We start from the raw sequence: 187246 nt of genomic DNA on the forward strand, positions 1-187246 counted from the left end.
GGGCCCGGGGCTGTGGCGCGCGCTCGCGGAAGTGGCCGGCGGCGCGGCTCGCCGTAGCCGTTGGCGGTGCACTGGACGTGGGCGCGAGCCGCCCAGCCGCCCCGCGTCACCCGTAGGAGACGTTCGCGCAGGGGTCGTCGTCGGCCGAGCGGGCGGCGGCGCTGACGCTGGTCGGGAGCGGGCCGGGTGCCGCCGACGAGGTGGTGGTGCCGGAGTCGCCGCCGTTGCCGGCCGCGTAGTCCTTGCCGAGGACCAGGCTGACGCCGGCCCGGCCGGTCGACTCGACGGTGGCGCCGGGGAAGAGCGCCGCGACGCTCTGCGCCGCCGACTTCTCGCCCGGGCCGTACTCGACGACCGTGGTGGCGTGGTTCTGCGAGGACGCGTTGCCGGTGGTGGTGACGACGAACTTGGACGCCTTGAGCGTGCCGGCCGCCTTGGCGGTCAGCCCCCCCGTGGTCGTCCCGTTGTAGACGGCGACCCTGGTGCCCGCGCCCTTGACCGTGCCGGGGTCCACCGTTTCGGCCGGGGTGGGGGCGGCCTGGCTGGTGGCCGAGGCGGCGGGCGCCGGGCTCTTGCTGCCGCCGCTGGCGTCCTCGCCGTCCAGCGTCCGGTCCGCCCGCAGGGCGGCGAACAGTTCCTCGGTGTCGGGGTGCACCAGCGCGACCCGGGGGCCGTCGTACTTCCACGGCGTGGTGATGAACTTGATGTTGTGCAGGTCGATGCTCTTCATCGACAGTGCGAAGGACATCAGGCTCGCGGCCGAACCCAGGCCCTTGTCGACCACCAGCGACTTGGTCGCCGCGTCGGCCAGCGGGAGCAGCGTGGTCGGGTCCATGCCCTTGCTCTTGACGCTCTTGATCAGCGAGGAGAGGAAGGCCTGCTGACGCTTCATCCGGCCGATGTCCGAGCCGTCGCCGACGCCGTGCCGCAGCCGGACGTAGTCGAGCGCCTGTTGGCCGGCCACCGTCTGCTCGCCCTTGGCGAAGATCTGCTTGCCCTTGTGGCCGAGGTTCGGGTCCAGGTCGCCCTCGTAGATGGCGTTCGGCATGCAGACCGGGACGCCGCCGATGGCGGCGGTCATCGTGGCGAAACCCTCGAAGTTGACCACGATGGTGTGGTCGACCCGGAGGTTGGTCAGCTTCTCGATGGCGTTCTGGGTGCAGGCCGGGTTGCCCTGGTCGGTGTCGCCGACCGCGAAGGCGGAGTTGAACATGACGTTGGTCTGCGGCTTGGTCCAGGTGCCGTTCGGCAGTTTGCACGGCGGGATGCTGACCAGCGCGTCACGCGGGATCGAGATGCCGACGGCGTGCTTGTGGTCGGCGTAGACGTGCAGCAGGATCGTGGTGTCGGAGCGCGCGCCGATGTCGCCGCCGCCGCCGAGGTTCTTGTTGTCGCCGCCGCGCGAGTCGGAGCCGATCAGCAGCACGTTGACCGGGGTGTTGCCGCTGGCGTCGGCCGTGGCCGCCGCCGGGCGGTCCTTGCTCAGGCCGTCGCTGGCGAAGGTGCTGATGTTGCCGTTCAGCTTCCAGTAGATCGCCCCGCCGGTGGCGGCGATCACGGCGAGCGTGGAGACCGTCGCCCAGACCACGATCTTCTTGCGGTTCTTCTTCTTTCCCCGTCCGGCCGCCGCCTTGGCTGCGACCCGGCCGCCCCCGGCGGCCTCGGGGGCGGGGGCGGGGCCCCGGCCCTGCTGCGCCCGTCGGGCGTCGGCCCGGCCGCCCGGCCTGGGGCCGTCGGGCTGCGCGGCAGGTGCGGGCCGTCCGGTACGGGCTGCCCGGCCGGGCTCCGCGACGTACGAGGCGGCCGCGTGGTGCGAGGCGTCGTCGCGGTACGGAGCGTCCTCGCGGTACTGGGCGTCGTCGCGCCACCATCCGGCGTCGTGGTCCGACGGCCCCGGCCTCTGGCCTGACATACGTACACCCTTCACCAGCCGACAGGGACAACAGCTATCGGCATCGCGCCGCGCGCAGAAGCCAACGCCCCAGACCCCGTGAACGTGCCGCACCGTCCACCTGGGACGACCGGTTCCTCGTACCGACGCGTAGAGCTTCTGCGGAGCATATAAAGCGAACAATGCGGAGTCACTGCCCGGGCTCCTTGTTGCACTTTTCTCCAAGGACCCGGGGCTGCCGTCCTCCGGCGGGCCCGTCCGGTCTCCTGCCCGGGCCGACCGCCCCGATAAGACCGACCGGCACATGGAGGGTGGGAGAAGATGGGGGTCCCCCCGGCCGGAGGCTGGGGGAGGGTCGAGGGCCGAGTCCGGGCGGTGCCGACGAAGGAGCCATGGCGGAGCCCTGGCGACTGAGGAGAAGCCGTCTGGGCGAGAGCCATCGGCCCGCGACGCCGCCCTCCATGTGCCGGTCGGTCTAAGTTGTAGGATGACCGGGCAAGTGGTTGTAGGATGACCGGGTCGACCCAGGAAGGAGCCCGCCATGAGCAGCAGTACGAACACCGGCCTGCAGGCCCCTGGGCGGCGCTCACTGGTCGACGCGACCATCGAGCAGCTGCGCGAGCAGCTCGGCGCCGGGGTCTGGCCCGTGGGCGGGCGGATTCCGACCGAGCACGAGCTCGCCGAGCGCCTCCAGGTCGGGCGGAACACCGTGCGCGAGGCGATCCGGGTGCTGGTGCACGCCGGGATGCTGGTGTCGCGGCAGGGCGAGGGGACGTTCGTCCGGAGCACCAGCGACCCGGCCTCGGTGCTGCGCGGTGTGCAGCGCTCCGGCGTGCGGGACGTCCTGGAGGTCCGGGCCGCGCTGGAGGCCGAGGCGGCCCGGCTGGCCGCCGTCCGGCACACCCCCGAGGACATCGCCCGGATGCGGGCCGCACTGGCCCGCGAGGCGGAGATCATCGCCGCCCAGCCCGACCGGACCGGCCGCGAGGCCACCGTCGAGCACGACCTGGAGTTCCACACGGCCGTGGTCGAGGCCGCCCACAACCCCGCACTGACCGAGGTCTACCGGTACTTCGGCGCCTCCGTCCGCGAGTCGATGCGGACGGCGTTCGGCGACCACGAGATGCCCGAGGTCGTCGTCGGCACCCACGAGGCCCTGGTCGACGCCATCGAGAGCGGCGACCCCGAGCGGGCCGAGGCCGCGTGTCGTGAGCTGCTCGCGGAGCCGACGGCGGCCGTGGAGCAGCTGCTCGCCACCATCGCGGCGCGGAAGTAACCCGGCCTCGTCCGCCGCGCCCGCCCGTTCACCGCACTTTTCGATACACCCGCTCGGAGCGAACCACATCATGACGATCACCCGTGCCCATCAGCCGGTCGTCGCCCCATCAGTCCGTACCCGCACCACGCTCGCCCACCCCACGCTGCTGCTGGTCGGCATCGTGCTGGTCGCACTGAACATGCGGGCCTGCCTGGCGGCCATCTCGCCGATGGTCGGCGAGGTCCAGCGGACCTTCGGGCTGTCGGCCACCGCCAGCGGCATGATCACCACCGTCCCGGTGCTGTTCCAGGGCTTGGGCGCGCCGCTCACCCCCCGGCTGACCCGGCGCTTCGGCGCGGAGCGGGTGGTGCTCGGCGCGGTGCTGCTGCTCGGCGCGGGTGTGCTGCTGCGGGTGCTGCCCTCGGTGGCCGCGCTGTACGCGGGCTGCATGGTCATCGGCGTCGCGATCGCCATCCTGAACGTGTCGATGCCCGGCCTGGTCAAGCGCGAGTTCCCGGACCGGGCCGCGACCATGACGGGTGTCTACTCGACCACCATGCTGGTCGGCGCGACGCTGGCGGCGGGCGTCTCGGTGCCGTTGGAGAAGGTACTCGGCGGCGGCTGGCAGGCCTCGCTGGGCGCCTGGTCGCTGCTGGCCGTGGTCGCCGCCGTGGCCTGGCTGCCGCAGGTGCTGAAGTCCGGCCAGGAGAAGGCGGCGGTGGCCGCCGCACCGGCCGGGCGCCCGGTCGAGGGCATCTGGCGCTCCCCGCTGGCCTGGCAGATCAGCCTCTTCATGGGCATCTCCTCGCTGCTCGTCTACACCCTGGTCGCCTGGATGCCGACGATCCTGGTCGACCACGGGATGGACCGGGGCAAGGCCGGCCTGGTCTTCGCGTTCTTCAACCTGGTGCAGGTCGCCGGGGCCTTCCTGATCCCGCTGGCCGCCGGACGGATGACCCGTCAGCGCGGCCTGGCCGTCACCATGGTCGCGCTGAACGCCGCCGGGATCACCGTGCTGCTGCTCGCCCCCGTCTCCGGGGCCTGGGTCGCCGCCGCCGTGCTCGGCGTCGCCCAGGGCGGGTCGCTCGGCCTGGCGCTGGCGTTCATCGTGCTGCGCAGCGGCAGTGCGGCCGGCGCGGCCCAGCTCGGCGGGATGAGCCAGGCCGTCGGTTACCTGGTGGCGGCGGCCGGCCCGGTCGGCGCGGGCGCACTTCACCAGGCCACCGGCGGCTGGAACCTCCCGCTCACCCTGCTGCTCGCCTTCTCCGGCGTCGCCGCCGTGGCCGGCTGGGGCGCGGGGCGCAACCGGACGGTCTGAGCGGGCTCCCCAGGGCCGGCCCCGACCCGTCGGAGCCGGCCGGGCGGGCGTCGTGGTCGGCCAAGCGGACGTCGCGGTCGGCCCGGCGGGCGTCGCGGTCGGCCGGGCAGGCTTCGCGGTCGGCCCGGCGGGCGTCGCGGTCGGCTGTGCACGTCGGAACCGGCCCGGCACGTCGGGGTCGAATTCGATCGTTAAATAGTAAGAACTGCGCGGCAGTTGCTGCTACCTTCCGTCACGTGACCAAGCTGAACCAGATCATCGCCGTGGAGAAGGGCGTCAAGTCCAAGTCGTTCCAGGACCTGACCCAGGCGCACCAGGATCTCCAGAAGCCCGCCCTGCTGGCCGGGATCTCCCGGACGTACCAGCCCAAGGACGAAGAGGGCGAGCAGCTGCCGCCCGAGTCCACCCGGGTGCAGGTGAAGGCCGAGGACGTCCTGCGCAGCACCGCCGCGACGCTGACCCGGCTGTTCGACGTCACCGCCACCAAGGACTGGGCGAACCGCAGCGCCTGCGCGGACGTGGTGGTGGACGGTACCGTCCTGCTGGCCCAGGTGCCGGTGCCGTACCTGCTGTTCCTGGAGAAGCAGCTCACCGACCTGCACACCTTCGTCCGGAAGCTGCCGGTGCTGGACGCCGCCGAGTCCTGGAACCTGGACCCGTCGACGGACTCGTGGAAGACCGACGCGGTGCGCACCATCCGCACCAAGAAGGTGCCGCGCAACCACGTGAAGGCCGAGGCCACCGAGAAGCACCCGGCCCAGGTCGAGGTCTACTACGAGGACATCCCGGTCGGGTACTGGACCACCGTGAAGTTCTCCGGCTCGCTGCCGGCCCGCCGGGTGAACGAGCTGCTGGAGCGGGTCGAGAAGCTCCAGCAGGGCGTCAAGTTCGCCCGCGAGGAGGCCAACGGCACCGAGGTCACCGACCAGCGGGTCGGCGACGCCGTGTTCGGCTACCTGTTCAGGTAGCCCCGAAATCGCCCCCCGCATGCTGCGGTGGGGTGCGCTGAAGAGCGCAAGCTGAAACTGATGTTGAAGCTGACCACGGGACCACAGTGGGGGTTCGAGTCCCTCCCCCGGCACCTTTCGGGCCGGGGTAGCCCAAGCCTGGCAGAGGCAGTCCCATGAATCTCAGACTCTCGCTCCAGTCTCAGTATTCGCCACCGAACACCGGATCGAACGAGTGGGGACGATCATCGATGGGTGCGGGTTCAAATCCTGCCTGTGCCGCTTCCATGGCACGGTAGTTCAACGGTAGAACACCTCGATCTGAGAATGATCCGCACTCTTAAACGTGCCGGTGTGAGCAATTGGGTGGCACCTCAGGGGCCCGGGAGATGGCTATCGCTCCCGGGCCCCGTCACGTGCGCCTGCCGGCGGCCCGGTCCTGCGGCCGCCCCACCCCCGTACCGTCAGTCCTCGGCCACCGTGGTGAAGCCGGCCAGCCGGACGGAGGCAAAGACGGTGGCGGCGAGGGTGACCAGGATCAGCAGCGGGACGGCCACCCGGACGGCGACCGTCGCGTCGATCGCGCCGTCCGCCGCGACGGACTTCGCCAGCGACAGACCCCACTGCTGGATGCTCAGCGTCTTGGCGCCCTTGACGAAGTTGCCGACCAGGCTCTCCCAGACCAGCGCGTACGCCAGCCCCGCCACCACGGCGTGCCGGGTGACCACGCCGAGCAGCAGGAAGACCGCGCTGTAGGCGGCCCCGGCCACCAGCGTGCCGACAGTGAAGGCGACCGCGAGGTTGTCCTTCGTCCCGTACAGGACCAGGCCGGCCAGCAGGGTCGGGACGGCGGCGAAGACCCAGGTGGTGACGACCGCGACGGCCAGCTTGGTGGTGATGATCTTCCAGCGCGGCAGCGGCTTCGCCAGCAGGTAGACGATCGAGCCGTCGTCGATCTCGGTGGCGATCACGCCCGTGCCGACCACCAGCCCCAGGATCGGGACCAGCGTGCCGAGCGCGAGCTGGCCGAGGATGTTGACGGTGAGGTCGTGCCGGTCGGCGTGGGAGAACCGGCCGATGACGGAGATCGCGAGCAGCAGCACGGGGACGATCAGCAGCAGGATGCCGCGGCGGCGCCCCAGCAGGCCGCGTACGGTCAGCCTGGCGACGGTCACCAGGAAGAGGGGTTGCAGCACGGTGTTGGTCCCTTCCGGGGGAGTTCAGGAAGCGACGAGGTAGGAGAAGACGCTCTCCAGGGACTCGTCGGCCGGGGAGACGGTGTAGAGCCGGATGCCCGCCTCCTTGGCGACCTTCGGCAGCAGGGTGGTGAAGCCCTGGAAGTTGATCGCCTGGATGCGCAGCGCCCGCTCCTGCCAGTCGAGCTCGATCGCGGCCGTCGACCCGTCCGCGATCAGCGCGGCGGCGAGCCGCCGGTCGTCGCTGGAACGGACCAGGTAGCGGTGCGGGCGGTCGGTCATCAGGCGGCGGATCTTGCGGAAGTCGCCGGAGGCGGCGTGCCGCCCCGCGACGACGACCTCGATGTGCCGGGCGAGCTGCTCGACCTCCTCCAGGATGTGCGAGGAGAAGAGCACCGTCCGGCCGTCGGCCCCGAACTGCCGCAGCAGCTCCATCAGGTGCAGCCGCTGACGCGGGTCCATGCCGTTGAACGGCTCGTCCAGCAGCAGCACGGACGGGTCGTGGACCAGGGCCGAGGCCATCTTGACCCGCTGCTTCATGCCCTTGGAGTACGTTCCGGTCCGGCGCTCCTGGGCGTACTCCATCTCGACCAGCCGGAGCGCCCGGATCGCCGCCGCGCCGGGGTCGGCGAGGCCGTGCAGCTCGGCGTTGGCGAGAACGAACTCCCACCCCGTCAGGTAGTCGTACATCGACTCCCGCTCGGGGACGAGACCGATGGCGCGGTAGACCTCCTGGTTGCGCCAGATCGGCGCGCCGTCCAGGGTGACCGTGCCGGCCGACGGGGCGAGGAAGCCGCTCATCAGGTGGATCAGCGTGGACTTGCCCGCGCCGTTCGGCCCGAGCAGGCCGGTGACCCCCGGGCCGATGCTCATCGTCACGTCGTTGACGGCGACGACGTTGCCGAACCAGCGGGAGACCTTGTCGATGGTGATGACAGCCATGACGAACCCTCAGATCTTCCGGTAGCGGCGGTCGACGAGCCAGTAGCAGGCCGCGGTGACGGCGAGGATCTCGACCGCGAAGGCCACGGCGCCGAACGCGCCCGGGGCGTGCGTCACCCTCGGGTCGGTGACCAGGCCGAAGAGCTGGTTGACGAAGCCGTCCACCAGCATCGACGGCGAGATCACCGCCGCCCAGTTCGCGGAGGCGGGCGGATCGCCGTGCAGGCCGCCGCTGAGGCCGAAGACGATGCCCGCCAGGATGCCGCTGACCACCAGCACGCCCATGATCGCGGCGACCCCGAAGCCCCGGCGCGGCGTGCTCGCCGCGATCAGCAGGCCGATCGCCGAGTACAGCGCCGCGTACAGCAGGGCGGCGACCAGCCCGATCAGGAAGTGCCCGGTGTTGTGGGCCAGGCCCTGCCCCGCCAGGATCGAGCCCAGGTAGAGCACCAGCAGCGGCGCGACCATGACGAGCATCATGGCGGTGACCATCGCCGCGAACTTCGCCCGGACGTAGTCACCCCGGGTGATCGGACGGGAGAAGTAGAGCGGGACGGTGTTGTGCCGCAGGTCGCGGGAGAGCAGCACCGGCGCCTGGGCGGCCAGGAAGATCTCCACCAGCAGCCCGACGGTGTTCAGGAACTGCGGGTAGTCCGTGGGCAGTTCGGTGCCGCCCTTGATGATCGCGATGACGACGATCATCGCGGCGACCAGCACCGGCAGCCCGAGCATCAGCATCGGCAGCACCTTGGACTTGCCCGACCGGCCGAGGCCGTAGGCGGCCCGCAGGCTCTGGACGTAGAGCGAGCGGGTGGCGTACGAGCGGCCGAGCCGCGGGCCCGTGTAGGAGCGGTAGCCGATGTTGTGGATCACGCCGGAGTCGGGCGCGATGCCGCTGGGCGCGGTGCCGAGCGGCGCGGTGCCGAGCGGCGCGGACGGCGCGGCGGGCGCCGTGGCCGCCGTGGGCGCGACCGGCGCGGCGGGCCGGGCGTCGGCGGGTGTCGGGCTCTCAGGAGGCAGGGACGGCTGCGACATCTGCGGCACCTCCGGTCGGAGCCTCGTCGGTGAAGATCTCGGCGACCCGGTGCCGGCGCTGCTCCAGCCGCACCAGCCCGAGGCCCAGGTCCGCGACGGTGTCGCGGACCACGTCGTACGTCTCGTCGTCCCGTATCTCGACCAGCAGCACCCTGGAGCTGTCGGGGCGCACCGACAGCCCGGCGGCGGTGAGCCGCTCGCGGACGGCCGTGTCGGCGTCGAGGTCGTGGTCGTCGGGGTGGTCGGTGACCTCCACCGCGAGCAGCTGGGTGACCTCGGTGAACGAGGCGGTGGAGGAGGAGCGCAGCAGACGGCCGCCGTCGATGACGACCAGGTGGTCGCAGGTGCGTTCCAACTCGCCGAGCAGGTGGGTGGTGACCAGCACCGAGATGCCGAAGTCGGTGTACACCCGGCGGATCAGCGCGAGCATGTCGTCGCGGCCCACCGGGTCCAGGCCGTTGGTGGGCTCGTCCAGCAGCACCAGTTTCGGGTCGTGGACCAGCGCCTGGGCCAGTTTGACCCGCTGCTTCATGCCGGTGGAGTACCCGCCCATCGGGCGGTACCGCTCCTCGTACAGGCCGACATGGCGCAGCGTGTCGGCCGTCCGCTCCCGGGCGGCGGCGGCCGGCAGGCCGGCCATCCGGGCCATGTGCACGACGAACTCGGTCGCGGAGACGTCGGGCGGGAGGCAGTCGTGCTCCGGCATGTAGCCGACCAGCTCGCGGATGGCCTCGCCCTCGGTGGCGATGTCCAGGCCGAGGACCTGGCCGGTGCCGGACGTGGCCGGAGCCAGCCCGAGCAGGATCTTGATCAGCGTGGACTTGCCCGCACCGTTCGATCCCACCAGGCCGACCACCCCCGACTGCACCTCAACGGTGAGTTGGTCGAGGGCGGTTACCCGAGGGAATTTCTTGGTGAGGCCGTCCGTCTTGATGACAGTGGACACGGTCACAACCTAGCCCTCGGCGCCGCTCCGCGACATGAGCTGGGATGACGAAGCGTCTCTGCTCCTTTGGGATGAGAGAAACGGACCGATCCCCTAGGGGACCGGCCCGTCACCCGGAATCCGTTGGCGGGCCGACCGCGCGCCGTCAGGCGAGCAGCTCGTCCTGAAGGATCATCACCTGACGGAAGGCCTGCAACGGCACACCCCTCGGGTTGGTCATCACGATCTCCGCCGCGATGTCGCCATCGACCAGGTACGCCACCCGGCCCTCCGGCTCCGCCTTCGGGCCCACCTTGGCCGTGGTGAAGGCGACGGCCGCCCCCTCGACCGTCTGGTCGAGCGGCGTCGTGGGCGGCTCCAGGCCGGGGACGGCCTTGAGATCACCGGAGGGCATCTGGGCCCGGAAGTTCAGGGCGTCGTCCCTGGAGCCGAAGTGCAGCAGCCAGATCTCGGTCCGGGTGCCGTCCTGGGCCGTCCAGACACGCTTGGCGGCGGCGCGGCAGGCGTCCTCGGCCAGCAGGTTCTTGAAGGACTCGGTGCTCTTGTCGGCGGCGGCGTAGTCCGTGCACCGCACCCAGTCGGCACCGGCCGTACCCGCCGGGGCTGTGGCGCTCGGCGCAGCGGACGCGGATCCGGAGGCGGACGCCGACGCCGACGCCGAAGCGGACGCCGAGGCCGAGGACGGGGAGGGGGACGGGGAGGCGGGCTTGGACGGCACCGGCGTGGCGCCGCCCTCGACCGTCGCGCCCTTCGGCACGGGCACCAGCAGCTGCCGCAGGTCCGCGTAGTGGCGCTGGCCGGAGGTCAGGTCGTCGGGCTTGGGCTTGCCCGACGGCAGTGGCGGCAGGGTCAGCTGGGGGAACACGTACCGACCGTCGTTCGGCGTCGCCAGCCCGGGGATCTCGGTACGGGCGGGCAGGGTCACCGCCCACCCCGCCGCCCCGCCCGAGAGCAGCAGGACCAGCGCGGCGGCACTCCACCGCAGCACCGTCCGGCCCCGGGGGCCGCGCGCCTTCTCCGGCCGCGCGTCCTCGACGAGGTCGACGGGAACGGCGGGCTCGTCCGGGGCCGTCGGCTCGGCCGGAGCGGTCGGCTCGGTCGGAGCACCGGGCTCGGTCGGCTCGACAGGAGCGGCGGTCTCGGTGGTCTCGGTGGGCTCGGTGGAGACGGTCGGAGCAGCGGGCTCGGCAGGAGCCGTCGGCTCGGTAGCGGCGGTCGGGTCGGTCATGTGGATGCTCCCGGGAGGGCCAGCCGGTCGAGCTGCTGGTTGAAGATGGTCACGGCCTGGTCCTTGGGCAGCGGGGCGACGCCCTCCACCCGCATCTCCACCCGGAGATCACCCACGGCGGCCGAGCAGATCAGCCGGTCGATCTTCACGCCGGGCTCGGCGAACGGCAGGTAGCAGTGCGCGTCGGCGTGCCCCGGGACGTCCGGGCCGATCCGGAACAGGCCGGAATCCGAACTCAGGACGCCCACCCAGGTGTTGTCGGCCTTGACCGCGTCCTGGTGGTACTGGAGCAGCCACATGGTCACGGTGAAGTCCTGGCCCGGGGCGACGTAGCTGCGGATCCCGGCGCCCTTGAGCTGGTACTGCTGCCAGTCCTTGCGGATGGCGTCCTGCATCTTCTGCGGCAGGCTGCGGATGTCGTCCTCGATCCAGGCCGTCCGCTGGTCCGCCGTCAGCTCGGTGTCGTTGCCGTACGCGCCGGAGTCAGGCCCGAGGGAGTACCCGGCGGGCATCGGGACCAGCAGGTCCCGCATCGAGCCGAAGTGGGTGCCGTTGGACTTCGCGCCGTACGACGGCCCGGCCGGGGCGGTGGCCGTCGCGGCCGGCGCCGGAGCGGCGACCGGAGCCGGGTCGTCGTACTCGGTCTTGAGGATGCCGACGCCGATGCCGACGCCGAGCAGCGCGGCCGCGACCACGGCCGCGCCGATGCGCAGGGCCGGACCGGCCTTGCGGCGCGGCGCCGCAGCGGCCTCGGTCTCGGTCTCGGCCTCGGCCTCGGCCTCGACGGTCGTAGCAAGCTCAGGAGCCGGTGCGAGCGCGGCCGGGGCCTGCGGCACGGGCTCGGGCTCGGGGGTCTGGTGGTCCGTCACGGTCGTCTCGCTCATACCAGCCGCTCCCACTGACGCTCGGCGATGTCCTTGACGTCATCGGCGTTGACCTGGTTGGGAGAGTGGACGGTGATCCACATCAGCACGTCGCCGCGCCGGGCGACGGCCCTCCCGGAGTAGTACTGCTCGTGGGTGTCGGAGTAGGTGTTCGGTGTCGTGGGCGCGTCGTAGACACCGTTCACCGTCCCGGGCAGCGGGTGCGCGGTCGTGCTCGGGGTGCCCGGCACCGAGGAGATCGCCGTCGACACGTGGGCCGCGTCGTACTGGACGAGCTCGACCCGGTAGATCGTGTCGTTCTTCTTCCAGGCGACGATCGCGTCGCGGCGGAAGCCGTTGCGCAGCATCTGCCGGAAGCGGGTGTCCGCGGAGCTGTAGGTCATCGCGACATCGCCGGCGCTGGCCCAGCCGGAGGCGTCGCCGAAATCGTCGTTCATGTCGTCGGCGTCGACGGGCTTGCTGATCAGCAGCTTGCGCAGGTCGCCGTCGATGCTGAGCGGCTGGGGCCCGGCGTCGACCGAGCCCTTCCCGTCGAGCACGGTGGCGGTGTACTTCGGCGCGCTCACCCGGAGCGACGGCAGCGGCGTCTGCGCGCGGCCGGCCTGGATCGCGTAGCCGACACCGCCGCCGAGCAGCGGGCCCAGCAGTACGGCCGCGACCAGCAGCCGGACGGTCCGGGGACGGCGCGGCACGGCCGGCCCGACGGGGTCAACCGGGTCGACGGGCCCGGCGGCCTCGGTCGGCTCGGCGGGCTCTGACAACTCTGACGGCTCCGCAGACTCCGCGGGCTCGGTGGTCACGGGGTGCTCCTGCACGGGTTCGGCTTCGGACGCCGCGGGTGCGGGTGCGGATCCGGGGGACGGGACCGGCTCATGGGCCGGCTGCTGCTCAGCCACCGTTGGCCAGCCGCTCGCGCTGACGCTTCATCGCGTCGTTCAGCAGGGCCTTGTCCGGGTTGCCCTTCACGAGCACCCGCACCTCGTACTCGATGTCGCCGACGTACGAGACGCCGATCATCTCGCCGAGCCAGCCGTCACTGTCGGGCTTGACCATGATGCCCTGGGCGTCGCCGTCACCGTCGATGTCGAAGGAGTCGCCCGACTTGAAGCTCATGCCCTTGGCGAACTCCTTCGCCATCCGCCCCGACTTGAAGCGCAGCAGCCGTGCGGTGACGTCCTGCTGGCCGTCGGCACTGCGGTAGTGGCGGGAGGCCGCGTCGTTCTGGTAGCCGTACGAGTCGAGGATGTGCCCCATGTCGGAGGCGTTCTTGAAGTCGGCGGTCACGTCGTCCGTGCTCAACGTGACGCCGTCCGGGGAGCCGTAGGACTCGCCACCGGCGGGTATCGGGAGCAGGAAGTAACGGATGTCGCCGCCGTGCGTGTCACCGTCGACGGTGCCGTGCACGGTGCTGCTCGGCGCGGGGGCGGGTGCGGGAGCCGCGCTCGGCAGTGCCGACGGGGTGGGGCTCGGCGTGGGCGTGGCACTGGGCGTGGCCGGCGCGTTGTGCGGCGCGGAGGCCAGCACGACCGAGCGCGGGCTCCGGTCCGGCTTGCCGACGGCGACGGTGACGGCCGCGCTGGTCGCGGTGACGGCGAGCAGCCCGGCCGCGGCGAGCGCGACACCCACAGCGCGCGGCAGCCTGCGGGTCGCGACCGCTGCCTCGTGCGGCTCGACCACCTCGTGCGCCTCGTGCGCCTCGTGCGTCACGGCCCCCGGAGGAGGCGGCACGTCCTCGGGAATGCTTTCGGGAATGCTTTCGGGCACGGACAAGGGGCTCCCCCAGATGAACGGATCAGGACCGCGTACGGCGCTCGTTCCGGACTACCCCCGTCCGCCCCGAGAAGACCACGACCACGTGTCTCAGCTGGAATTATGAGAGAACCTCAAGCCCGCCACCAACACGATTGCCTACGACAGTCCACACATTGCCCGACCAACCGGACACGTCGTGATCGAACCGCAACGAGGGCGGCCGCCGGGCGGAGCGCCCCACGGCGAAGGGCGGCCCCGGAACTCCGTACCCGGGTACGGAGTGGGCCGCCCTTCGCCTGCGGGTGGTGTCCCGCGGTCGCGGTCGTACCGCCTCAGCCCAGCTGTGCCAGGCCCTCGGTGGCGATCCGCTCGAAGACGTCGAGATCGTTCGCGAAGATCGAGTCGGGAACGGGCCAGTGGATGACGATCTCGGTGATGCCCAGCTCCCGGTAGGAGCCCGCCCAGTCGACGAAGGCATCCAGCGAGGCCAGCGGCTTCTCCGCCGTCGACCCCTGCAGCAGCACCTTCTCCAGGTCGGCCACATCCCGCCCCTGTGCCTCGCAGGCGGCCCCGAGCTTGGCCAGCTGCGCCGCGATCACGGCCGGCGCCTGCTCGACCGGCACGTCGGCCGGGCCGCGCGGATCCCCGTACGTGACCCAGCCCTGCCCGTACTCGGCAGCCAGCCGCAGCCCGCGCGGGCCGGTGGCAGCGACGTAGAACGGCACCCGCGGCGTCTGCACGCAGCCGGGGATGTTCCGCGCCTCGACGGCGGAGTAGAAGGCACCCCGCTCGGTCGTGGAGTCCTGGGTCAGCAACTTGTCGAGCAGCGGCACGAACTCCGCGAAGCGGTCCGCCCGTTCCTTCGGCGACCACTCCTCCTGGCCCATCGCCGTGGCATCGAACCCGGTCCCCCCGGCCCCGATCCCGACCGTCACCCGCCCGCCCGAGATCTCGTCGAGCGAGATCAGGTCCTTCGCCAGCGTGACCGGATGACGGAAGTTCGGCGAGGTGACGAGCGTGCCGAGCCGGATCCGCTCGGTCGCCGTCGCGGCAGCCGTCAACGTCGGCACCGCCCCGAACCACGGCTCGTCCCGGAACGACCGCCAGGAGAGGTGGTCATAGGTGTACGCGGCATGGAACCCGAGGTCCTCGGCCCGCCGCCAGATCTTCTGTCCCTCGTTCCACCGGTGGATGGGGAGGATCACGGTACTCAAGCGCATACCTCAGACCCTACGTGTCCGGAACCCGCTGGATCAGGTAGCGGGCCACCGGCCATTCACGGATCAAGATCGCCAATCTCTCCGCCTTCAGAGCCCTACGCGGGGCTGAGGATGGCACTAGGATCGTGCCCCGATGATGGACACCGACGACCCGTGGCTCTTCCATTTCACCCACGTGGACAACCTCGCTGGGGTGCTAACAGCTGGACTGATCGCTGACAGCGACAAGCCCGCTGGCGTAGTCGAGTGTGCCGATCTGAGCATCAAGGAGCGTCGGCGCCATCTGAAGGTGCCGCTTGACCCCGGCGGAGTGGTGGCCGACTACGCACCCTTCTACTTCGCTCCCCGATCACCCATGCTCTTCCGCATCCACAAGGGAGGAGTAGCGAGCTACCCGCGAGGCCAGACTGAGCTGGCGTACCTGGTCACCCGGCTCTCGCAGGTCCAGGCACACGGGCTCCCCTGGGTAGCCACTGACCGAAACGCGGCTGTGGCCACAGCGCAGTACACCGACCAGGCCTCTGACTTGGCCACGCACATCGACTGGGAGGTCATGGCCGCCCACATGTGGGCGAACACTCCCACCGACGGCTCTCGCAGGGAGCGTCGGATGGCAGAACTCCTTGTGCACGGCTGCCTTCCATGGACTGCGGTGGTTGGGATCGGAACCCATTCATCAACGGTCGAGGCCGCCGTCCAGGTGCTGCTACAGGGCCAGCCGCACCAACCGAGAGTTGATGTCAGACCCACCTGGTACTTCTGAAGCAGACAGCTCGGCAACGCTCACGCCATCAGGGATGATGGACAGTGAAGGGAGGCGAACACCATGATCCACGAAACCAATGGCAACCTGCTCCGCGATGACGCCCATGCCTTGGTCAACACGGTCAACACCGTGGGTGTCATGGGCAAGGGACTCGCCCTCCAGTTCAAGCGAGCCTTCCCCGACATGTTCGCCACCTATGCGTCGGCGTGCCGGGCTGGGCAAGTGCAACCCGGTGTTGTGTTCCCAATTGGGCTCCCAGACGGGCGCTGGGTGCTCAATTTTCCGACTAAGCGCCATTGGCGCCAGCCTTCACGCTTGGATGATATTCAGTCCGGACTGGATGATCTAGTCCGGGTGATTGCGGAGCTGAAGCTCCAGAGTGTGGCTGTACCCCCGCTAGGTTGCGGCAACGGCGGCCTTCCCTGGTCACAGGTGCGTTCGCTGATCATGGAGAAGCTAGGCGGCCTGGACATTGACGTGCGCCTCTACGGCCCTGGAACCCCGGCTCCTGAGGACATGCCTATCGCGACCAGTGCTCCCGAGCTAACCCGGCCCCGGGCTAGGTTTATGGCCGCCGCCTCCCGATATATCGCCAGCGCCTGGGAGGCTGGAATCACCGAGGAGCCCAAGGCATCCCTGCTGGAATTCCACAAGATCGCATACCTGCTGCAGAGTGCCGGCCTTAACCTCGGCCTGAATTTTGAAGCAGGCCACTATGGGCCATTCTCGAATAACCTGAACCAAGCGATCGCCTCCCTGGAGGGGCATCAACTGATCGGCTTCGGCGATGGCACGGGAGGTGCTCGCGCTGATCTGCGATTCCGGCCGGGCGCTGCCGAGGCTGCTGAAACGGCGATCGAGGGCGACGCAGCCTTTGAGCGGGCCTGGCAACAACTCAGCCATGCCATGCTCGGCTACGAATACCCCGAAGGCATGGAGCTCCTGGCCAGCGTTCACTACTTGGCAACCAAGACCGCGCATCCCAAAGACCCGGAGTCCGTGGCGCACGAGCTTGCAGCCTGGAGCCCGCGCAAGCGGCGACTCTTCCCTGCGTCCGATGCTGCTGCAGCCTGGGCCAGGCTAGATGAGGCCAAACTCCTGATCCCCAGCTCATAACTCATGCGATGTCCCAACTCGTGGGCCAGTGAGTATGGTCATCGCCAGTTGGCATGTCGGCGGCAGATGGTCGAGTGGATCGGTCGGCGACTCGCCTTGATCGACGGGCGTTGTTGCAGGTCAGCATGTGATAGGTGAAAAAGGATTGACAGAGGTGACGCGCGTGCCGGGCCGCAGGCGCTCGGTGGCGGTCGCCGCAGCCGTCAGGGTCGGCACCGCCCCGAACCACGGCTCGTCCCGGACCGCCAGGAGAGGTGGTCATAGGTGTACGCGGCATGGAACCCGAGGTCGGCGGGGTCGAGGCGTGGGGAAACCCGTTGTCGCTGCTCGCACGGGCTCTTGTAGCCTGACCCCGCCATAAGGGCGATTGTCAGACTTTTAAGATCTGGGGGACCGGTGCACCACCGCCGTCTCGTTGCGACCGCTGCGGTTCTCTCCGCCGGGTTCGCCTTCCTGCCGGGCCAGGCGTACGCCGCCGACCCGGCCCCGAACGCCGTACCGGCTCCCGTCCGGAGCGGGTGGGAACTGCCCGGCGCCAAGACGTTCACCAGCCCGGCGAGCAACTCGTACCGGGTGCAGGGCAGGGCCGCGGCAGCCGCCCTGCCCGCCGCCGTGCCGTCCACCGGCCGGACCGTCTACGTCCTCACCCGCACCGGCTGCACCACGGACACCGGGACGGGCACCCAGGCGGCGCCGTTCTGCTCCCTGCAGCACGGCGTGAACGCGGCCGTCTCCGGCGACACCGTCCACGTCGACGGGAAGGACGAGGGGAGCAGCCCGCCGCGCACCGCGGAGAACGTCATCATCCGGACCTCCGGGCTGACCATCACCGGCGGAACCAACGCCCCGCAGATCGACGGGGACAACACGGGCTCCACCAAGCCCGGGCTCACCCTGGACGGCGTCAGCGATGTGACGATCAGTCATCTCGTGATCCTGACCGGCGGCGTGCCGGCCGCACTGGCCGTCAAGGGGTCCAGCCGGATCACCCTCGACTCCGTCAACATAGGCGCGTACGGCACCGCCGTGGCCATCGACGGCGCGTCCGACACCGTCGCCGTCACCCGGTCGCACGTCGGCCTGTTCAACGCCGGTGCCACGGCGATCTCGGTGGCCGCCGGGGCGAAGAACGTCACGCTGGCCGGCAACCTGATCGGCGCCTCGGGCTACAACAGCCTCGGGACGCCCGAGCAGCAGATCGGCGGCATCACCGCGACCGGGGTGCAGGGCCTGAACATCACCGGCAACACCGTCCAGCGCGGCTGCCTCCCCGGGATCAGCGTCGACGGCACCTCGACCACCGTGTCGATCCAGAACAACCTGCTGGTCGAGACGGCCGCCGCAGCCGCCTGCGACTCCGGCCAGCCCGCCGTGACGGTCTCCGCCGAGTCCGCCCCGGCGACCACCACCGACGACAACGACTTCTACTCCGCGGTCGCCAACGGCGCCGGGCCCTACCGCTGGGCCGGCACCGCGTACCCGACCGTCGCCGCCTTCCAGGCCGCGCAGACCCAGGCCGGACAGACCCAGGGCGCGCACGACACCGTCGAGACGGTCGCCCCGCAGGCGGTCAACAGCGGCTCGGACTGGGGCGTCGCCTACGCCCTGCAGACCGGCTCCGCGGCGATCGGCACCGCCAACCAGTCCGCGCCCGGCGCCCTGGCCACCGACTACTTCGGCCACGGCCCGATGGCCGACCGGGGCGCGGTGAAGTTCCAGAGCAACAACCCCGGCTTCGCGATGGCGCTGACCGCGAAGAACAGCAGCGCGTTCGGCATCTCGCTGAACCTGGACGTGACCACCCTGCCGGTCGCCCAGGACATCTACCTCCAGTGGGGCGACGGCACCGTCGACGTCCTCAACTTCTACGGCGACAAGCCGGTGAAGACGACGGCGGGCCACATCTACAAGAAGCTCGGCGACTACACGATCACCGTCACCGACTACGAGAAGACCGGCAACACCATCGCCAACACGGTGAAGGTCTCCACCCTCGGCTCGCAGTACACCGCGTACGGCCCGAAGCGGCTGCTGGACAGCCGGGACGGCACGGGCCTCGCGGCCGCCGGCCGGGTCCCGGCGAACGGGACGGTCCAGCTCAAGGTCGGCGGTGCGGGCGGCATCCCGGCGAACGCGACCGCCGCGGTGCTGAACCTGACCGTGACCGGCCCGGCCGCCGACGGCTACATCACGGCGTACCCGGAGGGCGGCCCGCGGCCGGCCACCTCCAACGTCAACTACCGGGCCGGGCAGACCGTACCGAACCTGGTGATGGTGCCGATCGGCACCAACGGCTACGTCGACCTGTACAACGGCGGCAAGGGCACCACCGACCTGGTCGCCGACATCACCGGCTACTTCACCCCGACGGCCGCGGCCGGCTTCGCCCCCGTCGGCCCGAGCCGGCTGGTCGACACCCGCTACGGCACCGGCGCCCCGCAGGGCCAGATTCCCGGCCGCGGCTCCATCGCGGCGCAGATCTCCGGCGCCGCCCCCGGCCTGCCGGGCGGCGGCATCTCCGCGGTCGCGCTGAACGTCACCGTCACCAACCCGGGCGGGAACGGCTACCTGACCGTCTACCCGAGCGGGCAGGCCATGCCCACCGCGTCCAACCTGAACTTCACCGCCGGGCAGACCATCGCCAACTCGGTCGTCGTCCCGGTGGGCGCGGACGGCAGGATCCGGCTGTTCAACGGCGCCTGGGCCGGAGCCGACGTGGTCATCGACGTGGTCGGCTACTACAGCACCTCCGAGACGGGCGCGTTCGTACCGGTCGACCCGAAGCGGCTGCTCGACACCCGCGACCCGGCGACCTGGAGCGGCGGCCCGCTGAAGGGCCGCTACTACGCCTACCTGCCGATGACCACGCGCACCGACATCTCGGCGTTCGTCTTCAACACCACCGTCACCGACACCGGTGCCGACGGCTACCTGGCCGCGGCCTCCGACCCGAACACCGTCGCCGACTACAAGAGCGGACACCCGTATCAGGTGTACGTGCCGAACACCTCGGCACTGAACTGGCGGCGCGGCACCACCGTGCCGAACCTGGTGCAGGTCACGCCGGGCCTGGGCGTCATCGACTTCTTCAACCAGAGCGACAGCACCATGGACCTGGTCGTCGACCTCTTCGGCTACTACCAGAACGACTGACGTCCACTCGGTCCGCGTTCCGGTCGATGACCGACGCGATGACCGACGCGGACAGGCGATGACACGGAGAGGTGCCCGGCTTGCGGCCTGCAAGCCGGGCACCTCTCTCGCGTCGGCCTCCGGCCCAACCGCCTCCAACGCGTCCGCACCTACTCCCGACAGGCGCGACGGGGCGGGTCATTGTTGGACGCTCTCCAGGGTCAAGGTCGAGTCGGTCACCGAGCAGGCCGCCAAGGCGTCGGCGGAGTTGCTCAAGCAGGCCGGACTGCACGGCCACACGTACGCGGTCGACGCCACCGTCGCCGAGATGACGCTCCGTCAGCCAGTACCGGTGGCGATGCTCACCTCGGATGTCGACGGCATGGCCAGACTCTGCGGCAATCGCGTCCGGCTCATCGCGGTCTGAGCCACCGCGACTGGACCACCGGGCCGAGGGCGGACACCGCGTGGGGCTACCGTCTCACCCGCAGAACACCGCGGTCTGCGCCGGCCCCAGTACGCTGCTTTTCGGGTTGGGCTGCTGGTGCTGCAAGTCCTTGGCCAGGTCGAACACGTTGCCGACCAGGATGAACTGCCGGGAGCCGTCCGCGGCCGTCAGCGAGATGCTGGTGTAGCCGGGGCCGCCGCCGTCGGTCTCCCATGCCGGGACCTTCCTCCCGTCGGAGCACGTCGCTTCCCACCGTTGCACGCCCAGCGCGTAGCCGTCCGCGTCCGGCACCTGCGGGACAGTCTCCAACTCGCGCTGCTCGGCGGGGTGCAGGAGTCGGCCGCCGAACAGGGCGCGGTCGAACCGGGCCAAGTCGTCGAGGGTGGAGATCATGGCGCCCGCCGCCCAGTCGTAGGACGGGCTGAACCGCGTCACGTCCTGGCCTGCGAGGTCGTAGCCGTGCAGGTGGCGGCCGTGGATCTGCGGATCGGTGAGCGGGAACGACGTCCGGGTCAAGCCGAGCGGGAGCAGGATGCGGCTCCGGATCTGGGCGGCAACACTCTGCCCGGTCACCGCCTCGATGACCAGACCGGCCAGGAGGTAGTTGGTGTTCGAGTACGCCCACCTCTCGCCCGGTGCGAACAGCGGTGGGTGTGCGACGGCGGCTGCGACCACCTGCCTCGGGGTGTACACGTAGTCCCGGTCGTGCTGCTCCAGGTACGGCGCGAAGAAGGCCGGTTCGGTCGTCGGGTCGTAGATGCCGCTGGTCTGGTCCAGCAACTGCCGCACCGTGATCCCGGACCCGTCGTTCCCCGACCCCTGGACGACACCGGGCAGCCACTTCTCCACGCTGTCGTCCAGGCTCAACCGGTGCTCACCCACCAGTTGCAGCGCCACGGCCGCGACGAACGACTTCGTGTTGCTCGCGATCCGGAACCTGTCGTCCGGACTCGCCGGCTGCCGCGTCCGCACGTCGGCGAAGCCCGCCGCGGCAGACGCCGCCACCTCGCCCTGCCGTACATAGGCGATGGAACCAAGGTACCCGTCCGCGACGGCCTGCGCGGTCGCGGCCCGCACGATGCTCTGCCCGTGTGCGGGCTCCGCCGCCGACACGCCCGCCGACGCTCCTGCCGACACGCCCGCCGAGCCCAGCACGGTGCAGAGCACCACCACCATGGTCGAGACGATCCGGTATTTCCTCGTCATTTTGGAACCCCGTCTGCGGCGCGAATGGACACCCTCAGGCTTCCATCCGGTGCCAGGCATCGCCATCGTGCCAGCTCCCCGTTCCACCCTGGGGGCAGTCCCAGCACGGACGGTGCGCGCAGGTCGGACTCCCGACGGTGCCTCAGGAGCCGGTCGGGCAACGGTCGGGGGCGGGTAGGGGGCCGCTCAGGGGCCGGTCAGGGTGATACCCGATGCCCGGGGCGGCGGCCGGCCGACAGAGTGGTCACAGGAGTTCGGCCCACCACTGTGACGAGAGCTGGAGCAAGCCCATGAACACGCTCGTACGACGCATCGCGACCCTCGGACTGGCCGGGGCGGCCCTGGCCGCGGGTGCGGCGGGCACGGGTGTCCCGGCCTTCGCGGCCGGCCCGGCCGCCGCCGTCGTGGGCCCGGCCGGGGCCGGGGCCGGGGCCGGGCTTGCTCCGCTGGACCCGGCGGCGCTCGACGCCGCCCTCGCGACCAGGCCGGGCGACGCGGCGGCCGGGGCGGTCGCCCGGGTGGGCGAGCCCGGGCAGCTGTGGCGGGGCGCGACCGTGGACGCGGTCACCGGGAAGCCGATAGCGCCCGACGCGCACTTCCACATCGGCAGCATCTCCAAGACCTTCGAGACCGTGGTCGTCCTGCAGTTGGCGGCGGAGCACCGGATCGACCTCGACGCGTCGGTCCAGTCCTACCTGCCGGGCCTGCTGCCGGGCTCCTTCGATCCGATCACCGTCCGGCAGCTGCTCGACATGACCAGCGGCCTCCCGGACGTCGGCGCGGACGCCCCGCAGCAGACGGTGGACGAGGAGATCGCGAACCGGTACGAGTACCGGTCCTTCGACCAGATCATCGAGTCCACCCTGCGGCCCGAGGGGCGGCCCTGGCCCGGGCCGAGGTTCACGCCCGGCACCAAGCAGGAGTACAACTCGCTGGGCTTCCGGATCGCCGGACGGCTGATCGAGCAGCTCACCGGGAAGTCGTTCAAGGACGAGGTCACCGCGCGCGTGCTGGCCCCGCTGCACCTGGACCGGACCTCGGTACCCGAGGACGACCCCCGGATGCCCCGCCCGTACCTGCACGGCTACCTCACCGACAGCAGGGGCACCGTGGTCGACGTCAGCGAGCAGGGCGGCGACCCGTCCAACATGATCTCCACCACCGCGGACCTGGACCACTTCGTCACCGGGCTGTTCAGCGGTCGGCTGCTGCCCGCCGCGCAGCTCGACGAGATGTTCACGATCCCGCGGGACAGCGCCGGGAAGCCGCTGCCGCTGAACTCCGGCACCTCCGAGTGCGTGACCGGCGTGGCCTGCTACGGCGCCGGCCTGATGGCGACGCCGCTGCCGAACGGCGCCATGCTGTGGGGCAAGTCCGGCCACGACGACGGCTACTCGAACGGCATGTTCGCCACCCGCGACCTGTCGCTGCGCGGCATCTACTCGGTCTCGACCACCACCTGGGCCTTCGGCAGCGCACCGGCCCTGGCCAACCGCCTGCTGGGCGCCGCCCTCGCCCCGGCGAAGCACTGACCCCGCGCCACCCGCTCACGGCCCGGCCCGGGACGACCCGGGCCGGGCCGGTCTGGTCAGATGAACGGACCGTCCAGCACCTCGTAGCCGCCCCAGGCCCCGATGGCGTACTGCTTCGAGTACGGCCCCGGCCGCCCCACCTGCTCGGGCCACCACTCGTCCGGCCCCGGGTCGAGGTCCAGGAGGCACCGCTCGGCCGTGCAGTCCAGGTTCAGGCCGTCGGAGAGGACGAAGTACGTGTACTCCCGGCTGCACGGGAACTGGTACTCGTAGACACCGCCGAGCGTGATCCGGACCAGGCGCCAGTCGTTACCGGCGGTCGCGTCCATCGCCTGGATGTCGAAGACCGCGCTCCAGCCGGGGCCCGTTCCCCCGGGGCGGGGCAGTTCCAGCCGGATCCCGGTGATCACGCCGTCCTCGAAGTGCGAGAACCTCGCCAGGAATTCGCCGGCACCGCCGCCGGAGAGTGGTGAAACGGTCATCGCGCGTCCAATCGGAGACTGTCCGTCCGGGCGGGTGACGCGGACCTGCGCAGGCAGACTCGATCGCCATACCATTCTTCCCCCGTGACTCATGCGCCCCCGACCGTAGCCCAGGCGGGCGGTCCAGGGAATGCCGGTCACGGCAGCGGAATCGGAAAGGCGCTCGGCGCACCGCAATTCCCGGCATTCCGAGCGGCTCCGACGATGCGCGTCACCAGGCCGGGGGAAGGGCACCGGGCCCGGCTGCGGCACGGCGACCCGCCGCCGCACGAAAGGCCCGGCCTCCGGTGGTGCCGCCGGACACCGGACCGTGGGGAATTCCCTCACCGACGGGACCGGTCACCGCACCGGTCCGCCGGTCGTGGCCGCGCCGCCACCCGCATCACCGGCCGCGCCGCCGACTTCGCTGCCGGCCGGCTCAGCGCGTCCCGGCGCCGGTGCGGAGCGCGTCCTCCCCGGACCGGGGAGCCCGCAGCCGGCGGTCGGCGGGCACCGGGCCGAGGGTGGCTTCGAGGATGAGACCGCAGGAGAGCAGCGGGAAGAGCCGCTGCACGGCCCGGAGCACCAGGTTCGCCCCGGCGACCAGCGGGACGGCGGCCCTCGGCGCCCGGGCCCGGAACAGGTGCGGGTCGTAGTAGTACGGGCGGACGGTGATGTCGTGCAGCGGGGCGCGCCCGGACAGCGTGCTCAATGTCCGGAAGGAGTACACCTGGAGGTGGTCCGGGTGGCAGCTCTCACGGCCCAGCAGGGCCAGCAGCAGGTTGACCACCGAGGTGGTGTTCGGGGTGGTCGCCACGAACCGGGTGCCGGGGGTGAGCTCGGCGAGCCGGGAGATCCACCCCAGGGTGTCCTGGGTGTGTTCGACCAGCTCCCCGGCCACGATCAGTTCGGGCTTGAAGTCCTCGACGATGTGGTCGAGTTGTTCGACGGTGCCGTAGACGATCGAGGTGTCGCAGGCCGTCCGGACGGTGCCCTGGGCCCGGACCTTCTCGGACGCGTCCACCCCGAGGCAGTCGGCGGCGACGGCGGCGATCTCGGCGTGCAGCCAACGCCAGGAGGTGTCGTGCTCGTTGTCGACCTCGGTCTCGTCGTACGCCCCGAGGTCCAACACCCTTCGGCCACGGCTCAGTTCACCCACCCGCTGGTAACGGTCGACCGGGCGCGGCACCCGCAGCCGGGCGAGCGGCCCGGGGTCGGCCGCCCCCGGGGTGGCGGCGAGCGTGCAGAGCTGATCCGCCGTGAGTGACCGGCCTGAACGTGCCATCGGATCCTTCGATTCTTCGGGGGTGCGAGCCGCGCGACCGGACCGGGGGAAAACAACGCGCTGCATTCCCAACGAAGAACCCGGCAATCGGTCACCCCCCTCCGGACGGAATGCCCCGCCGGCCGACCCGTGACTGCTCGGTGTCCGAACCCTTCGCCAGCACAAGGACATTGGCGGCCAGCAGCAGCGCCACGGCCCAGCACCCGGCCAGATAGGCGTTCTCGACGGCCGGCACGGCCTCCTCGTCGGCGGCGGAGCAGAGCAGGAAGACAAGTCCGCCCACGATCCACCCGGCGCCCTGCGACCACTGCCGGCGCAGGGCCAGCAACGGCTGTCCGAGCACCATCGCGAACAGGTACCCCAGCGTGCCGAGGCCCAGCAGCAGGAAGTCACGGCGGCCCAGCAGCTCCGGCGCCGACAGCAGCCGGACGGCCGCGTACGGACCGGCGAGCACGACGCAGACCAGTGCGCCGACCCCGATCACCGCCACGACCCGGCAGGCGGAGCGCACTTGGGCGACCCAGGCCTGCCGTTCGCCGAGCGTCACGGTGCGCGACAGCGCGGCCAGCAGCGGCACCTGCATGGCGGCCACCGCCATGACCGGGATCCGGACGATGATCGAGGCGCAGAGCAGGGCGGGCACCGCCCGGGAGTCCGCCGGGTCGAGCAACCTGGCGGCGATCACCGGCGCGTTCGGCAGCAGCTGGGTGAGCAGCGTCGAACACATCAACACCGGCAGCCCGGAACGCAGTTCGGCTGGTCTCGGCGCGCCGCCGGGTCGGCAGCAGCGCCGCAGCGCCGGGCCGACGGCCATCACCGACAGCGCCGGCGCTGCGACCAGCACCAGGGCGAAGGCGAGCGGCGAGCGGATCTGGCCGAGCCAGAGCGCCCCGGCGGCCGCCACCCGCAGCAGCGCGTCCAGCCACATCTGGGTGCAGTAGTCCCGGAACCGCCCGTGCCCGGCGAGCACCCCGCGCGCCACGTGCGCCACCGCCAGCCCCGCGCAGCCGGCGCCGAGCGCCAGCACCATGCCGCGGTCCCCGGAGAACAGCAGGCCGGCCAGCGGACGGGCGGCGGCGGCGAGCAGCACCAGCAGCGCACCCAGCAGCCCGCCGGCCACCCGCATCCCCCTAAGCAGCACCGGCAGCCCGCCGTCACCGAGCGCGATCCGGGCCGCCACCGCCCGGCTGGCCTCCTGCTCCAGCGGGATGAACAGCCCGGCCCCGACCGAGAAGACCAGCGCCCAGACCAGCGAGAACTTGGCCATCGCCGCGCCGTCCAACACCTTTCCGGCCAGCGCCAGATGCAGGTACGACGCCCCGGCGAGGGCGGCCGCCCCCGCGCCGACGGCCAGGGTCCCCGAGGGCGGCAGGGCGACACGCAGTGGTGACTTCACGAAACCGGAACTATACATAACGTGACCGGGGGCGGGCGGGCGCTCGCCGCTCACACCGGGCGGATAGCCTGTCGGATCGTCAGTGACGATCCGGTCACGCACCAGCAGGGGGAGCAGCGCGATGTCATCTCGCCGATTGATCACGGCCGTTGTGCTGGCCACGGCCGCGTTCGGGCTCACCGCCTGCCAGCCGACCAGCGCCTCCACCAGTACCTCCACCAACGCCGCGGCCCCGTCGGCCCCGGCTTCGGCCCCGGCGCCACTGCCGGCCGCGCCGAGCGGCACCGCCGCCGCGCCGACGGACAACTCCTCGCAGGCCGTCGACAACGGCGGCCCGGACATGAGTTGCGGCACGCCGACGCCCTCCGCCGGGCACCGGATCGTGCTGCCGGTCCGGCGCCCGACCCAGGACACCCTGGACGCCAAGGCCGTCACCTTCGTCTGCGACCCGAACGACGGCCACTACCAGGGCACCGGCGCCGCGAAGTCGTACCTGTTCGCCCCGACGGTCAAGGCGCAGCTGGCACTCGGCGCCGACCAGTTCAAGACCGTCATCCTGGGCGACCTGTGGACGCACATCGGGGACTGCCTGGCCGGCGGCTCGACCGTGCAGCCGCCGCTCAGCTGCTCCGCCTACCCGGCGTACGACATCACCCTGGACGCCTCGGGCAAGATCAACGCGATCAAGGAGATCTGGCACTCCTGAACCCGGGCCGACCGGGGAGCGGCGGCGCGGGTGCGGTGCGCGAAGATGGACCGGTGACCACCACCCCTCACCGCTCCGCCCCGCACCGCACCCGCCTGATCGCCACCGACCTGGACGGCACCCTGCTCGGCGGCAACGGCACCCTCTCCGCACGGACCGCCGCAGCGCTCGCGGCCGCCGAGGCGGCGGGCATCCAGGTGGTGTTCGTCACCGGCCGGCCGCCGCGCTGGATGCAGCAGCTCAGCGCGCACATCGGCGGACACGGGGTGGCGATCTGCTCCAACGGCGGAGCGGTCGTCGACGTCCGGCGCGGTGAGCTGCTGGAGACCTTCCCGCTGGGCGGCGACGCCGTACGGGAGCTGGTCGGCACGCTGCGGACCGCGCTGCCCGGCATCGCCTTCGCGTTCGAGTGCCCGAGCGGGTGGGCCCGCGAGCCCGGGTACGAGCTGCGGATGTGGGGGGACGACAAGGAGCACGCGGTCGCACCCGCCGAGGAGCTGCTGACCGGCGGCCGGGTGGACGGCCTCTTCAAGGTGCTCGCCAAGCACCCCACCCTCTCCCCGGACACCTTCCTCACCGAGGCCCGCCAGGCCGCCGGCCACCTCGCCGAGATCACCCGCTCCGCCCCGATACCGATGGTGGAGATCAGCGCGGCCGGGGTCACCAAGGCCAGCACGCTGGAGACCTGGTGCCGCGAGCAGGGCATCGACCGGACCGAGGTGGTGGCCTTCGGCGACATGCCGAACGACCTGGAGATGCTCGCCTGGGCCGGCACCTCCTACGCCGTCGCCAACGCCCACCCCGACGTCCTGGCCGCCGTCACCCGGCACACCCTCAGCAACGAGGACGACGGCGTCGCCGCCGTCCTCGAAGAACTCCTCAGCCACCTCTCCTGAGCCCCCTCGGGGGCGCGTGGGGGTACCTCCCGGCCGAAGGCTGGGGGAGAACTACGCGAACAACCACCCACCCCGGTGGAGCCCCCCGCAAAAGCGCAGCCCCCCACCCCCGGAGGCCCTCAAAGCGTCGCAGACCACCGCACGCAGGTCCCCTTCCCGTAAGGCCCCGGTTCGTGCCACGCGTCGCCCCCGAGGGTCTCCGCGCGGCGGGTGAGATTGCGCAGACCACTGCGGCGGCCGCCGTCGGGGATGCCGACGCCGTCGTCGGTGACGGTCAGCAGGACGCCGGGGCGGCCGGCCCGGTCCAGGGCTTCGGGGTCGCCGGAGACGGGGTGGCCCGCCGGGTCCAGGTGGACGGTGGCGTCGACCTCGACGCCGACCCGGGAGGCGCGGGCGTGCCGGGCCGTGTTGGAGAGTATCTCGCGCAGCGCCGCGAGGAGTTGGCGTCCGGTCTTCTCCCCCACCAGGCTCTCGACCGGCCCCATGAAGGTCACCGAGGGCTTGAAGCCGAGCGCGGCCGCCGCCTGGCTGCCTTCCCGCAGGATGCGGGTCCGCAGGGTGTCCGGTTCGTTGCCGTGGTCGTCGTGCTGGAGGGCGTAGATGGTGGTGCGGACCTCCTGGATGGTGGCGTCCAGCTCGTCGACGGCCTGGCCGATCCGGTCCTGCACCTCGGGGACGACCGCCCGCCGGGCGGCGGTCTCCAGCATCATGCCGGTGGCGAACAGCCGCTGGATGACCAGGTCGTGCAGGTCGCGGGCGATCCGGTCGCGGTCCTGGAAGACGGCCAGCCGCTGCTGGTCCCGCTGGCCCTCGGCGAGCCGCAGGGCGAGGGCGGACTGTGAGGCGAAGGTCTGGGCGAGCTCCTTCTCGGACTCGGTGAACGGCGGCGCGCCCCGGCTGCGCCAGACGCAGAGCCCGCCGAGCACCCGCCCGGCGGCGACCATCGGGACGGCCATCGAGGCACCGAAGTTCCGCGCCAGCCGCAGTACCACCGCCGGGTCGGTGGACATGTCGTCGCGGTAGACGCTCTCACCGGCGAGCAGTCGGGCGGCGAAGCCGACGGCCGGCAGCAGCTCGCCGCTGAGGAACTCGGCGGCCTCGCCGGAGGCGTGGGCGACCCGCATCTGCCCGTCGCCGGTGGGCAGCAGGATCATGCCGAGCGCGGCGTCCGCGAGCTGCCGGACCTGTTCGGCGGCGACCAGCAGGGCGACCTGGGCCTCGTCGGTGGAGAGCAGCGCGGTGGTGACGGCGGAGGCCCCGGCGATCCAGCGTTCGCGGCGCAGCCCCTCCTCGTAGAGCCGGGAGTTCTCGATGGCGACCCCGGCGGCGGCCGCGAGGGCGTGCACGACCTGGGCGTCCTCGGGGGTGAAGGCGCCGCTGGTGCTCTGCTTCTCGGTCAGGTAGAGGTTCCCGAAGACCTCGTCGCGGACCCGGATCGGCTCGCCGAGGAAGGACTTCATCGGCGGGTGGTGCGGCGGGAAGCCGGTGGAGCGCGGGTCGGCGGCGATGTCCTCCAGCCGGAGCGGCTCGGGGCGGTCGATGAGCACGCCGAGGATGCCGCGCCCGGCGGGCAGTTCGCCGATCGCCCCGGCGGTCTCGTCGTCCACGCCGACGTGGATGAAGTCGGAGAGCCCGTCGGCGTGCGGGGAGATCACGCCGAGGGCCGCGTACTTGGCGTCGACCAGCTCGGCGGCGGCGGAGGCGATCCGCTGGAGGGTGGCGTGCAGGTCGAGCCCGGCGCCGACGGAGACCACCGCTTCGAGCAGCCGCTGCATCCGGTCGGTGACGGCGGCGGCGGACTGCAGGCGTTCGGAGACCTCGGTGACCAGGGTGTCCAGGCCCAGGGAGGCGATCTCGGGCACGCGGTGCGGAGCTTGGTCCGGGGGAGTCTCCATGGGATGAGCGTAGTTTGCCCGGGTTTACGCCACCGCACAGTCGGCGGTGAGCAGCGTGTCGGCCCGCTGCTCGCGCCGCCACATCTCGGCGAGCCGGCCGCCCTCGCGCCCGACCAGCTCGGACCAGCGGCCGCGCTCGGCGATCCGCCCCTGGTCGAGCACCAGCACCTCGTCCACCGAGCGGTCGTCGAGCCCGGCCAGCCGGTGCGTGATCAGCAGCGTGGTGCGGCCCGCCGTGGCGGCGAGCAGGTCGGCGGTGAGGGCGTCGGCGGTGGCCAGGTCGAGGTGCTCGGCGGGCTCGTCCAGGATCGTGACGGGGAAGTCCGCGAGCAGTGCGCGGGCCAGCGCCAGCCGCTGGCGCTGGCCGCCGGAGAGTCGGGCGCCGTGCTCGCCGACCATGGTGTCCAGGCCGTCGGGCAGGGTGTCGACCCAGCTCAGCAGGCGGGCCCGGCCGAGGGCCTCGCGGAGCCGTTGCTCGCTCGCGTCGGGCCGGGCCAGGCGGAGGTTCTCGCGCAGCGAGCTGTCGAAGACGTGGGCGTCCTGGGCGCAGAGGCCGATGGCGCGGCGGACCTCGTCGGAGGCGACCGTACGGGTGTCCACAGCCTGTGGAGAACTCCGCACGGTGCCCGCGCTCTGGTCCAGGAAGCGCAGCAGCACGTGGGCGAGGGTGGTCTTGCCGGAGCCGGACGGGCCGACCACCGCGATCCGGCGGCCCGCGACCAGGTCGAGGTCGATGCCGTGCAGCGCGTCCCGGTCCTGGCCCGGCCAGCGGGCCGTGAGGCCCCGGACGGCGATCGGCAGCGGGTCGGCGGGCAGCGCCACCGGTTCGGCGGGCTCGGCCACCGGCGGCTCGGTCTCCAGGACCTCGGCCAGCCGGGCCCGCGCGGCGCGGCTGCGCTCGCGCTGCCGTACGGCGGCGGGCATCCCGGCGACGGCCTCGAAGGCGGCCAGCGGGGTGAGCACGACCAGCGCCAGGCAGACACCGGACAGCGTGCCGTGGCTGACGCCCCGCACCCCGGCCGCCGCGCTCGCGGTCACGGTGAGCCCGGTGACCAGCGCGATCAGCCCGGCCGAGAGCGCCGCCGAGGCGGCGGACCGGGCGGCGAGCGCGGTGAGCCGGCCGTCGGCGGCGCGGGCGGCGGCGAGCCGCGCGGGCAGCGCGCCGGCCACCGTCAGCTCAGCGGTGCCGGTCAGCGTGTCGACCACCGAGACCGCCAACTCTCCTCGGGCGGGCGCCTGTTGGCGCTCCGTACGACCGGAGAGCCGGACGGCGAGGGCGGGCACGGCGGCGCCCGCCAGCAGCAGGCCGAGCGCGAGCACCGCCCCGGCGAGCGGCAGGAAAGCGGCCAGCGCGGCGGCGGAGGCGAGCGAGACGACCAGCGCGATACCGGCCGGCAGCCGCCAGCGGAGGTGGTGGTCCTGCACCGAGTCGACGTCGGAGACCAGCCGGGAGAGCAGGTCGCCCCGGCGGAAGGCGGGCAGCCCGGCCGGGGCCAGCCGCTCCAGCTTGCGGTACACGGCCGTCCGGACCCCGCCGAGCGCCCGCAGCACCGCGTCGTGCGCCACCAGCCGCTCGCCGTAGCGGAAGACGCTGCGCCCGATGCCGAAGGCCCGGACGGAGGTGACGGCCATCATCAGGTACAGCACCGGCGGCATCTGCGAGGCGTACGAGATCAGCCAGCCGGAGGTGGCCATCAGCGCGACGGCACAGCCCAGTGCGAGCGAGCCGAGCACGGTGGCGAGCAGCAGCCCCGGCTTCTCTCCCCCGGCCGGGGCGGTACCGTCCGGCTCGTCCACCGGCTCCGGAAGCCCGGCCGGGCACGGCACGGACACGGCGGCGGACACGGCGGCGGACACGGGCAGCGCTGGCCCGGCCAGGTGGTGCCGGTGGTCGGCGACGGCGAGCAGCGCCGGGCGGTGTGCGACCAGCAGGACGGTGCGCCCGGCGAGCCCGCGTACGGCGGCCAGTACGGCCTCCTCGTTGGCGCCGTCCAGGTTGGCGGTGGGCTCGTCCAGCAGCACCAGCGGGCGGTCGGCGAGCAGTGCGCGGGCCAGCGCGAGACGCTGGCGCTGGCCGGCCGAGAGGCCGGCGCCGCCCTCGCCGAGGACGGTGTCCGGCGCGGCGAACCCGGTGGCCCGGGCGGCGGCCAGCGCGGCGGCCACCTCGGAGTCGGTGGCCTCGGGACGGGCCAGCCGGACGTTCTCGGCGACGGTGCCCGCGAACAGGTGCGGGTGCTGCGGCACCCAGGCGATCTGCCGCCGCCAGCTCGCCGGATCGAGTTCGGCGAGGTCGTACGTCCGGTCGGCCGTGCGGATCCGGACGGTGCCGGCGGTCGGTTCGGTGAAGCCGAGCAGGACGGCCAGCAGGGTGGACTTGCCCGCGCCGCTCGGCCCGGTGAGCGCGGTGGTGGTGCCGGGGGCGAGGGTCAGCGAGAGGGCGTCGAGCGAAGGGGCCGGCCGGTCCGGGTGGGTGACGGTGAGCCCGCTGATCTCGACGGTGGCGCCGGTCAGGTCGGGCGCGGGGGTGCGGCCGGTGGCGGGCAGCGGGGTTTCCAGCACCTCGAAGATCTGCTCGGCGGCGCTGAGCCCCTCCACGCTGGAGTGGTAGAGCGCGCCGACCTGGCGGATCGGCAGGTAGACCTCGGGCGCCAGGAGCAGGATCAGCAGGCCGGTCTCCAGTCCGAGCGTGCCGTCGACCAGCCGGAAGCCGATCGAGACGGCGACCAGGGCGACCGAGAGGGTGGAGAGCAGCTCCAGCGCGAAGGAGGAGATGAACGCGATCCGCAGGGTGCGCAGGGTGGCGCGGCGGTACTCGTCGGTGATCCGGGCGATGGTCCTGGCCTGGGCCTTGGCGCGGTTGAAGACCTTGAGGGTGGGCAGCCCGGCGACCACGTCCAGGAAGTGGTGCGAGAGCCGGGCCAGCGTGCTCCACTGCCGGTCCATCCGGGACTGGGTGGCCCAGCCGATCAGCACCATGAAGAGCGGGATCAGCGGCAGCGTCCCGGCGATGATCGCGGCGGAGGTCCAGTCGGCGCCGACGATCCGCACCAGCACCACCACGGGCACCACCACGGCCAGCGCCAACTGCGGGAGGTAGCGGGCGAAGTAGTCGTCCAGCGCGTCGACGCCCCGGGTGGCGAGCGCGGTCAGCTCGCCCGTCCGGCGGCCGGCCAGGTAGGACGGGCCGAGCGCGGTGGCGTGGTCGAGCAGCCGGCGGCGCAGGATGGACTTGACCCGCGCCGCCGAGCGGTGCGCCGCCAGCTCGGTCAGCCAGGCGACGGCCGCCCGCCCGGCGGCGGTCGCGGCGAGCAGCAGCAGCGGGGCGCCGAGGTCGTACGAGTGCCGTTGGAAGGCCCGGACGACGATCTCGGCGATCAGGCTCGCCTGCGCGACCACCAGGGCCGCGCCGACCGCGCCGAGCAGCACCGATCCGGCGAGGAAGAGCCGGGTGGTGCGGGCGTACCGGAGGAGTCTGGGGTCGACGGGCCGCATCAGTGGTCCGCGACCGGAGCCGGGATGTGCTGGACGCCGATCCGCTTGCGGAACACCCAGTACGTCCAGCCCTGGTAGAGCAGGACGAGCGGGGTGAAGACGGCCGCCACGATCGTCATCAGCTTGAGCGTGTACGGCGCGGAGGAGGCGTTGGCGGCGGTCAGCGACCAGTCGGGGTTGAGCGTGGAGGGCATCACGTCCGGGAAGAGCGCCAGGAAGAGCATCCCGACGGCCGCCACGATCGTCAGCCCGGAGAGGCCGAACGCCCAGCCCTCCCGGCCGAGTTGGTTGGCCACCAGCGAGCCGGCCAGGGCCAGGACGGCGAGCACCAGCGCGGCCAGGCTCCAGCCGTCGCCCTGGTGGGCCTGCGTCCACACCAGGAAGACCAGCGCCGCCACCGCCGTGGCCAGGCCGAGGCGCAGCGCGAGGGCGCGGGCCCGCAGCCGGATGTCGCCGACGGTCTTGAGGGAGGCGAAGACCGCGCCGTGGAAGGTGAACAGCACCAGGGTGACCAGGCCGCCGAGGAGCGCGTACGGGCTGAACAGGTCCCAGACGGTCCCGACGTAGTTCTTGTCCTTGTCGATCGCCACGCCGTGCACGATGTTGGCGAAGGCCACGCCCCAGAGGAAGGCCGGGAGCAGCGAGGTCCAGAAGATCGCGTGCTCCCAGTTGCGCTGCCAGCGCTCCCCGCCCCGCTTGGCGCGGTACTCGAAGGCGACGCCGCGCACGATCAGGCAGACCAGGATGACCAGCAGCGGGAGGTAGAAGCCGCTGAACAGCGTGGCGTACCAGTCGGGGAAGGCCGCGAAGGTCGCGCCGCCGGCCGTCAGCAGCCAGACCTCGTTGCCGTCCCAGACCGGGCCGATGGTGTTGATCAGGACGCGGCGTTCGGCGGTGTCGCGGGCGAGCAGCTTGGTGAGCACCCCGATGCCGAAGTCGAAGCCCTCCAGGAAGAAGTAGCCGATCCACAGGACGGCGATCAGGACGAACCAGACGTCGTGGAGTTGCATGGTCGCTTCTGCTCCTCAGTAGGCGAAGGCGAGGGGCTTGTCGGCGTCCTCGTCCGAGGACGGGCCGCGCAGGGTCGGGTCCTTCGCCGGGGGCTGCTCGGCGGTGTTCGGGCCGGCCTTCGCGTACTTGACCAGCAGTCTGACCTCGATCACCGCGAGGATCGCGTAGAGCGCGGTGAAGGTGGTGAGGGCGATCACCTGGGTGGTGACGCCGACGTTCGGGGAGACCGAGTTCGCGGTGGTCATCAGGCCGAAGACGGACCAGGGCTGACGGCCCATCTCGGTGAAGACCCAGCCGAAGCTGTTGGCGATCAGCGGGAAGCCCATGGTGAGGATGCCGATCCGCCAGCTCCACTTGGTGAGCTGCGGGCTCAGCTCGCGGTTCTTCGTGAGCATCAGCTTCGGGACCTCGTCCTCGGCCGTGCGGTGCTCGGGGGCGAGGAACTTCTTCCGCCGGGTGGTCCAGAGGCCGATCAGGCAGGCCACGAAGGAGGTCATCCCGAAGCCGATCATGAGGCGGAAGCCCCAGTACGTGACGAAGATGTTCGGGATGTAGTCGGTGGGCCTGCCGCCGTACTTGGCGGCCTCGGCGGCGGCGGTGTCGTTGATGCCGGGGACGGGCGAGCTGAAGTCGCTCTTGGCCAGGAAGGACAGTATCCCGGGGATCTCCAGCTCGACCGAGTTGTGGCCCTGGTTGACGTTGCCGACCGCGAAGATCGAGAACGGGGCGGGGGACTGGGTGTCCCAGAGCGCCTCGGCGGCGGCCATCTTCATCGGCTGCTGCTCGAACATGACCTTGGCGAGGCTGTCGCCGCTGACGGCGGTGCCGAGGCCGGCGATCACGCCCAGCGCCAGGCCGACCCGGAGCGAGGTCCGCATCGAGGCGATCTTCCGGCCGTCCGGCTCGCCCTTGCGCTTGGCCTTCCAGAGGTGGAACGAGGCGATGCCGACCATGAAGGCGGCGCCGGTCAGGAAGGCGGCGGTGAGGGTGTGGAAGACGACCACCAGGGTGGTGTCCTGGAACAGCACCGCGCCGATGTCGGTCAGCTGGGCCTTGCCCGTCACCGGGTCGACCTTGTAGCCGGTGGGGTGCTGCATCCAGGAGTTCGCCGCCAGGATGAAGTACGCCGAGAGCACCGTGCCGAGGGCCACCATCCAGATGCAGGCGCAGTGGATCTTCTTGGGTAGCTTGTCCCAGCCGAAGATCCACAGCCCGATGAAGGTGGACTCGAAGAAGAACGCGATCAGCGCCTCCATCGCGAGCGGGGCTCCGAAGACGTCCCCGACGAAGCGGGAGTAGTCGGACCAGTTCATCCCGAACTGGAACTCCTGGACGATGCCGGTGACGACGCCCATCGCGATGTTGATCAGGAAGAGCTTGCCCCAGAACTTGGTGGCGTGGAAGTACTTCTCCCGGCCCGTCCGCACCCAGGCGGTCTCCAGCCCGGCGACGATCGCGGCCAGGCTGATGGTCAGCGGGACGAAGAGGAAGTGGTAGACGGTGGTGATGCCGAACTGCCATCGCGCGATGGTCTCGTGAGCGACTGCCAGCTCCACTTTCGCCCTCTCTTCCGCCGGAATCCGATCCCGGCACTTTCGTCCCAAACCCGACAGACAGCATCAATGCCACGAGAACACGCCAGAACACGGCAAGCTTGTCCGCTTGTGAACGTGAACACGTTCACAAGCTGAGTATCCACCATGCCTACAACCGCTCGAACAGCGGGGTCAAGGTAGGAATCGACCGAACGTTCAGCTGGATGATCCGCCGCGCCGGCGGCCGCTCACAAGAGCCGGACAGCCCCCTGCCCACGCCGTTCCGGCGCTTGACAGGGGGCTGTCGGACGGGAGGTCAGCTCCCGGCCCGGGTTCCGGGCTACGCGTTCACGTCACCCGATCGATCGGCGGGCCTTCGGGATCCGGACCTGGAAGGCGGCGCCCCGGCCCGGGGCGGTCTCCAGGGTGAGGGTGCCGCCGTGGGCGTGCACCAGGGCGGAGGCGATGGCGAGGCCGAGGCCGGCGCCGCCGCCGTCGTGACGGCTGCGGGAGGCGTCGACGCGGTAGAAGCGTTCGAAGACCTGGGCGGCCTGCTCCGGGGCCAGGCCCGGGCCGGAGTCGGCGACCTCCAGGAGGCAGCCGCCGTCGGCCCCCGCGAGGCCGACGCCGATCCGCACGGCGGTGCCCGTGGGGGTGTGCTTGACCGCGTTGCCGACCAGGTTGGTGACCACCTGGCGCAGCCGGGCCTCGTCGCCGAGCACCAGCGCGGGCTGCGGGGCTCCCCTGCCGTCCGGACCGGTGAGCGCGACCGGGCGGCCCGGGTCGAGGGCGGTCAGGTCGTGCAGGGCGTCGGCGGCCAGCGTCCGCAGGTCCATCGGGGCGAGGTCGAGCGGGCGTTCCTCGTCCAGCCGGGCCAGCAGCAGCAGGTCCTCGACCAGGCCGCCCATCCGGACGGCCTCGTTCTCGATCCGGTTCATCGCGCCGTCCACGTCGGCCAGCGCGCCCATCCGGTGCAGCTCCGCGAAGCCCCGGATGCTCGCCAGCGGGGTCCGCAGCTCGTGCGAGGCGTCCGCGACGAAGCGCCGCATCCGGGCCTCCGACTCGGCCCGGGCGGCGAAGGCGGCCTCGATCTGGGTGAGCATCCCGTTCAGCGTCGCCGAGAGCCGGCCGACCTCCGTCCGGGGGGCGAGTTCGGGCATCCGGTGCGAGAGCCGGCCGGCCGCGATCAGTTCGGCGTCCTGCCCGATCCGGTCCAGCGGCCGCAGGCCCGTCCGGACGGCGAAGAAGCCGAGCACCGCGATCAGCAGCAGGACGGCCCCGCCGATCGCCAGGAAGGAGGCCCGCAGCTTGCTGACGGTGGAGTCCACGTCGTCCAGCGAGACGGCGGCCAGCACGTACGCGGGGGCGGAGAAGTCGCCACCGGCCGCGATCCTGTTCACGGGCAGCACGATCACCCGCCAGCGGCCCTTGCCGTGCTCGTCGGGGAGGCCGAAGCTGGTGCCCTGGCCGGCCGTGAGCTGGGACGGGGTCAGCTCGTCCACGTCCGGCGACGGGTCGGAGTCGGAGATCGGCTGGCGCAGCACCTGCTGCACGGCGCCGCTGGCGGACAGGTACTGCACCACGAACTGGCTGGGCAGGAAGCCGCCGCGCTTGGCGCCCGGCCCCTGGCCGTACTGGCGGCCGCTCCACGGCCCGCGGTGCGACATCTGCTCGGCGAAGCGCTGCAGCTGCTGGTCGGACCGCTGCACCAGCTGCATCCGGGCGGCGCCCAGCACCACCGTGTCGCTCACCACCAGGCCGGTGGTGACCAGCACGAGCGAGAGCACCAGCAGCCGGGCCCGCAGCGACAGCCGGGACGGCGAGAACCGGGCCAGCCGGGACCGGGACGGCCGGAGCCACCGGAACAGCCCCCCGGGCACCCACCTGGGCAGCCACCGGGACAGCCGGGCGAACCGGCGCAGGCGGGCCACGGCGGGGCTCAGGACTGCGGCGGGCGGCGCAGCGCGTACCCGATGCCGCGGACGGTGTGGATCAGCTTCGGGCCGTGCGACGGACCGGAGTCGAGCTTGCGGCGCAGGTAGGAGATGTACGACTCGACGATGGAGAGGTCGCCGCCGAAGTCGTAGGCCCAGACGTGGTCGAGGATCTGGGCCTTGGAGACCACCCGGCCGACGTTCGCCATCAGGTAGTGCAGCAGCTTGAACTCGGTGGGCGAGAGCGCGACCGAGCGGTCCGCGCGGGTCACCTCGTGGGCCAGCGGGTCGAGGGTCAGGTCGCCGACCATCAGCCTGCCGTCCTCGGCGGGCCCGCCGGCCCGGCGCAGGATCGCCCGGATCCGGGCGATCAGCTCCTCCAGGCTGAACGGCTTGGTGACGTAGTCGTCCGCACCGGCGGCCAGGCCCTGCACCTTGTCGCCGGTGCCGTCCTTGGCGGTGAGGAAGAGCACCGGCACGTGCTCGGCGGTCTGCGGCCACTGGTTCTGCTCGCGCAGCCGCTGGACGACGGTGAAGCCGTCCAGGTCGGGCAGCATCACGTCCAGCACCACCAGGTCGGGCCGCTCGCTGGCGACGGCGGCCAGCGCCTCCTCGCCGGTCGCGGCGGAGACCACCCGGAAGCCGGAGAACCGGAGCGAGGCGGAGAGCAGCTCGCGGATGTTCGGCTCGTCGTCGACGACCAGCAGGAAGGCCTCGCCGGCTGCGGCAGTACCCGCGGCCCCGGCCCCTGTGGTCGGCACGGCTGCGGTCGAAGTCCCTTGCACGGTTGATCCGCCTCCCGGTCGCACGCTGACATCCTCGATGGACGATAGCCCGGGGAGGCTACGTGGGGTTGATGAAGGCTTGATGAACCTGCCGTACCGGCTCGGTTCGTACACCTGATCATCTTGTCGGTCGGCGCGCACCCCTGCCCCCCGGCGGTGCGTCCCGTCGCCGGACCGGACAACACCGGACAGGACCGAACGCATCGACAGTACTGGACCGCCCGTCGGGCGCGCCAGGACCGGACCGGTCCGGGAGCCGCCGGCCGCGCCGGAGACGGCACCGGCCCGGCCGATCGGGGCATCGGCCGGGCCGGAGTCTCGCCGGGCGGGTCAGCCGCCGGACGGGGTGCGGGTGCCACCGCCACCGCCACCACCGAAGCCACCGCCACCACCACCGAAACCGCCGCCACCGAAGCCGGTGGTGCCGCCCTCGGTGAGCTGGGTCGCGGTGTAGCCGCCGGAGGCGTCCGGCTGGCCGACCACCGTGACGCTCTGGCCCGGCTGGAGGTCGGCGACCTGGCCGTCCTTGCTCAGCTGGATCTTGGTGGTGGGGGCCGTGGTCACCTTGATGGTGTTGCCGTTGGCGTCGGTGAGGTAGACGGTGCTGCCGTCGACGGCCTTGACCGTGCCCCGGGCGAAGCCCGCGCCGCCGGCGCCGCCGCCCTGGCCGCGCTGGCGGGTGCCGCCCTGGCCGTTGCCGCCGCCGTAGGCGCCGGCGCCGGTGCCGCCACGGGCGCCCTGGCCCGCGGCCCGGGTGCTCGACTTGGTGGTCGTACCGTTCCCCTTCTCGTACCAGGCACCGCCGGCGAAGGCGGCCGTGGCGATCGCCGCTCCGGCCAGGCCCAACGTGAGCCAGGGCAGCTTGCGGCGCGGGGGCGCGGCGAGTTCGGCGGCGATGTCGCGGGCGTCCGGCGGGGTGGACAGCAGCTCCGCGTGCGGGTCGTTCTCGTTGGGCATGGTTCGGTGCTCCTGGTTCACTCGTGTCGGAGGGCGTCGATCGGGCGCAGCGAGGCGGCCCGGTTGGCGGGGTAGCTGCCGAAGAACAGCCCGATGGCCACCGCGATCCCGAAGGCGCCGAGCACGGACTCCGGGATGACCACCGGCTTGATGCCGACGATGCTGAAGTGCGATCCGAAGATCCCCGCCGCCACCCCCAGCCCCGCGCCGATCACCGAGAGCAGCGTCGACTCGGTGAGGAACTGGCCCATGATGACGGCCTTGGGTGCACCGAGCGCCTTGCGGATGCCGATCTCCCTGGTCCGCTCGGTGACGGTGACCAGCATGATGTTGGTGATGCCGATCCCGCCGACCAGCAGCGAGATCGCGGCGACCGCGCCGAGCAGCACGGTGAAGGTCTTGGTGGTGCTCTCCCGGGCGGTCAGCAGCGAGGTCTGGTTGCTGATCCGGAAGTCGACCTTGGTGGCGTCGCCGATGGCGTGGGTGCCCATCAGGATCCGGGTGATGTCGCTCTGCGCGGCCATCGTGGTGTCGGCCGAACTCGCCTGCACCAGGATCTGGTTGACGGATCCGAAGCCGGTGAAGGCGTTCTGCACGGTCGGCAGCGGGGCGATCACCACGTCGTCCGGGTCGTTGAAGCCGGTGCTGCCCTTGGTCTGGAGCACCCCGAGCACGGTGAACGGGGTGCCGCCGATGGTGATCTTCTTGCCCACCGGGTCCTCGTCGGCGAAGAGCTGACTGGCGGTGGTGGAACCGATCACCGCGACCTTGCGGGAGTTCAGCACGTCGTCGTTGGTGAAGTAGTCGCCCTTGGCGACCTTCTGGTTGGCGGTCTCGAAGTACGCCGGGTACGTGCCGATGATCGAGCCGGGCGTGTACGAGATGTTCCCGTACAGCGCGGCGGCGCTGGTGGTGACCACCGGCGCGACCGACTTGATCGAGGGCGCGTCCTTCGCCGAGGCGAGCGCCTTGGCGTCGTCCACCGTCAGCTTCTTGGCGGTGGTGCCGGAGCCGCGCAGCTGGCTGGAGGAGACGGTGAGCGAGTTGGTGCCGAGCGAGGTGATCGAGTTCTTGACCGCCGTGGACGAGCCGTTGCCGACCGCGAGCAGCAGGATCACCGAGGCGACACCGATCAGCACGCCGAGCATGGTGAGGGCCGAACGGACCTTGTTGGCGGCCAGGCCGCCGACGGCCATCCGGATCATTTGCCAGAGGATCACGGGCGGACCCCCGCGAGGTGGTGGAGGAGGGCGGGCGGCGGGCCGTCGACCGGCGCCTGCCGCACGTCGTGGATGATCGCGCCGTCCACCAGGCGGATGACCCGCTTGGCGTGGTGCGCGACCTCGTCCTCGTGGGTGATCAGGACGACGGTACGGCCGGTCGCGTTCAGGTTGTCGATGATGGACAGCACCTCTTCGGTGGAGCGGCTGTCCAGGTTGCCGGTCGGCTCGTCGGCCAGCAGCATCGCCGGGGCGGTGACCAGTGCCCTCGCCACGGCGACACGCTGCTGCTGACCGCCGGAGAGCTCGTTCGGCCGGTGGTCGGCGCGCTCGCTGAGCCCGACCATCGCGAGCGCCGCCAGCGCCCGGCGCCGCCGCTCGGCGGCCCGGACACCCGCGTAGGCGAGCGGCAGTTCCACCTGGGCGAGGGCGGTGGTGCGGGGCACCAGGTTGAACGACTGGAAGATGAAGCCGATCTTGCGGTTGCGGACGAGCGAGAGCTGTCCCTCGTCCAGGTGGCCGACGTCGATGCCGTCCAGCAGGTAGCGACCCGCCGTCGGGACGTCGAGGCAGCCGAGGATGTTCATCAGCGTCGACTTGCCGGAGCCCGAACTGCCCATGACAGCGACGAAGTCACCCTGCTCGATGTCCAGGCTCACCCCCTGGGGGGCACCGGTCGCCGGATCGTCCGGGCCGCGCAGGGCGTGCACGGTCGCGTCACCGTGGCCGTACGCCTTGGTGACCCGGCGGATCTGGATGACGGGGGGCTTCTGAGTCGACATCAGCCCTTGCCTCCGCCGCCGCCGCCCGTGCCGCCGCCACCGCCACCACGGCCGCCGCCACCGCCACCGCCACCGAAGCCACCGCCACCCAGGCCGCCGCCACCGGTCAGACCGGGGAAGCTGCCGCCGGGGAAGCCGTTGCTGCCGCCGGCGGTGGTCGAGGCCAGCTCGACCTTGTCACCTTCGTTCAGGCCGGAGAGCACCTGCACGGTGGAGTCGCCCTCGACGCCGACGGTCACGTCGACCCGGGCGGTGCTGCCGTCGTCGTGGACGACGGTCGCCGTCCGGGTGCTGCCGGTGCCGGCCAGCGCGGTGGTCGGCACCGAGAGCGCGTTGTCCGCCTCACCGGTGATGACCGAGACGGTGGCGCTCAGGCCGGTCCGCAGCTTGCTGGTGTCGCCGGTAATCTTCAGCACCGCGCCGTACTGGACCGCGCTGGACGAGCCGCTGCTCGACAGCGGCAGCGAACTCACCGACAGGACGGTCGCGTTGAGCTTGGTGTCGGACTGTGCGTTGAGCGTGACGGTGGCCGCCTCGCCCTTCTTCAGCTTCAGCGAGTCCAGCTCGGAGAACGCACCGCTGACCTGCATCCCGCTGGGGTTGGTCAGCACGATGAAACCGGTCGGCGTCGAACCGGAGCTCGAACCCGCGCTGCCGGAGGAGGACTTGGAGCTGCTCGTACCCGAGCCGGAGCCGGAGCCGGAGCTCGAACCACCGGCCGAACCGACGGTGTCGCCGACCTTGCCGGAGACCGAGGCGACCGTGCCGTCGGCGGAGGCGGTCAGCGTGGTGCCGGCCAACGCGGCCTGCGCGTTCGACAGTGCGATCTTCGCGCTGTCGACCTGCTGCTGGGCCTGGGCGACCTGGGCGTCGTCGACCTTGGTGGTGGTGATGGTGGTGGTCTGCGGGGCCGGCACCGAGCCGGAGCCGGAACGGCCGCCGCCACCGCTGCCACTGCCACCGCCGCTGCCGCCCGTGGAGGGCAGCTGGGAGGTGGTCGTGGTGGTCACGCCGGCCTCGGCCTTGGTCAGGTTGGCGTCGGCGGCGGTCAGGGTGGACTGCGCCGTGTCCACCTGCTGCTGGGCAGCGGTGGTGTCGACGGTCGCGAGCACCTGCCCCTTCTTCACCGCGTCACCGACCGACACGTTGACCGAGGTCAGCTTGCCGCCGGTGACGAAGTCCTGGCCGGCGTCGCTGGGGGAGGAGAGCGTGCCCGAACCGGACACGGTGGCCAGGACGGTGCCCTTGGTGACGGTGACGCTGCGGATCTGGGTCTTACCGGCGGCCGAACTCGTACCGCTTCCCAGAGTGGTGTAGGCGAGCGCGGCCCCGGCCAGCAGGGCCACGCCGAGCGCGGAGTTGACTAGGACGGCACCGCGCCGTCGCGGGAGGACCTTCATGGGACACAGCCTCGCGCGGGGCTCTTGCCAACTCCTGTGCCAAACCTGGGAGAAAGCTGATGCCAGCAATCCGGACATCTGCCACCAGACCTGGGCACCGGAAGCCGAATCACTACCTTCTGCTGGTCAGGCATTGATCCAACACCCAGGAACTTCCCAGCGCATCCCGCCCGCTTCTGAAACTCGCCGGTAGCCCCCGCCCGCCCGGAGGCCGTCCAAGGGCTGCCCGCGGGCCGTCCGGGGCCGGGCAGGCCTGTCCGGGGCCGGGCACGGACACGGGTGGGGGCCCGCCGCATGCGGCGGGCCCCCACCCCGGCCGCTACAGCTCCTTGCGGAAGCTCTCCGCCGTGGCCAGGAAGATGTCGTTGCCGGCCACCTCGCCGATGGTGACCCGGACACCCTCACCGGGGAACGGGCGGACGACCACACCGGCCCGCTCGCAGGCCGCGGCGAAGTCCATGGTCAGCTCGCCGAGACGGAGCCAGACGAAGTTGGCCTGCGAGTCGGCGAGCTCCCAGCCCTGCGCGGCCAGCGCGGCGGCGACCCGGGTGCGCTCCTCTACCAGGGCTTCGACCCGGACCATCAGCGCGTCCTCGGCCCGCAGCGAGGCGACGGCCGCGTCCTGGGCGAGCCGGCTGACGCCGAACGGGACGGCGGTCTTGCGCAGCGCGGTGGCCACCGGCTCGTGCGCGATGGCGAAGCCGACCCGCAGGCCCGCCAGGCCGTACGCCTTGGAGAAGGTCCGCAGCACGCAGACGTTCGGCCGGTCGCGGTAGACGTCCACGCCGTCCGGCACCTGCTCGTCCCGGAGGAACTCGCGGTACGCCTCGTCCACCACGACCAGGACGTCGGCCGGGACGGCGTCCAGGAAGCGCTCCAGCTCGGCGCGGTGGATCGCCACACCGGTCGGGTTGTTCGGGTTGCAGACGAAGATCAGCCGGGTGCGCTCGGTGATCGCGGCGAGCATCGCGTCCAGGTCGTGCGCCTCACCGGCGGTCAGCGGGACGGGCACGGGGGTGGCGCCGGCGATCCGGGTGATGATCGGGTACGCCTCGAAGGAGCGCCAGGCGAAGATCACCTCGTCGCCGGGGCCCGCCGTGGCGAGCAGCAGCGACTGCGCCACGCCGACCGAGCCGGTGCCGGTGGCGATGTGCTCGACGGGCACGCCGAAGCGCGCGGCCAGCTCGGCGGAGAGCTCGCTCACGGCCATGTCGGGGTAGCGGTTGAACGACCCCGCAGCCGTGATCGCCGCCTCCAGCACGCCGGGCAGCGGCTCGTAGGGGTTCTCGTTGGAGGACAGCTTGTAAGAGTCTGCGCTGGCCGGCTTGCCAGGCTTGTAGGTCGGGATGCTGTCCAGGGTCGGCCTGAGCCGGGGACCCTGCGCTGCCGTACCGCTCACGGTGCACTCCTTCTGTTCTGTCCCTCAATGCGGCGCTCTGCGCATCTCCGGGCCTGTATCCGGGCGTACGCCCGGGGCGCACGCGGCGTACGCCCTGGACACCCTCCTTGCGGAGCCCGCGGCGCGCACCCCCACCACCCCGGTCGGGTGCCTTGAACGATACCGACCGCGCTCACCCGTAGGGGTGAGATGCTCGTCCGGGTCACCGGTGCAGATCAGCCATTCTGCCCGTTCCTATGGCACATGTCAGAGGTAAGAAGGCCGAAACGAGGCAGGTATCGAAGGGGCCTCCGGCGCTCGGATCCCGGAGAAACGGTTCTCCTTCACCTCCGTACGCCCCGGTCACAGACAGCCGTCATGCGCCATACGATCGGTCCGCCATGACAGCAGCAGCCAACCAGAGCGGTCGGCGACCCACCACCTCGCGGCGTCTTGAGCGGGCCGGCATCCGGGATGTGGCAGCAGCCGCCGGAGTGTCGATCACCACGGTCTCGGACGCCTTGAACGGTAAGGGCCGCCTTCCCGACGAGACCAGAAGCCGAGTGCGCGAGGTCGCGGAGCGCCTCGGCTACCGCCCGTCCGCCGCCGCCCGGACCCTGCGCACCGGCCGGTCCGGTCTGATCGGACTGACCGTCACCACCTATGGCGAGGAGCCCTTCACCTTCACCGAGTTCGCCTACTTCGCCGAGATGGCGCGCGCGGCCACCAGCGCGGCGCTCAGCCGCGGGTACGCGCTGGTCGTGCTGCCCGCCTCCTCCCGGCACGACGTCTGGAGCAACATCGCGCTGGACGGCACCGTCGTCATCGACCCGCCCGACCAGGACCCGCTGGTCAGCGAGCTGTACCGGTCCGGGGTCCCGGTGGTGAGCGACGGCAAGCCGGGCAACTGCCCGGTCACCGCCTGGGTGGACAACGACCACGAGGCCGCCGTGCTCGGCATCCTCGACCACCTCTCCGAGGCCGGCGCCCGCCGGATCGGCCTGCTCACCGGCACCAGCACCGACACCTACACCCGGCTCTCCACCGACGCCTACCTCGGCTGGTGCCGCAAGGTCGGCCAGGAGCCGGTCTACGAGACCTACCCGGCCCACGACCCGGCCGCCGGCGCCGTCGCCGCCGACCGCCTGCTCGCCCGACCGGACCGTCCGGACGCGGTGTACGGCCTCTTCGACCCGAACGGCACCGACCTGCTCGCCGCCGCCCGGCGGTACGGGCTGCGCGTCCCCGACGACCTGCTGCTGGTCTGCTGCAGCGAGAGCGACGTGTACGCGACCACCGAACCCCCGATCACCACCCTCTCGCTCAAGCCGCGCCGGATCGGCACCACCGTCGTCAACCTGCTGATCGACGCCATCGAAGGCGTCGACTCGGGCACCGGCGTCGACGTCGGCCGGCTCTTCCCGGCCCGCTACCGCACCGCCGGCACCGGCCCGCCGCCCGGCACCCTGATGCCCACCGAACTGATCGTCCGGGCCTCCTCGCAACGCCGCAGCACCCGGACCACCGTCAGCCCGCCCCGCCCGCCGGGCGAGGTCTAGACACCTCCGGGCACGACGGGGACCGTCCGGGCATCCCCGGCCGGCGCCCCGACGCGCACCCCGTCACACCCCCGGAACACGCCCGGAGCCCGCCCGGGCGGAGCCCCGGGCGCGCCCGCAAGGCACCCGAAAAGCACGCGGAAGGGGCACCCCGCAGGACGCTCCCGACGATTGGATACCGACCAGGTGAGGACGCCGGGAGAGTGGTCTTCCTATGATGGGCGAATGACACCCGAGGACCGCTTCCCCGGGCCTGAACAGCCCGACTCAGGCCCCCGCCATCAGCAGGACCTCGACGTGCTCCCGTACGGCTCCTACTACGAGCCTCCCGAGCCGGCCCCCGGGTACGGCTACGACACCGGCTACAGCGAGAACACCTACAGCGGCTACGGCGGCGCCCGCTTCCTGGAGCAGCACTGGCCGACGGTCAGTCACCAGTCCGCCGCCGCACCGGAGCAGCCCTCGGAGGGCGCGCCGGAGCAGCCGGCCGCGCCGGTCCCGCCGGTCCCGCCGGTCCCGCAGCAGGAGGACCCGCCGACCATCGACCTGAGCACCCTCGGCGGGGAGCTCCAGGAACTCCAGGACCTGCACTACCCGTACCCGCAGCCCGAGCCCGGCGAGGCGCCCGGCCCGCTGTACGTGGTCGGCGACGTGCACGGGTACCTGGACGAGCTGCTGGCCGCGCTCCACCAGCAGGGCCTGATCGACGCCGAGGGGCACTGGTCGGCCGGGCGCTCGCGGCTCTGGTTCCTCGGCGACTTCACCGACCGGGGGCCCGACGGCATCGGCGTCATCGACCTGGTGATGCAGCTGGCCGCCGAGGCGGCCGCCGCCGGCGGGTACTGCCGGGCCCTGATGGGCAATCACGAGCTGCTCTTCCTCGGCGCCGCCCGCTACGGCGACGAGCCGGTGCAGTCCACCGCCGGCACCGCCTCCTTCCTGGCCGCCTGGCGGCTGAACGGCGGCCAGCAGCACGACCTCGAACGGCTGGAGACGCACCACATCAGCTGGCTCTCCCGGCTGCCGGCCATCGCGCTGGAGGACGAGCACCTGCTGCTGCACTCCGACACCACCGCCTACCTGGAGTACGGCGCGTCGATCCCCGAGGTCAACGACGCCGTGCACCACCTGCTCTCCGACGAGGGCGCGGACGAGTGGTGGGACTGCTTCCGCCGCTTCACCAAGCGTTTCGCCTTCCGCGGCGACGCCGGTCCGACGGCCGTGCACGAGCTGCTCTCCGCGTACGGCGGCCGCCGGGTGGTGCACGGGCACAGCCCGATCCCGTACCTCACCGGCTCGGCGCACCTGGAGGACGGCACCCCGCCGCACGTGCCCGGACCGTACATCTACGCGGACGAGCTGGCGATCGCGATGGACGGCGGGGTCACCATGGAGGGGCGCCTGCTGGTCGCCCGGCTGCCGCTCAACTGAGGACCCGCGGTGGGGTGACTGAACAACCGTTCGCCACCGCACCGGTCCTGACGGTACTGAAAATCCGGAAACCGACTGTCTCCCACTCGGTTTCCGCCCCTACGATCGAGGCAACCACACCGGACCACGGCCGGCCGCCGCGCGGCCCGCCCGGGTCCGGTCCAGCAGAATTCCGTCCCCAGCGGAACGGGGTACCCATGACCAACACCCCGCACCTGCCCGCCGAAGACCGCCCGGACTACGAGCGAGCCCTAGACGAGGCACTGCGCGACCGTTCGATCCTCGATGCCCTGCGCGCATCCGGGCCGCACCTGAACGCCGAACAGCTGCACACCAAGGCACTGCTCGCGGCGGACGAGATCGCGGCGGCAGCCGCCGCCGAGTACGAGCACTACGCGGGCCTGCGCGCCGCACTCCGCCCGGCCGACCCGGCCGGCCCGGCGGGCCCGCCGGGCTCCGCCGGCGGCCTCTCCGCCCGGCTCCGCTCCGAGGAGGGCGCCGGGTTCTTCCCGGTGCTCACCGCGCTCACCCCGATCCTGGCCTGGGCGGCGGCGGCCGTCCTGCTGCTCATCGGGTACCTGCTGCGGGCGGGCAGCCCGGCACTGGCCCTGGGCAAGGCGCTGGTGACGGCCGGCTGGGTGCTGGTCGGAGTGGGAGCCGCCGCGCTGGTCGTCGGCATCGTCGGACTGCTGCTCACCGCCCTGCGGGACGGCTCCGCCACCCCGTACGGCCAGGACCCGCAGCTGCGCGCCGACCTCGCCGAAGCCCGCCGCGCCTGGCTGACCGCCCTGCGCGAGCGCGCCATCCTGCCCTACCTGTACGCCAACCTGGAGTCCGCACCCGCTCACGCGCCGGTCCCGGGAGCCCGGCCGAACCCGCCCGACTTCACCAGCCCCGGCTACAGCCCCGCGCACTTCTCCAGCCCGGGTTTCACCAGCCCGGGCGGGGACGACCCGGTGCACGGCCACCGCACCGCCGAGTTCAGCAGCCCCGGCTACAGCCCACCGGACTTCACCGGGCCGGACGAGGTCTGACACCGGAGCGGCCGTCTCCCCTACTGCGGCAGCGGGGGGAGCGGCTGCGAACGGCCGCGCCGCGCGGGCGACGCGAGCAGCCGGCTCGCCGGCCTGCTGTTCCCCGGGCTCGCCGCCGAGGCCACGGCGGCCAGCGCCACACTCCGCCGGGTCGCGGGCGGCACCACCAGCAGCAGGAAGTGGTCCTGGTGCCCGCCGCCCACGCTCATGGTGTGCGCACTGGACGAGAAGCAGTTGATCCGGACGACGTGCCCGCCCACCGTGATCCGCTCGGGCACCCCGTCCCAGGCCGACCGCTCGACGGCGACGTGCAGCACCGGCCCCACCACCGGCCACAGTGCCTGGACCAGGCCCGGCAGCTCACGCTCGATCCGCCGCGACCTCGGCCACCAGCCGCCGTCGAACACCCCGGAGTGCGACAGCGACGGGTCGATCCTGAAGCGCGGCACCCGGCGCAGCACCATCCGGACCGGGTACCGCAGTCCTCCGTCAACACTCATGACGAGCCCGTCCCCGGCCCTCGACGGACCGGATCACCGCCCAGGAGGCGACACCGACCTCCGCCCCGACCCACCGGAGGTCCTCAGTACCCCCACCGTACGTCGCCCGCCACCCCGGCGGGGCCGCCGGGCGTGGTCAGGGCGACACGACCCGCCCAGGCGGGACGCGAGCGCCCTGACGTCCCTCGTCACCGGGAGCAGTGCCTCCGGAGGACCGGCACGGCAGGGCACTCCCGGGCCTACAAGGCCGCGAGGTTGTCGGCCAGGTCGTCGAGCCCGAGCGAGCCCTGGGAGAGTGCCTTCATGTGCCAGGCCTTGAGGTCGAAGGCGGCACCGAGGCGGCGCTTCGCCGCCGCGCGGCCCTGGAGCCAGGCGCGTTCGCCGAGCTTGTAGCCGATGGCCTGGCCGGGCCAGCCGAGGTAGCGGTCGATCTCGGAACTGCGGCGGGCGGCCGGGCTGCCGTTGTAGGTCGCCAGGAACTCCGTGGCCAGCGCCGGCGTCCAGCGCTCGCCGGGGTGGAAGCCCGAGTCGGCGGGGACGGCGAGTTCGAGGTGCATGCCGATGTCGACGATCACGCGGATCGTCCGCAGCATCTGCCCGTCCAGGAAGCCGAGGCGGCGTTCGGGATCGGCGTAGCAGCCCAGCTCGTCCATGAAGCGCTCGGCGTACAGGGCCCAGCCTTCGATGTTCGCGCTGACCATGCCCTCGGTGACCTGGTAACGGCTGAGCCGGTCGGCGACCGCGACCCACTGGGCGAGCTGGAGGTGGTGGCCGGGAACGCCCTCGTGGTACCAGATGCTGACGAGCTGCCAGGTCGGGAAGGTGTCCTGGCCGAGGGTGGGCAGGTAGGTGCGGCCGGGACGGCTGAAGTCGAGGCTCGGGCCCTGGTAGTAGGGCCCGGAGGCGCTGCCCGGGGGCGCGATCCGGGACTCGACGGTGCGGATCGGGCCGGAGAGGTCGAAGTGACTGCCGTCCAGGGTGGTGATCGCCTCGTCCATCAGCTGCTGGAGCCAGTCCCGGACGGCCTCCTCGCCCTTGACCACGTGACCGTGCCCGTCCAGGTGGCGCATGGCCTCCAGGAGGGTGGCGCCGGGCAGGACGCGCCCGGCCTCGGCGCGCATCTCGGCGAGCGTCCGGTGGAACTCGTCCCAGGCCCAGGCGTAGGCCTCGTCCAGATCGAGGTCGGCACCGGTGTTGGAGCGGGCGGCGCGCAGGTAGCGTTCGCGGCCGACGGCGTCCGGGGTGTCCGCCGTGGCGGGGAGGTAGGTGTCGCGCAGCCAGTCGCGGAACCCGGCTACGGCGGCGGTGGCCCGGCGGGCGGCGGCGTCCAGCTCGGGGCGCAACCGGTCGGTGCCGTCCGCGACGAAGCCGGCGAACCAGCTCGCACCACCCGCAGGCCCTCCGGCGGCCTCCCCGGTCCAGTCGGTGAGCTGTCCGATCACCCCGGCGGCCTGCCGGGGAGCGGCGAGCAGGCCACGGGAGATCCCCTCGGTGAGGGTGGCCCGGTAGCCGTCCAGCGCACCGGGGAGGTTGCGCAGGCGCCCGGCCACGGCCGCCCAGTCCTCGTCGGTGGTGGTGGGCATGAAGGAGAAGATCGTCCGCACCTGGTCGACGTGCGCGCCCACGGTACGCAGCTGCCGGAAGTTCTCGCCGGTGTCGTGCATCGCGAGCTCGGCGGTGAGGCGTTCCCGCAGCAGCCGGGCGCAGACCTGTTCGGCGGGGTCCTCCGAGGCGGGAGCGGCGTCGAGTACGGCGAGGCTGCGGCGGGCGGTCTCGGCGTGGGCCTCGAAGCCTTCCGGCGAGAGGTCCGGCTGCCGGTCGTCACCGGGGTTCAGGCCCAGCCATGCGGAGGTCATCGGGTCGTGTGCGGCCACCTGGTCGAGGTGGGCGTCGGCTGTACCGCGCGGTGTGATCGATTCATCTGCCATACCGACATCCTGACGTGCCGTCGGACACGGCCTTGAACCGGTAGGCGCCGCCGCCCCGAAACCCCGTGGCGCCGCGCTGGGGAGCGCAGGACCCAATGACTCGCAGGTCGATATCCTCCCCCCACGCGTCGTTCAGGAGCTGTTCGCGCACCGGTCGCCACTCGACCATCGACGAGGACGGGCCCGGAATGCGAACGGGCGCCGCTCCGGAGGCTGTCAGCCTTCGAAGTGGCGCCCATCAGGTCCCGCTGATCCATCAGCCCGTCGTGCAACGGGCCTGCCGGAGCCGTCGGCCCGGCCGGCTACGGCGGTCAGGTGCGGGCGCGCGCGTTCGTACCGTTCAGGCAGAGAGCGATGTTGCGTACCGCAGCGGTGAGTTCCTCGATCACCCGGGCGGCCTGCTCCGCGTTGTGGAAAGCCGGACGGTCGGTCAGGGCGAGGTCGAGGGCCCCCGTGAGCCGGAGCACCGCATCGATGTCCTCGGAGGGCTGCACGGGGTTCGCGGGAGGCTCCGGATGCGACGTGTGACTGGAAGGTGCCTGGTGGGCGGAAGGCGCCTGGTGGGTCGAAGGCGCCTGAAGCACCGGTGGTGCGGGAGTGGCGGCGGACAGGGGATTCACGTGGGACGCCGAGAACATCGCATTCGCCGCAGGGGCGAAACCGTTCGTCATCGGAGCGTCCTTGGCCGGCTTCGCGTGATCCAACGCGAGTCTCGTCCGTGGCAGCATGAAGTTCTCGGCATCCGGGAACAACAGGTCAGGAGTCGGGCGGGGCTTGTGCGAGGTGCACTCAGCCCTCCACTCCATGCGGTAGCAGTCGACCTGGTCGGCGCAGGCGGTACGGGCGTGGAAGACCGCACTCCCGTCGCCCAGCTCGGGGTACCAGAGGTTCGGGCCGGGAAAGCGCACCGTCCTCATCCGAGGCTTGATGGGCTCCGCACAGCCCATGCAGCAGTCAGGTGGAACGATGAAAGCAATACCGCCGTTGTGCTCGGCTCGTCGGGGGCCACCGTCCCAGCGGTACTCCCCGTTGCGGCAGGGGGGCAGTTCACCGCAGGTCCGGCACACGGCGTAGTGCTCCGGGAGGACTTGCCAGTCGTAGCTGGCCGGCGCACACCAGTGTTTCGGCGTGGACCTGGGGAAGTTCTCGTTGCGCAGGACCAGGATCACGGGTCGCTTGTAGAAGTCGGCCCGCTCGGGGGGCAGCGTGGTTGCCTGCCCGTTCGCACAGTGGAGGCTCTCGGAGTGCCTCCACAGCTCAACGTGCTCACGCCAGGCTTTCCCGTAGGACTCGGGCCACTGGCGGTCGGGGTACTCGTTGACCTCCAGAAGCTGCCACGGCTGCCGGTCCAGGACGACGGTATGACCTACCCGCAGACGAAGGTACGCACCATCGTCGCTGTGCTCGGGCCAGTCGGTGCGGCCGATGCGAACAGGCTGATCGGGGAGCCATTCACGAACATGCATGACACGCTCCTCGACATCGGGACATCCATGGTCACCACCTGGATAGTTCCTGACATTCTGAGGTATTTCGGACGCACAGCGGCTTTGACACGCACGCGAACCGGCCGTCGATGCCTATACGGCTCAACGCCCACCGACGCCTCGCCACCGGAGGCCGCTCGCGCCCGACGCGCCCGGACACCGGAGCCGGTCCGCCCCGGGAAGCCGACAGCCGCCCGAGCTTCCCGGGCAGCGCCCGTCGGCTGAAATGTTCAGACCCCCGGCGCCATGACGCCGCGCTGGGAAGCCCCCTCCGCTTCCCAGTGCGGCGCCGGTACCGGTTCGGGTCAGTCCGCCAGCGGCAGGTACACCCGGTTGCCCGAGGCGGCGAACTCCTCGGACTTGGCGGCCATGCCGGCCACCGCCTCCGCGTCGAAGCCGGCGTCGGTCGCCACGGCCGTCGAGCCGTCGCCGTGCTCCTCGCGGATCTTCTGGCTGATCCGGGCGCGGTGGCCGACCGGGCACAGCGGGCGCACCTCACCCTTGACCGAATCACCACCGGGCCGCGGATCAGGTCCTCCAGACCGCCCTCCAGCGACAGCCGTCCGGCCAGCCGTCCGCACTCCGAGCAACGACGATCAACGTCGCGCCGGGCGTAGCAGTCCAGGCAGTGGAGCACATGCGGCGCTTCCACGAAGATGGCGGCCGACGCCGGTGCGTTCGTCAGGTGACGACACGCCCTGAGAGCGTCGCTCGTCTCGTTGTTCGGTATCGGCTGCCGGCTTCGGAAGGGGCCCCGCCCCGGTCGTCCGTGGTCCACAAGTCACTTCACCGGGGCGGGGGTTGTGCGGCCCGGACGGATCGCAGGTCCACCGGGAGTCGAGAGGGTCGCCCCTGCACGCTTCCTCAAGCAGACCGGGGCGGCCCAGGATCAGGCAGCGGCGCCGTACTGACTCGTCAGCCGCCGGACTTCGGCATCCTTGAACGCCTGGACCTCTTCCACGATCCCGCTCTTCGACAGCTCGGCCACGGGCACGCAGAGGTCCATGCGCTGGATGCAGACGCCCACCATGTACTCCCCCTGCTCGGTGAGGTACAGCCGAACGCCGTAGTAACCCTCCTGGCAGTCCGTGTCGTTGTTGAACCGACACGACGCGCAGGTGTCCGGCAGTTGCACCGGCAGCAGGCGCTTGACGTAGACGGCCCGGCTGCCGAGTGCCCGGTAGAGAGTCCGCTCGTCGGAGGTCCCGGCGGTGAACGTCCGGAGCACCGGTTCAGCGCCCACCCGGGCCAGCACTTCGGAGATCGCCGCGATCGACTCCGGCCCGTCCTGGATGCTGGTGAGCATCCGCACATCCGCGAACTGACCGTACGACTCCACCAGGTTGACGACCCGATCCACGTGGGCCAGGCCGGGCACGACGATGTTGACGGAGACCTTCACGCCGTTGGCAACAGCGGCCCGGATGGTCTGTTCCGCAGCGCGGATCTTCGTGTCAGCCAGGCCCGCCGACTTGAAGCGCTCGGACTGCACGGCCTGAAGTTCTTCGGCGGTGGTGCCGAAGACCGAGACGTTGACCCGGTTGAGGCCGGCCGCCGAGCACTCCGGCATCACCTGCCGCCCGCGCTCCCCGTTGCTGGTCATCCCGACACTCAGCCCCATGCCGGTGAGCGCCGAGACCAACGAGGGCACCTCCGTATGGAGGGTGGGTTCCCCTCCGGTGAGGTGAACCTCGCTGGCGTCGAACGCCCTTCCCACGGTTCGCACCGCCCGCCGGAAGGCCATGTCCGGGGCCATCTTCGCGGAGACGAAGTTGACCCCGTTCGTCTCGCTGTAGATCGACACGCGGCCGGTCTTGCCCGGCCCCGACACGAAGGGCAGCAGAGTACGGCCCTTGTTGTCGGCGGTGACCGGTGTTCCCTCGTTGTGGCAGAACGTGCAGGCCAACCCACAGTCGTCGATCACCTTGATGCGGATGGTCTTGTCGCGGACGACCCGGACCGCCGGGCTTTGGGTCACAGACAAGGCTTGCCTCCTGTCACTCGAACGTGAGCCGGGGGATCGACTCGATGTCGACCCCGTACCGGCGGTAGACCTTGGTGGTGTTCTCGCTCGTCAGCTCGGCCAGGGGAAGCCCGAGCGCAAGCGCCGTCACGTGAACGTGTTCGGCACTGTCCCCCTCGATCTCCAGATACGGGGGGATCAGCGGCCAGTGGTCGATCTCGATGGCCGCGCCGCCCAGCGCCCAGGAGGAGCGGCGGTTCTCCTGGTACGCCTTCGGCTGGTAGCCGAGCTTACCGAGGAGCGTGTTCGTGGTGTCGAAGTCGCCGACGGTCGTCTCCGTTTCGGTCACGCCGTCGATCGCGTCGGAGTGGATCTCCTTGACGCACAGGGTGATGCTGCTGCCGGTGTCGCGCAGGCGGACCCACGTGCCGGGCCGGCCGGGGATGTCGTAGACGTAGCGGCGCTGGAACCGGTCGCCCAGGTGCTCCGCCCCCACCTCCGCCAGACGCGCACGCATCTTCCCCGGCTCGATGTCGAGAACCTTCGCTTCGAACTCAGTTTCGGTCATGGGGAGTTACCCTTTCCAGGCGAGGTTTCGGGACACGCGAGCGCACGATATCGGCTATCGAGTCGGCCACCTGCTCCGGCGTGCGGTCGGTGCTGTTCACCGGGACGAGCCCGAATGCCCGGTACACCTGGGAGCTTTCGGCGACGTTCTGCTCCTCCGAGAAGGGTCGCGACCAACGGCGCAACGGTGATCTTCCCGCTCGCGCTGAGACCTTCGACAGTGACGAAGAACCCACAGGTCACGTCCATAAGAACTCCATTCCTCGGTCGGTGCGGTGCGGTGTTGTGGAACCCGCCCCGGCCACCGGGGGTGACCGGCCGAGGCAGGAGACCAGGGGTCAGGACGAACGCGTCAGGCGACCTGCGGCCCGGCCGTTGGCCGCGTGCACAAGGACGGCCAAGCGCCGGTCACCCGTGGCCGACTGGTCGGCCGCGCACTCGAACCACACAGTCTTGCCCAGGCCGGTCGGATGCCAGCCCCACGAATGCGCGAATCCTTCAACCAGGAGCAGCCCACGACCACCTGTGACGGTGTCCTCCGCCGCCTCCCGATCCGGAAGGCACGGGCTCGAATCAGCGACCTCCACCCGGAGCCGCTCGCCGGTCCACCGCACCGTGACCCGACACCGCGCGCGGACGTGCTCGACGGCATTGGCCAACAGCTCGTCCGCACACAACTCCAAGTCCCGCAGTGCGGCGTCGGACATGGGTACCTGCCACGCTTCGGCGATCCTGCGGATCAGGCGGCGGGCGGGCGGGACGGCCGCCGGGCCGGGCTCGGTGCCCCATTCCTGCGGCACCGGGAACGAGGCGGTGTTGGTCGGGGCCATGAGCACGGGCCACCTTCCGTCTGGTCGTGTATCCCGGGCTTTCCCGGTGACTCACAGGATTGCCGGGCAGCCCGTCTCCGAATAAGGCCGGCATGTGTACCCATCATGGGTAAACTCGCGTTCAGTTATCCCACGTGACACTGAGCGATGATCTTCCCGGTGGTGGGGGTGCCGGACATGACCGACTCCATGGCGTCACCGGGGCTGCCCGGACGGCTGCTGGCGGACCCTGAAATGATCGCCGCCTGTGCCGCGCGAGACTTCGCGCTGATCTTCCAACTCGCCAAGCGCAAGGGCGGGTTCCATGCTTCGCGGATCGCCAGGGCATGCGACCTGACGCCCAGCAGGGTGGGCGAGGTCATGAACGGCAAGCCGAAGATCACCAACATCGCTGTCATCGAACGCATCGCAGACGGCCTGGGGATTCCCGGGCACCTGCTGGGGCTCGCTGCCCGGAACTGGGAACGCCCGATGGTTCCCACGCCGCGCCGGCCCGCTCCGACTCCTCGCCAGGCCGCAGGCCCCTGGCTCGCTGAAGTCATGCCACCCAGCCCTGGCTTGGATGACATCCTCGCCATCGCGGCCGGCACCCGAGTCACGCCCACCGTCCTGCGGTCACTTCAAGCGTCGATCGAGGACTACTGGCGACGCGACGACGAGCACGGCGGCGAAGCCCTTCGACCGGCCGTGCTCGGCCAACTCAAGTACGTGAAGGGGATACTTCACGACACCACCGACCCCAACTTCCGCCGCAGCCTCCACGGCATCGCGGCCGAGCTCGCACGGCTCACAGGCTGGACCTACTTCGACGCCCGGCAGTACAGCACTGCCCGGGGCTACTTCGTTGATTCGCTCCGCCTCGCACGCGAGATCGACGACCGCCCGTTCATCGCCAACGTCCTCGCCTGCCTCAGCCTCCAGGCGACCTACCAGGACCAAGCGAGGGAGGCCGTCACGCTCGCCCGGGCCGCGCAGGACAGCGCCCGCCTCTACGGCGGAACCCCAAGGTTGATGGCGATGCTGTCCATGCGCGAGGCGTTCGGCCATGCCAGCGCGCACGATCAGGAGGCAACTCACCGTGCGATCAACGAGGCGCTGCACCACTTCGAGCGGACCAACCCGACGGACGACGATCCGGCATGGGTCCAATACTTCGACCGCACCAAGCTCACCGTTGATACCGGAATCGCTCTGGGGCAGTTGGGCGACGCCGACGCAGCCGAACCGCTCATCGCCGAGGCCCTGCAGTACGAGGCGACAACCAACCTTCGAGGCCGTGCGTTCCACACTTTCTGGCTCGCCCGCACCCGACTCCAGCGCCACGAGGTCGAGTCAGCCTGCGCAACCGCAACGGAAGCACTCGATCTCGCAGCGGTCGTGGAGTCTCCCAGGGTCCTCGCCCATCTCCAGGAGTTCAGCGGGCTGCTACGGCCCTACCGAAGCGTGCCGGTCGCTGCGGAACTGGTCCACAGGATCAGCGAGATGGCGGTCCGGTGACGTCAGAGACCCACCTCGTCCAGCAGGAGGTAGAGCACACCGACCAGTGAGCCGCTGCTGACGATCTCGCGGCGGTCGATCATGCCGCGCAGATCGGACAGCGGAATCCACTCAATGCGGTCCGACTCGTTGCGTTCGGTCGGCGGACCCGCGTACTCGACCGCGTCGGTGCGGAAGACGAAGTGCTCGGAGTCCGTGATGCCGTTCGCCGGCTGGGCGTAGATGAGCGGCTTGATCTCTCCGGTCTTCCAGCCGGTCTCCTCAAGCACCTCACGCGCGGCGGCCTCGGCCGGAGTCTCGTCGTCCTCGATCAGGCCCATGGGCAGTTCCCAGGCCCAGGAGTCGGTGATGAAGCGGTGCCGCCACATCATGAGCACCTGCTTCTCGTCGTTCACCACGGCGGCGACCGCGAGATGCCGGAGCTTGATCACGTGGTGCTCCCACCGGTGCCCGTCGGGCTGCTCGACATCGGCCAGCCACAGGTTCACCCATGGGTTCTCGTAGATCGGACGTTCCCCGTGGATCTTCCACTGCATCGCGACGGCCCCTCTCGGTGGACCTTCAGCATGTCAGAGACGGGACCACCACCACGTCCGTTTCAACCGATTTGCGTCACCCTGACGATAGGGAAAATCTGACGCTCGCCGTTGTTGTCGGTGCGGGCTTCGGCCCGCGCAGCGGCCCCTCGTCATCCAGCCGCCCCGCACCGGCCCCAGCTGCCTCGGAGGGGCAATGGAGGCAGCATGACGGGGAGATGCCGAAGCGCCGCGCTGGGAAGCCCCCTCCGCTTCCCAGTGCGGCGCCGGTACCGGTTCGGGTCAGTCCGCCAGCGGCAGGTACACCCGGTTGCCCGAGGCGGCGAACTCCTCGGACTTGGCGGCCATGCCGGCCACCGCCTCCGCGTCGAAGCCGGCGTCGGTCGCCACGGCCGTCGAGCCGTCGCCGTGCTCCTCGCGGATCTTCTGGCTGATCTTCATCGAACAGAACTTCGGGCCGCACATCGAGCAGAAGTGCGCCGTCTTGGCGGGCTCGGCCGGGAGGGTCTCGTCGTGGAAGGCGCGGGCCGTCTCCGGGTCGAGGGCCAGGTCGAACTGGTCCTGCCAGCGGAACTCGAAGCGGGCGTCGGAGAGGGCGTCGTCCCAGGCCTGGGCGCCGGGGTGGCCCTTGGCCAGGTCGGCCGCGTGGGCGGCGATCTTGTAGGTGATGACGCCGGTCTTGACGTCGTCCCGGTTGGGCAGGCCCAGGTGCTCCTTGGGGGTGACGTAGCAGAGCATCGCCGTCCCCCACCAGGCGATCATCGCCGCGCCGATCCCGGAGGTGATGTGGTCGTAGCCGGGGGCGACGTCCGTGGTCAGCGGGCCGAGGGTGTAGAACGGCGCCTCGTCGCAGATCTCCTTCTGGAGATCCATGTTCTCCTTGATCTTGTTCATCGGGACGTGCCCGGGGCCCTCGATCATCACCTGGACTCCGCGCTCGCGCGCGATCCGCCCGAGCTCGCCGAGCGTCTGCAGCTCGGCGAACTGCGCCTCGTCGTTGGCGTCCGCGATCGAGCCGGGCCGCAGGCCGTCACCCAGCGAGAAGGTGACGTCGTACGAGGCGAGGATGTCGCAGAGCTCCTCGAAGTTGGTGTAGAGGAAGTTCTCCTGGTGGTGCGCCAGGCACCAGGCCGCCATGATCGAGCCGCCGCGCGAGACGATGCCGGTCTTGCGACGGGCCGTCATCGGGACGTACCGCAGCAGCACGCCGGCGTGCACGGTCATGTAGTCGACGCCCTGCTCGCACTGCTCGATGATGGTGTCGCGGTAGACCTCCCAGCTCAGCTCCTCGGCCTTGCCGTCGACCTTCTCCAGCGCCTGGTACAGCGGCACGGTGCCGATCGGCACGGGGGAGTTGCGCAGGATCCACTCGCGGGTGGTGTGGATGTTGCGGCCGGTGGAGAGGTCCATCACCGTGTCGGCGCCCCAGCGGGTCGCCCAGGTCATCTTCTCGACCTCCTCCTCGATCGAGGAGGTGACGGCCGAGTTGCCGATGTTCGCGTTGATCTTGACGAGGAAGTTGGTGCCGATGATGGCCGGCTCGACCTCGGGGTGGTTCACGTTCAGCGGGATGACGGCCCGTCCGCGCGCGACCTCGTCGCGGACGAACTCCGCCTCCAGGCCCTCGCGCAGGGCGATGAACTCCATCTCCGGCGTGACGATCCCCCGCTTCGCGTAAGCGAGTTGGGTCACCGCGACACCGTCCCGGCCGCGCAGCGGGCGGCGTGCCCGGCCGGGGAAGACGGCGTCCAGGTTGCGCAGGTCGCCCCCGCGCGGCGCGGTGTGCTTGATGCCGTCGTCCTCCGGACGGGCCTCCCGGCCGTCGTACTCCTCGACGTCGCCGCGCTGGCGGATCCACGAGTCGCGCAGCGGCGGCAGGCCGCGCCGGACGTCCGGCTCGTACGCGGCGTCGGTGTACGGACCGGAGGTGTCGTACAGCGGCACGGTCTTCCCGTTGGTGAGCACGACCTCGCGGTACGGGACCCGCAGATCGGGCCGCGATCCCTCGCGGTACGCCTTGCGCCAGGCGGGGGTCGGGTAGCCGGTGGTCGCGCTGGTGACGGCCTCGCCCGGCTTCCGGGCAGGGCTCTGCTGTGCGTCGAACGTGGTCATCGGACCTCTATCTCCCTACGCCGGCATTACCCGGTCAGGTTCCTGCGGTCGGCACAGCGGCCGGTACGTGGGACGTACCGTTCAGCGCCCTCTCAGCCCGGTGCTCCGAGCTCCCGTGTCCACAGGCGGATTTGCCTGCGACAAGACGTCCAACACCGTAGCGGGCGGAAGGGGCCTGGTCCAGCGGGCCTCCAACCCATGGACACGCCCCTCCCCCGGGCCGCAGACTCGGGGGCATGGTGGGGAGCGTGGGACGGGTGACGGGCAAGGTCGGCGCCGGGCTGGTCGGCGAGGTGCTGCTGCACGTGCCCGAGCGGCAGGGGACGGAGGCCTTCCTGGCGTACCTGGCCACGCCAGGCGATCCGCTGCCGACCGGTACCCAGGTGGTCGTGACGGAGTACCAGCCGCCACGCACGGTGTACGTCGCGTCACTGTTCTGAGCACTCGCCGACGGCTGTGGACCGGCCACCCCGGGACGGGCCCGGAGTGTGACGCGCGAGACTTCGACTCGCCGGGGAAATGCTCTTCCCAAGTGATCAGGACAGGCGCAGAATCTCCAGCTGCCACCGGTTTCCGCGCCATCCTGCACAACAGAGCGCAGCCACGGACACCGGTGTGCCCTGAAGGGGGAATCAGACGATGCTCATCGGCATCGCAGGAGCCGTCGTGGGCGCCGTTGTCGCCGCGATCGTTCTTTTCAAATCCATGTGGCGGGTCGCCGAACCCGACGAGGCCCTGGTCATCTCCGGCTCCAAGCACCGCACCGAAGGTGTCGGCGAGGGGCTCGGCTTCCGGATCGTCACCGGGCGGGGGACGCTCGTCACACCCGGTCTGCAGGTGGTCCGCCGGCTCTCGCTCGACCTCAACGAGGCCGACCTCGACGTCGAGTGCGTGACGTCGCAGGGAATTCCGGTGCACGTCAAGGGAGTCGTCATCTTCAAGGTGGGCGACGACATGGTGTCGATCGCCAATGCCGCCCGCCGCTTCCTCGGCCAGCAGCAGATGATGGGCCCGCGCGTGCACAACGTGTTCGCCGGTCATCTCCGGTCCATCGTCGGCGGGTTGACGGTCGAGGACATGATCCGCGACCGCGAGCGGCTGACCGGTGAGACCCGGGCCGCGTCGGGCAGCGAGATGGAGAAGCTCGGGCTGATCATCGACTCGCTGCAGATCCAGGAGATCCTGGACCCGACCGGCTACATCAAGAACCTCGCCGCCCCGCACGCCGCCGCCGTCCAGCGGGACGCCCGTATCGCGGCCGCCGAGGCAGACCGGCTCGCCACCGAGGCGGAGCAGGAGTCGTACGCCCGCAAGGCCCAGGCGACCCGTAACTCCGGTATCCAGCAGGCCGGTTACCAGGCCGAGATGGAGACCGCGACGGCCCACGCGTTGCAGGCGGGGCCGCTGGCCCAGGCCGCCGCCCGGCAGGAGGTCGTGGTCCAGGAGACCAAGGTCGCCGAGCTGGAGGCGCACCGCAAGGAGCAGCAGCTCCAGGTCGACGTCCGCAAGCCGGCCGACGCCCGCGCGTACGAGACCCGCACCAAGGCCGAGGCCGACCGTGACGCCCGGATCTCGGCGGCGGAGGCCCAGGCCCGGGAGACCGAGCTCAAGGCGATCGCCGAGGCGAACCGGGTCAAGATCGCGGCGGCCGCCGAGGCCGAGTCCACCCGGGCTCGTGGCCTGGCCAGCGCGGAGGCCACCAAGGCCACCGGTCTGGCGGAGGCCGCGTCGGCCGAGGCCAAGGGTCTGGCGGCGGCCGAGGCGGCCCGTGCGCTGGGTCTGGCCGAGGCCGAGGCGATCAAGGCCCGGGCGGCGGCGCTGGCCGAGAACCAGGAGGCCGTGGTCGCGCAGCAACTCGCCGAGAACTGGCCGGAGATCGTCCGCGCCGGTGCCGAGGCGTTCGGCAACGTCGAGCACATGGTGCTGCTGAACGGCGCCGAGGGGATGGGCGAGATGTTCGCCAAGGCCCTCACCATGGGCGGTACCGGCCTCGGCCTGGCCCGCCAGCTGCTGAGCTCGATGAACGGTGCCACCGACCCGGCGGCACCGGAGGCGGCCCCGGCCGCGCCTGCCGCAGCGGCGCGACCGGTCAGCCAGGCGATCCCCGTCCAGCAGGACGGCGTCTGACCCCGCCCGCACACCCGCACGGCAGCGCCCGCCCACCTCGACGGTGGGCGGGCGCTGCCGCGAGGCGAACCGCCGCCGGGTCAGGCGGACTTGCTCTCCGCGATGACCAGCCGGGCCAGCCGCGAGGCGAAGACGTTGCCGACCGAGACGGCGAACCCGGTCGCGCCGAGCAGGAAGACGGTGCCCATCCAGACCATGCTCTCCAGCGGCAGCGTGTAGGCGCCGACCACCTTGGCCGCGCACTCGGCGAGCAGGGCGAAGCCCCAGACCACGGTGAAGCTGCGCTCCAGCCGCCGGAAGGCAGCCGAGCTCGCGGCCAGCCTGTCCCAGGCGGCGCTGCGGGCGGCGTCACCCTTGACGACGAACGGGCGCATCGCGGCGGTCATCATCGGGCGGCCCGCGACGGCCGACGCCAGCATGGCGAGCCCGATCACGCTGCTGACCACCCCGTCCTTGGCGATCATCAGGCGCGGGTCCCCGGAGACCGTCGAGAGCGCGATCCCCAGCAGGTTGACCACCAGCATCAGCGTCGCCAGCCCGTTCAGCGACCGGTCCCGGAGCAGCTGGTGCGCGGCCCGGACCGCCGGGACGACGCTGCTGACCACCAGCGAACCGACCAGGCTCAGCCCGAACACCGAGTGGGCGGTGTAGTAGGCGAGCAACGGCAACGCGACATCGACGGCGACCGGGCGGAGCGCGGCAGCCATCCCGTGGTCGCCGGTCTCGACTGCCGCACTGCGGGTGATGACTGCCATGGTCCGCTCCTTGGGGTGCCGGTCGTTCGGTGTGTCCCCAGAATCCCGCGCGGAGCGGGTCGGGCAGCAGTGCCCGGCGTACGGAAAGCCGCATGACAGATGTCATCCCCGGCCCGAGCCGAAGCGCATCCCGTCGCGTCGGGCCGCTTCGCGTGGGCCTGGGACACGGCCGAGCCCCCCGCTCCCGGATGTCGGGGAGCAGGGGGCTCGTACGGGTCTCGACCCGATGCGGCTCGGCCTTCGCCGAGCGTCAGCTCTTCGATGCCTTCTTCACCAGGATGATCACTGCGGCGGCGATACCGACCAGCACCAGACCGTTGACCACCAGCCCGATCAGCGAGCTCACCACGCCGAGCACGATCCAGAGCATCTTCCAGGCGACCACAACGACGATGATCGGGACGACGATGTTGCGCACCCACGAGGGCAGCGACTTCCAGAGCTCAGCCATGTCGGTTCCTTCTCTCCCCTCGGGCTTGCGTCGGCTTGTCCGCCGCGTCCCGTCCGCTTTCGATACTTCGATCGTACGGGCGTCTTTCCTGGTAAACGAGGGTTCCAGCCCCCGAGAGAACCCGGAGATCACCCCTAGGCCGCACCCCGGGGATCCCCCTGTCCCGGCCCCTGCCCCGGCCCTGCCGAGCGCACCGGACCGGACCCGCCAGGTCAGACCGGCCAGGTCTCGCCGCGCCAGGCCGCGTCCCAGAACATCCACTCGTACCGCGACGTGGTGCTGAAGTGCTCGACCATCCGACGGCGCTCGGCCGGCGAGATCTCCTCGCCGAGCCGGTCGGTGAGGGCCAGCACCCGGCGCACCACGGACTGGAACGCCTCGTCGCCGTAGGTGGAGATCCACTGCGCGTAGAGCGGGTCGGGGGAGGACTTGGCGAGCAGCTGCTCACCGACCCGGGCGTAGATCCAGTAACAGGGCAGCACGGCGGCGACCGCCTCCGCGAAGGAACCGCCGTACGCGGTGGCGAGCAGGTAGCTGGTGTAGGCGCGGGTGGTGGGCAGCACCGGCTCGGCGGCCGCCTCCGCCGCCGTCCGGCCGAACGCCGACATGAACTCGGCGTGCATGCCCTGCTCGGCTGCCAGCGCGCCGATCGCGTCGTCGGCGAAGGCCCGGACGTCCTGCTCGTCCGGTGCCTTGGCCGCGCAGACGGCGAGCGCCCGGGCGTACTCGCGCAGGTAGTGCGAGTCCTGGACCACGAAGTGCCGGAAGGCCTCGCGCGGCAGGGTGCCGTCGGTCAGGCCGCCGAGGAAGGGGTGGGCGAGGATCTCGGCGTAGACCGGCGCGATGGCCGCCCAGAGCTCCTCGGTGAGCGACGCGGGCGCGGGCGACGTGGGCGCGGGCGACGTGGACGCGGGCACGGGCGAGGCGGGCACAGGTGCGGACCCGGGTGTGTCGGCGGATGCGGATGCGGGCGTGGAAGTGGGAACGGACACGGGTGGTGACTCCCTCCCTGTCCCGGGCAGGGTCTCCCCGTGCCACGGCCAGGTTCTGGCGGTCGGCGCAGCGTGTGTCAGCGCCCTCTCAGCCCGCTGCTCCGGGCTCCCGCGGCGTGTGATCGGTGACGACGGGTGACGTACGCCGCCGACCCTACCCGGGCGGCCGGCCCGGCCCTGAAACAGGTGAGCCCCCGGACACGTGAGCCTGCCGGACAGGTGAGCCTCCCGGACAGGTGAGCCTCCCGCAGGCCGGTCGGCTCCACCCGGGGGCCCGACCGCCGCCGGTCAGTCCTCCGGCGGGGAGAACACGACCAGCACCCGCAGTTCCTCGGTGATGTGGTGGAAGCGGTGCGGTACTCCGGCGGGTACGTAGACCACGCTGCCCCGGCCGACGGTGGTGGTCTCGTCCCCGACGGTCAGCTCGGCGCGGCCGCTGATGACCTGGTAGATCTCGTCCTGGGCGTGCGGCGACTGGGTGTCGGTGTCGCCCGGCGAGAGCGCGTACAGGCCGGCCGACATGTTCCGCTCCTTCAGGAAGCGGAGGTAGGCACCCTGGTTGGCCGCGCGCTCCGCGTCCAGTCGGTCCAGTCGGAAGACCTTCATCGCCGCCGCCCCTCCTCGTCGGTCGGTGTCGACCGGTGTCGATCGGTCGGTGTCGACCGGCGTCGACCGGTCGCAGCGACATTGAACAACACGTGCGGGCCGGGAACTTCCCCCGGGCTCGCCGGGCTGCAACGATCTCCGATATGAAGAGTTTCGTGGTCAAGACCCTCATCAACGCCGCCGCGATCTGGGTGGCCGCCTGGATCGTCAACGGGATCACGCTCACAGGTGGCGACTGGCAGCACAAGACGATCACCGTGGTCGCGGTCGCGCTGATCTTCGGCGTGGTGAACTGGCTGATCAAGCCGCTGGTGAAGCTGCTCTCCCTGCCGCTGTTCATCCTGACGCTCGGACTGATCACCTTCGTGATCAACGCGCTGATGCTCTGGCTGACTTCGTGGGCCTCCGACAAGCTCAAGCTGGACTTCCACGTCGCGGGCTTCTGGTCGGCGCTGCTCGGCGCGCTGATCATCAGCCTGGTGTCCTGGGGCCTCAACCTGGCCTTCGGGGACGACGACTGACCGGCAGCAGGCCGGAGCCGGCGGAAGGAGTGCGGGTGGGGCCTCCCGGTCATCGGCCGGTAGACCCCACCCGCACCCCTTCCGCCTGCCGCGTGCCGACGGCCCGCTCAGCCGGCGTTCTCACAGCCCCGGCTGAGGATGTCGGCCAGCTGGGCGTCGAGTTCGCCGCTGACGATCTCCTGTCCCATCGGCACCAGCCGGTCCGTCCTGGCCAGGAAGGCGATCAGCGGCGGGGCCGGGGCGCGCAGCACGGCGCCTCCCTCGGGGGAGCAGAGCCGGATGCGCACGTCGGAGAGCTCGCCGCCGACGGGGTGGATCCGCACGTCGCCCTCACCGGCGGGGTTGCTGATGCCGTCGAGCAGCAGCTCGCGGGCGAAGACCCAGGCCACCGGGGTGTCGCCGGGCAGGTGGAAGGTGCAGCGGACCGCATAGGGGTCGAGGGGGTCGTACTCCAGATCGACCACGATGCGGAGGGAGAGCTCGTTCGAGACCTCGAAGTGCATGACCACGTGGCCCTGGACTGTGCTGTGCATGCGCCGGTACCTCTCGTTCTGGAGCGACGCCCCTCGCAGGGCCCCGCTCCGCCACGGCGGGCAGCCGGTCGGACCGGTCCGACCGGCGGGGACACGGGCAATTGGAGTAGTGCGCTCCGCTTTGCCCAAGTGGCGCTCATTGCAGCACAGGGCAAGCGGGCCCGCAATCATTAACGCTCGAACGACCCGTAAATCACCTTGGATTTAATGGCAGTAATCCGTCAAACCCATGCGTCTGCCGATAATTCGAGCACATTTTCTTCACATCGAAGATCCACAAGGTTGATGCCCGTCGCGGGCGAACGACACCCGCAGCGCACCCCGAATCATCCGTTCGGCGCAGCCGGACGCCCTCCGAGCGGGTCCGGACGCCCTCCGAGCGGGCCTGTTCGGGTTTCGGCGGCACCGTGACGGGGGGAGAATCCCGCACAACGCCCGTGCCCCGGAGGTGGCCATGGCCGGACCGGTCCGCCCAGTCGTCAAGCGCACCGCCCGGGCGATCCTGCTGGAACTGGACCCGGACGACCCGCACGCCCCGGCCGACATCGTGCTGATCAAGCGCACCCGGCCGGGCTCGCAGCCGTACTGGATCACACCCGGCGGCGGGGTCGAGCGCGAGGACCGGACGGTGGTGGAGGCCCTGCACCGCGAGGTGGACGAGGAGCTCGGCGGCAAGGTCGAGGACGTGGTGCCCGCCTTCGTCGACACCGTCGCCCACTCGCACCACGAGGACGGCACGCTCGCCCACCCGCACGGAGTGAAGGTGCAGCACTTCTTCGTCTGTCGGCTCGCCTCGATGGACCCGGCGCTCCGGCACGGACCCGAGGTCGACGAGCCGCAGGGCGAGTACGAGATCGTCCGGCTGCCCTTCACCCGCGAGGGCGTCACCTCGGTCAACGTCGTACCGCCGCGCCTGCGCGCATACCTCGCCGCCAACATCGAGGGCATCCGGGCCATGCTCGCCCCCGACCTCGCCTGAGCCCCTCCGGCCCGAGCCCTTCCAGCCCGAGCCTCTCCGGCCCGAGCCCCGTCGGGTCCGAGCTCCGTCGGCCGGGGCCGCCCGGGGGCGGGTGGAACCGCGCGCCGGGCCGCCGGGGCGGCTACCCGGCCGCGAGGTCATGGTGGATGTCCGTGTCCGCCATCCCCGACCGCAGCAGTGCGGCACAGGCGCGCCGCACCATCGCGGCGGGGCCGCTGAGGTAAGCGGCCCGGCCGGCCCAGGGGCCGTACGACCCGATCAGATCGGGCAGGTCCCCGGGCAGCGCCTCGGCCGTGGCGACCCGCTCGTCCGAGACCACCGCCCGGACCGACAGCCAGGGGTTGCGCCCGGCGAGCCTGCGCAGGGTCTCCAACTCGTACAGCTCGCCGTGCCGCCGGGCGCCGTAGAACACCTCGACCGAGCGGCCCGCCGGGCCGTACGCGGCGATCTCCTCGACCAGTGCGCTGATCGGCGCGATGCCCGTGCCGCCGCCGAGGCAGACCAGGTCGGTACCGCTGCCGTGGTCCACCACCATCGCGCCGGCGGGCGGGCCGAGCCGCAGGACGTCGCCGGGGGCGGCCCGGCGGACGAGTGCGTTGCTCACCCAGCCGGCCTGCACCGCCTTGACGTGGAAGGTGAGCAGCCCGTCCGGCCGGGGCGCGGTGGCGAACGAGAAGTGCCGCCAGACCCGGGGCCACCAGGGCGTTTCCAGCGTGGTGTACTGCCCGGCGCGGTACGGGTACGCCTGGTCGGGCCGGACGGTCACCACCGCGATGTCGGGTGTGCGCTGCCGGTGCTCGACCACCTCGGCCTGCCACCAGGGCGGCGAGGTCTTCGCGGCACCCTCGGCCGCCTCGATCATGATCTTCGAGATCAGTCCGTACGCCCGGCGCCAGGCCAGTTCGGTCGCGCTGTCCCAGCGGTTTCCGCAGAAACGTTCCAGCGCGGCGATCAGACACTCCCCCACCGGGCCGTAATGGCCGGTCAGCGTCCCGTACTTGCGGTGCCCACGGCCCAGCCCGGTCAGGTACTCGGTCAGTCCCACCAGGTCGTCCGCGTTCCGGCCGGCCATCAGCAGGGCCCGGAAGAGCCGGTCCCGCTGGACGTCCATGGCCGCCGGGAAGAGCGCCCGGACCTCGGGGTGGTGCAGGAAGATCAGCGCGTAGAAGTGCGCGGTGGCCCGGTCGGCGACCGGCTCCACCACCGCCAGGCTGGCCCGGATCAACTGGATGTCGGCCGGTGTGGGCGCCTGCCCGGCGGCCGCCCGCGGATCCGGGGCCGGCTCGGGGCCGGCCGGGGGCGCGGCGTTGCCGTCGAGGGCGTCCAGCGCCCAGGCCCGGCTCCAGTGATCGCCCGGACCGGCCCAGTTGAGCCCCGGCGCCCGGGTGAACATCGGCTGGATCGCCGGACCCGGGGTCGGGGCGGTGGCGGGCTCCGGCCTGCTGGGGGCGGGCGGGTCAGGGGTGTACGGCTCGGGGGTGTACTGCTCGGGGGTATGCGGCGCGGGGTTGTACTGCGCTGGGGTGTACGACGCGGGCGCCGGGACCGTCGGGGGGAAGGCCGGGCGAGCCGGGATCACCAGCTCCGCCACCACCACCTCCGGCACGGACAGAGCCGACCCGGGCGCGGCAGGCACGGGCCCGGACACGTCCGGCACCGGCAGTCCAGGCACCGGACCCTCGGCCACGGGCATCCCCGGAACTGCGGCGACCGCCACCGATCCGTTCCCCGTCCGCACCCTCAACGGGACTGGCTTCACCATGACTTGACGAGTGCCCAAGAGAATCGCTTCGCTTCCGGTCGTCCTGGCTTGTCTCTGCTTGACGCCTTCGGAAGCCTGACACGCCCAAACAGCTGATCCGACAAATCCTGCGAAGCCCTGACGCCCGCCCCGGACACGCGCTACGCTCGCCCGCAACCCATGGCCGCCCTGCCCCGCGAAGCACGGAGCAGGGCGGCCGAGTACCGCTGGTTACAACTGGTTACAGCTGCCGCAGCAGCATTCCGGGCTGCTCGACGCAGTCCGCGACGAAGCGCAGGAACCCTCCCGCCGTGCCGCCGTCACAGACCCGGTGGTCGAAGGTGAAGGACAGCTGGGTCACCTGCCGCACCGCCAACTGCCCCTCGTGCACCCACGGTTTGGCGACGATCCGGCCGACCCCGAGCATGGCCGCCTCGGGGTGGTTCAGGATCGGGGTCGACCCGTCGACCCCGAAGACACCGTAGTTGTTGAGCGTGAAGGTGCCGCCGGTCAGCTCGGCCGGCGTGAGCCGGCCCTCCCGGGCCGTCTCCGTCAACCTGGCCAGTTCGGCGCCCAGTTGCTCCGTCCCCAGCAGGTGCGCGTCCCGCACCACCGGCACGACCAGCCCACGGTCGCTCTGCGCCGCGAAGCCGAGGTTCACCGCGGCGTGCCGCCGGATGCCCGAACCGTCGCTCTCCACACTGGAGTTGAGCTCCGGGAAGCGGTCCAGCGCGGCCGTGCAGATCCGGGCCAGCAGTGCCAGCACGGACACCTTCGGCCCGGCCGTGCGGTTCAACTGCGCTCGCAGCTCCATCAGTCCGGTCGCATCGGCGTCCACCCAGCAGGTCGCGGCCGGGATCTCCTGATGGCTGCGGGTGAGCTTCTCGGCGATCGTCCGCCGCAGCCCGCGCAGCGGCACCACCTCGTCGGCGGCCGAGCCGGCAGCGGCGACCGCGGCCTTGACCGGAGCCACGGCCGGACGAGCTGCCGCAGCCACCGCCCGCTCCACGTCCGCCCGCAGGATGAGCCCGTCCGGCCCGCTCCCGGTGAGCGCCGCCAGGTCGATCCCGTGCTCGCGCGCCGACCGCCGCACCAGCGGCGAGATCACCGGCACGACCACCGGAACGGCCACCACCGGCGCGGCCACCGCAGGCGCCGTCGGCGCGGCCTCCACCCGTGCGGCCACCGCGGGCGCGACCGGGCCCGGCACGCCGACCGCAGCGGCACCGGTCCGCACCCGGGCCCGCCGGGCGCCCTTCGGCCCGTCCGCGACCCCGTACCCGACCAGCGGGCGTTCGACCGCGGGCTCGGCCTGCACGGCATCCGACGATCCGGCCGGCGGCGAGACGGCGACCGTCACCAGCGGAGCGCCGACCGGCACCTCCTCCCCCACCGCGCCGAACAGCGCGGTGACCACGCCGCCGTAGGGGCAGGGCACCTCGACGACCGCCTTGGCCGTCTCCACCTCGACCACCGCCTGGTCGACGGCGATCACGTCGCCCACCTCGACCATCCAGCGCACGACTTCCGCCCCGGTGAGCCCCTCACCGAGATCGGGCAGCTTGAACTCGCGTACCACCGGCATCATCGTCACTCCTCCCACTGAAGCCGGGACACGGCGTCCAGGATCCGGTCCACCCCGGGGAGGTGGTGGTGCTCCAGCATCGGCGGCGGGTACGGGATGTCGAACCCGGTCACCCGCAGCACCGGAGCCGCCAGGTGGTGGAAGCAGCGCTCGGTGACCCGGGCGGCGATCTCCGCGCCGACCCCGCCGAAGCCGGTCGACTCGTGCACGACGACCGCCCGGCCGAGCGAGCGGACCACCTCGCAGACCGTCTCGTCGTCGAACGGCACCAGCGTCCGCAGGTCCAGGACCGCCAGGTCCCAGCCCTCCGCCTTCGCGGCCTCGGCCGCCTCCAGGCAGACCGGCAGCGAAGGACCGTACGTGATCAGCACGGCCGAACGCCCGGTGCGGCGCAGCGCCGCCTTGCCGATCGGCTCGACCGGCGCGGCCGGGTCCCACTCCGCCTTGCCCCAGTAGAGCCGCTTGGGCTCCAGGAAGATCACCGGGTCGTCGGAGGCGATCGAGGAGCGCAGCAGCCCGTACGCGTCGGCGACGGTGGCGGGGGTCACGACGTGCAGGCCGGGCGTCTGGGTGTAGTACGCCTCGGAGGAGTCGCTGTGGTGCTCGACGCCGCCGATGCCGCCGCCGTACGGGATCCGGATGGTGATCGGCAGCGGCATCGCGCCCGCCGTGCGGTTGCGCATCTTGGCGACGTGCGAGACGAGCTGCTCCATCGCCGGGTAGGCGAAGGCGTCGAACTGCATCTCCACCACGGGCCGCAGCCCGTACATCGCCATGCCGATCGCGGTGCCGAGGATGCCGGCCTCGGCGAGCGGGGTGTCCAGGCAGCGGTCGGCGCCGAACTCCTCGGTCAGACCGTCGGTGATCCGGAAGACCCCGCCGAGCGGGCCGACGTCCTCGCCGAGCACGTGCACGGTCGGGTCCGCCCGCATGGCGTCCCGGAGACCGGCGTTGAGGGCCTGCGCCATGGTGGAGGTGCGGGTCTGTACTGCTGTGCTCATCGGTCGTGCACCTCGGACTCCGAAGCGGCTTCGGCGGCCAGCTCGGCCGCCAACTGGGCTGCCTGCTCGCGCAGTTGGGGGGTTTGCTCGGCGTAGACGTGGGCGAACAGCGCCTGCGGGTCGAGCCGGGGTTCGGCGTGGAACTCGGCGCGCATCCGGGCGGCGAGCGCCTCGGCCTCGTCGGCGGACTCCTGGACGAGCTGGTCGTCGAGGACCCCGGCGGCGCGCAGGCCGCGCTCCATCAGCAGGATCGGGTCGTGCTCGCGCCAGGCCGTCACCTCGGCGTCCTCGCGGTAGCGGGTGGCGTCGTCGGCGTTGGTGTGCGCCTCGATCCGGTAGGTGAGCGCCTCGATCAGCGTCGGACCGCCGCCGGAGCGGGCGTGCTCGATCGCCTCGCTGAGCACCGCGTGCATCGCGGCGGCGTCGTTGCCGTCCACCAGCCGGCCGGGCATGCCGTAGCCGACGGCCTTGTGGGCCAGGCTGGGCGCGGCGGACTGCCGGGTGAGCGGGACGGAGATCGCGTAGCCGTTGTTCTGCACCAGGAAGACCACCGGGGCCTGGAGCACCGCGGCGAAGTTGAGCGCCTCGTGGAAGTCGCCCTCGCTGGTGCCGCCGTCGCCGAGCATCGCGAGCGCCACCACGGGCTCGCCGCGCAGCCGGGCGGCGTGCGCCAGGCCGACGGCGTGCGGGGCCTGGGTGGCGAGCGGGGTGCAGAGCGGGGCGGTGCGGGCCGCGCGCGGGTCGTAGCCGGTGTGGGCGTTGCCGCGCAGCAGGGTGAGCGCCTCCAGCGGGTCGACACCGCGGGAGACCACGGCGAGGGTGTCGCGGTAGCTGGGGAAGAGCCAGTCGTCCGGGCGGAGCGCGAGCGCGGCGGCGACCTGGCAGGCCTCCTGGCCGGTGGAGGCCGGGTAGACGGCGAGCCGGCCCTGCTTGGTCAGCACGGTGGCCTGCTGGTTGTAGCGGCGGCCGACCACCAGCCGGCGGTAGAGCTCGCGGAGCAGCAGCGGATCGGCCTTGTCCAGCGCGGGCGTGCCGAGCACCCGGACGGGGGCGGTGTCGGGCAGCAGCGGCGCAGGGTCGCTGCGGGGGCCGGTCGCACCGGGCAGCCACCCGGGGACGGGAGTCAGGTGTCTGTGATCGAGAACGGTCATCTCGGGCACCTCCAGAGGGTGGGGGAGGGGTGCAGTGGGGCACGGGGGATGCCTTGGTGCACGAGGGGTGCCAGTGCTCGTCGCCAGGCCGTTCCTCCCTACCGATTGTTCGGTCGTCTGGTCATTCTGGCCACAGCTGCGGCAAGGTGGTGGACATTCGGTCCGATCGGCGGTCGACTTGTTGCAGCACGTCCATCTCGGGAGGGTGGGGGACCATGTCGGCTGAACAGATGTCCAGGTCGGAGCGCGCGGACCGGCTCGACCGGGTCGACCGTGCGATCCTTCGACTGCTCCAGCAGGACGGCCGGGCGTCGATACGCTCGGTCGCCGAACGCGTACACGTGTCCCGGGCGAACGCTTACGCCCGGATCTCCAGGATGGTCGAGGACGGCGTGATCCGCGGCTTCACCGCCCGGGTGGACCACGAACGGGCGGGGCAGGGCGCCACCGCGTACATCACGCTCAAGATCGTGCAGAACTCCTGGCGGACGGTCCGCGAGCAGCTGCTCGGCCTGCCCGGGGTGGCCCACATCGCACTGGTCGGCGGCGAGTTCGACGTCCTGCTGCTGGTCCACACCCCCGACAACCACGCCCTGCGGGAGCTGGTGCTCGGCCGGATCCAGTCGATCCCGGACGTCCTGGCCACCCAGACCCTGCTGGTCTTCGAGGAGACCGACCAGGTCCCCCCGGTCTGACCTCCCCCACGCGCGCGACCGAAGGCCGGGGGAGAGCCGCGCGAAGCGGAAGGAACCGGCCCCGAGCCACTCAGCTCACCCGGACTCGCACTGCCCAGGGGCACGGGCCGCCGCGCCTACCTCGCGCGGAGCCCGTCGAAGGCGAGGTGGACGACCGCCTCGGCGACGCCGTCGGCGGCCTTGGCACCGGGCCGGTACCACTCCACCACCGAGTTGATCATGCCGAACAGCAGCCGGGTCGCCAGCCGGGGCTCGACGTCCGACCGCAGCTCGCCCGCCGCCACCGCGGCCCGGACCAGCTCGGCCACCTGGTGGTCGAAGTCGCGTCGGCGCTCCAGCGCCCACAGCTCGGTGGTGGTGTTGCCCCGCACCCGGAGCAGCAGCGTCACGTACGGCAGCTCCGCGAGCAGCACCTCGGTGGTCCGCAGGACGACGTGCTCCAGACGGTCCACCGGCGGGCCGGTGACGGCGGCGGGCTCCTCCAGGATGCCGAAGAGCGAGTCCAGCGCCCGCCCGACGGCGAGCCGGAGCAGCTCCTCCTTGCCCCGCACGTGGTGGTAGATCGAGGACTTCGAGATACCGGCCGCCCGCGAGAGGTCCTCCATCGAGGTGCCGTCGTACCCGCGCTCGTTGAAGACCTCCACCGTCACGGCAAGCAGGGACTCGACGGTGTACGCGGTGCGGGTGTTGTTCTCGGCCATACGAACGAGTATCCCCGGCCCGCCGACAGTTCGTCAGCCGGGGCGGCCGGAGCACGGCTGGAGTACGACCGGATCGCGGCCGGATCGCGGCCGGCCTGCGGGCTCAGGCCGGGGTCCGCCTGCCCACGGCCCGGGGCGAGGCCAGCCGGACCGCGAGCTCGTCCACCGGATCCGCCGCGCCCACCGGACCCGCCGGGTCCGCCGAGTCGTAGCCGACGAAGTAGGTGGGGCGGCGCTGCACGGCGGTGTATATCCGCCCGATGTACTCGCCGAGCAGGCCGACGCAGATCAGCTGGACGGCGCCGATGAACAGCACCCCGACGAACAGCGAGGTCCAGCCCGGCACGGTCTTGCCCGCGACGTACGCGACCACCGTGAAGACCAGCAGCCCCAGGCACGCGAAGAAGCTGGTGACCCCGAGCCAGGTGGCCAGCCGCAGCGGGGCCGCCGAGAACCCGGTGACGCTGTCCACGGCGAGCCTGATCATCTTGCTCAGCGGGTACTTGGTCTCACCGGCGACCCGCTCGTCGCGCTGGTAGTGCACCTCGCCGCTCGGGAAGCCCAGCCAGGGCACCAGCAGGCGGTAGACCTGCTGCTGGTCCGGCAGCGACTTGATCGCCTCGACGGCCTCCCGGCTGAGCAGCCGGAAGTCCCCGGCCTGGGCGGGCATCTGCTTCCCGGCCAGCCGCCGCATCATCCAGTAGTAGACGCCGGCGGTGCGGCGTTTGAACCCGGAGTCGGTGCTGCGGTCGTTGCGCACGCCGTAGACGATGTCGAGGTCCCGTTCCAGCGCGAGGGCCAGCATCTCCGGGATCTTCTCGGGCGGGTCCTGGAGATCCGCGTCGATGCTCGCCACGTAGGCGCCGACGGCCCGGTGCAGACCCGCCGTGAGGGCGGCCTGGTGCCCCGAGTTCCGGCGCAGCCGGACCACCCGCAGCTCCGGCCAGACGTGCCGGAGGTCGCCGAGCAGCTCGGCGGTCTTGTCGGCGCTGCCGTCGTCGACGGCGAGCACCTCATACGGGGCACCGATACCGTCCAGCACCGGGCGGAGTCGGGCGACCAGAGCTGGAAGGGCTTCCTCTTCGTTGTACATCGGGATGACCACGGAGAGTGCGGTCTCGGTACGTTCGGAAGTCATAAGGTCTTCCCCGCCCCAAGCGACGTCAATAGGCTGGTCGGATTTTACCCGTGTCACCTTAATTCGATATGAGACCACTCGACCGCTCGATGGAGGGGACGAAGGGCCGGCCCGAGTTCCGGCCCGAGTTCTGATCCGTGCCCCCACCCGGGTCCGCTCCGGGGCCGGATCGCCTAGGCTCGGGTCGGTACGGGTCCTTGACGGCCAGAGAATCAGTAACGGGCGGGGAATCGGATCCCATGAGCACGATATCCAGTCGTCCGGCGGATGAGCGATCACTCCCCGACGGCAGCCCCGCCGATGAGCCGGACGGCGGACCCGGCGGCGGTCGTCTCGCCACGCCGGACGGCGGCCAGGTCAGCGGGCTCGACGAGCACGTCAGCGGACAGCCCGGCGGGCAGGCCGACGAGCAGATCGGCCGGCAGGACGACGGGCCGGACGGCCCCCGGGAAAGGGCGTACCGCGCGGCCCGGCACTTCGGGCCGGCCCTGACGGTCTTCGGTCTGGCCAAACTGCTCGGCTTCGTCTCGTTCCTGTATTTGCTGAACGCCGGTGGCGACTTCCGCACCAAGGACCCCCGGTTCGGCGGTGGGGCCACCGTCTGGGACGTCCTGCAGAGCTGGGACGGCTGGTGGTACCAGAACGTCGCGGCCAACGGTTACCACCCGCAGCTGGTGGCGCTGGCCCCCGGGCAGTTGATGACGCTGGACCAGAACTCGGCCGCCTTCTTCCCGCTCTACCCCGGGCTGATGCGGCTGGTCTCCGACTGCACCGGCCTCGGCCTGTACGGCGCCGGAATGCTGGTCTCGGTGGTCTCCTCGTTCGTCGCCGCGGCCGGCATCTTCGCCGTCACCGCCAAGCTGACCGACCGCCGGACAGGCATCATCGCGGCGGCCGTCTGGGCCGTCTTCCCGGGCTCCGGCGCCGAGTGGGCGGTGTACTCGGACTCGCTGTTCGTCGCCCTCGCCGCCTGGGCCTGCTACGCCGTGCTGACCCGCCGCTGGCTGGAGGCGGGGGTGATCACCCTGGTGGCCGGGCTGAACCGCCCGACCGCGACCGCCCTGATCGCCGCACTCGGCGTGGCCGGCCTGATCTCCCTGTACCGCCGCGAGGACGGCATCGCCCGTCCGCTGACGGCGATGCTCATCTCGCCGCTGGGCCTGTTCGGCTACGTCCTGTGGGTCGGCTGGCGGATGGGAGATCTTTCCGGCTACTTCACCCTGCAACGCGGCGCCTGGATACATTACTTCGACTACGGACAGCACACCGGGGACGTGCTGCGCGGGGTCCTGTTCGGTCACACCGACTACCTGTTCACCTACCCGACCGAGGACCTGATCGCCTTCCTGCTGGTACTCGCCGTGCCGGTGCTGCTCTTCCTGCTCCTGCGACTGCGGACACCCGCGTTCCTGATCGTGTACACCCTGGTGACCGTCGTCATGGTCCTCGGCAGCCAGCAGATCTTCGGCAACACCTCGCGCTACCTGCTGCCGGCCTTCCCGCTGTTCGTCCCGCTCGCGCTGGCCCTGCGCCGGGTCAGCCTGTCCTCGCTGGTCATGATCTTCGGCGTGGCCGCCGCCGCCTCCGGCTGGTACGCCGGGTACGTCATCTTCGAACTGGGCGTGCCGTAAAGACTCACCGGAATTTCACCGCACGGGCGCCGTCAGCGCATTCGCCGACGGCGCCCGTGCGCATTCCGCCCCGCCCTCCGGAGCACCTCCTGCGCCATCCCCGTCCGGCACCGCGCCGCAGCGTCCGGCGGAGCTCCGCCGCCACCCCGCAGCGTCCGGCGGAGCCCCAACGCCACCCCACGCCGCCACCCCACGGCGCCGCGCCGCGCCCGGTGGCCGGGGCTCCACCCGAGCGGACCCACCCGGGGGGCTTGCCCCGACCGATCGTTCGGTTACGCTGAGAGGCGTCCCGTCCGCCCCTCAGAGGAGCGCACCATGACTGCCGCGGCCGACCACCCCTTCGTCGCCGACCTGATCGACCGTCACCAGGAGACGCTGACGCGCGCCCTCGCCGCGAGCGCCTCCCGCGACTACTGGTCGCCGTACCCCGAGTTCCCGAAGGCCTACGGCGAGACCGCACTGGAGGACGGCAAGGCCGCCTTCGAGTCGGTACTCGGCCTGCCGTTCGTGATCGAGGGCCAGCCCACCGACGGGGAGCCGGTCAGCGGCGAGTCCTCGCCGTACGGGATCGAGATGGGCGTCAGCTACCCGCACTTCGAGCCGGACGCGCTGATCGCGGCGATGGAGACGGCCCGTCCCGGCTGGGCCTCGGCGACCCCCGCCGCCCGCGCGGCGGTCTGCCTGGAGATCCTGGCCCGGATCAACGCCCGGTCGAACGAGTTCGCGCACGCGGTGATGCACACCACCGGCCAGGCGTACGGGATGGCCTTCCAGGCCGGTGGCCCGCACGCCCAGGACCGTGGTCTGGAGGCGGTGGCGTACGCCTACGCCGAGCAGACCAGGCTGCCGCAGAAGGCGAGTTGGACCAAGCCGCAGGGCAAGCGCGACCCGCTCAGCATGGTCAAGGAGTTCACCGTCGTCCCGCGCGGCCTGGCCCTGCTGGTCGGCTGCAACACCTTCCCGACCTGGAACGGCTACCCGGGCCTGTTCGCCTCGCTGGCCACCGGCAACCCGGTCCTGGTCAAGCCGCACCCGCGCGCCACCCTCCCGCTCGCGCTGACCGTCCAGGTCGCCCGCGAGGTGCTCGCCGAGGCCGGCTTCGACCCGAACACGGTCTGCCTCGCCGCCGAGCACGAGGGTTCCACCATCGCCCAGGCGCTGGCCGTCCGACCCGAGATCAAGGTCATCGACTACACCGGCTCGACCGCCTTCGGCGACTGGCTGGAGACCAACGCCCGGCAGGCCCAGGTCTACACCGAGAAGGCCGCCGTCAACACGGTCCTGATCGACTCGACCGACAACTACCGCGGCATGCTGAACAACCTGGCCTTCTCGCTCTCGCTCTACAGCGGCCAGATGTGCACCACCCCGCAGAACCTGCTGATCCCCCGCACCGGCATCAGCACCGACGAGGGCGGCAAGTCCTACGACGAGGTGGTCACCGACCTCGCCGCCGCGATCGACGGCCTGCTCTCGGACGACAACCGCGCCGCCGCGATCCTCGGCGCCGTCGTCAACCCGGGCGTGCTCCAGCGCACCGTCCAGGCCTCCGGCGGTGAGTACGGCGAACTCGCACTGACCCCGCGGGTGGTGGCGTCCAAGGAGTTCCCGGCCGCGACGCTGCGCACGCCCGCGCTGATCAAGGCCGACTCGGACAAGCCGGACGAGCGGGCCACCTTCATGAACGAGTGCTTCGGGCCGGTCTACTTCGCGGTGGCGGTCGACTCCAGCGAGGCCGGCATCGAGCTGATGAGCCGTACCGTCCGCGAGCAGGGCGCCATGACGGCGTCCGGCTACACCGTGTCGGAGCAGGTCGAGTCGGCCCTGGTCGACGCCTGCCTGGACACCGGGGTCTCGCTCTCGCTCAACCTGACCGGCGGCGTCTACGCCAACCAGACGGCGGCCTTCTCCGACCTGCACGGCACCGGCGCCAACCCGTCCGCCAACTCGGCGTACTGCGACGCCGCGTTCGTCTCCAACCGGTTCCGGGTGGTCGAGGTCCGGCGCCACAGCTGATCCCGCGCCGGCCGGCGCGACCGTCCGGCGGGAACGCCCCGCGCGACCGCCCGACGTGACCGGCCGAGGCAACCCGGACCGTGGCCCCACTCCCACCCCCGTGGAGTGGGGCCACCGCCGTGTTGACCCTGCCTCAGAACTCCCGCAGCGCCCGCGATGATGGAAGGCTGGGAGCGAGCTGAGTACGGGCTCGTTCCGAACGCTGTGCCGACCGCCGGGAGATGGCAGATGTCCGAGAAGCAGCCGACCTCCGATGTCGTGATCGTCGGGGCAGGGCCCACCGGGCTCCTGCTGGCCGGTGATCTGGCGACCGCCGGGCTGCAGGTGACCGTGCTGGAGAAGCGCGCCGCCGAGTCCAACCTGACCAGGGCGTTCGCGGTGCACGCCCGGACGCTGGAGGCGCTGGACGCCCGGGGCCTGGCCGACCCGCTGATCGAGACCGGTACGACCCTGGACGCGCTGCTGCTGTTCGGCCGGGTCCGGGTGGATCTGAGCGAGCTGCCGACCCGCTTCCCGTTCGTGCTGATCACCCCGCAGTCCAACACCGAACGCCTGCTCCAGGAGCGCGCGTTGAAGGCCGGCGCGACGATCCTGCGGGGCGCCGCGCTGACCGGCCTGCGCCAGGACGCCCGGGGCGTCGACCTGGACGTCGAGGAGGCCGGCGAGAGCGTCCGGACGCACCGCGCCCGGTACGTGGTCGGCGCGGACGGCGTCCACAGCACCGTCCGCGACCTGCTCGGACTCCCCTTCCCCGGCGAGTCGGTGCTCAGCTCGGTGCTGCTCGCCGACGTCCGGCTGGAGCGCGAGCCGGCCGAGACCCTGACGGTCGGCGCCACCGAGGACGGTTTCGCCTTCCTGGCCCCGTTCGGCGACGGCTGGTACCGGGTGATCGCCTGGGACCGGTCCCGCCAACTCCCGGACAGCGCACCGGTGGTGCTCTCCGAACTGGTCGACATCACCCGGACGGTGCTCGGGGTGGACCACGGCCTGCACGACCCGCGCTGGATGTCCCGCTTCCACAGCGACGAGCGCCAGGTCCCGAACTACCGCTCCGGCCGGGTCCTGCTGGCCGGGGACGCCGCGCACTGCCACTCCCCGGCGGGCGGGCAGGGCATGAACACCGGCCTCCAGGACGCCGCCAACCTGGGCTGGAAGCTGGCAGCCGTGCTGCGCGGCTGGGCGCCTGACGCGCTGTTGGACTCGTACCAGACCGAGCGGCACCCGGTCGGCCGCGCGGCAGTGCGCAGTTCCGGCGCACTGCTCCGGCTGGTACTGGCGCACTCCGGCCCGGCCAGGGCGGCGCGGGCCGCGCTGGCCTCGGCGGCGCGGCGTGTCGGGCCGGTGGCCGCGCGCGGGGCGCGGACCGTCTCCGGGATCGGCATCTCGTACCCGGCCCCGAAGGGCGCGCACCACCTGGCCGGCCGCCGGGTGCCCGACCTGCGGCTGGCGGTGGACGAGCCCGGCGGCCCGCAGCGCCTGCACGAGGCACTGCGAGCCGGGCGGTTCGTCCTGGTCAGCGCGGACGAGCTGTCGGTGGCCCAGCCCTGGGAGGACCGCCTGGTGACGGCCGCCCCGGCCGACCCGCACGGCAAGCTCCGTGACACCGTGCTGCTGGTCCGCCCGGACGGCTACGCCGCCTGGGCGGCCGTCGACCCGAGCCGCGGGGAGCTGCGCGCGGCGCTCTCCGAGTGGCTGGGCCGGCCGTAGCGTCCTCGGGCGCCGCGTGCCCTCCCGGCGGCTCCGGGCGGGGTACGCGGCGTCCGCATTCTGTTGAGCCCGGCCGCTATTCACTGTATGAACTCCGCCCATTCTGTTGTTTGGCATTCGTTCCACATTTGACTGTTTTTTAGCAACCAATTACTCAGGCATGAGCCTATTCCTGTGAGTTCTCTGGGAGGTTCTCCCCAGCGCTCCAGATCCCGGAGCCGCCCCCCACACTCCCGGAGGACCCGTGCGACCCCGCTCGCTCGCCCTTGCCTCGGCACTCGCCGTCCTGCCCCTGACCGTGGTGTCGCTGGGCGTCACGGCCGCACAGGCCGCACCGTCCCCCAACGCCGCCACGTCCCGGGTTTCCCTGCCGAACACCGTGACCCCCGCGGTGGCCCGTTCCCAGAAGCAGGCCGCGCTCCCCGCCGCGCAGCAGCTCTCGGTCGCGGTCAGCCTGAAGCTCCGCAACACCGCCGAGCTCGACGCCTTCCTCAAGGCCGTCAGCACCCGCGGCACGGCCGAGTTCGGCCACTACCTGACCCCGGCCCAGTTCAACGCCCGCTTCGGCCCCACCCAGGCGGACGTCGAGCAGGTCCGGACCTACCTCGCCGCGCAGGGCCTGACCGTCGCCTCGGTCAGCGCCAACCGCCAGGTGGTGAACGCGCACGGCACCGCCGCGCAGATCACCAAGGCGTTCGGCGCGCAGGAGAGCACGTACGTCGACCCGCTGCACAACCGGACGTTCTTCGCCAACGACGCCGCCGCCACCGTGCCGGCCGCGCTGGCCGACGTCGTGCAGGGTGTCACCGGCCTCACCAACTACACGGTGCGCACCACCCGAATAGCGAAGCCGAACAACTCGGTCCCGCACGCCACCCCGAGCGGCTTCGGCCCGAGCCAGTACGACGGCGCCTACAACCTGAACAAGGTCGGCACCAACGGCACCGGCGTCAAGATCGCGCTCTGGGAGTTCGACGGCTACACCGCCTCGAACCTGACCACCTACGACTCGCAGTTCGGCCTCTCCGGCCCGGCCGTGAGCACCGTCTCGGTGGACGGCGCCAACTACAACTCCGCTCCCGGCCAGGGCCAGGGCGAGGTCGAGCTGGACAGCGAGATCGTCCGCGGTGTCGCCCCCAAGGCGACCCAGCTGGTCTACGAGGCCCCCAACACCGACCAGGGCGAGCTGGACATGGCCGCCCAGATCGTGTCGGACAACCAGGTCTCGGTCGTCTCGATCTCGTGGGGCTCCTGCGAGCCCGACACCACCGCCGCCTCGATGACCGCGGTGAACAACTCCTTCAAGCAGGCCGCCGCCCAGGGCATCTCGATCTTCTCCGCCTCGGGTGACGACGGCTCGCGCGACTGCACCCGCTCGACCAGCGGCGCCAACGTCAAGGCGGTCGACTTCCCGGCCTCCAGCCCGTACAACACCGGCGTCGGCGGCACCAACCTCTCGGTGAGCGGCACCTCCTACTCCTCCGAGAGCGCCTGGAGCACCGCCGGCGGCGGCGTCTCCACCCAGTTCGCGAAGCCGAGCTGGCAGACCGGCACCGGCGTGACGGGCACCATGCGCACCGTCCCGGACGTGTCCTCCAACGCCGACCCGCAGAGCGGCTTCGCGATCTACACCCAGGGCACCTCCGCCGCGGGCTGGCAGGTCTACGGCGGCACCTCCGCCGCTGCCCCGCTGTGGTCCGGCTACGCCGCCCTGTACAACCAGAAGGCCTCCGCGGCCGGTCAGGCCAACCTCGGTGAGGCCAACCCGAAGCTGTACTCGGTCGCCAACAGCGCGAGCTACAAGAACACCTTCCACGACGTGACCTCGGGCGCCAACCAGGACTTCTCCACCAAGTCCGGCTACGACCAGGTCACCGGCTGGGGCACCCCGGTCGCCGACTCGCTGGCCACCGCGCTGCTGAACAGCGGCGGCACCCAGACCGGCAACACCGTCACCGTGACGGCCCCGGCCAACCAGACCGGCGTCACCGGCACCGCCGTCAGCCTGCAGGTCAAGGGCTCGGACAGCGCCACCGGCCAGACCCTGAGCTACTCGGCCACCGGCCTGCCGGCCGGCCTGTCGATCTCCTCGACCGGCCTGATCAGCGGCACCCCGACCACCGCCGCCAGCGGCACCGTCACCGTGACCGCCACCGACACCACCGGTGCCACCGGCAGCGCGTCCTTCACCTGGACCGTCACGGCCGCCTCCACCGGCTGCACCCCGGCGCAGCTGCTCGGCAACGCCGGCTTCGAGACCGGCACCGCCGCCCCGTGGACCACCTCCTCGGGTGTGGTCGACAACTCCTCCGGTGAGGCCGCCCACTCGGGCAGCTGGAAGGCCTGGCTGAACGGCTACGGCTCGGCCCACACCGACACCGTGTCGCAGACCGTCTCCATCCCGGCCGGCTGCAAGGCCAGCCTCAGCTTCTGGCTGCACATCGACACCGCCGAGACCGGCACCACGGCCTACGACAAGCTCACCGTCCAGGCCAACTCCACCACCCTGGCGACGTACTCCAACGTCAACGCCGCCACCGGCTTCGCCCAGAAGACCGTGGACCTGTCCTCCTTCGCCGGCCAGACCGTGACCGTCAAGTTCACCGGCGTCGAGGACTCCTCGCTCCAGACCAGCTTCGTCATCGACGACACCGCGCTCAACGTCTCCTGACACAGCTGCTGAAACACAGTCCCTGATGCACAGTCAGTGACGATGCCGGTACGGGCTCGGTGCCCGTACCGGCATCAGTGTTTCCACCTTGTTTCAATCTCGTTCGATGATCGGATTTCTTGTCGTGACCACTGTCATACCGTCGGGTTGATGACGTAGCCTCTCGACCGTGCGTAGGGTTCCGACAACTCGGTGACCAAGCCCCCGGCGCACTCGCGTCGGGTGGTCCTCACCGAACGCGCCTGGTGGGGAGGGTGTCCGCATGGCCTCACAGCAACTGCAGCACGCCGGTCGGCTCAGACTCGTCGGTCAGAACCACGACGGGACCGGGACCGGATTCGTACGGATCCCTACCGAAGCACCCCCGGCTCCACTCCCGGCACCCGCACCGGCCGCCCGCACCGAAACCGGCTTCGCCGAGGCCCTGCACACCGCGATCGAGGCCAGCGGGCTGAGCCTGGAGCGGATCAGGACGAGCCTCGCCAAAGAGGGCGTCAGGGTCAGTATCACTACGCTCAGTTACTGGCGGCGTGGGCGCAGCCAGCCCGAGCGCGCCACCTCGCTGCGCGCCGTCCACCTCCTGGAGGCGCTGCTCGGCCTCCCCCACACCTCCCTCTCGGCCCGGCTCGGCCCGCCGCGCCCGCGCGGGCGCTGGGTGACCCCCGCCGCCTGCGACGGCCTGCGGGTGCAGGACGTCTGGCCCGGCGAGCAGGAGATCCCCGACGTCTTCGCCGAACTGGACGCGCCGCCGATCAGCGAGCTGGAGCGGCTCAGCATCCACGACTCCTACTTCGTCGACGCCCGGCGGCGCGGGCACCTGCTGCGGATGCGCCAGGTCGTCCGGGCCACCGTCAGCGGCGTGTCCCGCTGCCTGGTGGTGCACAAGGCCGACGACGAGGCGACCGGCTGCCCGGAGATCACCTCCGTCCGGCACGCCCGCCTCGGCCGGGTCCGCCGCCGCCCGGAGAGCGGTCTGCTGGTCGCGGAGCTGCTGCTCGACCGGCCGCTCGCGGCCGGCGACAGCGCGGTCTTCGAGTACGAGGTGCAGATCCCGCCCGGGGAGCCGACCAGCACCTACGCGCGGCGGTTCGCCGTCCCCGTGCGCGAGTACGTCCTCCAGGTGCACTTCGACCCGGGCACCGTCCCGGTGCACTGCGAGAGCTTCGACCGCGCCCCCGGCGAGGAGGCCGACCGGAAGCGGGAGCAGCTGTGGATCGGCGCCTCGGCCAGCGCCCACGTGCTCGCCCCCGACCAGACCCCCGGCCAGGTCGGCATCCGCTGGGAGTGGGAGTAGCTCCGGACCCGGTGGCTCCGGACCGTCCCGGCCGGGCCGGCGGTCCTACCCGGCGCTCCGACCCGGCGCTCCGACTGACCCTTTTGCCCCGATTCTTTACCTGTCGCCTGATATTCTGTCCACTCACGGTGGAACACATCCCTTCTGCTGCGCACCCCCGGCGCCGAAGAAGTGGAAGGACCGACCCGTGCTGATGGAGTTCACCGAGATAGCGCCGGACGAGAGCTGTGTCTGCGGCGGGTGCACGGCCCGCCGCCGGGCCCGGCTGCACGCGGCCCGCACCGCCGACGGCGGCCACCCCGCCGCCCGGGGCGCCCGGCGCGCGGCCGTACTGCTCGCCGCCGTGGGCACCATGCTCGGCGGCACGGCCGGCGCGGGCGCCGCCCCGGCCGCCCGCCCGGGCGGCAGCAGCCAGACCACCGACACCCCGCAGGGCGAGGTCGGCGGCCTGTTCGGCGGCCGGGTCCTCGGCCCGCACCTGCGCTCGGCCGCCACCACCACCCGGGCCGACATCCTGGCCCGCGCCCAGCGCTGGGTGGACCAGCAGGTGCCGTACAGCATGGGCAGCTACTGGACGGACGGCTACCGCCAGGACTGCTCCGGCTTCGTCTCGATGGCCTGGGGGCTCGGCAGCAGCCAGACCACCTGGACCCTGCCGGACTTCGCCGACCGAATAGCCGCGGACGACCTCCAGCCCGGCGACATCCTCGTCCGCAACGACCCGGACGACCCGCAGGGCGGCTCGCACACCGTGCTCTTCGGCGGCTGGACGGACTCCTCCCGGAGCCACTACCTGGCCTACGAACAGACCCGGCCCGCCACCCGGAAGCGCACCACCCCGTACGCGTACTGGAGCCACTCCGACTCCTACCTGCCGTACCGCTACCGGGGGCTGTCGGGCAGTGCGGACAACGCCTACCCGGGCGACGCCAGCTTCGGCCCGGGCGCGCGCAACGACTACGTCAGGCGGCTCGGCGAACTGCTGGTCCGGCGCGGCGGCGGCAGGTTCTACGCCGAGGGCCCCGACCCGGCCTGGGGCGAGGCGGACCGCCGGGCGACCCAGGCCTTCCAACTCGCCCAGGGCTGGCAGGGCGCCGAGGCCGACGGCCTCCCCGGCCGGGCCACCTGGGACTACCTGGTGAACGGCAAGGGCCGGGACATCCCACCGGACGGCACCGCCGCCCCCGCCCCCCAGCCCGTGCCGGCCCCCGTCCCCCCGCCGCCCTACCCGGGAGCCGGCGCCTTCGGACCCGGCAGGTCCGGCCCGGCCGTCCAGCAGCTCGGTGAACAATTGGTGAAGAAGGGTTACGGCCGCCACTACACCACCGGCCCCGGCCCGACCTGGACCGAGAGCGACCGCCTCAACGTCGCCGACTTCCAGCACGCCCAGGGCTGGCAGGGCGCCGAAGCCGACGGCTACCCGGGCCCGGCCACCTGGAAGCTCCTGTTCGGCTGAGCCGCCCCGACGGGCGCGGGGACGCCGCGCGCAGAACGCCCGCCCGCGCGGCGCCCCCGCGCCCGGCCCGTCACCGGAGGGTCCCGGCGCGGGAATCGTCACCGGCCCGCTGCGACGGGCTGTGGGTCATCCAGTGGAACAGCCCCATCCCGACGCTGGTGGCCAGGTTGAAGCTGGAGACCTGGGGCTTCATCGGGATGGCGACCAGTGCCGTCGCCCGGCTGCGCAGCTCCGCCGACACTCCGTGGCGCTCCGAACCGAACACCATCAGCGCATCGTCGGGGATGACGACGGACCGGATGTCCTCCCCCTCCGCGTCCAGGACGTAGAGCGGCCCGCCGGGAAGCCCGGCCGGGTCCAGCCGCTCGACCGCCGTCGCGAAGTGCAGCCCGGCGCTCCCGCGCACCACGTTCTGGTGCCAGGGGTCGATGGTCCCGGTCGTCACGACACCGGTCGCGCCGAAGCCGGCCGCCAACCGGATGACCGCACCGACGTTGCCGAGGTTGCGCGGGTTGTCGAGCACGACGATCGGCGAGGTGCGCGGCGACCCGGTCAGCACCTGCTCGACCGCCCGGGCGGCGGGGCGGATCGCCAGCGCGGCCACTCCGGTCGGATGGATCTTCGGCGTGATCCGGCGCATGGCCGCTTCGGGGATCTCGGTGGCGAGCGCGGCCACGGCCTCGGCGACGTCGTCCGCGAGCACACCCGCCAGCGCCACCAGCGCGGCCCGGTCGGTGGTGACCACGCACCGCACGTCCGCGTCGAACCGCAGAGCGTGCTTCAACGCGTGGAACCCGTCGAGCAGCACCGCCCCGGGCTCCGCAGCCACCGTGCGCCACATCCGGGGGCCGGCCGAGTCGTCCGCACTCTCATCGATCACGGCCCAAGCCTAGGGTCTGTCGGAAGGCCGAAGACCCCGCCGGCCCCCCCGGTCAGAGCACGGGACGGCGCGGGCGCACCGCCTTGTCGAGGTCCGAGACGGCCTGCATCGCCAGCCGCACCCCGGCCCTGGCCACGGCGGCGGATTCGTCCGGCGGCAGCTCGGCGAGCTCGGCGTCCCAGCGCTCGTACGCGGCCCGCAGCCCGGCGAAGTCCATCCGCTGGCCGACCAGCAGTGCGCCGGCCGCGATCGCCGTCGCGTACCGGAGCTCCTCGGCGAGCTCCGTCGCCCCCGGCACCGGTTCGACGTCCTTCGCCGGGAGGTGCGCCTCCAGCAGCATGGCGCTGCGGTTGAGCAGCGCGGTCGCCGAGCGGGCCCGGTCGATCTGCTTGCGGGAGAGCTCGGGCAGGTGCGCCGAGTGCCGGACGGGCTCCGCGTCGGCCCGCTCGATCGCCTGCGACAGCTCGGACCGGGCCTCCCGGGCGTCCAGCAGCGACGTGCGGACCTCGCCGCCGCCCCCGGCCGGCTCACCGTAGACCGCGAGCACCGCACCGGCGTACCGCCCGACGGAGGCCAGCCACTCCGCCAGCCGCTCGGCCAGCCGGGCGGTCTGCCAGGTGGGGAAGAGCGCGTACGCGAGCAGGGCGACGCCACCGCCGAGCAGCGTCAGCGTGATGCGTTCGACGGCGGTGACGACCGGGTCGCCCGGCTGGAGCCCGAGCAGGAACACCACGTAGGAGGAGACGCAGGCCGTCATCAGCGCGTACCCGGTGCGCAGCGTCAGGTAGGCACCGCCGATGCAGACCACGGCGAGCGCCGCCGCGAGCCACTCGCCGGGGTGGAACAGCTGGACCACGACGGTGGAGACGGCGACACCGGCCGCCGTCCCGGCCAGCCGGGCGACACCCCGGCTGTAGGTCTGCGCGAAGTCGGGGCGCATCACCATCGCGGCGGTCAGCGGCGCCCAGTAGCCGTGGTGCAGGCCGAGCAGCTTGGCGGCGAGATAGGAGGCGGTGACGACGCCGGCCATCCGGACGGCGTGCTGGAAGACCGCCGAGCGCGGCTGGAGCTGCCGCCGGACGGCCTGCCAGGCGTAGGGGAGCAGCCGGAAGAGCGAGGGCCGGTGCAGGCCGGGGCCGACGACCGGGCTGCTGACGGTGTCCTGGTCCTGCTGGTCGAAGGTGTCGGCGGCGCGACGCAGCAGCGAGCTCAGCCGGCGGGCCGAGCGGCGGGCGGCGCCGGTCAGCCGGGGGCCTTCGGTGACGCCCTCGACCAGCCGCAGGGCCGGCGCGGAGACGGTGGTCCGCAGCGGTTCGCCGGTCCGGACGGCGTGCGCGAGGGCGTCCATCGCCTCGGCGGCGGCGGCCAGCACCTCGCGGGCGCGGTCCCGTTCGGGGCCCTCGGCGGGGGCGCCGACCCTGGGGTCGGCGAGGGCGGCCAGGGTCGGGCGGATCCGTTCGGCGGTGCCGCGCAGTCCGCGCAGTTCGGGCGGGCGGTGCCTGGCCTGCCAGGGCGTCAGGGTCGCTGCCTGCCGGGCGACGATGAACGGCTCGGGGTCGACCTGGGCCACCGGATCCTGCCGGAGCCGCCTGGCGTAGTCGGCCAGCGAGGCGTAGGTGTCGGCGAGGGCGTCCCGTTGGGCCCGCCAGCTCTCGATCGGCCAGACCGTGACGACCAGCGCCTGGACGGCGCCGCCGAGCGCACAGACCAGGCCGTGCCCGAGCGCGGTCGGCACGCTGACGGGCAGTTGGACGACGACGAGCATCACCGAGACGGTGGTGGACGCCAGCACGCCGGCGCTCGGACCGATCGCCCAGGCCAGCCCGGCCGCGAAGGCCCAGACCGCGAGCAGCACCGGAAAGGCCCCGGGCACGCCGACCGCGAGGTAGCCGAGGAAGGAGCTGACGCCCAGGGCGAGCCCGGCGGCGACCGCGAGCGAGACCCGGGGCCGGAAGCTGCGCTGGAAGGTCGCCGTCCCGGCGATGAACGCGCCCATCGCCGCCGAGGTGGCGAGGGCCGGCCCGGCGAGCGCCAGTGTCGGGAACACCACCAGGCCGACCGCGAGCGCCCCGCGCAACGCCCGCTTGGGGCTGCTGACGGTCCGGTCCAGGGTCAATCCGGTTCGCACGGTGCCACGCAGAGCCGCCAGCCAGGACATGTGCGGCAGTTTAGACCGACCGGCAAACGGAGGGCGGCGTCGCGGGCCTACCGCCGCACACCCTTCAGAACCCGCCGGACGGACCCGGGCACCCCGCGCAGGAACCCGCTCGGCAGGAACACCGCGTCGGCCGCGATCATCGCCAGCGAGAAGAACGGCAGCCCCAGCGTCACGGCGATCGCCGCGTGCTCCAGCATCATCAGCGCGAGCAGCACGTTCTTCAGCCGCCGGTTGAACAGGGTGAACGGGAAGGCGACCTGAAGGATCACCGTGCCGTAGGAGAGCAGGAAGACCAGCAGCAGGCTCGACCCGAGCAGCCCGGAGAGCCCGGGCCAGGGCACGAAGTAGTCCAGGTGCAGCGGGTAGTGCAGAGCCGTGCCGTCCTGCCAGCGGCTGCCCTGCACCTTGTACCAGCCGGCCGTGGAGTAGATCAGCACCACCTGCGCGGCGATCACCAGCATCCCGCAGTTGTGCAGCATGTTCGCCAGCGCGTCCAGCACGGCCCGCGGCTCGCCGTCCGGGCGCCACCGGTCGACGGCGTACCAGACGCCGGCCGTCAGCCAGAGCACCCACAGCAGTCCCCACACGCGTCCCGGCTGCCCGGTGGCCAGCGCCACGCCGAGCAGCCCCCAGAGCCAGACCGCCCCACGGCCGCCGCCTCCGCCGCCTCCGCCGTCTCGCCCGTCGCCTCCGCCGCCCGGCCGGGCGCGGCGGGCCCGGCGGGCGTCCAGTGACCAGACCTGGGCGCTGCGGGTGACGACCAGGTAGACCGCCATCAGGTGGACGACGTTGTCACCGCCGTCGCCGACCAGCACGTTGCGGTTCTGCAGCGACAGCACGGTGACCAGGAAGAGCGCGCCACTCGCCCTGGTCCGCCAGCCGAGCACCAGCAGCACGGCGGCGACGATCGCCAGCTGGTAGACCAGCTCGAACCAGAGCCGCCCGTGGTACCAGGTGAGCACCGTGAAGGCGTGGTTCTCCGCCAGCAGCCGGGCCGCCAGCGCGTCCGACCACGGCGACCTGTCCCCGTACAGCACCCGCCGGTTCGGCCACTCCCGCAGCAGGTACGCCGCCCACGCCAGTCCGAAGCCGATCCGGACGACGGCCGCCTGGTACGGGCCGGCCGCCCGCCCGGTGAAGGAGTCGAAGGCCTGCCGGACCCGGCCGGCCGACGGCTCGGCGGCGGCCGGGGCGCCCGGCTGGGCGGGGATGCCCGCGAGCGGTCGGGGTCCGGTCTCCTGCGGCGCGCTCACCCGAGCCCCTGGTAGTCCGTCTCGTCCACCGGCCACCAGGGCAGCACCCGGTCGGCCACCGCCGCCGGGGCCTCCTCCGCGCTCCAGGACGGCGGGGCGATGGCGGCCGTCCGCAGCCGGAACTGGATCTGGAGCACCCGCTCGCCGCCGGGCGTCCGGCCCAGCCGCTGGAGGCCGATCCGCTTGAGGTACTCCTCGGCGAGCCGTCCGCGCTCCCCTGCGACGGCGACCGTGCCGTCCTGGGTGCTGTGGGTGGAGTCGTAGAAGTCCCAGGCCCGGCGCAGCATGTTCTGGTCCAGGTGGCTGGGCGCGGGGTTGTCCCGGATCGCGGCGATGTCCTGCGCGGTCAGGCCGACCCAGTCCCGGGTGGTCACGTGCTCGGTGGGGGAGATGGTCTGCACCCGGGCGTCCACGCTGAGGTTCTGCTGGAGCGGGTTGGGCGCGAACAGCTTCCAGTTCTGCTCGAACTCCGGGTAGACCAGCTGGTCGATCGGGCCCCGGTAGCGCTGCGAGAGCGCGTTGGACGGCGCGACCTGGAGGAACAGCGCCGCCAGGAAGAGCCCGGTGCCGCCGAGCAGCAGCACCCCGGCGCCGCACAGCACGGCCAGCGCGGGGGTGGACCAGGTCCGAGCCACGGCCTGCCCCTTCCGCTGCCCCGGTGGCGGTCCCGCCGGTGTGCCCGGTCATCCTGCCCCAACCGGGCACACCGGCAACAGGGGTTCAGCGGGCCGGCGCGGCCGGCACCCACCGGGGGCGGCGGCCGGCCGCGGCTTCAGCGCTTCAGAGCTTCAGAGGACGAAGGCGTCCTGGCCGCTGCCGCTCACCATCGGACGGCCGGCGGCCTCCCAGGCGAACATCCCGCCGTCCACGTTGACCGCCTCGCGGCCCTGCTGGACCAGGTACTGCACGACCTGCGCCGAGCGCCCGCCGACCCGGCAGAGCACGTACAGCTTGCCGTCCGGCAGCTCGTCGATCCGGGCCACCACCTGGCCGATCGGGATGTGCAGCGCGCCGTCCACGTGCCCGGCGTCCCACTCGTCCTGCTCGCGGACATCGAGCAGCGGGGCGTCGGCGGGCACCGAGACGGCGTCGGTGCTGGGCAGCTGGGTGAACATCGTCGGGTTCTCCTGGGGTTCGGGGCGCTCTGCACCATTGTCGCTCGCACCGGACAGCAGCCGGTCCAGCTCCGCCTGCTGCTCGGCGGCCTTGCCGAGCAACTGCTCGGCCAGTTCCTCCAGCAGCCGGTCGGGGTCCTGCGGGGCGAGCCGCAGCAGCTCGCCCATCGCGGTGTTCTCCAGCCGGACCTGCTCGGTCGCCAGCTGGGTGATCTTCCCGGTCAGCCACTCCAGCCGCTGGTTCAGCCACCCGAGCCGGTCCGGCGCGTCCGGCGCGGGGGCCGCCTCCGGAGCGGTGGACCACTCCTCGGCCAGCTCCTCCAGCGCCCTGCTGTCGCCGTGCGCGTACGCCTCGTTGACCCGGGCGATGAAGACCGAGCGGCGCTGCTGTTCGGCCTGGTCGGTGGTCAGGTCGGGGTGCGCGCGGCGGGCCAGGTCGCGGTAGATCCGCTGCGCGTCCTTGCCGGGGCGGACCCGGCGCGGCGGCTCGGGCTCACCGGGCTCCGGACGGCCGGACTCGGTGGGGAAGCTGTCGAGCAGCGCGTCCAGATCCGGCAGCTCGTCCACCTGGCGCCGCGCCTCGGCGGCCCGCCGCCGGTCGTCGGCATCCCCCGTCCGGGCCGCGACGGCCTCGGCGACCAGGGCGTCCAGCTCGTCCAGCCGGGCGTAGAGCGGGCCGAGCAGCTGGTGGTGGACCAGCGCGAAGTTGTCGATCTCGACCCGCAGGGTCTCGACGTCGACCTCCAGCGTCAGCCAGGCGAGCTCGGTGGCGGCCACCCGCTCCTCCAGCCACTGCCGCTCGGGGTCGGTCCACTGGACGGGGCTGTCTGCGCTCAACTGCTCGCCTTCATCCGGTACGGGCGTTACGGGCTGCCACCCTACCCGGGCCCCCGGGGATCCCGGCGCTGCTCCGAACGGATGAAGTGGGGGCGAAACCGGGCGCACGGCGCGCGCAGCGCAACTGATACTTACGAATCTCCCCGATTGGCTACCAGTTCCGGGCCTCTCCATGCTTCGCTGGAAGGCGCACACGAGGGAGCACCGCAGAGTCACCGGAGTGCCACCGGTGCGGGCACCGAGGGGACGGACGGGGACCGGCAGGACACCGAAACACCCGGGAGCGGCCAGGCAGGAGCAGACCGAATCTATGGCGGACGAGCCCAACTCCACACCGAACACGGCGGGCGCCGGGGTGGTCGCCCTGCTGCGCATCGCCTCCGTCCTGGTCGACCCGGACGGCCGGATCGCCCTGTGGAACCGTGCGGCGGAGGAGCTCTTCGGGCACCGCGCCGAGGTCGCCTGCGGGCGTAACGCCTCCGGCCTGCTCCCGGCCGTCGAACCGCGCCCGGAGATCCCGGGCGCCCGGCGGGACGGCCCCGTCCCGCTCCGGGAAGGCCGCCGCTGCGACGCCCTGGACACCCTGGACGACCTCACCCGGCTCGACCGCACCCCGTGGGCCGGCGCGATGGCCGCCATCGACCGCGAGGAGCGGATCCGCGACGTCCTCTGGTGGGCCTACCCGCTGATCGAACCGTCCGGGCGCAGCCTGCTGGTCCTGGCCGCCGACGCCCGGCCGCTGCGCAGCGCCGGTCCCCGGATCGCGCTGGGCGAGCGGCTGCTCCCGTACGCGGCCGCGCAGTCCGTACCGGGCGGCTACCGGGTCGCCGCCACCTTCACCGGCACCGCCCCGGGCTGCGCCGACGCGCTCGCCGGCCTGCTGCCCAAGAGCTCCGACGAGCGCCGCCGCCGCCTGCTGGAGCAGCTCGCCGAGGCCGGCGCCCCCGCCCTGTGGGTGGACGCGGCCACCAGGCTGCCGGTGCTGCCGTACGAGCCGACGGCCGCCGGGGTGGCCCGGGTGGCGGCCGGGCTGGGCCGCCGGTATCCCACCGCGCAGCAGCGCGCCCTGCAACCGCGGGCCGCCCGGCGGCCGCCCGAGGCGACCCGCCCGGCCGTGGGCCGGCTCGACGCCGCTCTCCAGGCGCCGCCCGCACCCGCCGGTGCGGGCGTACCGGCGCCGCGCGAGGCCGCCGCCCGCCACCCCCTCGCGCGGGTGACCAGCAAGCCGTCCACCGGTCCGACCCCGGGAGGCCCCGCCATCGACCCCGTCACCGTCGATCCAGTCACCGTCGAGCCCGTCACCGTCGACCCGGCCGCCAACGGCCACACCCCCGCCCGCGCCGCCGTCCCCGCACCGGCCGGGCCGTCCCCCACCGTCGAGGTGCTCACCAGCAGCCAGGCCGGTGAGCAGCTCGCCCTGCTGAGCGACGTCGGCAGCAGCGTGGGCACCACCCTCGACCTGGACACCACCGCCCGGGAGCTGTGCCAGGTCCTGGTCCCCCGGGTCGCCGACTTCGCCTGCGTCGACCTGCTGGACGGGCTGATCTCCGACTCCGAGCTGCCACTGGGCCGGCCGGACGACGCGACCATGCTGCGCCGGGTGGCCCGCTCCTTCAACGCCGCCTCCGGCCAGTGGGACCACGTGCTGGAGGAGGGCGCGCTGCTCGCGATGCCCCGCTCCACCCCGCCCGGCCTCGCCCTCCAGGAGAACCAGCCGGTCCTGGTACCGGTGATCAGCCCGGACGTCGCGGTGGAGTACGCCCTGTCGCTCGGCAGCCAGGACCTCGTCCCGATAGTGGTCGGCCGCTCGATGCTGGTGCTGCCGCTCTCCGCCCGCGGCACCGTGCTCGGCATCCTCAAGCTGCTCCGGCTCCCCGACCGGGCGCCGTTCGACAAGAGCGACGCCGCGACCCTGCGCGAGCTGGCGGCCCGGGCGGCACTGTCGCTGGACAACGCCCGGCTGCACCGGGCCGAGTCCAAGGTCGCCACCACGCTCCAGCGCTCGATGATCCCGACCCGCCCGCCGAAGATCCCCGGCGTGCAGATCGCCCACCGCTACATGCCGGGCGACCGCCGCGCCGAGGTCGGCGGCGACTGGTTCGACGCGATCCAGCTGCCCGGCAGCCGGGTCGCCCTGGTCGTCGGCGACGTGATGGGCCACGGCCTGCACTCCGCGGCGGCGATGGGCCGGTTCCGGACGGCGATGCAGACCCTGGCCGCCCTCGACCTGCCGCCGGGCCAGCTGCTGCGGCATCTGGACAACCTGGCCCAGAAGCTCGGCGACGACCATCTGGCGACCTGCCTGTACGCGGTCTACGACCCGATCAACCGGACCTGCGAGCTGGCCAGCGCCGGGCACGTCCCGCCCGTGCTGGTGCACCCGGACGGCAGCGGCGAACTGCTGGAGATCCCGGCCGGCGCGCCGATCGGGGTGGGCGGGGTGCCGTTCGTCGCCAAGAAGATCGACGTGGTCGACGGCTCGATGCTGGTGATGTGCACCGACGGCCTGGTCGAGGTCCGGGGCGGCGACATAGGAGCCGGGCTGGCCGCGCTGTGCGGCAACCTGATCGACCCGAAGCAGACCCCCGAGGAGGCCTGCGACGTTGTCCTGGACCGGCTGCACTCCGAGGACCGCCAGGACGACATCGCCCTGCTGGTGGCCCGCTTCGACGGGGTGGCCCCGACCGAGGTCGCCACCTGGGAGCTGTCGGTCGACGCCACCGAGGTCCGCCGCGCCCGCGCCCTGGTCCGCGAGCAGCTCGGTGCCTGGCAGCTCACCGCCCTCACCGACACGGTGGAACTGCTGGTCAGCGAACTGGTCACGAACGCCGTCCGGGTCGCCCGCGACCACGTCCAGCTCCAGCTGATCCGGGTCGACAAACTCCTGGTCGAGGTCAGCGACGACAACCACAACCTCCCCTCCCTCGAACCCTCCGAGGAGATGGACGAGGACGGCCGAGGCCTCAACCTGGTCAGCAAACTGGCCGAGAGCTGGGGCACCGCGCGCAAGGCCGTGGGCAAGGTCGTCTGGTTCGAGATGAACCTCCCCCGCAGTTGACCCTCCGGGTCGGGGACTCGACGCAGCCGCACAAGTGTTCACGCACCAGCCATGCACCCCCCAGGGGCGCGTGGGGGTACCCCCGGCCGAAGGCTGGGGGAGAACTGCGCGACCAGGGCACGACGGAGGTGCACGGTTGCGCGCGCAGTTCCCCGCGCCCCTCCTGTGGTTACCCGAGTGCGTACGGTCCCCCGCGCCCCTGCTGGGGTTTCTCGTGTGCCTACAGTTCCCCTCGGGGGACCGCGTCAGCGGGCGATCGCTCCGGCCCGGCGGGCCTCCGCTCCGACGGATGCCGCCGCGCCGACCCCGGCCAGTACCCGGGGCCAGAAGTCCCCGAAGACCTCGACCGAGACGGCGATCAGCACCGCGGAGAGCAGCGCGACCACGTGCTCCAGACCGGCCAGGTTGGGGAGTACGACGGCCTCCCCGACCATCACCGCGATCACCGTGCCGCCCGTCCAGTAGGCCCGGCAGCGGAACGCGACGCAGACCGCGAGGGCCACCACCGCGGCGGACGGGCCGGTGTCACGGACGTAGGCCACCCAGCGGGGGAAGCCGAACAGGTGGTCCGGGCCGAGCTCCACCCCGAAGCGGGCGAACAGTGTCCCGGCCAGGGTGCAGACGTAGGCGATCACCAGCATCAGGCGTCGGCCCAGGACTATCTCGGCCACCCCGAAGACGAGGAACACCTGGGCCAGCGCGCCCCACACCGGCAGGTCCAGGGCGGGGACGTAGAGCGAGAGCGGCGTCCGCAGCAGCGAGACGTCGAGCGGCAGTGCGGCCTTGACCACTCCGATGTGGGTGACGAACCGGTCACCGCCGGGAAGGTGCTGGACGATGCTGAACAGCAGAATCAGGAGCGTGGCGGTCATCGCAAGCGGGACGGCTGCGAACCGTTTGCGCACCAGTTGGTCTCGGACGACCGCGAAGAGCGTGCCCCACTCGGCGAGAGCGGCCTGTTTGGCATATGCCAAAGGCCCCTTTCGCACGCCCCCCGCGTGGGTGTTCTGGTTCACGACTGCGCTCCTGTTCGCTCCTTCTCGGCCCAACACATTTCCGGCCCGGAACCATCCTGCCCCGCATGCTTCCCGAAGCCGCTGTATCCACACTAGGGACTCGCTTTAAGGAATGCCTCAGCTTGAAAGGGGAAACGCGGCTCATCCTGAAGAGGGAGAGAAACCCCCGAGGAACCCCCCGTACGCCGGTGGCCCGGAGTACAAACGCTCACCCGCAGTCGTCGGGCGGTCGCTGATCGGACGGGTATCCGGGCAGGTCGACCGGTGTTTCCGGGACCTGACCGGCCTCCCTCCGCCCCCCGGCGGAGGGACTACCCCTTCCCGTCGCGTTCCGCCACCGGCAGGCCGGGCGCGGCCGCGACAGCGGCGGCCCGGACATGTCGGCGACGGAACAGAGCGGGGAGGCTCGGTACGGTGATGAAACCCTCCGCGCGGGCACTGGCGAGGCCGATCCGCGGGATCTCGCTGCTCTTCTCGAACAGCAGATAGCGGGGCTCCCAGATCGGGCGATACTTCGCATTCGCGCGGTAGAGCGACTCGATCTGCCACCAACGGGAGAAGAAGCCCAGGACGGCGCGCCACAGCCGCAGAACCGGACCGGCCCCGAGCTTGGAGCCGCGCTCGAAGACGGAACGGAACATCGCGAAGTTCAGCGAGACCCGTTCCAGCTCGATCTGCTTCTTGTCCTGGAGCAGCTCGATCACCATGAATTCCATCAGGCCGTTCTCGGTGTCCCTGGCGCGACGCATCAGGTCCAGCGAGAGGCCCTTCTCCCCCCAGGGCACGAAACTCAGCAGTGCCTGCAGCTCACCGGCCGCGTCGTGGCACTCCAGCATCACGCAGCGCCCGTCGTCCGGGTCCCCCAGCCGCCCCAGCGCCATCGAGAAGCCGCGCTCGGTGGCGCCGTCCCGCCAGTGGTCGGCCTTGCCCACCAGTGCGGCCATCTCGGCCTCGGGGATGTCCTCGTGCCGGCGGATCCGCACCGTGTAGCCGGCCCGCTTGACCCGGTTGTACGCCTGGCGGACGACCCGCATCGCCCGGCCGTCGAGCGAGAACTCGTCCAGTTCGACGATCGCCTCGTCACCGAGCTCCAGCGCGTCCAGCCCGTGCCGGGCGTAGATCACCCCGGCCTCCTCGGAGGCGCCCATCACCGCCGGGGCCCAGGCGTGCTCGCGGGCCTCGGCCAGCCAGTTGTCGATCGCGCCCGGCCAGGCCTCCGGGTCGCCGATCGGGTCGCCGGAGGCCAGCGAGACACCGCCGAGCACCCGGTAGGCGACCGCCGCCTTGCCGCTCGGCGAGAAGATCACCGCCTTGTCCCGGCGCAGCGCGAAGTAGCCGAGCGAGTCCCGCCCGCCCTGCCGCTCCAGCAGCACCCGCAGCCGCGCCTCGTCCTCCTGCGACAGGAGCTCCTGCCCGCGCGGGCTGCGGAAGACCACGTACAGCACCAGCAGGAAGAGCACCGCGCCCATCGCGTTGATGAAGGCGTTCACCCAGGTCGGGACGTCGATCACGTCCAGCACGTGCTCGGACGGCTGGACGGTGACCATCCGGGCCACCGCGTACCAGAACCGGTCGCCGAAGTCGCCGCCGGTGACCGCGTTGTTCCAGCCGACCAGCACCGCGCCGACCACACCGCCGAAGCCGAGGCCCGCGATGAAGGTGGCCACCCCGATCTTCGGGTTGGACCGGTCCCCCTTGGAGGTGAACTCCCCGCGGCCGACCAGGCAGGCGAGGAAGAACAGCCCGGTGAGCACGGTGGAGAAGTAGTTCAGCGTGTGGTGGTTGTACTTCAGCTCCTGGTCGGGCACGACCATCAGCAGCAGGTACGCCAGGAAGAACAGCCCGGACAGCACCGTGTTGAAGATCCACGCGGCCCGCTTGCGGCGGCGCATCGCCACCGCCAGGAACAGCGACAGAACCACCGAGGTCAGACCGGCCGTCAGGAGGTAGGGGAGGAAGAACGCGCCCTCGTTGTGGTGCCGCACCTGGGTGCGGAACGGCACCGCGAGCACCGCGACCAGGTTGAGCAGGGCGAGCAGGCGGAGGTACCAGACGGTGGTCGCGGCGGCACGCGGTCGCCACCGCGCCAGCACCCGCGCGGCGGCGCCGGAGCGCTCGGGGGGAACGGCGGAGGGCTCCGGCTTCACAGTGGAGGACACAGCTCAATTCCAAACGATCAGGTCTGGGGGCGCATCCGCTGGGCCCCCGGGGCGCCTGCCCGGCCAGATCGGCCAGGGCTCCGATCGGCTCGTGCCGGTAGGGGTCACCGCTTTCCATGGTTGCTCACCACGGATGAGAATTACGTGAACCGGGCAGCGGATTCGACCCCCCGCCGAACGGCGGGGGTATCCTCCCCCGGCGGCTCCCGACACCGGCTCCCACCAGTCGCTCTAAGCTCAGAGCCCGCGCTACCCACCCGAGGAGAGACCATGACCCCGATCCGCGTACTGATCGTGGACGACGAGGTCCTGGTCCGATCCGGACTGGGCCTCATCGTCGGTTCGGCCCCCGATCTGGAGGTGGTCGGCGACTGCTCCGGCGGCCAGGCCGAGGACCGGGTGGGCGCACTGCGGCCGCACGTGGTGCTGCTGGACATCCGGATGCCGGACCTGGACGGGATATCCGTGCTGCGCCGCCTGCGCGCCCTGCCGCACCCGCCGGTGGTGGCGATGCTCACCACCTTCGACAGCGACGAGTACATCGGCACCGCGCTGCGGGCGGGCGCGGCCGGCTTCCTGCTCAAGGACACCGCCCCCGAGCAGCTGGTGCACGCCGTCCGGGTGCTCGCCGCCGGCGGCAGCGTGCTCTCGCCGACCGTCACCCGCACCGTGATCGGCGGCTACGTCGAGGGCGGCGGCCCGGACGCCGAGGCCGGCGCCCTGACCCGGGGGCTGACCGGCCGCGAGCTGGACGTGCTCGCCCTGCTCGGCGAGGGCCTGTCGAACGCCGACATCGCCGACCGGCTGTTCCTGGGCACCGGCACCGTCAAGGACCACATCAGCGCCATCCTGGGCAAGCTCGGTGCGGCCAACCGGGTGCAGGCCGCCGTGATCGCCAACCGCGCCGGGCTGGTCCGGTCGCCGCAGCGGCAGCAGCCCGAGGCATGACCGGCACCGAAGGCGCGAGAACCGCCGGCCGCACCGGCCGGGGCCGCCCGGCCTGGCTGAGCGCACCGTGGCTGACGGCGCCCTGGCTGATGCTGACGCTGCCCGTCCTGGTCGCCGCCCTGGACACCACCCTGGTCTCCAAGGGCTCCTCCTGGTGGCAGGTGTCGCTCTGCGCGCTGGCCACCGCCGCGCTGCTGCTGCGCCGGCGCTGGCCGGTCCTGGTCCTGCTGCTGACCCTGCCCGGCAGCCTGTTCACGATGATCTGGCTCGCCCCGATGGCGGCGGTCTACTCGGTGGCCGCGAACCGGTCCAAGCTCCGCGTCACGGTGCTCTGCGCCACCGCCTTCGCCCTGGTGGAGTTCTTCCACCTGCCACTGCCGGACCACCCGTTCGCGCTGGACCGGGACAACGCGCTCTACGCCATCCAGTGCGTGATGCTCGGCGCCGGTCCCGCCGCACTGGGGCTGCTCGCCCGCACCCGGCACGAGCTGGCCGTCCGGCTGGACGAGCTGACCCGGGGGCGGCAGCGCGAGAACCGGCTGCTGGCCGAACGGGTGCTGACCGCCGAGCGGGCCCGGCTGGCCCGGGAGATGCACGACGTGGTCTCGCACCAGGTCAGCCTGATCAGCATCCAGGCGGGTGCGCTCCAGGTGGTCAGCGGCGATCCGACGGTCAAGTCCACCGCCGGGACGATCCGCGAGCTCTCCGTCCGCACCCTGGACGAGCTGCGGCAGATGGTCGGCGTGCTGCGGGCGGCGGGCCTGCGCCCGGACGCGCCGCTCGCCCCGCAGCCGCGCCTGGCGGACCTGCCCGGCCTGATCGAGGGCAGCGGCCTGCGGGTCAGCAGCGAGCTGCGCCCGGGCGACTGCCCCTGGCCGGAGGCGGTCGAGCGGGCGGCCTACCGGACGGTGCAGGAGGCGCTCACCAACATCACCAAGCACGCGCCGGGCGCGGCCGTGGCCGTCCGGCTCGACAGCCGGGGCCCCCGGCTGCTGGTGGAGGTCCGCAACGGGCCGTCCGCCCCGGTGGCCGGCTCCGAGCCCGTCCTGCCCGGCGGCGGCCACGGCCTGGTCGGGCTGCGCGAGCGGGCCCAGCTGCTCGGCGGCTCGTTCACCGCCGTCGCCACCCCGGACGGCGGCTTCGTGGTCCGGGCCGACCTCCCGGCGACGGGCGAGTAGCCCGAAGCGCCCGGCGCGGCCCGGCGAACCGGGGTCCCCGGAGAACCGGGGACGGACCGGAAACGCGGGACGGACCGGAAACGCGGGACGGCGCCCTCCCCGGTCGGGGAGGGCGCCGTCCTGGTGCTGCGGGTCGGTCAGTTGCTGTAGTAGCCGAACAGGTCGACGATCACGTCGGCGCTGCCGGGCCCGAAGGCCGCCAGGTCGACCTGGCCGTTGACGACCGGGACGGTCACCTGGTTGGCGATGGTGGTGCCCGCGGTCCAGTTCAGGTTGGACGCGGTGGGGTGGGCCTGGCCGGCCGGCCAGACCGTCAGGTAGCCACCGGCGGTGGTGTCCGTGACGGTGACGTTGAGGACCGCCGAGGTGGCCTCCGCCGGGATCCGGAAGTTGCTGTCGTGCAGCGTCAGAGCGTGCGGCGTGCCGCCGCTCATCGGAGCCTTGACGTCACGGGTGTCCAGCTGCCGCACCGGGCCGGCCTGGTGGAACCGGCCGCCGGAGACCGACGGGGAGAAGTAGCCCGCGATGTCCACGATGAGGTTGGCCCCGGACTGGCTGCCGTTGAAGAAGCTGACCTTGCCGTCCGCCCCGATCGGCACGATGACCGCGTTCGGGATGGTCTGGCCTGCGCTCCAGTTGAGGTTGGAGGCCAGCGGCTGGGTGTTGCCCGACGGGTACGCGGTGAGGAAGCCGGGGCCGCCGGTGTCCGTCACGGTGACGTTGAGCACCGCGGCGGTGGCACCGGTCGGCGGAACGCCGGCCTGGCCGGCCACGGGGAGCGAGATCGTGCCCTTGGCGGGCACGTTGGCCAGCTTGGAGGAGTCGCGGGTGTCCAGCAGGCGGGTCGGGCCGACCGGCTGGAGCTGCGAGCCGGCGCCGGTGGTGGAGTAGTAGCCCTGCACGTCGGCGATGAAGGAGGTACGCCCTGCGGCGCCGTTGTACAGGTTGACCTTGCCGTCCACGACCGGCACGGTGACCAGGTTCGGGATGGTCTGGCCGGCCGTCCAGTTGATGTTGGAGGACAGCGGGCGCTGGGTGCCGTGCGGGTACGCGGTCAGGAAGCCGGCGGTGCTGGTTCCGGTGACCGTGACGTTCAGGACCACGGCGGAGACGCCGGTGCTCGGGATGCCGCCCTGGCCGTTGACCTGCAGCGTGTACTCGCTGTGGGCCTCGGTCGGGGTGCCCCGGTTGTCCAGGATGCGCTGCGGCGGGAGCGGCTGGAAGGTCGCGGCGGGCGGGCAGACCTGGTCGACGATCTGGGACGCCTTCGGCGTGCCCAGGCCGGTCGCCATGTCGTAGCCGGCCGCGGCGGCGTACAGGCCGTTGTGGTAGCCGATGTCGTTGTTGCCCGAGGTGACGTCGTTCAGCGGGCTCTGACCGGCCTTGGCCGCCTTGTACAGCGGCTGGTTCAGCAGGCCGACGCGGCCCGCGCACTTGCCGGAGGAGTTCAGGTGCGCCGAGATGGCCGCCCACAGCGGGGCCGCGCCACTGGTGCCACCGATGATCGTCCAGTAGTCCTGGGCGGTCGTGATGAGGTAGCCGGTCGCCGGGTCGGCGACGGCGGCGACGTCCGGGCTCTGCCGGCAGGTCTGCCCGGCGCCCGCGCCACAGCTGTTGGTGTAACCGGGCGCGGTGAAGCCGGCCTGGAAGTTGGTCGCGTTGTTCATGGCCCAGCGGGTGATGCCGCCGCCGCTCGCGCCCTGGTCGTGGTTCCACACCGTCTCGGACGGGTTGGCGACGCCGCCGGACAGCGTGGTGCCGCCGACGCCGGTGACGAACGGCTGGCCGGCCGGGTCGTCGGCGCTGAGGATGTTCGGGTTCGGCAGGAACTGCGGGTCCGCCGGGATCCGGTGGCAGGAGCTGGAGCCGTCGTCACCGGAGGCGGCGACCACGGTCTGGCCCTGGAGTGCGGCCTGCAGGAAGATGTCGCTCTCGGCGCGCAGCGTGGCCGGGTCGACGACCGCGTCGCAGACACCCCAGCTGGACGAGATGACCTGCGCCTTGTTGTCGTTGACGATCTGCTGGTAGGTGGCCTCCACCGCGGCGTCGGACGCGTTCTTCGCGTCCGGGCCCTGGTAGACCAGCACGTCCGCCTTCGGGGCCAGGCTCACGATGGTGTCGATGTCCAGCGCGGACTCGACACCGACGCTGTTCTGGTCCGGCGGGGCCTGCACACCGGTGTTGACCGGGACGCGGGTGACCGAGGCACTGGTGCCGTAGCAGGACTGGAAGGTCTGGAGCGCGGGCTCCGAGTACGACTCCAGCGAGAAGATCGCCACCGTGGTGCCGGCGCCGCCGTCGCTCAGGCTGTTCAGGCCGTAGACCGAGGCCAGCGAGGAGGCGCTGAAGTAGTCCTTGCCCTCGCTGACGTGCCAGCGCGCGGCCAGCTGGTCCTTGGGGGTCTGGCAGAGCGTCGGGTAGTCCGACGCGGCGCGGGCGGAGACGCCCGGCTTGCCCTGCGTCTGCGGCGTCGCGACGCCCTGGCCCATGACGTGGTTGCTGTGCTGGCGGGCCAGCGTGCTCAGACCGACCACGCTGGACACCGAGCCGGCCACGTCACCACGGATCGCCGGGGCGACGGTGTTCACCAGCCCGGTCGTGCCGTCGGCGAGGCGGTAGCCGGCGAAGTCGGTGTCGAAGGCCTTCTTGGCCGCCGCCACGGTGGTGTGCACCGGGATGGACAGGCCGTCGGCCCCCAGGTCGCCCGGAGTCAGGCCCTGGGCCTGGAGCGCCTGGCGCACCTTGGCGACGGTCGCCTGGTCGGCGCCGAAGCGCTGGGCGAACTCACCGGTGCGCAGGAACTGGTGGTACTGCGCGGAGGTGCTGTCGGTGACGGCGGCGGCGAGCGCCTTGGCGCCGTCCTCGTCGCGCGAGCGCAGGTGCACGCTGAGGTCCAGGGCGGTGTCGCCGGCCGGGGCCGCGACCTTGGCCGCGTCGGACGGCACGGGGGCGACCCCGCCGACCCGCTGCGGGGTGAGGTCCGCGGCCTGCGCCGTGACGGCGGTCGGCAGACCGGCGCCCGCGACGAGCGCGGCGGTGGCGACGGCGAGGGTGGTCGCGCGTCCGAGCGAGGCTCGTATTCGTGGCGTCCGGTGGTGACCCGAAGGGTCGAGCATCCGCGTTCTCCTTGGGATGACTGTGTGCAGGAACGGGTGAAATTCCAGACAGAACACCGGGTAAAGGACCGTAAGCCCAATAAGCTTTAACCGGTCAAAAAGGACATATCCCCCGACTGCCCAACTGAATTCCTGATGAGCTTTTTATCAGCCCGCTCCGACAGGGCCGATCTTGGGGCGCCCGCCACCGCCCCACCACCGCCCCCCAAGGAGTCCGGGCACGCAAAAGAGCCCCGCAGATCCTGAGATCTGCGGGGCTCCGCTGTGCGCGAGGGGGGATTTGAACCCCCACGTCCGTTAGGACACTGGCACCTGAAGCCAGCGCGTCTGCCGTTCCGCCACTCGCGCCCGAGTGATGTCGTAGATGCTATCCGATTCTCGGAGTGGATCCGAACCCTTACCGGGCCCTTCCCGCTCTTCGTCCCGGACTCCCTCTCGGGCGCCCCTTCCGACATGCAAAACATTAGCACGACCTGCGGCTGGGCTACGAATCCCTTCCCCCGGCACCCCGCAACCGGAGCCCGGACCGGACCACCGAGGGGTGAGCCGGGACAGGTCCGGGTACGCCAGGCTTGCCGCAGGTGAGGGCTGTGCCAAGGCTCACCCCGGGGCACCACCCGCGCGGGGAACCGTACGAATGGCCCGGGCGTGGATACGATCAGTACGGAAGTACCGCTAGTAGGGCCCGACCCCGGGCCCGTCCGAAGCCCTTGGAAGGGGGTGCCCCGTGGGAGTCCTGAAGAAGTTCGAACAGCGGCTCGAGGGTCTCGTGAACGGCACCTTCGCCAAGGTGTTCAAGTCCGAAGTCCAGCCCGTGGAGATCGCCGGAGCGCTGCAGCGCGAATGCGACAACAACGCCACCATCTGGAACCGCGACCGCACCGTGGTGCCCAACGACTTCATCGTCGAGCTCAGCGCACACGACTACGAGCGGCTGAGCCCGTACTCCGGCCAGCTCGGCACCGAGCTCTCCGGCATGGTGCGCGAGTACGCCGAAGCCCAGCGCTACAGCTTCATGGGTCCGCTCCAGGTCAACCTGGAGCAGGCCGACGACCTGGACACCGGCCTGTACCGGGTGCGCAGCCGCACCCTCGCCGCCGAGGAACAGTCCGCCCCGCCCGCCGCACCGCCGCAGGCCCAGCCCGGCTACGGGCGCCCGCCCACCGCCCCCGCGCCCGGCGCGCCCTGGCAGCAGCAGAGCGCGGCCCCGTACGGAGCGCCGCCCCCGCCGTCCGCGCCCCCCGCCATGCCGCCCGCGCCGCCGACCGCCGGCGGCAACGTCCGCCCGTTCCCCGGCGCCGGCCACACCGGCCCCGCCACCCGGCGCTGGATCGAGATCAACGGCGTCCGCCACCAGATCACCGGCAACGCCTGCGTCCTGGGCCGGTCCACCGAGGCCGACGTCCGCGTCGACGACCCCGGGGTCTCCCGCAAGCACGCCGAGATCCGGCCCGGCACACCCGCGATGGTGCTCGACCTGGGCTCCACCAACGGCATCGTGGTGGACGGACAGCACACCCAGCGCGCTACGCTCCGCGACGGCTCCAGGATCGTCCTGGGGAGCACCACCATCATCTACCGACAGGTCGAAGGGTAGTGGCCGGATTGTTCGTTCGCTGCGCTCACTCAACGGCGGGCCACCCATGTCAGAACTGACCCTGACAGTCATGCGGCTGGGCTTCCTGGCCGTGCTGTGGCTGTTCGTCATCGTCGCCGTCCAGGTGATCCGCAGCGACCTGTTCGGCACCAAGGTGAACCCGCGCTCCTCGCGGCGGACCGCCGCGGCCGCCACCGGCGGCCCGGGCCGGGCCCCGCAGGCGGCCCAGTCCCAGCAGTCGCAGCAGACCGGTGCCACCCAGGCCCAGCCCCGGCAGCGCCGGGGTGCGCCCACCCAGCTGGTGGTCGTCCAGGGCTCGCTGGCCGGCACCACCGTCGCGCTCCAGGGGCAGACCATCACGCTCGGCCGGGCACACGACTCCACGATCGTGCTCGACGACGACTACGCCTCCTCCCGGCATGCCAGGATCTACCCGGACCAGACTGGGCAGTGGACGGTGGAGGATCTAGGCTCCACCAACGGCACCTATCTGGACCGGCAGCGGCTCACCGTGCCGATGCCGCTCCAGCCGGGAATGCCGATCCGTATCGGCAGGACCGTCATCGAACTGCGGAAGTAGTAGCGCATGAGGGACAGCACCCCGTCCAAGACCGGCACCGATGCCCTGGGCACCGACGCCGTGCGCACCCGTGCCCAGGGGTGGATCCAGAGGGAGACCCGGTCCGTATGAGTCTCGTGCTGCGCTTCGCCGCCGGATCCCACAAGGGTCTGATCCGGGAGGGGAACGAGGACTCCGGCTACGCCGGGCCCCGGCTGCTCGCCGTCGCCGACGGCATGGGCGGGGCGGCGGCCGGCGAGGTCGCGTCCTCCGAGGTCCTCGGCTCGATCGTCCGCCTCGACGAGGACGTCCCCGGTGCCGACCTGCTGACCCTGCTGAACGACGCCGTGCAGGGCGCCAACGAGCGCCTGCGCCAGATGGTCGAGGAGGACCCGCAGCTCGAAGGCATGGGCTGCACCCTCACCGCGATGCTCTGGACCGGCCAGCGGATGGGCATGGTGCACGTCGGCGACTCCCGCGCGTACCTGCTGCGCGACGGCCGCCTCGACCAGATCACCCAGGACCACACCTGGGTGCAGCGCCTGGTCGACGAGGGCCGGATCACCCCGGAGGAGGCCGAGACCCACCCGCAGCGCTCCCTGCTGATGCGCGCGCTGGACGGCCGCGGCCAGGTCGAGCCCGACCTGTCGATCCGCGAAGTCCGGGCCGGCGACCGCTACCTGATCTGCTCCGACGGCCTCTCCGGCCCGGTCAGCCACCAGACCCTGGAGGAGACGCTCGGGAGCTTCTACTCCCCCGAGCAGACCGTCCAGGAGCTGATCCAGCTCGCCCTGCGCGGCGGCGGCCCGGACAACATCACCTGCATCGTCGCGGACGTCATCGACGTCGGCGCCACCGACACCCTCAGCGGCCGGCTCGCCGACGTCCCGGTGGTCGTCGGCGCGGTCGCCGACACCCCGCCGCCCACGGCCCACGACCACTTCATCCTGAACACCCCGGCCGGCCGCGCGGCCGGCCTCGGCCGCCAGCCGCAGGGCCCGCAGGGCGCCTTCGGCCCGGCCGACGGCTACGCCGGCGCCGCCCCCGGCCCCGGCGCCGGCTTCGGCCCCGCCGAGGGCTACGAGGCCGGCTACGGCGAGCCGCACGGAGCCTTCGGCAGCGCCGAACCGCAGCCGGCCGGCTACCCGGGCTACGACGACTACGACGACGAGGACGAGAGCCCGCGCCGCAAGGGCCGCTGGCTGAAGGTCTCGCTCGCCGTCGCCGTCACCCTCGGCCTGCTCGGCGGAGCCGGGTACTTCGGCTGGCGCTGGACCCAGGACCAGTACTACATCGGCGCCGACGGCGACTCGGTCGCGGTCTACCGCGGCCTCAACCAGAACCTGGCCGGGCTGAGCCTCTCCTCGGTCTACCAGCAGTTCGGCGACGTCCAGCTCAAGTACCTGCCCGCCTACCAGCGGACCCAGGTCACCAGCACCATCCAGGCCAAGAGCCTGGACGACGCCCGCGACCAGGTCCAGCACCTGAGCGCGCAGGCGGCCGTCTGCAAGAAGGTCGCCGAGGGCGCCACCGGCCAGACCCCCGGCACCACCCCGACCGCGAGCACCGGCGGCGCCACCGTCACCAGCGTCGGGTTCCGCACCACCGGCCCGAGCCCGAGCCCCAGCCCCAGCATCCCGAGCCAGGCCACCGGCAGCCCCACCGCCCCGGCGCCCGCCCCCGGCGCCACCACCACGCTCACCCCGCAGGAGAACGCCCTGGCGGGCAACTGCCCGGCGAAGTAGCGGACCGCCTGTGACCATCCTGGACCTCACCGGCGCCGCCGGACGCCGCCGCCGCGAGACGACCACGATCACCCCGCAGGAGGCGCCCAACCGCCGCAACACCGAGCTGGCGCTGCTGGCCTTCGCGGTGTTGCTGCCGGTCCTCGCGTACGCCAACGTCGGCCTCGCGATGGACGGCAGGGTCCCGGCCGGGATGCTGGAGTACGGCCTCGGCATGGGGGCGCTGGCCCTGGTCGCGCACCTGGTGATGCGCCGCTTCGCGCCGTACGCCGACCCGTTGCTGCTGCCGCTCGCCGCCCTGCTCAACGGGCTCGGCCTGGTGATGATCTGGCGGCTCGACAAGGCCGGGCCGCTGCTGCGCGGCAACTTCCCCGCCGCGGCGAACCAGCTGATGTGGTCCGGGCTCGGCATCGCGCTGTTCGCCGGCGTCATCGTGCTGCTGAAGGACCACCGGATCCTCCAGCGCTACACCTACATCTCGATGGCCGCAGCCCTGGTGCTGCTGGCCGCGCCCGCCTTCCTCCCGGCCCGGCAGTCGGACTACGGCGCGAAGATCTGGATCCACCTGGGCAGCTTCTCGTTCCAGCCCGGCGAGTTCGCGAAGATCATCCTGACGGTGTTCTTCGCCGGCTACCTGATGGTCAAGCGGGACGCCCTGGCACTCGCCAGCCGCCGCTTCATGGGCCTCTACCTGCCGCGCGGACGCGACCTCGGGCCGATCGTCGTGGTCTGGCTGCTCTCCATCCTGATCCTGGTCTTCGAGACCGACCTCGGCACCTCCTTCCTGTTCTTCGGCCTCTTCGTGGTGATGCTCTACGTCGCCACCGAGCGCACCAGCTGGATCGTCTTCGGCCTGCTGATGTCGGTCGGCGGCGCCGCCGTGGTCGCCTCCTCCGAGCAGCACGTCAAGACCCGGATCGACGCCTGGCTCGACCCGATGGCGGCCTTCGCTGCCCACCCCCCGGCCGGATCCACCGAGCAGATCGGCCAGACCCTGATGGCCTTCGGCTCCGGCGGCGTCACCGGCTCCGGGCTCGGACAGGGCCGCTCCTGGCTGATCCAGTTCGCCGCCAAGAGCGACTTCATCCTCGGCTCGTTCGGCGAAGAACTCGGCCTGGCCGGGATGATGGCGCTCTTCCTGCTGTACGGACTGGTCGTCCAGCGCGGCCTGCGGACGGCGGTCGCGGCCCGCGACCCGTTCGGCAAGCTGCTCGCCGTCGGGCTCTCCTCCGCCTTCGCACTCCAGGTCTTCGTGGTCGCGGGCGGCGTCACCGGGCTGATCCCGCTGACCGGTATGACCATGCCCTTCCTGGCCCAGGGCGGCTCCTCGGTGGTCGCCAACTGGGCCCTGATCGCCATCCTGCTCAAGATCAGCGACAGCGCCCGCCGCCCGGCCGCGCCACCCCCCGCCCCCCGCGCCGCGGCGCCGGAACCGACCCGGGCCGCGGGTGCGTGAATGAACGTGCGGTTGACTGTGTCCGCGGCGGCCTCCGGGCGGCCGACCACCGACCGACCGGCCGCCGGCCGAACGACCACCGACCGAACGGTCGATGACCCAGCGACCATCGACCGACCGACCACCGACCGACTCCAAGGGAAGAGGGGACCCGACTCGTGAACAAGCCCATCCGGCGGGTCTCGATCTTCTGCCTCGTACTGATCCTGGCCCTCATGGTCCGCACCAACTGGGTGCAGGGCGTCCAGGCCAACACCTGGGCGGACAACGCCCACAACGACCGGAACAAGTACGACCGCTACGCCTACCCGCGCGGCAACATCATCGTGAGCGGCAGTCCCGTCACGACGTCCAACTTCGTCAACGGCTACCGGTACAAGTACAAGCCGGCCTGGACGGACGGCCCGATGTACGCCCCGGTCACCGGCTTCTCCTCGCAGTCGTACGGCAGCAGCCAGCTGGAGAACCTGGAGGACGGCATCCTGGCCGGCACCGACTCCCGGCTGTTCTTCCGCAACACCCTCGACATGCTGACCGGCAAGCAGAAGCAGGGCGGCGACGTGGTCACCACGATCAACGCCAAGGCGCAGAAGGCCGCCTTCGACGGTCTCGGCGACAAGAAGGGCGCGGCGGTCGCCATCGACCCGGCCACCGGCGCGATCCTGGCCCTGGTCTCCACGCCCAGCTACGACCCGTCGACCATCGCCGGCACCGACAACGCGACCGACGGCAAGGCCTGGACGGCGCTGAACGCCGACAAGAACCAGCCCATGCTCAACCGGGCGCTGAAGCAGACCTATCCGCCCGGTTCGACCTTCAAGCTGGTGACGGCGGCGGCCGCGTTCGAGAACGGCAAGTTCCAGGGCCCGGACGACGCCACCGACACCCCGCAGACGTACATCCTGCCGGGCACCAACACGCCGCTGAACAACGACAGCCCGGACGAGCAGTGCGCCAACGCCACGCTGAAGTACGCGCTGGCGATCTCCTGCAACACGGTCTACGGCAAGATCGGCGCCGACCTCGGCAAGGACAAGATGCGGGCCGAGGCCGAGAAGTTCGGCTTCAACAACCCCAAGCTGACGATCCCGATCGGCGTGGCCAAGAGCGTCTTCCCGTCCGACTCCTCCCCGGACGGCACCGCGCAGGACTCCATCGGCCAGCACAACACCCAGGCCACCCCGCTCCAGATGGCGATGGTCGCGGCGGCGATCGCCAACAACGGCAGCGAGATGGAGCCGTACCTGGTCGAGGAGGAGCGCGCGGCGAACCTCACCACCATCTCCAAGCACTCCCCGCACCAGCTGAGCCAGCCCGTCAGCCCGGCCAACGCGCAGAAGCTCCAGCAGATGATGGAGGCCGTGGTCCAGGACGGCACCGGCAAGAAGGCGCAGATCGACGGCGTCACCGTCGGCGGCAAGACCGGCACCGCCCAGCACGGCCAGGACAACAGCGGGCTGCCGTTCGCCTGGTTCGTCTCCTACGCCAAGGTCGGCAACAGCTCGCCGGTCGCGGTCGCGGTGGTGGTCGAGGACGGCGCGGCGCAGAGCAACGAGATCAGCGGCGGCGGCATCGCGGCCCCGATCGCCAAGTCGATCATGGAGGCGGTGCTCAACAAGTAGCGGCGCCCGTCGGCCGGGGCACCGGCTGGGGCAAGTGGCCCACTCCACCTGCGGCTGTTTGTCACACTGGGAGCCGCGGGAACCGCCGCCCGGATACCGGTCCGGTCACATGCCGACGGCCGGGGCCGGTTGTCGGGTGCGCGACCGGTAGCGTATCCGCAAGCAGCGGGTCTACCCGCCGCCCACCCTCGGCCCCGGCCGTGGGGCCGGGGTCACAGAACCAGGGTGGCGTCGGCGGCGTCCAACAGAGCGTGCGGGGACACCTACGTCACATCCTCACCGACCGGTGAGGGAGAGGGTCGGAACTATGGAAGAGCCTCGTCGCCTAGGCGGCAGGTACGAGCTCGGCGGCGTCCTCGGACGCGGCGGCATGGCCGAGGTCTACCTCGCCCATGACACCCGGCTCGGCCGCTCCGTCGCAGTGAAGACGCTCCGGGCCGACATGGCCCGGGATCCGTCGTTCCAGGCCCGCTTCCGCCGTGAGGCCCAGTCCGCGGCGTCCCTGAACCACCCCGCCATCGTCGCCGTGTACGACACCGGCGAGGACTACATCGACAACATCTCCATCCCGTACATCGTGATGGAGTACGTCGAGGGCTCCACCCTGCGCGAGCTGCTGCACTCCGGCCGGCGCCTGCTGCCCGAGCGCGCGCTCGAAATGACCATCGGCATCCTGCAGGCCCTGGAGTACTCGCACCGGGCCGGCATCGTGCACCGCGACATCAAGCCCGCGAACGTGATGCTCACCCGCCAGGGCAACGTCAAGGTCATGGACTTCGGCATCGCCCGCGCGATGGGCGACGCCGGGATGACGATGACGCAGACCTCCGCCGTCATCGGCACCGCCCAGTACCTCTCCCCCGAGCAGGCCAAGGGCGAGCAGGTCGACGCGCGCTCCGACATCTACTCCACCGGCTGCCTGCTGTACGAGCTGCTGGCCGTGCGCCCGCCGTTCGTCGGCGACTCCCCCGTCGCGGTGGCGTACCAGCACGTCCGCGAGGAGGCGCTGCCGCCGTCCACGTACGACCCCGAGCTGCGGCCCGAGATCGACGCGATCGTGCTCAAGGCGCTCACCAAGGACCGCGACTACCGGTACCAGAGCGCCGACGAGATGCGCGACGACATCGAGCGCTTCCTCGACGGCCTCCCCGTCGCCGCCGCCCAGCAGGCCGCCGCCTACGGCATGGGCGGCCAGGGCTACGGCTACGACCAGCAGGGCTACCCGGCGCAGCACGACCCGTACGGCCAGACCAACATGCTCCCGCAGCAGGGCGCGGCCGGCGCGACCACCATGCTGCCCCAGGTCGGCGGCCCGCAGCAGGGCTACGGCTACCCGGACAACGGCTACGACTCCGGCAACGGCGGCGGCTACGAGGACGACGGCTACGACCGCGGCGGGCGCCGCCAGCCCCCGAAGAAGAACAACACCTCCTGGATCATCCTCGCCGTCGCGGCGGTGCTGGTCCTGGTCGGCGCGTACTTCGTCGTCGCCGCGGTGACCAAGACCACCAGCAGCAGCGCCAAGACCCAGGTGCCCAACCTGGTCGGCCGGACCCTGGCCGACGCCCAGACGGCGGCGAAAAACCAGAGCGCCAAGCTCCAGGTCGCCCAGGTCGACCAGATCCCCTGCCCGGACACGACCGTCAAGGTCGGCCAGGTCTGCACCCAGGACCCGGCCGCCGGCCTCCAGATCGCGCCCGACGGCACGATCAAGGTCCACGTCGCCGGCGCCCCGACCGCCACCGCCGTCCCGGACGAGAGCGGCAAGACCAACTCCGCCGCCACGGCCGACCTGGCGGCCGCGGGCTTCCAGGTCGGCAGCACGGTCTACCAGGACAGCGACAGCGTCCCGCAGGACCAGGTCATCTCGCAGTCCCCGAACGCCGGCACCCAGGCGGCACCCGGCTCGACCGTCGTCCTGACCGTCTCCGGCGGCCAGACCAAGGTCGCGATCCCCAACGTGGTCGGCCAGCAGCAGCAGGATGCCCAGAACGCCCTGGCGGCGCTGAACCTGCAGGTCACCGTCAAGACCAAGGCGACCACCGACCCGACCCAGCAGGGCGTGGTGATCAGCCAGTCCCCGCAGCCCGGCAACGCCAAGAAGGGCGCCACGGTCACCATCACGGTGGGCAAGGCCCCCGACAAGATCGCCGTGCCGATCCTGGTGGGCAAGACCTTCCAGCAGGCCTCCGACCTGCTGGCCTCCAAGGGCCTCACCGGCGTCGTCGTCATGGGCCCGCAGGACGGCAGCGCCATCGTCTTCAACTGCGACCCCCAGGCCGGCAGCCAGGTCGACCCCGGCGCGCAGATCAAGCTGTACACCCAGGCCGGCCCCGCCAAAGGGAACGGCGGGGGCAACTCCTCCTCCCCACCACCGACCCTAGGCGGCGGGTTCTAGGAACCGACCACGAGCGAGGGGCTGCGGACGCCACGGCGTCGGCGGCCCCTTCGCCGTTGTCAGGGCGCCGTCGTTGGCGCCGCCGTTGTCAGGGCAACCGCCCCGGGCGGCGCCGCCTGCCCGCGCCCGGCTCCGAGAGCAGGGTGCACAGCTGGTCCACCCGCCCGCCCAGCGTCCGGACCTCGCAGGAGGTGTCCGCGACGCGCACGCTCAGCGCGGCGACCAACTGCCGCTCCAGCTCCAGCTGTCGCACCAGCCCGGCGTTCGCCTCCCGCAACTCGGCCGGCTCGGCCCGCAGCACGCGCACCGCCCGCTCCACGATCTCCGTCACCAGCGCCTCGGACCACTGCCCGGTGTTTTCCACAGGCCGGGCCCCGGACCGCTCCGCGAGGTCCAGCAACCGCTGCCGGACCGCCCGGGCCACCTCGCTGTCCCGCAGCAGCATCGCCACGTTGAGCACCGCCCGTCGGGGGAAGACAGCCAGGCCGCGACCCGGGGGTTTTCTAGTGGTCACGTTGACCACTAGAAAATGCTGCAGGTCAGCACCCTTGAGTACGGCCAGACCGCTGTCGCGCAGCTCGTCGCGGTGACGGCGGACCACACTGTTCACCGCCTCCTCGTGGACCTCGAAGTAGTCGGCGACCATCCGCGTCGTCACGTGCAGCCCGTCGGGCAGCAGCTCCAGGGCCTTGACCTTGTCGAGTGCCTCGGTGCGCTCCACCAGGGTCCCCCGCATGGTGCGGGATTCGAGAATGACGGCTTCCTGGTTCATGTCGGTTCCCCTCACTGCCATCACTGGGCTCCAGGGGTTCCTGGCCCACCCCATACCGCCGCCGACCGGTGCCGGGCGGAACTACGTCACGCAGACCGGCGCGGCCGGTCCCCGCATCGCGGCCCGTGCCTTGGCCAGGCCGCGCCTGGTGACTTCTGCCAGGTCGTCCCGGGGGGCCGTGTGCTCCGGGAGGCCCGCGCAGGGGCGGCAGATGCCGGGGAGCGGGACGGGGACCCGGCAGCGGCCGCACTCGTGGCGTTCGGGGGCCGGGTCCGCGGGGACGGGCAGCGGGGGCATCTTGCGTTCGAGGCGGTTGCGCAGCAGGCCCGCCGGCGAGTGGATCTGCTGGGGCAGCCCGGCCACCAGCACGGCGGTCAGCTCCTGCTCGGTCACGCCGCGCGCCAGCCACTCGGCGGCCGTCCCGACCAGCCGGGTCACCTCGACCGCCCCCAGCCGCAGCCGCCGGTCCCGGTCGACGAGCTTGGAGAGCAGCCGGGCCGCGCTCGCGATCCGCCCGGACGACTCGGCGCTGACGGCCCCGCCCCCGGCCGGCGGCTCGTCGTCGTCACCACCGCCATCACCGCCGGCGCCGCCATCACCACCGCCATCACCGCCGGCGCCGCCGTCACCGCCGTCAGCTTCGCGTTTTTGATCATCATCCGCCGGGAGGGTGGTTTTAAACCCTGTAGTAACCCCCGGGGTTTGAGTGCCGACATCCCGACTCGCCGCATTCCCGCCAGTCGGCGGGTCGGCCGACACGCCGACGCCCGCGCCCGGGACCGCCGCGTTCCAGGCCGCCTCGACCTCCGCGGGTGAGGTCACCGGGAGTCGGGAGACCAGCACCCGGCTGGCCCACTTGCCGGTCCCCGGCGCCTGCTCGCGGCGTACGTGGACGTAGCCCTCGGCGATCAGCTGCTGGCGCGCCCTGCTGACGGCGGCCCGGCCCTCGGGCAGCTGGGCGCCGATCGAGAGCAGGGTCTCGTCGGTGTCCGAGGGCAGCGAGAGGGCCCACTGGAGGAGGGTCTTGGCAGTCGCCCCGAGACGCGGGTGCCGGACGATGTCGTTGAAGCCGTCGACGGAGCGCGCGGCGACGCTAAAGTGAAAGTGCATGGGAGGTCTCGACTCCTGTGTCGGGCCCCGGGGTGTTGGCGCACCGCCGGGGTCATTCATGGCCATGTGGCGAGACAGACGGTAGCGCACTTGTGACGGTGTGCAACTGCGCTCCCGGGGAACCCTGTTGTCACCTGAAGCCCCATCGACTCACCCCGAACACACCGTCCGCCCACCACGCTTCCCGGTCAACTAACCTGCAAATCAAGCAAGTTGATCGCCAACGAACGTCCGGGCCGACCGGCGCTCCACGCCCGCCCCACCAGCGCACGCGGGGGGCGCGCAGCCTCGCCCGCACACCAGCGAACGGTCAGCGAAGCTCCGGCGGCGGCGTCCGCCGCGCGTCCATCGCGTCCACCCGCACCAGGCTCCCCCAGACCGCCATCCGGTAGCGCGAGGTGTAGACCGGCGTACAGGTCGTCAGCGTGACGTACCGGCCCGGGCCCTGGTACGGCGAACCCTCCGGAACGGGCGCGATGACGCCGGTGTCGAACTTGGAGGTCTGCGGCAGGGTGCCGTCGACCCGGTAGACGTACCAGCTGTCCCGGGTCTCGACCACGATCGCGTCACCCCGGCCCACCCGGTCCAGGTCGTGGAACTTCGCACCGTGCCCGTCCCGGTGGGCCGCCAGCGCGAAGTTGCCTTGCGCGTCCCAGGGCATCGCCGCGCGGTACGGCTCCCGGTAGACCCCGGCCACGCCCTCGTTCAGCACCGCCGGGTCCGTCCCCATCCGGATCAGCGTCTGGTTGCCCCGCCCGAGCGCGGGCACGTGCAGGAAACCCACCCCGTCCCCGGCCCCGTACACCGGGGGCGCGGCGGCCGCCGGGCCCGGGGGGCCGGGCCGGGCCGGGGCCGACCAGCTCTGCCGCAGCCGGTCCCCGGCCTGCCCGGACCGGCCCTCCGCGACCACGTCCGTCCACCACAGCGAGTACCCGACGAACAGCGCCAGCACCAGCCCCGCCGTGATCAGCAGCTCGCCCACCACCCCGAGCAGCGCCGCCACCCGGCTCCGGCGGTGCCGCCCGCGAGCGGGCGCCTCCCGTACCTTCTCCACGCGCTCGCCCCTAGCGACTCCAGGTTCCTGACACCTGGTTAACGATGCCTAGTCACCGGCGGTCAGGGCGGGCGGCTCGCCCTGGCTCCTCGGACGTTCCTCCAGCAGCTTGCCGAAGACGATCAGCCGGCCCCGGGCGCTGAACTCCGGCGTGCAGGTCGTCAGCGTGATGTAGCGGCCCGGCTGGCTGAACGGCGAGCCCTTGGGGACCGGCTGGATCACCGTCACGTTGGACGGCGGCGTCTCCGGGATACCGCCCGCCACCTGGTAGGTGTAGAAGGACGTCGCGGTCTCGACCACGATCTTGTCACCGGGCACCAGCTCCCCGATCTTGCGGAAGGGCTGCCCGTGCGTCGTCCGGTGGGCGGCGATGGCGAAGTTGCCCGCCGGGTCGGACGGCATCGCCGTACCCGTGTAGTGCCCGACCAGGCCCTTGTCGAGCACCTGCTGCTTCCCGGTGCCCTCGGCGATCGGGTACTTCAGCCCGAGCCTCGGGATGTAGAGGACCGCGAAGCCCTGCCCCGGCTCGAACGCCCCGGCCGGCTTGGACGCCGCCGAGGACGGCCCGGCGGCCTGGACCGGCGCCTGGTTCCACTGCTGCTCCAGACGGCTGCGGGTGCCGTCGGCCGAGGCATCGGCCTGCACGTTCGTCCACCACAGCTGGTACGCCACGAACAGCAGCATCACCAGCCCGAAGGTGATGAACAGTTCACCGAGCAGCCGGGCCGCCAGCACCCGCCGGGGCTCCTTCGGGCGCGGCCGCACCCCGGCCGCCCGCCCGGCCGCCCTGCGCCGCCCGCTGCCCGAGCGCAGCGCCACCCGGCCCTGCGCCGCCCGCCGCCGGTCCGCCCGGCCCGCACCGGGCCGCCCCGGCCCGGCCGGCGTCCCGGCGTCGGCTATCGCGCGCAGTTGCAGCGTCTGTTCGGCCAGGTACTCCGGGTACCCGGCCGGCTGCCCTCCCACCGGCCAGGGGTCCTGCGGCGCGGGCTCGTACACACCCCAGTCACCCGGGTCCGGCCCGGCCTGCCTGCCCCCCTCCGGGCGTACCGCCGTCACCTGCTCAGCCCCGGCCGATCACCGGCGCGAGACCCGCCGAACGTCCCACGGCCTCCGGGAAGCCGCACTGTCCGAGCCAGTTGGCGAGCATCCGGTGGCCACCCTCGGTCAGCACCGACTCCGGGTGGAACTGCACACCCTCGACCGGGTGCTCACGGTGCCTCAGCCCCATGATCACGCCGCTGTCCGTCCGCGCGGTCACCACCAGCTCCGCCGGGACGGTGCCCGGCTCGACCGCCAGCGAGTGGTAGCGGGTCGCCGTGAGCGGCGAGGGCAGGCCCTCGAAGACCCCGCCGTCCTCGTGCGTGACCTCCGAGGTCTTCCCGTGCAGCAGCTCGGGCGCCCGGCCCACCACCGCGCCGTACGCCACCGCGATCGACTGCAGGCCCAGGCAGACGCCGAACACCGGCAGCCCGGCCTGCGCGCAGTGGTGCACCATCTCGATGCAGACCCCGGCCTCCTCGGGCGACCCCGGCCCGGGGGAGAGCAGCACCCCGTCGAAGCCGGAGCCGTCCGCGCCCCTGCGCACGGCGTGTTCCACCGTCACCTCGTCGTTGCGCACCACCTCGCAGGTGGCGCCCAGCTGGTACAGGTACTGGACGAGGTTGAAGACGAAACTGTCGTAGTTGTCGACGACGAGGATCCGGGGCGAACTGCCGGCGGAGGTCATACGCGCGCCACTCCTGAAGTACGGGGCCCGGTCACCCGGTGCCGCTCTGGTCCACTGTGACGTCGCCGAAGGGCAGCAGCGGCTCCGCCCACGGGAAGACGTACTGGAACAGGACGTAGACCACTCCGACGACGAGCAGCACGGCGAGGACCGCCCGGACGAGGGTGTTCCCCGGCAGGTGCCGCCAGATCCAGCCGTACACGGTGCTCCTAGAGGTTCAGGTCGGGTCAAGACTAGACCGACCCGCCGCCCGGACAGACGGGTATCCCGGAGACCGGGCCCGCGCCGAGGACGCGTACGGGCACCTCACGGCCGGGAGCCCGGGGAGAACGGCGTGAAACCCACCGCCACCGCACCGCACCCGCGCACCCGCCCCCACAGCCGCCACACCGCACCCCCCGGCCGGCGGCCCACCGGGAGCACTCTCAGCCGCCGGAGGCGGACCGCAGGTCGACGGTGCCCGAGTAGGCCGGGACGGTCAGATCGGTGCTCTCCTGGACCTTCCAGCCCAGCCCGTACGCCTCCACGTACCGCAGGTAGTTGCGGATCGACGGGTCGGCCGCGACGGCCGCGCGCAACCCGTCCGTCCGCCCCACCGCCTTGATCACGTACGGCGGCGAGTACACCCGCCCCTGGAGCAGCAGGGTGTTGCCGACGCACCGGACGGCACTGGTCGAGATCAGCCGCTGGTCCATCACCTGGATGCCCTCGGCGCCACCCCGCCACAACGCGTTGACCACGGCCTGGATGTCCTGCTGATGGATCACCAGGTCGTTGACGCCCGGGTCGGGGACCCCGGGGATGCGCGCGGTGGCACCCGGCGGCGCGTCGTTGAGCGTCACGGTCAGGCCCGGCCCCTGCAACGGCTGCAGCCCCGAGGCCTGCTGGAGCGCCTTGAGCTGGGCGGAGTCGGCCGGGCTCTGGCCCTGCTGCTTGGCGAGGGCGTCCGCGCGGTCCTGGAGATCCCCCAGCTGCGCCTGCGCCTGCTGGTTCTGGGTGCTGCGCTGGCCTATCACGTCACTGAGGTGCAGCAGGGTGTTGTCGGTCCGCAGATCGGTGCCCCGGGCGGTCTGCGCGCTGATGTAGAAGAGCAGTCCGGCGAGCGCGAAGACGGCGCAGGTCAGGACACGTCCGACAATTCGGGTGCCGGAACGGCGGCCGGAGCCGGGGTGGGAGGGAATCTTGGAATTAGGCACCGTACCCTTATCTCCTTCAGACCCGGCGAGCCACTACGCTAACGGACGCCGGTGGCATGTGCGGAGCACCGGTCCGGAAGTTCCCAGGCCCCCCTGTGGACATCCGGGCCGATCGCCCCCGCCACAGACCGGTCCCCACCGCCGCCCGCCCCCGCTGCACCCTGCGCGGTCACAGCGCATCGACAGGAGAGCCCCTCGTGCCGAAGTCTCGACTCCGCAAGAAGTCCGACTACACACCGCCGTCGAACGCCACCGCGGTGAAGATCAGTTCTGGTCGCAGCTGGGTAGCACCGCTGATGCTGGCGCTGTTCCTGGTCGGGCTCGTGTGGATCGTCACCTACTACGTGACCAGCGGAACCTGGCCGATCAGCAGCTGGGGCAACTGGAACATCCTGGCCGGTTTCGGCTTCATCGCGGCGGGCTTCGGCGTCTCCACCCAGTGGAAGTAAGCCGGCCCACCGCCGGCCGGCCGGCCTGAGCCCGCCCGGGCTCAGGCCACCGCACCGGTTTCCCGGCACCTGCTCCTGCCCAAGCACCGCCCGGCCACCGGCCCGGGCGGTGCTTCGTGCTGTCCGCAGCCCCGCCCGATCCATCAGACGGTGTGTTTATCCACACGGTTATCCACAGTGGGGAAAAGTCACCTCAACCTGTGGATAACTTTTCTGTCCACGCCCCGTCAAACGCCCCCGAGATCCGGCATAAGCCGAGCTGGACGCGCGTAGCGCGGTTACCCACCAGGGGGGCGCGCACCATGCTGTGCACAACCCGCCCCACGCTGTGGACAACTACCCGTGGCCGCCTCAGGACCCGAGTCGGGCCGTCTCGGCCACCACCATCACCAGGGCCAGGGCCAGCACACCCGCCACGGCCAGCCCCTGCACCAGATTCCGGTTCGCCCGGGGGGCGTACATCAGCCCCACCCCCGCGACGGTTCCCGCCACCAGGCCGCCCACATGGGCCCGCCAGTCGATCGCCGGCACCGAGAACGTGATCACCAGGTTGAAGACCAGCAGCGCGATCACCGGCCCCAGCGGCACCCGGCTGGCGTGGAACAGCACCGCCGTCGCACCCAGCAGCCCGAAGATCGCCCCGGAGGCGCCCCCCGAGTTCGAGTGCCCGTCGGTCACCAGGAAGACCAGGGCGTTCCCCGCCAGGCCGGAGACGACGTACAGCCCGAGGAAGCGCAGCCGGCCCAGCACCTTCTCCAGCTGCGGGCCGAGCACCCAGAGCGAGACCATGTTCGCCCCGATGTGGAACTCGCCGAAGTGCACGAACATCGCCGACACCAGCCGGTACCACTGGTCCGGCCCGGCGGCCACGCCCTGCGCCGCAAAGCCGTGCTGGGCCGGAATGCTGTACACGCTGAGCAGCTGCTGCCAGTCCTTGCGGACGTAGGCCGTCAGCACGAAGACCACCAGGTTGATCCCGATCAGGATCTTGGTGACCAGCGCCTCGTCCCGGACCGGGCGCCCGCCGAAGCGGGTCCGGGCCTGGCGGACCTGCTGACCGCCGGCCCCGCTCACGCACTCCGGGCACTGGAAGCCCACCGAGGCGCTCACCATGCACTGCGGGCAGATCGGGCGCCCGCAGCGGGCACAGGCGATGCCGGTCTCCCGCTCGGGGTGCCGGTAGCAGCCGGGCAGCCCCGGGTGCGCGTCGGCGTGCGGTCGGGCCGGCTCGTCCGGAAGCATCCGGGGTTCCCTCCTCATGGCCAGGGCGTGCCCCACCGTCCCGCTCGGATCGGTGCCGGCGGAAACGGTGGGACACGCCCTGGTCCCGTCATGACCGATCCCGGCGGCGCACACCGTGCCGGGGCGCCTCCGGGACCGCCAAGGTTACTGCGGGCGGCGTCAGCCGCGCTTGATCTCCACCGACTCGATCACGACGTCGTTGACCGGACGGTCGTTGCGGCCGGTCTTGGTGGCGCCGATCTCCGACACGACCTTCTGGCTGGCCTCGTCGAGGACCTCACCGAAGATGGTGTGCTTGCCGGTCAGCCAGGTGGTCGGCTCGACCGTGATGAAGAACTGCGAACCGTTGGTGCCCGGGCCGGCGTTGGCCATGGCCAGCAGGAACGGGCGGGTGAACGCCAGGTCGGGGTGGAACTCGTCGGCGAACTTGTAGCCCGGGCCACCGGTGCCGGTGCCCAGCGGGTCGCCGCCCTGGAGCATGAAGCCGGCGATCACGCGGTGGAAGACGGTGCCGTCGTACAGCCCGCCCTTGCCCTTCTGACCGGTCTTCGGGTCGATCCACTCGCGGGTGCCCTCGGCCAGCTCGACGAAGTTCGCCACGGTCTTCGGGGCGTGGTTCGGGAAGAGCTTGATCACGATGTCGCCGCGGTTGGTCTTCAGGGTGGCGAACAGTTCCTCGGCCATGGTGTGCCTTCCTATCTACCTAGGTGTCTGGACACCGCCGATCATCCCACGCCCCGTCCACGGGCGGACCGCAAGCCCGGGTTGCCCTTCGAAACGAAGGCCGCCGGGCACGCCCCCGCACCTGTCTGCCGCGCCCCGCGTACCCCCAGCCGCCCCCACCCACCACCCGCGTACGGCGCAACCCGGCGCGCCGAGGAACAAATTGCCATGCATGATCTCCAAACAGGTGGAAATGTGCATATTGGACGCCACCGAGGAGGAGAAGCTCGTGACCCGTTTGGACTCAGCTCGTGAAACGGCCGACAAGACCAGGGACACTCTCGCGCCCTATGCCACCACCGCCCGGGACACCGCGCTGCACTACGCGGAGGAAGCGAGGCAGCGGTTCGGACCGGCCCTCGAAGCGCTCGGCCCGAAGGTCGGCTCGGCAGGCAGCCAGGCCAGGACCGGCGCGACCCACGCAGCCCAGGCCGCCCGCGTCCAGTACGCGAAGCGGGTCGCCCCGCAGCTGGAGCAGGCGTTCCTCGCGCTGCCCCCGCAGACCCAGCAGAGCACGCTGAAGGCCGTCCACCGGGCCCAGGAAGCGGCTCTGGCGGCCAAGCACTCCGCGACCAAGGCCGCGGTGACCACCCGGACCAGCGTCGTCCCCAAGGTCACCGAGGCCGTCGACAGCGCCCGCTCGGCCATCACCCCCGTCGCGCAGGAGGCCCAGCTGCGCGGCAGCGCCGCCCTCACCGCCCTGCACGGCCATGTCAGCGCCGCCGAGATCAGCGGGCTGGCGGCCAGGAACGCCAAGCGGGAGCAGCGCAACCACTGGGCCACCGGCCTCGCCGTCGCGGGCACGCTGGCCGTGGGGACCGGCGTGATCGCCTGGCAGTGGTGGCGGCGCCAGAGCACCCCGGAGTGGCTGGTCGAGCCCTCCGCCGCCCAGGACAGCCCCTTCGGTCTCGCCACCGGCTCAGCGCCGGGCGGCGGCCTGTTGAACGGCTCGCACAGCGTCTCCTCGACGTCCGGGTCCACGTCCGGGTCCACGTCCGCCTCCGGATCCACCGCCGCCGGCTCCGGCTCCGGCTCCGCAGCGGGCTCCAACCCGGCCCCGAAGCCGGACCCGGATCCCGCGCCCGATCCCGAGCCCGGCCACCCGGTCCCCAGCGAGCGCCCGAAGCCGCACGACCCGCGCAAGCCGCACTGACGGCCCCGCCCCCCTGACGAGCCGCCTCGGCCGCCGCCCCACCTCACCCGGGCCGGCGGCCGAGGCACGGGGCCCCGGGCCACAGGGGCTAGCCGTCCGACCCGTCCGGCCGGGCGCCCGGCCGGCTGTCCAGATAGGCGGCGATCCGCGCCGCGTCCCACCCGTGCACGGCGGCCAGCCCGGCCGCCAGCCGGCCCAGGTAGGCGGCCGACGGCGCGTTCAACGCGGCCTCCGCACTCCGCCAGGGAGCCGTGAACGTCAGCACGGGGTAGCCGTCCAGCCCGCCCGGGCAGACCAGCGTCTCGTACCGGCCCGGGCCGAACCGGGCCCGGCCCGTCGCCAGCACCTCGCCCAGGTCCAGGTCGGCGCCGGGCGGCCGGTGCATCTCCTGGGCCGCGACGTCGCAGAACTGCCCGGCCGTCAGCAGGTAGGCGCAGGCGGGCATCTCCCCCGGATCCAGCGGGTCGTAGAAGCCCATCCCGCCGGTCCACACCCTCGACTCCAGCGCGAAGTAGAGCCGCCCTGGCAGCAGCAGCGGGACCGTCCGCACCGGCGGCCGCCGGTCCCGGCAACCGGGAAAGCCCCGGACCGCGCCCTCCGGCCGCCCGCCGGCCAGGTAGCAGGCCAACCGGTCGGGGTCCATGTTCGACCCGTAGGCCGCGTACCAGACCGGCGCCGCCGCTCCCGGGGCCGTACCCGCGCCCACGTCCGCGCCCGGGAACGGTCCCGGCCGCCGCACCGCTTCCCCGTCCACCGGCCCACCTGCCTACCCGTTCCGGCCGCGCTCGCAGCGCTCGCCGCTCTCGCCGCTCTCGCCTCGGAGACGACGAACGCCCCGGACCGTGACCGGTCCGGGGCGTTCGTGCACGTGGAGCTTAGGAGACTCGAACTCCTGACATCTGCCTTGCAAAGGCAGCGCTCTACCAACTGAGCTAAAGCCCCGTGCGGTTTGCTGCGCACAAGCGTACCCGCTCCTGCGGACAATCTGTGAGCAGGTATCCGTCCGAGCGGGATCCGGGCCGGGCCCCGACCGTCCGGTCAGGGCCGACCCGTGCCGGAGACCGCGAGCGGCCTCCGGAAGATCGTCCGTCTGCCTCAGCGGGAGGCGGGAACCGGGTCGGTCGCCTCGGTCCACAGGTCCTGCTCGGCACGGTCCGCCTGGACCTGACGGTAGACAAAGAAGCCGCCGAGGGCGACCAGGGCGACCAGGAGAAGCTTCTTCACCGCGGGACCTCGTCCTTCTTGCTTACTTGGGGGCGGACTCGGCGGAACTCTCCCGGAAGAGGGGAGAGACCGGCTCGCGAGTCCTCGGGTGTACGAGCACGAACCAGCGGTCCTGGCAGCTGACCGCCCTGCGGCCGATGATACACACCGGTAACCCGTTCCCGGGTGGCCGCCATCACCTCCAACCGGCCGATCCGAGCACCGGATTGACGCCACGCCTCCTGTCATACCGCAGGCCCGGCGACCCCCTCAGCGACGCCAGACCCACCGGCCCCGCCGCAACTGAGCCACATCCGCCCGCGCCGCCCGGACATCCGCCGCCACCTCGCACAGCCGCAGGCTCATCGCCCGCACCAGCCCACGGTCCGCGAGCAGCATCCCCTCGCACCGCGCCAACCGGTCCCCGACCGTCCCGGCGAGCAACCGCCGCTCCAACTCGTCCACCATTTCGGCGTAGTCGAAGGACGAGCCGGCCCGCGACCTCCGCACGGCCGCCTCGGCGTCGAGCAGGTACCGCCGCACCCTCCGGGCCACCTCGCTGTCCCGCAGCAGCATCGCCACGTTGAGCACCGCCCGCCGGGGGAAGATGCCCAGGCCGGCGCCCGGAACTTTTCTTAGCTGCATGTTGAAGCTAAGAAAATCCTGCAGGTCAGTGCCCTTCAGCACGGTGTACCCGTTCTCCTGCAACTCCGCCCGGTGCCGGGTCACCACCGCGTTGATCGCCCGCTCACCGACCTCGAAGTAGTCGGCGAGCAACCGCGCGGTGAGGTGCAACCCGTCGGGCAGCAGTTCCAGCGCCTTGACCTTGTCCAGCACGTCGACCCGCCCGGCCACGCTCTCGCGCAGGGTCCGGGATTCGAGCAGGGCAGCTTCCATCGGCATGGGGATGCCTCCATGGTTGAAGCGATCTGTGAACGGCCCGATCACCCAGGGCACGCGGGGCCGGGCATCCGCCGGCAAGAGCAGAGGTCGCGTCACGTCCACAGATCCCATGACCGGTTCTGTCGCCCGGCTATCCCCAGATTCACAGCAGTTTCGAGTCGTCCCACCCAAGATGCCTCTGCGCACCACCCTCAACGAGCAGAAACCGCGCGAGGTCACGCCCCCGGGGGAAGAACACCCGGGATCACCCGGACATCCCGGGGAAGGAGCGGAACAAGCAGAAGGCCCGGAGTGAATCACTCCGGGCCTTCTGTGCAGGTGGGCCTAACAGGACTTGAACCTGTGGCCTCTTCCTTATCAGGGAAGCGCTCTAACCGTCTGAGCTATAGGCCCTTGCCGCACTCAAAGATTAGCGGACCGGCGGCCGATCTCCCAAATCCGTATCGGCGGCCACTCCCGCGGCGGGTCCGGAGCCGCTCCCGGGGCCGACGGCAGGGGCAACGGCGGGGGTCGCGGCGGCGGCCGCGGCAGGGCTCCGCAGCTCAGTGGCCCGGTCACCGCCGAGCCACTGCTCGCGGGTGGGCGGCAGGCCGCTGTCGCCGCCGGTGGCGGTGCGGACGGCCAGCACCTGGTTGACCCCGATCCGGTTCTCCTCGAAGGCGAGGGCGCAGGCGGCCATGTAGAGCCGCCAGACCCGGGCCCGGCCACGGCCCACCGCGCGGGCGGCCTCGGCCCAGTTGGCCTCCAGGTTGGACACCCACTCCCGCAGGGTCAGCCCGTAGTGCTCGCGGAGCGACTCGACGTCGCGGACTTCGAAGCCGGCCTGTTCCAGCAGCGAGACCGTGGTGCCCACCGGCGACAGCTCGCCGTCCGGGAAGACGTACCGCTCGATGAAGGGGCTGGTGACGTACGGCTCACCCGGCCGGCTCGGGCGGCGGGCGATCTGGTGGTTGAGCAGCCGCCCGCCCGGGGCGAGCAGTTGGTACAGGCCTGCGGCGTACGTCAGGTACTGGGAGGTGCCCACGTGCTCGGCCATGCCGACGCTGGAGACCGCGTCGAACGGGCCGTCCTGGATCTCGCGGTAGTCCTGGAGCCGGATCTCCACCCGCCCCTCCAGGCCGGCCTCGGCGACCCGCTCGCGGGCCAGCGCGACCTGTTCGGCCGAGATGGACACCCCGACCACGTCGACGCCGTAGTGCCGGGCCGCGTGGACGGCCAGCGAACCCCAGCCGCAGCCCACGTCCAGCAGCCGCATCCCGGGCCGCAGGCCCAGCTTGCGGCAGATCAGGTCGAGCTTGGCCTGCTGGGCGTCCTCCAGGCTCTTCGCGCCCGGCTCCCAGTACGCGCAGGAGTAGACCATCGAGGAGCCGAGCACCAGGCGGTAGAAGTCGTTGCCCACGTCGTAGTGGTGGCTGATCGCCGCCCGGTCGCGGCCCCGGCTGTGCAGCCGCCCCTGGGCCGGGCGGGCCTCCTCGGGCGGCGGGACGGGCTGCGGCCCGAACACGCCCGCCCGCAGCGCCGCCGCGGCCAGCCGGCGGCCCCTGGGGCCCACCGCGTCGCGCAGGCCCAGCTGGAGGTCCTTGAACGCGGGGCTCTCGGAAAAGCGGGCGACGGCCGTCAGCACGTCGTACAGGTCCGCGTCGGGTGCCAGGTCCAGGTCGCCGGAGACGTACGCCCTGACCAGGCCGAGCTCGCCCGGCTGCCAGAGCAGCCGGCGCAGTGCCCGGCGGTTGCGCAGCACCACCAGGGGCGCGTCGGGCGGGCCGGCGGCGCTGCCGTCCCAGGCCTGCACCCGGAGCGGGAGCCGGGTCTCCAGCAGTTCTTCCAGCGCTCCGACCAACTGCGTTGCGATCCGCGCCACCGCGCGCCACCTCCGACCAGCTGAACCACCCGACATCTGCCCGGCCCCGGACATCGCGGACAGCTAACCCAGCACGCCTCGGGGGGCACCCGTCGGCGCGCCGGGACACCACAGCTGTCACCCGAACGCCAACGGGCCCCGGAGGCTGCAACAGCCTCCGGGGCCCGCTCATTCCGGGATCACCGGGTTTTCCGACGGTGCGTCAGCACACCTGCCGGAGGGTGGCCGCAGGACCGGCCGGCCCGGGGGTCAGTCCTCTTCGGCGAGCGTCAGCTCGATGCCGCCGGTGAAGCCCGCGGCCGTGTTGTAGATGAAGGCCGACAGGGTCGCCAGCGCCGTCATCAGGACCACGTCCACCACGGCGATCAGGCTGGTGAAGAGCATCACCTGGCTGAACCCGATGTAGTCCATCAGGTTGAGGCCGCCGTTCGTGTCCGAGCCGGTGACCTCCTTCAGCGTGCTGTTGATGGAGGTGAAGACGCCCAGCCCGTCCAGTGTCATCCACAGCACGGCGGCCGCGACGATCATGATGATGCCGACCGCGAGCGAGAGCAGGAAGCTCACCTTCATGACCGACCAGGGATCGGCCTTGGTCACCCGCAGCCGGGCCTTGCGGACCCGGCCGGAGAGACCGCCCTGCTGACCGGCCGGCCGCTCGGGCCCGCCCCGCCGCGGGGCAGCGCCACCCGCCGGAGCGCCCGCGTTGGTGCGGGTGCCGCGCGCGGGCGTCGGCTGGCCCTTGGTGTACGTCGTCGGCTGGGAGAACCCGGCCGCCGGCGGCGCGGCCGGCGGCTGCGGCACCCCGCGGCCGTACGTGCCTCCGCCCTGGCCCTGGCCCGCCGAGGCCACCGGCGGCATCAGCGAGGTGGACGCGGCCGGGTGCTCGGCCGGAGGCTGCGGCGCACCGCCGTACGGCATCCCGCTCTGTCCGGCGCCCGGCAGGCCGCCCCCCGCGGCACCTCCCGCAGCACCCGTGGCTCCACTCACCCTGGTCCTCCCGCAGTAACCCGCCAGGCCGGCGATCCGCCCTGGTCGTTTCAGTCCTCGTCCGGTGCCGGGCCGATTGCCCGGTACCGGTCAGTGGCCGGTGCCCGGCCCTTCCGGGCAGGCACCGGCCACCAAGGCTTGCGGTCAGGCCTGTCCGGCCGAGCCACCCGCCGTGGTACCACCATCGTTCTCCTCGGCCGAAGTGTCACCCGAGATCCCGGCCGTAACCGAATTCTCATGGTCAGCACCCTCGACCGGAGCCGAGATCCCGGGCACGGAACCCTCGTCCTCGGCCAGCTCCTCGTCCTCCGCCTCCGCGTTGCGGGCCATGCCCACGACCGCGTCGCGCTTTCCGAGGTTGATCAGTTGGACGCCCATGGTGTCACGTCCGGTTTCACGAACTCCGGAAACCCTGGTACGGATCACACCGCCCGAGAGCGTGATCGCCATGATCTCGTCGGTCTCCTCGACCACGAGGGCCCCGACCAGCGATCCACGACCCTCGACGATCTTGGCGGCCTTGGTGCCGAAACCACCGCGTCCCTGAACACGGTACTCGTCCACCGGAGTGCGCTTGGCATAACCGCCGTCGGTGGCCGTGAAGACGAACGTCCCCTCCCGCACCACGTTCATCGACAGCAGCTCGTCGCCCTCACGGAACGCCATGCCCTTCACACCCGAGGTGGCCCGGCTCATCGGCCGCAGCGCGTCGTCGGTCGCGGTGAAGCGGATCGACTGCGCCTTCTTCGACACCAGCAGCAGGTCGTCCTCGGCGGAGACCAGCTCGGCGCCGATCAGCTCGTCGTCCTTGCCCTCCTCGTCCTGCCGCAGGTTGATCGCGATCAGGCCGCCGGAGCGCGGGGAGTCGTAGTCCTTCAGCCAGGACTTCTTCACCAGGCCGGCCCGGGTCGCCAGCACCAGGTACGGCTTGTCCAGGTAGGTCCGGACGGCCATCACCTGGGTGATGTGCTCCTCCGGCTGGAAGGCCAGCAGGTTGGCCACGTGCTGGCCACGGGCGTCGCGGCCCGCGTCCGGCAGCTCGTAGCCCTTGGCGCGGTAGACCCGGCCCTTGTTGGTGAAGAACAGGATCCAGTTGTGCGTGGTGGTCACGAAGAAGTGGTCGACGAGGTCGTCCTGCTTCAGCTGGGCACCGCGCACGCCCTTGCCGCCGCGCTTCTGCGAGCGGTAGAGGTCGGACCTGGTCCGCTTGACGTAGCCGCCACGGGTGATCGTGACGACGATGTCCTCCTCCGCGATCAGGTCCTCGACGGACATGTCGCCGTCGAAGGGGATCAGCGTGGAGCGCCGCTCGTCGCCGTACTTCTCGACGATCGCGGTCAGCTCCTCGGAGATGATCTCGCGCTGGCGCGGCGGGGAGGCCAGGATCGCGTTGTACTCGTTGATCTTGGTCTGCAGCTCGTCGTGCTCGCTCTGGATCCGCGCGCTCTCCAGCGCGGCCAGCCGGCGCAGCTGCATCTCCAGGATCGCGTTGGCCTGCAGCTCGTCGATCCGGAGCAGGTCCATCAGGCCGCTGCGGGCCGCGTCCGCACTCTCCGACGCCCGGATCAGCGCGATCACCGCGTCGATCTGGTCCAGCGCCTTGAGCAGCGCCCGCAGGATGTGCGCCCGCTCCTCGGCCTTGCGCAGCCGGAAGGTCGTCCGGCGGACGATGACCTCGACCTGGTGGCTCACCCAGTGCCGGATGAACGCGTCGAGCGACAGCGTGCGCGGCACACCGTCCACCAGCGCCAGCATGTTGGCACCGAAGTTGGTCTGCAGGTCGGTGTGCTTGTACAGGTTGTTCAGCACGACCTTGGCGACCGCGTCGCGCTTGAGCACCACCACCAGCCGCTGACCCGTCCGGGACGAGGACTCGTCGCGGACGTCGGCGATGCCGGCGACCTTGCCGTCCTTCACCAGGTCGGCGATCTTCAGCGCCAGGTTGTCCGGGTTCACCTGGTACGGCAGCTCGGTGATCACCAGGCACTGCCGGCCCTGGATCTCCTCGACCTCCACCACCGCGCGCATGGTGATCGAGCCGCGGCCCGTCCGGTACGCGTCCTCGATGCCGCGGCGGCCGACGATCAGCGCACCGGTCGGGAAGTCCGGCGCCTTGATCCGCTCGATCAGCGCCTCCAGCAGCTCCTCGTTGGAAGCCTCCGGGTGCTCCAGCGCCCACAGCGCACCCGACGCGACCTCACGCAGGTTGTGCGGCGGGATGTTGGTCGCCATGCCGACCGCGATACCGGTGGCACCGTTGATCAACAGGTTGGGGATGCGCGACGGCAGGACGGTCGGCTCCTGCGAGCGGCCGTCGTAGTTGGCCGCGAAGTCGACGGTCTCCTCGTCGATGTCGCGCATCATCTCCATGGCGAGCGGCATCATCTTGCACTCGGTGTACCGCATGGCGGCGGCCGGGTCGTTGCCCGGGGAACCGAAGTTGCCGTTGCCGTCCACCAGCGGCATCCGCAGCGACCACGGCTGCGCCAGGCGCACCACGGTGTCGTAGATCGAGGTGTCGCCGTGCGGGTGGTAGTTGCCCATCACGTCACCGACGACGCGGGCGCACTTGTAGTAGCCCTTCTCGGGCCGGTAGCCGCCGTCGTACATCGCGTACAGCACGCGGCGGTGGACGGGCTTCAGCCCGTCGCGGACCTCGGGCAGCGCACGGCTGACGATCACGCTCATCGCGTAGTCGAGGTAGGAGCGCTGCATCTCGGTCTCGAGCTCGATCGGCTCGACCCGGGACACGAAGACGTCGGTGGCTGCGCTATCGGTGCGTTCCGGCTGCATGTCGCCGTCGGGACGGTTCTCGTCGACCACTGGTGGTCAGTTTCCTTTCACGCGTGACTGGTTGTGTTTGAGCGGGACGGGCCCGGTCACACGTCCAGGAAGCGGACGTCCTTGGCGTTGCGCTGGATGAAGGAGCGGCGGGCCTCGACGTCCTCGCCCATCAGCACGGAGAACAGGTCGTCCGCACGGGCCGCGTCCTCCAGGGTGATCTGCTGGAGCAGGCGGTGCGCCTGGTCCATGGTGGTGATCCGCAGCTCCTCGGCGTTCATCTCGCCGAGACCCTTGAAGCGCTGGATCGCGTCGTCCTTGGGCAGCCGGCGGCCGGCCGCCGTACCGGCGGCGATCACCGAGTCCTTCTCGCGGTCCGAGTAGACGTAGTCGAAGTCGTCCCGGCCCCACTTGATCTTGTACAGCGGCGGCATCGCCAGGTACACGTAGCCGGACTCGACCAGCGGACGCATGAAGCGGAACAGCAGGGTGAGCAGCAGGGTACGGATGTGCTGCCCGTCGACGTCGGCGTCCGCCATCAGGACGATCTTGTGATAGCGGAGCTTGGACTCGTCGTAGTCCTCCTGGATGCCGCAGCCGAAGGCCGAGATCAGCGCCTGGACCTCGGTGTTCTGCAGCACCTTGTCGATCCGGGCCTTCTCGACGTTCAGGATCTTGCCGCGGATCGGGAGGATCGCCTGGATGCGCGGGTCACGGCCCTGCTTGGCCGAGCCGCCGGCGGAGTCACCCTCGACGATGAAGATCTCGCACTCGGCCGGGTCCTTGGACTGGCAGTCGCTCAGCTTGCCGGGCAGCGAGGCGCTCTCCAGCAGGCCCTTGCGGCGGGTCAGGTCGCGGGCCTTGCGGGCCGCCATCCGCGCGCTCGCCGAGTTGATCGACTTGCGGATGATGTCCGAGGCCTCGTTGGGGTTGCGGTCCAGCCAGTCGTTCAGGTGCTCGTGGACGACCTTCTGCACGAAGGTCTTCGCCTCGGTGTTGCCGAGCTTGTCCTTGGTCTGGCCCTCGAACTGCGGCTCGCCCAGCTTGAGCGAGATGATCGCCGTCAGGCCCTCGCGGATGTCCTCGCCGGAGAGGTTCTCGTCCTTCTCGCGGAGCAGCTTCTTCTCCCGCGCGTAGCGGTTGACCAGGCCGGTCAGCGCCGCGCGGAAGCCCTCCTCGTGGGTGCCGCCACCGTGCGTGTGGATGGTGTTGGCGAAGCTGTAGACCCCCTCGGTGTACGAGGAGTTCCACTGCATGGCGATCTCCACCGAGATCGCCTTGCTCTTGTCCTCGGCCTCGAAGTCGATGACCGTGGGGTGGATCATCTCGCCCTTGCGGGAGTTGAGATGCGTCACGAAGTCGGCGATGCCGCCGTCGTACTTGTAGGTGACCGCGAGCGGCTTGCCCTCGTCGTCGACGTGCTCCTCGCGCTCGTCCGTCAGCGAGATGGTCAGCCCCTTGTTCAGGAACGCCATCTCCTGGAAGCGCCGCGAGAGCGTCTCGAAGGAGTAGACCGTGGTCTCGAAGATCTCCGGGTCGGCCCAGAAGGTGACGCTGGTGCCGTTCAGGCCGGTCGCCTCGTGCTGGGCCAGCGGGGCGGTCGGGGCGCCCTGCTTGTACTCCTGGGTCCAGCGGAAGCCGTCCGTGTGGATCTCCACCGCGAGCCGCGTGGACAGCGCGTTCACGACCGAGACGCCGACACCGTGCAGACCGCCGGAGACCGAGTAGCCGCCGCCGCCGAACTTGCCGCCCGCGTGCAGCACCGTCAGCACGACCTCGACGGCCGGCTTCCCCTGGCTCTCGACCATGCCCACCGGGATACCGCGGCCGTTGTCGACCACCCGCACCGCGCCGTCGGGCAGGATCGTCACCGCGATGGAGTCGGCGTGCCCCGCGAGCGCCTCGTCGACGGAGTTGTCCACGACCTCGTACACCAGGTGGTGCAGGCCGCGCTCGCTCGTCGAGCCGATGTACATGCCCGGGCGCTTGCGGACGGCGTCGAGACCCTCCAGCACCTGGATCTGGCTGGCGTCGTAGGACTGGCCCGTCGCGGGGTCGGTGGGGACAGCGGTGTCGGACAAGTCTGGGTTCTGGCTGGAGTTGCCGGAATCGGCCACGAAGCGCCCTCTCTGGCACAGCGCGCGGCCGCACTCCCGCCCGCTGTACGGGGGGCCTGCGACCACGGCGTTTCGACTCGGTTGCTGCAAGCAACTGTGTTTGGCTCTTAGTCTACCGGTAGGACTGACAGAGATGGGCGTTTGGCAGCCCCTGAGGGCAGATGTGCCGCCCTGAATCCCCTCTGCACATGTCCCGATACTCGCCAGGGGGGCTTAGCGGCCGCAAAAGGGCCGTCAGGGGTTCCGGAGGATCCGGTTCCCCTGCCACCCCGGCTACCCCCAGGTGTCCCCGGGACCCTTGCTCCCCGGCGCTCGCAGCCGGCCGTACGACCGGTTCGGCGCGTCCGGCCCCTGCACCTTGATCACCCGAACCGTGCCGTGCCCCAGCTCGTGGTTCAGGCGGGCCACCAACTGCCGTGCCAGCAAACGCAGTTGAGTCGCCCAGGCAGTGGAGTCGCACTGCACCGTGAGCACCGCCTCCGCCTCGGCGAAATGCTTCGGCACACAGTGCGCCGCGATGTCGGGACCGACGATCTGCGACCAGCGCCCCATCACCCCGCCCACCGCCGCCGGCGCCTCCCAGCCCCGCTCGGTGATCAGCCGGTTCAGCGCCGCCCCCAACGGCACCGGGTCCCGCCCGTCCGCCCGCGCACCGCTGCGCAGCCCGTGCCGCTTGGCCTCACGCTTCTCCCGCACCTGCTCGCCGCGCTGCCGCGCCTGCTCCTTGGCCGCGCGCAGCGCCACCCGCGCCAGGTCCACCCCCGACAGCTCCGGGGTCCGCGCATCCGGATCGCTCACCGCGATCTCCTCTCCGCTGCTGTATCCCCAGGCTGTGGACAGTCCACTGTACGGCTCCGCCGGACACGACCATCGACGGGCAACCACGACAGGGGCGCGAGGAACTGCGCGAGATCGGAAGGCAACCACCTGTCGCCCTACCGTCTTCGCGCAGTTCCTCGCGCCCCTGGTCCGTACGCCTAATGGATGCGGGTCACGTCCCCGTCCGCGACGGCGAACCGGGCTCCCGCCAGGGCCTTCGGCACGTCCTCCGGCACCGCCGCCGTCACGAGGACCTGCTCGGCCCCCGCCACCAGCTCCGCGAGGCGGTCCCGCCGCCGGGCGTCCAGCTCCGCGAAGACGTCGTCGAGGATCAGCACCGGCTCCCCGCCGTCGGACCGCAGCAGCTCGTACGAGGCCAGCCGCAGCGCCAGCGCGTACGACCAGGACTCACCGTGGCTCGCGTACCCCTTCGCCGGCAGCGGGCCGAGCCGCAGGCCCAGCTCGTCGCGGTGCGGGCCGACCAGGGTCAGGCCACGGGCGACCTCCTGGCCGCGGACCTGCTCCAGCGCCGCCAGCAGCTGCTGCTCGGCCTCCTCGCGGCTGGCGGGCCGCTCGCCCTCGAAGGAGCTGCGGTACTCCAGTACCGTCTCCCCGCCCCCCGGCGCCAGTTGCTCGTACGCCTGCGCCACCAGCGGCTGCAGCGCGTCGACCAGGTGCAGCCGGAAGGCCGTCAGTTCGGCGCCGGCCTGGGCGAGATGGCCGTCCCAGACCTCCAGGGTGGAGAGGTCCGCGCCCCGGCCGCCGCCCGAGCGCCGGGCCGCGGCGGCCGTCTTGAGCAGCGCGTTGCGCTGCTTGAGCACCCGTTCGTAGTCCTGCCGGACGCCCGCGAGCCGGGGCGCGCGGGCGGTGAGCAGCTCGTCCAGGAAGCGGCGGCGCTCGCCCGGGTCGCCCTTGACCAGGCTGAGGTCCTCGGGGGCGAACAGCACCGTCCGCAGCAGGCCCAGCACGTCACGCGGGCGGACGTTGTCGGAGCGGTTGATCCGGGCCCGGTTGGCCTTGCCGGGGGTGATCTCCAGCTCGACCAGGGTGGTGCGGCCCTCACCGGACGGGCCGGTGCGCAGGATGCTGGTGCGGACCACCGCCCGCTCGGCGCCGAGCCGGATCAGCGGGGCGTCGGTGGCGACCCGGTGGCTGCCCAGGGTGGCGACGTAGCCGATCGCCTCGACCAGATTGGTCTTCCCCTGGCCGTTGGGGCCGACGAAGGCCGTCACACCCGGGTCGAGGGGCACCTCGGCCCGGGTGTAGGAACGGAAGTCGGCGAGCGACAGATGCGCGACGTGCATGGCTGTGGACTGCGCCCGCCTTCCGATCCGGTGGTGCTACTTGGACTCGACCGCGTGGCCGCCGAACTGGTTGCGCAGCGCGGCGATCATCTTCATCTGCGGGGAGTCGTCCTGACGGGACGCGAAGCGCGCGAACAGCGAGGCGGTGATCGCGGGCAGCGGGACGGCGTGGTCGATGGCGGCCTCGACCGTCCAGCGGCCCTCGCCGGAGTCGGCGGCCCAGCCCTTGAGCTTGGTGAGGTGCTCGTCGTCGTCCAGGGCGTTGACGGCCAGGTCGAGCAGCCAGGACCGGATGACCGTGCCTTCCTGCCAGCTGCGGAAGACCTCGCGGACGTCGGTGACCTCGGGGGCCGCCTCCAGCAGCTCCCAGCCCTCGGCGAAGGCCTGCATCATCGCGTACTCGATGCCGTTGTGGACCATCTTCGCGAAGTGCCCGGCGCCGACCGCGCCCGCGTGGACGGAGCCGAAGGCGCCCTCCGGCTTCAGCGCCTCGAAGACCGGCTGCACCTTCGCGACGTGCTCGGCGTCGCCGCCGTACATCAGCGCGTAGCCGTTCTCCAGGCCCCAGACACCGCCCGAGACACCGCAGTCGACGAAGCCGATGCCCTGCGCGGCGAGCGTCTCGGCGTGCTTGATGTCGTCCGTCCAGCGCGAGTTGCCACCGTCGACCACGACGTCACCGGGGGAGAGCAGCTCGGCGAGCTGGTCCACGGTGTCCTGGGTCGGGCCGCCGGCCGGGACCATCACCCAGACCACCCGGGGCGCCTGGAGCTTGCTGACGAGGTCTTCGAGGCTGTCGGCGTCGGCGAGGTCCGGGTTGCGGTCGAAGCCGATGACGGTGTGACCTGCGCGGCGGATGCGCTCGCGCATGTTGCCGCCCATCTTGCCGAGACCGATGAGGCCGAGCTCCATGACAAGTCCTTCACTGTGGTGACGTTGCCTGACTGCGGCGCCGTTGCCGCGCACCCTGAGCCTACGGCGTGCAGCGGACCGCACACCGCAACCCGAACAGGGGCGCGGGGAACTGCGCGCGCAACCGTGCACGTACGTCGTGCCCTGGTCGCGCAGTTCCCCGCGCCCCTGTGGGTGATCCGTTGCGTACGGCTGCCCGGCGTCAGCCGGAGAGACGCACGGGCATGATCAGGTACTGGTACGCCTCGTCCGCCTCGGCGTCCACCGAGGGCTTGCCGCTGAGCAGAGCGGGCTTGGTCGAGGTGGTGAAGCTCAGCTGGGCGTAGGCCGCGTCGATGGCCTTGAGCCCCTCCTCCAGGTACCCCGGGTTGAAGGCGATCGAGATGTCGTCGCCCTCCAGGTCCGCGTCGATCCGCTCGACGGCCTGGGCGTCGTCGCCCGAGCCGGCCTCCAGGGTGAGCACGCCCTGCTCGAAGCTGAGGCGGACCGGGGTGTTGCGCTCGGCGACCAGCGAGACGCGCTTGAGCGCCTCCAGGAACGGCTGGGTCTGGATCGCCGCGACCGCGTTGAACTCGGTCGGGAAGAGGCTGCGGAACTTCGGGAACTCACCCTCCAGCAGGCGGGTGGTCGTCCGGCGGCCGGCGCCCTCGAAGCCGATCAGGCCCTCGCCGGCCCCGCCCGAGGCGAGCGCGATGGAGACCGTGTCGCCGCTGCCCAGGGACTTGGCGATGTCCTGCAGGGTCTTGGCGGGGACCAGCGCGACGGCCGAGATGTCCGACTGCTCGGGCTTCCACAGCAGGTCGCGGACGGCGAAGCGGTACCGGTCGGTGGCGGCCAGGGTGATCCGGTCGCCCTCGATCTCGACCCGCACACCGGTCAGCACCGGCAGGGTGTCGTCCCGGCCGGCGGCGACGGCGGCCTGGCTGACGGCGGCGGCGAAGACCTCGCCGGAGACCGTGCCGGTCGCGGTCGGCATCTGCGGGAGTGCCGGGTACTCGTCCACAGGCAGGGTGGGAAGTGTGAATCGCGAACTGCCGCAGACCACGCTGACCCGCATGCCGTCGGTGGAGATCTCCACAGGCCTGTTGGGAAGGTTCCGCGAGATGTCGTTCAGCAGCCGGCCCGAGACCAGGACGGTGCCCGCCTCCTCGACGTCCGCCTCCAGCTCGACCCGGGCCGAGACCTCGTAGTCGAACCCGGACAGCGCCAGGCTGCCCTCCTGTGCCGTCAGCAGCAGGCCGGCCAGCACCGGCACCGGCGGCCGCGCCGGGAGGCTGCGGGCAGCCCAGGCCACCGCCTCCGCGAGGACGTCACGCTCCACCCGGAACTTCACCGGTAACCGCCTCCTGCATCCTGCTGTCGCATCGCTCTTGATCATCCAGTCGTTCGTGGTGGTCGCCCACCGGCACCTGACCGCCGAGGCTGTGCCATCCGGATCCCAGGTGCCGAAGGACAGTCTGACGTACTCCACCGACAGACGGGGCAGACGGGCGGAAGCAACCCGAACAGACGTCGGGATCCGGTTGTCCACAGTTTTCGGGCCACCCCGCTGTTAACCGAGTCCAATGGTCTATAGGTGTAGTGGTAGTAGTAGGGCCTGTGGATACCGTGGATAACCCCGTTTCCGCAGGTCAGACCCTGTTTTCTGTCCACAGGTGCTGTGGATGGCGGGTGTGGACAAGTAGGGCCCGGTGTGGACAACTCTGGGTTACCCACAGGGCACTCTGAGTATCCACAGGTTATCCCCAGCTCCGTCCCCAGATCATGGACCGGTTATCCACGGGGCGCCGTCAACGACACGTGACGCCTTTCACACTGGCCGGTGAACAGTTGCCCAATGTTGTCGAACTGTGGACGCAGCTGTGGAGAACCTGGGGATAACCACTGGTTTCCTGGGGACAGCCGGTGGATAACTCGGCTGGCGGTCTGACGGCCCGTCGACTGTCCACAGCCTGTGGATAACCGTTGTGCACAAGTCCACAGGCACCTGACCTGCGTCGAAGAGCGTAACGGCGCCGGGCCTGTGGAGGAATTCTGGATAACTCGGGGCTCCCCAAGCTGTGGACGGGGAAAAACCACCCGATCCTGTGGATTACTGCTCCTCGGCCCTGACCTGTTCGAATTGATGGTCAGATGTTCGGCCCGGCAGTCGGCTTGGTGCAGCGGCGACTGTGTCGATACTGCCCGGCCCGGCGCGGCCTTACACCTCTCTCCTCGCTCCGAGCACCCGGGTGGCCCTGCTGCCCGCCGGCCGCACCGGCCGCGCTCCGGGCATCTGCCGCCCGCACCCGTCGGGCCCGTCCGCGCCGCCCTCGGCCCGCCGTCCGTCGGCTGCCGTCCGCAGCCGGGCCCCGTCCGTCGGCCGCAGGCCACCCGTAGCCCGCAGCCGGGGCCCGGACATGCCGAAGGGGAGCCAGGGTGCTCCCGGCTCCCCTGACTCCCCTGCTGCGCCCGCCCGGTGGTGCGGGCAGGCCCTAGCTCTTGATGCGGTTGGTCAGCTCGGTGACCTGGTTGTAGATGGAGCGGCGCTCGGCCATCAGCGACCGGATCTTGCGGTCCGCGTGCATCACCGTGGTGTGGTCCCGCCCGCCGAACTGCGCGCCGATCTTCGGCAGCGAGAGGTCCGTGAGCTCACGGCACAGGTACATCGCGATCTGACGTGCCGTCACCAGTACGCGGCTGCGCGAGGATCCGCAGAGGTCGTCCACGCCGAGCCCGAAGTACGCCGCCGTCTGCTGCATGATCACCTGCGCGGTGATCTCCGGCCCGGCGTCCTCGTCGCCGCCCGGGATGAGGTCCTTGAGGACGATCCCGGCCAACTCCAGGTCCACCGGCGCCCGGTTGAGGTTGGCGAAGGCGGTGACCCGGATCAGCGCACCCTCCAACTCCCGGATGTTACGGGTGATCCGGGACGCGATGAACTCCAACACGTCGGCAGGAGCGTTGAGTTGCTCCTGGATCGCCTTCTTCCGCAGGATCGCGATCCGGGTCTCCAGCTCGGGCGGGGTGACGTCGGTGATCAGCCCCCACTCGAAGCGGTTGCGGAGCCGGTCCTCCAGGGTGATCAGCTGCTTGGGCGGCCGGTCCGAGGAGAGCACGATCTGCTTGTTGGCGTTGTGCAGGGTGTTGAAGGTGTGGAAGAACTCCTCCTGCGTGGACTCCTTGCTCGCCAGGAACTGGATGTCGTCCACGAGCAGGATGTCCATGTCCCGGTACCGCTTGCGGAACGCGTCCGCCTTGCCGTCCCGGATCGAGTTGATGAACTCGTTGGTGAACTCCTCCGAGCTCACGTACCGCACCCGGGTGCCCGGGTAGAGGCTGCGCGAGTAGTGCCCGATGGCGTGCAGCAGGTGGGTCTTGCCGAGCCCGGACTCGCCGTAGATGAAGAGCGGGTTGTACGCCTTGGCCGGAGCCTCGGCGACGGCCACCGCCGCCGCGTGCGCGAAGCGGTTGCTCGCGCCGATCACGAAGGTGTCGAACAGGTACTTGGGGTTGAGCCGGGCGGCGGGCTCGTCCTTGCGGGAGCCGCCGGCCGGGGGCGCGCCGGGCGGCGCGGGCACACCCGGGCTCGGTACGCGCTCCGGCGGGCCGCCGCCGGTGCGGGCGGGCGGGCCGGACTGCGGGCGGGTGTCGGGCAGCAGCGGGCCGGGCCCGGACTGCTCCGACGCCGGTCGTGGTGCACCGGCCGGCGGCCGCCGGCCGGGCCCCGGGCGCGGCCGGTCCGCCGGAGCGCCGTACGCGCCGCCGAACAGCTCGCCCTGCCCGCCGCCGCCCTCGCGGCCGCCCGGCTCGCCCCGGTGCTCGGGCTCCTCGCGCCGGTACTCGGGGGAGCGCTGCTCCCAGCCGCGGTCCTGCCCGGCGCCCTGGTCGGTGTCCTGGCCGCTGTCCTGGTCGGCCCAGCCGCCGGTCTGCGCGCCGCCGTACGGTGCGGGCCGCTGGTCGTAGCCGGCCGCGTCGTACCGGCCGCGCTCGTAGCCCTGCTCGGTCGGCTGCTCGTAGGAGCGGCCGTAGTCCCGGGCCGGGTAGTCCTCGGCGGAGGGCCAGCGGCCGGGCTCGGCCGGTCGGGCGGCGCGGGCGGGGTAGTCCGGCTCCTCGCGGTACTGCTGCGGGGACCACTCCTCGGGCTGCGGTTCGGCCAACGGCTGCTCGGCCGGGGCGGGCGCCGCGGCGGGCGGTACGGCGTTGGCGTCCACCATGACGGCGATCCGGACCGGGCGGCCGAACTCGCGGCTGAGCGTCTCGCTCAGCTGCGGCATCAGCCGGCCCTCCAGGACCTGCTTGGCGAACTCGTTGGGCGCCGCGAGCAGGGCGGTGTCGTGCATCATCCACATCGGCTGGGTGCGCCGCACCCAGGTCTTGTCCTTGTCCCCGACGCTCGTGTCGTTGACCAGCCGCTCGACGACCCGCGCCCAGACGACGACGAGATCGCTGTTGACATCAGCCACTGGTGCACGCTTTCTCGTTCCCCGGAAGGGGGGTGTCAAGGGACTTCGGGTACCGACCCGAGGGCTTGGCCCGGTGGGTGAGCCTGGTGGACGGGTCCGGTGGATGAGCCTGGTGGACGAACAAACCCGACAAGTCCTGCAACGGTAGTCAGGCGGCAGGACTGATTCAAGTTGTTGTCCACAGGCTGTGGGTGAACGGCCTCAAGGCCAGGGTACGGGTGTTCAGGGCGGGTGCGGGCCTTGCGAGGACTGGCCTCTATCATGATCGGGAGGACTCCCGGGCGGCTTTGGCGGGCTCCCGGCCGTCGGCCGGTTTGACCCCCCGCCCCCGTCCCGCGTACCGTAACCAGGTCGAGTTGTCGATGGCCGCTGCCGCATGTCCGCGGGTCCACCCGCTTCCATAAGGCGCGCAGCACGGGCGCCGTGGATTGCCTCAAAACCCAGCCGACCTGGGTTGTCGGGGCCGGCCGCCTCTCTCTGGGAAGCCAGTGGGAGGGGATCACGCGGACGCACGGTGACGGCCAAGCGATTTCCCGTCATCCTTCGATTCACCCCAGGAGCCCCCGAGTGAGCAAGCGCACCTTCCAGCCGAACAACCGTCGTCGCGCGAAGACCCACGGCTTCCGGCTGCGGATGCGTACCCGCGCCGGCCGCGCCATCCTGGCGACTCGCCGTGCCAAGGGCCGCGTCAGCATCTCCGCCTGATCCGCGTCAAGGGTCTGCAGTGCTGCCCCCCGAGAATCGGCTGCGGCGGCGCCAGGACTTCGCGACCGCGGTGAAACGCGGCCGTCGAGCCGGTCGGCCCCTTCTGGTCGTCCATCTCCACAGAGATGGCGAGGCCAGGGGGACGGCCGACCGGACCAGCGACTCCAGCCCGCACGTCGCCGAAGGGCTTCCTTCGGCGCGTGCGGGTTTCGTCGTGAGCAAGGCCGTCGGTCCGGCGGTCGTGCGCAACCTGGTGAAGCGTCGTCTGCGTCACCTGGTCCGCGAGCATCTGCCCAGGTTGCCCGCAGGTAGCCTGATAGTGGTACGCGCGCTGCCCCCGGCAGCGACGGCCTCGTACCTCGAACTGGAGCACGACCTGGATGCGGCGCTTCGGCGGCTGCTCCGGGCTGAGCCGACCGGCAGTGCGCCGACGGGAGCAGGGCGATGAAGTACCTGCTGATGGGCCTGATCAGGCTCTACCAGTGGACCATCAGTCCGCTGCTCGGACCGGTGTGCCGCTACTACCCCTCGTGCTCGCACTACGGGTACGACGCGGTGCGGGTGCACGGCGCGGTCAAGGGCTCCGGCCTGACCGCGTGGCGCATCCTGCGTTGCAACCCGTGGTCACCCGGCGGGGTCGATCATGTTCCGCCGCGCAAGCACCCGGTCTGGCACCGTCGGCTGCGCGATCTGCTGAGCCCGAAGAGCGGGACCGCCGGGCCTGAGCCGGTGGCCAAGCCCGATGTCCAAGGAGTCTGACCGGTGACCTGGTCCTTCCTCAACCCCCTGTACACCGCGGTGTCCTGGATCATTGTCCAGTTCCACTCGCTGTACAGCCACGTCTTCGACCCGAATGGCGGGTGGGCCTGGGGTCTCGCGATTGCCTCCATGGTGGTCGTCATCCGGATCTGCCTGATCCCGCTTTTCGTCAAGCAGATCAAGTCGACCCGGGCCATGCAGGCTATCCAGCCGAAGATGAAGGCCATCCAGGAGCGCTACAAGAACGACAAGCAGCGCCAGTCCGAAGAGATGATGAAGCTGTACAAGGAGGCGGGGACCAACCCCTTCTCCAGCTGCCTTCCCATCCTCGTACAGATGCCGTTCTTCACCGCCCTCTACGGCGTGCTGGCCTCGGTGGCCAACAACAAGCACATCGGCGTGATCCAGGGCGACCTGCTGGCGAGTGCGCAGCAGGCCCACATCTTCGGTGCCCCGCTGTCGGCGAAGTTCCTGGGCAGCCACACCCTGAACGTCCAGATCGTCACTGCCGTGATGATCGTGCTGATGTCGCTGTCGCAGTTCATCACCCAGCGCCAGCTCATGACGAAGAACATGGACCTCACGGTCAAGACGCCGTTCATGCAGCAGCAGAAGATGATGATGTACGTCTTCCCTGTCATGTTCGCCGTGATGGGCGTCAACTTCCCGGTCGGTGTCCTGGTCTACTGGCTCACCACCAACGTCTGGTCGATGGGCCAGCAGCTGATCGTGATCCACAACAACCCGACGCCGGGCAGCAAGGCGTTCCAGGAGCGGCAGGCCCGGCTGAAGAAGGCCGGCCGGCTCAACCCGGACGGTTCGGTGATCAAGGTCGGGCTGCTCGCCAAGATCTCCGGCGGCGGCGCGGCCAAGAGCGCCACGGCCACGGCGGAGGAGACGGTCGAGGGCGCGGTGCAGGTCCGGCGCCAGCAGCCGCGTAAGCAGACCAAGGCGCAGCGCCAGCAGGCGGCCGTGCACCCGCAGGGCGGTGCCGGCCAGACCGGTCTGGCCAAGGAGCCGGAGGCGGAGACCGCTTCGGCTCCGAAGGACGCGGTGCCGGGGCCGGCCACCGCCAAGAGTGCGGCGGCCCAGGGCTCGGCGGCCCAGGGCTCGGCAGCCAAGGGTGCGGCGCCGGCCAAGCCGGGTACCCGGCAGCAGCCGAAGCGCGGCGGGCAGCAGGGCGGCCAGCGGCCGAAGAAGAAGTCCTGATCCGGCTTCTCCTGATCTTCGTTCCCGGCCCGACCCAAGGGCCTATCCCTGAAGGAGTCCAGCAGTGACGGAAGGCACCACCTCCGCTCTTGAGGCCGAGCCCGAGACTGCGCCCGGCGCGGGCGCCGCTGAGAGCCTCGTCTCCCGCCTGGAGCAGGAGGGCGACATCGCGGCCGACTACCTGGAGGGTCTGCTCGACATCGCGGACCTCGACGGTGACATCGACATGGATGTGGAGGGCGACCGCGCTCTGGTGTCCATCGTCAGCGACGGCAACGACCGCTCGCTGCAGCGTCTGGTCGGCCAGGACGGCGAGGTGCTGGAGGCGCTCCAGGAGCTGACCCGGCTGGCCGTGCACCGGGAGACCGGTGAGCGCAGCCGTCTGATGCTGGACATCGCGGGCTTCCGGGCCCGCAAGCGGTCCGAGCTGGCGGAGCTGGGCAGCAAGGCGGCCGAGCAGGCGAAGAGCTCGGGGGAGCAGGTCAAGCTGCGCCCGATGACGCCGTTCGAGCGCAAGGTCGTCCATGACGCGGTGGCGGCGGCGGGTCTGCGCAGCGAGTCCGAGGGCGAGGAGCCCCAGCGCTGTGTGGTCGTTCTGCCGGTCTGACACCGGAGGCGGTACCCAGGCCGGCCCCGTCCGCTTCGTGCGGACGGGGCCGGTCGTTCATATCCTGCGTTGCACGGCCCGTGTTTCGGTCTCACAGCCCGTGTTCCCGTGCTGTGTTTCACGTGAAACCGGGCGCACGTGAAACAGTGGTCGAGTGCGGTGGGTGGAGACGGTGAGCGGAGAAGCTGAGATGGACACGGACGGCGTGGCGACCGAGGGCACCCCGGTGGAGGACACGGAGGCCGACCGGCCGAGTCTGCCCGAGGCGCCGGCCGTGGCGCGGGAGGTCTTCGGGGAGCGTTTCCCGATGGCCCTGCGCTACACGGAGCTGCTGGCCACGGCGGGTGTGCAGCGCGGGCTGATCGGTCCGCGTGAGGTTCCGCGGCTCTGGGACCGGCATGTGCTCAACTGCGCGGTGCTGGCCGAGCTGCTGCCGGCCAACGCCTCGCTCTGTGACGTCGGCTCGGGCGCCGGGCTGCCCGGCATCCCGGTGGCGATGGCCCGGCCGGACGTCTCGGTGACGCTGCTGGAGCCGCTGCTGCGCCGGACCACCTTCCTGGAGGAGGTCGTCCGGGAGCTGGGCCTGGACAACGTGACGGTGGTGCGCGGCCGGGCCGAGGAGATGATCGGCAAGCTCTCGGTGGACGTGGTGACCGCGCGGGCGGTGGCGCCGATGGAGCGGCTGGCGGGCTGGGGCCTGCCGCTGCTGCGGCCGTACGGGCAGATGCTCGCGCTCAAGGGGGACACCGCGGAGCAGGAGCTCGCCGAGTCGCGCTCCGCGCTGACCAAGCTGGGCGCGGTGAAGTGGTCGGTGATCTCGGTCGGCGAGGGCACGCTGGAGACCTCGACCCGGGTGGTCCGGGTGGAGGCGGGGGAGAGCCCGGGCGGCGTCAAGGCGGCGACCCGGCGGGCCAAGGCCGCGCGGGCGGGCCGGGCGGCCAAGGGCGGCGACGCGGGCCGGGTGGCGGGTCGCCGCAGGCGCTGACCTGCGGCCGGCGGGCCGGACGGCCGACGGACAGCCGCTGAGCGGCCGCCGGGGGCAGCCGGGCGCCGGGGTGCGGGAGAGCGGGGCAGGGGCGGTCCGGGGCCGGTCGACCGGCCCGGGACGGGGAGTGTGCCCGGATGGTCGGAGTGTCGCACCGTCAGATTTCCGACATTTGTGGGCATGGTGTTTCCTGTGAAACGTCGCTCCCTGCTTTCCGGCAGTTTCGATCAGCGGCTCCGCCGCGGGCTCGGTCTCATCCGGTCGGTGACTGTCGCCGCTCCGGTTTCACGTGAAACACTGACCAGCATGCAGGACTCGGAGACCGTCGACCAGATCGATGACACGCCCCCGCCGCGCTCCGCGCAGGCCGCGGCTCGGGCCCTCGGACAGTCCGTCGAGGCACTGCCCAGGCCGGCCGCCACCCGGGTGATCGTGGTGGCCAACCAGAAGGGCGGGGTGGGGAAGACCACCACCACCGTCAACATGGCGGCCTCGCTGGCCCTGCACGGACTGCGGGTCCTGGTGGTGGACCTCGACCCGCAGGGCAACGCCTCCACCGCGCTCGGGATCGACCACCACGCCGAGGTGCCGTCCATCTACGACGTCCTGGTGGAGGGCAAGCCCCTCGCCGACGTCGTGCAGCCGGTGGTGGACGTCGAGGGGCTGTTCTGCGTCCCCGCGACGATCGACCTCGCCGGTGCCGAGATCGAGCTGGTCTCCCTGGTGGCCCGGGAGAGCCGGCTGCAGCGCGCGATCGCCGCGTACGAGCAGCCGCTCGACTACATCCTGATCGACTGCCCGCCCTCGCTGGGGCTGCTGACGGTCAACGCGCTCGTCGCGGGCCAGGAGGTGCTGATCCCGATCCAGTGCGAGTACTACGCGCTGGAGGGGCTCGGCCAGCTGCTGCGCAACGTGGAGCTGGTGCGGGCGCACCTGAACCAGGCACTGCACGTCTCGACCATCCTGCTCACCATGTTCGACGCCCGGACCCGGTTGGCGTCCCAGGTGGCGGACGAGGTCAGGACGCACTTCCCGGAGGAGGTGCTCACGACGGCCATCCCGCGGTCGGTCCGGATCTCGGAGGCGCCGAGCTACGGGCAGACCGTCCTCACCTACGACCCGGGTTCGGCCGGGGCGCTCTCCTACCTGGAGGCCGCTCGTGAGCTCGCACTCCGGGCGGTGGTGGCCGTGGACGCGGCAGAGGGTCACGGCTCGGTGGGGCAGCAGCGGAGCGCGACGGGCGCGCCGGCTGTCCCGATGGCACAGCACGGCACGATGGAGGACAACCGGTGAGTGGTGGGCGCAGAGGTCTGGGACGCGGGCTCGGGGCACTGATCCCGGCGGCGCCGTCCGCCGCACCGAGCGGGGCTCCGGCCGGTACCGCGGTGGCTCCGGCGAGACAGGGTGGGACGACCGCGGTGGCGGGCACCGGTGCGGTGTCCCCGGGCGCGCTGCCGGTGCTGCCGGCCGACCGCGGCACGGTGGCGGCGAAGGTCGCGGCGGAGAGCGTGCGGGAGCAGTCCGTGCTGCCGCAACGCAGCGTGCTGGAGGCCGCGCTCAGCCCGGTGGAGGGTGCCAGGTTCGCCGAGCTGCCGCTGGACTCGATCACGCCGAACCCGCGCCAGCCGCGCGAGGTCTTCGACGAGGACAAGCTCGCCGAGTTGGTCGCCTCCATCAAGGAGGTGGGTCTGCTCCAGCCGGTGGTCGTCCGTCAGGTCGGCGCCGACCGCTTCGAGCTGATCATGGGCGAGCGGCGCTGGCGGGCCTCCCGGGAGGCGGGTCTCGACCTGATCCCCGCCATCGTCCGGGCCACCGACGACGACAAGCTGCTGCTGGACGCGCTGCTGGAGAACCTGCACCGGGCCGAGCTCAACCCGCTGGAGGAGGCGGCCGCGTACGACCAGCTGCTGCGCGACTTCTCCTGCTCCCACGACGAGCTGGCCGACCGGATCGGCCGGTCGCGCCCGCACGTCTCCAACACGCTGCGGCTGCTGCGGCTCTCCCCGGCCGTGCAGCGCCGGTTGGCGGCGGGCGTCCTGACGGCCGGGCACGCGCGGGCGCTGCTGGGCGTGCCGGACAGTGAGCGGCAGGACCAGCTGGCCCGGCGGATCGTCGCGGAGGGGCTCTCGGTGCGGACCACCGAGGAGCTCGTCGCGGTGCTGGACCAGGACGAGAAGCCGCAGCGCGGGGCCGGTCCGAAGGCGGGCAAGATCCTCTCGCCGGCCTTCAACGACCTGGCCGGGAGGCTCTCCGACCGTTTCGACACCCGGGTCAAGGTCGAGGTCTCGCAGCGCAACGGGCGGCTGGGCAAGGGCAAGGTGGTCCTGGAGTTCGCTTCGGTCGAGGACCTCAACCGGATTCTCGACAGCCTGGCCCCGGGCGAAGAGGGACTGCGTCTCTCGCAGGGCTGAAACCGGTGGTGCCGGTCGTGGGAGCGGCGAGTCGCTCGGCGGGTGCATGTCTCACGTGGGTTCGGTTTCACGTGAAACATGCACCCGTTCTGTTGTGGGAGGAAGCTCGGTGGTGTGACGGCCCGTCGGGCTAGGAGGAGGTGCACGGTGGGACGCAGGATCGCTCCGCTGACATTGGACAACCTCGCGGATCTTCCGACGACCTGCCGGTCCTGCGTGTTCTGGGAGCTCGACCCGGTCAGTGCCAAGGCGGCGGTCGAGTCGGGCAGACCGGAGCTGGAGAAGGAGGGCTGGATCTCCGCGGTGCTGCTGGAGTGGGGGTCCTGCGGCCGGGTGGTCTACGTCGACGAGGTCCCGGCCGGCTATGTGCTGTACGCGCCGGCCGCGTACGTCCCGCGCTCCCAGGCGTTCCCGACCAGTCCGGTCTCCCCGGACGCGGTGCAGCTGATGGTCAGCCGAGTGCTGCCCGGGTACCAGCGGCAGGGGCTGGGACGGGTGCTGGTGCAGACCGTGGTCAAGGACGTGGTCGGCCGGGGGTTCAAGGCGATCGAGGCCTTCGGTGCGGTCGGCCGGGAGATCCCCAGCTGCGTGCTGCCGGCCGAGCATCTGCTGGCGGTGGGCTTCAAGACCGTTCGGCCGCACCACCGCTACCCGAGGCTGCGGATGGAGGCGCGCACCGCGCTGTCCTGGAAGGGCGATGTGGAGACCGCGCTCGAACGTCTCCTCGGCGGCGCGCGGAAGGAGCCGGCACTCCGGCCGTTCTGACCCACAGCGGGGGTTCGGCCGAGGGCCCGCCGGTACGGGCGCGGGCGGGCCGGTTCAGGCCCGGAAACGACGCAGGCGGGCCCCGGGTGATCCCGGGGCCCGCCTGCGTCGTACCGGTTCAGCTGAGGCTGGCTCAGATGAACTCGGCGAGCTCGCGCAGCAGCGCGGCCTTCGGGCGGGCACCGGTGATGGTCTTCACCAGCTGGCCGCCCTGGTAGACGTTGAGCGTCGGGATGGAGATCACGTTGTACGTGGCGGCGGTCGTCTGGTTGTTGTCGACGTCCAGCTTGGCGATCGTGATCTTGTCGCCGTGCTCGCCGGCGATCTCTTCGAGGATCGGGGCGACCTGGCGGCACGGGCCGCACCAGGTGGCCCAGAAGTCGACCAGGACGGGCTTGTCGCTCTTGAGAACCTCTGCGTCGAAGGTCGCGTCGGTCACGGTGATGGTCGCGGTGTCGCCGGCCACGGGAACTCCTAAAGGTTGCGAACGAGGTGGTGCTGGGCTCTGTCTCCGCTCGGCACCTGCTAGGTGGACAACAACGGAGGCGGGTGTTCTGTTTCGGCTCGGCGGCGCTGTCAGGGGTGCGCTGCCTCACGTCCGGTAGTCCGGTCGGGCCTGTGTCAGGTGGGAAGCCGGCCGGCGGCGGTGCCTCCGGTGCGGTGTCACGTGAGATGGTCTGGTGCGGTGCCCGGTCCGTGCGGTGTTTCACGTGAAACACCGCACGGACCGACAGTTCCACGTGGAACAGCGCCCGGGCGGGAGGCCGCGCCGAGCCGGGGGAGTGGCTCGGTCAGACCGCGACGGCGGCGGCCTGGGCCTCCAGGTCGGCCAGCGAGGCGAGGTAGCGCTCGGCGTCCAGCGCGGCGGAGCAGCCGGTGCCGGAGGCCGTGATCGCCTGGCGGTAGGTGTGGTCGACGACGTCGCCGGCCCCGAAGACGCCGGGGATGTTGGTCCGGGTGGAGGGGGCCTCGACCTTGAGGTAGCCCTCGGCGTCCAGGTCCAGCTGGCCCTTGAAGAGGTCGGTGCGCGGGTCGTGGCCGATCGCGATGAAGAGGCCGGTGACCGGCAGCTCGCGCTTCTCGCCGGTGGTGGTGTCGCGCAGGGTGACACCGGTCAGCTTGGGGTCGCCGTGGATCTCCTCGACCGCGCTGTCCCAGGCGAAGCTGATCTTCGGGTCGGCGAAGGCCCGCTCCTGCATCGCCTTGGAGGCGCGCAGGCTGTCGCGGCGGTGGATGACGGTGACGCTGCGGGCGAAGCGGGAGAGGAAGGTCGCCTCCTCCAGCGCGGTGTCGCCGCCGCCGACCACGGCGATGTCCTGGTCGCGGAAGAAGAAGCCGTCACAGGTCGCGCACCAGGAGACGCCGCGGCCGGAGAGCACGTCCTCGCGGGGGAGGCCGAGCTTGCGGTGCTGCGAGCCGGTGGTGACGATCACCGCGTGGGCGCGGTGGACGGTGCCCTCGGAGTCGGTGACGGTCTTGACGTCACCGGTGAGGTCGACCGCGACGATGTCGTCCGGGATCAGCTCGGCACCGAAACGCTCGGCCTGGGCGCGCATGTTGTCCATCAGCTCGGGGCCCATGATGCCGTCCCGGTAGCCGGGGAAGTTCTCGACCTCGGTGGTGTTCATCAGGGCGCCACCGGCGGTGACGGCGCCCTCGAACACGAGCGGCTTGAGGGAGGCTCGGGCCGTGTAGAGCGCGGCGGTGTAGCCGGCAGGGCCGGAACCGATGATGATCACGTTACGGACGTCGCTCACTGCATCTCCTGGTTCGCATCGCGACCCGCGCTTCAGCGGGGAGGGCGGTCATGCTCCGCCGCCCGGGACAACGGCTCACCAGTGTCGCTCATTCCCAGGCCCCTGTGCAGCATCCGCCCGAGGCTTGGGCCGGGCGGGCCCTGAGGCCCGCCGTCAGACCTCCGTCCGCGGCGCTTCGGGCGACGACGGGAGTTCGACGACGGGCCTCAGCGGCTCGGCACGGTGCGGTGCAGGACCACGGTGGCACCCGGGCAGCCGGAGGTGACCAGGTAGACGTCCAGCTCTCCGGGCCGGCCGGGCAGCGGGTAGACCAGGGCGGTCACGTCGGCCGGGCCGTAACGTCCGTGGCCGACGGCGAGCGGCGCCTCGGCGCCGTGGCCGGTGGCGGCCGGGAGGCAGTCCGGCAGGGCACCGGCCGGGGAACCGCCGAACGCGGTGGTCGGCGGCGCTGAGTCGGGCCCCGTGGTGTCGGGCTTCGGGGAGGCGGCCGGCCTCGGTTCGGCGTGGAAGGACTCCGCCCGCTGGCTCGGGGCCTTCGGGGTGCCGGAGGCGGCCAGCAGCTGTTGGATCTGCGCGGTGAGGAGGCCGTCCTGGTAGACCGGGCCGTCGGCCGTCGTGCCGGGCCGCCCGACCGAGCTGTCGGCCGCGGCGGAGGCGCTCGGGTGCTGCCCGGCCGGATCGGTCTGGCGCACCAGCAGCGCGGCCAGACCGAGGGTGGTGAGGACGGCGGCCGTCCCCACCAGGATCCGCCGCCGTCGGGACCGGGGCCGGCCCGGGCCGGTGCCTTCGCTCCGACGGTTCGGTGGGGCGAGGGCACCGGACAGCGGCGCGGGGGCAGCGGGCACCGGCGCGCGCACAGCCTCGGGCGCGTTGCCGCTCTCCTCGGCCGCCTCGCGGGCTGCGGCGGCCGCGGCGGCTTCCGCGGCCAGGGCGGAGTCGATCCGTGCGGCCACGTCGGCGGGCATCGGGGGAGTGTCCACCGAGCCGAGCAGCTCTCGTACCTCGGTCAGCGCGGCGAGGGTGTCGGCGCACTCCTCGCAGCGGTCGAGGTGCTCCTGGAGAGCGGGCAGGTCGGCGGGCCCGACGAGCCCCTCGGACAGGTCGGCCAGCAGATCGATGTCGGGATGCGGGAAGGAACCGTCGGCAGCGGACCAGGAAGGGGCGTGGGGCGTCATCGGGGAGTCACCTCTCCTTCCAGGGCCTGGTCGGGGAACGCGAACCGCTGACCCGGAGCAGCGGCCTCCGGGGTGTTCTCCGCGAGCGGGGTCCCTGCTGGGACGGAACCGGTGCCGATCGGGTTCCGTCCCGGTGTGGAGGAGGGCGGTGCAGGCGGTGTTTCACGTGAAACACCGCGCGGCGCCGCCGGCGCGGGGGCCGCTCCGGTGCTCAGGGGTGTGCGGCCCGTCGGAGCGGGAGCCGTCGCCTCCGGGCGGGCCGGTGTTTCACGTGAATCCTCCGGACCGCCCGCCCGGAGGTGGCGCACCAGGGGCAGGAGCTTGGCCCGGCCCCGGGCGCAGCGGCTCTTGACGGTGCCGACCGCGACGCCGAGCACTTCGGCGGCCTCGGCCACCGGGTACCCCTGCATGTCGACCAGGACCAGCGCGGCGCGCTGTTCGGGCGCCAGTGCGGCCAGCGCGTCCGTGACCTCGCGGCGCAGCTCCGCCCGGACGACCTGGGTGTCGGCGGGTTCGGCGCTGCCGAGCAGGGTGTCGAGGCGTTGCGGGTCCTCGTCGAGGGATCCGGTCCGCCGGGTGGCGGTACGCCGGGCGCGGTCGAGGCAGGCGTTGACCACGATGCGGTGCAGCCAGGTGGTGACGGCGGACCGGCCCTCGAAGGTGTGGGCGGCGCGGAAGGCGGAGACCAGCGCGTCCTGCAGCGCGTCCGCGGCCTCCTCGCGGTCGCCCAGGGTGCGCACCGCGACGGCCCACAGCCGGTCCCGGTGGCGCTGGACGAGGAGGCCGAAGGCATCAGGGTCCCCGGCCGTGTGGCGGGCCAGCAGCTCGGGGTCGGAGGGCTCCGCGGTCACGCAGCCCTCCTCGTCCGGTCCGGTCAGCCCGTGACCTTGATCTCGGCCACCCGGCCCTGGAACTTGTCGTCCTCATCCTTGGGGATGTCGGTGAGCCAGATCAAGAGGTAGCGGGTGTTCAGTACGTGGTCGGGCTTCAGGACGACCTCGGTGCCGGTGCCCTTGGCGACCGCCGTCCCCAGCGAGTCGAGGCCGGCCTTGTCGGCCGTGGGCGCGGTGGTGGCGGAGCCGGGGGCGGCGCGGAGTTCGACGCCGGTCCGGCCGGTGAGCTGGACGTCCACCGAGCTGACCTGTTTCGTCGAGCCGAGGTCGAGCAGCAGCCCGGTGCCCTCCTTCCAGGCGCCGAAGGGGGAGTCGTAGGAGGAGGTCTGCCAGTAGGTGTCCGGCTTGCCGTCGATGGCGTTGCCGGCCGTCTCGGCGTGCTCCGGCTGGTCGCCCAGCGCGTTGAAGGACTGGATGCCGGCCACCGTGAGCGGGTGCCCGGCCGGTACCACCGGCCGGGCCGAGGAGCCGGGGGTCTGGCCGGCGCCGACGCTGCTGCCGGGGTCGGGGGCGGTGTCCGTCTTGGAGCCGTGCAGGTTGCTGACCAGTTGCCAGGAGCCGACGCCGATGGCGGCCAGCGCCACCGCGGAGGCGGTCCAGCGGAGCAGCGTGTGGAGCTTGCGACGCCGGCCGGGCCGGGCCGGGCGCGGGTGGGGCGCGGCCGCCGGTTCGGCGCCGACGGGGCCCTGCGGGTGTGCCTGGGAGGGGGCGTGGCCGGGGGCGTGGCCGGGGCCGAGCGGGTGCTGGGTCTGCGCGGGTCGCCCGGCGGGGTAGCGGGGCGGGGTGTACGGCGGCAGCTCCGGGGGCTCCGGCTGACGGATCTTCGGCAGCCGGGTGATCGCCTCGGCGAGCTGCTCGGGGCTGGTGAGGGGTTCCTGGTGGTGCGGCGGGTGCTCGCAGACGGCCCGCGCGGCCAGCTCTGCGAGCCCCTTGTGGACTCCGGCCTTGACCTGGTCCGGCGGGACGCAGCCGAGGTCCCTGGGCAGCCCCTGGAGGTCGTACCGGTCCTCGGGGTAGGGCCAGCGGTGGGTCAGGGCGGCGTACAGCAGGGCGCCGATGGCGCGGGTGTCGGTGAGTTCGGCCTCCTCGGCGGAGAGCCCGCGCAGGGCGGCCTCCACGGCGATGCCGTTGATCCGGTACTGGCCGGACTCGGTGCGCAGGACGCACCTCGGGGTGAGCCGGAGGTGGGCCTGCCCGCGGCGGTGCGCGGTGGCGATGGCGTCGGTGACCTGACGTGCCATCTGGTAGGCGTCGTACGGCTCCATCGGACCGTCGGTGAGGAGCTGGGCGAGGTCCTTGGCGCCGGGGAGCCACTCCCGGACGACGTAGACCAGTTCGCCTTCCTGGACGGCGTCGAGCACCTGGACGAAGCGCGGATCGCCGAGCAGCGCGGCGGCCTTGGCCGCGGCGAGGACGGCTGCGGCCCGCTGGTGCCCGGCGGCGAGCAGGTGCACGCCCACCGCCCGGCGGAGCTTCTCGTCGACGGCGCGCCAGCTGCTGAACACCTCCGACTGGGTGATGCACTCCTCCAGCCGGTAGCGACCGCCGACCTTGTCGCCGCTGTGCCGCATCGGGGCCGGGAGGACCGGCGGGAGGGTGGCGACCTCGGGCTCGGGCTCGACCTCGGCCTCGGTGGCGGTGGCCGTCGGGGCCGTGGGCGCTGCGGTGACCGGTTCGGTGGCGGTGGCGGACCGGGAGGCCGCGCGGGCGGCCAGTTCGGTGGCGATCTCGGCGGCCGACAGCGGGGCGGTGGCCTCGACCGGGTCGTCGGAGGCAGGGTCCTCGGCCGCGTTCTGGTCGGAGGCGTGCTCCTTGGCTGTGCGGTCGGCGGTCGGCTCGACGTCGTCCGGCTCGACGTCGTCCGGTCCGGCGTCGTCCGGCTCGGTGTCGGCAGGCTCGGGGGCCGTGTCCGCGGGTTCGGCCTCCGGTGTCCCGCCCGGGATGTCTCCGAGTGCCATGGCGAGCGCCGCCTCGTCCGCTACGGACGTTTCGACGACTGCCTTGGTGCCATCAGCCACCGTGGTCCTGCCTCCCCTTGTATCGCCCCGGTCCGAGAATGCCGGTGGTCGGCCCGGCCCCTCGGGGGCAGAGCCGTGCCGGGACAATTGTGCCCACTCTTCCTCCCCTGGTTCGACCGCTGGGGCGTCCCTGAGGTTGCCTGACGGTGCACAGCAGGGTCGTTCAGCTGCGAACGAACCGAATTCGACGAATATCGCCGAATCCGGTCCGGTGTCGGCCACCTGAGGGAGCGCAGGACGATCCGGTGCCGGGCCGGCCCGTCCGCGCCTGATGTCCGGTCAGCCGTGGTCCGGCGCCGGGCGCGGCCGGGCCGAGGCTCCGCGCCGGTGGCCCCGGCGTCCGGAGGCTGCACGTGCGAAGGCTGCACGTGCGAGGCTCAGCGTCCGAGGCGGCTGCGCACCATGCCGACCATCGCGTTCAGCTCCTCGATCCGCATCCGCTTGGCGACGACCGCGAAGACCAGCAGTTGGAGGCCGCCCGCGAGCACCAGGGTGATCACACTGCCCAGCCAGCCGTTCAGCGCCCCGTCGACCAGCAGGCTGACCCCGAGCCCGACGGCGGCGGCGGGCAGCGAGGCGATGGCCAGCCGGACGTACGTCTTGGCGATCCGCCCGGTGTCCAGCCCGCCGATCCTCGCCTTGAGCTTGGGGACGGCCACGGCGACGCCGACCGCGTACGAGGCGCCGTAGCCGAGCGCCATCCCGGTCACCGCCCACTGCGCGGGCAGCAGCAGGTAGCAGGCGACGGCGCTGACCGCCTGGCAGGCCGCCACCCACACGGTGTTGGAGAACGGGGTGCGGGTGTCCTCGTACGCGTAGAAGCCGCGCAGCAGGACGTACTGGACGGAGTACGGGATCAGCCCGAGCGCGAACGCGGAGAGCATGAAGCCGACCGCCGTGGTGCCGTGCGCCACCGCGCCGCCGTTGCCGAGGCCGTAGATCGAGCTGCCGATCACCGGGCCGAGCGCCAGGAACAGGAACGCGGCCGGCACGATCGCGACGGCCGAGGTGCGCAGCCCGTACGAGAGATCGTCGCGGACGGCGCCCGGGTCGTTGTCGGCGGCGGAGCGGGAGAGCCGGGGCAGGACGGCGCTCATCACCGAGACGGTGATCACCGCCATCGGCAGCTGCCAGATCAGCAGGGCGTTGGAGTACGCGGCCAGGCCGACGCCCAGGTAGCCCTTGGACTGGGCGTCGCTGCCGGCGGCGGTGGCGAGCTGGGTGACGACCAGGTAGCCGGCCTGGTTGGCGAGGACGAAGAGGAAGGTCCACTTGGCCAGCCGGGCGGCCTTGCCGAGGCCGTGCCCGCGCCAGTCGAACCTGGGCCGGAAGCGGAAGTCGGCGGCGCGCAGGTACGGGATCATCGCCAGCGCCTGCACGGCCAGGCCGAGCAGGGTGCCGATGCCGAGCAGCCGGATGCCTTCGGGGGAGATGGTGGCGGGGGTGACCTCGCTGTGCTGGAAGGTCCCGAACACCCAGAGGTACATCCCGAAGGTGAAGATCACCACGATGTTGTTGAGGACCGGGGTCCACATCATCGCGCCGAACCGCCCGCGGGCGTTCAGGATCTGGCCCATCACGACGTGGACGCCCATGAAGAAGATCGTCGGCAGGCAGTAGCGGGCGAGCGCCACCGTGGTGTCGGCGCTGGCCCGGTCCTTCATCAGCGAGTGCGAGATCAGCTGGACGAGCAGCGGTGCGCCGACCACGGCCACGAAGGCGACCCCGGCCAGGCCGGTCATCACCAGGGTGAGCAGGCGGTTGGCGTAGGCGGTGCCGCCGTCCTCGTCGTGCTTCATGCTGCGGACCAGCTGCGGCACGAAGACGGCGTTCAGCGCGCCGCCGCCGATCAGGATGTAGAGCAGGGTGGGCAGGGTGTTGGAGGCGTTGTACGAGTCGCCCATGGTGCCGACGCCGATGGCGGCGGCGATCACCATGGTGCGCAGGAAGCCGGTGCCCCGGGATACCAGGGTGCCGGCGGCCATGATCGCGCTGGAGTCGAGCAGACCGGCGACCTTGCCGGTGCCGGAGCTCTCGCCGTGGCCGCTCCCGTCGCCGCCCTCGTGAGGGTCGGTGTCGGTGCCGTCCGTGCCGTGGTCGTCGGCCTCGCCCCCGGCCGGTGCGGGGCCCTCGGGGGCCAGGAGCGCCGGCGGGATCTGTACCGCCGCGACCTGGAGGTTGGCCTCCTCCTCGGAGAGCGGCGGGTCGAACTCGATCGGCGGGACGAACGGAGCCCGCCCGTCGGCTTCCGCCGCCTTGGTGCTCAGCAGGTCGTCCACGCCGACGTACTCGGTGGTCTCGGTGTCCCAGGGCGATCCGGCCGGCCCGGACTCCCGGTCGCCCGCCGGGGCGTCGGCCGGGGCGGCCGTCGTCCAGTGGCTCGCCGGGGCGGTCAGGCCGGGCTCGGGGTGGACGTTCTGCTGGGGCGGGAGCGGGGCAGCGGGCGGCGCGGACTCGGCGGTGCGCAGCCCGTACGGGTCCTGCTCGGCGGAGCCGCCGTACGCGTCCGCCGCGTAGGGGTCCTGGGCGTAGGTGTCGGCCAGGTACCAGTCGGCGGGAGCGGACTCGGCGGCCTGCGGGGCACCCGCCGGGGCGGTTCCGAAGGCGCGGGGTGCCGCCTGGTCACGCCCTCGGCCCTGCGCTCGCTCCTCGCTCCGCTCGCTCATGCCACCTCTTCGCTGCTGGGGGTGGGCCGCCCCGGAGGGACGGCCTCAGTGACCCACCTTCTCATCACCGGAGACCGGATCACCGGCAACCGCCGCCGACCCCGGGTCCGCGTCGGGGCCCGCCTCGGCCGGTGCGTCCGGGTCCGCGTCGGGGCCCGCGTCCGGGTCGGCGGAGCGCTTCTTGCGCTGGAGCGAGAAGCGCACCGCGGCCAGCAGGATCAGCACCACACCGCCGCCGATCACGTACAGGACGCCCTGGGTCACCGAGGTGACCTCCACCGTGAACGTCACCGGCTCGCCGTACTGCTTCGCGTCCGGCCCGGTGGTCCACAGCTGCGCGGTCATCTGGACCGATCCGTTCACCTGCGCCTTGGCGGGGAAGCGCAGCGTGCGGCTGGTGTTGGCGTCCAGCACGATGCTTTCGGGCGGGCCGACGTTGAGCCGGTTCAGCTGGCCGGAGGTGAGCCGCAGCTCCAGGTTGCCGACCGCCTGGTTCAGGTCGTTCTTGACACTCACCAGCAGCGTCCCGCTGTCACCTGGGAGAGTGATCACGCTCTTGGCCGGTACCTTGACCGCCGAGACGAGGTTGTCCAGGTAGCCCTGCACCCCGGCCCGGTAGGCGCCGGCGGCGTCCGTCCGGTCCCGCCAGGCGGTGGAGAGCGAGCGCAGCATGGCCGCGCTGAACGGACTGCGCACCCGCTGCGGCTGGGTCAGGATCCGCATCAGCTCGTCCAGGCCGCTCTGCACGTTCATCACGTCGCCGAGCGCGGAGTCCGACAGCTCGGTCCGGCGCGGCCCGTCCGGGTACTCGGCCGGGCCCGGCACGTTGCCGTTGGCCCCGGGGGTGGGGGTCGCGGTGGCCACCGTGTCCAGCTTCACCAGGGACAGCCAGCCGTCCTTCTGGGCCTCCAGGATCGCCGAGGCCAGGGTGTTGGCGGCATCGACGGTGAGGGTGCGCGGCGGCATCACCAACAGGTTGCGCTGGTCCGCGGGCTGCTCCTTGGTGATCACCAGGGTCTCGGCGAGGAAGCGCTGGGTGGCCGCCGTCCGGGCCGGCTGGCTGCTCAGGTCCTGCTGGAAGAGGTCCGAGACGGTCTCGTCCGCGACCACGGCGTTCTGGCCGCCGCCGATCGGGCGCACCGCGTTCGGGGTGTACGAGAGCTTCTTGGGGTCCTCGGGCAGGCTCGCGCCGTTGACCAGCACCAGGTCGTCCCCGGCCGTCCGGCTGGTGGCCGCGACCTGCTGGTCCAGGTAGCCCTGGTAGGGCCAGGCGACGTTCGTCCGGACGTCCACCGAGAGCCGGCCCTCGGCGGTGACCCGGCCGACCGTGCCCGCCTTGCTCAGCGCGGTGTCCATGCCGGTCAGCCCATTGCCGTTGTGGGCGATCGAGGCCAGGTCGGGGTCGGCGTACGGCAGGGCGACGACCTCGTTCCCGGACGCGGCCACCGCCGTCCGGAGCTCCTTGAGCCAGGCGTCGGCCACGGCCTTGCCGGTGCCCGCGACGGTGTTGTCGTTCTGCGCCGACTCGCCCGCCGTGCCCGGCTTCTGCACCCGGTACGGCTTGGTCATCGCGTACACGGCGTCCAGCAGGTCGGGGTCGACCACCCAGGTCAGGCCGGGCAGCGTCTCGCCGGTCTTCACCAGCTGGAACAGCCGGCCGCCGGGGGCCAGGTCGGCGGCCAGGCTCTCGTCGCGCAGCACCGGGGTCTGCTCGGTGTCGGGCATGGTCTGGGCGACCAGCTCGGGGGCGTGGGTGAGCGGCCAGAGGGCGGCGATCTGCGTCTTGGAGGCGGCCTGCGGGCTGTACGGCAGGAAGGTGCGGGCGATGCCGAGGGCGTGCGCCTTCTCGTTGTCCTCGGTGCCGCCCCAGAGGTCCACGGCGAGCTCGTAGACGCCGGGCTCCTCGATGCCGAGGTCGGCGGGCGTCACGGCGACGCTGAACTGGCGGCTCTGGCCGGCCGGGATGGTGCCGATCTGCTGGTTCGTGTTCTGGTCGATGCCGTCCTGGCCGGTGGGACTGTTCCGGGAGGCGATCAGGCCGAGCTCGCTCCGGCTCTCCAGGGGCTTCTTGCTGACCGGGGTGCGGACCGCGACGGTGGTGGCCCGGAGGTCGGAGCCGCCGGCGTTGGTGATCACGCCGGTGACCGTGACGGTGTCACCGGTCTGCGCGGCGACGGCCGGCTTCACGGTGTTGATCACCATGGTCGCCGGGTACTCGGCGGAACCGCTGGTGCGGACGCCGGTCAGCGTGCCCCGGACGGGGCCGACGGCGAGCGCCGGAGTGGCGGCGGACAGCAGGACGGCGGCGCCCGCCAGCAGCGCGCCGAGCCGTTTGGCAGTCCGTCCGGTGGTTCGCCCTGCCCCGGCCTCCGGCTGGGGGGACCCCCATCGCTCGCTCACGCGTTTCGCCCTCGCCGTTCTTGATCGTTCTCGATCGGTCCGTGAATGGGTACAGCCGCTCCGCTGAGCTCGGCGGCTGCGCACGCGCCGACGCTCCGGGGCTTCCCGCGACGCCGAGCCAGGACTGTCCCACCGGCATGGTAACGACGTGGCGAGGTCCGCAGTGTTGCGGGCCGGGAGCTGAGCGGGCCGGGCCCGGAACGACCGGCCGGAGCGGGCGCGGGAAACGGAAGGGCGGCGGGGGAGCCCGGGCACGTACCCTTGTGAGCCGTGTCCACTGTCAATGAGCCCAGCACCGGTCCTTCCAGCTCCGTCCCCCCCGCCGCCGTCCCAGGACTGAGCGAGGCGCAGGCCCTCGGCCTCCAGGAACTGCTCCGGGTCTCCCCGGTCGCCGACGAGGTCGCCCGCCGCTTCCAGGCGGCCGGCCACCGGCTGGCCCTGGTCGGCGGATCGGTCCGCGACGCCCTGCTGGGCCGGCTCGGCAACGACCTCGACTTCACCACCGACGCCCGGCCGGAGCAGGTGCTGAAGCTGGTCAAGGGCTGGGCGGACGCGGTCTGGGACGTCGGCATCGCCTTCGGCACCGTGGGCGCCCGCAAGGACACCCCCGACGGCAGCTTCCTGATCGAGATCACCACCTACCGCTCCGAGGCCTACGACCGCACCTCGCGCAAGCCCGAGGTCACGTACGGGGACACCATCGAGCAGGACCTCGTCCGCCGTGACTTCACCGTCAACGCGATGGCCGTCGACCTGCCCGGCCGCGGCTTCGTCGACCCGCACCACGGTCTGGACGACCTGGAGGCCCGGGTGCTGCGCACCCCCGCGACCCCCGAGGAGTCCTTCTCCGACGACCCGCTGCGGATGATGCGGGCCGCCCGGTTCGCCGCCCAGCTGGACTTCACCCCGGCCCCCGAGGTGGTCACCGCGATGACCGCGATGGCCGAGCGGATCACCATCGTGTCCGCCGAGCGGGTGCAGGCCGAACTGAACAAGCTGCTGCTGGCCGACCACCCGGTGAAGGGCCTGCGGCTGCTCGTCGACACCGGGCTGGCCGGTCACGTGCTGCCCGAGCTCCCCGCGCTCCAGCTGGAGGCGGACGAGCACCACCGGCACAAGGACGTCTACGAGCACTCGCTGACCGTGCTGGAGCAGGCCATCGACCTGGAGCAGGACGGCCCGGACCTGGTCCTGCGACTGGCCGCGCTGCTGCACGACATCGGCAAGCCGAGGACCCGTCGCTTCGAGTCCGACGGCCGGGTCTCCTTCCACCACCACGAGGTGGTCGGGGCCAAGATGACCCGCAAGCGGATGCGGGACCTCAAGTACTCCAAGGAACTGGTCGAAGAGGTCTCGCGCCTGGTCGAACTGCACCTGCGCTTCCACGGGTACGGCGGCGGCGAGTGGACGGACTCCGCCGTGCGGCGCTACGTCACCGACGCGGGCCCGCTGCTGGAGCGGCTGCACAAGCTCACCCGCTCGGACTGCACCACCCGCAACCGCAAGAAGGCCGCCGGGCTCTCCCGTACCTACGACTCGCTGGAGACCCGGATCGCGGAGCTCCGGGAGCAGGAGGAGCTGGACGCCGTCCGCCCGGCGCTGGACGGAAACCAGATCATGGAGCTGCTCGGCCTGAAGCCCGGACCGCAGGTCGGCAAGGCCTACAAGCACATGCTGGAGCTTCGACTGGAGCACGGACCGCTCGAACACGAGGACGCCGTCGCGGCCCTCAAGGAGTGGTGGGAGGGGCAGCAGTGACGGGTGGGGCGTGAGTCGCTTTAGCATTTGCGCTCGATCGTGTACTCCTGGTCGCCCGGTGTGACTGGCTGATCAACGGCTGCGTTACTCCTTCCGAGAGAGGGCAAGTGCCCCTCGCTCGGAAGGAGAAGGTGGCCATGGCCGTCGAAGCGGTGCTGTTGGAGTCCCCCACCATGCGGGCGACCGTCGCGGAGCGGGTCGAGGTGCTGGACCGGGTGCGGGCGCTGGTGCTGCTCCCGGACGGGGTGCACGTGACGACCGAAGGGGTCGCGGCGTACTTCGGGGTCGGGGAGCAGATCATCTACTCCCTGGTCCACGACCACCGGGCGGAGCTGACCTCGAACGGTTACATCGTCGTGACCGGGCGGCGACTGACTTCCTTGAAGGAAGTCTGTGGGATCAACTCCCGCGCCCGGGCCCTCGCGCTGTTCACCCGGCGCACCGTGCTGAACGTCGCGATGCTGCTGCGCGACAGCGAAACCGCACGTCAGGTGCGGTGCTACCTGCTGGACGCTGAGGAGGCCGGGCGGCGCCGGCCTGTGGACAACCCGCCTCCACCGGCTGTGGACAACCTGCCCGAGGGCAGTGTCGACGCGGCGGTCGCGCGGCTCGCCGAGCGGGTCGTCCGGCAGGTCGTCGCGACGGCTGTGACCCCCTTGCTGAACGCGCTCGTGACGGAGGTCGGCCACAACAGCAGCAAGATCGACGCGATGACCGACCGGGTCGACCGGCTGGAGCGGATCGTGCTGGACGACGAGGAGAAGGCGATCGCCCGGCGCAGGCTGCGGATGCTGCGTGCGCTGGACGAGGGCGCGGAGGAGGAGGGCCTGGACGAGCTGCTGGTGTGACGGCCGCCGTTCAGGGGGCGGACGGCTGTTCGGAGCCGGCCACCGGGGGGACCGGTGACCGGCGGGCCGCGCGGCCGTACAGCACGGCGGTCAGCGCGTAGACCACCGCGACGCCGAGCACCACCGGCACGGAGCGGCCGTTCAGCGGCAGGACCAGCGCGGCGACCGCGGCCGCCGCGACGAAGGCGATGTTGAACAGCACGTCGTAGAGGGCGAACACCCGCCCGCGGAACTCGTCCTCCACCGACTCCTGGACGAGGGTGTCCGCGCAGATCTTGGTGCCCTGGGTGACCACGCCGAGCAGCAGCGCGGTGAGCATGCTCGGCCCCACCGCGAAGAGCAGCCCCAGCGCGGGCACGAAGACGGCGGCCAGCGCCGAACAGGCCGTCAGCCAGCCGGACACCCCCAGCCGACGGGTGCACCAAGGGCTGATGACGGCGGCCAGGAAGAAGCCGAGGGCCGAGACGGCCACCGCCTTGCCGAGGGTGGCCAGCCCGGCGGCGCTGTCCGCCGGGTCGTTGAAGGTGTAGCGGGAGAGCATCAGCACCACCACGACCAGGACGCCGTAGCAGAACCGGGACGCCGTCACAGCGGCCAGCGCGTGCACCGCGGGACGGCAGTCGCGGACCAGGTGCCGTACGCCGTCGGTGAGGTCATGGGCCGCCCGGCCGAGCGCGCGGTGCAGCGGCGGACGGTCGGTACGGACGGTCGGGCCGAGCAGCCCGGGGGCCATCCGGTGCGCGGCGAGCGCCGCGCACAGGTAGAGCAGCGCGGCCAGCGTCACCAGGGTGGCGTCCGCCCGGACGCCCGGCGGCATCACCTGGTGGACCAGGAAGCCGATGCCGCCGCCGCAGGCCGCCGCGACCGTGCCGAGGGTAGGGGAGACCGAGTTGGCGGTGACCAGCTGCTCCTGGTCGACGACCCGGGGGAGAGCCGCCGACAGACCGGCCAGGATGAACCGGTTGAGCGCCGTCACCAGCAGGGCCGCGCCGAAGAACAGCCACTCGGGAGCCCTGGCCAGCAGCAGACCGGCGGTGATCAGCCCCAGGCCGAACCGGGCCAGGTTGCCCAGGTAGAGGACCTGGCGGCGGCGCCAACGGTCCAGCAGCACCCCGGCGAAGGGGCCGATCACCGAGAACGGCAGCAGCAGCACCGCCAGCATCGAGGCGATGTCGGCCGGGCTCGCCTGGCGTTCGGGCGAGAAGATCACGTACGAAGCCAGCGAGACCTGGAAGACGCCGTCGGAGAGCTGGGAGAGCACCCGGGCGGTCAGCAGCCGGCGGAAGTCGCGGCGGCGCAGCAGCCCGCCCAGGCTGGCGCGCGGAGAGCTTCGGGTGCTGCCGGGCGCGGTGCTGTCGTTCTCCGTGAGAGCCACCCGCCCAGGGTGCCATGTCGAGCACCGATCTTTCACGCGAGCGGGCGTTCACCTGACGCCGGTTCACGGCGGCGGGCTCCGGAGCGCCCCTGTTTCACGTGAAACATCGACGGGAGGCAGCGGGCCGTCAGAGGCGCGACCCGAGGCGTGACCCGAGGCGTGACCCGAGGGCGCGGAACGCCCGAAGGGCCCAGGCGTGACGCCTGGGCCCTTCGGAACCGCAGAGCTCGGCCGATGGCGGAACTCAGGGTCGGTGCTCGCGTTCAACGGTCGCGACCCGCTGCGGAGCAGCTGGTCGACACCGTTCCGCGCTCAGTGGTCGGCGCTCAGCGCTCGACCTCACCCTTGATGAACTTCTCGACGTTGTCGCGGGCCTCGTCGTCGAAGTACTGAACCGGCGGGGACTTCATGAAGTACGAGGACGCCGACAGGATCGGGCCACCGATGCCCCGGTCCAGCGCGATCTTCGCGGCGCGCACGGCGTCGATGATGACACCGGCCGAGTTCGGGGAGTCCCAGACCTCGAGCTTGTACTCAAGGTTCAGCGGGACGTTGCCGAAGGCGCGACCCTCAAGGCGGACGTAGGCCCACTTGCGGTCGTCGAGCCACGCGACGTAGTCGGACGGGCCGATGTGGACGTTCTTCGCGCCCAGCTCGCGGTCACGGACCTGCGAGGTGACGGCCTGCGTCTTGGAGATCTTCTTCGACTCCAGGCGCTCGCGCTCCAGCATGTTCTTGAAGTCCATGTTGCCGCCGACGTTCAGCTGCATGGTGCGCTCCAGCAGGACACCGCGGTCCTCGAAGAGCTTCGCCATCACGCGGTGCGTGATGGTGGCGCCCACCTGGGACTTGATGTCGTCGCCGACGATCGGCACACCGGCCTCGGTGAACTTGTCCGCCCACTCCTTGGTGCCGGCGATGAAGACCGGGAGGGCGTTGACGAAGCCGACCTTGGCGTCGATGGCGCACTGCGCGTAGAACTTCGCAGCCTTCTCGGAACCGACGGGCAGGTAGCAGACGAGGACGTCGACCTGGCGGTCCTTCAGGACCTGGACGACGTCGACGGCCTCCTCGGTGGACTCCTCGATGGTCTCCCGGTAGTACTTGCCCAGGCCGTCGAGGGTGTGACCGCGCTGCACGGTGACGCCGGTCGGCGGCACGTCGCAGATCTTGATGGTGTTGTTCTCGCTGGCGCCGATGGCGTCGGCGAGGTCGAAGCCGACCTTCTTGGCGTCGACGTCGAAGGCCGCGACGAACTCGACGTCCTTGACGTGGTAGTCGCCGAACTGGACGTGCATCAGGCCGGGGACCTTACCGGCCGGGTCGGCGTCCTTGTAGAACTCGACACCCTGCACCAGCGACGCGGCGCAGTTGCCGACGCCCACGATGGCTACGCGAACCGAACCCATTCCGGTTGCTCCCTGTGATCTCATGAGCCCCGCCTGACTCGGCGGTGCTCGCTCAACTTTGTTCTGACTGTTCTGCTCTTCCGAGCCGGAACAGCCCGGACATCTGGACTGTCTGACGGGCGCGAGGCGCCCGTTGCTACCGCGCGCGCTGGGCGGCTGCGGTGTCAGCGCTCCTGTGCGGAGCGCCCCGGGCGGTCGTGCGGTGGCCTCGGCGGGTCCAGGGACCCGGCCTCCTGGCCACGGCCGTCCGAAGTAGTGGTTTCAGCGGTGCCGAGTCCGGTACGACCGGTGCGGTTGGCCCGCTCGGTCTCGATCAGCTCGCCCAGCCAGCGGACCTCGCGCTCCACCGACTCCAGACCGTGCCGCTGGAGTTCGAGGGTGTAGTCGTCGAAGCGCTCCCGGGTGCGGGCGATCGAACTGCGCATCCGCTCCAGCCGCTCTTCCAGCCGGCTGCGGCGCCCCTCCAGGACGCGCATCCGCACGGCCCGGTCGGTCTGGCCGAAGAAGGCGAAGCGCACTCCGAAGTGCTCGTCCTCCCAGGCGTCCGGGCCGGAGTCGGCGAGCAGCTCCTCGAAGCGCTGCTTCCCCTCGGCCGAGAGCCGGTAGACGATCTTCGATCGCTTGCCGTTCAGTGCGGTGGCCGGGACGTACTCGGTGTCGGGGTTGTCCTCCACCAGCGAGCCCTGGGCGACCAGGTTCTTCAGGCAGGGGTACAGCGTGCCGTACGAGAACGCCCGGAACGAGCCGAGCAGGACGTTGAGCCGCTTGCGGAGCTCGTAGCCGTGCATCGGTGCGTCGTGGAGCAGCCCGAGGACGGCGAACTCCAGCACTCCTGAGCGTCTGCTCATGCCGTTCTGCCCTCCTCCGCGCTCGCTGTGGGTCTTGCCCGTGGGTCCCGCTATGCCGTGCCGATGTATCGGCTCGATATATCGAGAACAGTAAACCGGGGTCACGAAACGGGCAAGGGGGGCGCGGGTGAATGTGATCACAGGATTCCGACGACCCCTCAGGGGCTCGCGTCAAGCACCGGCCGGTCCCACTTGGCAACGGGCATGTAATGATCTGGCGCCGTTTCGTGGTGGTTTGTCCCTGATGCACGATTAGCACCGAATTACAGATGCGTACGCTGTCGCGTGTGCACGAGGACCACCTCCGGGGACAAGGCGGTTGCGGGCATCGGACGTGAACCCTGCCTTCAGACCCGAGTGGTCTGACCGAGGAGTTGCTGGAAGATGAGCGAACACCGGCGGAGGTCGCCCAATCCGGGCGGCGGTGAGCAGCCCCCGGGCCGTGGGCCGGGTGAAGGCCGCCCGTATGCCCACGGCACCCCTCCCGAGGGCGTGCCCTCGTACGGGCGACCGCCGGCGGCGGGTAGGCGGGAGACCGCGCAGCAGCCCCGGCTGACCCGCGCCGAGATGCGCAAGCAGGCCGGCAAGCCGGGCGCGAAGCCGGGCCGAGGCGGCGGACCCGGTGGTCCTGGTGGCCCCGGAGGCCCCGGTGGGCCCGGTGGTGCCCCGATGACCGGGCGCAACGGCAAGCCCGCCAAGAAGCGGTTCATCGACTACCCCCGGTTCGGCAAGCGGGGCGTTCGTCGCTGGCTGCCGTCCTGGAAGCTGATCCTGACCCTCTTCCTGATCTTCTTCGGGAGCGGGGTGGCCACCGTCGGCTTCGCGTACGCGAACGCCACGGTGCCGAAGCTCAAGGACCTGGTCAACGACCAGAACAACATCTACTACTGGGCCGACGGCTCGGAGATGACCCGCCAGGGCAGCACCAACCGTCAGATCGTCGAGCTGTCGGACATCAGCCCGAACGCCCAGAAGGCGGTGATCGCCGCCGAGAACGAGACGTTCTGGACCGACAGCGGCATCGACCCCAAGGGCATCGCCCGCGCCGTGTACAACATGGCCTCCGGCGGAGCGACCCAGGGCGGCTCGACCATCAGCCAGCAGTACGTCAAGAACGCCTATCTCAGCCAGCAGCAGACCCTCAGCCGCAAGATAAACGAGTTCTTCATCACGCTGAAGCTCACCCAGGAGCCGGGCGGCAAGCCGGCCATCCTCGACGGCTACCTGAACACCAGCTGGTTCGGCCGGGGCGCCACCGGCATCCAGGCCGCCGCGCAGGCGTACTACGGCGTGGACGCCAAGAACCTCGACATCTGCCAGAGCTCGGCGCTGGCAGGCATGCTCAAGGGCGCCGGCCTGTACAACCCGGACAGCCCCGCGGCCCACCAGCGGCTCGTCGGCCGCTGGAACTACGTCCTCACCCGGCTGGTGGCCACCAAGGCGATCACCCCGGACGAGCGGGCGAAGTGCACGGCCTTCCCCGAGCCGATCGCCAAGCGGCCCCCGGCCAACATGAACGGCGAGGTCAGCTACCTGGTCGACACCGCCAACAAGTACCTGATGTCCAAGGACACGTCGATCACCCAGGCCACCCTGGACCGCGGCGGCTACATGATCTACACGACCTTCGACAAGAACAAGGTCGCGCAGCTGAAGCAGGCCGTCGACGACGTGAAGTCGGAGACCCTCGACCCCCAGAAGCGCCCGAGCACGGACAACTTCGTCCAGGTCGGTGCCGCCTCGGTGATCCCGGGCGACGGCGCGATCGTGGCCCTGTACGGCGGCGACGGTGTGGAGAACAAGCACTACACCAACAACGCCGACGCCTCGGGCATCCCGGTCGGTTCGACGTTCAAGCCCTTCGTGCTCGCCACCGCGATGACGGACGGCGTGCTCACCAAGATGGGCCCGGACGGCAAGCCGACCAAGATCAACCCCGACAGCCTCTACCTGGCCGACGACATGGCGCAGATCTACAAGCCCGACGGATCGCTGGCCATAGGGGACGACGGCAAGCCTTACCACCAGAGGAACGACGAGACGGGCAAGCAGGGTTACGTCACGCTCAAGACGGCCATGCAGCACTCGTTCAACGTGCCGTTCGTCCAGCTCGGCCAGGACGTCGGCGGCGTCAACACCGCGAACATGGCGGTCCAGCTGGGCCTGAAGAGGGAGAGCCTCGCGCCCTCCTCCTCGCTCACCTTCCCGCTCGGTACCTCCACGCCGAGCGCGATCCGGATGGCCTCGGCGTACTCGGTCTTCGCGGCCCGCGGCCAGCAGGTCGAGCCGTACTCGGTGCTCAAGGTGACGTTGAGCGGCGTCGAGCAGCCCAAGTTCACGAAGCCGGCCGCCAAGGCGGTGCTGGACCAGGCGGTCGCGGACAACATCACCGACGTGCTGGAGAACGTGGCCAAGAACGGTACCGGCACCAAGACCAACGCCCTCGGTCGTCCGGTGGCCGGCAAGACCGGTACCACCGACGCCGGCACCTCGGCCTGGTGGGTCGGCTACACCCCGACGCTGGCCACCTCGGTCGGCATGTGGCGTGAGGAGCCGGGCAAGCCGGGTCTGCTCTCGCTGAACGGCACGGCCGGGCACGCCTCCGTCCACGGTGGTGACTTCCCGACCGACATCTTCACCCGTTACATGAAGGCGGCACTCGACGGGCAGCCGTCGACGGACTTCCCGGCCGCCGAGCCGATCAACCAGGCCGTCAACTCCTCGGGCGCCCCGGCCACCGACGCGCCGTCGCCGTCGGCGTCGACCAGCGCCTCGGACTCCGCGTCGCCCAGCACGTCGGCCCCGGTGCAGCCGCCGTCGACCGTGCCCAGCCCCACCACCAGCAAGACGCAGGACCCGACCGTCCCGCCGAGCTCCAGCCCCAGCTGCTTCCTGGACCTGTGCGGGTCGCCCTCGCCGAGCCACACGAAGCACACGCCGAGTTCCCCGCCGCCGTCCGACTCGGCCAGCCCGCCGCCGCCGCCGACCGGCGGCGCGGCGGCCGGCAACGGCGCCCCGCCGGGCTGAGCCCGGGCCGCCGTTCGGCGGCAGCGCTTCGGCAGCGCTTCGGCGGTACCCGGTGGCGGCTCTCCTCGGAGGGCCGCCACCGGCGCGTTCGCGGCGGGCCGGGCCGACGGCCCCGCCCGGGCCGCCGGCGGTGCGGCGGGCCGGGCCGAATTTGCCGTGGCAGCCTCGTCCGGCCCGGGAGGGTGCGGCATCATGTCCGCCATGACGTCGAGCGAGCGTGACGAAACGCCCGAGCCGCTGCCCGCGCTGCCGGCCGCGGGGCCGCTGCCCAACACCGTGGTCGTCCCGGCGGACGAGGACCCGGTCGCGGAGGCCGGCAGCGAGGTGCTCGGCGGACCGCCCGGACGGCGGGCGCTGCTCGGGGTCTCCTGGTGGGTCCCGGCCCGGTTCCTGGCGCTCGCGGTCATCGTGACGTACGTGCTCGGCATGGCGCAGAAGCTGCCCTGCTACGACGGCGGCTGGTTCCACGGCGCCACCTCCCAGTACACCCACGCCTGTTACAGCGACATCCCGCACCTGTTCACCGGGCGCGGCTTCTCGGTCGGGCTGCACCCGTACCTGGACAAGCTGCCGCAGGCCTCGCCGGACATGCAGTACCTGGAGTACCCGGTGCTGACCGGGTTGTTCATGCAGATCGCCGCCTGGCTGACCCCGCTCGGCGGCAGCGACCAGAGCCGCGAGCAGTGGTTCTGGATGGTCAACGCCGGGATGCTGCTGATCTGCGCGGTGGTCGTGGTGGCCGCGCTCGCCCGCACCCACCGGCGCCGCCCCTGGGACGCGCTGCTCTTCGCGCTGGCCCCCTGCCTGGCACTGAACGCCACCGTGAACTGGGACCTGCTCGCCGTCGCCCTGACCGCCGTCGCGATGGCGTACTGGTCGGGCAGCCGCCCGGTCTGGGCCGGTGTGTTCATCGGGCTGGCGACGGCCGCCAAGCTCTACCCCGTGCTGCTGCTCGTACCGCTGCTGGTGCTCTGCCTGCGGGCCGGCCGGCTGCGGGCCTTCTGGCAGGCGGCCGGTGCCGCCGCCGGGGCCTGGCTGCTGGTCGACCTGCCGATCATGCTCGCGAACTTCAAGGGCTGGGCCACCTTCTACACCTTCAGCCAGACCCGCAAGGAGGACTACGGCTCGTTCTGGCTGATCCTCATGCAGGACCGGAACGCCCAGCTGGCGACCCTCAACACCTGGATCGCCGGCCTGCTCGTGCTCTGCTGCCTGGGCATCGGCTGGCTGGCCCTCAGCGCCCCGCGCCGGCCGCGCTTCGCCCAGCTGGCGCTGCTGGTGGTGGCGGCCTTCGTGCTGACCAACAAGGTGTACTCACCGCAGTACGTGCTCTGGCTGATCCCGCTCGCCGCGCTGGCCCGCCCGCGCTGGCGGGACTTCCTGATCTGGCAGGCCTGCGAGGTGCTGTACTTCCTCGGGGTCTGGTCGTACCTGGCCTACGGCGGCGACGCCAAGCAGCACGGCATCGGGCAGGACTGGTACCACTTCGCCATCGTGCTGCACCTGCTCGGCACGCTCTTCCTCTGCGCGATGGTGATCCGCGACATCCTGCTGCCCGAGCGCGACCCCGTCCGCTGGGACGGCAGTGACGACCCGTCGGGCGGCGTGCTGGACTTCGCGCCGGACGCGGTGGTGCTCGGCACCGCCCGCCGGCTGCGCGAGGAGGAGACCTACGGCCGGTACGCCCTGCCGAACGAGGCCGAGTGGCTGGCGGCGGCCGAACCCGCGGAGTCCGTCGACCGGTAGTCCGGGCCGCCCGGCGGGGCCCACCGCCGGGCCGCGCGGCGGTCGGCCGGCGGGCCGTACACCGGCCGGCTCAGTGGCCGGCTCAGTGGTCGGTGACCCGGTCGAAGTGGGTGGTGGTGTGCCGGACGTTCAGCGGCAGTTCGTCGCCGGGCGCCGGGGGCTTGCTGTCGCCGGGCAGGAACAGGATGCTGACCTGCATGTGCGGCGGCTCGGCGAACCAGAGCTGGCGGCCCTCCCAGCTGTACGGCGAGAGCGTCCGGTTGACGGTGGCGAGCCCGGCCCGGGCCAGGCCCTTGGCGCGCGGCACCATGCCGTGGACGTACTTCGGCGCCTCCAGCCCGACCCCGTGCGCGGTGCCGCCGGTGACCACCAGCAGGTGTCCGTCGGAGGGAGCCTTGTGCTGGCGGTAGCCGTACCGGTCCCCCTTGGCGACCGGGGTGACGTCCAGCACGTCGGCCCGCGCCTGGAGCGCGCCGACGTCGCCGAGCCAGAGCCGGGTGCCGATCCGGGAGCGGAAGACGGTGTCCGGGAACTGGCCGCCGAGCCGGGCCAGATCGGCTGCCCCGAGGTGGCTGAGGAAGATCGTGCCGGTCGGCCGCCCGGCCGCGGTGATCGCCCGGACCCACTGGGCGACCTCGGCCACCGGGTCGGAGCCGTCCGGCCGGTCCAGCGGCAGGTGCAGTGCGAAGCCCTCGAAGACCAGCCCTTCGGTCGGCAGCCCGCGCAGGTCGGCCGGGCCGATCCCGTGCCGCCGCATGCTGGTCATGCACTCCACGACGACCCGGCTGCCCGGCGGCAGCGCCCGCAGCGCGTCCAGGTGCGCGACCGTGCGGACGACCCGGCCGGGCAGCGCGGGCGACGCCTCGCCGGCCCGGTACGGGGTGAGGACCAGCAGGTCGCCCGGGTAGCGGTCCAGCGCCTCGGCGGCCTCGGCCGCCGTGCCCACCGCGAGCAGCCCGGTGCCGAGCCGCTCGGCCTCCGCCGCGAGCCGACCGTTGCCCAGCCCGTACCCGTTGCCCTTGGCCACCGGCACCAGGCCGGGGAACTCGGCCAGCACGGCTTGCTGGTGGGCCCGCCAGCGGGCGGTGTCCACGTACAGCGACAGGGTCATCGGTTCTCTCCCCGGGAGATCTGGAACGGTGGTCCGGCGGCGGACGGGCAACACGACCGGCCCGCCGCGGTGCGCGGCAGGACTCAGCGGCGCGACATGTAGAGGTCCAGCGCCTTGTGCAGCAGCTTGTTGAGCGGGAAGTCCCACTCCCCGAGGTACTCGGCGGCCTGGCCGCCGGTGCCCAGCTTGAACTGGATCAACCCGAAGAGGTGGTCGTCCTCGTCGAGGGTGTCGCTGATCCCGCGCAGGTCGTAGAGGCCGGCGCCCAGCGCGTACGCGTCGCGGATCATCCGCCACTGGATCGCGTTCGACGGCTTGACCTCGCGCTTGTGGTTCGCGGAGGCGCCGTAGGAGTACCAGACGTGCTCACCGACCGTCAGCATCGTGGTGGCCGCGAGCGGTTCGCCCTCGTGGTAGGCGATGTAGAGGCGCATCCGGTCCGGGTCCTCACCGGCGAGCGCCTTCCACATCCGCTCGAAGTACGCCAGCGGGCGGGGGGTGAAGTGATCCCGGGTGGCCGTCACCACGTACAGCTGGTGGAAGACCGGCAGGTCCTCGTAGCCGCCCTGCACCACCTCGACGCCGCTCTTCTCGGCCTTCTTGATGTTGCGGCGCCAGAGCTGGTTGAAGCCGCGCTGGATGTCGTCGAGCGAGCGGTTGGCCAGCGGGACCTGGAACACGTACCGGGGCTGGACGTCGCCGAACCCGGCGCCGCCGTCCTCGCCCTGCAGCCAGCCGGCCTTGCGGAGCCGGTCGGCGACCTCGAAGGCGCGCGGCTCGTACCAGTCGGCCTCGACGTCGCGCAGCCGCTTGGCCTGCTTGCCGGCGATCGCCTCCTTGATGGTGGGGGCGTCCCAGCGCCGGATCACCACCGGCGGGCCCATCTTCACCGAGAACGCGCCCTGGGCCTTCAGGTGCGCCAGCATCGGCTCCAGCCACCGGTCCAGCTCGCGGTCGAACCAGTCGATGACCGGCCCCTCGGGGAGGTAGGCCAGGTAGCGCTTGAGCTTGGGCAGCTGGCGGTAGAGCACCAGCGCGGCGCCGACCTGCTCGCCCGCGTCGTCGAACCAGCCGATGCTCTCCGTCCGCCACTCGGCCTTCACCTCGCCCCAGGACGGCACCTGCATGTGGCTGGCCGACGGGCGCTTACTGATGAAGGCGAGGTGTTCGTCGCGGGTGATCGTCCTCAGGCGCAAGCTCATGCTCGGGTCTTCCTCCTCGGTCGGCCGGTCCAGGGGTGACCCTATCGCCCGAATGGTCCGTTTCGGGCGGTCTGGAGCCGACGCGACGGCGCCCTCCTCGCGGACCTGTACACAGGTAAGTACGCGAGGAGGGCGCCGGAAGTCACGCGGTCCGAGCAGCTTTGTCCGGGCTGATCAGAGCGCGGGTCTCACCACACGCCCCCGAACATCCCGCCGTGCGCGAGCCCGATGCCGAGCCCGAAGGCGGACGCGACCAGGGCGATGACCACCACGAACCGTTCGGCCGTGGTGACCGAGATGAACTGGCCCCAGAGGCCCGTGACGACTCCGGCCAGGCCGGTCCACGAGCTCATGATGTGGAGGCTGTGGAAGAAGGAGCTGACGAAGGCGAGCACCCCGAACGCGACGGTCAGGCCGACGAGGGCGTTCTCGCGGGGGTGCGGATGGCCGTCGGTGTTGAGCGTGAGCGCCGGGAATCGACGGGCGGTCTGTGCCATGAAACCCACCTCCTGGTGGATGACGAGATGCCGTTCTGTACAGATTGCGGCGGTTGGGGGTGGATCACAACCCCTATGCGTTTTGTTCGGCCGTACGGGTGCGGGTAGGCTGTGCGGTCTGCACTGGTGTAGTTGTGCCCCCCATCTGCCTCCGGCGGGATCCCCCGCGTGGTGGAGGACGGATCCGGGGCCGACTGTCGGACCTGTTCACTACGGTGAGCGGTACGTCGTCGCCGCACCGGTGCCGACGCTGCACAACCCTCCTGCCACGGATAGACCGTGGCCGCTGAGTCCAAAGGAGGTGGGTTACTCATGCGTCACTACGAGGTGATGGTCATCCTCGACCCCTCGGTCGAGGAGCGCGCTGTCTCCCCCCTGATCGAGAACTTCCTCACCGTCGTCCGCAATGGCGGCGGCAACGTGGAGAAGGTCGACACCTGGGGTCGCCGCCGTCTGGCTTACGAGATCAACAAGCAGTCCGAGGGCATCTACTCGGTCATCGACCTCAAGGCCACGCCTGAGGTCGTCAAGGAGCTCGACCGCCAGTTCGGACTGAGCGAGTCGGTTCTGCGGACCAAGGTCCTGCGCCCGGACACCCACTGAGCCACCCCTTGACGCCCTAGGGCGTCGGGTGGTTCACGTCCTGTGTTTCACGTGAAACATGTGGACGAGCACCGCAGAACTTCTTTCCGAGAGGTCATCACCACCATGGCAGGCGAGACCGTCATCACCCTCGTCGGCAATCTCGTCGACGACCCCGAGCTGCGCTTCACCCCTTCGGGTGCCGCGGTCGCCAAGTTCCGCATCGCTTCGACGCCGCGGACCTTCGACCGTCAGACCAACGAGTGGAAGGACGGCGAGAGCCTCTTCCTCACGTGCAACGTCTGGCGTCAGCCCGCGGAGAACGTCGCCGAATCGCTGCAGCGCGGCATGCGCGTCATCGTGCAGGGCCGACTGCGCCAGCGGTCTTACGAGACCAAGGAAGGCGAGAAGCGGACGGTCTTCGAGGTCGAGGTCGACGAGGTCGGCCCGAGCCTGCGTTCGGCGACCGCCAAGGTCACCCGGGCCAACCGGTCCGGTGGACAGGGCGGCCCCGGCGGCGGTGGCGGCTTCGGTGGTGGCAACGGCGGCGGGTACGGCGGAGGCGGCCAGCAGGGCGGCGGCGGTTGGGGAGGCCCGAACGCGGGCGGCTCCGGCGGCGGCCAGTCCGGCCCGTCCGACGACCCGTGGGCTTCCAGCGCTCCCGCCCCTGGTGCGAACCAGGGTGGCGGCGGCGGTTGGGGCGCCCCTCCGGCCGGTGGCGGCTACTCGGAAGAGCCTCCGTTCTAAGGAGCTCCGGCTCTAAGCGGTGCGCGCCGAGCCCTCGGGCTCAGGCATGCTGAGAGATTTCGTGCGATCCGTAGGGTGCCTGGCACCTCTCGGCTCGTGAACCCCAAATGGAGCACACAATGGCGAAGCCGCCTGCTCGCAAGCCGAAGAAGAAGGTTTGCGTCTTCTGCAAGGACAAGGTCAACTACGTTGACTACAAGGACACGAACTTGCTCCGCAAGTTCATCTCCGACCGCGGGAAGATCCGCGCTCGCCGGGTGACCGGCAACTGCACCCAGCACCAGCGCGACGTCGCCACGGCCGTGAAGAACAGCCGTGAGATGGCGCTGCTGCCCTACACCTCCACCACGCGCTAAGAGAGGGTGACCGAAACATGAAGATCATCCTCACGCACGAGGTTCCCGGTCTCGGCTCGGCCGGCGAGGTCGTCGAGGTCAAGGACGGCTACGCCCGCAACTTCCTGGTCCCGCGTGGCTTCGCCATCCGCTGGACCAAGGGCGGCCAGAAGGACGTCGACGCGATCCGTCGCGCCCGCAAGATCCACGAGATCCAGACCCTTGAGGCTGCCACCGAGATCAAGGGCAAGCTCGAGGGCCTCCAGGTCAAGCTGGCCGTTCGCTCCGGCGACGCCGGCCGCCTGTTCGGCTCGGTGACCCAGGCTGACGTCGTCGAGGCCATCAAGGCCGCCGACGGCCCCGCCGTGGACAAGCGCGCCGTCGCGATCGCCTCGCCGATCAAGACCGTGGGCACCCACCGCGTCTCGGTCAAGCTGCACGCCGATGTCCAGGCCAACCTCGACGTCGCCGTCGTCGCTGCCTGAACACCGCACCTGCGGTAGTTGTACTCAAGGGCCGGGCTCCCTCCGGGGAGCCCGGCCCTCGGGTTTTCCGGCACCCGGATCCCGTGCCCTCCGGTCCCGGGCTCCCGGGTTTTCCGGTTCGGGGGTTCCCGGTTCGGGGGTTCCCGGTTCGCGGGGCTGCTCATGTGGCCGTTCCGCCCGCCCGGGCCCTTCCGCGGGCGCGGCCGGGCTCAGGCCCGGACGGCTCCGGTGACCAGCCAGGCCCCGGTCCGGAAGCGCCGCCACAGGAAACCGCCCCGGACCAGCATGAACAGGTTCATCGCCCACCAGAGCGCCGCCAGCCCGCCGCCCAGCGCGGGCACCGCGACCGCCGCCGGGGCGAAGACCGCCAGCGTGCCGAGCATCGCCCAGGCCAGGTAGGTGCTGTCGCCGGCGCCCATCAGGACCCCGTCCAGCACGAAGACCAGCCCGCCCACCGGCTGGGTCAGCGCGGCCAGCAGCAGGACGGTCGACAGCTGGTGCCGCACCGCCGGATCGGCGGAGAACAGCGGCACGTACAGCGGCCGGGCCAGTGCCATCAGCAGCCCGAGCACCAGCCCGGAGCCGATGCCCCACTGGACCATCCGGCGGGCGGCGGCCCGGGTGCCCGGGACGTCCGAGGCACCCAGGTAGCGGCCGATGATGGCCTGGCCGGCGATCGCGATCGCATCCAGCGCGAAGGCCAGGAAGACCCAGAGCGTCATGGCGATCTGGTGCGCGGCGACCTGGGCGTCCCCGAGCCTGGCGGCCACGGCGGTGGCGATCATCAGGACGGCCCGCAGGCTGAGCGTGCGGACCACCAGCGGCCCGCCGGCCCTGGCACAGGCCCGTATCCCGGCCAGGTCCGGGCGCAGGCCGGCCCGCTCGCGGCGGGCGCCTCGGACCACCACCACGAGGTACCCGGCCGCCATCCCGCTCTGGGCCAGCACGGTGCCCCACGCCGAGCCTGCCACGCCGAGGCCGGCGCCGTAGACCAGGCCGAGGTTGAGCAGGATGTTGGCGCCGAAACCGCCGATCGCCACCAGCAGCGGAGTGCGGGTGTCCTGGAAGCCGCGCAGCACGCCGGTCGCCGCCATCACCATCAGCATCGCGGGGATGCCCAGCGAGCTGATTCGCAGGTAGCTGACGGCGTACGGGGTGGCGGTCGGGGAGGCGCCCAGTGCGGCGGCGGCCTGCGGGGCCAGCGCCAGCATCAGTGCGACCACGGCGACGGAGAGCAGCAGGGCGAGCCAGATGCCGTCGATGCCCTGCTGGACGGCGGCCCGCCGGTCGCCGGCGCCGATCCGGCGGGCGACGGCCGCGGTGGTCGCGTACGCGAGGAAGACGAAGACACCGGTCGCGGTGGAGAGCACCGCGGCGGCGACCCCGAGGCCGGCCAGCTGCGGGGTGCCGAGGTGGCCCACGATCGCCGAGTCGGCCATCAGGAAGAGCGGCTCGGCGACCAGCGCCCCGAAGGCGGGGATCGCCAGTGCGAGGATCTCCCGGTCGTGCCGGCGGCCCGGTCGGCCCTGCCGGTCCTGCCGACGTGCTGGGGCGGTTGTCATCGGGCCAGCGTACTCATCCACAGGTAATGGGTACAAGGTGCCAGAGGTGCTTACTTCTCGACCGGCCCCGAGGGAGCTGCGGGCTGGCTGCCGACCGGGCGGCCCGCCTGTGTGAACTATTTCTCATGCACAGCCGATTGGGGGAGTAATGGCAGGTCAGAGCATTGACGCCGAGTAGATGGTGTGGTTATCCACAGTGATGTCCACAGAGTTGTGCACAGGTTCGAGGCAGTTACCCACAGGTGGGACCCCTTCATCCACATGCCCTGTGGATAACCATCTTGGCCGATCGGCTCCCGGCCCCTTAGCGTGGACGCTTGTCCGGCGCAGCCGTCCGCGCGACACCGCCCGCCCGGTGCCGGATTTGTCCGTGCGGTGGCGTATGAAAGAAGGTGCGCCATCGGCAAGGCCCGCTCCAACCCGCACCAACCGCTGATCGGGGAACACGCGTGACCGGCCCCCAGTACGACGACCACGACGTACCTCCGCCGCCGGAGGACGACTGGCAGCCGTCCGACGAAGCCTTCCCCGCCGGACCGTTCCCGGACGGACCGGGTGACCGGCTGCCCGTGTCGCGCAAGGGCGACGGCGGCGGCAAAGGCGGATCGTTCCAGCGCGGCGGCTCGGGCGGGGGGTCCGGCTCGGGCTCGGGCGGCTCGGGCGGGCCCGGCGGCTTCGGCGGTGGGAAGAAGAAGCGGGACGACGACTCGGGCGAGGGCCGGCAGCCCGCCGACGGCTTCGAACGGGTGCCCCCGCAGGACCTGGCGGCGGAACAGTCCGTCCTCGGCGGCATGCTGCTCTCCAAGGACGCCATCGCCGACGTGGTCGAGGTGCTCAAGCCCCTCGACTACTACCGGCCCGCCCACGAGCTGATCCACAGCGCCATCCTCGACCTCTACGCCCGCGGCGAGCCGGCCGACCCGATCACCGTCGCCAGCGAGCTCACCAAGCGCGGCGAGCTGACCCGGGTCGGCGGCCCGGGCTACCTGCACACCCTGGTCAACTCCGTCCCCACGGCGGCCAACGCCGAGTACTACGCCGAGATCGTCCACGAGCGCGCCGTCCTGCGCCGCCTGGTCGAGGCCGGCACCCGCATCGCCGGCATGGGGTACGCCGCCGAGGGCGACGTGGACGAGATCGTCAACGCCGCCCAGGCCGAGATCTACGCCGTCACCGAGCAGCGCACCAGCGAGGACTACGCCCCGCTGGCCGACATCATGGAGGGCGCCCTCGACGAGATCGAGGCCATCGGCTCCCGCCAGGGCCAGATGTCCGGCGTCCCGACCGGCTTCGCCGACCTCGACGCCCTCACCAACGGCCTGCACCCGGGCCAGATGATCGTCATCGCCGCCCGGCCGGCCATGGGCAAATCGACGCTCGCCCTGGACTTTTCCCGTGCCTGCTCGATCACCAACGGTCTACCGAGTGTGATCTTCTCGCTCGAAATGGGGCGTAACGAGATCGCCATGCGACTGCTCTCGGCCGAGGCCCGGGTCGCGCTGCACCACATGCGGTCCGGGAACATGACGGACGACGACTGGACGCGCGTCGCCCGCCGGATGCCGGACGTCACCGCCGCGCCGCTCTACATCGACGACTCGCCGAACCTGTCGATGATGGAGATCCGTGCCAAGTGCCGCCGTCTGAAACAGCGCGCCGACCTCAAGCTGGTGGTCATCGACTACCTCCAGCTGATGCAGTCCGGGGGCTCGCGCCGTGCCGAGAGCCGGCAGCAGGAGGTCTCCGACATGTCGCGAAACCTGAAGCTGCTCGCCAAGGAGCTGGAAGTCCCGGTCATCGCGCTGTCCCAGCTGAACCGTGGCCCGGAGCAGCGGACGGACAAGAAGCCGATGGTCTCCGACCTGCGTGAATCGGGCTCGATCGAGCAGGACGCGGACATGGTCATCCTGCTGCACCGCGAGGACGCCTACGAGAAGGAGTCCCCGCGCGCGGGTGAGGCCGACCTGATCGTCGCCAAGCACCGTAACGGCCCGACCGCCACCATCACGGTCGCCTTCCAGGGCCACTACTCCCGCTTCGTCGACATGACCCGCGACCTGACGTAGGAGTCCGGGCACAGCGGGTCAGGCCGGGTCGACCTCGGTGCGGAGGGTGTTGTAGTCGGCGAAGGCCGTGGCGACGTCGGCGTGGGTCAGGCCGTAGCGGGACAGGTCGTAGCTGTGCGGGCGGGTGCCCCTGGGGCGGGCGGTGACCGTGGGGAGGCGGGCGGCGTCGGCGGCGGTCCAGCGGGCGCCGATGGACTCGTAGAGCTTCGGGGCGCCGGTGGCGGGGTCGGAGCCGAGCCAGGAGTACGGGACGTCGACCAGGGCCTCGCGGGGGATCGCGGCGCGGGCCGCGAGGCCTCGGGTGGTGGAGCGGCTGAGCAGTTCGAGCCAGGTGGCGCCGATGCCGGGGAGGTCGAGCGGGTGGCGGGTGATGGCCATGCCGTGTTCGACCAGGCTGCAGAAGGAGGCCACGACGGCGGCCGGGTCGCGGTGGGTCCAGACGATGGTGGCGTCGGGGAAGACGGTGCGCAGCGCGTCGAGGTTCTCGGTGTGCAGGGGGGATTTCAGCACCCAGCGGCGGCGGGGGCGGCCGTACTGGAGCACCTGGAAGACCTGCTTGAGGTGGCGGTAGTCGGGGACGAAGTCCCGTTCGCGGTGGTGGGCCCGGTAGGCGGGGATGTGGGCCTGGGAGAGCGGCATGACGGTGTGCGGCAGGGCGTGGGTGCACTCGTCGGGGCTCTCGGCGGCCAGGGGGTGGATGTCGCGGAAGCGCGGGGCGAACAGGTTGATGCCGCCGGCCATCAGGCGGGCGGTGGTGACGGCCTTGCGCTGCTGCGCGGGCGGTCGTTCCAGGTCGGGGGTGAGGAGCTCCCAGAGCAGGGGACATCGGTGCCGGTCCGAGAGGGACAGCACGCTGTGGGTGAGGGTGGTGGCGGTGCGCGGCAGGCCCACGACGAACACGGGCCGTTCGATGGGTTCCCGCTCGATCGCGGGGTTCTCGGTGATCAGCCGCCGCAGCCGGGCCCGGTTGGTGAGGTGCCTGCGGACGTGGGCCTGTGCGGACAGCCAGCCGACCGGGGTGAGGTTCTCGTCCGCGGCCCAGTGGCGCAGGAGGAAGCGGAAGTCGTCGACGAACTGCTGGTCCCCGTCGGCCTGTCCGGTGGCGGCGACCAGCCGGTCGAAGGCCCGGTCGGGGGTGCGGCGGGCGCCGAAGCCCGGCCGGAGCAGCAGATTGGCGAGGGTGAGGGCGGCGGGGGCGGAGGGCACGGGTGCGGGTTCCTTCCGGCGGCGGGGTGGGCAGGGGAGCGCTGGGCGTCCAACTGCCTTGCTGTGCCCATGACATGGGTGCTCTGAGGCTGCCCACCCCGCCGCCCTGGCAACCTTCCGCGGGGCGGCCGCCGGCCGTTGCAGCCAGTCCTGCTCGGGGGTCGCTGCTCGGAGCGGGGTGGCGGCGCCGGTGACGCACCGTCAACATCGGTCTGTTGTGGACGAATTGACGGCTCAGGTCGGGCTCTCCGGTCCGGTTCAGTAGCCGGTCGGGCGGACCAGGCCCGTCTCGTAGGCGTGGACCGCTGCCTGGGTCCGGTCGCGGAGGCCCAGTTTCACCAGGATCCGGCTCACGTGGGACTTCACGGTCTGCTCGGCCAGGACCAGGTTCTCGGCGATCTCCGCGTTGGAGAGCCCCTGGGCGATCAGGGACAGCACCTCGGTCTCCCGCTCGGTCAGGTCGCCGACGCGGACCTGGCGGGGTGCGCGGGGGGAGCCGGTCGTCCGGGAGAACTCGGCGATCAGGCGCTTGGTGATGTTGGGTGCGAGCAGTGCGTCGCCGTCCGCCACCACCCGTACGGCCTGGGCGAGTTCGGCGGCGGAGGCGTCCTTGAGCAGGAAGCCGGAGGCGCCCGCGCGGAGCGCCTCGTACACGTACTCGTCGAGGTCGAAGGTGGTCAGGACGAGGACCTTGACGGTGGCGTCGGCCGGCTCGGTGATCCGGCGGGTCGCTTCTATGCCGCCGAGGCGGGGCATCCGGATGTCCATCAGGACGACGTCGGGGCGGAGTTCGGCGACCTTCTCGACGGCTTCGACGCCGTCGACGGCCTGGCCGACCACCTCGATGCCGGGTTCGGCGTTGAGCAGCACCGTGAAGCCCTGCCGGACCATCATCTGGTCGTCGGCTATCAGTACGCGGATGGTCGTCACGGCGTGTCCTCCACGGGGACGGTGGGTGCGGCAGGAGCGGCGGGTTCGGCCGGGGGCGGGGTGGGCAGGATCGCGGTCACCTCGTAGCCGCCGTCGGGGGTCGCCCCGGTGGCGAGTTCGCCGCCCAGCATGGCAGTGCGCTCGCGCATGCCCAACAGGCCGTGGCCGGCCCCGGGCGAGGGCGGGGCGGGTTGCTCCGGTGCGGTGTTGGTGACCCGGACGGTGACGCCGGAGGGGTGGTAGCCGACCTCGACCCGTACCGTCGCCCCGGGGGCGTGCCGCATCGCGTTGCTGAGCGCCTCCTGGGCGATCCGGAACGCCGACAGTTCGATGCCGGGCGGCAGCGGGCGGGGGGCGCCGACGGTCTCGGTGGTGACGGTGAGTCCGGCGCCGCGGACGTTGCCGACCAGCTCGTCCAGCCGGTCGAGGGTGGGTTGCGGGGCGTGCCGTACGCCGTCCGACGGAGTGTCCTCGGAGCGCAGGACGCCGAGCACCCGGCGCAGTTCGGTGAGGGCCTCGACCGCGTTCTGGCGGATGCCCGCGAGGTTCTCCCTCAGCTCGGCGGACGGGTTCTCGGCCAGGTGCACGGCGACCTGCGCCTGGATGGAGATGACCGACATGTGGTGGGCGACCACGTCGTGCAGCTCGCGGGCGATCCGGCTGCGCTCCTCCAGCAGGGTGCGCCGGGCCCGTTCCTCGGCGGTGAGCTCCTCCTGTTCGACCAGCTGCCGGCGGGCCAGCCGGCGGCCGCGCAGCAGGCCGCCGACCACCACGGCGACCGTGAGGAACGCGATGGAGGGCGTGAGGGTGTGCTGCTGGTCCTGCCCGAGGAAGCGCGCACAGCCGACCCCCAGCAGCAGGGTGATCGCCAGGGTCTCGGCGGCGACCCGGGGGCGGGTCCGCAGTGCCAGCAGGAACAGCACCGCGACCTGTGCGGTGAGCCCCGGGCCGGTCCAGGGGAACAGGGCGTTCGAGCCGCTCGGCGCGTGCGTGGTGCAGGCGGTGAGGAGGGTGACGAGGGTCGTCGCCCACCAGGCGACGACCGGGCGGAACAGGGCGCCGACGACCGCCGCCGACTGGATTCCGCCGAGCAGTAGGCCGATCGGTACGCCGAGGTGGTAGGCGAAGGCGTACTGGTTCGAGGAGCCGGCCAGCAGGACCGCGGCGGCCACCACCAGGAGCACCAGGATCGCCGGTATCCAGTCCTGCGAGCGCTGCTGCCAGCGCGGCGGCGGCTCGGCGGCCCTCGTCCAGAGGTCCTCCCGCAGGGCGTGCGGCACCGCCCGTAGGACCTCCGCGAGTTGCTTCGCCATGTTCTCCCCCTTCGGAAGATCCACTCTAGGCATGTCGCACCGTCACCGTCCGGGCGGGACGCCCCTCGTGGGCGGCCGGGCCGGTGGGCCGCGGCTTCGCCTGCTCGTACGTGCGGAACGCGGCCCAGCAGACCAGGAGCGCCAGGGCGAACACCGGCAGCCAGGCGAGCCGGGCGAGGACCCAGCCCGGCCCGTCGGGCACGGTGTGCAGACCGGGGAGCGGCCGGCCCGCGAGCAGGCCGGTCGCGGTGACGGCCATCAGGGCGGTCTGGTGCCAGAGGAAGACCGTCATGGCGGAGAGGTTGACCAGGGCCACCGCCGCCCAGGCGGCCGGGCGGGCGAGCAGGCGCCGGAGCGGGCCGAGCAGCAGCAGGGCCGCTCCGCACTGGGCCAGGCCGAAGGTGACGGCGGCCAGGGTCGGCGGGTCGAGATTGGAGATCGCGGCGCCGGGCACCCCGACCATCGAGGCCGGGTAGCCGGCCAGAAGGACCAGGGCGGCGGTCGCGGCCGCGCCGCCGGTGAGCAGCAGCAGACCGGTCGTCCGGCTGCGCAGCTCACCCCGGGCCCAGGCCGCGCCGAGGCAGTACGGGACGAGCCAGCCCGCCGCGACGTTGAGCCAGCCGAGCCAGGCCGGGCCGCCGAGGCCGAACCGCGTCCAGTCGACCAGCAGGACGACGGCGAGCGGCCAGGCCGGGTGCAGCCGGGCGGCCAGCGGCGTCGCGGCTGTCAGGGCGGCGAAGACCAGCAGGAACCAGAGCGGCGAGAGGACGAGCTTGAGCAGGGTGTGCACGGTGGCCGGGCCCACCCCGGAGAGCAGCAGCGCGCCCGCGGTCACGCCCCACACCGTCAGCAGGGCGGCGACCGGCCGGCTCAGCCGGGCCGTCCTGGCGCCGAGCCACTGCCGGTAGGTCGTGCCCCGGGCCCGGGCGGTGGCGTAGCTGCGCACCGCCACCTGCCCGCCGACCAGGAAGAACACCGCGAGGGTCTCGAACGCCCAGGAGGCCGGGGCGAGTCGGGGCATGTACTGGAGCGGGCTGGCGCCGTGCAGCGTGCCGCTGTCGCTGACCAGGGCGGTCACCAGCCAGTGGCCGGACACCACCCCGAGGACGGCGACGGCGCGCAGGGCGTCGACGGCGCGGTCGCGGCCGGGCGGGGTGGCGGCGTCGATCCGTCGGATCAGGTCACGCATGGCGGTCCTCCGAAACCTGGGTCTGCGGGGTCTGCGGTGCCGGAAGCGGTGCTGTCTGCGGGGTCCGGGGGTCCTGGCCGGCGACGATCCGGGCGATGCTGCGCAGCGGGACGGAACCGGGCCGCAGGTAGTCGCTGTGGCCGCCGTCGCCCGCCGGGAACACCTGGGCGCCGAACTCCGGCGAGACCGGGTCCGTGCCGAACCCGATGCTGGTGAAGAGCAGCGGGAGCCGGACGTGCGGCACGTCGCTGATCCAGTCGCCGCTGCCCCGGCCGGCCCAGACGGTGGCCCGGGTGTGCAGCCCGGCGATGTTGTCGGCGCCGGTGCCGGGGCTGCCGTACAGCACGATGTCCGCGACCTGCAGGCCGTTGCCGCCGGTGGCGCCGGCGGCGGCCCGCCCGCAGACCACGGAGCCGTAGGAGTGGCAGAGCAGCGAGGTCCGGGCGGTCGGCCTGAGCGCGTGCAGTGCGGCGGTGAACTGCCGCAGTGCGGGGGCCGCTTCGTCCGCGCGGCCGGGCGTCAGTACCTCCGGGCTCACCGTGCCCGGGGTCCGGTAGCCGAGCCAGGCGATCACGGCGGCCTGGGGGCCGAGCTGCCGCTGGAGGGCCACCGCGCCGGTCCGCAGGCGTTCGTACGTGTCGAGGTCGGTGTCCGAGCCCGGTACCAGGACGGCGATCAGCGCGGCGCCGGACAGGTCGCCGAAGACCTCGGTGGTGCGGCCGCCGTCCCGCCCGTCGAAGGAGAGGAACTGCCGCCCGGGTGCGGCCATGGCGTCCAGCGCGGCCGCCCGGGCCCGGTCGCCGTGGTCCGCGGCCGTCCGTTCGGCCGCGCGGACGGCCGCGCGGTCGGCGGCGTAGCGCTCGTCCAGGGCGGCGGGTGTCGCGGTGGTGAGGGGGGCGAGGGCGGCCGGTACGGGTGCCGGGACCGCGCCGGGGCGGGCCGCGCCGGACAGCGGCAGGGCCACCGAGGCGGTGACGAGGGCGGCGAGCAGGGTGCGGCGCAGGCGGTTGCCGCGTGTCCTGCCGGCGTGCGCGCTGCTGCTGGTCGGGCGGGGCGCCATGACGGGTGGTCCTTCCGGGCCGGGGGTGTTCGGGTCTGTGGCGCCGAAGTTATTGAGGGCGGGGCGTAGTTGGCGCCCCGCCAGGGAGTGCACCTGCCGGGTAGCTCTCAAGTACTAGGGGTAGGGGGCGGGTGGTGCCGTCCGGGTGGCACCGCGATGATGGCGGGCATGACCGCACCCGCCAGAAGAGCCGATCTCCTCGTCGACGCCGACCGTGACCGCAGGCTGTGGGCGCCCGCCAACGGCGGTGAACGGGCCATGCTGGTGGACTTCCTGGGGGCGCAGCGGGCCACGCTGGTGCTCAAGTGCGCAGGGTTGGAGGCGGAGTTGGCCGAGCGGTCGGTGGCGCCGTCCACGCTCTCGCTGCTCGGGCTGGTCCGGCATCTCGCCGATGTGGAGCGCCGCTGGTTCCGGCGGGTGCTGGCCGGTCAGGACGCCCCGCCGCGCTTCTCCTCGGCGGCCGACCCCGACGGCGACTTCGACGGCGCGGTGTCCGACCCGGCGGTGGCCGCCGGCGCGTGGGAGGCCTGGCGGGCGGAGGTGGCGTTCGCCGAGGAGTTCGTCGCCGCCGCACCCGGCCTGGACGTCGAGGGCGAGGACGGCTGGCGCGGGACGGTGTCGCTGCGCTGGGTGCTGATGCACCTGGTCGAGGAGTACGCCCGGCACAACGGGCACGCCGATCTGCTCCGGGAGCGGATCGACGGCGCGATCGGCATGTGAGGCGGGCGAGGCGGGCGAGGCGGGCGAAGGCTCCCTGACACGCTCTAGCATGTGGCCGACGTGCCAGGTTGATCATGGGGGAGCGGTCGTGCAGGACAGAACGGTGTTGAGCGGGGGCGTCCGTCCGGGGCCGGCGGGGGAGCCGGCGGCGGTCGTGCTGCGGCCCTGGGGTTTGGCGGACACCGACCCGGATGTGGTGCTGGAGGCCTACCGGGACCGGGAGTTGCGGCACTGGCTGAAGAGCTCGATGGAGACCCGTGCGGACGCGCTGCGCTGGTTGGAGGAGCAGCGGCGGGGCCGGGACTCGGGGGAGCGGATCAGCTTCGCGGTCGTCGAGGGGGACGGCGGCCCGGTCGGGCACGTCGTCCTGAAGGGCCTCACCCCGGGCGGGCCGTCCGCCGAGGTCGGCTACTGGACGGTGGCGGCCGCCCGGGGGCGCGGTGTGGCCTCCCGGGCGGTCGCGGAGCTCACCCGCTGGGCGTTCGAGGCCTTCGGCGCCGACGGGCTGGTGCGGCTGGAGCTGTTCCACCAGGTCGGCAACGAGGGCTCCTGCCGGGTGGCGGAGCGCAGCGGGTACGGCTTCGTCCGGGAGCTACCGCCGCTGGGGCCGTCCTCGGGGCCGGGTCATCTGCATGTCCGCAGCCGCCCGGAGGCGTCCGTCAGAGGGTGACGGTGGCGCGGAAGACGGTGGCGCCCGGGCCGGTCAGCCTGGTCCAGGTGCCGGCGCCGGTGGCGGGGAGGAAGGCGGACTCGCCGCGGGCGAGGGTGAGGGTGCCGCCGTCGGGGGCGGTCAGTTCGGCGCTGCCCTCGGTGCAGAGCAGGATCTGCGCGGCGCGGCCGTCCACCTGGCGGGCCTCGGCGCCGAGCAGGTAGCGGGAGAGCCGGAACTCGTCGATCGGCACGGGGTAGAGCTGCTCGCCGGAGGCGTCGGCGACCGGGCGCAGCACGTCCGGCGCGCTGCCCCGGAAGGTGAGCACCCGCAGCAGCTCGGGGACGTCCACGTGCTTGGGCGTCAGGCCGCCGCGCAGCACGTTGTCGGAGTTGGCGAGCAGTTCGACGCCGAGACCGCGCAGGTAGGCGTGCGGCAGGCCGGCGCCCAGGTAGACGGCCTCGCCGGGCTGGAGCCGGAAGTGGTTGAGCAGCAGGGCGGCGAGCAGCCCGGTGTCGCCGGGGTACTCGCGGGCGGCGAACGCGTACCCGGCGAACTGGCCGTCGGGGTCGGCCGCGGCCGCCTTCTCGACGGCGGCGGCGACCTCGGCGACGGTGGTGGCGGCGGTCTCGCCGGTCATCGACAGCACGGTCGCGAGCGCCTGGCTGAGCGCCTCGGCCTCGGGCTTGTTCAGCAGCAGCTCGATCAGCGGGGCGAGCGCGGGGGTGTCCAGGGACTCCATCAGCGCGGCCGCGTCGGCGGGGGAGCGGAAGCCGCACAGGCCCTCGAACTCGTCCAGCGCGCAGATGATCTCGGGCTTGTGGTTGGCGTCCTTGTAGTTGCGGTGCGGGGCGTCGAGCGGGACGCCCCGGGCCTCCTCGTCGGCGAAGCCGGTGCGGGCCTGTGCGAGGTCGGGGTGGGCCTGGATGGAGAGCGGGGTGCCGGCGGCGAGCACCTTGAGCAGGAACGGCAGGCTCGGGCCGAACTTGGCCACCGCGTCGGCGCCGAGCTCGCGCCGCGGGTCCTCGGCGATCAGCTCGGCGAGCGAGCGCTCACCGCTGCCCCGGTCCACGTGCGACGGCGAGCCGGGGTGCGCGCCCATCCAGAGCTCGGCCTGCGGCTCGCCGGTCGCCTCCCGGCCCAGCAGCTCGGGGATGGCGGTGGCCGATCCCCAGGCGTACGGGCGGACGGTGTTGACGAGCCTGTCCATGAACGTGGTCCTTCTGCTCTCTGGAGTACTACCGCGGTCGCGGTACTGCTGCCACCCGGATCCGGCAGCGCGGAGTAACCGACCCTAGCCGAATGTGCGAACGGAAAGGTGAACGGCCCGGTACGGTCCGCTGCGGGCGGGACCGGCCGGGCCGTTCGGGGCGTGCGGTGGGTCAGGTGCGGACGAGGGTGAGGACGGCGTCGCGCAGTTCGGCCATCTTCGCGGGGTCCTTGGCCTCGACGTTCAGGCGCAGCAGGGGTTCGGTGTTGGAGGGGCGCAGGTTGAACCACCAGTCGTCGCCGGCGACGGTGAGGCCGTCGAGGGTGTCGGTGGTGACGCCGGGCAGGTGGGCGTAGGCGGTGCGGACGGCTTCGGTGCGGCCGGCCTGGTCGGCGACGGTGCTGTTGATCTCGCCGGACGCGGCGTAGCGGTCGTATGCGGCGGTCAGGGCGGAGAGGGTGCGGTCCTGGTGGCCGAGGGCGGCCAGGACGTGCAGGGCGGCGAGCATGCCGGTGTCGGCGCGCCAGAAGTCGCGGAAGTAGTAGTGCGCGGAGTGTTCGCCGCCGAAGACGGCGTCGGTCTCCGCCATTTCCTGCTTGATGAAGGAGTGGCCGACGCGGGTGCGCAGCGGGGTGGCGCCGAGTTCGCGGACGACCTCGGGGACGGTCCAGGAGGTGATCAGGTTGTGGATGATCACCGGGTTGCTCTCGCCGTTGGCCTGGGCGCGGGTGATTTCGCGGGCGGCGACGAGGGCGGTGATGGCGGAGGGGGAGACGGGGTCGCCGTTCTCGTCGATGACGAAGCAGCGGTCGGCGTCGCCGTCGAAGGCCAGGCCGATGTCCGCGCCGACCTCGCGCACGCGGGCCTGGAGGTCGACGAGGTTGGCCGGGTCCAGCGGGTTGGCCTCGTGGTTGGGGAAGGTGCCGTCGAGTTCGAAGTACAGCTCGTCGATGTCCAGGGGGAGGCCGGCCAGGACGGTGGGGACGGTGTGGCCGCCCATGCCGTTGCCGGCGTCGACGACGACCTTCAGGGGGCGGATGGTGGTGAGGTCGACCAGGCCCAGGAGGTGGTCGGCGTAGCCGCGCAGGGTGTCGCGGGCGGTCAGCGTGCCGGGCTTCACGTCCGGGGCCGGGGCGGGGACGGTGACGGTGTCGTCGGGGGCGGTCCAGGACTCGACGAGTTCGCGGATCGCGGTGAGGCCGGTGTCCTGGCCGACGGGGGAGGCGCCGGCGCGGCAGAGCTTGATGCCGTTGTACTGGGCGGGGTTGTGGGAGGCGGTGAACATCGCGCCGGGCAGGTCCAGGCTGCCGGAGGCGTAGTACAGCTGGTCGGTGGAGCAGAGCCCGATCTCGACCACGTCCGCGCCGTGGGCGGCGGCGCCCTCGGCGAACGCCCTCGACAGGGACGGGGAGGAGGGGCGCATGTCGTGGCCGACCACGACCGCGGACGCGCCGACCACCTGCACGAACGCCGCGCCGAACGCGCGGGCCAACGACTCGTCCCACTGGTCCGGCACCACGCCCCGGACGTCGTACGCCTTCACCAACTGCTTGAGGTCCCGCACTACCGCTCCACCCTGCTAGGTGCGGTCAGGCCGCACTCTCTCGGTCGACACCGGCGCGGGGACGCAGGTCCGGGGCCGTCGGACCTGCGCACTTCGGGGAAGCGCTGCTGGCGGCGAGGCCGGACGCGAGGGACCCTGCTTCGCGACCCACGGGTGTTCAGGTTTGAGCAGGAAGACTACCTAAAGAAGGAGCAGGGCCGGGCGGGCGGCCCAGCCCTGGCGTCAAATCGGACCGGCCTGCCGTTGTACCATGCGGATTCTTGACATCTTCGTACTTGTGGGCCCATCCCGTGACGTGCATCGCCGATCCGTCCGTCGGCTGCGGGCTCGCCGCTCCTTACAGCTGCTTCGAAAGGCTTCAGACGTGACTGCCCCCAAGGAGACCACCTTCGCCGATCTCGGCAAGGTGTTGGTGATCATCCCGACCTACAACGAGGCCGAGAACGTCGAGCGGATCGTC

Annotated in this window: 150 protein-coding genes, 3 tRNA genes and 2 pseudogenes; 56 read left to right on the plus strand and 99 right to left on the minus strand. The window is 71.8% G+C overall.

The annotated features are described in order from the left end of the window. Positions 1-106 precede the first annotated feature (106 nt). The gene (locus tag ABD330_RS05275) at positions 107-1912 is read right to left on the minus strand and encodes an LCP family protein (RefSeq protein WP_344461242.1); all 1806 of its coding nucleotides are present in this window, start codon (positions 1910-1912) and stop codon (positions 107-109) included. A 520-nt stretch (positions 1913-2432) separates the two neighbouring features. On the opposite strand from ABD330_RS05275, the gene ABD330_RS05280 reads away from it, so the two are divergent. The 3 genes from ABD330_RS05280 (at position 2433) to ABD330_RS05290 (ending at position 5435) form a co-directional block, all read left to right on the plus strand. Next, positions 2433-3167, plus strand: a complete 735-nt coding sequence (locus ABD330_RS05280) for a FadR/GntR family transcriptional regulator (RefSeq protein WP_344461244.1) — start codon at positions 2433-2435, stop codon at positions 3165-3167. Positions 3168-3237: 70 nt separating this feature from the next. Then, complete coding sequence (locus ABD330_RS05285; protein WP_344461246.1) at positions 3238-4467, plus strand: CynX/NimT family MFS transporter; 1230 nt, start codon at positions 3238-3240, stop codon at positions 4465-4467. A 236-nt stretch (positions 4468-4703) separates the two neighbouring features. Beyond that, complete coding sequence (locus ABD330_RS05290; protein WP_344461248.1) at positions 4704-5435, plus strand: DUF7873 family protein; 732 nt, start codon at positions 4704-4706, stop codon at positions 5433-5435. A 443-nt stretch (positions 5436-5878) separates the two neighbouring features. Here the strand turns inward: ABD330_RS05290 and ABD330_RS05295 are convergent, their stop codons facing one another. From ABD330_RS05295 to ABD330_RS05335, 9 genes are all read right to left on the minus strand, one after another. Then, a complete protein-coding gene (locus tag ABD330_RS05295) occupies positions 5879-6607 on the minus strand; it encodes an ABC transporter permease (protein WP_344461515.1) in 729 nt (242 codons plus the stop codon). Between the two features lie 27 nt (positions 6608-6634). Continuing rightward, positions 6635-7552, minus strand: coding sequence for an ABC transporter ATP-binding protein (locus tag ABD330_RS05300; protein WP_344461250.1), 918 nt, complete (start codon positions 7550-7552; stop codon positions 6635-6637). 9 nt (positions 7553-7561) lie between these two features. After that, positions 7562-8587, minus strand: a complete 1026-nt coding sequence (locus ABD330_RS05305) for an ABC transporter permease (RefSeq protein WP_344461252.1) — start codon at positions 8585-8587, stop codon at positions 7562-7564. Further along, positions 8562-9533, minus strand: a complete 972-nt coding sequence (locus tag ABD330_RS05310) for an ABC transporter ATP-binding protein (RefSeq protein ID WP_344461254.1) — start codon at positions 9531-9533, stop codon at positions 8562-8564. Before ABD330_RS05310 ends, ABD330_RS05305 begins: the two co-directional genes overlap by 26 nt. 145 nt (positions 9534-9678) lie before the next feature. Further along, positions 9679-10761: a hypothetical protein gene (locus ABD330_RS05315; RefSeq protein WP_344461256.1), complete on the minus strand. Its 1083-nt coding sequence runs from the start codon at positions 10759-10761 to the stop codon at positions 9679-9681. After that, on the minus strand, positions 10758-11645 hold the full coding sequence (locus ABD330_RS05320) for a hypothetical protein (RefSeq protein ID WP_344461258.1): 888 nt from the start codon (positions 11643-11645) through the stop codon (positions 10758-10760). Before ABD330_RS05320 ends, ABD330_RS05315 begins: the two co-directional genes overlap by 4 nt. Further along, entirely contained in the window at positions 11642-12445 is an 804-nt protein-coding gene (locus ABD330_RS05325) for a hypothetical protein (protein WP_344461260.1), read from the minus strand. Before ABD330_RS05325 ends, ABD330_RS05320 begins: the two co-directional genes overlap by 4 nt. Positions 12446-12533: 88 nt before the next feature. Then, positions 12534-13352, minus strand: coding sequence for a hypothetical protein (locus ABD330_RS05330; RefSeq protein ID WP_344461262.1), 819 nt, complete (start codon positions 13350-13352; stop codon positions 12534-12536). Between the two features lie 377 nt (positions 13353-13729). Further along, a complete protein-coding gene (locus tag ABD330_RS05335) occupies positions 13730-14617 on the minus strand; it encodes an LLM class flavin-dependent oxidoreductase (protein ID WP_344461264.1) in 888 nt (295 codons plus the stop codon). A gap of 133 nt (positions 14618-14750) precedes the next feature. Here ABD330_RS05335 and darT point away from each other — a divergent pair, with 133 nt between their 5' ends. Further along, positions 14751-15380, plus strand: coding sequence for a type II toxin-antitoxin system toxin DNA ADP-ribosyl transferase DarT (gene darT, locus ABD330_RS05340; RefSeq protein WP_344461266.1), 630 nt, complete (start codon positions 14751-14753; stop codon positions 15378-15380). Positions 15381-15443: 63 nt separating this feature from the next. After that, complete coding sequence (gene darG / locus ABD330_RS05345) at positions 15444-16499, plus strand: type II toxin-antitoxin system antitoxin DNA ADP-ribosyl glycohydrolase DarG (protein ID WP_344461268.1); 1056 nt, start codon at positions 15444-15446, stop codon at positions 16497-16499. A gap of 126 nt (positions 16500-16625) precedes the next feature. Here the strand turns inward: darG and ABD330_RS05350 are convergent. Then, positions 16626-16789: pseudogene (locus ABD330_RS05350) on the minus strand (LLM class flavin-dependent oxidoreductase); the annotation flags it as partial. 106 nt (positions 16790-16895) lie between these two features. Between ABD330_RS05350 and ABD330_RS05355 the strand changes: the two are divergent. Both ABD330_RS05355 and ABD330_RS05360 read left to right on the plus strand, forming a co-directional pair. Beyond that, positions 16896-19652, plus strand: coding sequence for a right-handed parallel beta-helix repeat-containing protein (locus tag ABD330_RS05355; protein ID WP_344461270.1), 2757 nt, complete (start codon positions 16896-16898; stop codon positions 19650-19652). A gap of 58 nt (positions 19653-19710) precedes the next feature. Then, positions 19711-20058: a DNA-binding protein gene (locus ABD330_RS05360; RefSeq protein ID WP_344461272.1), complete on the plus strand. Its 348-nt coding sequence runs from the start codon at positions 19711-19713 to the stop codon at positions 20056-20058. A gap of 54 nt (positions 20059-20112) precedes the next feature. Here the strand turns inward: ABD330_RS05360 and ABD330_RS05365 are convergent, their stop codons facing one another. Next, positions 20113-21285, minus strand: coding sequence for a serine hydrolase domain-containing protein (locus ABD330_RS05365; RefSeq protein ID WP_344461274.1), 1173 nt, complete (start codon positions 21283-21285; stop codon positions 20113-20115). Positions 21286-21575: 290 nt separating this feature from the next. Here ABD330_RS05365 and ABD330_RS05370 point away from each other — a divergent pair, with 290 nt between their 5' ends. Further along, a complete protein-coding gene (locus ABD330_RS05370) occupies positions 21576-22817 on the plus strand; it encodes a serine hydrolase domain-containing protein (RefSeq protein WP_344461276.1) in 1242 nt (413 codons plus the stop codon). A gap of 56 nt (positions 22818-22873) precedes the next feature. On the opposite strand, the gene ABD330_RS05375 is transcribed toward ABD330_RS05370, so the two are convergent. From ABD330_RS05375 to ABD330_RS05385, 3 genes are all read right to left on the minus strand, one after another. After that, a complete protein-coding gene (locus ABD330_RS05375) occupies positions 22874-23299 on the minus strand; it encodes a hypothetical protein (protein WP_344461278.1) in 426 nt (141 codons plus the stop codon). A gap of 418 nt (positions 23300-23717) precedes the next feature. Continuing rightward, positions 23718-24563: a methyltransferase domain-containing protein gene (locus tag ABD330_RS05380; protein WP_344461280.1), complete on the minus strand. Its 846-nt coding sequence runs from the start codon at positions 24561-24563 to the stop codon at positions 23718-23720. Between the two features lie 91 nt (positions 24564-24654). Beyond that, positions 24655-25959, minus strand: a complete 1305-nt coding sequence (locus ABD330_RS05385) for a hypothetical protein (protein ID WP_344461282.1) — start codon at positions 25957-25959, stop codon at positions 24655-24657. Positions 25960-26080: 121 nt separating this feature from the next. Here ABD330_RS05385 and ABD330_RS05390 point away from each other — a divergent pair, with 121 nt between their 5' ends. Both ABD330_RS05390 and ABD330_RS05395 read left to right on the plus strand, forming a co-directional pair. Next, complete coding sequence (locus ABD330_RS05390) at positions 26081-26665, plus strand: hypothetical protein (RefSeq protein WP_344461284.1); 585 nt, start codon at positions 26081-26083, stop codon at positions 26663-26665. Between the two features lie 53 nt (positions 26666-26718). Beyond that, positions 26719-27561, plus strand: coding sequence for an HAD family hydrolase (locus ABD330_RS05395; RefSeq protein ID WP_344461286.1), 843 nt, complete (start codon positions 26719-26721; stop codon positions 27559-27561). 119 nt (positions 27562-27680) lie between these two features. Here the strand turns inward: ABD330_RS05395 and ABD330_RS05400 are convergent, their stop codons facing one another. From ABD330_RS05400 to hisC, 11 genes are all read right to left on the minus strand, one after another. Next, positions 27681-29456, minus strand: a complete 1776-nt coding sequence (locus tag ABD330_RS05400) for a GAF domain-containing sensor histidine kinase (protein ID WP_344461288.1) — start codon at positions 29454-29456, stop codon at positions 27681-27683. A gap of 24 nt (positions 29457-29480) precedes the next feature. Next, positions 29481-32948: a thiol reductant ABC exporter subunit CydD gene (cydD, locus tag ABD330_RS05405; RefSeq protein WP_344461290.1), complete on the minus strand. Its 3468-nt coding sequence runs from the start codon at positions 32946-32948 to the stop codon at positions 29481-29483. Next, positions 32948-33958, minus strand: a complete 1011-nt coding sequence (cydB, locus tag ABD330_RS05410; RefSeq protein WP_344461292.1) for a cytochrome d ubiquinol oxidase subunit II — start codon at positions 33956-33958, stop codon at positions 32948-32950. The genes cydD and cydB overlap by 1 nt, the downstream gene beginning before the upstream one ends. Before the next feature lie 15 nt (positions 33959-33973). Then, on the minus strand, positions 33974-35515 hold the full coding sequence (locus tag ABD330_RS05415; RefSeq protein WP_344461294.1) for a cytochrome ubiquinol oxidase subunit I: 1542 nt from the start codon (positions 35513-35515) through the stop codon (positions 33974-33976). Positions 35516-35847: 332 nt separating this feature from the next. Beyond that, the gene (locus tag ABD330_RS05420) at positions 35848-37425 is read right to left on the minus strand and encodes a sensor histidine kinase (protein ID WP_344461296.1); all 1578 of its coding nucleotides are present in this window, start codon (positions 37423-37425) and stop codon (positions 35848-35850) included. A gap of 8 nt (positions 37426-37433) precedes the next feature. Continuing rightward, the gene (locus tag ABD330_RS05425; protein WP_344461298.1) at positions 37434-38189 is read right to left on the minus strand and encodes a response regulator transcription factor; all 756 of its coding nucleotides are present in this window, start codon (positions 38187-38189) and stop codon (positions 37434-37436) included. Positions 38190-38543: 354 nt separating this feature from the next. Beyond that, the gene (locus tag ABD330_RS05430) at positions 38544-39170 is read right to left on the minus strand and encodes a DUF5666 domain-containing protein (protein WP_344461300.1); all 627 of its coding nucleotides are present in this window, start codon (positions 39168-39170) and stop codon (positions 38544-38546) included. A 17-nt stretch (positions 39171-39187) separates the two neighbouring features. Then, the gene (locus tag ABD330_RS05435; RefSeq protein WP_344461302.1) at positions 39188-40375 is read right to left on the minus strand and encodes an ABC transporter permease; all 1188 of its coding nucleotides are present in this window, start codon (positions 40373-40375) and stop codon (positions 39188-39190) included. Between the two features lie 11 nt (positions 40376-40386). Beyond that, a complete protein-coding gene (locus ABD330_RS05440) occupies positions 40387-41172 on the minus strand; it encodes an ABC transporter ATP-binding protein (protein WP_344461304.1) in 786 nt (261 codons plus the stop codon). Beyond that, positions 41172-42572 (minus strand): efflux RND transporter periplasmic adaptor subunit, encoded by a 1401-nt coding sequence (locus ABD330_RS05445; protein WP_344461306.1) that lies wholly within the window; start codon positions 42570-42572, stop codon positions 41172-41174. The genes ABD330_RS05440 and ABD330_RS05445 overlap by 1 nt, the downstream gene beginning before the upstream one ends. A 319-nt stretch (positions 42573-42891) precedes the next feature. Continuing rightward, on the minus strand, positions 42892-43971 hold the full coding sequence (gene hisC / locus ABD330_RS05450) for a histidinol-phosphate transaminase (protein ID WP_344461308.1): 1080 nt from the start codon (positions 43969-43971) through the stop codon (positions 42892-42894). 380 nt (positions 43972-44351) lie between these two features. On the opposite strand from hisC, the gene ABD330_RS05455 reads away from it, so the two are divergent. The 3 genes from ABD330_RS05455 to ABD330_RS05465 all read left to right on the plus strand — a co-directional run bounded on the left by ABD330_RS05455 (position 44352) and on the right by ABD330_RS05465 (position 47974). Continuing rightward, positions 44352-45509 (plus strand): LacI family DNA-binding transcriptional regulator, encoded by a 1158-nt coding sequence (locus ABD330_RS05455; RefSeq protein ID WP_344461310.1) that lies wholly within the window; start codon positions 44352-44354, stop codon positions 45507-45509. Positions 45510-45734: 225 nt separating this feature from the next. Next, complete coding sequence (locus ABD330_RS05460) at positions 45735-46940, plus strand: metallophosphoesterase (protein WP_344461312.1); 1206 nt, start codon at positions 45735-45737, stop codon at positions 46938-46940. Positions 46941-47137: 197 nt separating this feature from the next. Then, the gene (locus ABD330_RS05465; protein WP_344461314.1) at positions 47138-47974 is read left to right on the plus strand and encodes a hypothetical protein; all 837 of its coding nucleotides are present in this window, start codon (positions 47138-47140) and stop codon (positions 47972-47974) included. 20 nt (positions 47975-47994) lie between these two features. Here the strand turns inward: ABD330_RS05465 and ABD330_RS05470 are convergent, their stop codons facing one another. The 7 genes from ABD330_RS05470 to ABD330_RS05500 form a co-directional block, all read right to left on the minus strand. Beyond that, a complete protein-coding gene (locus ABD330_RS05470) occupies positions 47995-48474 on the minus strand; it encodes a DUF5994 family protein (protein ID WP_344461316.1) in 480 nt (159 codons plus the stop codon). Between the two features lie 239 nt (positions 48475-48713). Next, complete coding sequence (locus tag ABD330_RS05475) at positions 48714-50402, minus strand: DUF885 domain-containing protein (protein ID WP_344461318.1); 1689 nt, start codon at positions 50400-50402, stop codon at positions 48714-48716. A 311-nt stretch (positions 50403-50713) separates the two neighbouring features. Then, complete coding sequence (locus ABD330_RS05480; RefSeq protein WP_344461320.1) at positions 50714-51868, minus strand: hypothetical protein; 1155 nt, start codon at positions 51866-51868, stop codon at positions 50714-50716. A 326-nt stretch (positions 51869-52194) separates the two neighbouring features. Continuing rightward, positions 52195-52383 carry a thiamine biosynthesis protein ThiC gene (locus tag ABD330_RS05485; protein ID WP_344461322.1) on the minus strand — a complete coding sequence of 63 codons (189 nt, stop codon included), beginning with the start codon at positions 52381-52383 and terminating at the stop codon, positions 52195-52197. A gap of 395 nt (positions 52384-52778) precedes the next feature. Then, positions 52779-53867 (minus strand): radical SAM protein, encoded by a 1089-nt coding sequence (locus ABD330_RS05490; RefSeq protein ID WP_344461517.1) that lies wholly within the window; start codon positions 53865-53867, stop codon positions 52779-52781. Between the two features lie 19 nt (positions 53868-53886). Beyond that, positions 53887-54420 carry a class IV adenylate cyclase gene (locus tag ABD330_RS05495; protein WP_344461324.1) on the minus strand — a complete coding sequence of 178 codons (534 nt, stop codon included), beginning with the start codon at positions 54418-54420 and terminating at the stop codon, positions 53887-53889. 337 nt (positions 54421-54757) lie between these two features. Continuing rightward, positions 54758-55249 (minus strand): ATP-binding protein, encoded by a 492-nt coding sequence (locus ABD330_RS05500; protein WP_344461326.1) that lies wholly within the window; start codon positions 55247-55249, stop codon positions 54758-54760. A 177-nt stretch (positions 55250-55426) separates the two neighbouring features. Here ABD330_RS05500 and ABD330_RS05505 point away from each other — a divergent pair, with 177 nt between their 5' ends. Further along, complete coding sequence (locus ABD330_RS05505) at positions 55427-56746, plus strand: NsdA family TPR-like regulatory protein (RefSeq protein WP_344461328.1); 1320 nt, start codon at positions 55427-55429, stop codon at positions 56744-56746. 2 nt (positions 56747-56748) lie between these two features. Here ABD330_RS05505 and ABD330_RS05510 read toward each other — a convergent pair whose 3' ends face one another. Both ABD330_RS05510 and thiC read right to left on the minus strand, forming a co-directional pair. Beyond that, positions 56749-57282, minus strand: a complete 534-nt coding sequence (locus ABD330_RS05510; RefSeq protein WP_344461330.1) for an NUDIX hydrolase — start codon at positions 57280-57282, stop codon at positions 56749-56751. A 282-nt stretch (positions 57283-57564) separates the two neighbouring features. After that, complete coding sequence (gene thiC / locus ABD330_RS05515) at positions 57565-59394, minus strand: phosphomethylpyrimidine synthase ThiC (protein WP_344461332.1); 1830 nt, start codon at positions 59392-59394, stop codon at positions 57565-57567. Positions 59395-59630: 236 nt separating this feature from the next. On the opposite strand from thiC, the gene ABD330_RS05520 reads away from it, so the two are divergent. Continuing rightward, the gene (locus ABD330_RS05520) at positions 59631-59834 is read left to right on the plus strand and encodes a hypothetical protein (RefSeq protein ID WP_344461334.1); all 204 of its coding nucleotides are present in this window, start codon (positions 59631-59633) and stop codon (positions 59832-59834) included. 199 nt (positions 59835-60033) lie between these two features. After that, on the plus strand, positions 60034-61521 hold the full coding sequence (locus ABD330_RS05525; RefSeq protein ID WP_344461336.1) for an SPFH domain-containing protein: 1488 nt from the start codon (positions 60034-60036) through the stop codon (positions 61519-61521). An 80-nt stretch (positions 61522-61601) separates the two neighbouring features. Here ABD330_RS05525 and ABD330_RS05530 read toward each other — a convergent pair whose 3' ends face one another. The 4 genes from ABD330_RS05530 to ABD330_RS05545 all read right to left on the minus strand — a co-directional run bounded on the left by ABD330_RS05530 (position 61602) and on the right by ABD330_RS05545 (position 64325). Then, the gene (locus tag ABD330_RS05530) at positions 61602-62276 is read right to left on the minus strand and encodes a VC0807 family protein (protein WP_344461338.1); all 675 of its coding nucleotides are present in this window, start codon (positions 62274-62276) and stop codon (positions 61602-61604) included. 250 nt (positions 62277-62526) lie between these two features. Continuing rightward, the gene (locus ABD330_RS05535) at positions 62527-62727 is read right to left on the minus strand and encodes a DUF5326 family protein (protein WP_344461340.1); all 201 of its coding nucleotides are present in this window, start codon (positions 62725-62727) and stop codon (positions 62527-62529) included. A 212-nt stretch (positions 62728-62939) separates the two neighbouring features. Further along, on the minus strand, positions 62940-63644 hold the full coding sequence (tenA, locus tag ABD330_RS05540; protein WP_344461342.1) for a thiaminase II: 705 nt from the start codon (positions 63642-63644) through the stop codon (positions 62940-62942). 363 nt (positions 63645-64007) lie between these two features. Next, the gene (locus ABD330_RS05545; protein ID WP_344461344.1) at positions 64008-64325 is read right to left on the minus strand and encodes a cupin domain-containing protein; all 318 of its coding nucleotides are present in this window, start codon (positions 64323-64325) and stop codon (positions 64008-64010) included. 143 nt (positions 64326-64468) lie between these two features. Between ABD330_RS05545 and ABD330_RS05550 the strand changes: the two genes are divergently transcribed. Continuing rightward, positions 64469-64846, plus strand: coding sequence for a phage holin family protein (locus ABD330_RS05550; RefSeq protein WP_344461346.1), 378 nt, complete (start codon positions 64469-64471; stop codon positions 64844-64846). A 107-nt stretch (positions 64847-64953) separates the two neighbouring features. On the opposite strand, the gene ABD330_RS05555 is transcribed toward ABD330_RS05550, so the two are convergent. Then, positions 64954-65379, minus strand: a complete 426-nt coding sequence (locus ABD330_RS05555; protein WP_344461348.1) for an SsgA family sporulation/cell division regulator — start codon at positions 65377-65379, stop codon at positions 64954-64956. A gap of 454 nt (positions 65380-65833) precedes the next feature. Between ABD330_RS05555 and ABD330_RS05560 the strand changes: the two genes are divergently transcribed. Continuing rightward, complete coding sequence (locus ABD330_RS05560; RefSeq protein WP_344461350.1) at positions 65834-66358, plus strand: NUDIX domain-containing protein; 525 nt, start codon at positions 65834-65836, stop codon at positions 66356-66358. A gap of 121 nt (positions 66359-66479) precedes the next feature. On the opposite strand, the gene ABD330_RS05565 is transcribed toward ABD330_RS05560, so the two are convergent. The 4 genes from ABD330_RS05565 to pdhA form a co-directional block, all read right to left on the minus strand. Next, positions 66480-67964: a globin domain-containing protein gene (locus ABD330_RS05565; RefSeq protein WP_344461352.1), complete on the minus strand. Its 1485-nt coding sequence runs from the start codon at positions 67962-67964 to the stop codon at positions 66480-66482. 376 nt (positions 67965-68340) lie between these two features. Next, positions 68341-69684 (minus strand): dihydrolipoamide acetyltransferase family protein, encoded by a 1344-nt coding sequence (locus tag ABD330_RS05570; RefSeq protein ID WP_344461519.1) that lies wholly within the window; start codon positions 69682-69684, stop codon positions 68341-68343. A gap of 5 nt (positions 69685-69689) precedes the next feature. Beyond that, a complete protein-coding gene (locus ABD330_RS05575) occupies positions 69690-70685 on the minus strand; it encodes an alpha-ketoacid dehydrogenase subunit beta (RefSeq protein ID WP_344461354.1) in 996 nt (331 codons plus the stop codon). Then, positions 70682-71836, minus strand: coding sequence for a pyruvate dehydrogenase (acetyl-transferring) E1 component subunit alpha (gene pdhA / locus ABD330_RS05580; protein WP_344461356.1), 1155 nt, complete (start codon positions 71834-71836; stop codon positions 70682-70684). Before pdhA ends, ABD330_RS05575 begins: the two co-directional genes overlap by 4 nt. Before the next feature lie 215 nt (positions 71837-72051). On the opposite strand from pdhA, the gene ABD330_RS05585 reads away from it, so the two are divergent. Beyond that, the gene (locus ABD330_RS05585) at positions 72052-72531 is read left to right on the plus strand and encodes an Lrp/AsnC family transcriptional regulator (RefSeq protein WP_344461358.1); all 480 of its coding nucleotides are present in this window, start codon (positions 72052-72054) and stop codon (positions 72529-72531) included. A 116-nt stretch (positions 72532-72647) separates the two neighbouring features. Here the strand turns inward: ABD330_RS05585 and ABD330_RS05590 are convergent, their stop codons facing one another. Both ABD330_RS05590 and ABD330_RS05595 read right to left on the minus strand, forming a co-directional pair. Further along, positions 72648-73232 (minus strand): TetR/AcrR family transcriptional regulator, encoded by a 585-nt coding sequence (locus ABD330_RS05590; protein ID WP_344461360.1) that lies wholly within the window; start codon positions 73230-73232, stop codon positions 72648-72650. 103 nt (positions 73233-73335) lie between these two features. Continuing rightward, positions 73336-74370: a glycosyltransferase family 2 protein gene (locus ABD330_RS05595; protein ID WP_344461362.1), complete on the minus strand. Its 1035-nt coding sequence runs from the start codon at positions 74368-74370 to the stop codon at positions 73336-73338. 239 nt (positions 74371-74609) lie between these two features. Between ABD330_RS05595 and ABD330_RS05600 the strand changes: the two genes are divergently transcribed. The 6 genes from ABD330_RS05600 (at position 74610) to ABD330_RS05625 (ending at position 85145) form a co-directional block, all read left to right on the plus strand. Then, on the plus strand, positions 74610-76001 hold the full coding sequence (locus ABD330_RS05600; RefSeq protein WP_344461364.1) for a hypothetical protein: 1392 nt from the start codon (positions 74610-74612) through the stop codon (positions 75999-76001). A gap of 315 nt (positions 76002-76316) precedes the next feature. Then, on the plus strand, positions 76317-78017 hold the full coding sequence (gene paaN, locus ABD330_RS05605; RefSeq protein ID WP_344461366.1) for a phenylacetic acid degradation protein PaaN: 1701 nt from the start codon (positions 76317-76319) through the stop codon (positions 78015-78017). 228 nt (positions 78018-78245) lie between these two features. Next, positions 78246-79724, plus strand: a complete 1479-nt coding sequence (locus tag ABD330_RS05610) for an FAD-dependent monooxygenase (protein ID WP_344461368.1) — start codon at positions 78246-78248, stop codon at positions 79722-79724. Positions 79725-79968: 244 nt separating this feature from the next. Next, entirely contained in the window at positions 79969-82395 is a 2427-nt protein-coding gene (locus tag ABD330_RS05615) for a protease pro-enzyme activation domain-containing protein (protein WP_344461370.1), read from the plus strand. Between the two features lie 262 nt (positions 82396-82657). Continuing rightward, complete coding sequence (locus tag ABD330_RS05620) at positions 82658-83689, plus strand: hypothetical protein (RefSeq protein ID WP_344461372.1); 1032 nt, start codon at positions 82658-82660, stop codon at positions 83687-83689. 193 nt (positions 83690-83882) lie between these two features. Further along, positions 83883-85145: a peptidoglycan-binding protein gene (locus tag ABD330_RS05625; RefSeq protein ID WP_344461521.1), complete on the plus strand. Its 1263-nt coding sequence runs from the start codon at positions 83883-83885 to the stop codon at positions 85143-85145. A gap of 70 nt (positions 85146-85215) precedes the next feature. Here ABD330_RS05625 and ABD330_RS05630 read toward each other — a convergent pair whose 3' ends face one another. From ABD330_RS05630 to ABD330_RS05650, 5 genes are all read right to left on the minus strand, one after another. Beyond that, a complete protein-coding gene (locus tag ABD330_RS05630; RefSeq protein WP_344461523.1) occupies positions 85216-85986 on the minus strand; it encodes a TrmH family RNA methyltransferase in 771 nt (256 codons plus the stop codon). A gap of 91 nt (positions 85987-86077) precedes the next feature. Further along, positions 86078-88183 (minus strand): FUSC family protein, encoded by a 2106-nt coding sequence (locus ABD330_RS05635; RefSeq protein ID WP_344461374.1) that lies wholly within the window; start codon positions 88181-88183, stop codon positions 86078-86080. 47 nt (positions 88184-88230) lie between these two features. Beyond that, positions 88231-89436: an HTTM domain-containing protein gene (locus ABD330_RS05640; protein ID WP_344461375.1), complete on the minus strand. Its 1206-nt coding sequence runs from the start codon at positions 89434-89436 to the stop codon at positions 88231-88233. Next, positions 89433-90071, minus strand: coding sequence for a DUF5819 family protein (locus tag ABD330_RS05645; RefSeq protein ID WP_344461377.1), 639 nt, complete (start codon positions 90069-90071; stop codon positions 89433-89435). Before ABD330_RS05645 ends, ABD330_RS05640 begins: the two co-directional genes overlap by 4 nt. 153 nt (positions 90072-90224) lie before the next feature. Further along, positions 90225-91388: a rhodanese-like domain-containing protein gene (locus ABD330_RS05650; protein ID WP_344461379.1), complete on the minus strand. Its 1164-nt coding sequence runs from the start codon at positions 91386-91388 to the stop codon at positions 90225-90227. A gap of 310 nt (positions 91389-91698) precedes the next feature. Here ABD330_RS05650 and ABD330_RS05655 point away from each other — a divergent pair, with 310 nt between their 5' ends. Continuing rightward, positions 91699-94446: a SpoIIE family protein phosphatase gene (locus ABD330_RS05655; protein ID WP_344461381.1), complete on the plus strand. Its 2748-nt coding sequence runs from the start codon at positions 91699-91701 to the stop codon at positions 94444-94446. 245 nt (positions 94447-94691) lie between these two features. Here ABD330_RS05655 and ABD330_RS05660 read toward each other — a convergent pair whose 3' ends face one another. Then, on the minus strand, positions 94692-95420 hold the full coding sequence (locus ABD330_RS05660; RefSeq protein WP_344461383.1) for a hypothetical protein: 729 nt from the start codon (positions 95418-95420) through the stop codon (positions 94692-94694). A 353-nt stretch (positions 95421-95773) separates the two neighbouring features. Beyond that, entirely contained in the window at positions 95774-97555 is a 1782-nt protein-coding gene (locus ABD330_RS05665; RefSeq protein WP_344461525.1) for a phosphatidylglycerol lysyltransferase domain-containing protein, read from the minus strand. 336 nt (positions 97556-97891) lie between these two features. Here ABD330_RS05665 and ABD330_RS05670 point away from each other — a divergent pair, with 336 nt between their 5' ends. Next, entirely contained in the window at positions 97892-98569 is a 678-nt protein-coding gene (locus ABD330_RS05670) for a response regulator (RefSeq protein ID WP_344461385.1), read from the plus strand. Further along, a complete protein-coding gene (locus ABD330_RS05675) occupies positions 98566-99747 on the plus strand; it encodes a sensor histidine kinase (RefSeq protein ID WP_344461387.1) in 1182 nt (393 codons plus the stop codon). Before ABD330_RS05670 ends, ABD330_RS05675 begins: the two co-directional genes overlap by 4 nt. Before the next feature lie 137 nt (positions 99748-99884). On the opposite strand, the gene ABD330_RS05680 is transcribed toward ABD330_RS05675, so the two are convergent. Both ABD330_RS05680 and ABD330_RS05685 read right to left on the minus strand, forming a co-directional pair. After that, complete coding sequence (locus ABD330_RS05680) at positions 99885-102863, minus strand: S53 family peptidase (RefSeq protein ID WP_344461389.1); 2979 nt, start codon at positions 102861-102863, stop codon at positions 99885-99887. 265 nt (positions 102864-103128) lie between these two features. Further along, a tRNA-Leu gene (locus tag ABD330_RS05685) sits at positions 103129-103211 on the minus strand. A 379-nt stretch (positions 103212-103590) separates the two neighbouring features. Between ABD330_RS05685 and ABD330_RS05690 the strand changes: the two genes are divergently transcribed. The 6 genes from ABD330_RS05690 to pknB all read left to right on the plus strand — a co-directional run bounded on the left by ABD330_RS05690 (position 103591) and on the right by pknB (position 112240). Next, on the plus strand, positions 103591-104460 hold the full coding sequence (locus ABD330_RS05690; protein ID WP_344461391.1) for an FHA domain-containing protein: 870 nt from the start codon (positions 103591-103593) through the stop codon (positions 104458-104460). A 46-nt stretch (positions 104461-104506) separates the two neighbouring features. After that, positions 104507-105040: an FHA domain-containing protein FhaB/FipA gene (locus ABD330_RS05695; protein ID WP_344461393.1), complete on the plus strand. Its 534-nt coding sequence runs from the start codon at positions 104507-104509 to the stop codon at positions 105038-105040. A 107-nt stretch (positions 105041-105147) separates the two neighbouring features. After that, positions 105148-106764, plus strand: coding sequence for a PP2C family protein-serine/threonine phosphatase (locus tag ABD330_RS05700; protein ID WP_344461395.1), 1617 nt, complete (start codon positions 105148-105150; stop codon positions 106762-106764). Positions 106765-106783: 19 nt separating this feature from the next. Next, positions 106784-108220 carry an FtsW/RodA/SpoVE family cell cycle protein gene (locus ABD330_RS05705; protein WP_425555455.1) on the plus strand — a complete coding sequence of 479 codons (1437 nt, stop codon included), beginning with the start codon at positions 106784-106786 and terminating at the stop codon, positions 108218-108220. Between the two features lie 158 nt (positions 108221-108378). Next, positions 108379-109842 (plus strand): peptidoglycan D,D-transpeptidase FtsI family protein, encoded by a 1464-nt coding sequence (locus ABD330_RS05710; protein WP_344461399.1) that lies wholly within the window; start codon positions 108379-108381, stop codon positions 109840-109842. A gap of 307 nt (positions 109843-110149) precedes the next feature. Beyond that, a complete protein-coding gene (pknB, locus tag ABD330_RS05715) occupies positions 110150-112240 on the plus strand; it encodes a Stk1 family PASTA domain-containing Ser/Thr kinase (protein WP_344461400.1) in 2091 nt (696 codons plus the stop codon). An 88-nt stretch (positions 112241-112328) separates the two neighbouring features. Here pknB and ABD330_RS05720 read toward each other — a convergent pair whose 3' ends face one another. The 7 genes from ABD330_RS05720 to ABD330_RS05750 form a co-directional block, all read right to left on the minus strand. Continuing rightward, positions 112329-113012, minus strand: coding sequence for a hypothetical protein (locus ABD330_RS05720; protein WP_344461401.1), 684 nt, complete (start codon positions 113010-113012; stop codon positions 112329-112331). An 81-nt stretch (positions 113013-113093) separates the two neighbouring features. Then, positions 113094-114122: a hypothetical protein gene (locus tag ABD330_RS05725; RefSeq protein WP_344461402.1), complete on the minus strand. Its 1029-nt coding sequence runs from the start codon at positions 114120-114122 to the stop codon at positions 113094-113096. Between the two features lie 310 nt (positions 114123-114432). After that, on the minus strand, positions 114433-115176 hold the full coding sequence (locus ABD330_RS05730) for a class E sortase (RefSeq protein ID WP_344461403.1): 744 nt from the start codon (positions 115174-115176) through the stop codon (positions 114433-114435). Between the two features lie 48 nt (positions 115177-115224). Continuing rightward, positions 115225-116172, minus strand: a complete 948-nt coding sequence (locus ABD330_RS05735) for a class E sortase (RefSeq protein ID WP_344461404.1) — start codon at positions 116170-116172, stop codon at positions 115225-115227. Positions 116173-116236: 64 nt separating this feature from the next. Continuing rightward, positions 116237-116902 carry an aminodeoxychorismate/anthranilate synthase component II gene (locus ABD330_RS05740; protein ID WP_344461405.1) on the minus strand — a complete coding sequence of 222 codons (666 nt, stop codon included), beginning with the start codon at positions 116900-116902 and terminating at the stop codon, positions 116237-116239. 31 nt (positions 116903-116933) lie between these two features. Beyond that, the gene (locus ABD330_RS05745; RefSeq protein ID WP_344461407.1) at positions 116934-117104 is read right to left on the minus strand and encodes a hypothetical protein; all 171 of its coding nucleotides are present in this window, start codon (positions 117102-117104) and stop codon (positions 116934-116936) included. Positions 117105-117327: 223 nt separating this feature from the next. After that, the gene (locus ABD330_RS05750; RefSeq protein WP_344461409.1) at positions 117328-118098 is read right to left on the minus strand and encodes a DUF881 domain-containing protein; all 771 of its coding nucleotides are present in this window, start codon (positions 118096-118098) and stop codon (positions 117328-117330) included. Between the two features lie 197 nt (positions 118099-118295). Here ABD330_RS05750 and crgA point away from each other — a divergent pair, with 197 nt between their 5' ends. Next, positions 118296-118547, plus strand: a complete 252-nt coding sequence (gene crgA, locus ABD330_RS05755) for a cell division protein CrgA (RefSeq protein ID WP_344461411.1) — start codon at positions 118296-118298, stop codon at positions 118545-118547. A 351-nt stretch (positions 118548-118898) separates the two neighbouring features. Here the strand turns inward: crgA and ABD330_RS05760 are convergent, their stop codons facing one another. Continuing rightward, positions 118899-119789 carry a rhomboid family intramembrane serine protease gene (locus ABD330_RS05760; RefSeq protein WP_344461413.1) on the minus strand — a complete coding sequence of 297 codons (891 nt, stop codon included), beginning with the start codon at positions 119787-119789 and terminating at the stop codon, positions 118899-118901. A gap of 159 nt (positions 119790-119948) precedes the next feature. Further along, the gene (locus tag ABD330_RS05765) at positions 119949-120473 is read right to left on the minus strand and encodes a peptidylprolyl isomerase (protein WP_344461415.1); all 525 of its coding nucleotides are present in this window, start codon (positions 120471-120473) and stop codon (positions 119949-119951) included. A 268-nt stretch (positions 120474-120741) separates the two neighbouring features. On the opposite strand from ABD330_RS05765, the gene ABD330_RS05770 reads away from it, so the two are divergent. Then, a complete protein-coding gene (locus ABD330_RS05770) occupies positions 120742-121665 on the plus strand; it encodes a DUF5324 family protein (protein WP_344461417.1) in 924 nt (307 codons plus the stop codon). Positions 121666-121753: 88 nt separating this feature from the next. Here ABD330_RS05770 and ABD330_RS05775 read toward each other — a convergent pair whose 3' ends face one another. The 14 genes from ABD330_RS05775 to dnaA all read right to left on the minus strand — a co-directional run bounded on the left by ABD330_RS05775 (position 121754) and on the right by dnaA (position 138997). Next, positions 121754-122308 (minus strand): histone deacetylase, encoded by a 555-nt coding sequence (locus ABD330_RS05775; protein ID WP_344461527.1) that lies wholly within the window; start codon positions 122306-122308, stop codon positions 121754-121756. A 226-nt stretch (positions 122309-122534) separates the two neighbouring features. Next, a tRNA-Ala gene (locus ABD330_RS05780) sits at positions 122535-122607 on the minus strand. Between the two features lie 153 nt (positions 122608-122760). Beyond that, positions 122761-122889 (minus strand): DLW-39 family protein, encoded by a 129-nt coding sequence (locus tag ABD330_RS05785; protein WP_280715975.1) that lies wholly within the window; start codon positions 122887-122889, stop codon positions 122761-122763. A 249-nt stretch (positions 122890-123138) separates the two neighbouring features. Then, positions 123139-123771: a hypothetical protein gene (locus ABD330_RS05790; protein WP_344461421.1), complete on the minus strand. Its 633-nt coding sequence runs from the start codon at positions 123769-123771 to the stop codon at positions 123139-123141. A 319-nt stretch (positions 123772-124090) separates the two neighbouring features. Next, positions 124091-124164: transfer RNA gene (locus ABD330_RS05795), tRNA-Ile, on the minus strand. A 16-nt stretch (positions 124165-124180) separates the two neighbouring features. After that, positions 124181-125632: a class I SAM-dependent methyltransferase gene (locus ABD330_RS05800; RefSeq protein WP_344461423.1), complete on the minus strand. Its 1452-nt coding sequence runs from the start codon at positions 125630-125632 to the stop codon at positions 124181-124183. A 249-nt stretch (positions 125633-125881) separates the two neighbouring features. Continuing rightward, the gene (locus ABD330_RS05805; RefSeq protein ID WP_344461425.1) at positions 125882-126619 is read right to left on the minus strand and encodes a DUF3566 domain-containing protein; all 738 of its coding nucleotides are present in this window, start codon (positions 126617-126619) and stop codon (positions 125882-125884) included. A 144-nt stretch (positions 126620-126763) separates the two neighbouring features. Beyond that, a complete protein-coding gene (gene gyrA / locus ABD330_RS05810) occupies positions 126764-129442 on the minus strand; it encodes a DNA gyrase subunit A (RefSeq protein ID WP_425555451.1) in 2679 nt (892 codons plus the stop codon). Positions 129443-129498: 56 nt separating this feature from the next. Further along, the gene (gene gyrB / locus ABD330_RS05815; RefSeq protein WP_344461427.1) at positions 129499-131517 is read right to left on the minus strand and encodes a DNA topoisomerase (ATP-hydrolyzing) subunit B; all 2019 of its coding nucleotides are present in this window, start codon (positions 131515-131517) and stop codon (positions 129499-129501) included. Between the two features lie 273 nt (positions 131518-131790). Beyond that, positions 131791-132321 (minus strand): DciA family protein, encoded by a 531-nt coding sequence (locus ABD330_RS05820; RefSeq protein WP_344461531.1) that lies wholly within the window; start codon positions 132319-132321, stop codon positions 131791-131793. A gap of 173 nt (positions 132322-132494) precedes the next feature. Further along, positions 132495-133640: a DNA replication/repair protein RecF gene (recF, locus tag ABD330_RS05825; protein WP_344461429.1), complete on the minus strand. Its 1146-nt coding sequence runs from the start codon at positions 133638-133640 to the stop codon at positions 132495-132497. A 36-nt stretch (positions 133641-133676) separates the two neighbouring features. Next, complete coding sequence (gene gnd, locus ABD330_RS05830) at positions 133677-134552, minus strand: phosphogluconate dehydrogenase (NAD(+)-dependent, decarboxylating) (RefSeq protein WP_344461431.1); 876 nt, start codon at positions 134550-134552, stop codon at positions 133677-133679. 202 nt (positions 134553-134754) lie between these two features. Then, a complete protein-coding gene (gene dnaN / locus ABD330_RS05835) occupies positions 134755-135885 on the minus strand; it encodes a DNA polymerase III subunit beta (RefSeq protein WP_344461433.1) in 1131 nt (376 codons plus the stop codon). A 1141-nt stretch (positions 135886-137026) separates the two neighbouring features. Beyond that, positions 137027-138997, minus strand: coding sequence for a chromosomal replication initiator protein DnaA (gene dnaA / locus ABD330_RS05840; protein ID WP_344461435.1), 1971 nt, complete (start codon positions 138995-138997; stop codon positions 137027-137029). A gap of 567 nt (positions 138998-139564) precedes the next feature. Here dnaA and rpmH point away from each other — a divergent pair. The 9 genes from rpmH (at position 139565) to ABD330_RS05885 (ending at position 146438) form a co-directional block, all read left to right on the plus strand. Then, a complete protein-coding gene (gene rpmH, locus ABD330_RS05845) occupies positions 139565-139702 on the plus strand; it encodes a 50S ribosomal protein L34 (protein WP_344461437.1) in 138 nt (45 codons plus the stop codon). 19 nt (positions 139703-139721) lie between these two features. After that, entirely contained in the window at positions 139722-140150 is a 429-nt protein-coding gene (gene rnpA / locus ABD330_RS05850; RefSeq protein ID WP_344461439.1) for a ribonuclease P protein component, read from the plus strand. Next, positions 140147-140461, plus strand: a complete 315-nt coding sequence (gene yidD / locus ABD330_RS05855) for a membrane protein insertion efficiency factor YidD (protein ID WP_344461441.1) — start codon at positions 140147-140149, stop codon at positions 140459-140461. The genes rnpA and yidD overlap by 4 nt, the downstream gene beginning before the upstream one ends. A gap of 3 nt (positions 140462-140464) precedes the next feature. After that, the gene (yidC, locus tag ABD330_RS05860) at positions 140465-141670 is read left to right on the plus strand and encodes a membrane protein insertase YidC (RefSeq protein WP_344461443.1); all 1206 of its coding nucleotides are present in this window, start codon (positions 140465-140467) and stop codon (positions 141668-141670) included. Positions 141671-141734: 64 nt separating this feature from the next. Beyond that, positions 141735-142277 (plus strand): Jag family protein, encoded by a 543-nt coding sequence (locus ABD330_RS05865; RefSeq protein ID WP_425555452.1) that lies wholly within the window; start codon positions 141735-141737, stop codon positions 142275-142277. 190 nt (positions 142278-142467) lie between these two features. Further along, positions 142468-143262: a 16S rRNA (guanine(527)-N(7))-methyltransferase RsmG gene (gene rsmG, locus ABD330_RS05870; RefSeq protein ID WP_344461445.1), complete on the plus strand. Its 795-nt coding sequence runs from the start codon at positions 142468-142470 to the stop codon at positions 143260-143262. Between the two features lie 264 nt (positions 143263-143526). Further along, positions 143527-144555 carry a ParA family protein gene (locus ABD330_RS05875; protein WP_425555453.1) on the plus strand — a complete coding sequence of 343 codons (1029 nt, stop codon included), beginning with the start codon at positions 143527-143529 and terminating at the stop codon, positions 144553-144555. Continuing rightward, entirely contained in the window at positions 144552-145673 is a 1122-nt protein-coding gene (locus ABD330_RS05880; protein ID WP_344461449.1) for a ParB/RepB/Spo0J family partition protein, read from the plus strand. The genes ABD330_RS05875 and ABD330_RS05880 overlap by 4 nt, the downstream gene beginning before the upstream one ends. A 147-nt stretch (positions 145674-145820) precedes the next feature. Further along, positions 145821-146438 (plus strand): GNAT family N-acetyltransferase, encoded by a 618-nt coding sequence (locus ABD330_RS05885; RefSeq protein ID WP_344461451.1) that lies wholly within the window; start codon positions 145821-145823, stop codon positions 146436-146438. A gap of 133 nt (positions 146439-146571) precedes the next feature. Here the strand turns inward: ABD330_RS05885 and trxA are convergent, their stop codons facing one another. From trxA to ABD330_RS05920, 7 genes and pseudogenes are all read right to left on the minus strand, one after another. Then, positions 146572-146904, minus strand: coding sequence for a thioredoxin (trxA, locus tag ABD330_RS05890; protein ID WP_344461453.1), 333 nt, complete (start codon positions 146902-146904; stop codon positions 146572-146574). A gap of 325 nt (positions 146905-147229) precedes the next feature. Further along, the gene (gene trxB / locus ABD330_RS05895) at positions 147230-148195 is read right to left on the minus strand and encodes a thioredoxin-disulfide reductase (protein WP_344461455.1); all 966 of its coding nucleotides are present in this window, start codon (positions 148193-148195) and stop codon (positions 147230-147232) included. A gap of 206 nt (positions 148196-148401) precedes the next feature. Continuing rightward, the gene (locus ABD330_RS05900; RefSeq protein WP_344461457.1) at positions 148402-149370 is read right to left on the minus strand and encodes an anti-sigma factor family protein; all 969 of its coding nucleotides are present in this window, start codon (positions 149368-149370) and stop codon (positions 148402-148404) included. 161 nt (positions 149371-149531) lie between these two features. Then, positions 149532-150221 (minus strand): annotated as a pseudogene (gene sigM, locus ABD330_RS05905) (RNA polymerase sigma factor SigM); the annotation flags it as partial. 23 nt (positions 150222-150244) lie between these two features. Continuing rightward, positions 150245-152281 carry a protein kinase family protein gene (locus tag ABD330_RS05910; RefSeq protein WP_344461460.1) on the minus strand — a complete coding sequence of 679 codons (2037 nt, stop codon included), beginning with the start codon at positions 152279-152281 and terminating at the stop codon, positions 150245-150247. Positions 152282-152658: 377 nt separating this feature from the next. Beyond that, positions 152659-154947 (minus strand): murein biosynthesis integral membrane protein MurJ, encoded by a 2289-nt coding sequence (murJ, locus tag ABD330_RS05915; RefSeq protein ID WP_344461462.1) that lies wholly within the window; start codon positions 154945-154947, stop codon positions 152659-152661. Between the two features lie 45 nt (positions 154948-154992). Then, on the minus strand, positions 154993-157347 hold the full coding sequence (locus ABD330_RS05920; protein WP_344461464.1) for a DUF6049 family protein: 2355 nt from the start codon (positions 157345-157347) through the stop codon (positions 154993-154995). Between the two features lie 336 nt (positions 157348-157683). Here ABD330_RS05920 and ABD330_RS05925 point away from each other — a divergent pair, with 336 nt between their 5' ends. Together ABD330_RS05925 and ABD330_RS05930 are read left to right on the plus strand one after the other, a co-directional pair. Further along, complete coding sequence (locus tag ABD330_RS05925) at positions 157684-159105, plus strand: CCA tRNA nucleotidyltransferase (protein ID WP_344461535.1); 1422 nt, start codon at positions 157684-157686, stop codon at positions 159103-159105. Positions 159106-159242: 137 nt separating this feature from the next. After that, complete coding sequence (locus ABD330_RS05930; protein WP_344461466.1) at positions 159243-159953, plus strand: restriction endonuclease; 711 nt, start codon at positions 159243-159245, stop codon at positions 159951-159953. Positions 159954-159963: 10 nt separating this feature from the next. On the opposite strand, the gene ABD330_RS05935 is transcribed toward ABD330_RS05930, so the two are convergent. From ABD330_RS05935 to ABD330_RS05945, 3 genes are all read right to left on the minus strand, one after another. Further along, entirely contained in the window at positions 159964-161265 is a 1302-nt protein-coding gene (locus ABD330_RS05935) for an MFS transporter (protein WP_344461537.1), read from the minus strand. A 389-nt stretch (positions 161266-161654) separates the two neighbouring features. Beyond that, complete coding sequence (locus tag ABD330_RS05940) at positions 161655-162737, minus strand: inositol-3-phosphate synthase (RefSeq protein ID WP_344461468.1); 1083 nt, start codon at positions 162735-162737, stop codon at positions 161655-161657. 164 nt (positions 162738-162901) lie between these two features. Beyond that, positions 162902-163585, minus strand: a complete 684-nt coding sequence (locus tag ABD330_RS05945) for a PadR family transcriptional regulator (protein ID WP_344461470.1) — start codon at positions 163583-163585, stop codon at positions 162902-162904. Positions 163586-164254: 669 nt separating this feature from the next. On the opposite strand from ABD330_RS05945, the gene ABD330_RS05950 reads away from it, so the two are divergent. Next, positions 164255-166612 carry a transglycosylase domain-containing protein gene (locus ABD330_RS05950; protein ID WP_344461472.1) on the plus strand — a complete coding sequence of 786 codons (2358 nt, stop codon included), beginning with the start codon at positions 164255-164257 and terminating at the stop codon, positions 166610-166612. 201 nt (positions 166613-166813) lie between these two features. Continuing rightward, positions 166814-168358 carry a glycosyltransferase family 87 protein gene (locus ABD330_RS05955; protein ID WP_344461474.1) on the plus strand — a complete coding sequence of 515 codons (1545 nt, stop codon included), beginning with the start codon at positions 166814-166816 and terminating at the stop codon, positions 168356-168358. Positions 168359-168440: 82 nt separating this feature from the next. On the opposite strand, the gene ABD330_RS05960 is transcribed toward ABD330_RS05955, so the two are convergent. The 3 genes from ABD330_RS05960 to ABD330_RS05970 all read right to left on the minus strand — a co-directional run bounded on the left by ABD330_RS05960 (position 168441) and on the right by ABD330_RS05970 (position 171168). Beyond that, entirely contained in the window at positions 168441-169469 is a 1029-nt protein-coding gene (locus tag ABD330_RS05960) for an alanine racemase (protein WP_344461476.1), read from the minus strand. Between the two features lie 83 nt (positions 169470-169552). Then, positions 169553-170671 carry a lipid II:glycine glycyltransferase FemX gene (locus ABD330_RS05965; protein WP_344461478.1) on the minus strand — a complete coding sequence of 373 codons (1119 nt, stop codon included), beginning with the start codon at positions 170669-170671 and terminating at the stop codon, positions 169553-169555. Positions 170672-170859: 188 nt separating this feature from the next. Next, a complete protein-coding gene (locus ABD330_RS05970) occupies positions 170860-171168 on the minus strand; it encodes a G protein-coupled receptor family protein (protein WP_344461480.1) in 309 nt (102 codons plus the stop codon). Positions 171169-171480: 312 nt separating this feature from the next. Between ABD330_RS05970 and rpsF the strand changes: the two genes are divergently transcribed. The 4 genes from rpsF to rplI all read left to right on the plus strand — a co-directional run bounded on the left by rpsF (position 171481) and on the right by rplI (position 173317). Further along, positions 171481-171771 carry a 30S ribosomal protein S6 gene (gene rpsF / locus ABD330_RS05975; protein ID WP_344461482.1) on the plus strand — a complete coding sequence of 97 codons (291 nt, stop codon included), beginning with the start codon at positions 171481-171483 and terminating at the stop codon, positions 171769-171771. A gap of 105 nt (positions 171772-171876) precedes the next feature. Then, positions 171877-172497 (plus strand): single-stranded DNA-binding protein, encoded by a 621-nt coding sequence (locus ABD330_RS05980; RefSeq protein ID WP_344461484.1) that lies wholly within the window; start codon positions 171877-171879, stop codon positions 172495-172497. A 119-nt stretch (positions 172498-172616) separates the two neighbouring features. Beyond that, complete coding sequence (rpsR, locus tag ABD330_RS05985; protein WP_030270170.1) at positions 172617-172853, plus strand: 30S ribosomal protein S18; 237 nt, start codon at positions 172617-172619, stop codon at positions 172851-172853. Positions 172854-172870: 17 nt separating this feature from the next. Further along, positions 172871-173317, plus strand: coding sequence for a 50S ribosomal protein L9 (gene rplI, locus ABD330_RS05990; protein WP_344461487.1), 447 nt, complete (start codon positions 172871-172873; stop codon positions 173315-173317). Between the two features lie 209 nt (positions 173318-173526). Here rplI and ABD330_RS05995 read toward each other — a convergent pair whose 3' ends face one another. Then, a complete protein-coding gene (locus ABD330_RS05995) occupies positions 173527-174879 on the minus strand; it encodes an MATE family efflux transporter (protein ID WP_344461489.1) in 1353 nt (450 codons plus the stop codon). A 449-nt stretch (positions 174880-175328) separates the two neighbouring features. Here ABD330_RS05995 and dnaB point away from each other — a divergent pair, with 449 nt between their 5' ends. After that, positions 175329-176945 carry a replicative DNA helicase gene (dnaB, locus tag ABD330_RS06000; RefSeq protein ID WP_344461491.1) on the plus strand — a complete coding sequence of 539 codons (1617 nt, stop codon included), beginning with the start codon at positions 175329-175331 and terminating at the stop codon, positions 176943-176945. A gap of 18 nt (positions 176946-176963) precedes the next feature. On the opposite strand, the gene ABD330_RS06005 is transcribed toward dnaB, so the two are convergent. From ABD330_RS06005 to ABD330_RS06025, 5 genes are all read right to left on the minus strand, one after another. Continuing rightward, positions 176964-178151, minus strand: coding sequence for a sulfotransferase family protein (locus ABD330_RS06005; protein ID WP_344461493.1), 1188 nt, complete (start codon positions 178149-178151; stop codon positions 176964-176966). A 258-nt stretch (positions 178152-178409) separates the two neighbouring features. Then, positions 178410-179081, minus strand: coding sequence for a response regulator (locus ABD330_RS06010; RefSeq protein WP_344461495.1), 672 nt, complete (start codon positions 179079-179081; stop codon positions 178410-178412). Beyond that, entirely contained in the window at positions 179078-180394 is a 1317-nt protein-coding gene (locus ABD330_RS06015; protein WP_344461497.1) for a sensor histidine kinase, read from the minus strand. Before ABD330_RS06015 ends, ABD330_RS06010 begins: the two co-directional genes overlap by 4 nt. 25 nt (positions 180395-180419) lie before the next feature. After that, the gene (locus ABD330_RS06020; protein WP_344461499.1) at positions 180420-181583 is read right to left on the minus strand and encodes an acyltransferase family protein; all 1164 of its coding nucleotides are present in this window, start codon (positions 181581-181583) and stop codon (positions 180420-180422) included. Further along, complete coding sequence (locus ABD330_RS06025) at positions 181576-182643, minus strand: alpha/beta hydrolase (protein WP_344461501.1); 1068 nt, start codon at positions 182641-182643, stop codon at positions 181576-181578. The genes ABD330_RS06020 and ABD330_RS06025 overlap by 8 nt, the downstream gene beginning before the upstream one ends. Positions 182644-182811: 168 nt before the next feature. Between ABD330_RS06025 and ABD330_RS06030 the strand changes: the two genes are divergently transcribed. Together ABD330_RS06030 and ABD330_RS06035 are read left to right on the plus strand one after the other, a co-directional pair. Further along, entirely contained in the window at positions 182812-183363 is a 552-nt protein-coding gene (locus ABD330_RS06030; RefSeq protein WP_344461502.1) for a DinB family protein, read from the plus strand. Positions 183364-183451: 88 nt separating this feature from the next. Beyond that, positions 183452-184033 (plus strand): GNAT family N-acetyltransferase, encoded by a 582-nt coding sequence (locus ABD330_RS06035; protein WP_344461504.1) that lies wholly within the window; start codon positions 183452-183454, stop codon positions 184031-184033. Here the strand turns inward: ABD330_RS06035 and manA are convergent. Together manA and ABD330_RS06045 are read right to left on the minus strand one after the other, a co-directional pair. Beyond that, the gene (gene manA / locus ABD330_RS06040; RefSeq protein ID WP_344461506.1) at positions 184023-185222 is read right to left on the minus strand and encodes a mannose-6-phosphate isomerase, class I; all 1200 of its coding nucleotides are present in this window, start codon (positions 185220-185222) and stop codon (positions 184023-184025) included. The two genes, ABD330_RS06035 and manA, sit on opposite strands and share 11 nt — an antisense overlap. Positions 185223-185394: 172 nt before the next feature. Continuing rightward, entirely contained in the window at positions 185395-186786 is a 1392-nt protein-coding gene (locus ABD330_RS06045) for a phosphomannomutase/phosphoglucomutase (RefSeq protein WP_344461508.1), read from the minus strand. Positions 186787-187246: the final 460 nt, after the last annotated feature.

The sequence above is a fragment of the Kitasatospora kazusensis genome (genome assembly GCF_039529945.1).
Classification (GTDB): domain Bacteria; phylum Actinomycetota; class Actinomycetes; order Streptomycetales; family Streptomycetaceae; genus Kitasatospora; species Kitasatospora kazusensis.

What these genes read in the sequence shown, in the direction of transcription:
- ABD330_RS05275 (WP_344461242.1), bottom strand. Translation starts at nt 1,912, where the DNA reads ATGTCAGGCCAGAGGCCGGGGCCGTCGGACCACGACGCCGGATGGTGG.
- ABD330_RS05280 (WP_344461244.1), top strand. Translation starts at nt 2,433, where the DNA reads ATGAGCAGCAGTACGAACACCGGCCTGCAGGCCCCTGGGCGGCGCTCA.
- ABD330_RS05285 (WP_344461246.1), top strand. Translation starts at nt 3,238, where the DNA reads ATGACGATCACCCGTGCCCATCAGCCGGTCGTCGCCCCATCAGTCCGT.
- ABD330_RS05300 (WP_344461250.1), bottom strand. Translation starts at nt 7,552, where the DNA reads ATGGCTGTCATCACCATCGACAAGGTCTCCCGCTGGTTCGGCAACGTC.
- ABD330_RS05305 (WP_344461252.1), bottom strand. Translation starts at nt 8,587, where the DNA reads ATGTCGCAGCCGTCCCTGCCTCCTGAGAGCCCGACACCCGCCGACGCC.
- ABD330_RS05315 (WP_344461256.1), bottom strand. Translation starts at nt 10,761, where the DNA reads ATGACCGACCCGACCGCCGCTACCGAGCCGACGGCTCCTGCCGAGCCC.
- ABD330_RS05320 (WP_344461258.1), bottom strand. Translation starts at nt 11,645, where the DNA reads ATGAGCGAGACGACCGTGACGGACCACCAGACCCCCGAGCCCGAGCCC.
- ABD330_RS05335 (WP_344461264.1), bottom strand. Translation starts at nt 14,617, where the DNA reads ATGCGCTTGAGTACCGTGATCCTCCCCATCCACCGGTGGAACGAGGGA.
- darT (WP_344461266.1), top strand. Translation starts at nt 14,751, where the DNA reads ATGATGGACACCGACGACCCGTGGCTCTTCCATTTCACCCACGTGGAC.
- darG (WP_344461268.1), top strand. Translation starts at nt 15,444, where the DNA reads ATGATCCACGAAACCAATGGCAACCTGCTCCGCGATGACGCCCATGCC.
- ABD330_RS05360 (WP_344461272.1), top strand. Translation starts at nt 19,711, where the DNA reads ATGACACGGAGAGGTGCCCGGCTTGCGGCCTGCAAGCCGGGCACCTCT.
- ABD330_RS05365 (WP_344461274.1), bottom strand. Translation starts at nt 21,285, where the DNA reads ATGACGAGGAAATACCGGATCGTCTCGACCATGGTGGTGGTGCTCTGC.
- ABD330_RS05370 (WP_344461276.1), top strand. Translation starts at nt 21,576, where the DNA reads ATGAACACGCTCGTACGACGCATCGCGACCCTCGGACTGGCCGGGGCG.
- ABD330_RS05375 (WP_344461278.1), bottom strand. Translation starts at nt 23,299, where the DNA reads ATGACCGTTTCACCACTCTCCGGCGGCGGTGCCGGCGAATTCCTGGCG.
- ABD330_RS05380 (WP_344461280.1), bottom strand. Translation starts at nt 24,563, where the DNA reads ATGGCACGTTCAGGCCGGTCACTCACGGCGGATCAGCTCTGCACGCTC.
- ABD330_RS05390 (WP_344461284.1), top strand. Translation starts at nt 26,081, where the DNA reads ATGTCATCTCGCCGATTGATCACGGCCGTTGTGCTGGCCACGGCCGCG.
- ABD330_RS05400 (WP_344461288.1), bottom strand. Translation starts at nt 29,456, where the DNA reads ATGGAGACTCCCCCGGACCAAGCTCCGCACCGCGTGCCCGAGATCGCC.
- cydD (WP_344461290.1), bottom strand. Translation starts at nt 32,948, where the DNA reads ATGCGGCCCGTCGACCCCAGACTCCTCCGGTACGCCCGCACCACCCGG.
- cydB (WP_344461292.1), bottom strand. Translation starts at nt 33,958, where the DNA reads ATGCAACTCCACGACGTCTGGTTCGTCCTGATCGCCGTCCTGTGGATC.
- ABD330_RS05430 (WP_344461300.1), bottom strand. Translation starts at nt 39,170, where the DNA reads ATGCCCAACGAGAACGACCCGCACGCGGAGCTGCTGTCCACCCCGCCG.
- ABD330_RS05435 (WP_344461302.1), bottom strand. Translation starts at nt 40,375, where the DNA reads ATGATCCGGATGGCCGTCGGCGGCCTGGCCGCCAACAAGGTCCGTTCG.
- ABD330_RS05440 (WP_344461304.1), bottom strand. Translation starts at nt 41,172, where the DNA reads ATGTCGACTCAGAAGCCCCCCGTCATCCAGATCCGCCGGGTCACCAAG.
- ABD330_RS05445 (WP_344461306.1), bottom strand. Translation starts at nt 42,572, where the DNA reads ATGAAGGTCCTCCCGCGACGGCGCGGTGCCGTCCTAGTCAACTCCGCG.
- ABD330_RS05455 (WP_344461310.1), top strand. Translation starts at nt 44,352, where the DNA reads ATGACAGCAGCAGCCAACCAGAGCGGTCGGCGACCCACCACCTCGCGG.
- ABD330_RS05460 (WP_344461312.1), top strand. Translation starts at nt 45,735, where the DNA reads ATGACACCCGAGGACCGCTTCCCCGGGCCTGAACAGCCCGACTCAGGC.
- ABD330_RS05465 (WP_344461314.1), top strand. Translation starts at nt 47,138, where the DNA reads ATGACCAACACCCCGCACCTGCCCGCCGAAGACCGCCCGGACTACGAG.
- ABD330_RS05470 (WP_344461316.1), bottom strand. Translation starts at nt 48,474, where the DNA reads ATGAGTGTTGACGGAGGACTGCGGTACCCGGTCCGGATGGTGCTGCGC.
- ABD330_RS05475 (WP_344461318.1), bottom strand. Translation starts at nt 50,402, where the DNA reads ATGGCAGATGAATCGATCACACCGCGCGGTACAGCCGACGCCCACCTC.
- ABD330_RS05480 (WP_344461320.1), bottom strand. Translation starts at nt 51,868, where the DNA reads ATGCATGTTCGTGAATGGCTCCCCGATCAGCCTGTTCGCATCGGCCGC.
- ABD330_RS05495 (WP_344461324.1), bottom strand. Translation starts at nt 54,420, where the DNA reads ATGACCGAAACTGAGTTCGAAGCGAAGGTTCTCGACATCGAGCCGGGG.
- ABD330_RS05500 (WP_344461326.1), bottom strand. Translation starts at nt 55,249, where the DNA reads ATGGCCCCGACCAACACCGCCTCGTTCCCGGTGCCGCAGGAATGGGGC.
- ABD330_RS05505 (WP_344461328.1), top strand. Translation starts at nt 55,427, where the DNA reads ATGACCGACTCCATGGCGTCACCGGGGCTGCCCGGACGGCTGCTGGCG.
- ABD330_RS05510 (WP_344461330.1), bottom strand. Translation starts at nt 57,282, where the DNA reads ATGCAGTGGAAGATCCACGGGGAACGTCCGATCTACGAGAACCCATGG.
- thiC (WP_344461332.1), bottom strand. Translation starts at nt 59,394, where the DNA reads ATGACCACGTTCGACGCACAGCAGAGCCCTGCCCGGAAGCCGGGCGAG.
- ABD330_RS05520 (WP_344461334.1), top strand. Translation starts at nt 59,631, where the DNA reads ATGGTGGGGAGCGTGGGACGGGTGACGGGCAAGGTCGGCGCCGGGCTG.
- ABD330_RS05525 (WP_344461336.1), top strand. Translation starts at nt 60,034, where the DNA reads ATGCTCATCGGCATCGCAGGAGCCGTCGTGGGCGCCGTTGTCGCCGCG.
- ABD330_RS05530 (WP_344461338.1), bottom strand. Translation starts at nt 62,276, where the DNA reads ATGGCAGTCATCACCCGCAGTGCGGCAGTCGAGACCGGCGACCACGGG.
- ABD330_RS05535 (WP_344461340.1), bottom strand. Translation starts at nt 62,727, where the DNA reads ATGGCTGAGCTCTGGAAGTCGCTGCCCTCGTGGGTGCGCAACATCGTC.
- ABD330_RS05545 (WP_344461344.1), bottom strand. Translation starts at nt 64,325, where the DNA reads ATGAAGGTCTTCCGACTGGACCGACTGGACGCGGAGCGCGCGGCCAAC.
- ABD330_RS05550 (WP_344461346.1), top strand. Translation starts at nt 64,469, where the DNA reads ATGAAGAGTTTCGTGGTCAAGACCCTCATCAACGCCGCCGCGATCTGG.
- ABD330_RS05555 (WP_344461348.1), bottom strand. Translation starts at nt 65,379, where the DNA reads ATGCACAGCACAGTCCAGGGCCACGTGGTCATGCACTTCGAGGTCTCG.
- ABD330_RS05560 (WP_344461350.1), top strand. Translation starts at nt 65,834, where the DNA reads ATGGCCGGACCGGTCCGCCCAGTCGTCAAGCGCACCGCCCGGGCGATC.
- ABD330_RS05570 (WP_344461519.1), bottom strand. Translation starts at nt 69,684, where the DNA reads ATGCCGGTGGTACGCGAGTTCAAGCTGCCCGATCTCGGTGAGGGGCTC.
- ABD330_RS05575 (WP_344461354.1), bottom strand. Translation starts at nt 70,685, where the DNA reads ATGAGCACAGCAGTACAGACCCGCACCTCCACCATGGCGCAGGCCCTC.
- pdhA (WP_344461356.1), bottom strand. Translation starts at nt 71,836, where the DNA reads ATGACCGTTCTCGATCACAGACACCTGACTCCCGTCCCCGGGTGGCTG.
- ABD330_RS05585 (WP_344461358.1), top strand. Translation starts at nt 72,052, where the DNA reads ATGTCGGCTGAACAGATGTCCAGGTCGGAGCGCGCGGACCGGCTCGAC.
- ABD330_RS05590 (WP_344461360.1), bottom strand. Translation starts at nt 73,232, where the DNA reads ATGGCCGAGAACAACACCCGCACCGCGTACACCGTCGAGTCCCTGCTT.
- ABD330_RS05595 (WP_344461362.1), bottom strand. Translation starts at nt 74,370, where the DNA reads ATGACTTCCGAACGTACCGAGACCGCACTCTCCGTGGTCATCCCGATG.
- ABD330_RS05600 (WP_344461364.1), top strand. Translation starts at nt 74,610, where the DNA reads ATGAGCACGATATCCAGTCGTCCGGCGGATGAGCGATCACTCCCCGAC.
- paaN (WP_344461366.1), top strand. Translation starts at nt 76,317, where the DNA reads ATGACTGCCGCGGCCGACCACCCCTTCGTCGCCGACCTGATCGACCGT.
- ABD330_RS05610 (WP_344461368.1), top strand. Translation starts at nt 78,246, where the DNA reads ATGTCCGAGAAGCAGCCGACCTCCGATGTCGTGATCGTCGGGGCAGGG.
- ABD330_RS05620 (WP_344461372.1), top strand. Translation starts at nt 82,658, where the DNA reads ATGGCCTCACAGCAACTGCAGCACGCCGGTCGGCTCAGACTCGTCGGT.
- ABD330_RS05625 (WP_344461521.1), top strand. Translation starts at nt 83,883, where the DNA reads ATGGAGTTCACCGAGATAGCGCCGGACGAGAGCTGTGTCTGCGGCGGG.
- ABD330_RS05630 (WP_344461523.1), bottom strand. Translation starts at nt 85,986, where the DNA reads ATGTGGCGCACGGTGGCTGCGGAGCCCGGGGCGGTGCTGCTCGACGGG.
- ABD330_RS05635 (WP_344461374.1), bottom strand. Translation starts at nt 88,183, where the DNA reads ATGTCCTGGCTGGCGGCTCTGCGTGGCACCGTGCGAACCGGATTGACC.
- ABD330_RS05655 (WP_344461381.1), top strand. Translation starts at nt 91,699, where the DNA reads ATGGCGGACGAGCCCAACTCCACACCGAACACGGCGGGCGCCGGGGTG.
- ABD330_RS05670 (WP_344461385.1), top strand. Translation starts at nt 97,892, where the DNA reads ATGACCCCGATCCGCGTACTGATCGTGGACGACGAGGTCCTGGTCCGA.
- ABD330_RS05675 (WP_344461387.1), top strand. Translation starts at nt 98,566, where the DNA reads ATGACCGGCACCGAAGGCGCGAGAACCGCCGGCCGCACCGGCCGGGGC.
- ABD330_RS05680 (WP_344461389.1), bottom strand. Translation starts at nt 102,863, where the DNA reads ATGCTCGACCCTTCGGGTCACCACCGGACGCCACGAATACGAGCCTCG.
- ABD330_RS05695 (WP_344461393.1), top strand. Translation starts at nt 104,507, where the DNA reads ATGTCAGAACTGACCCTGACAGTCATGCGGCTGGGCTTCCTGGCCGTG.
- ABD330_RS05700 (WP_344461395.1), top strand. Translation starts at nt 105,148, where the DNA reads ATGAGTCTCGTGCTGCGCTTCGCCGCCGGATCCCACAAGGGTCTGATC.
- pknB (WP_344461400.1), top strand. Translation starts at nt 110,150, where the DNA reads ATGGAAGAGCCTCGTCGCCTAGGCGGCAGGTACGAGCTCGGCGGCGTC.
- ABD330_RS05720 (WP_344461401.1), bottom strand. Translation starts at nt 113,012, where the DNA reads ATGAACCAGGAAGCCGTCATTCTCGAATCCCGCACCATGCGGGGGACC.
- ABD330_RS05725 (WP_344461402.1), bottom strand. Translation starts at nt 114,122, where the DNA reads ATGCACTTTCACTTTAGCGTCGCCGCGCGCTCCGTCGACGGCTTCAAC.
- ABD330_RS05740 (WP_344461405.1), bottom strand. Translation starts at nt 116,902, where the DNA reads ATGACCTCCGCCGGCAGTTCGCCCCGGATCCTCGTCGTCGACAACTAC.
- ABD330_RS05760 (WP_344461413.1), bottom strand. Translation starts at nt 119,789, where the DNA reads ATGCTTCCGGACGAGCCGGCCCGACCGCACGCCGACGCGCACCCGGGG.
- ABD330_RS05765 (WP_344461415.1), bottom strand. Translation starts at nt 120,473, where the DNA reads ATGGCCGAGGAACTGTTCGCCACCCTGAAGACCAACCGCGGCGACATC.
- ABD330_RS05775 (WP_344461527.1), bottom strand. Translation starts at nt 122,308, where the DNA reads ATGGACCCCGACCGGTTGGCCTGCTACCTGGCCGGCGGGCGGCCGGAG.
- ABD330_RS05790 (WP_344461421.1), bottom strand. Translation starts at nt 123,771, where the DNA reads ATGCCGATGGAAGCTGCCCTGCTCGAATCCCGGACCCTGCGCGAGAGC.
- recF (WP_344461429.1), bottom strand. Translation starts at nt 133,640, where the DNA reads ATGCACGTCGCGCATCTGTCGCTCGCCGACTTCCGTTCCTACACCCGG.
- gnd (WP_344461431.1), bottom strand. Translation starts at nt 134,552, where the DNA reads ATGGAGCTCGGCCTCATCGGTCTCGGCAAGATGGGCGGCAACATGCGC.
- yidD (WP_344461441.1), top strand. Translation starts at nt 140,147, where the DNA reads ATGAAGTACCTGCTGATGGGCCTGATCAGGCTCTACCAGTGGACCATC.
- rsmG (WP_344461445.1), top strand. Translation starts at nt 142,468, where the DNA reads ATGGACACGGACGGCGTGGCGACCGAGGGCACCCCGGTGGAGGACACG.
- ABD330_RS05900 (WP_344461457.1), bottom strand. Translation starts at nt 149,370, where the DNA reads ATGACGCCCCACGCCCCTTCCTGGTCCGCTGCCGACGGTTCCTTCCCG.
- murJ (WP_344461462.1), bottom strand. Translation starts at nt 154,947, where the DNA reads ATGAGCGAGCGGAGCGAGGAGCGAGCGCAGGGCCGAGGGCGTGACCAG.
- ABD330_RS05930 (WP_344461466.1), top strand. Translation starts at nt 159,243, where the DNA reads ATGGCCGTCGAAGCGGTGCTGTTGGAGTCCCCCACCATGCGGGCGACC.
- ABD330_RS05940 (WP_344461468.1), bottom strand. Translation starts at nt 162,737, where the DNA reads ATGGGTTCGGTTCGCGTAGCCATCGTGGGCGTCGGCAACTGCGCCGCG.
- ABD330_RS05945 (WP_344461470.1), bottom strand. Translation starts at nt 163,585, where the DNA reads ATGAGCAGACGCTCAGGAGTGCTGGAGTTCGCCGTCCTCGGGCTGCTC.
- ABD330_RS05950 (WP_344461472.1), top strand. Translation starts at nt 164,255, where the DNA reads ATGACCGGGCGCAACGGCAAGCCCGCCAAGAAGCGGTTCATCGACTAC.
- ABD330_RS05955 (WP_344461474.1), top strand. Translation starts at nt 166,814, where the DNA reads ATGACGTCGAGCGAGCGTGACGAAACGCCCGAGCCGCTGCCCGCGCTG.
- ABD330_RS05960 (WP_344461476.1), bottom strand. Translation starts at nt 169,469, where the DNA reads ATGACCCTGTCGCTGTACGTGGACACCGCCCGCTGGCGGGCCCACCAG.
- ABD330_RS05965 (WP_344461478.1), bottom strand. Translation starts at nt 170,671, where the DNA reads ATGAGCTTGCGCCTGAGGACGATCACCCGCGACGAACACCTCGCCTTC.
- ABD330_RS05970 (WP_344461480.1), bottom strand. Translation starts at nt 171,168, where the DNA reads ATGGCACAGACCGCCCGTCGATTCCCGGCGCTCACGCTCAACACCGAC.
- rpsF (WP_344461482.1), top strand. Translation starts at nt 171,481, where the DNA reads ATGCGTCACTACGAGGTGATGGTCATCCTCGACCCCTCGGTCGAGGAG.
- ABD330_RS05980 (WP_344461484.1), top strand. Translation starts at nt 171,877, where the DNA reads ATGGCAGGCGAGACCGTCATCACCCTCGTCGGCAATCTCGTCGACGAC.
- rpsR (WP_030270170.1), top strand. Translation starts at nt 172,617, where the DNA reads ATGGCGAAGCCGCCTGCTCGCAAGCCGAAGAAGAAGGTTTGCGTCTTC.
- rplI (WP_344461487.1), top strand. Translation starts at nt 172,871, where the DNA reads ATGAAGATCATCCTCACGCACGAGGTTCCCGGTCTCGGCTCGGCCGGC.
- ABD330_RS05995 (WP_344461489.1), bottom strand. Translation starts at nt 174,879, where the DNA reads ATGACAACCGCCCCAGCACGTCGGCAGGACCGGCAGGGCCGACCGGGC.
- ABD330_RS06015 (WP_344461497.1), bottom strand. Translation starts at nt 180,394, where the DNA reads ATGGCGAAGCAACTCGCGGAGGTCCTACGGGCGGTGCCGCACGCCCTG.
- ABD330_RS06020 (WP_344461499.1), bottom strand. Translation starts at nt 181,583, where the DNA reads ATGCGTGACCTGATCCGACGGATCGACGCCGCCACCCCGCCCGGCCGC.
- ABD330_RS06025 (WP_344461501.1), bottom strand. Translation starts at nt 182,643, where the DNA reads ATGGCGCCCCGCCCGACCAGCAGCAGCGCGCACGCCGGCAGGACACGC.
- ABD330_RS06030 (WP_344461502.1), top strand. Translation starts at nt 182,812, where the DNA reads ATGACCGCACCCGCCAGAAGAGCCGATCTCCTCGTCGACGCCGACCGT.
- manA (WP_344461506.1), bottom strand. Translation starts at nt 185,222, where the DNA reads ATGGACAGGCTCGTCAACACCGTCCGCCCGTACGCCTGGGGATCGGCC.